Raw genomic sequence first — 218495 nt, forward strand, 5'->3', positions numbered from 1 at the left:
GTTCTGGGAGCCGGGCGGAGACCGGGTCCACTGGCAGGCAGCCAACCTGGTGACCGATGCGCCTACCCGATTCGTCGCCCACCTGATGTGCCCTCCGGGGGCGGACCTGTTCGCATTCCTCACACCCGAGGAGATGAAGGAACGCGACCATCTTCGCCACCCCGACGCGACGGCGTGGCGATGACCATGCGGATCTTCCTCGCAGGCGGCACCGGTGCCATCGGACGCCTCGCCGTCCCCCTGCTCCTGCAGCGTGGTCACGACGTGACCGTCATGACTCGCGACCCCGCGAAGGCGGCCCAGATCGTCTCGCCCGAAGCTACCGTGGTCGCAGGTGACGTCTTCGACTCGGTTCGAGTGACCGAGCTCGTCAGGGCCGCAGGGGCCGAGGTCGTTCTCCATCAGCTGACCGACCTGACCCAGGGTGACCCCGCAGCGAACGCACGCATCCGGGTCGATGGCTCGCGAAGCCTGGTCGACGCCGCTGTGGCAGCTGGTGCGGGTCGCATCGTCGCCCAGAGCATCGCCTGGGCATACGAGGGCGGCGAGAGCCCGGCCGACGAGTCGGTCGCTCTCGACGTCGACGCGCAGGTGGACACCCGCAGGGCATCGGTCGAGGCAGTACAGGCGCTCGAGACGGAGGCCGCACGTGTCGGCGCATCGGTCGTTCTCCGCAACGGAGTGCTCTACGGCCCCGGCACCTGGTACTGGCCTGACGGGCTCTTCGGCGAGTTCGCACGAGGCGGGCTTCTGCCGGCGACTCCGTCGGTCGCGAGCTTCGTGCATGTCGAGGACGCGGCCCGGGCCGTCGTCGAGGCCATCGAGTGGCCGAGCGGTACGTACAACATCGTCGATGATGAGCCCGCAGCCGGCACCGACTGGGTTCCGGTCTTCGCGCGAAGTGTCGGAGGCCCGGTGCCCGAGGTCAAGCAGGACCGGGATCCCTGGGCGCGAGGAGCGCTGAACGCGCGTGCCAAGGTTCTCGGATGGAAGCCCACGTGGCCGTCGTGGCGCAGCGGTTTCGTCGTCAGGTCATGAGCCTTCGTTTCAGCCGAGTCTGTTCTGCTCTCCTCGGAGTCAGTGGAGTCTTCGTCGGTGTCTGGGCGCTGTTCCTCCCCCGGGCGTTCTACGACTCCTTCCCCGGCTTCGGCCATCACTGGGTCGACGCGCTCGGCGCCTACAACGAGCACCTCGCTCGTGACGTCGGCGCGATGTACTGCGCCATGGCGGCGATGTCTCTGTGGACCGTGGCCAAGCCGAGCCGAGAGAGGTTCACGCTCGTCGGGACGGGCTGGCTGACGTTCAACACCGCACACTGCCTGTTCCACCTCCACCACCTTGCCGTGTACGACACCGCGGACCAGATCGGCAACGCGGTGCTCCTCGTCGGGGTCACCGTGCTGTCCTGCCTCCTGCTCGTCCCGAACAGGCTGATCCAGCGGTGGGCGCCACCGGCAAGCTGATGCGCGACACGTAGCACGCGCCGCCTCCTTGCGACTGCACCCCTGCGGTGCCGCTCGCTCCGGCGCCCGTCCACGGATCGAGGCTAAGGTCGGGGCATGGCTGACTCCGCTCCCCCAGGCTTCGTCGCGCGCAACAACGAGGTCATCGGCAGCGTCCTCAGCATCCTCGCGCTGCTGGTCTCGGTCGGGATGGGCGCCGGGCTGATGTTCGGCACCGACACCCGCGGGGTCTCGGCGATCCTGACCGTGCTGACGGTCGCGGGCGGCGGGTTCACGCTGCTGCTGCTCGGGCTCGGGGCGGTGCTGCGCAGCGCCACTCCCCCGGAGCAGTGGGACGAGGAGGAGGCGGCGTGGCGGGCCGAACGCGGTCTGGACCCGCTCACCGACGCCGACCGGGCCGCCTCCTCGACAGCTCAGCGCAAGGCCGGACTGCTCGCCGTCGCCGCACTGCTCGTAGGTCTGGCGCTGAGCGTGCTGCCCGACATCTTCTGACCCCGCGGGTCAGCGCTTCTTGCTGCTCACCCACAAGTTGATGGTGCCGTCGATGACCACGGTGCCGTCGGCGAGCTCGCCGCGGACTCGCACGGGCAGGTCGCCCTCAGCGGTGTCCCACTGCTCCTGATCGGTCTCGGCGATGCAGGTGACGTCACCGGTGGCCTTGGCGGTGTAGGACACGGTCATGCCCTTGGGGATCCAGCGCTTGGTGCTGGGGATCGTGGCCTCGGCGAGCCCGCCCATCGCCATCTCGAGGCCGTTGCACAGGGCGATCGCGTGGACCGTGCCGATGTGGTTCTGCACGCTGCGGCGCTTCACGATGAGCACCGAGGCGTAGTTGGGGCGCAGCTCGGTCACCCGCGGGTGGATCGAGGCGAAGTACGGCGCCTTCTGGCTGAACGCGATCGAGAACACGCGCTTGCCGAGAGTACCGCCGACCACGGGGAGGCTCGTCGTGGTCTTCCAGAGGCTGTGGACCTGGGTCATGAGCCTCAGATTACTCGTCGGTAACCTTCGGGGCGAGCCCGCTCAGTGGTTCGTGCCGACGATCACACCGTCGGGCCCGACCCCGACCTTGATCGGCAGGCCCGGCAGGTCCACCTCGACCGTCAGGCCCGGGTCGCCGTCACCGGGGACCGTGATGGTCACCGGACCGGCGCAGATCCGGCGGCCGCCGCACTCGGTCGGCTTCGACTCGGTGGTCGGTACGTCGCTCGGCGGCGTCGTCGCCGGAGCATTCGGCGCGGCACCCGGGCCGGCCGCCGGAGTGTCCTTGGTCGTGGGTGTCGCCGTCGTCGGGGCGGGCTTCGGCGTCGCCTTCTCCGCGCCGGGCGTGGCGGGGCTCGTCGCCGCGTCGGTCGGGGGGTCGCCGGCCGGCACGGTCGGCGCGGGATCCGTCGCGGACGGGTCGGCCGGGCTGCCGGCAGGGCTGTGGGCCGGGGGGTCGGCCGACAGGTCGCCGGGGGTCGCCGAGACCGACGGCCGCGATGCCGACGGCGTGCGGTCGGACGGATCCCCGCCACGGAAGGCGACGAATGCACCCACCGCCACGGCCGCCACCGCCACCGTGGCGGCCACGGCCGTCACCGGGCCACCGACGCCGGACAGTGCCCCCGAGGACGCGCCGCCCGAGGAGCCGCCGGAAGCGCCCGCGGCGGCGCCACCGGCCGCCGTGCCTCCGGCGAGCCAGAGCAGGCCCTTGCCACTCGCGGGAACGGCCAGCAGCACGATCGGCAGCACGTGGACGGCGAGCTTCTGGTTGACCCGGTCGACGACGAGGAACGCACGCTGGCACGACGCGCAGCCGTCGAGGTGGGTGCCGAACCTCTGCTCGGCGCGGGCGCCGAGGTCGCCGCGGGCGTACTGGCTCATCCGGTGGTGGACCCAGCGGCACTGCTCCCCGGCCGGCTCGGGGCCGGCGTGCAGGTCGAGGTAGGCGCGCTTGAGTCCCTCGCGGGCGCGATGCGCGAGCGAGGAGACGGCACGCGGCTTGAGGTCCATCAAGGTGGCGACCTCGGCCGGCTTGCGGCCCTCGACCTCGACGTGCCACAGCACCTTGCGCCAGCTCTCGGGGAGCGTCGCGAGCGCGTCGACGGCAACCGTCTCGTCGAGACCCTCGACCGCCTCCTCCGGGGTGACCCCACCGGTCTCGGCCTGCTCGAAGAGCCACGGCTGGTCGGAGGCGACGGACTCACGCCGCGAGCGCAGGCCGTCGCGGTAGCCGTTGCGGATGGTGACGTGGAGGTACGAGCGGAAGCTCGAGGTCGGACCGCCACCCGAGCTCAGCTGGGCGAGCACCCGCGAGAACGACTCCGCCACCAGCTCCTCGGCGGCGTCGGCACCGACCAGGATCCGGGCGAGATGGCGCGCGCCGTCGACGTGGTCGCGGTACAGCTCCTCGAACGCGCCGGTCTCGCCGGAGCGCACCCGCGCGAGCAGCTCCTGCTCCGGCGTACGGGACGCGTCCTCGCCCATCCGATCCTCTGCCATCGTTCCTGCCTGTCTCGGGAGCCGCGGACCTGCCCGCGACGCCCTATCCAACGACCGAGCGCCTCCGATGATGCATCGAATCGGAAAACTTTCTAACTCGTGGCGAAAACCGCGTGATGTTCCGCTCCGGATTCCGTCCAGTTCAGTGACAGGCCCCCGCCCGGGGCACCGCACCGACCGATCGGAGACAGATGAGCACGACGCGCTCGACCACCGCGCGCGGCGCCCGTCCGCTGCCGCCGGTCGTCGCCCTGCGCCCGCGCTCGCTCGCCCGCCGGGCCGCGGCGCTGCGGACCCACGTGCGAGGACGACGCGCGCTCGGCGTCCCCCACGAGGAGCTCTTCCTCGACGTCATCGACGACACCCTCGCCCGGACCGGTGTCGTCGCGAGCGACGACCACGACGCGTGGACCCGGCTGATCGCGCTGGTCGAGGAGCACGACGACATCTCGCACACCCTCCCGGCCTGCGCCGCCTCGGCCAACCTGGTCGGCCTCGCGCTCTTCGGCCGCGTCGAGGACCACACCGCCCTGGCCGCGCTCGCCGACGAGATGGGGCACGACCGTCTCGCCCGGCTGCAGCACCGCTACGGCACGGCGCTCGAGACCGACGATCGGCTGCCGCTGACCACCGCCGCGCTGCGACGGATGCTCGTCCCCGGTCTGGGCCGGCGGCTCGCGCGGCACCCGCGGACCGCGGCGCGCAGCGCGACCATCGACGACGCGTGCCTGCGGGCCGCGCACGCTCTGCTCGTGCAGGGCGTCGACCGGGCCTGGACCGTCCCGACGCTCGACTCCGTCGAGGAGTTCGCCGACATCGCGGCGCACGGCACCATCGCCGAGTGGCGCCACCACATCGCGATGATCATCGCGGACCCCTGGTCGCCGTACCCGAGCCGGATCATCGACCTCGCCCACCAGAACGGCGCGACGCATGCCGCGTCGGTCGTCACCACCCTCGTCGACCTGTGTCGCGAGCAGGAGCACGGAGCCGTCGGCCGGCCGCGAGCCCATCACGCGGCCCGGCGCTACCGACATCCGGGCGGCCGCGCCGCCCCATGAGCCGCCGAGGCGGCTGCAGCGCCGATCCGATCCGGCTGGGGGGCGGGAGGGAGCGGCGCGGGGTCCGAAGCATCTGGGGGGTGCTGCGGGCTCGACGACCTGGGACAGGACTGCAGCCGCCTCGGCACGCACCACACCAGGGTGGGAGCAACAGCCGCCGGGGTTCCCCGGAGGGAGGGGAATCCCGGCGGCTGCCTTCTCCTGACCTCACCTCGCCGATCAGGCCGGGATCTTGGCCACCACGAAGATCCGGCGGAACGGCAGCACCACGCCGTGGCCCTCGTCCGGGTACGCCGTCCGCAGCCGCGCCTTGAGCTCCTCCTCGAACCGGGGACGCAGATCGTCGGGCAGCGCCTGCAGGGTCGGACGGGCGCCGGTCCCCGAGATCCAGGCGAAGACCGGATCCGGCCCGTGGAGGACGTGCAGGTAGGTCGTCTCCCACGCGTCCACCTCACAGCCGAGGAGCTGCAGCGCACGCAGGTAGGCCTCCGCGCCCTGGGAGTGCGGCGCGGCGACGCCCGCCGTGTGGGCGGCGTACGGCGACTCGGCGGCGAGCTCCGCGCGCAGGGTGTGACTCGGCTCGCCATGGTTGCCCGGCACCTGGAAGGCGAGCCAGCCTCCGGGCCTGACGGCTGTTGCCAGGGCGCTCATCAGGTCGAGGTGCTCGGGCAGCCACTGCAGGGTCGCGTTGGACACGAGCACGTCGACGCCGCCACTCGGCGCGGCCGCCAGCCACTCCCTCAGGTCGGCCCTGTGGAAAGACACCCTCCTTCTGGCCGAACTGTCGGAGGCGGCACGGATCATGTCCGCACTGGAGTCGACACCGGTGATCGCCGCGGCCGGCCAGCGATCAGCGAGAAGGGAGGTGAGATTGCCAGGTCCACAACCGAGGTCGACCACGACCCGGGGATCCACGGCAGCGACTCGGCCGACGAGGTCGAGGAACGGGCGCCCGCGCTCGTCCGCGTAGGTCAGGTAGCGATCGGGGTCCCAGGTCAGGGCGACCGGGCCGAGGTCGGCGGTGCGGATCTCCACGGGGTCGACTTTACGTTGAATTTATCTTGATATCAAGATTCTCGACCGGTCGGCTATGGTGAGGCCATGCGGGACGAGGTGGACGAGCTCATCGAGGCATGGGCGCGCGAGCGCAGCGACCTCGACCTCGGGCCCGTGTCGGTGTTCAGCCGGATCTCGCGGCTGGCCCACCACGTCGACCGGGCCCGGCGACACGCGTTCACGACCCACGACATCGAGTCCTGGGAGTTCGACGTCCTGGCCGCGCTGCGGCGGGCGGGCGAGCCGTACGAGCTCTCCCCCGGCCGGCTGCTGCGCGAGACCCTCGTGACGAGCGGGACCATGACCAACCGGGTCGACCGGCTCACCACCCGGGGCCTCGTCGAGCGCCACCCCGACCCGACCGACCGGCGGGGGGTCCTGGTCCGGCTCACCCCCGACGGCAAGGACGCGGTCGACGGCGCCTTCGCCGCCCTGCTGGATGCCGAGCGCGAGCTGCTCACCGGTCTCTCGGCCGACGACCAGACCGCGCTCGCCGGCCTGCTCCGGCGGCTGCTCGTCCCGTTCGCGGGCTGATCACCGGGCTGATCGCCGGCTCCGGGCTCACTGCCGCTCCGGCAGGCTCCGGTCCCGGCTACCGGAGGAGCTCGTCTACTCGAGGAGCTCGGCGGCCTCGAGCCACTCCAGCTCGGCCAGCTCCTTCTCCTCCTGCAGCGCGGTGAGCTCGATCCCGAGCACGGTCAGCCGCTCGGGGTCGGTGGCATGGGCGGCGAGATCGGCGGTCAGCTCCGCCTCGCGGGCCGAGAGCCGCTCGAGCACCTTGTCCAGCCGGGCGACGGTCTTCTTCGCGGCGCGCTCCTCGGCCGACCCGGCCTTGGCCTTGGCCACGCCCGAGGCGGTGGCCCCGGCGGCGCCGGCCGCATCACCCGAGCCAGCCGACGGCTGTGCCGACACCGACCCGGCCGCGGCAGCCGACGCGACCGGCGACGCGACGTCGAGATGCATCGCCTGGGCGCGGCGCTCGAGGTACTCGTCCACCCCGCGCGGGAGCATCGAGATCTGCCCGTCGCCGAGCAGTGCCCAGACGGAGTCGGTGACCCGCTCGAGGAAGTACCGGTCGTGGGAGACCACGACGAGGGTGCCGGGCCAGCCGTCGAGGAAGTCCTCGAGGACGTTGAGGGTCTCGATGTCGAGGTCGTTGGTGGGCTCGTCGAGGAGCAGCACGTTCGGCTCGGTGAGCAGCAGCCGGAGCAGCTGGAAGCGGCGGCGCTCGCCACCGGAGAGGTCGCCGATGCGAGCGGTGAGCCGGTCGCCGGTGAAGCCGAAGCGCTCCAGCATCGAGGTCGCGGAGATCTGGCCGTCGAGCGTCCGGGTGACGCGGCGGATCGACTCGACGGTGGCCAGCACCCGTGCCTCGGGGTCGTCGAACTCGACGTTCTGGGACAGGTGCTGGAGGGCGACGGTGCGACCGTGACGCACCTTGCCGACCGACGGGGCGGCCTCACCGGAGAGCAGCGACAGCACCGAGGTCTTGCCGGCGCCGTTGACGCCGACCAGGCCGACCCGGTCACCGGGGCCCAGGCGCCAGGTGGCGTGCGAGAGCAGCTGGCGGGTGCCGCGGGAGAAGTCGACGTCCTCGACGTCGATGACGTCCTTGCCGAGCCGCTGGGTGGAGAAGCGCTGCAGCTCGAGCCGGTCGCGCGGCGGAGGGACGTCCTCGATGAGGGCGTTGGCCGCGTCGATGCGGAACTTCGGCTTGGAGGTGCGGGCGGGGGCGCCGCGACGCAGCCAGGCGAGCTCCTTGCGGACCAGGTTCTGCCGGCGCTGCTCGGAGGCGGCTGTCTGGCGCTGGCGCTCGGCCTTGGCGAGGACGAAGGCGGCGTACCCACCCTCGTACAGGTCGACGACCCCGTCGTGGACCTCCCAGGTCTGCTGGCACACGGCGTCGAGGAACCACCGGTCGTGGGTGACGACGACGAGGGCGGACGAGCGGGAGGCGAGGTGGGCGGCCAGCCAGGCGACCGCCTCGACGTCGAGGTGGTTGGTGGGCTCGTCGAGCACGATCAGGTCGTGGTCGCCGAGCAGCAGCCCCGCGAGGGCGCAGCGGCGGCGCTCGCCGCCGGACAGGCCGTGGACGGCGCGGTCGAGGTCGACGCCGGCGAGGAGTACGTCGACGATCTCGCGCAGCCGGGCATCGGCCGCCCACTCGTGGTCGGCCTTGCCCTGGAGCACGACCTCGCGCACGGTGTGGGCGTCGTCGAAGTCGTCCTGCTGGGCGAGCACGCCGAGCAGGAGGCCACGCTGGCGCGAGACCCGGCCCTCGTCGGGCTCCTCCGTGCCGGTCATGAGCCGCAGCAGGGTGGTCTTGCCGTCGCCGTTGCGGCCCACGATGCCGATCCGCTCACCGGCACCGATGCCGAGGGAGACGTCGGTGAGCAGCGGACGGATGCCGTACGACTTGGAGACCCGCTCGAGGTTGAGGAGGGACCGAGGCTCAGGCATAGGTCACCACGTGGGCACCGGCGACGGGGCCGGGGGCGAGGGTGCAGCGGTGGCCCTGGGCGGTGAGCTCGGCGACGGTGGTGCGCGCCTCCTCGACGTCCTCGTGGAGCACCAGCAGGGTGGGGCCGGAGCCGGAGAGGAGCACGCCGTCGGGCGCCATGCTGCGCAGCCGGACCTCGACGTCGACCAGGTCGGGACGCAGGTCGCGGGCGGCGGGCCACAGGTCGTTGGCGAGCAGGTCGCCGATCTCGTCGGTGTAGCCGGCGCCGAGCGCGGCGATCAGGTCGTCGGGGATCGGGGGCTCGGCGGGCGCGTCGGGCGAGAGCTCGTCGAAGTGGCCGTAGACCGCGGGCGTGGACAGGCCCTCGTCGGAGAGGACGACGACCCACCACACCGAGCTGGCGTCGGCGACCGGGGTGACGATCTCGCCGTGACCCGTGCCGAGGGCCGTGCCGCCGAGCAGCGCGAAGGGTACGTCGCTCCCGAGCGTCCCGGCGATGCGGAGCAGGTCGTCGTCGGAGGTCTGCAGGTCCCAGAGCCGGTCGAGGGCGAGCAGGGTCGCGGCGGCGTCGGCGGAGCCGCCGGCCATGCCGCCCATCACCGGGATGCCCTTGGCGATGGTGATCCGCGCGGCGCGGTCCAGACCGTGGTGAGCGATGAGGGCACGGCCGGCGCGGACGGCGATGTTGGCACCGTCGAGCGGTACGCCGTCGACGGCCTCGGTCAGCCCGACCGCCCACGCATCGGCGTCGACGACGGTGACGTCGTCGTACAGCCCGACGGCCTGGTAGACCGTCGCGAGGGCGTGCTTGCCGTCCGGTCGCAGCCCGCCGACTCCGAGGTGGAGGTTGATCTTGGCGGGTGCCCGGACCGTCACCTGTGTCATGAATCGCCCTTCGGGCCGTCGGCCGTCGCGTGGAGGGCGACCGTGATCGCCACGAACTCGTCGATCCCGAGTGCCTCGCCGCGGGTCAGCGGGTCGATGCCCGCCGTTCGCAGCGCGGCTTCCGCCTGCTCGGCGCCACCGGCGAGGGTGCGCAGCGCGCCGCGCAGCATCTTGCGCCGCTGCGCGAACGCGGCGTCGATCACCGCGAACACCTGCTCCCGCGTCACCGCGTCGGTCGGCGGCGCGTGGTGGGTCCAGGCGACCAGGCCGGAGTCGACGTTGGGTGCGGGCCAGAAGACGTTGCGGCCGATCGCGCCGGCTCGGCGTACGTCGGCGAACCAGGCCGCCTTCGCCGAGGGGACGCCGTACGTCTTCGATCCCGGGGGCGCCGCCAGTCGGTCGGCGACCTCGGCCTGCACCATGACCAGGCCGTGCTGGAGCGAGGGCAGCAACGCCATCAGGTGCAGCAGCACCGGAACAGAGACGTTGTAGGGCAGGTTGGCGACCAGCGCCTGCGGCGGCGGACCGGGGATCTCGGTGACGCTCAGCGCGTCGGCGAGCACCACCCGGAACCGCTCGGCCTGTCCGGGCGCGTGGGCCCGGACCGTCGCCGGCAGCTCGTCGGCGAGCAGCGGGTCGATCTCGACGGCGGTCACCTCGGCGCCGACCTCGAGCAGCGCCAGGGTCAGCGACCCCAGCCCGGGACCGACCTCGAGGACGACCTCACCGTCGGTCACACCGGACTCGCGGACGATCCGGCGCACCGTGTTGGCGTCGATGACGAAGTTCTGGCCGCGCTGCTTGGTCGGACGTACGCCCAGCCGCGCGGCGAGCTCTCGAACCTCCGCCGGGCCCAGTAGCCGCGGCGCGGAGGTCTCAGGCATGGGGTCAGGCTATCGGTCTACCGAGGCAGGCCGAGCTTCGCGGCGCAGGCCGGCCACGCGCCGTACCCGCCCGAGGCGTCGCGGACCCGGGTGGCGACCCGGATCTGCTCCTCGCGGGAGGCCTGGTGGGGGTAGCCGGAGCCGCCGTTGGCGCGCCAGGTGCCGAGGTTGAACTGGAGGCCGCCGTAGTAGCCGTTGCCGGTGTTGATGTGCCAGTTGCCGCCGGCCTCACACTGGGCGAGACGGTCCCAGACCGTGTTGCCGGACTCGATGACGGGCTTGGTGCCGATCTTGACGACCTCGGGCGTCGGCTCGGCGGTGACGGTGGCGGTGAGGACGACGCGGCGCACGACCTTGCCGTTGCGGACGGTCACCTTGTAAGTGACGTCGCGGGCGCCGGGGACGCCCTCGGTGACGACCTTGGTCTGGCCCTGGTACATCGAGTCGTCGGAGACCTTCTCGACCGGCGCCTTCACGACCTCGCCGGTCACCGAGCGCTCGCGCTTCTCGATGTCGGTGAAGATGATCTTGTCGCCGTCGGCGATCGCGGCGTCGCGGGCCGGGCGCACCTTGTCGTACACGTCGAGCTCGACGCCGACCTCGGCCAGGGCGTCCGCGACGGTCAGGGCGGGCACCTCACGGGTGACCGGCTTCTGGCCGGCGAGCACGAAGGTGAGCTGCTTGGGCGTGACGACGTCGATCTCCGCGCCCCCGCGGTCGATGTCGGCGCCACGGCTGGTGGAGAGCCGGCTGTCGGCGTACGCCCCATCAGCACCCGAGCCGATCGCTGCGCCGATCTCTCGGAGCGCGCCCTCGACGTCGGTCGCCGTCACCCAGTGGGTGCTGGTGACGCCGTCGACGGTCAGCTCGACCGGCCGGCTGAACCGTACGGCGATCCGGTCGCCCGCCTCGACCGACGAGTCCACGCTGGGCTGGACGACGTCCTTGTCGGACACCTCGATGCCCTCGTCGCGCAGCACGTCGCCGACGGTGTCACCCATCGTGGAGACGGTGCGCTCCTTGCCGTCGACCGACAGCCGGACCTCGGTGGTCATCGAGGAGTAGCCCCAGGTGACCGCGGACACCGCCAGCACGACGGCGGCGACGGTGAGGGTGAGGACCTTGCGGCTGTGGGCCAGGCGAAGGAGGTGGCCGGTGAGGTGCGTGGGTCGCACAGTGCTCCGAACGTCGTGCTCTCCGGGCCTCGGGCAGCCAGCTCGCCCCAGGGGAGAACTGGCCGGTGAACCTGCGAGAACTGCGTCCCGATCCCGGCCGTCAGTCACCCACCAGAACAGGGGCGCGCGGCGAATCGCAACTTGGCGAGGGTCCTCACGACTGACCCGCGTGACCTGTTTCACCCCGTGATCGCCCCACCAGCCCCACCCGTCACCGTGGCAGGAAGGTCCTACCAGGACCCGCCGAACGCCGCCTCCGTGTTGGCGTCGATCGCCGCGCACAGCTCCGCCAGGTCCTCGCCCCGCTCGGCCGCCATGGCGCGCACCGTCAGCGGGACGAGGTACGACGCGTTGGCGCGACCGCGGTACGGCACCGGCGTGAGGTACGGCGCGTCGGTCTCGACGAGGACCCGGTCGCGGGGCGTGGTCCGCAGCGCCTCGCGCAGCGGCTCGGCGTTCTTGAACGTGACCGTCCCCGCGAACGAGAGGTACGCGCCGCGGTCCAGGCACGCGCGGGCGAAGCCGGCGTCGCCGGAGAAGCAGTGCATCACCCAGCGCTCGGGCGCGCCCTCGCCGTCGATCGCCTCGAGCACCTCGTCGTGGGTCTCCCGGTCGTGGATGACCAGCGTCTTGCCGAGCCGCCGGGCGATGTCGATGTGCCGGCGGAAGGACTCGACCTGCGCGGCCCGCCCGTCCTCGCCGGTCCGGAACGCGTCGAGCCCGGTCTCCCCCACCGCCCGCACCTTCGGGTGGGCGCCGGCGAGCTGCTCGATCTCCTCCCACGCGGCCTCCAGGGCGGCCCGGCCGCCCTCGGCGAGGATCCGGGGCGCCTCGTTGGGGTGCAGGGCGACGCCGGCGACCAGCTCGGCGTGCTCGGCCGCCGCCGCGACGGCCCAACGCGCGCCGGGGAGGTCGCAGCCGATCTGCACGATGCGTCGTACGCCGACCGCCACCGCCGCGTCGATCGCCTCCCGCGCATCCCACGGCTGGGCACCGCGGCCCTCGCGGCTGATGTCGAGGTGGCAGTGGTTGTCAACGACCGGGTGCGGCAGCGGCTCCGGGACCGGCGGACGCTCGTCGCTCACGACGCGATGGAGCGCACGCGGTCGAGGATCGCCTCGGCCAGCGCCTCGGGCGCCTGGGTCGGGATCCAGTGCGAGACACCCGCGAGGGGCACGAAGCGGTACGGAGCGTCGACCCAGTCGCCGGCGTGCTCGGCGCCCCAGCGGGCGAGCGCGACGTCCTGGTCGCTCCACACCATGGTGGTCGGCACGCTCACCCGGCGGCGCATCAGGCGCGGATCGCCCAGCGGCAGGGCGCGGTACCAGTTGAGCGCGGTCGGCAGGGCGCCGTCCTCGACGATCTCGGTGCGGAACCGGGCCACGTCGTCGGCGGTGAAGCCGGCTCCGCGCAGCTGGCGCGCCCCGAGGTCGCCGGTCCGGCTGAGCACCAGCTCGGGGAGGCGTGGGAGCTGGAAGGCCAGCATGTACCAGGACTTCAGCAGCTGCTCGGAGTGGAGCATCGAGCTCAGGAACGCCTGCGGGTGCGGCACCGAGACCGCGGTCAAGGAGGCGACCCGGTCGGGGTGGTGGCCGGCCACCAGCCAGGCCGGGATCGCGCCCCAGTCGTGGCCGACGACGTGTGCCTTGCCCGTCGGACCGGTCGCGGCGTCGACCAGCGCGAGGACGTCGCCCATCAGCTCGCCGCCGCGGTAGTCGCGCCGGCGACGCGGCCGGGCACCGCGGGAGTAGCCGCGCTGGTCCATCGCGACGGTGCGGTAGCCCGCCTCGTTCAACAGCGGCGCGACGAACCGCCACGAGGTCGAGCGCTCCGGGAACCCGTGCAGCAGGACGACGACCTCGCCCTCGCGCGGGCCCTCGTCGAGGACGTCGAAGACCAGTCCGTCGCGGGTCAGGGTCGTCAGCTCAGCCATCGATGTGCACCACCTGGTAGACGTCGCGTTTGGGGAGTCCAGCCTGACCGGCCACCACGGCGATGGCCTCCTTGCGTCGCATGCCGGACTCCTCGAGACCGGCGACCGCGGCCCGCAGGCTGTCGGGATCGGTCGCGATGCCGGCGCCGGGGGTGGCTCCGGTGACCACGATGGTGACCTCGCCGCGCACTCCCTCGGCAGCCCAGTCGACGAGAGCGGCGAGCCCGTCTCGCCGTACCTCCTCGTGGGTCTTGGTCAGCTCCCGGCACACGGCAGCGGCCCGGTCGGCGCCGAAGGCGTCCCGCATCGCCTCCAGCGCGGCCTGGGTGCGGTGCGGCGCCTCGAAGAAGACCATGGTGCGCTGCTCGGTCGCGAGGTCCGCGAGCCGGCGCGCGCGCTCCCCCGCCTTGCGCGGCAAGAAGCCCTCGAAGCAGAACCGGTCGACCGGCAGGCCGGAGACGGCGAGAGCGGTGAGCACCGCCGAGGGGCCGGGTACGGCGGTCACCCGGATCCCCGCCTCGACCGCGGCCGCCACCAGCCGGTAGCCCGGGTCGGACACGCTGGGCATGCCGGCGTCGGTCACCAGGACCACCCGCTCGCCGTTCGCCAGCGCCTCGACCAGCGTCGGCGTCCGGGCGGCCTCGTTGCCCTCGAAGTACGACACGACCCGTCCGGACAGCTCGATCCCGAGGTCCGTGACCAGGCGGCGCAGCCGGCGGGTGTCCTCCGCGGCGACCACGTCGGCGGCGGCCAACTCCTCGGCCAGCCGGGGCGGCGCGTCGCCGACCTGGCCGATCGGCGTACCCGCCAACACCAGGACTCCAGTCACGTCCCGATCCTTGCAGATGGGCCACGTAGGGTTGCCCCCCGTGACCGTCGTCGGCCTCTCCCGCACCGCGCTCGGCCGCCGGGTGCCGCTGGCCGTCGAGCGCGCCGTCAGCCCGATCCGCCGGCTGTCGGGACAGCAGCGGCTGGTCGGCTGGCTGGGGCCGATCGGGCTCACCCTGCTGGCGTTCGCCCTGCGCCTGGTGGGCCTCGGCAACCCGCACCGGTTCGCCTTCGACGAGACGTACTACGCCAAGGACGCCTGGTCGCTGCTCAACAACGGCTACATCGAGACCTACCTGTCCGATGTCGACGGCAACACCAAGACCGACATCAACGCCGACATCCTCGCCGGGCACACCCAGAACGTGTGGACCGGCGACCCGTCGCTCGCCGTCCACCCGGACGTCGGCAAGTGGCTGATCGCGCTGGGCGAGAAGGCCTTCGGGATGGACCCCTTCGGCTGGCGGATCGCGTCGGCCGTCGCGGGCGCGCTGATGGTGCTGGTCATGTGCCGGCTCGTACGACGGATGACCGGCTCGACCATGCTCGGCTGCGTCGCCGGCACCCTGCTCATGCTCGACGGGCTGCACTTCGTGCTCTCCCGGCTGGCGCTGCTGGACATCTTCCTCGCCCTGTTCCTGCTGTGCGCCGTCTCCTGCCTGGTCGCCGACCGTGACTGGCACCGGGCCAGGCTGGCGAGCCGGGCTCGTCGTACGGACGAGGGCGTCGCGCTGACCGGCTGGGGCCCTCGGATCCTGTTCCGGCCGTGGCTGCTGGCGGCCGGCGTCTGCTTCGGCCTGGCGGCGGGAACCAAGTGGACGGCGGCGTTCCCCCTCGGCGCTCTGGGCCTGCTGTGCTGGGTGTGGAGTGCCGGCGCTCGGCGCTCGCTCGGCATCCGCTGGGCACTGGTCAAGGGCGCGATCGCCGACGGGATCCCCGCCTTCCTCTCCCTGGTCGTGGTGGCACTGCTGGTCTACATCGGCACCTGGGGCGGCTGGCTGGCGCACGCCCAGGAGTACGAGGAGCACCTCAGCTCGACGCAGTACCGCCAGTACACCGGGCACGGGCACTGCGAGAAGGACGCCGACTCCGACGACCAGCACTACGTCGCCGACGACCTCGACACGTCCAAGAGGTGGCCCACCGCGACCGAGAAGGACGCGACCGGTCCGGGTGAGGCGTGGCAGTCGCTGCGCTCGCTGTGGTACTACCACCAGGACGTCTACACCTTCCACTCCCACTTCCTGAACTGCTCCACCCACTTCTACGAGTCCAAGCCGTCGAGCTGGCTGCTCATCAACCGGCCCGTGGGCGTCGCGGTCACCAACGACATCTCCCCCGACACCCCCGGCTGCGACGCGCCCCCCGACAGCGACTGCATCAAGCAGGTGCTGCTGCTCCCCACCCCGGTGCTGTGGTGGGGCGGCGTCCTGGCCCTGATCTTCGCGGTGGTGATGTGGGTCGGCGCCCGGGACTGGCGCTACGGCCTCGCCGTCGTCGGCGCGCTGTCGACCTGGCTGCCGTGGATGATGTACGACGACCGGCCGATCTTCCTGTTCTACGCCATCGCGATCCTGCCGTTCACGATCATCGCGATCACCCTCACGATCGGGACCCTGATCGGGCCCTCCCGCGCGCCCTCGCCCCGGCGTACGGCGGGTGTCGTGGTGAGCGGGGCGTTCGTCGTGCTGACCCTGGTGAACTTCGCCTGGTTCTGGCCGATCTGGACCAACCAGATGCTGACCCACAGCGAGTGGCTGGACCGGATCTGGTTCTCCCGCTGGGTCTGACTGCTCGCGCTAGTGGTGACGGAGCGCGTCGATCAGCTCGTCCTTCTTCATCGAGGAGCGGCCGTCGATGTCGAGCTCACGGGCGCGCTTGCGCAGCCGGTCGACGGTCCAGTCCTCGTAGTCGCCGGCCTTGCCGCCGCGGCGACCGACCTTGCTGGCGCCCTCGGAGGCCATGGCGTTGGAGATCCGGGCGGCCTTCTCCTTGCTGGCGCCGTCCTTGCGGATCTCCTCGTAGGCGTCCGGGTTCTTGATGCCGGGTCCGTGCTTCTTGCCGGGCATGACTCCTCCTCGTCGCTCGGGAACCAGGTACGCCCCCGCGTTACCCGCGCAGCGGCGAGAGAGACGTGCCGGGAGCGATGGTGACCTCGCCGGCCTCGTGGTCGATCCGGACACCGGGGCCGAGATCGACGGAGCGGGCGTGGCGGTGCAGCCAGTGGACGACGGCGGCGACGGCGGCCGGGCCGGGCTCGCTGCGGCGGTCGTAGCCGAGCAGGGCGCCGGGGCGGCCGGGGCCGACGAGGAGCGCGACCACCCGGTGCTCCCCGGCGCCGTCCGGGGATCCGACCAGGCGCAGGTCGAGGACCTCCGCACGGTGCGGCAGCGCGGCGCAGCGCACCGGCATGCCGAGCAGGTCCCCGACCCGGCACCGGCGCGGGTCGGCGGCGCGCTCGTGGGCCATCCGGTGCAGCAGGCCGGGCCCGGGCTCGGAGAGTCGGACGTCGCTGGTCACCTCCGCGACCAGCTCGAAGTCGACGACCAGGGGCAGATCCTGGTCGGCCGCCGCCTCCCGGACCAGGCGGTGGGCGCGGGCCAGCCCCCCGCCGAGTCTCCGGCCGAAGCGCGGCAGCAGGGCCGGCAGGCCCATCAGCAGCGCCGTCGGCACCAGCCCGCCGTCGTCCTCGACGAGCAGCTCGATGTCGTCCACCTTGCCGACGAGGCGGTCGTCGGCGCCGACGACCTGCCGGTCGAGCAGGTGCAGCCCGACGTCGTACCCGTTGCGCTCGGCCAGCGAGCCCATCAGCACACTCCCTTCAGCCCTGTCCCATGGACGTGATGATCATGAGCGGGATCGCGGCCACGGCCGCGACGGCGATGACGACGAGATAGACGACGCCCAGGGCGTTGGCGAGCGGCCCGTTGACGTGCTCGCCGAGATAGTCGGGGTCGTTGGCCACCACGAGGATGGGGAAGTACGTCAACGGCAGTGCGATCGCCGAGAAGATCACCGAGATCTCGGTGACCATGATCGGGTCGACGCCGGTGAGCAGGACGCCGGCGGCGACGACGGTCACGAGCAGCAGGATGAGGTGGAAGCCGGCCGCCTCCTTGGGCCGGACGTACTTGCCCCACGGGAAGCCGAAGTACTGCGCGAGGCTGTACCCGGTCGAGAGCCCGGTCTCGCAGGCGGCGCCGAAGGTGGCCGCGAAGAAGCCGAGGACGACGACCGCGAGCCCGATCTTCCCGAGCCCGACCGCGACGGGGAGCCCGACCTGGCCGAGCGTCTCGACCGTGACGCCCGCCGGCAGGAAGACCGTGGCGGCGCAGGCCGCGATCGCGACCGACAGCAGGCCACCGAGCGGGAAGCCGATGAACACGTTGGCGCGCATCACGCCGATGTCCTTGGGGGTCCACCGCTCCTCGACGCCTCCGCTGGAGAAGAAGAACACCTCGTACGGCGTCATCGCCGCGCCGAAGAGGGCCACCGCGAAGAAGGCGTACGTCGCCCAGCTCTCCGCCTCCGGCTTCTCGGCCGGCGAGAGCCCCGCGGCGAGCTCGCCCCAGTCGGGCCCGAGCTGCCACAGCGCCACGGCGAAGGCCAGGAGGGCCAGGCCCATCAGGCCGAGCACGTTCTCGATCGAGGAGAACCTGGCGCGCCACAGCACGATCCACACCGCGACGGCGACGAAGGGGACGACCAGCAGGTGGTGCAGCGAGGTGACCAGCTGGAGCGCGAGGGCGACGCCACCGATCTCGGCGATGAAGGTCAGCAGCGTGACCAGCATCGAGCCGACCAGGTTGAGGAAGCCCATCCGCGGACCGAGCCGCTCGCGGACCAGGTCGAAGGTGGCGCGCCGGCTGACCGCGGCGATCCGTCCGGACATCTCGGCGAAGACGCAGATGCCGACCACGCCGACCGGGATGATCCACACCAGGGACGTCCCGAGCCGGGCACCGACCTGGGCGTTGGTGACCAGGTCGCCGATGTCGACGAAGCCGCCGATGGCGGTCAGGATCCCCAGCAGGACGGCGAAGCAGCGCTTCATGGCGCCGCTCGCCGCAGCTCGTCGGACAGCTGGTCGAGCGCGTCGAGGAGTGCCGGGTCGTCGTACTCGCCGTCGACGGCGTGCGCCCGGGCCTCGCCGACGAGGCCGACCGCCCGGTCGAGCAGGTCGTGGACCCGCGCGGCGGCGCCGGCCCTTGCGGCCGGCACCTGCAACCGCGCGAGATCCTCCTCCGTCCTGCCCGCCGCCTCCTCGGCGTCGACCACCAGCACGGTCGTGTACGACGACCAGGTGCGCCCCGCGTGCGCCGACTCCAGCGCGAGGCGGGTCGTGGCGACCTGGCTCCCGACGTCGGCGAGCGCCTGCCCCGCACTCTCGTCCCAGGCGGCGGCGTCGGGCTTGTCGACCACGCCACAGGCCACGAGCAGCAGGGCGACGAGGACCGCGACGGCCGGTCGCTGCGAACGCCTCACCTCGTGCGGCCCCGCCAGGGGACCGCGGCCCACATCAGGGTGAACGCGAGCGCGACCGCCGCCGCGGCGATCAGGGCGGCGGGGGTGCCGAGCACCACGTCGAAGACGAGGAGCACGACCGCCGCGGAGACCGTGGCGAGCCCCGCGAGACCGGCGAGGGCGCAGCGCTGCGCGGCGGCCACGATCCACTCGCGGCGGCCCTGCCGGAACAGCAGCCGGTGGTAGCAGACCGGGGCGACGATGACGAGCGTGGTCAGCACCGATGTCACCAAGATGGCGAGGTAGAGCCGCTGCTGTCCGTCGTCGAGGTCATCGAACCGGTCGGTGAACGGCACGGTCAGCAAGAAGCCGGTGAGGATCTGCACGCCGGTCTGCATCACCCGCAGCTCCTGGAGCAGCTCGTTGAGGTTGCGGGTGATCTGCTGGGGTGATCTGCCCTCGCGCGTACCCGCCGGCGCGGGGTTCACGCCCGGTCCTCCTCCGCCTCCTCGGCGTGCGGGTAGTCCTGCTCGGGATCGACCTCGACGACCGGCTCGTCGAGCGGGGCCTCCGGGTCGGTCGGGACGTCGGGGTCGTCGGGTACGGGTGGCTCATCCGGTGCGACGGGCCGCTCGGGGTCGGGGATGGTGTCCATGTCGCGGCGGTACCCGTCGGTGGGATCAGAAAACGGGTTTGCCACCGGTCACGCCGAGCACCGTTCCGGAGATGTACGACGCGTCCCCGGGCGAGGCGAGGAAGACGAACGCCGGTGCGACCTCGGCCGGCTGCCCGGCCCGCCCGAGCGGGGTGTCGGTGCCGAAGTGCTCGACCTTCTCCGGCTCCTGAGTGGCCGGCTGCAGCGGGGTCCAGATCGGTCCCGGCGCCACCGCGTTCACCCGCACCCCGTCGGCACCGAGGGAGGCGGCGAGGTTGACGGTGAGGTTGTTGATCGCGGCCTTGGTGGCGGCGTAGTCGAGCAGCGTCTCGGAGGGTTCGAAGGCCTGGATGGAGGCGTTGTTGACGATGCAGCCCGGGCGCTTGCGCAGGTGCGGCGCGGCGGCGCGGACCAGCCAGATCAGCGCGTACAGGTTGGTCTTGAAGGTGCGGTCGATCCGCTCGTCGCTGAGGTCGTCGACGGCGTGGTCGCGGGCCATCTGGTAGCCGGCGTTGTTGACCAGGACGTCGAGCGCGCCGAGCTCTTCGACGGTGCGCCGTACCGCGTCGTCGCACGCGTCGCTGGTGCGCAGGTCCAGCGGCATCGCCAGCACCCGGCGCCCCGCGTCGCGCACCAGGGCAGCGGTGGCGTCGGCGTCGGGCTGCTCCACGGTGAGATGGGTGAAGGCGACGTCGGCGCCCTCGCGGGCGTAGGCGATCGCGACGGCGCGCCCGATCCCTGAGTCACCCCCGGTGATCAGCGCGACCTGACCCTCGAGGCGGCCGTGGCCGACGTACGACTGCTCGCCGTGGTCGGGCTCGGGGGTCATCTCCCCCGTCAGCCCCGGGGGTGTCTGCTGCTGGGCGGGGAACGCGGTGTCGGTCATCTCCGGGCGTTACCCGGGTGGAACGCTCGGAGTCGGGTACGGCGGAGCCCGAGTCGACGAGAGCAGAGCTCAGTCGGGCCGGCCTCCCGGAGCCGCCCGGCTGGCGGTGAGGTCGTCGAGCAGCGCGTCCAGCAACCGGCGCAGTCCAGGATGGCTGACATGCCCCTCCCGAGCCACCTGGATCAGGCGCTCGGCGACCTCCCGCACCTTCACGTTGCGGTTGCGCGACCACCACTTGAGCATCGCGAACGCCGCCTCGGCGTCGAGCCCGTAGCCCAGCATGAGGATGCCCTTGGCCTGCTCGATCGTGTCGCGGGAGGCGGCGGAGGCGGCCACGGCGGCGTCCGCGGCGGCGGTGGTCTCGGCCTCGAGCTCGGGCGTCAGGTCGAGGTAGTAGCCGACGAGGCGGTCGACCTTGCCGCTGGTGCGGTGGCCGTCGTAGTGACCCTCGCCGCACAGCACGACGTTGCGGACCTCGTCGCCGACCAGGATCCGGTAGTAGACGTTGAACGGCGCCCCGGTGGCGATGGCCGCCTGCAGCGTCTGCTCCACGAGCTCGCGGTCCAACTCGTGCTTGTGGCGCATGATCAGCTCGGTCGTCGGCTCGACCTCGCCCGGCTGATAGCCGTGGATCGCGAAGACGTCGTCGTCCCACTCCCACCTCTCGTCGGCGACGTGGAAGACGAACCGCCCCGTCTGCCGCGCACCATCGGCACCGACCAGCGGCGCCAGGTCACCCCCTGGGACTTCTCGACCCATCTCACCCTCCATGGCGTGACTCGGTGACTCGTATGCGAGCCGACGTCCGGGGTACCCCGCAACCACCCTGAGGAGGACGCCATGGGACGACGGACCGTCTGCGATGAGAACTATCCCGAACGCCGCGGCACACGCACAACAGGGGGTCACCTCCTCGCTCTGCAGCGGGCGCGCCACCTGTTGCTGCGCCTGATCCTGGGCGAGCTGCGGGAAGACACGACGAGGACCGGATGAGGACCGGATGAGACTGCCCGAGCCCTGCGGGCCGCTCAGCGAGGGCGTCGTCGAGACCCTGCGCGCGCGCCCCCACGGACCACACGCCGTACCCGAGCCGCGGGCGATGGGCGACGTCACCTACCCGCTCACCGACCGGGACTTCCAGCTCGCGCTGTGGGTCCTCTACGAGCTGCACTACCGGGGCTTCGCGGACGTCGCTGACCCGGACGCCGAGTGGGACCCGCTGCTCCTGGTGAGCCGGGCCGCCCTGGAGCGCACCTTCGAGCACGCGGTGCGCCGGCTGGTGAGCGAGACCCCCGAGGACGCACCGGCCCTCGAGGACCTCGGCGACACCCCGGCCGAGCAGGTCACTGCCGCACTGGTCCGGATGACCGCCCGCTCGGGCCCCTCGGACGTCGCCCGCTTCCTGCACCGGCGTGCCACCCGGCAGGAGTTCTGCTCCTACCTCGCCGAGCGCGCGGTCTACCACCTGCGCGAGTCGGATCCGCAGAGCTTCGTGCTGCCCCGGATCGGCGGCGCCGCCAAGGTGGCCCTCGCCGAGCTGCAGTACGACGAGTACGGCGGCGGCCGGCCCGACCGGCTGCACCAGGCGCTGTTCGCCCGCGCCCTGGCCGCGCTGGAGATGCCGACCGACCTCGCGACGTACGTCGAGCAGGCGACGGGCGCGACGCTCGCCTCGGTCAACCTGATGTCGTTGTTCGTCCTCAACCGTCGCCTGCGCGGAGCAGCGATGGGGCATCTGGCCGCGTTCGAGGCGACCAGCTCGCTGCCGTGCGGGCGGATCCTGCGTGGGGCACGGCGGCTGCGGCTGCCCGAGGCGGTCGCCGACTACTACGACGAGCACGTGGAGGCCGACGCCGTCCACGAGCAGCTCGCGATCCGCGGGATCTGCGCCGCGCTCGTCGAGGACGAGCCCGACCTGGCCCCGGACGTGGTGTTCGGCGCCACCGCCTGCCTGAGCGTCGACGGCCTCGCGGGCGAGGTGCTGCTGGACGGCTGGCGCGCCGGGCGCGAGAGCCGGGCAGCGGGGTGAGCTGACGATGAGCAGTCGACGGGTCGTCGTCACCGACTGTCCCGGCGGACCGCTGCTGGTCCGCGGCGCCGACGAGGTGGTCGGGCTCGACGGCACCGCCGCGCCGGTCGAGCGGGCGGTCGTGGCGGTGTGCCGCTGCGGACGATCCGACCGGCTGCCCTGGTGCGACGACAGCCACCGAGACCGACGGAGGAAGAAGTCATGAGAGCCGTGACCTGGCAAGGCAGGGGCAAGATGAGCGTCGAGGAGGTGCCGGACCCACGGATCCAGGAGCCCGACGACGTCGTCATCCGGGTGACCTCGAGCGGGCTGTGCGGCTCCGACCTGCACCTGTACGAGCCGCTGGCTCCGTTCATGGAGGTGGGCGACATCGTCGGCCACGAGCCGATCGGCGTCATCGAGGAGGTCGGGCGCGACGTCTCGTCGCTGAACCGCGGCGACCGGGTCGTCGTCCCCTTCAACGTCAGCTGCGGTCGGTGCTGGATGTGCGCCCGTGGCCTGCACAGCCAGTGCGAGACGACGCAGAACATCGAGCAGGGCACGGGCGCGAGCCTGTTCGGCTACAGCAGGCTGTACGGGCAGGTCCCGGGCGGGCAGGCGGAGTACCTCCGGGTTCCGTTCGCCGACCAGCTCCCGATCAAGGTCCCCGACGGCCCGCCCGACGACCGCTTCGTATTCCTCTCCGACGTGCTCCCGACCTCCTGGCAGGCGGTGGAGTACGCCGACCTGCGCCCCGAGGACACCCTGCTCGTGCTCGGCGCGGGCCCGATCGGCGACATGTGCGCACGGATCGCGCTGATGCGCGGGATCCGGGTCTTCGTCGTGGATCCGGTCGTCGAGCGGCTGCAGCGCGTCTCGGCGTACGGCGCCGAGGTGATCGTCACCGACAACGACGCCGACACCGTCACCACGGTCCTCGAGCTCACCCGCGGGCGCGGCGCGGACGCGGTGATCGACGCCGTCGGCATGGAGGCGCACGGCTCGCCCGTGGCCGAGTCGATGACCAAGGTGGTCGGCCTACTGCCGGGCCGGCTGGCCCAGCCGCTGATGCGCAACGCCGGCGTGGACCGGCTGGCCGCGCTGCACCTGGCGATCGACGCCGTCCGGCGCGGCGGCACCGTGTCGGTCGTCGGTGTCTATGGCGGGCCGATGGACCCGATGCCGCTGATGGAGATGTTCGACAAGCAGCTGCAGCTGCGGATGGGCCAGGCCAACGTGCGCCGCTGGAGCGACGAGATCCTCGCGCTGCTGCTGGAGGCCGAGGACCACCTCGGCGTGGAGTCGTTCGCGACCCACCACCTGCCGCTCGAGGAGGCGCCGGCGGCGTACCACGACTTCCGCGAGAAGAACGACGGCATGGTGAAGGTGCTGTTCCGGCCCTGACCGGCGACGGCGGTCCGCCGGCGGTGTCCCTGAGCGTGTCGAGGGACCGGTACCGGTGGACCGCCGTCGCACCTCAGGCGGCGTGCGGACGCAGGTCCACGCCGACCGCGCGACGCAGATCCGTGAAGATCCGCTGCAGGAGCCGCGAGACCTGCACCTGGGTCACACCGAGCTCGTCGGCGATCTCCTGCTGGGTGCGCTGCTCGTAGAAGCGCATCCGCAGGATCCTGCGGTCGCGGGCCTTGAGCTTGCGGCAGGCCGGCCCGAGCATGACGACGGCCTCGCTGTGCTCGAAGCCGGCATCCAGCGTCGGAAGCAGGTCGCCGAGCGGGCTGCCGGTCGCGGCGACCGGCTCGTCGAGCGAGGCGGCGTGGGCGAGGTCCCCGCAGGCCAGCGCCTCCTCGACCTCGCTGGTCGGGCAGTCGAGCTCCTCGGCCAGCTCCTGCGGCGTCGGCGGCCGGCCGAGATGCTGGGCCAGCTCCTCCTCGGCGGCGACCACGCGGGGCCGGATCTCCTGGAGCCGGCGCGGGGGCCGGACGGCCCAGGCGGCCGAGCGGAAGTGCCGCTTGAGCTCGCCCAGGATGCTCGGGACGGCGAAGACCAGCAGGTCGTCGCCGCGCTCCGGGTCGAAGGACTGCACGGCGCGGGTCAGCGCCAGGCAGGCCACCTGCTCGAGCTCGTCGGAGGACTGGCCGCGGTTGCGGTAGCGGGCGGCGAGGGTGCGAGCCACGGGGATGTTGAGCACGATGACCTCCTGCACGAGGTCGTCCCTCTCTCCGGGTGGGCACTCCCGCGCCTGGGCCAGCAGCCGCGCGGTCCGAGCCTTGCGCTCGGCGGAACTGACTCGGGGGGATGAGGCGGCGGAACGGTGGGGGATGGTGGGGATCGATGCGATGGACACAGGTACTCCCGAAGATCGAGAGCGGTGTGGCGGTGGGCTTGGCCACGGTTGTCTGCTGCTTCGCTACCCAACCTAGCGCGACCTCATACCGCTGACCACCCCACCGGATCATCCGGCCTGGTCCGAACGGACTAGTGAGGAGAGGACTGGTCGGCGCGTAACGGGGCAGGCTCGCCGGTGTTGAAGAGGTGTGAGGGCGCAGCCGGCGCCCCGGACCGCCGGAGGTCGTGGTGGAGCAGATCGTGGTGGCGCTCAGCCCCTTCACCCGTCGCAGCCGCTCCCTCACGCTCAGCCACACCGCCGCCGACCTGCGCCGCGGACTCGAGCCCGGTGAGCACGTGGTGGTCCACGACCCGGCGACCGGCGAGCACCTCACCGCGGTCGTCGCCGACATCGACTACGAGCTCGCCGACACGTCGTACCGCCTCGAGATCGGCACCCGGATCACCGCCGCGGAGGCCGCGGAGTGCCTGGCCCCGCCGACCCACGACGAGCGACTCACCACCCGGGACATCGTCGCCCTGCTCGCCGAGCTGCGGCGCAGCGAGCGTGACGTCTCGGCCGCGCTGGCCGACCTCCGCGCCCGCTGAGCGTCGTTCGGCCAGGAGGGACTAGTCCTTCCGGGTCACGCTCACAGATCCTCCGGCTCGACCTGCCCGGTAGGCGTCGAACTTCGGCGCGTCACGCCCGAGAATCTCTACCGTGCCAGCCGAGAACCCGATCCGCGTCTACATCGTCGACGACCACGAGGTCGTGCGCCGCGGTGTGGCGAGCCTGCTCGCGACCGATCCCGAGCTCGAGGTGGTCGGACAGTCCGGCAGCGCCACCGTCGCGCTGCGCGAGATCCTCCAGCTGCGCCCCGACATCGCCATCCTGGACGCCAACCTGTCCGACGGCACCGGCGTCGACATCTGCCGTGAGATGCGCTCGGTGGACCCGGACATCAAGGCGCTCATCTTGACGACGTACGACGACCCCGACGCCATCTCCGCGGCGATCCTCGCCGGCGCGTCGGGCTACGTGCTGAAGAAGATCGAGGGCAACTCACTGCTCAACGGCATCAAGCTCGTCGCCGGCGGCCACTCCCTCATCGACCCGGCCGTCGCCAACCGGGTCGTCGAGCAGATGGAGATGCAGCGCAAGTCGCTCGACGTCATCTGCGAGCTCACCCCCCAGCAGCGCAAGATCTTCTTCCTCATCGCCGAGGGCATGACCAACCGGCAGATCGCGGAGAAGCTCTACCTCGCCGAGAAGACCGTCAAGAACCACGTCACCGGGCTGCTCGCCCGGCTCGGGCTCCAGCACCGCACCCAGGCCGCGCTGCTCGCCGTACGGCTGCGGGGGGCGGACGGCTCCGCGTCGGCCACCTCGCTCGGCTCGCCGCTCGCGCCCGCCCCGGACCGCCGCGCCGGCTGAGCTCTCGTTCTCAGCACAAGGCCCTCACCGCCCTGCCGGGCAGTGAGGGCTTCGTCGTGTCCGGGCGCACTTCCTGGCCGTTGCTTGCGGTTCTTGGCCGTGGCACACGTCGGGAGGTGCAGGGACCACCTCTGAAGAGGCGATTCCGGCACCTCGCCGACGCGGCTCAGAGCTGGAACCGACCCACCATGTCCCGCAGCTCGGAGGCGACACCGGTGAGCTCGGTGGCGGAGGCGAGCGTGTTCTCGGCCCCCTCCCGGGTGTCGGCGGCGGCGGTGGCGACCTGGGTGACGTCCTCGGCGATGCCGTTGGCGCCGGCGGCGGCCTCGGTGACCGAGCGGGCGATCTCGTTGGTGGTGGCGGTCTGCTCCTCCACCGCGGAGGCGATCGTCGACTGGATGTCGTTGATCCGGGCGATGACGTCGGCGATCCGGCTGATGGCGGAGACGGCGCCTTGGGTGTCGGACTGGATGGCCTCGATCTTCTGGCCGATCTCCTCGGTCGCCTTGGCGGTCTCCTTGGCCAGCTCCTTGACCTCGTTGGCGACCACGGCGAAGCCCTTGCCGGCGTCGCCGGCGCGAGCGGCCTCGATGGTCGCGTTGAGGGCGAGCAGGTTGGTCTGCTGGGCGATCGAGGTGATCACCTTGATGACCTGGCCGATCTCGGCGGAGGACTCGCCGAGCGAGGCGACGGTGCCCTGGGCCTCGGAGGCGACGGTGACGGCGTCGGTGGCGACGGTGGCGGCCTCGGTGGCGTTCTTGGCGATCTCCCGGATGGAGGCGGTCATCTCCTCGGCGGCGGTGGCGACGGTCTGGATCGAGGCCGACACCTGGACCGACGCGCTCGAAGCAGACGCAGCACGGTCGGAGGTCGTCGTGGCGCCCTCGCCCATGCCCTCGGCGAGCGAGGTGAGCTGGGTGGCGGCGGCACCGAGGGTCTCGGCGGCACCGCTGATATTGCCCATGCTGGAGCGCAGGGTGCTCAGCAGCGCGCGCAGCCCGTCGGCGACCTGGCCGACGGCGTCGTCGCCGTCGATGTCGAGCTCGCGGGTCAGGTCGCCGGTGGCGGCCGCGGAGACGACGTCGAGGATCTGCGCGACCTTGCCCGCCAGTACGGCGGCCGCCTCGCGATCCGCGACCTCGCGGTTGATCCGCGCGATGGCCTGCGAGACCAGACGGCCGACGTTGCGCAGGGCGTCGAGGCGCTGGGGGCTCGGCTGGAGGGTCTCGGTCGCGAAGAAGTCCATGGTGCCGACGACCTCGCCGTCGACGATCACCGGGAAGCAGACCCCCGACTTCACGCCGACCCGCTGCGCGACGGGCGCCCGCACGCAGTCGGTCATCTCGCCGATGTCCTGGGTGAAGTAGAGGTCCCGCTGCGCCCACGCCCGGCCGGAGAGACCGATCCCCTCCGCGAAGGACGCCTGCAGGGTGACCTGACGGAACTCCGGGCCGGCGTCGCCGGACTCGCGGTCGAACTTCAACAGCCGGTCCGCCGGGTCGACCCTCCAGTAGGAGCCGTACGCCCAGCCGAACTCGCCGCGCACCGTGTCGAGCGCGACCTGGACCGCGGCGTCCACGTCGCTCGCCGAGCCGAGGCCCGCCAGGATCTTGTTGACGGCCGAGGTGTCGGCGGCCGCCTCGGTGCTCTCGCGCTCGATCCGCAGCCGGTCGGTGATCACCTCCCAGGTGGCCATCGCGCCGACGTACGCACCGCTCGTGTCGGTGATCGCGCTGACCAGCAGGTCCAGGGTCTGGTGGCCGACCTGGATGTTCGCGCGCCGCGGCAGATGGTCGGCGGTCGCGAGCAGGCCGCGCTGGTACGCCGGGGTCTTGTGGAAGATGTCGAGGCTGGAGCCGACCACCTCGTCCGCCCTGACCGGGAGCACGTCCTCCAGGCTGCGCAGGGTCTCGAGGGACGCCGGGTTCATGTACTGGATGACGAAGTCGAGGTCCGCGAACATCATGTTCGTCGGGCTGTTCTCCATCATCGAGCTGGCGATCGCCATCTGCTGCTCGACCCGCAGTCGCTCGGTGACGTTCTCGAAGGCGACCAGGGCGCCGACGTACGCGCCGGTGTTGTCGTGGATCGCCGTGAACGACGCGTCGTGCGTGGCGTGCTCGGAGGTGACCCGGTCGGTCAGCGGCAGGTGCGCGGCGCTCGCGGTGACCCGGGTGCCGAGCTCGGGGTGCAGGTAGATCCCCTCGAAGGAGGCGCCGATCAGCGTGTCCGGGTCGACCTGGGGGATGTCCGGGCCGCCCGCGACGAGCTCGGCGCGGGCCTGGCGGTTGACGTAGCGGACCCGGTAGTCGGGGTCGACGACGAAGGCGCCGGAGTCGAGCGCGTCGTACAGCGCGTAGTCGACGGCGGGCGCCGGGGCCGGCCGGGTCTTGCGGGTGGTCGCGGGGCCGGTGCCGTTCACCGGCGGGTCCAGGGTCTCGGTCACGGTCTTCCTCCGGTGGTCTCGGGTGTGGTCGTGACGTCGACCGCACGGTCGGCGTCGAGGACGAGCAGGATGGAGTCGGGCAGGGGCCGCACTCCGCGGACGACGTCCTGCACTGCGCGGGGCATGGTCGGCGGCGCGGGCTGCGGATCGACGCCGGCGGTGTCGATCACGTCGCCGATGTCGTCGACGAGGAGGCTGACCACCTCGCCGCGGCTGCGCACGATCACGTTCATGGGCAGCTCGTCGCCCTCGCGGTCCGGCAGCCCGAGGCGCACCCGCAGGTCGACGGCGGTGACGATCTGCCCGCGCAGGTTGATCAGGCCGGTGACGGCGCGATCGGCCCGCGGCACCGGGGTCATCGGCTGGCGGCGCAGCACCTCCTGCACCTCGTCGACCGCGACGCCGAAGAACAGGCCGGCCACCCAGAAGGTGCAGTACTGCTCGGCAGTGCGGGTGGTCGTCGCCGTGGTCATGCCGGCACCCCCGACCGGGCGACGACGGCCTCGAGGTCGACCAGCTCCGTCACCCGGTCCTGGACGACGGCGCTGCCCCTGACGCCGGTACGACGACCGACCTCGCTCGCGCTGATCGCCACCTCGACGACATCGAGGACCTTGTCGATGACGATGCCGACCGCGCCGGCGGCGTCTCCGGTCTCGTGGACCACGACGCTGATCTGCTCGCCCTGGTCGCTGGTGTCGGGCAGGCCGATCGCGGTGGCGAGGCGTACCAGCGGGAGGATCCCGTCGCGGTACTGCACCACCTCGGACGTGCCGCTGCGCTCCACCCGGTCGCGGCCGAACTCCTCGAGCCGGGCGACCGCCGCCAACGGCAGCGCGGCCCGCCGGCCGTCGGCGACCTCCAGCACGAGCAGCGCGGTCCGGTCGTCGGCACCCACGGCGCGGCCGTCGACCGCCTCCTGCTGGGTGCCGGCGACCCCGACCGTCCCGGCGATCCCGGCGACGTCGAGGATGAGCGCCACCCGCCCGTCGCCCATGATGGTCGCGCCGGCGTACATGGTCAGGGCCTTGAGCTGGCGCCCGATCGGCTTGACCACGATCTCCTGGGTGTCGTGGACCTCGGAGACGCACAGGCCGAAGCGGACCTCGTCGGACTGCAGGACCACGACCGTCAGCGCGTCGTCCTCGGGTGCCGCGCCACCCAGGGTCTCGGCGAGCGACACCAGCGGCAGCAGCCGGCCGCGCAGCCGCAGCACCGGCGCGCCGGCGAGGTTCTCCACCTGGCGACGCAGGTCGTCGCCCTCGATCCGGACCAGCTCGACCAGGTTGGCCTGCGGGATGGCGTACCGCTCGCCGCCCTCCCCCACCACGAGCGCCGGGATGATGGCCAGCGTCAGCGGGATCCGGACCCGGGTCGTCGTACCGCGTCCGGGCTCGGAGGAGACGTCGACGCTGCCGCCGATCCGCTCGATGTTGGTGCGCACGACGTCCATCCCGACGCCGCGGCCCGAGATGTTGGAGACCGCGGCGGCCGTGGAGAAGCCGGGGCGGAAGATCAGTCCGAGCACGTCGCGGGCATCCATCCGGGACAGCTGGTCGCGGGTGACGACTCCCCGCTCCACGGCGACCGCGCCGATCGTCGCGGGGTCGATGCCCTTGCCGTCGTCGGCGATCTCGACGACCACCTGGCCGGACTCGTGGTAGGCGCGCAGGGTCAGCGTGCCCTTCGCATCCTTGCCCGCGGCGCGGCGTACGTCGGGGGGCTCGATGCCGTGGTCGAGCGAGTTGCGCACCAGGTGGGTCAGCGGGTCCTTGACCGCCTCCAGCAGGCTGCGGTCCAGCTCGGTCTCGTGGCCCTCCATCGCCAGCTCGACCTCGCGGCCGAGCTGGTGGGACAGGTCGCGCACGACCCGCGGCATCTTCGACCAGACCTGGCCGATCGGCTGCATCCGGGTCTTCATGATCGACTCCTGCAGCTCGCTGGCCACCAGGTCCAGGCGCTGGCTCGCGCGCACCAGCTCCGCGTCCGCGGAGCCGAGACTGCGCTGCAGCAGCTGGTTGCGGGTCAGCACCAGCTCGCCGACCAGGTCGACCAGGTCGTCGAGGAGGTCGACGTCCACGCGGACCGAGGCGTCCACGACCGTCCGGCGCTCGCCGGTGTCGGCAGCGTCGACGGCGTCGGCGGTGACGGTCGGGGCGGGCTCGTCGGCGGGAGGCTCGGGCTCGACGTACTCCGTGGCCGACGGCACCGGCTCGGTCGCGGACGAAGCCGCCGGGGACACGTCCGGCTCCTCCGTGACCGAGTCGGCGGCCAGCAGGCCCTCGATGACCGCGACGACGGGGTCGACGTCGACGGCGGGGTCGGTGTCGCGACCGGTGCGCTCGATCCCGTCGAGGAGCGCGCGGACCGTGTCGACCATCGAGAGCAGTCCTTCGGCGATCGGGGGCGTCAGCACGACCTCCCCGTCGCGCAGCCGCGACAGCAGGGTCTCCCCCACGTGGGTCAGCTGCTCGAGCCGGTTGAAGGCGAGGAAGCCGCTCGTCCCCTTGATGGTGTGGATCGTGCGGAAGATGCTCGACAGCCGCTCCCGGGAGTCCGGCTGCTGCTCGAGCTCGACCAGGTCGCGGTCGAGCTGGTCGAGGTTCTCGTGGGACTCCACGAGGAACTCGGCGATGATCTCGGCGTCGTCGTCCATCCGCCCTCCCTTCAGGCTCGCTCCCCCATCGGCGGTGAGGCGGGCCGGGTGAGGCGAGTCAAGAGAGTTGGGACCTAGTCCCGAGGGCGGGGTGGCCTGCCCGGGCAACCGGGTGGACCCGTTGGTCAGGTGCGCGAGCGCAGGGCCTCGCTGAGGGAGGTCACGGCGGCGTGGGGCGGGGAGGCGGCGTCGGCGTTGGCGTCGGCGAGCTCGGCGAGCAGCTCGGCGCGATGGACGGCGACCGAGCGGGGGGCGTCGATGCCGATCCGTACGACGTCGCCGCGGACCTCGAGGACGGTGACCGTCACGGCCTCGGGCGAGCCGCCGCCGATGACGACGCTTTCGCCGATGCGACGCGAGAGAACCAGCACGTGGTGAGGCTATACCCAGCGGGTCGGCGGCGACGCGGGATCTACGCGACGAGCGGTGCGGCGAGCGGGAGGTCGGCGTCGTCGAGGATCACCTGGCTGGCCCGGCGGGTCACGGGGTTGACGACGAGGGGCGCGCGCAGGTTGACGGTGGTGTCGGCGAGGGTGGAGCCGGCGCGGACGACGAGCAGCACGAGCACGTCAGCGGCGGACGACTCGTCGATGCCGAGCTCGGTGACGGTCTCGTCGTCGAGGTCGAGCGCGTAGTCGGGATAGAACGGGCCGGGCGGGACGACCACGAACTGCAGGTCGTGGCTGTCGAGCGAGCGGAAGCCGTGGAGCACGCCGTCGTCGTCGAGGCGGACCAGCGCGAAGCGGGCGTCGTCGGGGAACCCGGGCATCGGGCGGGCCAGCTCGATGACGGGGAGGTCCATGCGCTCGATCATCGCAGGAAGTCCAGCAGGCTGGGCTGCATGACGCGCGAGGTCGCGGCCAGCGCGGCCTGGTAGGCGACCTCCTGCAGCTTGAGGTGGACGGTGGTCTCGGCGAGGTCGGCGCTCTCGATCGAGCTGAGGTTGTTCTGCAGCGACATCGTGGCGTCGGCGGCGGCCTGGGCCGACTGCTCGATGCGCTGGTAGCGGGTGCCGGCCGCCGCCCGTACGCCGGTCACGGTGTCCTCGCGCGCGCGGAGCACGTCGACCGACGCGGTGATCCCCGCGGTGTCGCCGGAGCGAAGGGCGGCGGCGAGCGCGTCGAGCTCGGCGAACACGGAGTCGGCACCGTCGCCGAAGACGGTGCGGCCGTCGACGTCGACCCGGACGACGACGTCGTCGGCGACGCGCCGGTTGACCGCGCCGGCGACGCCGACCCAGTTCCCGTCCTCGTCGTAGGCCCGGCCGGCGGCGGTGACGCCGCCGAAGACCGGCCGCTCGAGGTAGCTGGCGTTGGACTGGCCGAGCAGCTGCTCGCGGATCCCGTCGATCTCGATGGCCAGCGCGTCGCGGGCCTGCTGGCCCATCGCGCCGGTGTTGGCGCCCTGGAGGGCGAGGTCGCGCGCCCGGCGTACGGCGGTCGTCACGCCGTCGAGCGTGCTGTCGACCTGGGTGAGCCAGCCGAGACCGTCCTGGGCGTTGCGGGCGTACTGGCCCTGGTCGGAGACCGAGGTACGGATCCGCATGGCGGCGGTGGTGCCGGTCGGGTTGTCCGAGGGCCGGTTGATCACCCGTCCGGTCGACAGCTGCTCCTGCAGCGCGGCCAGCTGGCCGAGGTTGCGCTGCAGGTTGGCCAGCGAGCTGTCGGTGAGCATGCGCTGCGTGACGCGTCCGATCGTCATGAGTCCCCCCGTGGTCGCTAGCGGCCGACCAGGCCGGTGCGGTTGATGAGCGTGTCGAGGACCTCGTCGAGAGTGGTCATCAACCGGGCGGCGGCCTCGTAGGCCCGCTGCGCGGCGACCAGGTTGACCGTCTCCTCGTCGAGGTTGACGCCTGCCTGCTGCTCGCGGGCGTCGTCGAGGGCGCCGGCCAGCGCCGTCTGGTTGGCGGTCCGACGGTCGAGGGCCGCCACGTCCGTCCCGAGTCCGTTGACCAGGCGCTGGTAGGCGTCCGGGTAGGTGCCGGCCCGGCTGAGCAGGTCGGCGTTGCCGCCGTCGAGGGCACCGCCGCCGACGCTGGACGCGGCGAGCTGCGCGGGGTCGGTGATCGCGACCTGCAGGCTGGCCGCGCCGACGAGCGGGTCGTAGCCGAACAGCGGTGCGCCGGCGGCCCCGGTGGCGTCGTACCCCGCTGCCTGCTGGGCGTTGAGGCTCGCGGCGAGCTCGGCGGCGACCGCGTCCAGGCCGGCGCGGTATGCCGGCAGCGTGGTCGTCAGCACCTCGGTGACGGCGCCCAGCTCGCCACCGGGCCCGGCGGTGCCGGACGGGAGCACGCTGCTCCCCCACGAGGCGTCGATCCGATAGCCGATCGGTGCGCCGTCGGCCTCGCCGGTGGGCGTGATGCCGGAGGCGAGCACGAAGCTGCCGGCCTCCTTGCCCTGCACCAGCGGCGTGCCCGCGACGGTGACCGCGAACTGGCCGTCGGCCTGGACCGTGGTGACCGCGCCGGTGAGCTCCGCGAGACGCAGCGCGAGCTGGTCGCGCCGGTCGCGCAGCACACCCGCGTCGGTGCCGTTCTGCTCGGTGACGAGGATGTCGTGGTTGAGCTGCGCCAGGCCGGAGGCGGCGGTGTTGACCTCGCTGACCAGGTTGACGGCGTGGATCCGCTGGTCGGCCTCCTCGCCGGTGATGTTGGCGACCTGGCCGCGCAGCGCCTGGGCGAGGGTCTCGGCGCGGCCGAGCACCTGCTGCCGGGCGGCGGTGCCGCCGGGGTTGAGCGCGAGGTCCTGCCAGGCGTTGCGGAGGTCGAGCATCGCGGCATGCACGCCGTTGGCGCCGGGCTCGCCGACGCCCTCCTCGACCCGGGCCAGGATCGTGCGGCTGGTCGAGAGGTAGGACAGCAGTCCGTGCTCGCGCCGCACCCGCGCGTCGAGGAGGGGATCGGTCATCCGGCGCACCTCGCCGACGGCGACGCCCTCGCCGTGGCCGTCGTAGCGCGACCACAGCGCGGCCTGCGCGCTGCTGACCGAGGCGCCGACGACCCCGCGCCGGACGTAGCCGTCGGTGCTGGCGTTGGCGATGTTGTTGCCGGCGACCTCGAGCGCGACCTGGTTGTAGCGCAATGCGGAGAGAGCGGTGTTGATCGACCCGAACGACCCGGCCATCACAGGCTCCGGTCGAGGAGGTGGTGACGGGGCGCGTCGGCGACGACGGTGCCGGCGTGGGTGTAGCTGGCGGTCGTCGTACCGCCGATGGCGAGCAGGGTCTCGCGGGCCGAGCGGTAGCCGGCGGTGAGCAGGCCCTTGGCCTCCTCGGAGGTCTCCGCGATGTCGCGGGCGATCGCGACCAGGGCGTCGCGATGGTCGCGGAGGATCCCGGCCCACGGGTCGGGGGCCGCCTCGGCCAGCGCGGCCAGCGACGGGTTCGGCGTCAGCCCGAGGGCGGCGGCCGCCTCGTCGGCGGCGGTGGCGCGGAGCACCTCGGTGGCGCGCAGGTCGTCGAGGAGGTCCTCGATGTCGCGGGTGGCGTTGACCAGCCACCGGGTGCGGCCGCTGGCGAGCACCAGACGCTCGACCTCCAGCCGGTAGGCCAGCGCCTCCAGCATCTCCCGCTCGCGCCACAGGACCTGTGAGAGCTTGTCCATGTCTGCTGCGTCGACCACGACTCCGACCTCTCCGTCCGCCCCGAGCTGCGGGGACACTCGTGTCGTCCCATCGCCCGTCCGGTGCCCGACCTGAGCGCTTTCGCCGGACGGACGAGGCGGAGTTGTCCGTGCGGACCACCCGGACCCGGGACCTGGGTCCCCATTCGGCCGACCGACCGGCCACTTGGCGGCCATTGCCCTGCGCGCCGCCGGCGCGAGCCCGGACCCTCGTGCATGTGAACGCGAACGAGACGACCTCGGGTACGGACGAGCTGATCACCAGCCACATGCCCCTGGTCGGGCACATCGTGCGGGAGACCCTGGGCCGGGTCCCCTCCCATGTCAATCGCGACGACCTCACCTCGGCGGGCCTGATCGCGCTGGTCCTGGCCGCCCGTGCGTTCGACGCGACCCGCGGCGTCCCCTTCGACCGGTATGCCGCCACCCGGATCCGCGGAGCGCTGCTCGACGAGCTGCGCTCGGTCGACTGGGCCTCGCGGTCGGTACGACGCCGCGCCCGCGACCTCACCGAGACCCGCAGCCAGCTGGCCGTGGTCCTGGGCCGCACCCCGACGCTGACCGAGGTCGCCCGCGCGAGCGGCCTCAGCGAGGACGAGGTCATCGCCAACGACGACGACGTCTCCCGGGCGCAGGTGCTGTCGCTGCAGGGCTCGAGCACGACCCCGATCGAGGACCTGGTCCCGACCCGCGCCCCCTCTCCGGAGGACCTGCTCGAGCACGGCGAGCGGCTCACCTACCTGCGCGAGGCGATCGCCGAGCTCCCCGACCGGCTGCGGGTCGTCGTCGAGGACTACTTCTTCTCCGAGCGGCCCATGGCCGACATCGCCGAGGACCTGGGCGTCACCGACTCCCGGATCTCCCAGATGCGGGCCGAGGCGCTGTCCTTGCTGCGCGACGCGCTCAACCACGAGCTGGAGCCGGCCCTGGTCCGCGCGACCGGGAAGACCGGCGGGGTCGCCCAGCGCCGCCGGGAGTCGTACTTCGCGGCCGTCGCCGCCCGGCACGCCGCCGGCCTGCGGCGCGGCCTCAGCCCGCTCGACGCGGTCGGCTGAGGACGCGGCGCGAAACCGCTCAGGTGCGCCGCCGGCGTACCGATCACCACCCCGACGGGCGACCACGGACGGTCCCCGGCCACGTGACCTGATTCCAGGAGGGAACCATCATGGGTCTTCGCATCAACCAGAACATCGAGGCCACCAACGCCTACCGCAACCTGTCGGTGACGCAGGGTCAGCTCTCGAAGTCGATGGAGAAGCTGTCGTCGGGCTTCCGGATCAACCGGGCCGCCGACGACGCCGCCGGTCTCGCGATCTCCGAGGGCCTGCGCTCCCAGGTCGGTGGCCTCAAGGTCGCCGTCCGCAACGCCCAGGACGGCATCTCCGTCGTCCAGACCACGGAGGGTGCGCTCACCGAGGTCCACTCCATCCTGCAGCGCATGCGCGACCTCGCGGTGCAGGCGTCGAACGACAGCAACAACACCGAGGCGCGGGCCAACATCAAGGCGGAGGCGGACCAGCTCACCTCCGAGCTGACCCGGATCGGCAACTCGACCAACTTCAACGGCACCAAGCTGCTCGACGGCAGCGCGGGCACGCTGAACTTCCAGGTCGGCGCCGACGGCGACTCCGACAGCAACATCGCCGTCAACCTCGCCACCGCCAACGTGGTGTCGATCGCCAGCAACCTTGGTGCCGCCGGCGCCAAGTTCGACGTGCTGACCCCGACCGCGGTCACCGGCGCGGTCACCTTCTCCACCACCACGCCCGCCACCACCGCGACCGTCACCCTCGGCGCGGCCGGCACCTACCACACGGTGAACGACGTCGCCGACGCTCTCAACGGCGACACCGGCTTCGCGGCCAACTTCAGCGCCTCGGTCAACGACACCAACCAGCTGGTCGTGTCGTCGAAGGTCGGCGGCGCCGTCGACGTCACCGCGCCCGGCACCGGCATCGCCGCCGGCGCCGCCGTCACCGGCGGTCTGAGCTTCGCCACCCACGCCGACGCCCAGGCCGCGATCAACACGATCGACACCCAGATCAGCGCGGTCTCCACCGCCCGAGCCAACCTGGGTGCCTACCAGAACCGGTTCGAGCACACGATCGCCAACGTCAACGTCGCGATCGAGAACCTGTCCGCCTCGGAGTCGCGGATCCGCGACACCGACATGGCCTCGGAGATGATGAGCTTCACCAAGTCCCAGATCCTCTCGCAGGCTGGTACCGCGATGCTCGCCCAGGCCAACTCGGCCCCGAACGGCGTTCTCCAGCTGCTCCGCGGCTGATCGAGCACCGACTCCCCGACGCCGGCGGGGCCGTTGGCCCCGCCGGCATCGGCCGTTCCTGACACCCTTCGGAGGAATCGATGGCAACCGCGAGCATCGGTGGTCTGGCCAGCGGCCTCGACACCGCCACCATCATCAGCCAGCTGATGTCGCTCGAGGCCGTGCCGCAGAGCAAGCTGAAGACCCAGCTCGCCACCGAGCAGAGCCGGCTGTCGAGCTACCAGCAGCTCAACGCCCGCCTCGCGACCCTCGGCAGCACCGCCGGCTCCCTCGCCTCCACCTCCACGACCACCGGCACCTGGGCCGCACTCAAGGCGACCTCGAGCAACACCGCGGTCACCGTCACCGCGACCAACAGCGCCAGCCCCAGCGCGTTCACCGTGACCGTCGACCGCACCGCGCTGAGCCACCAGCTCGCCTTCGCCGAGCCCCACGCGGCGAGCGACGTCGTCACCGGCGCCGGCACCGACGTCGTGCTCAAGCGCGCCGGCCAGGCCGACATCACGATCAGCACCACCGGCGGCACCCTCGAGGAGGTGGCCACCGCCATCAACGCCGCCGACCAGGGCGTGCGGGCCACCCTGGTCAAGGTCGGCGCCACCGGCGGCACCGACCAGTTCCGGCTCCTCGTCGAGTCCACCGCGACCGGCGCCGCCGAGGCCTTCGACCTCACCGCCGCCGACGGATCCCCCCTGCTGGGCGGTACGACGGTCCGCGCCGGACGCGACGCCAGCATCACCATCGGCGGCATCACCGCCACCTCGGCGACCAACACCTTCGCCGACGTCACTCCCGGCGTCACCATCACCCTCGGCTCAGCCGCCACCGGCAGCGCCGACATCGCGGTCACCCGGGACGCCTCATCCCGCTCGGCCGCGGTGAAGTCGCTGGTCAACGACATCAACGGGATGCTCGACGCCATCGCGACGGCGACCGCCCACAACGCGGACGCGACCAAGGCCGGGGTGCTCTCGGGCGACAGCACGCTGCGGGCCGTCTCCGGCGGCCTGTCGACGGCGATCTACCCGGAGGACGGGACCTCGCTGGCGACGTACGGCATCCAGCTCGACCGCTACGGCAGGCTCTCCTTCGACGAGACGAAGTTCGCCGCCGCCTACGCCGCCGACCCGGACGCGGTGACCGCGGCCATCACCGGCGCCGACGGCTTCGCGGCCCGCGTGCAGGCGGTCGCGACCAGCGCCAGCGACAAGTACGACGGCACCGTCACCAACGCGGTCAACGGCCGTACCGCGGCGATCACCCGGCTGAACGACAGCATCGCGGCCTGGGACGACCGGCTCGCGCTCCGGCGGGCCTCCCTCGAGCGCCAGTTCACCGCCCTCGAGACCGCCATGTCCCAGCTGCAGAGCCAGTCCAACTGGCTCACCAGCCAGCTCGACGCCCTGACCAGCTCCAGGGAGTGAGGACGGACCATGTACGCGACCCACCGCAGCACAGCCCACTCCGCCTACCGCGACAACGCGGTCGCCACGGCGTCCCCGGCCCGGCTGCTCGTCATGCTCGTCGAGCGCCTCGTGCTCGACGTCGAGCGCGGCCTGGCCGCCCAGCGGGCCGGCGACTGGCCAGAGGCACACCGCCACCTGCTGCACGCCCAGGACATCGTCCTCGAGCTCGAGCACAGCCTGGACGTGGACCGGATGCCGGCCGGCAAGCAGCTCGCCAGCCTCTACGAGTTCCTGCGCAACCGTCTGGTCCTCGCCAACGTACGACGCGACCCGCGCGTCACCGCCGAGAGCCTGACCCTCGCCCGCCAGCTGTGCGACACCTGGCGCGAGGCCGCGATGGCGGCGGCCCTGTCGTGAGCGGCCCGGAGCGACCCGATCGCCCCTCCTCGTGGACCGAGGCGCTCGACCGGCTGGAGGCGCACGCCGACCACGCCGAGCGGATGTTGCGTGGCGGACCCGCCGGCGCGACCCTCGAGCCCTGGCTGCCGCCCGCCGACCTCGGCCCGCTGCCCAACGACCTGGTCCCCCGCACCCGGCTGCTGCTGGCCCGCCAGCAACGGCTGATGGCCGCGATCCCCGCCACACTCGACGACAACCGTCGCCAGCAGCAGGTCGCCGACCGGGTGGGCCGGGCGACCACCGTGCCACCGGGACCGGTCTACCTCGACGTCACCGCCTGACGACGACCGCGCCCGGATCAGGCGGCCCGCGATCGCCGGACCGTGGCGACGATCCGGTCGGCGAGCTGGTCGAGCGGGAGCACGTCGTCGGCGAGGCCGGCACCGGCGACGGCGCCGGGCATGCCCCACACGACCGAGCTCTCCTCGTCCTGCACGACGATCCGGGCGCCGGTCGCGGCGAGCTCCCGCGCGCCGGCGAGACCGTCTTGCCCCATGCCGGTGAGCACGGTGGCGAGCGTCCCGGCGCCGTACACCTCGACGGCGGAGCGGAACAGCACGTCGACGGCCGGACGGCAGAAGTTCTCCTGGGGGCCCTGGTCCAGTGCCACGTGGACGCCGGCCGGGGCCCGCCGCAGCCGCAGGTGGCGGTCGCCAGGGGCGATGAGCACCTCACCAGGGTGCGCGGGCTCACCGTCGACGGCCTCGCGGACGGCCAGTGCGCTGAGCTTGTCGAGGCGTTGGGCGAGCATCGCCGTGAAGACGGGCGGCATGTGCTGCACGACGAGGACCGGTACGCCGAGGTCGGCAGGCAGTCGCGGCAGCAGCCGGGCGAGCGCGTCGGGACCACCGGTCGAGCAGCCGATCAGCAGCGCCGTCACCGGCGCGACGGCGGGACGCGGCCGCTCACGTCGCACGACGGGGATCGAGGTGCCCGGCGTGAGCTTGCGGATCCCCGCCAGGGCCCGGATCCGGGGCACCAGCTGGTCGCGGATCGCGGCGATGCCGTCGGCGATCTGTCCGGTGTTGGACGGCTTCGTGACATAGTCCGACGCGCCGCGGGACAGCGCGTCGAGGGTAGCGGTCGCGCCGCGCTCGGTGAGGGTCGAGAACATGATCACGGGCAGCCGGGCGTGCTTCTCCCGGATCCGGGTGAGCGCGCCGAGCCCGTCGAGGTTCGGCATCTCGATGTCGAGGGTGACGACGTCGGGCGCGAGCTCGTCGACCATGCGCACGGCCTCGACGCCGTCGCGGGCCACGCCGGCGACCTCGATGTCCGGCGCCTGCCGCAGCGCGGCGGTCACCAGCCGGCGTACCAGCGCCGAGTCGTCGACGACGAGAACCCTGATCTGTGTCACGGCTCGCTCATCGGCGCGGGGCTGCTCGGTCTGAGGGCTCAGGTCCCCCCGGACACCGCCGATGGAGCGGGCATGACGACGTCCGCCGCCTTCGCCTCGGTCTCGGCGCTCGTGCGCCGGGAGACGTCGATGGTGTACGACGAGGGCAAGGAGTACCTCGTCGAGGCCCGGCTCAACCCGCTCGCCGCCGCGCGCGGCCTCGGTCTCGAGGAGTACGTCGCCCGGCTGGCGTTCGACGCCGACGAGCGGCGCAAGGTGGTCGACGCGCTGACCATCAACGAGACGAGCTGGTTCCGCGACCACACGCCGTACCAGGCGTTCACCGACGCGATGCTGCCCGCACTGCTGGAGGGTCGCCAGGTCACCCGGCGGCTGCGGATCTGGAGCGCGGCGTGCTCGAGCGGACAGGAGGCGTACTCGATCGCGATGCTGCTCGACCAGCACCTGCCGGCCGGCTGGACCTATGAGATCGTCGCCACCGACATCTCCACCGCGATGCTCGAGCGGGTCCGGGCCGGGCGGTACAGCCAGGTCGAGGTCAACCGCGGCCTGCCCGCCACCAGCCTGGTCCGCTACTTCACCCGCGACGGCCGCGAGTGGGAGATCGCCGAGCGGCTGCGCGAGCGAGTCACCGTCCAGCACCTCAACCTCGCGGCGCCGTACCTCGGGCTGGGGATCTTCGACGTGATCTGGCTGCGCAACGTGCTCATCTACTTCGACGCCCCCACCAAGCAGGACATCCTGCGCCGGATGCTGCCGATGCTCAGCCCGGACGGCTACCTGCTGCTCGGCTCGTCGGAGACCACCCTCGACATGCCGGCCGACCTCGCCGCCGCGTGGCAGCGCGAGCAGATCGGGCGGGTGCCCGCCTACCGCCGGGCCCCCGCCCGTTCGCTGACCCCGACCCTCACCAGCACAGGAGCCTGACCGTGCGAGCGATGATCATCGACGACTCCCGGGCGATGCGCAGCATCCTGCGCCGCATCGTCACGGACCTGGACTTCGAGACGAGCGAGGCCGAGCACGGCCAGGCCGCGCTCGACCAGCTGCGCGCGGGCGTCGTACCCGACGTGTGCCTGGTCGACTGGAACATGCCGGTGATGGACGGCTACACGTTCATCACCGAGGTCCGCGCGAACCCGCAGTGGCGCGACATCACGTTGATGATGGTCACCACCGAGAGCGAGCAGCGGCAGATCGTGCGGGCCCTGGCCGCGGGCGCGCACGAGTACGTCATCAAGCCGTTCACGCCGGACGCGATCGTCGACAAGCTCTCGCTGCTCGGGCTGGTGCCGGCGTGAATCGCCGCATGAGCGCGGTGCTGCCACAGGTCGAGGTCCCCGAGTCCGAGGACGTCCTCGCCGTCACCGAGGACGTGTGGATGGCGCTGCTCGGGAACGACGCGATCCTGCTGCCGCGCGCCCTGCCGCCGGGGACGCCGTTCGAGGCCGCCGCCTGGTCGGCCGCCACGACGATCAGCGGCGGCTGGCAGGGCGTGGTGACCGTCGAGCTCGGCGAGGTGCTGGCCCGCCGGCTGACCGCCCGGATGCTCGCGCTGCCCGCCGAGGAGGACGCCGGTGACAGCGACGTCGCCGACGCCGTCGGCGAGCTGGTCAACATGGTCGGCGGCAACGTGAAGAGCCTGATGCCCGGCCCGAGCGTGCTCTCGCTGCCCGCCGTCGCCGCCGGTCGCGCCGCCTTCGCGAGCGACACCGCCGTCGTCTGCCGGCTCGACCTCGCCTGGCAGGGCGCCCCCGTCCGCGTCTCCGTCCACGTCCCCGTCCCGCAGGAAGGCACCCGATGAAGATCCTGATCGCCGACGACAGCCGCGTGATGCGGCAGATCGTGATCCGCACCCTGCGCCAGGCCGGGCACGGCGGGCACGACATCGTCGAGGCCGAGAACGGTCGCCAGGCGCTCGAGCTGGTCCGGAGCGAGGCGCCGGACCTGGTCCTCTCGGACTGGAACATGCCGGAGATGAACGGCATCGACTGCCTCTCGGCCCTGCGTGCCTCCGGCTCCACGGTCGCGTTCGGGTTCGTCACCTCCGAGGGCTCGGAGGAGATGCGCGAGCGCGCCGCCTCCGCCGGCGCCGCCTTCCTCATCGCCAAGCCGTTCACCCCGGAGGCGTTCGACGACGCGCTCCGCAGCGTGATCTGAGACCGCGGTGCCCGTCCACCTCCCCCAGCCCAAGCAGCTGCGCGACCTGCTCGCCGACCTGCTCGGCCGCGACGTCACCCTGTCCCCGTCCGCGCCCTTCGCGCCCGGCCCCGACACGCCCGCCTCCGTCGCCGTGTACGTCGACGACAGCCTCCGGATCAGCGCCCTCGTCGCCTGCGACCTGGCGTTCTCCGCCTACGCCGGCGCGGCGCTCGGCCTGATCCCCGTCGGCGACGCCGCCGCCGCGATCGCCGACGGCAAGCTCACCGACGCGATCTGCGAGAACCTGTACGAGGTGCTCAACATCGGCGCCTCGACGTTCAACGTCTCCGGCGCCGACCACCTGCGCCTGCACGCCCTCCACCCCGCCGGACCGCCGCTCGACCCGCAGGTGCGGATCAGCACCCTCACGCTCGGGCGGCGAGAGGACCTCGCGGTGGACATTGGCGGGTACGGCGCGGGCCTGCTGTCCGTCGTGCTGCTCTGAGAGACAGCCTGGATCCGTGGACGGGCACCGTGGCGAGCGCAGGTTCGAGCGGCCGCTCGGCCGATCGGTCGAGATAGTCAGGACCTAGTCCTAGACGCGGCGGCTCAGATCCTCGGCGGGCGCACCGATCAGGCACGGTGAGCGACGGATTGCTCGCCCCCCGCCGACGGACCGGCACCGACTGTCGCACCGCCCCCTGACGGGAGCGGTGTTCCTTCCCAGGAGATCGACCGTGTCCTTCGCAACGTCCGACGCCGTCGGCTTCGTGTTGCACTCCGCGATCAACGGGCTCTCCCAGCGCCAGCAGGTGATCGCGGACAACATCGCCAACGTCGACACCCCTGGCTTCCGCGCCCGCAGCGTCGAGTTCGAGTCCGCACTCGCCGGCGCGATCGAGCGTGGCCGGGCCATGAGCGCAGACCTCAGTGCGACCGTCTCGGCCACGAGCACCCCGGTCGGTGCCAACGACAACAACGTCGACCTCCGCAAGGAGTCGATCGCCGCTATCCAGACCCAGTACCAGTACCAGATCATGGGCCGCGCGATCAGCGACCGCGACTCGCGGCTCAACCTGATGGCCGGGGGCGCGGCCTGATGAGCGCCTTCGAGACGCTGCGGATCGCGAACACCGCGCTCGGCGCGCACCAGGTCTGGCTCGACGCGCTGGCCGGCAACATCGCGAACGCCAACACGGTCAAGCCGACCGGCGAGAACGCCTTCCAGGCGACGTACGTCGTGTTCGACCCGCGCGTGGACGGCGGCGTCGACGTCGCGGGCTTCGCCGAGGGCGACCCCGAGGGCCGGATGGTCCACTCCCCCGGGCACCCGCTCGCCGACGAGGACGGCTACGTCCGGCTGCCCGACATCGACATGGCGGCCGAGATGAGCCAGCTGGTCATGGCGCAGCGCGGCTACCAGGCGTCGGTGCAGGTCACCAAGACCGCGCAGGACACCTACGGCGCGGCCCTGCAGATCGGGGCCCGCTGATGGAGATCACGCCCCTGCGGTTCCCGTCGCTGTCGGGCCCCGACGCGCTCGGCTCGATCGCCCCGCCGACGACGTCGGGCAAGGTCACGCCCCCGACCGGTCCCGACACCGAGTTCGGCTCACTGGTCCTCGACGGCCTCGACCGGCTCGAGGGCCTGACCGACAAGGCCGACGGCCTCGCCGTGCAGGCCGCCACCGGCACGCTCGAGAACATCCACGACTACACGATCGCGGCCAGCGAGGCGTCCGTCGCCAGCCAGCTGACGGTCTCCCTGCGCAACCGCGCGGTCGAGGCGTTCAACGAGATCATGCGGATGCAGGTCTGAGGGACCCACGATGCAACAGCGCCTCACGCGGTACCTCACCCGTGCCCGCGAGACCTTCGTTGGCTTCACGGCCGGGCAGAAGGCCGTCGCCGTCATCGGTACGGCGGCCCTGCTGGTCGCCGTCCTCATGGTGTTCCGCTGGGTGTCGACCCCCAGCTACGCCCCGCTGTACTCCAACCTGTCCGGCACCGACGCGAGCGCCGTGATCGAGGAGCTCGACGCGCAGGGCGTGCCGTACCAGCTCACCGGCGGCGGCGGCACGATCATGGTGCCGCGCTCGGACGTCTACGGCACCCGGATCACGCTGTCCGGCAAGGGCCTGCCGGCGAGCAGCGACGGCGGCTACAGCCTGCTCGACAAGCAGAGCCTGTCGACCTCGGAGTCGCAGGAGCAGACCAACTTCAAGCGCGCGATGGAGGGTGAGCTCAGCAAGACCGTCGAGGCCATCCACGGCGTCGACACCGCGGTCGTCCACCTCGCCATCCCGCGAAAGCAGGTCTTCACCGACGAGCAGGACCCGCCGACGGCGTCGGTCCTCATCGACACCGAGCCGGGCACCTCGCTCGACGACGGCCAGGTGCAGGCGATCGTCCACCTGGTGGCGTCCAGCATCGACGGCCTCGAGCCGAAGAACGTCACGCTGACCGACGCGAGCGGCAGGCTGCTCACCACCGACGACAGCGCCGACGGCGGCGTCGGCGCCGCCTCCGCGCGCTCCAAGCAGGTCGCGGCCTTCCAGGACTCGATGCGAGCCGACATCCAGGCGGTGCTCGACCGGGTGCTCGGCCACGGCAACTCCACGGTCACGGTCACCGCCGACCTCGACTTCGACAAGGCGGTCACCGACAGCCGGACCTACGGCACCAAGGAGAACATCCTGCCGATCTCCGAGTCGACGACCAACGAGACGTACGCCGGCCCGGCGGGCGGGCTCGACGCGGCCAGCGGCGGCACGGTCGGCCCCGACGGGCAGATGGACCCGGCCACCAGCGGAGCCGGCGGCGACTCGTCGTACAAGAACACCTCGAAGACCCGCGACAACGCGCTCGACCAGACCGTCGAGCACCGGGAGAAGGCACCGGGCTCGATCAACACCCTGCACATCGGCGCGGTGCTCGACTCGACCGCGGCCGCCGCGATCCAGCCGCAGGTGGTCAAGGACCTGATCAGCAACGCGGTCGGCATCAACGCCCAGCGCGGCGACACGATCGACGTCACGACGATGGCGTTCGACCGCAGTGCGGAGGAGTCCGCCGCCGCCGAGCTGAAGGCGGCCCGGGCCGCCGACGCGGCGGCCCGGCGCAACAGCCTGCTGCGCAACACCGGGATCGCCGGTGGCATCGCGTTGATGGTGCTGCTCGCCTGGCTGCAGGCCCGGCGCCGGACCAAGGCCCGTGACGACGCACGGGCCTACCTGGTGGAGCAGCTGCGCACCGACGCGGCGAACCGCACCGCCCAGCTGGAGGCTCCCGCCCTGGCCGCCCTCGAGTCGTCCGAGAGGGACGAGGAGGAGTCGATGCGCGACGAGCTGATCGCCCTCGTCGACCGACAGCCCGACGACGTCGCCGCCCTGCTGCGCGGCTGGCTCGTGGAGCCGCGGCCATGACGCTGATGGCGACGTCCGGCCCCACCCTGGTCTCGATGGGGGTCCGCAAGGCCGCGGTGCTGCTCATCCAGCTGGGAAAGGAGCGCGCCGCCCAGGTGATGGCGCACCTCAGCGACACCGAGGTCGAGGCGATCTCCGGCGAGATCGCCCGTCTCGACGCGGTGTCGGCCGGCGAGACCGCGCAGGTGCTCACCGAGTTCCACGACCTGGCGACCGCGCACGCCCACGTCACCCAGGGCGGCTTCGGATTCGCCCAGCAGCTGCTCGAGCAGTCGCTGGGGCCCGAGCGCGCGAAGGAGATCATGGACCGGCTGCACGCGGCCGCCGTCCAGATGCCCTTCCAGTTCCTGCACCGCGCCGATCCCGCGCAGCTGCGCAGCTTCATCGCCGACGAGCACCCCCAGGTGATCGCGCTGGTCCTCGCGCACATGGCCGCCGACAAGGCCTCCCTGCTGCTCAGCGGCCTGCCCGCGCACCAGCAGGCCGTGGTCGCGCACCGGATCGCGGTGATGGACCGGACCTCACCCGAGATCGTGCGCACCGTCGAGGCCGTCTTGGAGCGCAAGCTGTCGTCGATGCTCCAGCCCGCCGAGGTCTCCCGGGTCGGCGGCGTGGACCCCCTGGTCAACATCATCAACCGGTCCGACCGGCCGACCGAGCGGCAGATCGTCGAGGGCCTCGAGGGCCTCGACCCGGCGCTCGCCGACGAGGTCAAGAGCCGGATGTTCATGTTCGAGGACATCACCGGGCTCGACGACCGCTCGGTGCAGCAGGTGCTGCGCCAGGTCGACACCGCCGAGCTCGCGCTGGCCCTCAAGGGCGTCAGCGACGCGGTCCGCACCAAGATCACCTCGAACCTGTCCGAGCGCGCGGCCGAGAACCTGCTGGAGGAGGTCGAGCTGCTCGGCGCCGTCCGCCTGGCACAGGTCGAGGAGGCCCAGCAGGGCGTCATCCGCACCATCCGCCAGCTCGAGGAGCAGGGCCAGATCATGGTCCGGCGAGGGAACGACGATGAGTTCGTCCTCTGATCTCGTCCGGCCCGAGCTGCCCGAGCTCCGGGTCGGGACCTGGACCCGCCTCGGCAGCGACAGCGTCCTCGGCGACGAGGTCACCGAGACGCTGCTCGACGGGGTGGCGGCCCAGGCCCGCGACGCCGCCCGGGCACAGGGGTACGCCGTGGGCTGGGCCGAGGGGCGTCGTACCGCTGCCGAGCAGGCGGCCGGCGAGGAGGCTCGCCGGGCGGTCCTCCACGCGGAGGCGGAGGCCCGCCGCGAGGCGGAGCACCGGGCGGCCCTCGACGCACTGGGCCAGGCGGCCGAGCAGGTCAGGGGGCTGCTCGACGACCTGGCCCGTGCGGTCGAGGACCAGGCGAGCGACCTCGCCTGGTCCCTCACCACGACGCTGATCGGTGCCCAGGTGGCCCGACTGGGACCCAGGGACGTCGTCGCGCGGGTGCTGCAGGTCCTGCCGCCCGGACCGGTCGGCCGGATCCGGCTGCACCCGTCCGCCGCCGCCTCGTCGGCCGCCCAGGAGCTCGCCGACCGTGGCCTGGAGGTGGTCCCCGACCCCGCCCTCGGCTCGGCCGACGCGCTGGTCGAGGGCGTCGACGGCTCGGTCGTCGACCTCCGGATCCGCGAGGCGATGGCCCGGGTGCGGGAGGTGCTGTCATGACCGTCGAGTCGCCCCGTTCTCCGGTCGAGCCGTCGCTTCGTGCCCGCCTGCTGGAGGCCGCCGCCCCCCTGCACCTCGGCACCGTCGCCGAGCTGGTCGGCCTGCATCTCGAGGTGCGCGGCCTGCCCGACGCGGCGGTCGGCGACCTGCTCGAGGTGCGTACGACGTCCGGCCCGCTCCTCGCCGAGGTCGCCGCGCTGCGTCCCGGCAGCGCGATCTGCCTGCCGCTCGGCACCACCACCGGCGTCCGCGCCGGCGACCTGGTCCGCGCGACCGGCGGCCCGCTGCGCATCCGCGTGGGCGAGGCGCTGCTCGGTCGCGTGCTCGACGGGCTCGGCCGGCCGGTCGACGACGGGCCGCCGCTGACCGGTCTCGACAGCGTGTCGACCGAGCTCCCTACCCCCGACGCCCTCAGCCGGCCGCGGATCACCGAGCCCCTCGGCACCGGCGTCCGCGCCCTCGACGCCCTCGTGCCCCTCGGCCGCGGCCAGCGGATCGGCGTCATGGCCGGCTCCGGCGTGGGCAAGTCCTCCCTGCTCTCGATGATCGCGCGCGGCACCGACGCCGCCGTCAACGTGATCGCCCTGGTGGGCGAGCGCGGCCGTGAGGTCCGCGAGTTCATCGACGGCGACCTCGGCCCCGAGGGCCTGGCCCGCTCGGTCGTCGTGGTCGCCACCTCCGACGCGCCCGCGGTCGAGCGGCTGCGCGCGGCGTTCACCGCCACCCGGATCGCGGAGTGGTTCCGCGACGGTGGTCGCGACGTCGTGTTGATGATGGACTCGCTCACCCGGGTCGCCATGGCCCAGCGCGAGATCGGCCTGTCCGCCGGCGAGCCGCCCGCCACCCGCGGCTACCCGCCCAGCGTCTTCGGCCTGCTGCCCCGCCTCCTCGAGCGGGCCGGTACGTCGGCTGCCGGCTCGATCACCGGCATCTACACCGTCCTCGTCGAGGGCGACGACCTCCAGGACCCGATCGGCGACACCGCCCGCTCGATCCTCGACGGCCACGTCGTGCTCTCCCGCGACCTCGCCACCGCCGGCCACTTCCCCGCCATCGACGTGCTCGAGTCGATCTCCCGCGTCCACCGCGCCGTCACGACGCCCGGGCAGCAGCAGGACGCCGGCCGGCTGCGGCGGATGCTCGCCGCCCACCGCTCGGTCAAGGAGCTCGTCGAGATCGGTGCGTACGTCGCCGGCGCGGATGCCGACGCCGACGCGGCGCTGGCCCGGCTGCCCATGATCGAGGACTTCCTGCGCCAGTCCATGGACGACACCACACCGCGGCTCGACGCGTGGGATCACCTCGCCGGGGTGGTGGCGTCATGAGCCGCGAGGACCGTGGCCTGGCCGCCGTCGCCCGAGTCCGGGAGGTCCGCGAGACCGACAGCCGGATCGGGCTGCAGCGGGTACTCGCCGAGGAGGCGGAGCTGCACGCTCGGCTGGACGGTCTCGAGGCGACCATCGCCTCCTCCACGGTGCCCACCGTCACGACGGCTGCCGAGCTGGTCGCCGACCGGACCCGGCTCGTCCACACCGGCATCCTGGTCGGCGAGACCCGCGCCGCCGTCGCCACCGCACAGATCGTCACCGCCGACGCCCGCGCCCGCTGGAGCACCGACCGCGCCCGGCTCGCGGCGGTCGAGCATCTCCTCGAGCGCCGGGCCGCGCGGCGGCGTACCGAGGCCGAGCGGCGGGTCGCGCGCGACGCCGACGACCTGGCCGCCCAGCGCTGGGCACGAGGTGGCCGATGAGCATCGACGCCGTCACCGCGCGGATCAACGAGATCCAGGCCCGCCTGGCCCAGTTCACGACCGTACGGACCTCCGGCACCGGCGACTTCGCGACCGAGCTCGCCGGCGCGCGGGTGAGTGGCACCGCCGGGTCCGTGACCGGGGACGACGTGGTCGCCGAGGCGCGCAGGTACCTCGGCCTCCCCTACGTCTGGGGCGGCACCGACCCGACCAAGGGCATGGACTGCTCCGGCCTGGTCCAGGTCGTCTACAAGAGCCTCGGCTACGACCTGCCGCGGGTCTCCAACCAGCAGGCCCGCTCGGGTGTGCCGGTGGCCGGCATGGCCGAGGCGCAGCCCGGCGACCTGCTCGCGTGGGACAACTCCAGCCGCAACGACGGCGTCGACCACATCGCCATCTACATCGGCGGCGGCAAGATGATCGAGGCGCCGCGCACCGGCCTCGACATCCGGGTCGTGGACGTCCCCTCCACGCCGGACGTGATCCGGCGGGTCATCAGCCAGCCGGCCACGGGGACGGTGACGGGATCGACCGTCGTCGGGCGGGCGAGCGCCGCGACGCCGTACGCCGACCTGATCGGCGCCGCGGCCGCCCGGACCGGCGTACCGGCGACCCTGATCGCCGCCGTCGCGAAGCATGAGTCCGGCTTCGACGCCCGCGCGGTCAGCCCGGCCGGCGCGCAGGGCCTGATGCAGCTGATGCCCGGCACCGCCCGCGGCCTCGGCGTGACCGATCCGTTCGACCCGGCCCAGGCGATCGACGGCGGCGCGCGGCTGCTGCGCTCCCTGCTCGACCGGTTCGGGCGCACCGACCTCGCGCTGGCGGCGTACAACGCCGGGGCGGGCGCGGTCACCCGCTACGGCGGCATCCCGCCGTACCAGGAGACGCAGAGCTACGTCCGCAACGTGATGGCGATGGTGAGCTGATGAGCATCACTCCGTTCCTGCCGGGGCTCGCGGTCCCGGTCCCCACCGACGGCGTCCCCGCGGCCACCGACACCGGCGCCGCCCCGGCCGCGCTCTTCGGCGACGCCCTCGCCGCCGCACTGCTCGCGACGGTCCCGCTGCCGGCGGCGCCTCTCCCCGAGCCGACGCCTCCCGACACGGCCGCCCCGGCCAGGGCGGCCGCCGCACCGGCCGGGGCGGTCGCCGTCCCGCTGGTCGCCCCGACCGGCCCGGACCTCACCGCGCACCTGACGAACGGGGCGGCCGAGCCGGTCGCCGACCAGCGGGCCACCGCCCCGGCTCCGGCCACCGGGCCCCGTCCCACGCTCGAGGCGCCCACCGCGCCCGCCCCCGTCGACGCCCCCGTCGACGCCCCGGCCGCCCCGCCTGCCACCCCTGCCACCGTCGCCGTGACCGCGCCCGCCCTGGGGTCGCCGCGCCCGACCGTGGAGCGCGCCGTGGTGCAGCAGGTCTTCCCCGAGATCACCCACCTGGTCGCGACCACTCCGACCGACCGGCCGGGTACGCACCGGATCACCCTGACCCTGCAGCCCGAGCAGCTCGGCGAGGTGCGGGTGACCCTGGTGGTCAGGGACGGCGCGGTGCAGGTGCGCCTGGCCGGCAGTGCCGACGACGCGGCCGGGAGTGCCGCCGTCCACCGGGCCCTGAGTGCCGGCGTGCCCGAGCTGCAGCGGTTGCTCGAGCACTCCGGCGCCACCGAGGCCAAGGTGCTGGTCCGCGACCCGTTCAACCCCCAGCCCCCCAGCCCGGTCACGCCGACGGGCCAGACCGCCGGCACCGTCTCGGCCGATGCCGGCCGCGAGGGCGCCTCGGCCTGGAACCGCTCCTCGGGCGACCCGGATCAGCGCCGGCATCGGCGCCAGGCACCCGAGCCGCCGCCCGTACCCACCCCGACCACCACCCCCGCCGGTCAGCTCGACCGGACCCTGTGAGGAGGAAGAGATGTCCGTCTCCAGCACCGAAGGCATCGGCTACGGCGTGACCGGCACCGCGACCGGCACCGCCGGCACGTCCGGCAGCTCGAACGCCGCCGACAAGGACATGTTCCTGCAGCTGATGGTCGCCCAGATGAAGTACCAGGACCCGCTCAACCCCACCGACTCCTCGCAGTTCCTCGCCCAGACCGCGCAGTTCACCGCGCTGGAGAAGATGCAGGACGTCGCCGATCAGACCGCGATGCTGCTGAGCACCCAGCTGGCGTTCGGCGCCAGCTCGCTGATCGGCCAGACCGTGCGGTGGTACGACGCCACCGGCGCCGAGCAGTCCGGTGTCGTGCAGGGCACCACCTATCTCGCCACCGGCCCCGTCCTCAGCGTCGACGGCACGTCCGTCGCCGTCACCGACGTGGTCAGCGTCGGCACCGCACCCACGATCGAGGCGCCCACCACCAGCGGTGGTGGCACCTACGTGCCACCGAGTGGCACCCCGTCCACCACCGCCCGAACCGCCTGACCGCAGAAGGAGAACCACCATGCTTCGCTCGCTCTTCGCCGGCATCTCCGGCCTCCGCGTGAACCAGACCATGCTCGACGTCACCGGCAACAACATCGCCAACGCCAACACGACGGGCTTCAAGTCCAGCACCACCGTCTTCTCCGACACCCTGAGCCAGATGCTCACCGCCGCCTCGGGCGGCAACGCCGAGCGCGGCGGCACCAACCCGATCCAGATCGGCCTCGGCGTCCAGCTCGCCGCGACCATGGCCAACTTCGGCCAGGGCTCGGCGCAGCTCACCGGCCGCCCGACCGACGTCATGCTGCAGGGCGACGGCTTCTTCGTGCTGCGCGACGGCGGCGAGAACGTCTACACCCGCGCCGGCGCGTTCACGTTCGACCAGACCGGCGTCCTGGTGGCGCCCAGCGGCATGCGGGTGCAGGGCTACGCCCTCGACGCCGCGGGCCTGCCCACCGGCGGCGCTGTCGACGTCGACCTGAACATGATCAACGCCTCGCTGCCGGCCGGCGTGAACCTGACGTCGTACTCGATCGCGGCCGACGGCAAGGTCCGCGGCGTCTTCTCCGACGGCGTGCAGCGCGACATCTGCCAGCTGGCGGTCGCCGACTTCACCAACCCGATGGGTCTGGAGCGGATCGGCGACACCGCCTTCCGCGAGTCCGCCAACTCCGGCGCCGTCCAGCTCGGCGTCGCCGGCGAGGGTCAGCGCGGCCAGATCATGGCCGGTGCGCTGGAGATGTCGAACGTCGACCTGTCGGCCGAGTTCACGAACCTGATCCTCGCCCAGCGCGGCTTCCAGGCCAGCTCGCGGGTGATCACCACCAGCGACCAGGTGCTCGAGGAGCTGGTCAACATCAAGCGCTGACGTCGAGCGGTCCCAGCCTGGATCCGGGCCAAGCGCTCAGGGTCTCGGGACCCTGGCCGATGGGACCTGCGGAACGCCACGGACGGCGCTCCTCATCGATCCACGCACACGGAGGTGCCGCGGTGATCTCGCTGACCCGACTCTCGGGGACCACGTTCTTGCTGAACGCGGACCTGATCGAGCGCGTCGACTGCACCCCGGACACCGTGGTGACGCTGGTCGACGGCACCAAGTACATCGTGGCCGAGTCCCTCGACGAGGTCCGCGACGCCGTCATCGACTACCGCTCGGCCATCGTGGCGCGCGCCGCCCTGCCGGACGCGTCGACAATCGCGCCGGTCCGGTCGCGCCAGGGCCGGCTGAGCGCCGTACCCCCACGAGGAGTGACGCCGTGAAGGACATCGCAACCCCGATCGGCATCGTCCTCGGCCTGGTGATCATCGTCGCGGCCAACGTGCTCGAGGGCGGCAACCCGATGAGCCTGCTGCTGCTGCCGCCGATGCTGCTGGTGCTGGGTACGACGATCATGGTCACCGTCGCGGGTGGCACGATGAGCGACGCCAAGGCCGCGGTCAAGGACGTGAAGCGCGCGTTCACGGGCTCGGTCGAGCCGGCCGAGGAGCTCGTCCCGCAGGTCGTCTCGCTCGCCGAGCGGGCCCGGCGCGAGGGCCTGCTGGCGCTGGAGGACAGCCTGCGCGAGATCGACGACCCGTTCCTGGTCAAGGGTGTCACGATGGCGATCGACGGCACCGACCCCGAGGACGTGCGCGACATCCTCGAGGCCGAGCTGCGGGCCAAGAAGCGCGACGACAGGCAGTCCGCGAAGTTCTTCGGCGACGCCGGCGCCTACGCCCCGACGATCGGCATCATCGGCACCGTCATGGGCCTGGTCCACGTGCTGGAGAACCTGGCCACGCCCGACGAGCTCGGCCACCTGATCGCCGGCGCGTTCGTGGCCACCCTGTGGGGCGTCATGTCGGCGAACGTGATCTGGCTGCCCATCTCGAGCCGGCTCAAGCGGCTCGGTGAGCTGGAGTGCGCGCGGATGGAGGTCGCCATCGAGGGCGTCGCCGCCATCCAGGCCGGCGCCAACCCGCGCCTGGTCGCGGAGAAGCTGCGCTCCCTGCTTCCGACCGGCACCGTCGAGCGCGAGGCCGCCTGATGGCGGCCGGCAGGGCGGGCAAGGGCGCCGGGCCGCCCCGGCGACGTCACCACGACGACGACCACGAGGAGCACGGCGCCGGACACGAGCGCTGGCTGGTGACCTACGCCGACATGGTGACGCTGCTGATGGTGCTGTTCATCGTGATGTTCGCGATGTCGACGGTCGACGAGAAGAAGTACGCGGCGCTCAAGGAGGGGCTGGCCGTCGGCTTCGGCCGCGAGCAGTCGATCCTCAACGGAGCCAGCCCGATCAGCAACGCGAAGGGCGCGAGCGACCCCGGCGAGGCGTCCTACGAGATGCTGCTCGCGCAGGTCCCCGAGTCCCAGCGCGAGACCGTCACGAAGATCCTGCAGGAGTCCGACCGGCTCGAGAACGAGCGCGCCCAGGGCGCTGCCCGGGCCGAGGTCGACCGGCTGCTGGAGGTCTGGAAGCAGATCGACCAGGCGCTGCGCGACAACGGCCTGCGCGACGACGTGCGCGCCACCATCGACGAGCGCGGACTGGTCGTCAGCCTGGTCTCGCAGCACGTCGTCTTCGAGCCCGACATCGCCGAGCTGACCGAGCGCGGCCGCCGCGTCGTCGACACCATCGCGCCGGTGCTCGCCGAGCTCTCCGAGCCGATCGAGCTCGACGGCCACACCAACCAGGAGCCGGTGATGCCGCGCTACTACCCCTCCGACTGGGAGCTCTCCCTGGCCCGCGCCGCCAACGTGCTGCACCGGCTCGAGGACCGCCACCGCATCCCCGCGCGCCGGCTGCGCGCCACCGGGTACGGCCACACCAAGCCCTTGGTCGACCCGGCCCGGCACGGCTCGCAGCGGGTCAACAAGCGGGTCGACATCCTGGTGCTCAGCCAGCAGCCCGCCGAGACCCGGGCACTGATGGGGCAGGCGTACGACGAGCTGCGCCGCGAGGCCGGCCTCGACTCCCTGCCCACCGACCCCGCCGGTGACGGCACCGGCCCCGACCCGGCCGCGGCCGGCACACCCACCCGCTCCCGAGGAGAGGACCAACCGTGACCACGACCCTCGCCGCCCCGGCGGCCACCGCGGAGGACACGCCCGCCAAGGGCGGCAAGGGCCGCACGATCGGCATCGCCGTCGTGCTCCTCGCCCTGCTCGGCGGCGGCGCGTGGTTCCTCGTGCTCAAGCCCGGCGGCGACTCCGCCCCCAAGCCCGGGGAGGTGATCTCGCTCGAGGCGATCCAGGTCAACCTCGCCGGCGGCCACTACCTACGGCTCGGCATGGCGCTCCAGCTCACCGACTCGGCCCATGAGGCCGAGGGCAGCAAGGCCCTCGACGCCGCGATCACCGTCTTCAGCGGGCTCCCCGTGGGCGAGGTCAACAAGCCCGACGTGCGCGAGAGCCTGCGCAAGCAGCTGCTCGACCAGCTCGAGGTGCGCTACCACCACGAGGTGATGGAGGTGTACTTCACCGAGTACGTCACCCAGTAGCCGACGCACCCGGGACCCCACCCGGGACCCTCCGTAGCCCGAACGGACCACGGGACCCTGACCGCCCGGCGTCCCAACGACCCCTCAGGTCGGCTCCGGCCGCGACGATGGGCTCGTCGTGACCCTCCAGCGGCGCAGTCGCCGACCCCGCACGGCCGAGCCCACGCCGTACGACTTCCGGCGGCCCATCCAGCTCTCGCGTGAGCATCAGCGCACCCTCCAGCTCGGGTTCGACAGCTTCGCGCGCCAGGCGACGACGGTGTTCACCAGCTCGCTGCGCACCGTCTGCACGGTGACGCTCGCCGGCATCGAGCAGCGCACCTATGCCGAGTACGTCGACAGCCTCGGCCCGTCGACGTACCTGACCCTGTTCACGGCCGACCCGATGCCCGGCACCGGCGTGCTGGAGATCCCGCTGTTCGCGACCATGTCCTGCCTGGACCACATGCTCGGCGGACCCGGCTCCGACGAGCAGCCCGACCGGCCGCTGACCGAGATCGAGGACGGCGTGATCCGCGGCTTGGTCGAGCGCTTGCTCGGTGAGATGCGCTACGCGCTCGACGGGATCGTCGCGCTGGAGCCGAACGTCACGGGGATCGAGTACAGCCCGCAGTTCGCGCAGGTCGCCAGCGCCGCCGACGTGATGGTCGTGGTCACCCTCGAGTTCAAGATCGGCGAGCGCGCACACCGGATGTCGGTGTGCCTGCCGTTCAGCGGCCTGCTCCCCCATCTCGCCAACGCCGCCGGCAACGGCGTGGTCTCCGACCGCGAGCGCGTCCAACGCGCCCACTCCGCCCAGCTGCTGCAGGAGCAGTTCCAGCGGGTCCCGGTGTCGGTGTCGGTGCGGTTCCGGCCGATCCCGGTCGACCCGGCCACGCTGGCCGACCTGCGCCCCGGATCCGTGCTCCGGCTCACCCACCCGGCGTCGGCGCCGCTGGACGTGACCGTCGCCGGCAACACCTTCGCCCATGCCACCCCCGGCGCCCGGGGCCAGCGTCTCGCCGCCCTCATCGTCACCACGCCCGAGGAGTCCTGAATGTCTGCCATCGTGGAGCCCACCCTGCTCGCCGAGGCCGTCGCGGCCGCCGCCGCCGCGCCCCTCCCGGCGGTCACGCCGCTGACGCCCGGCCCGGCTCAGCCCGGGTCGCCGCACGTCACCGCCGCCTTCGCCGGCGGCGCGATCGCCGACCTCGACGGCGGGGTGCCCGGCGCGGTCGTCGTCCTGGTCGGCACCGAGCTGGTCGAGGCCCTCGCCAGCAGCCCGATGGGCGCCCTCGACGTGGCGGCCGCCGTCCAGCCGGCCCTCGACGCCGCGGCCCGCCGGCTCGGCGCACACGCCCGCGGTGCCCGGGCCCTCGAGCTCGGCGCCGAGGGGTACGACGTCACCGCCGACCTCGGTGGCCCGTTCACGACCGTGCCGCTCGTCGGCGTGGGCATCGCCGCTGCCGTCCTCGTGCCCGATGCGACCCTCGCCGGCGCTCGGCAGCCGCTGGACCCCGAGGAGGTTGCCCAGCAATCCGAGGGAGATCGAGGAGGTCGCCCTGGCGACCGTCACGAGACCCGGTCACCAGACGACGCAACCAATCTCGTCGAGGAGGCCCCGTTCGTGCCCGCCTTCGGCGCCGCGGTCGCACCGCCGCGCGGGCTCGAGCTGCTCCAGGGCGTCGACATGGAGGTCACCGTCGAGCTCGGCCGGACCCGGATGACGGTGCGCGACCTGCTCGCCCTCACCCCCGGCGCCGTCCTCGAGCTCGACCGCGCCGCCGGCAGCCCGGCCGACCTGCTCGTGAACGGTCGCTTGGTCGCCCGCGGGGAGGTCGTCGTGGTCGACGAGGACTTCGGCCTGCGGGTCACCGAGATCCTCGACGCGAACGCCGCGGTCTGACGCCGTGTCCGACAGCGTGGGGCTTGGGGAGCTGGCGGTCCGCCTGGTCGGCTCGCTGGCGCTCGTCGTCGGACTGCTGCTGCTCATCGCTCGCTTCGCCAACCGCCGGTTCAAGGCGCCCACCGGCGCCGCGATCCAGGTCGTGCAGCGCCAAGCGCTTGGTCGGGGCCAGGGCGTCGCCGTGATCTCGGTCGGCACCCGGATCCTGGTGCTCGGCACCACCGAGCAGCAGATCACCCTGCTCGCCGAGGTCGAGCCCGACGAGATCGGACTGGACCTGACCGCGCCCGACCCGGAGGCGGAGCCGCTCGACGGGCCGGCCGCGGCGACCGGCCCGGCCGGCGCCCTCAGCGGATCGGTGCTGTCCCCGCAGACCTGGAAGGACGCCATGGCCGCCGTCACCGGGAGGCGGGCGTCGTGACGACGACCCTCGCACGGGTCGCGCTGGTGCTCGCCGACCCGGTGGGTCCGAACGGTCCGAACGGCCCCGGCAAGGGCGGCAGCGTCCAGATCGACCTGTCGGGCATGACCGACAAGCCGAGCAACAGCTTGCTCGTCTTCCTAGCGCTGACCCTGCTCAGCCTGCTGCCGGCGATCGTGCTGACCTGCACCAGCTTCACGAAGGTGCTCGTCGTGCTCGGCCTGACCCGCAACGCACTGGGCCTGCAGCAGACCCCGAACAACCAGGTGCTTGCGGGCCTTGCCCTGTTCCTGAGCCTGTTCATCATGGCGCCGGTGCTCTCCCAGGTGAACAACGACGGCGTGCAGCCCTATCTCGACGGCGACAAGACCACCTCGGCCGCGTTCCACGACGGCTTGGCGCCGCTGCGGGAGTTCATGCTCGACAACACCGACGACGGCGAGCTTCAGCTGTTGACCAGCGTGGCCGACCGCAAGCTGCCCGAGAACCGCGACGACGTCTCCACCGCGACCCTGATCCCGGCGTTCGTGCTCTCCGAGCTCAAGGACGCCTTCGTGATCGGGTTCATCATCTTCATCCCGTTCCTCGTCATCGACATCGTGGTGAGCGGGGCGTTGATGAGTCTCGGCATGATGATGATGCCGCCGGTGATGGTGTCGCTGCCGTTCAAGCTGCTGCTGTTCGTGATGGTCGACGGGTGGGCCCTGGTGATCAAGGCGCTCGTCGCGTCGTACGGGACGGGCTAGCTGCCATGACCGACACCGCGATCATCGAGATCGCCCTCAAGACCATGCTGGTGGCGCTCAAGCTGTCGGCGCCGATCCTCGCGACCTCGCTGGTCATCGGCTTCGCCATCTCCCTGTTCCAGTCCATGACACAGATCCAGGAGTTCACGCTCTCGTTCGTACCCAAGCTGGTGGGCGTCGGGCTCGCCCTGCTGTTCTGCGGGAACTGGATGCTGCACACCCTGATGGCGTTCACCCGCGAGCTGTTCGACCTGCTCCCGGGCCTGCTCACCTAGGCGCCGCCGTGGTCCTCTCCGTCGACGGTGCCGCGCTCAGCGCGCTGCTGCTCGCCTCGGTGCGGGTGGTGGCGTGGCTGGTCGTCGTACCCCCGTTCGCGACGCGGGGCATCCCCACCATGGCCAAGGTGATCCTCGCGCTCGGCCTGTCGCTCGCGATGGCGCCCACCCTTGCCACCCAGGACCTGCCCGGGACGACGCCCGCGCTCGTGCTGGCCACCGCCGCCCAGGCACTGATCGGCGTGGGCATGGGCTACGTGACGATGCTGCTGTTCTCCGCGATCGGCGCGGCCGGATCGCTGGTGGACGTGTTCGGCGGCTTCGCGCTGGCCTCCGCATGGGACCCGCTGGCGATGAACTCCAACACCGTCTTCGGGCGCTTCCACCAGCTGCTCGCGACCGCGCTGCTGGTGGTGTCCGGCGGGCACCTGATCGTGGTCGGCGGACTGCTCAGCACGTTCCGGTACCTGCCGCTCACCGGCATGCCCGACATGTCGAGCTGGGACGGCGTGCTGCTGACGGCGTTCTCGATGTTCTTCACGGTGGCGGTGCAGATGGCGCTGCCGATGATCGCGGTGCTCTTCGTCGCCGATCTGGCGCTTGCTCTGCTGACCAAGGTCGCGCCGCAGCTCAACGCGCTCAGCCTGATGTTCCCCGCCAAGGTCGGGCTGACCCTGCTGCTGCTCGGTCTTTCCTTCCCGATGCTGCCCGGCGCACTCGACCGCCTGGTCACCTACGCCAACCAGGCGATGGCGACCATGGCCGGGGCGGGGTGACCTGTCGTGTCGGCGAGCGAGGAGAAGACCGAGAAGCCCACTCCCAAGCGGAGGAAGCAGGCCCGCAAGGACGGCCAGGTCCCGCGTACCCCCGAGCTCGGCGGGTGGCTGGGCCTGCTGGTGGCGTCATTGGCGATGGGTCCGCTGCTCGACCACGAGCTGGACGCGCTGCACACGATGATGGCGACGTCCCTGCGCTCCGCCTCGGACCCGTCGGTGTCCGTCGCGTTGACCTTGCTGGGCGACGCCGGGCGCCACGTCTTCCTCACCCTGCTGGTGCTGGGCTCGATGATGCTCGTCGTCGGCGTGCTCTCGGCCTTGGCGCAGGGCGGCTTCTACCTCTCCCCCAAGCTGGCCAAGCCCGACCCCAAGAAGCTCGACCCGGTCAAGGGAGCCAAGCGCCTGCTCGGCCCGCACGCCGCGTGGGAGGGCGTGAAGGTACTCGGCAAGAGCACCGTCGTCGCCCTCCTCGCCTGGGGCGCGGTGAAGTCGATGATGCCGCTCGTCGGCGGACTCCTCCCGATCGACGTCGTCCTGCACCAGGTCACCGCCGAGGTCTCCCGCCTCCTCCTCACGGTCGCCATCGCCGGGCTGGTGATGGCGGGCGCCGACTACGCGATGATGCGGCGCCGGATCGGCAAGCAGCTGCGGATGAGCCACAGCGAGATCAAGCAGGAGCACAAGCAGTCGGAGGGCGACCCCCTCGTCAAGGGGGCCATCCGCGCCCGCCAGCTGGCCGCCGCCCGCAACCGGATGATCGCCGACGTCGCCACCGCCGACGTCCTCCTCGTCAACCCCACCCACGTCGCCGTCGCCCTGCGCTACGACCCCGAGCAGGGAGCCCCCCGCGTCGTGGCCCGCGGTGCGGGCGCCATCGCCGCCCGGATCCGGTCGGTTGCCGCCGATGAACGCGTCCCGCTCGTCCAGGACGTGCCGTTGGCGCGGGCGCTGTACCGGCACTGCCAGGTCGGCCAGGAGATCCCGCGGGAGCTGTGGGCTGCCGTCGCGCAGGTGCTGGCGTTCGTGCTCAGCCGCCGGCACGCCGGCCAACACGGCGGCGAGCACCGCACCCCCCGGCGTACCGAGGACCTGCCGGACGTGTTCGCCCACGCCCGCCGGCGGCGGGGGGTCGAGGGTGCATGAATGCAGCGCGTCAACCCCTCATCCACAGCCCCGACCTGCCGATGGAGCCAGCGACGCCAGGACGGCGCCATCCCGCAGTGCCATGGACGGCGCGACCGGTCGAGAGGCTGTGCCCGCCGCATGTCCGTGAAGTCACTGACCCGGCTCGGTGTCCCCCTGGGCATCGTGCTGATCGTCGTCATGCTCGTGGTTCCGCTGCCGGCAGTCGTCTTGGACCTGATGATCGCGCTCAACATCACCGGAGCGCTGCTCGTGCTGATGGTGGCGATGTTCATCCACAAGCCGCTCGAGTTCGCCGCCTTCCCCTCGGTGATCCTCGTGATGACCCTGTTCCGGCTGGCCCTCAACGTCAGCGCGACCCGGCTGGTCCTCCTCGACGGGTACGCCGGCAAGGTGATCGACACCTTCGGCCACTTCGTCGTCGGGGGATCGCTGATCGTCGGGCTGATCGTGTTCGCGATCCTGCTCGTCATCCAGTTCGTCGTCATCACCAACGGCGCGGGCCGGGTGGCAGAGGTCGGGGCCCGGTTCACCCTTGACGCGATGCCGGGCAAGCAGATGGCGATCGACGCCGACCTCAACTCGGGGCTGATCGACGAGGAGCAGGCCCGGCGGCGGCGGGCGGAGGTGCATGCGGAGGCGGACTTCCACGGCGCGATGGACGGTGCGTCGAAGTTCGTCAAGGGCGACGCGATCGCGGCGATCGTGATCACCCTGGTCAACCTGCTGGGCGGCTTCGCGATCGGGGTGGCCCAGTACGGCATGCCGTTCGGCGAGGCGATCAACACCTACTCGCTGCTGTCCATCGGCGACGGCCTGGTCTCCCAGATCCCCGCCCTCCTGCTCAGCGTCGCGACCGGCCTGATCGTGACCCGCGCGGTCGCCGACTCCGACATGGGATCCGACATCGTCGGCCAGATCCTCGCGCGCAAGATGCCGCTGCGGGTGGCGGGCTTCGGCGCACTCGCGCTGTGCGCGATCCCGGGTCTGCCCAAGCTGCCGTTCCTGGTGGCGGGCGGGCTGATGCTCCTCGGCGCGAGCCGGATCGACGAGTCCGCCGGCGACACGACGGACGCCGACGCGAGTTCCGCCGCCGGCGAGCTGGCGCAGGTCCCCGACACGCCCGAGGCGCTCATCTCCGAGATCCGGGTCGACCCGCTCGGGCTCGAGCTCTCGGCCGACCTCATCGACCTGGTCGACGCCCGCTCCGGCGGCGACCTGCTCGACCGGGTCAAGGCGCTGCGGCGCAAGGTGGCCGGCGAGCTCGGCATCGTGATCCCACCGGTGCGCACCCGCGACAACCTCGAGCTGCCCGCCTGCACCTATGCCATCACGCTGTACGGCGCCGAGGTGGCCCGCGGCGAGGCCCCCCGGGGCACCGTGCTGGCGATCGGCGAGTTCCTCGGCTCGCTGCCCGGCACCCCGACCCAGGAGCCGGTCTTCGGCCTGGACGCGAAGTGGATCCCGGCCGAGCTGCGGCACCAGGCCGAGATCGGCGGCGCGACCGTCGTCGACCGCGCGTCCGTGGTCACCACCCACCTGGCCGAGATCGTCCACCGGCACGCCAGCCGGCTGCTCGGCCGCGAGGACGTCCGGCTGCTCACCGACGTCGTCAAGCGCACCCACCCGGTCGTCATCGAGGAGCTCACCCCCACCCAGCTGCCGCTCGGCGAGGTGCAGCGGGTGCTGCGCACCCTGTTGGAGGAGCGGATCCCGATCCGCGACCTGGTCCGGATCTTCGAGGCACTCTCCGTGCGCGCCGCCGTCAGCAAGGATCTCGACGGCCTCGTCGAGGCGGCCCGCGCCGCGCTCGAGCCGGCCCTCGCCGACCCCTTCGTCACCGAGGGCGTGCTGCACGCCATCAGCTTCGACCCGCTCCTGGAGCAGCACATGCTCGAGGGGCTGCGGCCGACCGAGCAGGGCCCGGTCGTCGTCCTCGACCCCGACGTCGCCCAGCGGGTGCTGCTCGGCCTGGCCCAGGCCGTCCAGGCGGCCGAGAACACCGACGTGCGCCCCGTCCTGGTCTGCGCGCCCGCGCTCCGGGCCGCCGTACGCCGGCTCGTGGCGCCCACCGTCGAGCGCCTCCCCGTCTTCTCGTACGCCGAGCTCGGCGCTGCCCACGAGGTCCGCTCGGTGGCCGTCGTGTCCGCGACCGGAGCCCGCCCCGCCCTCGGAGCAGGAGTCTAGACGTGATGTTCGACCTGCGCGTGTTCGTGCTCGCCGCCCTCGTCGCCTCCCCGGCCGGCTATCTCGCCGCGCACGGCGAGCTCACCCTCGACGAGGCGCTCACCCGGCTGCTCGTCGTGATGCTCGGCGCCACCGTGGCCGCGCTCGCGGTGCGCACCCTGTGGCCGCTGCTCGCCGGCCCGCGACCGGAGCCGCTCGACGCCGCGGCCGACGACATACCGGGCATCTCGACGGCCGACCCGGACGACCAGCCGGAGCTCCTCGACCTGTTCGGCTTCGAGGAGCCGGCCGACGGGCTCAGCCCACTGCCGGAATGACCCACTCCAGCACGGTTCCCTGACCCGGCGCCGAGCTCACCAGCAGGTGCCCGCCGAGCTCCTCGGCCCGGGAGCGCAGGTTGCCGGTGCCGTAGCCCGACGACGCCGCCGACGGCTCGAAGCCCGCGCCGTCGTCGACGACCCGGAGCCGGAACCACGCCGAGGAGGCGGTCAGCTCGACGGTGACGGTCGACGCCGCGGCATGGCGGGCGACATTGGACAGCGCCTCGCGCAGCGTGCCCAGGACGTGGCTGCCGGCCTCCGGGACGAGCGCCCGATCGACCGGTCCCTGGATGCGGAGCAGCGGCTGGAAGCCCAGCACCGGGGCGTACTCGGCGAGCAGCTCGCGGACGTCGTCGAGCAGCGGCCGGTGCGAGCCGGTGCCGAGCTCGAAGATCACCGAGCGCAGCTCCTTGATCGCGCCGTCGAGGTCGGCGATCGCGCCGTCGACGCGGGTGCGCAGCTCGGCCGGGTCGAGGCCGCGGGCGCCCTGGAGCTGCATGCCGGTCGCGAACAGGCGCTGGATGACGAGGTCGTGGAGGTCGCGCGCGATCCGGTCGCGGTCGCGGGCCACGAGCAGCGCGGCGCGCTCCCGCAGCGCCTGCCGACGGTCGAGGATCAGTCCGAGCTGCGCCGCGGTCACCGCCACCAGGTCGAGCATGATGTCGCGCAGCGACGGCGTCTCCTCCGCGCGGTCGACGAGGATCACGCCGGGCCCGGCGAGCCGGGTGTGGACGGGGACGACGAGCGTGGTGCGGTCATGGTCGTGTGGGAGTCGCTCGGGCAGGTGCGAGACCGAGACGTCGCGGATCTGCTCGGCGTACCTCTCCACGACCCGCGGCGCGGCGAGGGTGTCGCCGGCGACCTGGCGCACCTCGAGCAGGCCGGCGTCGACCCGGACGTAGGCGACCAGTCGCGCGCCGCACAGGTCGCGCAGCGAGACCACCAGCTCGTCGAGCGCCTCCTCGGCGCTCGCCGTCCCGGTCAGGTCGCGACCCACCTCGCCGGTGCCCGCCAGCCAGCGGCGCCGCCACTCGACCTGCTCGTAGGTGCGGGCGTTCTCGATCATCGTGCCCGCCGCCCGGGCGAGCGCCTCGACCAGCGCCTGGTCGGTCGCGGTGAACTCCGTTCCCCCGCGCTTGTTGCCGAGGTAGAGGTGCCCGAAGGCCCGCTCGCGCACCAGCACCGGCGCCCCGAGGAAGCGGTCGATCACCGGGTGGCTGTCGGGGAACGACCCCGACGAGACGGGGTGCTCGGCGACGTGGTCGACCCGGATCGAGCGCCGCTCGCGCGGCACCAGCCCCAGCAGCCCGTGCCCCTGCGGCATCCTCCCGATCTTGTCGAAGCGCTCCCCCACGACGGCGTTGGGTACCAGGTCGACGAAGTCGCCCCGGTCGTCGACGATCCCGAGGACGCCGTACTCGGCGTCGGTGAGCTCGCAGGAGGCCTCGACGATGCGGGTCAGCACGCCGCGCAGGTCCAGGTCGGACCCGATCGCGAGCACGGCGTCCAGCAGCGCGCGCGCCTCCGCCGGAAGCTCGAGATCCTGGTCCAGGTCCATCAGGTGTCGATCCCCTCCCAGAGCGATCGCCGACCTCCGAAGGCTATCCCTTTTGCCCGTGCCCGCGCGGGCATGCCGGTCCATCGGCACCGGGACCGGGGTCCTGAGCGGTCGGGACCTCAGAACCGGCGCAGCTGGTACAGCCCCCGCGTCCGCGCGACGACCGTGCCCTCCTCGTCGGTGACCTCCGCGACCAGCTCGAAGTCCGACTTGCCCCGCTCGGCGTACTCCGCCAGCACCCGCTCGATCTCGTCGTCCTCGATCCGCACGCGCGAGACGACCGCGGTGGTGGCCGGACGCAGGAAGTCGATGGTCATCGACTTGATCAGCGGTACGCCGCCGGCCACGGCCAGCGAGGTGCGCGGGAGCAGGCCGCCGAGGACCTCGGCGACGGTGAACAGCGAGCCGGCGTACGCCGTGCCGAAGTGGTTGACGTTGGGCGCGGCGGGGATCCGCGCGGCCACCGCGTTGTGCTCGAGCTCCACGATCTCGACCTGCATGGCGTCGAGGATCGGGATGAGGCGGCGGACGTCGGCGGTGGTCTCCTGGAGGTCGGTCACGGCGTCACGGTAGCGGCATGCCCGGACCGGCTCAGGCGACGTCGTACGTCGTCTGGCCGAGCCGCGGGTGGTCGGAGCCGCGGAGCAGCACGTCGGCCACGAGGCCGACGTCGTCGACCATCGGGACGTGGCCGCACCTGGGCAGCGTGACGTGCTCGGCGGTCGGGAGGGCCCGGCGCGCCCGTCCGGCCTGGTAGGGCAGCAGCACGAGGTCGCGGGTCCCCCAGGCGACCGTCACCGGGATCGCCGGGGCGATCGGGCGGTCGAACGGGAAGCCGCCGTCGATGATCGTCTCCAGGGCGGGCCGGGCATGGACCAGGCCGCGCAGGTCGCCGAGCGCGGCGTCCGCGCTGAGCCGGTGACCCTTGGTCATCAGCAGGCCGAACGCGGCGGCTCGGCCGGGCGCCGTACGCAGGAGGGCGGGCGCGACCGGCTGGGCGAGCGTGGCGGCGCCGGTGAGCAGGGTGAAGACCGCGCGGATGTAGGCGAAGTCGAGCCGGTTGCGCCAGAACCCGGCCGGCGCGAGCGTGGTCGCGCTGCTGACCAGGTCGTCGGCCGCCGCCTCGAGGGCGATCCGGCCGCCGAGCGAGTTGCCGGCGATGTGGGGGCGGTCGAGTCCCTGCTCGACGAAGAAGTCCTCGAGGATGTCGCGCAGGATGTCGCGCACCGGCCGGCCGTCGGGCACCAGCGCCGGTGACTCGCCGTGACCGGGCAGGTCGATCAGGATGAGCTCGCGCTCCTGTGCCAGCCGGTCGACGACCGGGTACCACGCCTGCCGGCGGTGCCCGATCCCGTGGACCAGGACGAGCGGCTCCCCCGAGCCGATCCGTTCGTGGGCAAGCATGGCGACCTCGCTCCCTCCGCACCGACGCTGGTGCGGCAGATAGGTGCAACGGAGAGTTGCGGATACCGAGGGTATGGGACGTGCTTGCTGGGCGCAAGCACCCGTTCGCACGCCAGGGTCAGCTCCGGAGCACCTTGTCCATCGCCTTGCCGCGGGCGAGCTCGTCGACGAGCTTGTCGAGATACCGGATGCGTCGCATGAGGGGGTCCTCGACGTCCTCGACCCGCACGCCGCAGACCACGCCGGTGATCTGGTCGGCGGCCGGGTTGAGCCGGACGGCGGCGAAGAGGTCCTGGAAGGTCGTGCCCGCGTCGAGGTGGGCGTGCAGCTGTGTGCCGGAGAGGCCGGTGAGCCAGCAGATCGCCTCGTCGAGCGCGGCCTGTGTGCGTCCCTTCCGCTCGACCTTGGCCACGTAGTGGGCGTAGACCGACGCGACGCTGGTCGAGAAGATACGGTGCATGCGGCGCAGCGTAGTTGCGTTGCCGACGAGAAGGGATGCCGCCAGCGTGGTCGTCGAACCGATTCGGCCACGCGCCAACCCTGCGGTCATCGTGGCGATGCTCTCCTGCTGCGGCATCGTGGTGTCCCTGCAGCAGACCCTCCTGCTTCCGCTCCTGCCGGACCTCCCGAGGATCCTCGGCACGTCGGCCGACAGCGCCTCCTGGCTGGTGACCGCGACCCTGCTCAGCGGCGCGGTGGCGACACCGACCATCTCCCGGCTGGCCGACATGTACGGCAAGCGGCGGATGATGGTGGTGTCGCTGGGCGTCGCGGTGCTCGGCTCGCTGCTCGGCGCGGTGAGCCAGGCGCTGCCGCTCCTCATCGGGGCCCGCGCCCTGCAGGGCGTCGGCGTCGCGCTGATCCCCGTGGCGATCGCGATCATGCGTGACGAGCTCCCTCGCGACCGGGTGCCGCTCGGCGTGGCGCTGATGAGCGCCACCCTCGCGATCGGCGCCGGGGTGGGGCTGCCGCTGTCGGGGCTGATCGTCGAGCACCTGGACTGGCACGCATCGTTCTGGCTCACCGGCGCGGTCGGGCTGGTGCTCATCCTCGGCACACTGAGCCTGCTGCCCGAGTCGCCGGTGCGCACCAGCGGCTCCTTCGACCTGCGCGGCGCCGCCCTGCTCTCGATCGCGCTGACCGCCGTGCTGCTCGCTCTCTCCAAGGGCGGCCAGTGGGGCTGGACGGCGGCCTCGACGCTCGGCTGCCTGGCCGGCGGCGCGGTCGTGCTCGCGCTGTGGGTGCCGCTGGAGCTGCGGACACCGCGGCCGCTGGTCGACGTCCGCGTCGCCGCCCGGCGCTCGGTCGTCCTGGTCAACCTGGCCTCGTTGTTCGCCGGCTTCTCGATGTTCTCCAACATGCTGGTCACCACCCAGCTGCTCCAGCTGCCGGTCGGCACCGGCTACGGCCGCGGCCTCGACGTGCTCCACACCGGCCTGTGGATGGTGCCGAACGCTGTCGCGTTCGGTGTGATGGCGCCGGTCACGGCCTGGCTGATCCGCCGGGTCGGGCCCCAGGCCACCCTCGTCTCCGCCGCCCTGATCATGGGCGTGACCTACGTCTGGCGGGTCTTCTACAGCGCCGACCTGCCCCAGGTCGTCATCGGCTCGGTGATCGTCGGCATCGGCACCGCCATGGTGTACGGCGCCCTGCCCACCCTGATCATGCGCGCGGTGCCCGTCACCGAGACCGCCTCGGCCAACGGCCTCAACGTGCTGCTCCGCTCCTTCGGCACCTCGACCGCCAGCGCCGCCACGGCCGCGATCACCACCGCCTCGACGCTCACCCTGGCCGGACGCGAGCTGCCGACCCTCGACTCGCTGATGCTGATCTTCTGGCTTGCCGCCGGATCCGCGCTGGTGACCGCATTGATCGGCGTCCCCATGCTGCGGATGCGGGAGTACGCCGAGGAGGCGGACCGCTCCGGCGCCGAGAACACCTCGCGCGCCCAGATCGTGCGGGGCCAGGTGCTCAGCCTCAAGGGGAACCCGATCCGGCACGCCGTGGTGACCGTGCTGACCCCGGACGGCCGGGCGGTCGACTGGGGCCAGGCCGACGGCGAGGGACGCTTCACCGCCGCGGTCCCCGAGCCGGCGGACTACCTCGTCGTCACCTCCGCCGACGGCTGGCGGCCGCGCTCTCGGATGATGGCGCTCGACAGCGCGGCGCCGGTCCCGCCGATCGTGCTGCGCGAGCGGCTCACCCTGCGCGGCACCATCCGCGACGCCGAGGCCCACCCCGTGGTCGATGCTCTCGTCGTGCTCACCCGCGCCACCGGCGAGCTGGTCGCGACGGTCCGCACCGACCACGAGGGACGGTACGAGGTGCCGCGGCCGGTCAACGGCCGCTACGTCCTCACCGTCGTCGGCCGCCACGAGGCGCTCGGCGCCCGCACACTCACCGTGTGGGAGGAGGCCCGGGACTTCGACCTGGTCCTCGGCACGCCGCTGGCAGACGTCGCGGACACGAGCGGCACGAGATAGCGCGGGTCGGGTCCGGACGGCGCTGCATGCACTCGACCACCGCTACCGTGCAGGGACAGCCCACGGCCACGGCTTCGACACCGCCGGGCAGGCGGTCCCGCTGTTCCTGGAGAGCGGGCTGGCCCGGCTCTGACCCGACCGAGAGGACGACCATGGACTTCGCCGAGCTGATGGCGAGCAGGTGGAGCTGCCGGGCGTACCTGCCCGAGCCGCTCCCCGGCGAGCACCCGGTCAACCGGTTCCGCACCGAGCGCGCGGACCTGGCCGACGTCATGACCCGGGTGGAGCGCCCGTGAGCGTCTTGGAGGTCGAGCGGGACGGCGCGGTCCTGCTGCTCACCTTGAACCGGCCCGCGCAGCGCAACGCCTTCGACCGTGAGCTCGCCGAGGCCCTGTCCGCCGCTCTCGACCAGCTGGACGACGACCCGGCGCTGCACGTCGGCATCCTGGCCGCCAACGGCCCGGCCTTCAGCGCCGGCACCGACCTGCACGAGCCGGCGAGCCCGGCCACGCCCCGCGGCGGCGAGTACGGCGTCGTACGACGCCGGCGGAGCACGCCGCTGATCGCCGCGGTCGAGGGTCCCGCGCTCGGCGGCGGCTTCGAGGTGGTGCTGGCCTGTGACCTGGTGGTCGCCGGCGGGGACGCACGGTTCGGGCTGCCGGAGGTCGCGCGCGGGCTGGCCGCAGTGTGCGGCGCGCTGTTCCGCGCGCCCGACCGGCTGCCGCCGGCCATCGCAACCGAGCTGCTGCTGACCGGCGACCCGATCGGCGCCGAGCGCGCCTACGAGGTGGGCCTGGTCAACCGGCTGGTCGAGCCCGGCCGGGCCGCGGCGGCCGCACGGGAGCTGGCCGACCGGATCCTGGGCAACTCCCCCGACGCGGTCGCCACGACGCTGCGCGCGGTGCAGGAGGCCCGCGGGCCGGCCGAGTCCGTCGGCTGGACGGCGACCGACGGCGCGGCCGCGCGGATCGCCACCTCGCCCGACCGGGTCGAGGGCGTCACCTCCTTCTTCGAGAAGCGCGCCCCGCGCTGGAGCCGGTAGCAGTCAGGGTGGTGTCGACAACGGTGCCGCGCGCGAGCGCGCGGTAGCGCAGCGACATCTCCTCGGGGCTCAGCTCGCCACCGAGGCGGTACCAGGACGAGATCGACGAGCCCATCTCGATGATCGCGCGGGCCGCCTCGCGCGGGCCGCCTCGCGCGGGCCGCCTCGCGCGGGTAGCCTCGCGCGGGTAGCCGGTCGCGAACACGCCCTCGCGGACGCCGTCCTCGATGATCTCGCGGAACAGCGCCTCCTGCTCGTCGCGGTGCGTGACCAGGATCGCCCGCCCGGCCTCGTCGAGGCGGCGCCTCGGGAAGCCCGCGGTGACGTCGAGCCGGACGGCGAGCGCGCGGCCCCCGGCGCCCGGGGATATAGCCTGCCGAGCATGAGCGACAGCGACGTCTCCTCGGCCCGCCAGCACACCCTCGGCGACCTGCCCCGCCGCACCGCTCAGCGGGTCCCCGACAAGGTCGCGGTGATCGACGGCCAGCAGCGGCTGACCTTCGCCGAGCTCGACGCGTACGTCGAGCGCACCGCCGCCGCGCTCGCCGCCGCCGGGCTCCACAAGGGCGACCGGCTCGCCCTGCTCAGCCACAACTGCTGGCAGTTCGCGGTCCTCGACTTCGCCGCCGCCCGGGCCGGCGTGGTGCTGGTGCCGATCAACTTCATGCTCGGCGCCGACGAGATCGCGTTCATCCTCGACCACAGCGGGGCGGCGGGCTTCGTGGCCGAGGACGCGCTGGTGCCGGTCGCCGACGCGGCAATCGCGGCGGCCGCCGACCCGCAGGTGCGCACGCGGCAGGTGATCCGGCTGGGCGACGCGGCCGTGCCGGACGGGTGGAGCGACCTGGGCGGCTGGCTGGAGCACGAGGGCCCGGCGGTCGTCGTACCGATGGACGACGACGACCCGGTCCGGATGATGTTCACCTCCGGCACGGAGTCCCGCCCCAAGGGCGCGCTGCTGAGCAGCCGGTCGCTGATGTGGCAGTACGTCTCCTGCGCCCTGGACGGGTCGATGAGCGCCGACGACGTCGAGCTCCACACGCTGCCGCTCTACCACTGCGCGCAGCTCGACTGCTTCCTCGGCACCGACGTCTACCTCGGCGCGACCAGCATCATCTTGCCGAGCCCCGACCCGGCCACCGTGCTGCGCGCCATCGCCGAGCACCGGGTCTCCAAGTTCTTCGCGCCGCCCACCGTGTGGATCGGCCTGCTGCGGCACCCCGACTTCGACACCACCGACCTCTCCAGCCTGCGCAAGGGCTACTACGGGGCCTCGCCGATGCCGGTCGAGGTGCTGCGCGAGCTCCGGCAGCGGCTGCCCGAGGTGGCGCTGTGGAACTTCTACGGCCAGACCGAGATGTCCCCCCTCGCCACCATCCTCGGCCCCGACGAGCAGCTCCCGCACGCCGGCTCGGCCGGCCGGCCCTCGCTCAACGTCGAGACCCGGATCGTCGACGACCACGACGTCCCCGTCCCCACGGGCACGGTCGGCGAGATCGTGCATCGCAGCCCGCATGCGACCCTCGGCTACTACCGCGACGACGCGAAGACCGCCGAGGCCTTCCGCGGCGGCTGGTTCCACTCCGGCGACCTCGGCTACCTCGACGACACCGGCCACCTCTACGTCGTGGATCGCAAGAAGGACATGATCAAGACCGGCGGCGAGAACGTCGCCAGCCGCGAGGTCGAGGAGGCGATCTACACCCATCCCGACGTCGCCGAGGTCGCCGTCTTCGGCGTCAGCCACCCGCGCTGGGTCGAGGCGGTGGCCGCGGTCGTCGTCCCCCGGGCGGGGGCCGAGCTGGCCGCCGAGGACGTGCTCGCCCACGCGCGGTCGGTGCTCGCGGGCTACAAGGCGCCCAAGTACGTCGTCCTCGCGGACTCCCTCCCCAAGAACCCGAGCGGCAAGATCCTCAAGCGGCAGCTCCGCGATGCGCACGCCGACCTGGCGGCTGGCGAGTAGGTCACCCCCGGAACGCGGGCCGCTCCTTCGCCAGGAACGCCCGGACCCCCTCGGCGAAGTCCGGGCCGCCGTACACCTCACGCAGCAGCGGCTCCTCGTCGGCCGGCGCGGTCTCGGCGAGCGCGGCTCGGCGACGCAGCTGCTGCTTGGTGACGCGCAGGGTGACGGGCGAGGCCTGCAGGATGCCGTCGACCAGCGCGTCGACCTCGGTGTCGAGCGCGGTCCGGTCGGCCACCTCGGCGAGGATCGCGCCGGCGGCGTAGGCGCGGTCCGCGGCGACCAGGCGGGAGGCGAGCAGCATCTCGCGGGTGAGGGACTCGCCGAAGACCTCTGCGCAGCGGTGGAGCACCGGCGAGGAGAGGGCGTTGCCGAGGGTGCGGGCGATCGGGTATCCGAAGCGCGAGGACGCCGTCGCGACCCGCAGGTCGCAGGTGGTGGCCACGGCCAGGCCGCCGCCGACGCAGACGCCGTCGACCGCGGCGATGGTGACCTGCGGGAGCGCGAAGAGCACGTCGAGCATCTCGCGGATCCAGGTCTCGTAGTCGACCGCGTCGGCCTCGAGGAAGTCGGAGATCTCGTTGCCCGCCGCGAACGCCTTGCCACCCTCGCCGCGCAACACGACGACGCGCACCGACCGGTCCTCGGCCAGCTCGAGCCACAGCTCGCGCATCGCGGCGTACATCGCCGCGGTGAAGGCGTTGCGGCGCTCGGGACGGTTGAAGGCCACAGTGACGACGCCGGGGCGGTCACGGTCGATCAGCAGGTCGCTCACGGTCGCGAGGGTACGGCGCACAGGAGCGCGTCCCGCACCCGCGTCCGGCTGGTGAGGAGCCCCAACCCGACACCGAGAGCGTTGGCGACGGCGTCGCGCCAGTCCATCATCCGGTCGGTGGTGAGCGTGCCCTGGCCGATCTCGAGGGCCACGCCGAGCAGCACCAGCAGCCCGGCGGCCACCAGCAGCGGCCGCCCGGGCCGGAACAGCTGCACCGCGCCGGCCGCCAGGACGCCGTACGTCAGGAGGTGCTGCCACTTGTCGCTCGCCGGCACGTCGGGCGCCGGCGGCGGCGATCCCAACGACAGGACCACGACGGCCAGTACGACCAGCAGCCACAGTCCCAGCCACAGGCCGGGCAGGCGCAGCGCCTTCACGCCCGCCGCTCGCGTACGACGAAGGCGGCCACGACCCCCGCGACCGCGCCGAACAGGTGGCCCTGCCACGACACCCCGGGGGTCCCAGGCAGCACGCCCCACAGCACGCCGCCGTACACCACCAGCACGCCGAGCCCGATCGCGATCTCCGCCGGCTTGCCGTCCACGAAGCCCTGCACCACCAGATAGGTCAACCACCCGAAGATCAGCCCGGACGCGCCGAGATGCACCGAGTGGTCGCCGGCGACCAGCCACACCGCGAGGCCCCCGAGCAGCCAGATGATCGCGGTCGCCGCGAGCCCGCGGCCGACGCCGGTCGCGAGGGCGAGGAAGCCGAGGACCAGCGCCGGCACGGTGTTCGCGCTCAGGTGCCCCCACCCACCGTGCAGCAGCGGCGCCGCCAGGATCCCGAGCAGGCCATCGCCCGATCGCGGCCGGGTCCCCCAGCCGTCGAGCCGGTGCGACGCCGCGACGTCGACGACCTCGATCCCCCACAGGAGCACGACGAAGCCGGCCGCGCCGACGGCGGCCACCTGCCAGCTGGGGCGGGTCCGGAGATCCATGGCGACAGTGTGACGCACCCCTCCGCCGCACCCCCGCGTCAGTGGACCGCCAGGCGGGCCCACGGCCCCGCTCAGCCGATCGGCGTCGTGACCAGCGAGTCGACGATCGCCCGCAGCTCCTTGACCGGCGCCGAGCCGAACACCAGCACGTTCGCGCCGTCGACCTCGGCGGCGTAGGCGGAGTCGCCGCCGGAGTCGCCGTACCCCTTCCACTCGCGTGCGACGGGGCTGCCCACGCCGGCCGGGACCGTGTAGCCCGACCGGGTCTCGGTGTCCTCGTCGACCCACTGCGACAGCATCGCGGTGAGCGAGGTGTCCTCCTGGCGGACCGCGACGAACTTCTGGTCGTCGGTGAGCAGCCGGACCATGAACACCGGGCGCTCCCCGGGGGTGACGTCGACGCCGGTGGAGATCCAGCCCTTGGGGAGGGCGCTCGGATAGACCGGGGTGAGACCTGCCTGCTGGGCAGACTGGACCGTCTCGAGGTAGTCGACCGCCTCGGGCTTGACCTCGAAGTCGGGACGGAAGGCGCCCATGAAGTAGAGGAGTCCGCCGATCGCGACGACAGTGACGACAAGCGAGGTCACCAGGCCCACCGCCGATCGCTGATAGCGACCCGGGCGCTCGGAGGGCTGTGACTGGCTCATGACTGGTCCAGTGTCCCAGCCGATCGCGAACCCGCCGCGGGCGGGCTAGGCCACTATCGGCGACTCACCTTCGCCGTCCGCGGCACGACAGCTTCGGAGGTATCCATACTCCACGCTAGGCGTACTTGAAGCCGCCGAAGGGCGGCGGTCGATTCGACGTGTTGCAAGATCAAGTGCCGACCAAGAAGTGCGTGAGCGGTTGCTCCGTACGCCTCGGCCAGCCGAATGAGGTCGGTGAGTCTGTGTGCGATCGCCGACTCGATCGCAAGAAGGTCGGCGATCACTGAAGTCGCCGTACCGCCGATGGCTGGGCTGACCTCGACGCCGTCCACGGCCATCCTGTCGACCTTCATGAAGTTCATATTGAGTTTGGCAAGTGCGGACGCCAGTTCCTCGATGATGGCTTGCCGACGGCTTCGCAAGCTCGCCAGGACCTCATTCGCAGTGGTGTCGTCGCTACGAACCGCTGCCACGACGCCCCGCATAAGACACCCGTAGGCGAGGATCTGAAGATCGAAGTAGATCGACCATCTAAGCGAGAGAGCGGAGATGCTACCCATCGACGCACGCCGCCGAGTGATGCCTTTCACCACGTGCGGCGTCGACATACTCTCCCCTGATGCCCGCCACCAGCGTGATTCCAGCGGCATCTGCTGTCCGAGCCACCAAAGTGGAGGGCACACCTCCGGAAGCGACGACCGCGATACCCGATGCTGCCGCTCGCTGCAGGATGTCGATGGTGACGCGTCCTCGTAAGACCAGTGCCAGTCCGGTGGCCGGAAGAACGCGTTGCCGCCAGGCCCACCCCACGGCCTTGTCGACCGCGTTGGCATCCCCCACGTCGGTCCGGAGTACGAAGTGGGCCCGACCGCCCAGGTCGACAATCGCAGCACCTGTCACGTGGCTCCCCCATGAAAGCGCCGCGTGGACCTCGTCCAGCGCACCGAGTGCTGCGGAATCGAGGGCCACAGCCGCGAGACTGGACTTCGGCCCGCGGCGAGAGATCGCTGCGGTCGACACTCCATCGTCACACATCGAGACCAAAGCACGCGAGCGATCTCGTGCGAGGGCGGCGACCGGAACGGTCCTGCCGGACGCCAGGCGCACATCGAGGACGTCCGATCGCCACGTGCGGCCTAGTGAAGGCTGGTCGCCGTGCAGTGCCCTTCGGTCGGACACGTCGATGACGCCGCGGGCCAGCAGATATCCGACCGCGAGATCAAGATCGTCGCCGGGGGTGCGCATCGTCACGGTCATGGACCATCCGTTCACCCGGATCTCCAAGGGCCGTTCGACTGTCTGACGTCGTTCGACTTCCGGGGGAATCGTCAATGTCCGTCTCCTACCTGACCTGGGCACTGCGGATGCTGCTCATGACCGCCGCCATCACGAGTGGCGTGGCGTCGTAGTTCGGCGTGTAGATGCTCGCGCGCTCCAGCACGTCGCCGTACCTGCGCACGATCTCCTTGCCGACTGCGTCGGGGTCGCCGCACACGGCGAACGCCTCGAGCATGTCGTCATGCACGAGGTCGGTCATGGCGTCCCAGCGGCCCTCCTTGGACATTGCGTTGAGCTCCGGCTGCAGGTCGCCCCATCCGTGGTGCGCAAGCACCCGCTGGTACGCGGGCGTCGAGCCGTAGAAGGCGAGCTGCTTGCGCACCGCGGTGCGCGCCGCGTCGAGGGCCTCCGCGGTGTCGCCGACGCCGACGAGCACGGGCAGGGCGATGCCGACCGGCTCCTCGCGGCCGGCGAGGGCACGGCCCTCCGCCGCCCACGCCATCAGCTCCTCGCGCAGGAAGGCCTCCGAGGTGAAGGGGTGGACGAACAGACCTTCGGCGACCTCGCCGGCGGCGCGCACCATGAGCGGGCCGACCCCCGCCAGCCAGATCGGCGGGCAGCCGTGCGGCGAGAGCACCGGCCGGAAGTACGGCGGCATCAGGGTGTGGCGGTAGTGCTCGCCCTGGAAGTCCAGCCGGGTGTCGTCATACCAGGAGGCAAAGATGGCCTTGACCGCGAGCACGAACTCCCGCATCTGCGCCACCGGCTTGGTCCAGGTCGAGCTGAACCGCTTCTCGATGTGGGCCTGGATCTGGGAGCCGAGCCCCAGCACGAAGCGTCCGTCGCAGAAGTTCTGGAGGTCGTTGGCGGCGTAGGCCACGTGGAGCGGACTGCGCGGCAGGGCGATGATCACGCCGGAGACCAGGTCGACCCGAGAGGTGTGGCGTGCGGCCACCGACAGGCCCACGATGGGGTCGTTGGCCGCCTCCCCCAGCACGAGGCCGTCGTACCCGGCCTCCTCCAACTGCTGCGCCTGCGCGACGAAGGTGGTGGGGTCGTAGGTGTCGAACGTCTTGTCGATCAGCATGTACTCGCTCCTGCGATCTATGATAATAGTAGTAACAGAGACTAGCTCACGTGAGAGGAACTGCCAATGGACGGCTTCCGGATCGACCGCCACGACGACGGCGTCGTCGTGATGACCATCGACCGGCCCGAGCGCCGCAACGCGCTCGACGACGCGTTGCTGCTGGACGTGGTGCCGGGCGCGCTGCTCGACCTGGCCACGGACACCGAGGCCCGCGCGGTCGTGATCACCGGCGCGCAGGGCGCGTTCTGCGCGGGCGCCGACCTGGAGTGCTCCGGGCTCGAGCAGCCCTCGCCCGCCGCGTCGCACCGCTTCATGCTCAAGTCGCACCAGACGGTCCAGGCGATCCGCCGGGCACCGCAGCCGGTGATCGCGGCCGTCGACGGCGCCGCGGTCGGCGCCGGGCTGGGCCTGGCCGCGGCCTGCGACATCCGGATCGCCTCGCCCCGCTCAACCTTCATCGCACCCTTCCTCAAGCTCGGCCTGCCCCCGGACTACGGCAGCTCCTACTTCCTGCCCCGCGTTATCGGGCCGGAGCGCGCCCTGGAGATGTTCCTGACCTCCCGCGCGGTCAAGGGAGAGGAGGCGCTGCGCATCGGCCTGGTCTCCCAGCTCTCCGAGCAGCCGCTCGAGGACGCCCTCGCCCTGGCGCGGGTCGTCGCAGCGAACCCGCCGCACGCGGTGAGCCAGACCAAGCGCAACGTCTACAGCGGCCTCGAGACCGACATGGCCGACGCCGTCGAGAACGAGATCCGCTCCGTCGCCGTCGCGCTCCACAGCGAGGAGTTCGACGCGGCCTTCAGCGTCTGGCGCCAGCAGATCCGTGGCAGCTGAACCCCTGGCGGGCCCCGACTCCGTCGCCGGCGTCGGGGGCGAGGTCCTCGTCGCCGACGCCGGTGACGGGGTCCGGGTCCTGACGCTCAACCGGCCCGAGCGGCTCAACGCGCTTACCCTGGCCAGCACCCGCGAGCTGGTCGACCAGCTCGACAAGGCCGAGGAGGACGACGCGTGCCGGGTGCTCGTGCTGACCGGCGCGGGCCGCGGGTTCTGCTCCGGCTGGGACCTCACCGGCGCCGAGGAGCACGGCCTCGTCGGCGACTCCGCCGTCGAGGGCATGCGCTCCCAGCGGCAGACCGCCGGGCTCATCCGACGCCTGCGCACGATGACCGTCCCGGTCGTCGCGGCCGTCAACGGACCCGCGGCGGGCGGCGGCTTCTCCCTCGCGCTCGCGTGCGACATCCGCGTCGCCGCCCCGACCGCCACCTTCCACCCCCGCTTCATCAAGCTCGGCATCTCCGGCGGCGACCTCGGGGTCAGCTGGCTGCTGCCCCGCGCCATCGGCAGCAGCCGCACGGCTGAGCTGCTGCTCACCGGACGCGACGTCGGCGCCGAGGAGGCCGCGGCCATCGGTCTGGTCAGCAGCGTGGCGCCCGACGTCGTCGCAGCGGCCACCGCGATCGCGCACGCCATCGCCGCCCATCCGCCGTTCGCCATCGGGCTGACGAAGGAGGTGCTGTGGGCCGGGCAGGAGATCCCGTCCCTCTACGCCGCGATGGAGCTCGAGAACCGCACACAGATCCTGGCGACCACCACCGCCGACCATGTCGAGGCCGTCCGCGCGCAGCGCGAGAAGCGCCCGCCGGTCTTCGAGAACCGCTGATGCACCGCTGATGGCCGCCCGCGCGCAGGCGCGTCGCCCGCCCCACGACGACTCCCGCCGGGTGGCGGTACTGCTCGGGCTGCTCTTCGGTGTGGCCGCGATGGGCTCCTCGACCGCGTCGGTGGTCCTGCCCGAGCTCGCCGACGCCTACGGCATCTCCGTCGCCCAGGCGGCATGGTCGGTATCGCTCTACGTCCTCGTGCTCGGCGTCACCACCGCCCTCTACGGGCGGATCTCGGACCTCGCCGGGGTACGAACGCCCTTCGTCGTCGGCCTGGGGCTGCTCAGCGCCGGCGCCGTCGTCGCGGCGCTCGCGCCGTCGTACGAGCTGCACCTGGCAGGGCGCGTCTGCCAGGGCGGCGGTGCGGCCGCCGTCCCGACGCTCGGGGTCGCCGCGATCACCGCCCGCTACGAGGGTGAGATCCGCGCAGCCAGCCTGGGCCGGCTAGCCGGTCTGGCCGCCGTGCTCGCGGGTCTCGGTCCGCTGATCGGCGGCAGCGCCGACGCCCTCGCCGGCTGGCGAGTGGCCATCGCCCTGCCTGCTCTGTCCGCGCTCGTCCTGCCCTTCGTCTGGGGCGCGCTCCACACCGCGGGCACCGGCGGTCGCCTCGACGCCGTCGGCGCGGTGCTCGTCGCGGGCGCGGTCGGCGGCGTCGTCCTCCTGCTGCAGTCGCCCTCGACCGGGTGGGCGGTCGCGGTCGCCGGTGCCGTGCTCGTCGTCCTCGGCGGTACGGCGGTCGGCGCGTGGGTCCGGCATCGGCCGCACGGCTTCGTCCCCGTGGCCGTGCTGCGCAATGCCGTCGTGATCCGCAGCAGCCTGGCCGGCGCGTCGATCATGGCGGGCTGGTTCGCCCTCTTCGTCTGCGTCCCCGCGGTGCTCCTGGGCGACGGCTGGCGACCGTGGCAGGTCGGCCTGCTCCTGGTGCCCGGGGCCGCGGTCGGCCTGGTCACGCCACTGGTCTCCGGACCGGTCCTGTCCCGCACCGGCAGCCTCGTCGCGCTGCGACGCGCGTGCGCCGCGGCCGTGGTGGCCCTGCTGGTGGGGGTGGTCGCGACGAGCCTGGTCTCCCCGGTCGGCATGGCGCTCGCCGTGTGCGGCATCACCGCGTGCTTCGGCTTCGGTCAGCCCGCTCTCATGCAGGCGGTCGGCGACGCGGTCGCCCCGGACGTACGCGGAGTCGCGCTCGGGATCGCCACCCTGCTCTTCCTCACCGGCGGCAGTGTCGGTGCCGCGTTGGTCGGTGGTCTCGGCGACCTGCTCGGATTCCCCGCGGCACTGATGGTGGTGGCCGCGCTGCCGCTCCTCGGCGCGCTGACCCTGCTTCCTCTGGTCCGCCGCGCGCGGACTGTCTGAGGCGCGGACTGTCCGAGGCGACGCCGAGACGACCACTCGGCTGCGTCAGCCGGCGTCGGTGTCCAGTCCGCGGCGCCGCGCGACCTCCGCCCGTACCTTGAACTTCTGCACCTTGCCGGTGGGGTTGCGCGGCAGCTCCGCCATGAGCTCGAGGTGCTCGGGAAGCTTGTACTTCGCGAGTCCACGATCCTTGAGGAAGTCGACCACGTCGGCGAGCGTCGGCTCGCCCCCCGCGACCGGTACGACGACGGCGCACGACTTCTCACCGAGTCGCTCATCGGGCACCGGGACCACCGCGACGTCGGCCAGCAGCGGATGCTCGACCAGCAGCGACTCGATCTCCGCCGGCGAGATGTTCATGCCGCCGCGGATGATCATCTCCGAGCTGCGACCGACGATGCGGATGTATCCCTCGTCGTCCATCCGGGCGTTGTCACCGGTGCGGAACCGACCCTGCTCGTCGACGGCCTGAGCGGTGCGCTCGTCGTCGTCCCAGTAGCAGACGAAGCGGCCCGGGCTGGTGAGCCGGATCTCCCCCTCGGTGCCGCGTGGCACCTCGTCGCCGAAGGCATCGGTGATCCAGAGCCGGACACCCTGGACGGCGGTGCCGTCACTCGAGGCGATCCTGTCGATCGAGTCGCCGACCCGGGTGGAGGTGACGATGAGCGCCTCCGTCGAACCGTAGAGCGTGGCCACTGCTACACCGAACCGGTCCTCGAGCTCCTTGACGGTCTTGGCCGGGATGGGTGATCCGGCCAGACCGAAGACCCGCATGCTCGCGAGATCGTGCTGCGCGGGCTCGTAGGCCTCCAGGAACATGGTCGCGAAGGGCGTGGCCCCGAGCGTGAGCGTGCAGCCGTGCCGCGCGATCAGGTCCAGCGCGGCACGCGGCTCCCAGATCGACTGCAACACCGTGGTGGCGCGGTAGACCAGCGGCGCGACGACCCCGACGGCGAGGCCGGTGGTGTGCATGACGGGCGACGGCATGAGCACCACGTCGGCGCTGGTCATCGACAGCGCCTTGCCGGTGCCGTAGCCGGTGGAGAGGTAGGTGTTGCCGGTGTGCACGCAGCCCTTCGGCTGCGCGGTGGTGCCGGAGGTGAAGATGATCAGCATCGGGTCGTCGGGCGCCGGCAGCGGGCCGTCGTACGGCGCGGCCGCGAGCAGGTCGTCGAACGTCGCGAACTCCCCGGCGTCACCGCCCAACACGAACACGGCCCGCACCGACGGCGCGGCAGGCACGATCTCGGCCAGCATCGCCCGATGGTCGAAGCCGCGGTGCTCACCGACGCTGATCACGGCGGTCGGCACCGTGCGCTCGAGGAGCTGGCCGACGTCGTACTTGCGCAACGCGGTCTGCACCGGCACGAGCACCGCGCCGAGCCGCACCACGCCGCAGATGGCGACGACGGCCTCGACCCGGTTGCTCATCTGGACCAGCACCCGGTCTCCGGCCCGGACGCCGGCCGCGTGCAGGCCGCCGGCCACCCGCGCCGCCGCATCGCGCAGCTCACCGGCCGTGAGCCGGCCACCCGCGTCGTCCAGCGCGGCGACGGCGTCCGGGGTCTCGTCCGCCCAGGCGTCGAGGAGCTGCGGAAGGACCTCGTCGCGCCACAGACCTGCGGCGCGCAGTTCGGCGATGTGCTCGGGGGCGAAGACCTGGTCCGGGCGCAGCACGTCGACCTCGCGGCGCCCGGCGGCGGTGCCCGCGGTCATCGGCGGACCAGTCGCAGGTGCAGCACCCGACTGGCCAGACGCCACGAGCCGTCGCGCTCGACGTACTCGTCCTCGTAGATGCCGTAGGCGTGCTGGGCGGCGAAGATGCCCGGGCCATCCGGGTCGGCCTCCATGGCGTTGAAGGGGACGAGACCGCGAACGGTCCGCGGGTCGTCGACGTGCCACAGCAGCGGTGTGTCCATGACATGCACCTGGCGGACGCCGCGGCCGGCGACCTCGCCGAACCAGGCCTTCAGCTCGGCGTGGCCGGTGCAACGGGGGAACCGGAAGTTCGAGCCGTCCCAGGTCGCGTCGGGCTCGAAGAGCTCGACGAGCTCGTCGACGAGGCCGAAGTCGGCGCACATCCCGTAGGCGACCACGAGCTGCTCGATGGCCTGCCGGTCCTCCGGCGCCGGCCGCCGCTCCCGGTGCTCGGCTGCCGATCGCACGGCCATGTCGATGGCGCTCGCGTCCACGTACTGCTCCATTCTCGAAGGGTGTCGAAGTTCTTCTCGGATCGAAGGATGTCGAAGGATGCTGCCGTCGGTCAGTAGGGCAGTTGCTCGTTGAGATCGGCCCACGGGCCGCCCAGGCGGCTGAGCCCGCCGTCCAGAGTGATGTTCTGCCCGGTGACGAACTGCGCCTCTGGGCGGCAGAGGAAGGCGACCATCGTGGCGACGTCCTCGACCGTGCAGGCCGTGCCGCCGGGGGTGTAGCTCTCGATCTGCTTCTCGAAGGAGTCGGCCGCCGCGCCGAGGTACATCCTCGAGGAGTCGGAGGAGATGTAGCCGGGGAGCACGGAGTTGACGGTGATCCCCCGGCCGCCGAGCTCGACCGACAGATAGCGGACCAGCGTGTCCATCGCCGCCTTGGCGGCCCCGAGCACGCCGTGGCCCTTCTGCACGAAGGCCGTGTCCATTCCGGAGATCGCGACGATCCGGCCGCCCTCGCCCATCGAGCGCGCGGACTCCTGGGAGAGCAGAATGAAGCTGCGCACCACCGTGGCGAAGGTGCGGTCGATGTGCTTGGCCTGGACGTCGAGCAGCGGCTTGAACGCCGTGGACGCAGCGTTGGCGACCATCACGCCGAGGGAGTCGAACTCCTCGCGCACCTGCGCGAACATCGCGGCGATGTCGTCGGGCTCCTCGATCTCGGCGCGGCAGACCAGGGCCCGCACGCCCAGGTCGCGGGCGAGGCCGGCCACCTGCTGGGCGGCCGCCTCGTCGCGACGGTAGTGGATGACGACGTCGTGTCCCTGCGCCGCGAGCCGGAGGGCGATCGCACGACCGATGCCGCGGGAACTGCCGGTCACCAGCGCGGGCCCCTGTGCAAATCCAGAACTCATGCATATGATTATACGGAAATAAGCCGAGGTGTCCATGACTCCTCGCACGAACGGCCCCCTCGGGGCCACTTTGTACCGGGTCCGGCGGCGTTCCGGACCGATGATCGAGGAGACCTGATGCTGTCGTTCGACTTCACCGAGGATCAAGAGGACTTCCGCACCGCGATGCGCAGCTTCGCGCGCGAGCGGCTGCTGCCCGGCTACAACAAGCGGGCGATGGTGGAGGAGTACCCCTGGAAGGAGCACCGCGCGCTCGGCGAGATGGGCGTGCTCGGCATCGGCCTCCCCACGGAGTACGGCGGGAGCGGGGACGCCGACTACATCGCGCTCGGCATCGCGTGCGAGGAGCTGGGCCGCGGCGACGTGACGATGTCGTCCGCGCCCACCCAGGTCGGGCTGATCGCCGACCTCATCGCCCGGCACGGCACGCAGAGCGTCAAGGAGAAGTACCTGCCTCGGATGATCGCCGGTGACCTGATGGTCGCCCTCGCGCTCACCGAAGAGGGTGCGGGCTCCGACGCCTCGGCGTTGCGGACCACCGCGCGTCGCACCGAGGGCGGGTGGCTGCTCTCCGGGGAGAAGACCTCGATCACCCTGGTCCAGCACGCCGAGGCGAGCATCGTGTTCGCCCGCACCCCCGGTACGACGCGGGCTCAGGGCGTCAGCGCGTTCGTCCTCGACTTCGACCAGCCCGGCGTGACCCTCGGCGACTTCCACGACATGGGCCTGATCCCGATCGGGCGCGGCACCATCTCGATGGAGGACGCCTTCGTCCCCGACGAGCACCTGCTCGGCGAGGAGGGCAAGGGCTTCGGCCTGGTGATGGAGAACTTCGACTTCAGCCGCGCCACGATCGGGCTGCAGTGCCTGGGCGCGGCGCTCGCCTCGCTCGAGGAGGCCTCGGAGTACCTCAAGCAGCGGGTCACCTTCGGCAAGCCGCTGGCGGCACGCCAGGGCCTCTCGTTCCAGGTCGCCGAGCACTACACCTACATCGAGGCGGCGCGCCTGCTCTGCTACCAAACCCTCTGGCTGCGCCAGATGGGTCGGCCGCACACCGCGCAGGCCGCGATGGTCAAGTGGTGGGCACCGCGGGTGGCCCAGCGGGCCATCGAGTCGGCACTCCTCATCCACGGTCACAGCGCCTGGTCGGACGAGATGCCGATCCAGGCCCGGCTGCGCGACGTGATGGCCTTCCTCATCGCCGACGGCACCGCCGAGGTGCAGAAGCTGATCATCGGACGCGAGTACATCGGTGCCGAAGTGATGGATCGCTGATTTCTGACAATCATGGTGCAGAATGAGGCGACTCGCCATCGGGGGCGAGGCCCTGAACCAAACTGAAGAAAGAGGTGCGTCGTGGAACGAGACGACACCGCCACCCACACCGGCATCACCCGCGGCGCGAAGGTATCGGAGACCATCGCCCGCCAGATCCTCGAGGACATCGTCGCGCGAGACCTGAAGCCGGGCACGCGTCTGCCTCCCGAGGCGCAGATGCTCGAGAGCTTCGGCGTCGGCCGCGCCTCGCTGCGCGAGGCGCTGCGCATCCTGGAGGTCCACGGCCTGATCCGGGTCAAGCCCGGACCGGGCGGTGGACCGATTCTCGCCGAGGTGCGCAGCGACGACTTCGGCCGGACGGCCACCTTCTTCTTCCACGCCAAGCGCTCGACGTTCCGCGACCTCCTGGAGGCGCGGCTGGTCCTCGAGCCCGTGATGGCCCGGCTCGCAGCCGAGCGGATCGACGACGAGATGCGCAAGCGGCTGGAGGCGAACCTCAACGAGGCGGGCCAGCTGCTCGACGACGCCGGCCCACTGTGGGGCCGTGCGTCGGGCGAGTTCCACGGCCTGATCGCGGGCATGACGGGCAACCCCGTGCTGGACCTGATCGGCGGCTCACTCAACGACATCCACACCGCGCGGGTCCGCCCGATCTTCCCCGAGGGCGGTCGCAACGGCGTGCTCGACGTGCACCGCAAGATCGCCGAGGCGATCATCGAGGGCGACGGCGACCGCGCCGAGCATCTCTCGCGGCGCCACATCGAGGTGCTCATCAAGAGCCTCGAGGAGCTGAACCCGAGCATCGGCACCGAGCCGCTCGACTGGCGCTGATCCCGTCCGGCGCCGGCTCCACCGGCGCCGGACGACACGATCCTCAGTTCCTGCCGTCGACCGAGGCGATCACGCTGCGGCCGATGATCATCCGCTGGATCTCGTTGGTCCCGTCGACGATCTGGGAGATCTTCGCCTCCCGCAGGCGCGCCTCGACGGGGTAGTCCTTCATCACGCCGTAGCCGCCGAGCAGCTGGACGGCCTCGACGGTGACGGCCATCGCGTTGTCGGTGGCGAAGGCCTTGGCCATCGCGCAGTAGCGGTTGGCGTCCACGTCTCCGCTGTCCAGCGCGCGGCAGGCGCGCTCGACCAGACCGCGCGCCGCCTCGACGCCCATCGCCATGTCGGCGATCTTGAACTGGAGGGCCTGGAGGTTCGACAGCGGTGCGCCGAACGCATCGCGCCCGCAGACGTACGACGTGGCGTCCTCCAGGGCGCCGCGCGCCAGTCCCACGGCCCGCGCAGCGATCAGCGGGCGGACGTGCTCGAGCACATGCATCGCCGAGCGGAAGCCGGTCCCCACGTCCCCCAGCCGAAGGTCGCTGGAGACGCGACAGTCGTCGAGCAGGACCTCGCTCGTCGGCAGCGCCGAGGAGCCCATCTTGTCCTCGGTCCGCCCGATCGAGAGTCCCGGCGTGTCGGCCGGGACGACGAAGCCCTGGATCGAGCGCGTGGACCGGCCCGCGTCGAGCTTGACGTAGACGGTGATCACGTCGGCCAGGGCGGCGCCCGTGATGAAGGTCTTGCGGCCGTTGAGGACGAAGGTGTCGCCGTCGGCGTGCGCCATCGTCTTGATCCCGGCGACGTCGGAGCCGGCGTCCGGCTCGGTGAGCGCCATCGCCGGCCGGATCCGCCCGGCGACGAGGTCGGGCACGTAGCGGGCCCGGATCTCGTCGCTGCCCGTGATCACGATCGGCAAGGTGCCCTGCAGCTGCCCGATCACGATGGAGGCCGCAGTGTTGGACACGACGGCCAGCTCCTCGATCACCGACGCCACGGTCAGCAGGTCGACACCTAGTCCGCCCCACTCCGGCTCGATCCACAGCCCGAAGTAGCCCGCGTCGCGCAGCAGCTCGAAGAGCCACTCGGGGTAGTCGTGGGTGTTGGCCAGCTCGAGCGCGCGGGGCGCGATCTTCTCCTGAGCCAGCTTGCGGGTCGCCTCGATCAGCGCCTGGCGCTCGTCGTCGGGCAGGCTCGCGCGAGCCGGCAGCGTGAGCGTCATCGGCCCGTGAAGCGCGGCTCGCGCTTCTCCAGGAAGGACGCGACGCCCTCGCGCGCGTCGTCGGTCAGGCCCACGGCCACCATCTGCTCCTCCTCGATCGCCAGGCCGGCTTCCAGGCTCGTGTCGAGTCCGTCGACGATGCAGCGCTTGATCGCCGCCGTCGTCAGCGGGGGCAGCGACGCCAGCTCCTCGGCCAGGACCGATGCGTGCTGGGCGAGCGCCGCGGACGGCCACGCCTCGTTGATCAGTCCGACGGACAGCGCCTCCGACGCGGTGATCATCCGCCCCCGCAGGCACAGGTCGAGGGCGGCGGGACGGCCGACCAGCCGGGCCATGCGCTGCGTGCCACCGCCGGCGGCGAGCAGGCCCCGTCGTACCTCGGGCAGCCCGATCCGGGCCTTCTCGTCGGCCATCAGCCGGAAGTCGCAGGCCAGTGCCAGCTCGCAGCCTGCCCCCAGCGCGTGTCCGGAGAGCACCGCGATGGTGGGGCTGGGGATGCGCTCCCACTTCGTGACGGCTGCCTGGAAGGTCCGGATCAGCTCCTGGACCTTGTCCCAGCCGCCGTTCATCATGTTGAGGTCGGCGCCGACCATGAATGCCGACTGCGCGCTGCTCAGCACCACGACCCGCGAGCGACCCGGACCGGAGACGAAGTCGGCGACCTCGCCGAGCTCACGGATCAGCGTCTCATCGAGGGCATTGCCGGGCGAGCGGTCCATCACCACGTCGGTGATGTGCTCGTTGCGGCGCTCGACGCGGAGGTACCGCAGTCCCGCAGGGGGTGCGAAGGACGTCATACGTGAGCCCCTTCCAGGCCGAAGGCACGAACAGCGTTGCCGGCGAGCAGCGCCGGCAGGACGGCATCGTCGAAGTCCAGTGCGGAGAGCTCCGCGAAGATCCGGTCGTAGGACAGCAGCGGCCAGTAGCCGGCGAACATCACCTTGTCGGGCGCGCGCTTGCGGATCAGCTGGACGATCTCGGCCGGCCAGTAGCGTGGCGCGACCGCCGTCGTGGCGTAGTACAGGTTGGGCCAGCGCAGCAGCATCTGGACGCAGGCGTCGATCCACGGAAGCCCGCCGTGGCGCATCACCACGGTGAGCTCGGGGAAGAACCAGCAGACCTCGTCGAGGTGCATCGGGTCCTGATAGCTCGCCGGCACGCGCGGTCCGGGGAAGCCGACGTTGATGAACACCGCGAGACCCAGCTCCGCGCAGCGGGCGTAGATCGGGTAGTACTCCCGCGAGCTCGGCGCGATGAACGGGTAGATCTGGAACGGTGTGAGCGACACGCTGCGGATGCAGGAGTAGCGCTCGGTCAGCTCCACGATCCGCTTCACCGCGCGGACGCCGTCGTGCGGGTTGGCGCGCAGGGTGACGAAGAGCCGGCCACCGTGGGACTCGACCTCGTCGAAGATCTCGTCCGGCATGTCCGACGCCAGCGGGATGCCGGCCCGGCCGATCCCGCTGGCGTCGAGCTCCGCCACGATCCCGCCGACGGTCGCCGAGCTCGCGTAGCGGGCCCGGGTCGCGTCGTCCTTCTTGAACAGATGGCCGACGATGTCGCTCGCCGGCCACGACGCGAGGCTGTCCGGGTCGCGGAGCGCCTCGCGGGCCATCGGGACCTGCGGCCGATCGGGGAGGTTGAGTACCACGAACGGATCGATGATCTCGCCCGGGGCGTCCTGAGGAAGGGTCTTCACAGCCGCAGGAACTCCACGGCGTTCTCGCGCAGGACCCGCTCCTTGGTCTTGTCCTTGATCGGCAGGTTGAGGACCTCCTCCATCGCGCGCTCCAGGGGCAGCCCGTTGCTGCCGAACAGGATCTTGTGCCGGCCCGGACCGTCCATGAACTCCACCAGCTCGCGGTCGAGGCTGCTGGCGTAGTACGCCGAGATGTCGCCGTACACGTTGGGGTGGCGCCACAGCATGGACAGGAACTCCCCGGTCCACGGCCACCCCGTGTGCGAGAGGTTGATCCGCAGGTCGGGGAAGTCGCGGGCGACGTCGTCGGCGAGCATCGGGCGGCCGACGTCGGTCGGCAGCACCTCGGCGGAGTGACCCACCTGGAAGCCGACCGGGATGCCCAGCTCGACGCACTTGGCGTACAGCGGGTAGCAGCGGCGGTCGTTGGGCGCGATCCCGAAGGTCATCGGATGGAAGTAGACGTACTTGAAGCCGTGCTCGCGCACGAACCTCTCCACCCGCTCGACGCTCTCGATGATCCGGAACGGGTTGTAGCCGACGCCGCCAATGAACCGGTCGCCGCCGGGCGCGGCGAGCGCCTCGGCGACGACCTCCTCCGGCTGATCCATGATCAGCTGGTGGTGGATGTCGTGCGACCACATCTTGAGGCACACCAGCGTGGACAGGTCGTAGCCCGCCTTGTCGAGCCGCGCCACCGCCTCGTCGACCTTGAGGGTCGGGTCGATGTCGACCTTGCCGTCGGCGGGGATCTCGCGGCCCCACATCGTGGTGATCTTGCCGTCCTTGACCAGGCCGCGGAACGTCGTGGTGACCATGATCTGGAACTCGCGGTACTGGAACTCCGGGCCGGAGAGGCCCGGCGCCACCAGCGGCGCGTAGTTCATGATGTCGATCGGCTTGATCATGCGGTCACCGGCTCGTAGCGGTAGAGCTCGGCCGCCGTCTTGTAGAGGATCTTCGCGCGGATCTCCTCGGAGAGGCCACCGAGGGCGTCCTCGATCATCTCCTTGGGGTTCTTCGCGCTGGAGGCCGGTCCCGGCGACAGGCTGGTCGGGTGCGGGAAGTCGGTCTCGAACATGAGGTTGTCCGGGTAGAGGTCCGCCAGACGGCGCACCGACTCGTTCTCGAACCAGAAGGTGCCGAGGATCTGACGCCGGAAGTACTCACTGGGCAGCAGGCGCTCCGGCAGCTCCTTGGCGGCGCCGGAGTTGTACCACTGCCAGTCCATCGACTCCACGAAGTACGGCAGCCAGCCGAAGCCGCTCTCGACGGAGACGAACTTCAGCGACGGGTAGCGCTCGCAGATGCCCGACATGATCACGTCGGCGATCGCCTCCGCGTTGCCCATCAGCGCCAGCGAGCTGTTCTTCGCGTAGTCGGAGCGGTAGGTCGACATGCCGATGGTCCGGCGGATGTCGGCCTCGTCCATCTCCTGGAAGCCGACGTGGAAGTTGATCGACGACTTGAGGTCGACGGCGGCCTCGAAGACCGGGCGCCAGTGGTCGTCGCGCAGGACCGGGAGACCGACCTTGTAAGGCTTGCTCATCATCACGATGCCCTTGTGGCCGTTGGCGTCGCAGCGGTGGATCTCCTCCACCGACGCCTCGATGTCCCAGAACGGCAGCGCCGTCAGCGGGATGTAGCGGCCGGGCGCCGCGGCCGAGAAGTCGCTCAGGAAGTCGTTGTAGGCCTGGACGCACTCGATCTGCAGCTGCTTGTCCTCGATCGCCCGGAAGGCGTAGGAGAAGAACGCCAGCAGGTTAGGGTAGAGGACCTGCGCGGTCACGCCGGCCTCGTCCAGCCACGGGATGCGGGCCACGGGATCGAAGGCACCCGGATGTGCCTCGTCGACGGTCGGCGGGAACGACGGCGGGAAGTCCGGCCACTCGGCCATCGCCCAGCCCGACACCCCGGTGAGCAGCTTGCCACCGATCAACCAGCGGTCAATGTTGTTCCGCTCGTCACGCACGACCCGCGGGATCTGGTCACCGTACTTCTGCGACGAGAGGCGGGAGGTCCACAGGTCCGGCGGCTCCGACACGTGGCTGTCGGTGTCGATGATCATGTTCACCTTCGAGTGTCCTTTCGATCCGAGGGCTCTAGGCCTTGGTGCATTGATCGTAATCGTAGTCAGAGATTTTGGTCAAGAGATCCCGCTCGATCCACCTCCGCCGCGGCGTCCGCCGCGACGTGACCGTCCTCGACCGCCTTGGCCAGCACCTGCCGCCACTCCCACAGGGCCAGCACCGCAGGCGGGAAGCCGGCGTAGACGTGCAGCATCACGATCGACTCATGAAGCTTGATCGGCGGGATCCCAGCCTGGAGGGCGCCATGGAGGTAGTTGCGCAGCAGGTTCACGTGGCCACCGGCGACCAGGGCTGAGATCGCGACCAGCATCCGCTCGTCGTGCGAGAGTCCCGGACGCCCCCACACGGCGCCGAAGATGTGCTCGTCCGCCCAGGTCGCCATGCCGCGGTCGAGGGAGGCCAGCCGCGCCTGCAGGGCCTCGGCGTGGACCCCCTGGGCGCGCTCGCGGCGCGCCGCCCCCGTGGCGCCGCCGCGGACGTCGCCCACCCCTACCCAGGCCGCTGCGGCCTCGGCCGCTCGTTGCTCGTTCTCGTTCATGAGATCTAATCTATGCTAATGATCACCAGAAAGAGGAGGACGCGATGGAAAATGTCGTGATCGCCGGGGTGGGCATCCATCCGTTCGGCCGGTTCGACGCCGGCTACCGGGTGCTCGGTGCCCATGCCGGCCGCGAGGCCCTGGCCGATGCCGCACTGAGCCCGCGCGACCTGGACACGGTGCTCGTCGCGAACGTGGGCGCCGAGATGGCCAAGGGCCAGAACGTGATGGAACTGCTGGGCCGACCGGGGATCCCGGTCATCAACGTCGAGGCCGCCTGTGCGTCGAGCGCCTCGGCGCTGCGCCTGGGCGCGAGCCTCATCGAGGGTGGGCAGGCACGCATCGTGCTCTGCGTCGGCGTGGAGAAGGCGCCCCGCGGCTTCGTGGCCGGCGCCGGCTTCACCGACTGGCAGATCCGCACCGGACTCGGCGTCAATCCCGTCTACTTCGCGCTCCAGGCAGAGGAGCTGCTGGCGGACACCGACGCGACGGTCGAGGACCTCGCCGACGTCAGCGTGAAGAACCATCGTCACGCCGTCCACAACCCGGACGCGATGTACCGCAGCGAGGTCACCCGGGAGGAGGTGCTGACCAGCCGGCAGGTCTGCCCCCCGCTGTCGCTGCTCATGCTGTGCGCCCCGAACGAGGGCGCGGCGGCCGCCGTACTGATGCACCGCGACGAGGCGCGACGTCGCGGGACCGACGACGGCGTCCGCCTGCGCGCGGTCAGCCTCGTCTCCCGCGGCCCCGACGACTGGTTCGTGCCCGCAGTGTCGATGAGCACCACCACTACCAGCCTGACCGCCCGGGCCGCCGCCGCGGCGTACGAGGAGGCGGGCATCGGTCCCGAGGACCTCGACCTCGTCGAGTGCCAGGACACCGACGCCGGCTCCGAGCTGGTCGCCTACCGCGACCTCGGGCTGTGCGCACCCGGCGAGGAGGCGGCGCTGCTCCGGTCGGGTGCCACCACGATCGGCGGGCGGATCCCGGTCAACCCGTCCGGCGGACTGCTCTCGAAGGGCGAGCCGCTCGGCGCGTCCGGCATGGGGCAGATCCACGAGCTGGTCCAGCAGCTGCGCGGGCGATCCGGACCGCGCCAGGTCGAGGGCGCCCGGGTCGGGATCGGTCACGTGATGGGAGCCGGGCACAACGCCTCGGTCGCGGTGGTGACGGCATGAGCGCCACGACCTTCCACGCACCCGAGCTGATCGCACCCGGCGACGAGCCGAGAGCCGGCGCGGCCCTGCTCCTGGCCGCCACCCGGTGCGCGCCCTGCGCGCGCGTCGACTTCCCGGCGCGGGCGGAGTGCCCGGCCTGCGAGGGGGCTGTGGCTCCGCACGCCCTGCCGTCCTCGGCGGCCCTGACCCGGTCGACGTCCGTACTGCATCCGCCCCCGGGCGCGATGGTCGCGACGCCGTACCACGTCGGCGTGGCCGCCTTCGAGGGCGGCATCTCCGTCATGGGGCTGCTCCTCGTCGAGGACCTGACCGACGCACCCACGGGGACGTCGGTCCAGGTCGTGGCGCACGAGGTGGACGGTGCCCTGACCTACGCCTTCGCGCCGGCGTGAGACGCAGCGTGCCGAGCCCCGGTATCCGGGGCTCGGCACGTGATCGGCACCTGTCGGCGGGCCGCCGCCGACCGTCAGCCGACGAGGACCTTCAGGCCCCGCTCGACCTGCAGCGCGATCGTGGGCGGCAGCCGCTCCTGGAACGGGTCCTGGTGGCGCCCCTCGCGGTGTCTGCGCAGGTTGTGGCCCATGATCGCCGCGAGCTTGAAGCGCCCGAACGCGTCGAACCAGGGCTCGTCGGCGACCGCACTGCCCGACGCGGCCTCGTAGCGGGCGAGCACCTCGGCCCGGCTGGGCAACCCGGGGACGCTCGACGGGGCGATCCCGGGATACTCCGAGACGTCGAAGTGCGCGAGATACCACCCCAGATCCAGACGCGGGTCGGTCACCGTCCAGATCTCCCAGTCGATGACGGCGGTCAGCTCGGCCCCGTCGAAGAGCAGGTTGCCGAGGCGGTAGTCGCCGTGGACGACCGCGGCGCGCACCGGCGCCGGCACTCCGGATCGAAGACGCGCCAGCAACTCCTCGTGGCCGGGCACCAGGTCCGGGTCCACGGCCGCCATCACCTTCGCCCAGCGCTCGAGCTCGTCGGCGACCGGGACGGCGGCACCCAGACCCGCCGCCTGGGGATCGCCGGCGTGCAGCGCAGCGAGCATGTCCGCCGACGCCAGCGCGCGGGCCCGGACCAGGTCCGGGCTGAGGGCGCCCTGCGGCTCCAGGACAGGCTCGAGCGCCTCGCCCGCGGCCAGGTCCATCGCGAAGAACGGCGGGTCGGCGGCGTCGCTGAAGTGAACGTGAGGAACCCGGACGTCGCCGAAGGTCGCGAGCGCCCGGAACAGGCGGGCCTGGCGCAGCACGTCGTGGCGGCCCACGCCGGCGCGGCCGGGCGGTGCGGCCTTGATCACGACGGGCAGCCGCGAGTCGTCCGCGCGAACCAGGTCCGCGGCCAGGGTCACGCCCGAGTGGCCGCCGGTCAGCGGGCGGACGTCGTGCAGGTCGACGCCCGCCCCCTCCGCCCGGGCCGCTGCGATCGCGCGGACGACGAGGTCGTCGTCCGCGTTCATCCGCGCACCTCGTAGGAGCCGATCAGGTCCCGTGGCTCGCCGCCGACCAGGCGCCGACCGCCGTCCACCGGCACGATCGCCCCGGTGATCCACGCTGCGTCACCGGAGGCGAGGTAGCAGATCGCGGAGGCGATGTCGCCCGGCGCCCCGAGCCGCTGCAGCGGGACCAGCTCGGACTCGGCCGCCTCCCGGTCTCCGGCCCACAGCACCTCGGCGAGGTCGGTCTTCACCAGGCCCGGAGCGACGGCATTGACCCGCACACCGGAGGGCCCGAGCTCACGCGCGAGGACCTGGGTGAGCATCTCGAGCGCGGCCTTGCTCGCCGTGTACGGCCCGGTCACCGGGTGCACACGCTGGGCGCCGGTCGTCGACACGTTGACCACCGCGCCAGGACCGAAGCCCCGGTCGACGGCCGCGCGCACGAGTGCGAGCGCCGGCCAGGTGTTGGCCAGCATCGTCTTCTCGAAAGGCCGACGCTCGGCCGCCAGCAGCGGGCCGTAATGGGCGCTGGTGGCGGCGTTGTTGACGATCACGTCCAGCCGGCCGAAGGTGTCGAGCGCGGCGGCGACCAGGCGCTCCGGCAGCGTCTCCTCACTCAAGGAGCCGGCGACGGCGACCGTCACCTCCTCCCCCAGCTCGGCACGGGTGCGGGCGAGCTGGTCGGCGTCGCGGCCGTTGAGCACCACCCGGCCACCCTCCGCGAGCAGGCGCTCGGCAGTCGCCCGTCCGATGCCGCGCGAGGAGCCGGTGACGATCGCGACCTCTCCGGCGAACCGCCCTCCAGCGGTCACCGGGCACCCGCGCCGACCGGCTGGGGCGCCAGCCACTCGGCGTACTTCTCCTCCGCCGCTGCCCGCCGGGTCGGCACGTGCTCCGACGGCACGGACCTGGCGGTGTAACCGGCCAGGATCTGCTTGGTGACCACGCTCTTGTGGACCTCGTCGGGGCCGTCGTAGATCCGGGCGGCCCGGGCCAGGCGGTACATCCACTCGAGCGGGAGATCGCCGGAGTAGCCCAGCGACCCGTGCGCCTGGATGGCACGGTCGATGACGTTGTGCAGGACCCGCGCACCCCAGAACTTGATCAGCGAGATCTCCTTGCGAGCCGCGTCGAGCCCGTGGGTGTCGATGAGCCACGCGGTCTTGAGGGTCATCAACCGCGCCGCCTCGATCTCGGCGGCGGACTCCGCGATCCAGTCCTGGACCAGCTGCTTGTCGGCCAGCCGCTGACCGAAGACCTCGCGGGAGACCGCGCGCTCGCACATCATGTCGAAGGCGCGGTTGCACTGCCCGAGCCACCGCATCGCGTGGTGGATCCGGCCCGGCCCGAGACGACGCTGGGCCAGCGCCCAGCCCTCACCCGGTGCGCCCAGCACGTAGGAGGCCGGCACGCGCACGCCGCGGTAGCGGATCTCGGCGTGGTTGTCGGGCTGGGCCTGGTCGAAGTGACGGTTCACGTCATCGAGGGCGGGGATGTCGCGCACGATGTCGACGCCCGGCGTGTCGGTCGGGACGAGGATCACCGAGTAGCGCTGCGTCGGCTTCGCCTCCGGGTCGGTGATGCACAGGACCAGCAGGAAGGCCGATCCCGTCGCGTTCGACGAGAACCACTTGTGCCCGTCGATGACCCACTCGTCGCCGTCGCGCACCGCGGTGGTGGTGATCTGCGTCGGGTCCGCACCTGCCTGTGGCTCGGTCATCGAGAAGCAGCTGCGGATGTCGCCCTCGAGCAGCGGCTCGAGATAACGCTGCTTGAGCTCCTCGGAACCGGCGACGGCCAACAGCTCCGCGTTGCCGCTGTCCGGCGCGCGGGAGCCGAACACCGTCGGCGCCCACACCGCCTCGCCGAGGATCTCGCTCAACAACGCCATCTTGAGCTGTCCCCAACCCTTGCCGCCGAGCTCGGGGTCCAGGAACGCGGCCCACAGTCCGCGCTCCTTCACCCGCTGCTTGAGCGGCGCGATCATCGCGCTGAGAATGTCCCAGTCGACCTGGAGGGTCTCGAGGGGATACACCTCCTCACGGACGAACGTGCGCGCCCAGTCCAGCTCGCGCTGGAACTCCTCGTCGGTCTCAAAACCCCACGACATGGTTCGACTCCTAGACCATGGACAGGCCACCGCTGACGGACAGCGTCTGGCCGGTGATGAATGAGGACTGCGGGCCGGCCAGGAAGACCACGGCACCGGCGATGTCGGCCGGCTCTGCGAGGCGTCCGAGCGGGATCGCCCTGGTCAGCGCGGTGATGATGCCGTCGCCGCCCTCGGCGAGCGTCTTCTGGGTGGCCGGCGTATCGGTCGGGCCGGGGCACACGGCGTTGACCGTGATCCCCTTGCGGGCGACCTCGCGGGCCAGGCTCTTGGTGAAGGAGACCACCCCGCCCTTGCAGGCGGAGTAGACGGCCTCGCCGCTGGAGCCGACGCGAGCCGCGTCGGAGGAGATGTTGATGATCCGCCCGCTGCGCCGCTCGGTCATCCCGGGCAGCACCGCCTGGCAGGTGCGCAACACCCCGAAGAGGTTGAGCTGGACCAGCCACTCCCACAGCTGCTCGTCGGTGTCGCGGAACGGCTTGATGACGTCGGCGCCCGCGCAGTTGACCAGCACGTCGAGCGGACCGATCGCCGCCTCGGCAGCGGCCACGCCCTGCGTGACCGAGACCGCGTCGGTGAGGTCCATCCGGACGAAGGTCGCCTTGCCGTCGCCGAGCTGCTCGGCGGTGGCCTCGCCACGGTCGACGTCGACGTCGGCCACGGCGACCTGGGCTCCGGAGGCGACGAACAGCTCCGCGATGCCCCGGCCGATGCCGGAGGCACCTCCGGTGATCAGGACCCGCTTGTCATCCAGACTGAACAGCATTGTCTTCTCCTGCTTTCTTGCGGCGGGCCCGTCGGGAGCCGCCGGTGGCGGCGCGGGCCGCGATGGACACGGCGATGATGAGGGCGAACCCGGTGAAGAAGTCCTTCAACCAGGCGGCCGAGGGCCAGATGAGCTGGAGGCCCTTGACCCCGGTGGCGAGCAGGTAGACCGCGAGCAGCGACCCGAGGATGTTGAACCGCCCGCGCATGATCTGCGTGGAGCCGAGGAAGGCGCCGGCGAAGGCCGGCAGCAGGTACGGCGCACCGGTGTTGATCCCGGAGCTGCCGACCTTGGCGGTCAGCAGGACACCTGCGAACGCCGCGATGGAGCCAGAGATCACGAAGGCGACCGTCTGCATCTGGCCGACCCGGATGCCGGCGAGCAGCGCCGCCGACTCGTTGCCGCCCGTGGCGTACATGAACCGGCCGAGCGGCGTGTGCTCCATGACGTACCAGAGCGCGGCGGCGATGACGACGAGGTAGATGACGAGCACGGGTACGCCGAAGACGTCGGCCCGGCCGAAGTTCTTGAAGCCCTCTGGGATACCCGTGACGATGGAGCGGCCGTCGGCCCGCCAGAACGCAAGTGCCGTGACTACGGCGCTCGTCCCCATCGTGGCGATGATCGGCGACACATGCAGCCGTACGACGATGAACGCGTTGATCAGTCCGATCACCACCCCGGACAACACCGTCAGCATGATCGCGAGCGCCGGACTGACGCCGTGCGCCGACTGCAACCAGGCGACGAAGACGATGGCCCAGGTCATCGTGGCACCGACGGAGATGTCGAAGGCGTCGGTCGCCAGCGCCACCGTCAGCCCCAACGTCACCAGGGCCGTGATGGCCGCCTCCGCGGCGATGATCCGCAGGTTCGTGGTGGAGGCGAAGGACTCCGGTCGGAGGATCGAGAAGACGACGATGATCGTCAAGAAGGCATAGACGCCGCTGAAGCGGTCGATCTGGAGCCTCTCGACCATCGTCCGCGGCACCGGTTCGTCGTCCCGCCGGCGGCTGAGCCGCTCGGGGCTGACGGTCAGCTGGTCGGTCTGCATGCTGTTCACTCCGCTCGTTCTCGGGTCGATGTCGGGCTCATGCGAGCTCCACTGCCTTGTCCTCGCCGGGGCCGGTGAGGCAGTGATGCACGATCCGCCCCCGGTTGATGTCCTCGCCGACCAGCTCCGCCGCCACCACGCCCTGGCTGAGCACGATGACGCGGTGGCACAGCCGCTCGAGCTCGTCCTCGTCGCTGGAGCACACGAGCACCGCCATGCCCTCCGCGGCCGCCTTGTCGAGCAGCCCGTGGATCTCGGCCTTCGATCCGATGTCGACGCCCTGGGTCGGCTCGTCGAGCACCAGGACGACGGGCGCGAGCCGCAACCACTTGCCGATCACGACCTTCTGCTGGTTGCCGCCCGAGAGCGTCGAGATCAGCGGGTCGTGGCGCCGCGGATGCACCGTCATCTTGTCGAGCCACGCATAGGTGTCGCTGCGCTCGTCGCGCTTGCGGAAGATCAGCCGCTTCCAGTACGGCCCCAGGTCGGCGAGGGTCAGGTTCTCCAGGACCGACATGGACAGCACGACACCGTGCTCGTGGCGGTTGGCCGGGACATGGCCCATGCCCTGCCGGATCGACAGGTCCGGGCGCAGGTCCTGCAGCTTCTCGCCGTCGATCGTCACCTCGCCGCGCCGGGCGGAGGCGCCGAAGAGCATCGGCGCGACCTCGTCGCGCCCGGAGCCGGTGATCCCGGCGATCCCGACGATCTCTCCGGGGTGGACGGCGAGGTCCAGGTGGTGCAGCCGCTCACCGCCGAGGCCGCGGCCGACGAGGACCGGACGGTCGCCGTGGGCGGGCACGTCCGAGCGGGTCGAGGCGAGCACGTCGCCCACCATGAGCTCGACCAGCTCGGGCTGGGTGAGGGTGGCGACCTCGCGGGTGGCGACCCGGTGTCCGTCGCGCAGGACGGTGACCCGGTCGGCGACCGAGAACACCTCGTCGAGGTGGTGGGAGATGTAGATGACCGACACCCCGAGCGCCCGCACCCGTCGTACGACATCGAAGAGCCGCTCCGCCTCCGGGGCGGGCAGCGACGCCGTCGGCTCGTCGAGGACCAGCACATTGGCCGACTCCTCCCAGCCCTGGAGGCTGCGGGCGATCGCGATCCCCGTGCGCTGCGCCGGCGTCAGCTCGCCGACCGGCTTGGTGACGTCGAAGTCGTAGCCGAGCGCGTTGAGGGCGCGACGAGCACGGGCCCGCTGCTCACGCCAGTGGATCCGGCCGCCACGCCCCTGGGCGAACCCGTGACCCAACGCCAGGTTGTCGGCGGTGTCGAGGGTCGGGATCATCCCGGTGTCCTGGTGGACGAACCGCAGTCCTGCCGCCCGAGAGGCCGCCGGGCTGCCGAGGTCGAAGGCCTCACCCCGCACCTCGGCCTCGGCGCCGACATCGGGGGTGTAGATGCCGGCGAGGATCTTGACCAGCGTGGACTTCCCGGACCCGTTCGCCCCGACCAGGGCGTGGACCTCCCCGGGCGCGACGTCGAGGTCGACGTCCACCAGTGCCCGGGTCCCGGGGAAGGTCTTCGAGACATGGCGAGTGCTGAGCTGAGCGCCGCTGCTCATGCATACTCCTGAGAGTTTGTGATAACTATGACGATAGTTTCAAAAGACGCGGGCACTGTCAATGCCTTCCTGCGACCAGGGCCTGGTCCCGGTCATACTGACCCGGCACCGGCAGGCACACCGGCCGGACCGGTCGCACGCCGTCGAAGAGAGCGGGATAGAGCACCTCCGGCACGTCGTCGAGATGGCGGACCAGGCCGCGGGCGGCGTATTCCGGCGCGCGCGCCGCCTCACCGGCGGCGAGCACGCGGGAGAAGCACACCTCCCGTCCCGCGAAGACCTCGGCCCACTCGTCGGAAGTGCGGGCCGCGAGCAGCGGCTCCAGCTCCGCGATCGCCCGCCGACCCTCGCCCCCGGTCGCGAACTGCGCCCCCCGCAGGTCCTCCCGCCCCAGGACGGCGAGGAAGGCATCCCAGAACTTCGGCTCGAGGTTGCACAGCGCGACCCATCGGTCATCGGAGGTGCGCCACAACCGGTAGCAGGGCAGCTCACCCAGCACGAGCTCGGGGAAGGGCGTCAGGTGGCCCGCGGGATCCTGCGCCGCCATCGCCAGGTTCGAGGTGTTGAGCGACAGCGCGAGGTCGGCCATCGCGATCTCGACATGGCAACCCGCGCCACCGCGCGCCACCCGGAACAGCGCGGCGGTCAGCGCCGAGCACAGGTGGGCCGCGACCGCCACGTCCACCACGGGGAGCGTCGGCACGACCGGCTCGCGACCCGGCGCGGGGATGCCCGCGCCGGCGAGCAGGAGGTAGTTGAGATCGTGCCCCGGCGAGGCCCCGGCCGGGGAGTCGGCGGCGTAGCCGCTCACGGAGCACATCACCAGGCCGGGACGCCGCTCCCGCAGCGACGCGTAGCCCAACCCCAACGACGCCAGGTACGTCGGACGGAAGCTCTCGACGAGGACGTCCGCGGTCGCGACGAGATCGAGCAGCCGTTCCCGCCCGGCGGCGGAGCGCAGGTCGAGCACGACACTGGACTTGCCGCGGTTGGTCGCGGCGAACGGTCCGGCGTACGCCCGGCCCACCTCGCCGCCGGGCTGCTCCACCTTGATCACCTCGGCGCCGAGGTCGACGAGGAACTGCGTCGCATAGGAGAACGGGAAGAGGCGGGTCAGGTCGAGCACTCGCACACCCCGGAGCGGAGCAGCCGGGTCCGACCCGGGATCGGGCACGGCGTCCGGCACGGGCTCACCCATGGCGGGCGGCCTCGACGGCCCCGGCCTCGAGGATCGCCGCCTGGTCCCAGTAGAAGACCTCGATGTCGGCGAGCTTGCCGTCGCGGAGGGTGAACAGCTCGATCACGAGGAAGTCGATCTCCGTGCCGGTCGCCTTCAGCGTGGCCTTGCCAGTCACCCGACCCAGGACGAGGTCATCGCCCACGCCGCGGAACTCCACGTGCGGCGCACCGCCGTCGAAGGCAAAGATCCGGTCGACATCGGCGAGCAGCTGACGCTGGCCTTCCAGCCCGACGTACGTGCCGCGATAGGGCAGGCTCGGCGCCTCGCGCACCGTGAGGTCGGGGTGGGCGTACTGCATGGCGCGCTCGAAGTCGCGGTCGTAGAGGGCTGCTTTCTCGAAGGCCTCGACGGTCCGTACGGCCTGGTCACTCATCGCTCTTGTCCCTTCATCGTTATTTCTGCTTATCTTTCATATGAATAGCGGGAGTCACAAGGCTCCCCGTGAGGAGGAGATCCGGTGACGAACGAGAACGTGCGGGTAGTCGAGGCCTGGGAGGCGTCGATGCAGCAGAGCTGGGACCCGGCCGGCGGACTGGAGACCGTACTCGGCTTCCTCTCGCCCGAGGTCCAGGTCATCGAGGCGGCCTCGCTGCCCTACGCAGGCATCTACCGCGGCCATGAGGGCTTCCAGGACCTGGCCGCCATCATGAAGGGGCTGTGGAGCTTCCTGCCCGGCAAGACCTTCGAGTTCGTCGCCTCCGGCGACAAGGTCGTCGTGCTGACGCTCGGCCGCGCTGTAGGAAAGGCGACGGGCACCGAGGTCGAGTGGCGCCTTGCCGAGGTATGCACTCTCGCCGAGGGTCTGATCACCGAGATCCGGCCGTACTACTACGACACCGCGGCGATCTCCGCCGCCGCAGGCCCCCTGCCGACGCCCTGAGGCCCGACCACCGGGGCGAGCCTCTGGGGACGACGATCCCGAGTCGTCGTCCCCAGAGGGCTCGCTCACCACACGATCCGGCTCAGTTCAGCTGCCACATGTCGGCGTAGAGGTCCTGATAGTTGGCCGGGAAGACCGGGTTCTCGTTGGGCGGCGGGCTGTCGGAGCTGTACATCCGGAAGGTCAGCTCCTTGTCGTTCGCGGGCTCCAGCGAGTCGCCGTTGAAGTACCGGGCCAGACCGTCCATCATTCCCCAACCGATGAGCGAGGTGGCCCAACTGGCCCAGGCCGCCTCCTCGCCATCGATGAGGCGCTGGAAATTCTCGTTCACCGGCGCCAGGCCGACGATCTTGACGTCGAGACCGGCGCCGCTGACGGCCGGCGCCACGCCGCGGCTCAGGTCACCGAACCCGAAGTAGACGTAGTCGATGTCCGGATCCTGCTGCAGGGCACTCACCACGTTGTTCGGCGTGTTCGTGGCGATGTCGGTGACCGCCTGGTTGAGCCGGGTCACGGTGCAGCCGTCGCACTCCGCCGCCACGTGCTTCTCGACGGTGTCGGACTCGAACTTGATGATGGGGAAGTCGTCGGCCGTCACAACGAGGATGTTCGCATCGCCACCCGAGTCGGCGATGATCCAGTCGGACACGGCTTCGGCCCCCGCCTTGTAGGCACTCTTGCCCCCGACCAGACCAATGATCCCGTTGCCGTCGACGCCGCCGACCTCATCGACGACGGCACCCTCGATGACCGGGATCCCCTTCTCCTGGGCGTGCTTGAGCGCCGGCTCGTAGCGCTCGGACGGCACGCCGCTGATCGCGATGGCGTCGGGGTTCGTCTCGATCGCCTGATCCATCACCGTGATGACCGACTCCGGGTCGGTGTTGAGGAAGTCGAACCGGTTGACGGTCCACCCCAGGAGCTTGCCGGCCTCGGCGATACCGTCACCGATGACGGCGCACGACGACTGCGAGCACTGCAGCCACGCGATTGACTTGCCCTCCTCCGGCTTCTTGCTGAGAGGGTCGTTCTCGACCAGCTCGGTCGGCTCGGCGAGCCGGGCGTCGGCGCGCTCCTTGGCCGCCGCGACCTGATCGGCGTTCACCTCGCCGCCTCCGCTCGACGACTCCTCGCTGCATGCCGTCACGGTCAGGGCCAGGGCCATCAGGGCCCCGATCGTGGCCGTTGCGTGTCGTTGCTTCATCGACTCTTCCTGTCTCGCCGGCGCCTCGGGATGCCGGCGTGCCGTGTGTGTTCTGGACACTGGAACGCCAGTTCGGTCGAATCATAATCATGAATCGCCGGGACTGTGTCAAGGGTCACGTACAACATTCGCTTCGCCCGCCGACGGCCGCTTCCCAGGCGCTTCGGCTCGTGTTAATCTCTGCGAATGATTCGCAATGAGTCAAAGGGCGGCGCATGACTATCACGAGCGCATCCTCCCGCCTCACCGCGCAGACGGTGCGGCAATGGATCGATGTCTCCGGGGCTGAGCTGGCGCCCTACCGAGCGCGCCCTCACGCGAGGCTCGAGGACGAGGTCGAGCGCGACCGCTGCCTTCTGCGGCTGCTCCACGACGCCGGGCTGAACCGCCGCGGATGGCCGGAACAGGCCGGCGGTCTCGGCGGCGACGAGCGCTGCCGCGCCGTCCTCTACGACGAGCTGGCCCGGGCAGGCGTCGCGCTGCCCGAGGCCTTCGTCCTGCTCGAGACGCTCGCACCGGTGCTCGTCCGCTACGCCCCCGATCTCGCGGCACGCCACCTGCCGGCGTACCTGCGCGGCGAGGAGCTGTGGGGTCAGGGCTTCTCCGAACCCGACGCCGGCAGCGACCTGGCCGCCGTCCGGACCCGGGCGCACGTCTCCGATGACGGCTTCCGGCTCACCGGTGCCAAGATCTGGACCACCCTCGGCCACTGCGCGCAGTGGGCGCTGGTGCTGTGCCGGACCGACCCGGACGGCCCCGCGCAGACCTCGCTCTCGATGCTGTGGGTGGACCTCTGCGCACCCGGCGTCGAGGTGCGTCCGATCGCAGCGGCCAACGGCCGCAACGAGTTCGCCGAGATGTCCTTCGAGGACGTGGCCGTGCCCGCCTCAGGCCTCGTCGGCGAGCTCGGCGCCGGCTGGGCGATCGCGATGTTCCTGCTGCAGTACGAGCGCGGCATGTACGCGTGGGGGCGGCAGGCCGAGCTGCACCGTGTGCTCCGCGAGGCCCTGGCCCACGTCGGGTCCGTCGAGCCCCCCACGTCGGCCGCCATCGGCAGTGCCTATGCCACGCTGACAGCGCTGCGGTCGCGTTCGGCGGCCACCGTGACCCGCCTTGCGCTCCGGGAGACGCTCGGCCCGGAGGCCTCGGTCGACAAGATCCTGCTCTCCCGCGCCGAGCAGCAGACCTACGACGCACTTCGGCTACTCGACCTGGCGGACTTCGTCCTCGGCGACGACGACCGCAGCGGCCGGTTGCGTGACGGCTGGTTCTACAGCCGGGCCACCTCGATCTTCGGCGGCGCGGTCGAGATCCAGCGCGGTATCGTCGCGGAGCGCCTGCTCCGCCTTCCCCGGGAGCAGCGCCATGGACGATGAGCTGAAGGAGTCCGTGATCGCGACGGTCCACGCCGCCTTCGATCGCGTCGAGCCCGAACGGCTCGTGGACGCGCTGCTCGACGACGGCTGGTCGGAGGCATACGACGAGGACCCGGGTTTCATGGTCGCCTGCGTCTTCGAGGAGGCCGGGCGGAGGCACTCGTCCGCACCCGTCTTCGATCTGCTCGCGGGCGCGCCGGACTGTCGACCGGTGTTCCCGCACCGCCGTCCCGCTCTCGACGATCCGCCGGCGTCCCTCGATGACGAGTCGCTCACGGTCGACGGGCTCGTGCTCGGCGAGGAAGCGCCCGCCACGCTGCTCGTCGGCGCCGCCGACACCACTGCGTCGGGCCAGAGACCGGTCACCCACGTCGTGACCCGGATCCCGGCCGACGCCGTCGAGCGCACGCGCATCGCCGGCCTCGATCCCGGACTGCGGGTCAGCCGGGTCCGGGGCACCGTCGCCCGCGATCGGCTGGACCTGACAGACACCCGCTGGTCCACCACCCGTGACCTGCTGCGTCGAGCGGTCGCCCATCAACTGGTCGGGCTCGCCGAGCAGGTGGCCACGGACCTGCAGGCCTATACGCTGACCCGCTCCCAGTTCGGCCGTCCGCTCGGGACCTGGCAGACGGTCCAACACCGGCTGGCCGACATCCACGTCCAGGTCTGTGCGGCACGAGCAGCCCTGGACGTCGCCTGGCGTGATCCGGCGCCGCTGTCGGCTGCCGTCGCCCACCACGAGGCCGGTAGGGCAGGGCACGAGAGCCTCACCCACGCCCAGCAGATCTACGGCGCGATCGGCTTCACCTGGGAGCACGCCCTCCATCACGCCGTACGACGCCGGCACGCCCTCGACCTGCTGCTCGGCGCCCCCGCATCGATCGCCGCACTCGTCGGCGATGAGCTCGTGCGCCGGCGCGACGCGCCGCTCGCCGCGGTGCCGCTGTGACCTCCACCCCGACCCTGATCACGAAGGACCTACCCATGATGACCTCGACCGGCCCGACGCCCCTCGATCTGCCTCCGACCAACCGCGTGCTGGAGATGGAGGTGGGTGACCGCGTCGCGACACTCATCGTCGAGTGCCCCGACCACACCACCCGGACGGTGTCCCTGCCGCTGGATCCTGCCGCCATCGACTCCGCGGCGTCGTTCGAGATCGGCTCGCGCGTGTTCGCCTCGATCTGCACCGTGACGCCCGACGAGGTGCATTTCAAGATCCTCCCCGCCGGCGGCGGCTCGCCGTTGCCGGTCGACGCGCGCACGATCCAGCGGCTTCTCTCCGCCGGCGTCCACACGACCCTGCGGGTACAGCAGAACCGCTGAGCAGGACCGCGCGCGGCACATCGCCGCGGCACATCGCCGCGGCGGCGGCCTTCCTCTGCAGCGACGAGACGTCGTACATCACCGGACAGACGCTGTACGTCGACGGCGGCGCCAAGCTCGGCTGAGCCGGCGACGCATCCCCCACCGTCCGCGACAACTCCGTCACGGACGACTCACGACCGGGAGAGGACCCCGATGATCGAGCTGACCGTGGCCGAGCTGGCCGAGGCGAAGGACCTCGACCTGGGGACCTCCCCCTGGTTCGAGGTCGACCAGCCCCGCGTGCAGACCTTCGCCGACGCGACCGGCGACCACCAGTGGATCCACGTCGACGAGGAGCGCGCGGCCGCCGGGCCGTTCGGCGGCACGGTCGCCCACGGCTATCTCACGCTGTCCCTGGTTCCCTACCTGTTCACGCAGATGGTGACCGTCGTCGACCAGGTCCAGGGCCTCAACTACGGCCTCGACAAGGTCCGGTTCACCTCGGTCGTGCCGGTCGGGTCACGGATCCGGCTCACGGCATCCGTGGTGTCGGCCGAGAGGCGTCCCGACGGCGGCCTGCTCTACCGCGTCGGGCTGCGGATCGAGATCGACGGGCAGGAGCGGCCGGCGATGGTGGGCGAGTCGCTGTACCTCAGCTATGCGGCCCCGACAAAGGACACCTCACCCGCGACCCACGGCGACTGACGTCCGTCGTACCGCTTCATCCACCACTCATCAACCGCATCGCCCCCGAGGAGCCACCGTGCCCGAAGCCGTCATCGTGTCCACCGCCCGCTCGCCGATCGGCCGCGCCAACAAGGGCTCGCTCAAGGACCTTCGTCCCGACGACCTGACCGCGACGATCGTCGCCGCGGCGCTCGACAGGATCCCGGCCCTGGACCGCACCGAGGTCGACGACTTCTACCTCGGCTGCGGCCTGCCGGGCGGCGAGTCGGGCAGCAACATGGCCCGCAACGTCACCGTGCTCCTAGGTCTCGACACGGTGCCAGGCGCCACGGTCACGCGCTACTGCGCCTCCTCGGTGCAGACCTCCCGGATGGCCTTCCACGCCATCAAGGCCGCCGAGGGCGACGTCTTCATCTCCGCCGGCGTCGAGACCGTCTCCCGCTTCGCCAAGGGCACCTCGGACCACCTGCCCGACACCCAGAACCCCTTGTTCGGGGCCGCTGCCGAGCGCACGGCGGCGGCCGCGGGCGGCGGCGTACGGTGGCACGACCCCCGCACCGACGGCCTGCTTCCCGATGTCTACATCGCGATGGGCCAGACCGCCGAGAACGTCGCCACCATCCGCGGCCTCAGGCGAGAAGACCTCGACGCCTTCGGCGCCCGCTCCCAGAACCTCGCCGAGAAAGCCATCAACGACGGCTTCTGGGAACGCGAGATCACCCCGGTGACCCTCCCGGACGGCACCGTCGTGTCCAAGGACGACGGCCCCCGCGCCGGCGTCACCTACGACGCCCTTGCCCAACTCCAGCCTGTCTTCCGGCCAGGCGGCGTCGTCACCGCCGGCAACTGCTGCGCCCTCAACGACGGCGCCGCCGCGGTCGTCATCATGTCCGACACCAAGGCCGCCGAGCTCGGCCTGACCCCACTCGCCCGGATCGTCTCCACCGGCGTCTCCGGCCTCTCCCCCGAGATCATGGGCCTCGGCCCGGTCGAGGCGACCCGCAACGCCCTGCGCAACGCCAACATGACCATCGACGACATCGACCTCGCCGAGATCAACGAGGCCTTCGCCGCCCAGGTGCTGCCCTCGGCCGAGGACCTCGGCATCCCCATCGAGAAGCTCAACGTCAACGGCGGCGCCATCGCCGTCGGCCACCCCTTCGGCATGACCGGCGCTCGCCTCCAGAACACCCTGATCAACTCCCTGCAATGGCACGACAAGACCACCGGCCTGATCACCATGTGCGTCGGCGGCGGCCAAGGCATGGCCATGATCCTCGAACGCATCAGCTGAATCTGACCTACGCCTGACGTTCTGACATGGACCACATCGGCCCGGGGAGAGCACGGACGAACCGTCCCCTCCCAGGGGCGACGACTCAGGTCGGTCAGTTGAGGTGGGTCCAGTCACCCTGCAGCTGATCGCCGTTGCGAAAGTAGTCCATCGGGGTCAGTCGTCGACCACCGTCCACGACGATCACCTCTCCGGTGACATAGGACGCGGCGTCACTGAGCAGGAAGACTGAAGGGCCGACCACCTCCTCAACTTCTCCGAACCGCCCGAGTGCCGTCGCCTCTGCCACGCGGTCGACCATCGTGTTGGTCCCCAGGGTCGGCGCCAAACCTTCCGTCAGGAAGGGACCAGGACCGACCGCGTTCATCCGGATCCCGTACTGCCCCCACTCGCGCGCCACCGTCCGGACGAATGCCTCGAGTCCACTCTTGGCCGCTGCCGAATGGGCGATTCCAGGGGTCTCACGCCCGCCGCGGCAGCTGGTGACCGCCACACCGGCACCCGGCAGCCCGCGCTCGACCAGCGGGAGCGCCCAACGGCGGATGACGTGAAAGGCACCCGTCAACGATCCCTGGATGAGCCCGGCGAAGTCGGACGGCGTGATGTCGATGGCGAAGGCAACATGCAACGAGGCCGCGCTGTGGTAAAGCAGCTGAGCAGGTCCGCCGTTGGCTTCGACCCGATCAAAGGCTGCATCCACGTGACCCGCATCGCGTATGTCGCAAGGGACGGGCAGAATGGACCCCGGCAGGTCCGCTGCACGCTCGGCCGTCTCTTCGAGCTTGCTGGCCGTACGACCCATGACCGCCACGTCCACGCCGCTCGCTGCAAGGGCCAGCGCGACCGCTCGCCCGAATCCAGACCCGCCACCTGTCACCACCGCACGGTCGAAAGACGGCCGCAACGGAATGTGTTCTGGGTGAGTCGTCATGTCGCAGCTCCTCGCTGAGCCATTCATTGGCAATGATATGCATGAATAGTAGCCTGTGCGCCTGCCAGATGACTAGGGCCGGCCCGTCGACGGCTCGGTCGTCACGGCGGCCACTCCCACGCGACTCCCGCATCTGCGGCCCGCATGTGCATCTTCTTGCCGCAGATGCGACAGTGGGGGCACCATGACCGACTACCGCGTCTCCGAGGCCGCCGAGTTGCTCGGCGTCTCGACCGACACCGTGCGCCGGTGGATCGACGCGGGGCGGGTGCCGAGCAGCACCGTCGACGGCCGCACCGTGATCCCCGGAGCCGACCTCGCCGCGCTGGCGGCGTCGCTGGTCGACGAGGCCGACCGGGACCGCACCCGGGCCGGCGACGTCAGCGCCCGCAACCGGATGAGCGGCATCGTCACCAGGGTCCTCGCCGACACGGTGATGGCCCAGGTGGAGATGGTCTGCGGGCCCTACCGGGTGGTGTCCCTCATGAGCGCGGAAGCCGCGGCCGAGCTCGGCCTGGCGCCCGGCACCCGCGCGATCGCGTCGGTCAAGTCCACCAATGTCGTCGTCGAACGACCCGTCCCGAGGAAGTCCTGAGGCAATCGTGATGAACAAGACCTGGCGCCGTCTCGGCGCGACCAGTGCCGCCGTCCTGCTCGCCCTCCCCCTCGCCGCGTGCGGCGACGACGGCGACGGTGACGACGCGGGCAAGGGCGAGCAGACCCTGACCGTCTTCGCCGCCGCGTCGCTCACGAAGACCTTCGAGCAGCTCGAGGACCAGTTCGAGGACGCCCACCCGGACGTCGACGTGAAGCTGTCCTTCGGCGGCTCCTCCGACCTGGTCGCCCAGATCACCGAGGGCGCCGACGCCGACGTGTTCGCGTCGGCCGACACCGCCAACATGGACAAGCTGGTCGCCGCGAAGCTGGCCGACGGCGACCCGAGCGAGTTCGCGACCAACACCTTGATGATCGCCGTGCCCCCGGGCAACCCGGCGGGGATCACCAGCCTCGCCGACCTCGCGAAGTCGGATGTCAAGCTGGTGCTGTGCCAGCCGGAGGTCCCGTGCGGCAGCGCCGCGCTCAAGGTCGCCGACGCCGCCGGCCTGACCTTCACGCCGGTCAGCGAGGAGGAGTCCGTGTCCGGCGTGCTGACCAAGGTCGAGGACGGCGAGGCCGACGCCGGTCTGGTCTACGTCACCGACGTCTCCGCCGCCGGTGACGACCTCGAGGGCATCGAGTTCCCGGAGGCGGCCGGCGTCGTCAACCGCTACCCGATCGTCGCGGTCGAGGGCTCGAAGCACGCCGACCTCGCCCAGCAGTGGATCGACCTGGTCCTCGGCGAGGGCCAGACGGTGCTGAAGGACGCGGGGTTCGGAGCACCCACCTCCTGAGTCCCTAGGCTTCGCCGCATGACGCACACCCGGCACGTCGGCCTGCCGCGCTGGCTCTTCGGGCCCGCGCTGCTGGCCGGCGTGTTCGTGGTGCTCCCGGTCGCCGCGATGACGACCCGGATCGCCTGGGGCGACTTCCCCTCGCTGGTCACCTCCGAGGCCGCCCGCTCCGCGCTGGTGCTCAGTCTCAAGACGTCGACCGCGAGCACGCTGCTCTGCCTGCTGCTCGGCGTACCGCTCGCGACCGTGCTGGCGCGCAGCGAGGCGCGCTGGCTGGGCCTGGTCCGCTCCCTGGTGCTGCTGCCGCTCGTGCTGCCGCCCGTCGTCGGCGGCATCGCGCTGCTCTCGGCGTTCGGCCGCCAGGGCCTGCTCGGCGGCGAGCTCGAGGCGCTCGGGATCCGGATCGCGTTCACCTCGATCGCCGTGGTGCTGGCCCAGACGTTCGTGTCGCTGCCGTTCCTGGTCGTCAGCCTGGAGGGTGCGCTGCGCACCGCCGGGGAGCGGTACGACGTCGTGGCGGCCTCCCTCGGCGCCCGGCCGACCACGGTGCTGCGCCGGGTCACCCTGCCGCTCGTGCTGCCCGGGCTCGCGTCCGGCGCGGTGCTGGCGTTCGCCCGCTCGCTCGGGGAGTTCGGCGCGACGATCACCTTCGCGGGCAGTCTCGAGGGCACCACGCGAACCCTGCCGCTGCTGATCTACAACCTCCGCGTCACCGACGCCGACGCCGCGGTCGCGATGTCGCTGGTCCTGGTCGTGGTCGCCGTGCTCGTCATCGGCCTGGTCCGGCCGCGGGGCGCGCTGTGAGCGCGCGGGTCGAGGTCGTCGTCGCCGAGCGCGGCGTCGACGTCGCCTTCGAGGTGGCCGACGGCGAGACCGTGGCCCTGCTGGGGCCCAACGGCGCCGGGAAGTCCACCACGCTCGCGGTGCTCGGCGGGCTGCTGCGCCCCGACGGCGGCCGGGTGGTGCTCGACGGCGAGGAGCTGACCGGCCCCGGGCGCTGGGTCGCGCCGCACGCGCGACGTACCGCCCTCCTCGCGCAGGAGCCCCTGCTCTTCCCGCACCTCTCGGTCCGCGAGAACGTCGCCTTCGGCCCCCGCAGCACCGGCGCCGGTCGCCGCGCCGCCCGCGCGGCCGCGGCACACTGGCTGGCCGAGGTCGACGCCGCCGAGCTCGCCGAGCGGCGCCCGGCCCAGCTCTCCGGTGGCCAGGCCCAGCGGGTCGCCGTCGCCCGGGCGCTCGCCGCCGAGCCGCTGCTGCTGCTGCTCGACGAGCCGATGGCCGCCCTCGACGTGGCGGTCGCGCCCGCGCTGCGCACCCTGTTCCGCCGGGTGCTCGCCGAGCGCACCACCGTGATCGTGACCCACCACGTCCTCGACGCGCTGCTGCTCGCCGATCGGGTCGTCGTACTCGACGACGGGCGGGTGGTCGAGCAGGGCCCGACCGCCGAGGTGCTCTCCCGGCCCCGCAGCGCCTTCGCCGCCCGGTTCGCGGGGCTCAACCTGGTCGCCGGCATCGCCACCCCCGACGGCGTACGACGCCCCGACGGGCTCCTCCTCCACGGCACGCCCGGCGCTCCCCCGCCCGTTCCCGGCACCGACGCGGTCGCCGTCTTCCGCCCCTCCGCGGTGGCGGTCCACCGGGAGCCGCCGGGCGGAAGCCCGCGCAACGCGCTGCCTGTCGTGGTCACCGAGCTGGAGCCGCTCGGGGACCTGGTCCGGGTCCGGGCGGGGGACCTGACGGCCGACGTGACCGTCGCGTCCGTCGCCGAGCTCGGCCTGGCGCCGGGTGCCTCGGTGGCCTTCGTCGTCAAGGCCACCGAGGTCGACGTGTACGCCCGGTGAGTCCGCGACCGATAAGGTTCGCCCTATGAACGAAGCCCTCGCCGTGGAGCCGCCCGCCCCCGACCGCAACCTCGCTCTCGAGCTGGTGCGGGTCACCGAGGCGGCCGCCATGGCAGCCGGGCGCTGGGTCGGCCGCGGCGACAAGAACGGCGCCGACGGCGTCGCCGTCCAGGCGATGCGCGTGATGATCTCCAGCGTCAGCATGAACGGCACCGTCGTCATCGGCGAGGGCGAGAAGGACAACGCCCCCATGCTGTACAACGGCGAGAACGTCGGCGACGGCACCGGCCCCGAGTGCGACGTCGCCGTCGACCCGATCGACGGCACCACCCTGACCGCCAAGGGCATGGCCAACGCGGTCGCCGTCCTGGCCGTCGCCCCGCGCGGCACCATGTACGACCCCTCCGCCGTGTTCTACATGGAGAAGCTGGTCACCGGCGCCGAGGCCGCCGACGTCGTCGACATCCGCTACCCCGTCGCCGAGAACATCCACCAGGTCGCCAAGGCCAAGGGCTCCAACCCCTCCGACGTCACCGTCGTCCTCCTCGACCGGCCGCGTCACGCGACCCTGGTCGAGGAGATCCGCGCCACCGGCGCGCGGATCAAGTTCATCACCGACGGCGACGTCGCCGGCGCGATCATGGCCGCCCGCCCCGACACCGGCATCGACCTGCTGCTCGGCATCGGCGGCACGCCCGAGGGCATCATCGCCGCCTGCGCCATGAAGGCCATGGGCGGCACCATCCAGGGCCGGCTGTGGCCCACCGACGACGAGGAGCGCCAGCGCGCCATCGACGCCGGCCACGACCTGGACCCCGACCACATCCTCACCACCGACACCCTGGTCACCGGCGACGACTGCTTCTTCGTCGCCACCGGCATCACCGACGGCGAGCTGGTTCGCGGCGTGCGCTACCGGGGCGGCGGCGCGGTCACCCAGTCGCTGGTCATGCGCTCGCGCAGCGGCACGATCCGCACGATCACCTCCGAGCACCAGCTGTCCAAGCTGCGCGGCTTCTCGGCCATCGACTTCGACTGACCTTCCACGCGCGGGTCCGGTCCCGTCACCCGCCCCGCACCAGCTCCAACAACCTCGCGACATCCCCCACAGCGTCGGCGATCGGGTCCTCATCCCCCACCGCCGCGCCGTACAGCAGCGCCGCGTCGAGCATCCGGACCACGAGGTCGAAGTCCGGGCTCGCCGCGACCGCCGCCCAGCCGCACCGCTCCAGCGTCTCTCGCAGCGCCTCGAGGAGAGCGGGGCGGGAGGCGGCCATGATCGGGCGCAGCTCGGGGTCGGCGGTGGCGGCCAGCATGGGCTGGAGGCGACGGGTGACGACGGCGGAGTCGAGCGCGGGGGCGTAGAGGACCTCGAGCAGCAGCTCCGCGGTGTGCCGGGCTGAACGGCCGCGGCGCGTGATCCTGCGGGCACGCGCGGCGGCGGCGGTCGTCCGGATCACCTCGGCGGCGGTGACCGCGGCGGCGTACAGCTCCTGGCGGGTGGCGAAGTAGTAGCCCGCCGACCCGGACGGCACGCCGGCTGCCGCCGCGACCCGGCGGTGGGTGACGGCGTCCGGGCCCTCCTCGATCAGCAGCCGGGCGGCAGCCTGGGTCATCGCCCGCGTGCGCTGGGCGCTGCGCTCCTGGACGGGGCGGCGGGAGGAGGCGGGCACGGACTCAGGGTACGCACTCGGGAATATCTATACGCGCGTATAGGTTCTGTCGATCGAGGGCCGAGATCCGGTCCCACGGTTCAACAGAGGTACACACGATGAGCAGCCTTGTGGCCCAAGAGGGCCTGAAGATCGACTGGGCGAACATGCCCACCTACAACACGATCATGGCCGTCGCCGTCGGCGCCGGACTGATCAGCCTCGTCCTGCTCGGCCGCGAGCTCCTCCGCGCCCCCGAGGAGGTCGAGCCCGACGGCTGGGCGCTGACCTTCGGCGTCCTCGGCGCGGTCCTCACCACGACCGGCCTGCACATGACACTGACCTGGCCGCTGGCGGCCGGGGGCTTCCCGTTCGACAACATCATCTTCGGCGAGACCAGCCTGGGCTTCGGCGTGCTCCTGCTCGCCGCGGCTCTCTACCTGTGGAAGCGCGGCGCGGTCGCCCTCGCCGCCAGCAGGCCGGTCGAGGCGTTCGCCCGCGTCGCCCAGCCGATCACCGTCTTCATCGGCGGTCTCGGCCTCAGCCTGCTTGCGATCGCCGTCGCCGGCATCAAGTACCAGTTGTTCGCCGCGCCCCCGCAGGAGCCCATCTCCGGCGAGTTCGCGGACTACCCGCTGGTCGAGGCGATCTTCATGTCGGGCCTGATCGGCATCGTCGGCCTCGGCGCCCTCGCCTTCGCCGTCCTGGTCAACCGCCTGCGCAGCACCGGCACGGCGGGCGCCTGGGCCCGGATCACCGGCTGGCTCTGGGGCGTGTCGGGCGTGCTGTTCCTGCTGTTCGGCGCGATGAACTTCTTCACCCACATCGGGCTCATCGTCAACACGATGTGACCCTTGGCCGGGGCCCCCGTCGTACCGGACGAAACGGTCGTCGATCAGGCCGAATCGCGACCATATTGTCCGGTACGACGCACGTCCGGAACCTCCAGCGCGCGGGCCACCACGTCGATCACCCGCGGGTCGACCGCCATCCCGATGTGCGAGGCCCGCACCTCGACCGCCTCGCCGGCGGGGTCGATGCAGGCCCGCCAGTCGACGATCCCGTCACGACGGGAGTAGATGTTGGTCATCGCCACGTCGGCGCGCAGCGGCTGCTGCGACTCGGTGAAGCTGAGGTGGGCGCACTCGCCGGCCACGCAGTCCTCGCTCATCAAGCCCGGGAGGCCGGCGTCGGAGAGCCGGTTGAGGACGCGCACCCCACGGGTCAGCAGGGCGTGGTGGGCGGCGGGGGCGCGCATCGGGCTGCCCATGGTGACGATCCCGGCCACCAGGTCGGGGCGGCGGGCGGCGAGGCCGCGGGCGATCATCCCGCCGAGGCTGTGCCCGACGATCCGGACCCGGGCGTCGCGCCGCTCGGCGATCTGCTCCAGCCGCGTCTCGAGCGCGAGGGCCGAGCCGACGGTGCAGCCCACGTTGGCGTGGATGTGGGAGCGGTAGGTGCGCAGGCCGCGGCCGCGCAGCTCGGCTGCCATCGCGGTGAGGGTCCAGTCGCCGGCGAGGAAGCCGGGGATGAGCAGCACCGGCTCGGCCTCGCGGACCGGGGACCGACCCGCGAGCGGCGTACGACGCCACACGCGTCGGGCCGCGCCACGACGTGCCGCCAGGCGCCCCGCCTCGGTCACCACACTGCCCTCGCGCAGCAGCGCGGCCAGCGCCGGACGGCCGTAGCCGTCGGGCAGCAGCCAGGGTGCCAACGTGGTGCTCACGTCACCCACGTTACCCAGTTGAATGGACAACTACCCGCACGTTGTCAAACTGTTGTCATGTCCGCCTCTGACGAGCTGCTCGCCCCCGTGTCCGCCGAGATCGAGCTCTGCTACCAGACCTTCGGCGATCCGGGGGCCGAGCCGCTGCTCCTGGTGATGGGCCTCGGCGGCCCGATGACGTGGTGGGACGCCGAGCTGTGCGCCCAGCTGGCCGACGCCGGCTTCTACGTCATCAGGTACGACAACCGCGACACCGGCCGCTCGACCCGCTCGACCGGTCGGGTACGACGCGGCGACCTGCTCCGCGCGTTCGTGGGGGCGCCCACGCGGGCGCCGTACTCCATCGCCGACCTGGCCGAGGACGCCTTCGGCCTGCTCGACCACCTCGGCCTCGACACGGCGCACGTCGCCGGCGTGTCGATGGGCGGCATGATCGCGCAGACCATGGCGCTCGCGGAGCCCGAGCGGGTGCGCAGCCTGAGCAGCATCATGTCGACCACCGGCCGGCGCACGGTCGGCCGCCAGCACCCCAGCCTGCTGCCCACCCTGGTCGCCGGACGGGGACCGACCCGCGACGACTACATCCGCGGCAGCCTGGCGGTCTGGCGGATCATCGGCTCGCCGCGCTTCCCGCAGACCGACGAGAGACTGCGCGAGCGCGCCGGCGAGACCTGGGACCGCGGCGTCACGCGCGCGGGCGTGCTGCGCCAGATGATGGCCGTGCTCACCCAGCCCGACCGGACCCACGCGCTGGGCACCGTCACCGCGCCGACGCTGGTCATGCACGGGCTCGCCGACCGGATGGTCCACATCTCCGGCGGGCGCGCCACCGCGGCCGCGATACCGGGTGCTCGGGTGACCTTCGTCCAGGGCTGGGGGCACGACCTGCCCGTCCCCCTGTTCTCGACGTTCACGACCGCGATCCGCCGCAACGCGGACCGCGCGAGCGCCGTACGCCGCTAGCCTAGCCGCAATGCCGTCAACTTAAGCCGACATGGTGGTTGTCACGGTGGCGCGCCGGTGAGGATGTTGATTCTGGTGTCGGTGTGGTGGCTGGGGCCGCGGAGCCGTCCGCTGGCGGTGTGTGGGGCGTAGTTTGAGATCGCTCGTTTCACCACCCGTGGGGCGGTACGGGCTCGGCGTTGGGGCAGAAGGTCGGCCAGGATCTGGCGTCCGATGGCGCCGACGATGTCGGTGACAGCGCCGGCGATGATCCCGGCCGCTTTGATGATCTGGTCACGTGCGGCGTTGAACGCCACGGTGAAGCTGGCCCGGTCAGGGTCGAGCTCGGGGCGGGCGATCGCGGTGTCAGCGATCGCGATCCTGATGGCCTGGTAGGCCACCAACAGTGCGTATGAGCCGCCCCGCGAAATTCGGACAGTGAATTTCGGTGGTTGATTACGCGGCGCTATGCGCTGCGTACCAAGCTTCTTCGACCTCGTTCGGGGTGCGGTAACCGACCGCAGAGTGAAGCCTTCTGGCGTTATACCGTAGTTCGATATAGCGGGTAATGTCAAACCGAGCAGCATCGCGAGTGGGGTACGAGGTCCGGTGAACTCGCTCGTTCTTCAGGGTCGAGTTGAACGATTCCGCCCAAGCATTGTCATAACAGATCCCGGTGCGCCCAACGGACCGCAATATCCCGAGCCGTGTGGCGTGTTTCGCGTATTCGTCCGACGTGTATTGAGTGCCGCGATCGGTGTGCATGATGGTAATTCCGGGACGGATATGACCATTGCGTGCAGCCATATCCAACGCGGCGGTGACCAACTCGGTGCGCATGTGGTCGGCCATCGCGTAGCCCACGACCTTCTTGGTGAAGCAGTCCAGCACGGTCGCCAGGTACAACCATCCCTGCCAGGTGCGGATGTAGGTGATGTCGCCGACGAGCTTGGAAGCTGGCGCCGCAGCGGTGAAGTCGCGTCGGACGAGGTCGGGAGTCTCGCCGGCGTCGCCGGCAATCGTCGTGACCGGACGCCATGGACGGGGCTGGCAGGCCACCAGACCGAGCTCGCGCATGATCGAACGGACTGTCTCGTCATCAACGTCGTGACCCCACCGCAGCAGGTCGGCATGGACCCGTCGGTAGCCGTAGGTCTCATCAGACTCGGTGAACGAGAACCGGACCAGCACGGCAAGCTCGGCCCTTCGCACCGCCCGCGCCGACGGCGGCCTGGTCTTCCACGAGTGGTACCCCGATCGGGACACACCCGCCCAGCGGCACATCGAGATCAGCGGATAGTTGCCCTCTTCGGATTCGATGAACGCGTACTTCACGCTCACCGGTGCTTCTTCGCGAAGAAGGCCGTTGCTTTTCCCAAGAACTCGTTCTCAGCGCGCAACTCACGCACCTCGGCCTCGAGCGCCTTCAAACGGGCACGCTCCGAAACCGACAACTCCGCCTCCGGAACTGGATGCGCCTTCTTGTACGCGTTCACCCAGTTACGCAGCGTCTGCTCGACAACCCCGTTCTCGCGGGCCACCACAGCGATCGGCTGTGAAGTCCTGATCACTTCCTGGACACACGCGTCCTTGAACTCCTGAGAATACTTCTTCGCAGCCAACGGAATATTGCCTTTCAGTCAATCCCAAGAATTCTATCTTGGGGCCAACTGTCCGAGAAGCGCGGAGCGTGTCAGTAGACCTCTTGCTCGATACCGGTCGGGGTGCGGGCGCGGAGCACTCGCCCGCCCAGGATGGTGGACTTGAGTTCGCAGTAGGTGGTCTCGATCTCCCACCGCTGGTGGTAGAGCCGCACGATCTCCTCGGCCCTGCAGGACTGATCGATGACGGTGGTGATCAGCCGGTAGGACGCCTCGCGCTGGCCTGCGGGAGTGGTGATCGTGATCGTTGCATCGATCACGCGGACTTGGACCGGACCGATCCGCGACAGGTAGGACCCGTCGCCCAGACGGTGGGCCCTACCCCCGGATCTTGGACACAGGGTTTGATTACGCAGCGGTTGGCAGCGTAGCGGCCCGGCGGGCCTCGTAGGTGGACGGTGGCAGGTAGCCGCACCAGTGTCCGTGGCCATGAAAAAGTCCCCACTGGTGGCCAGGTAGCGGTCCCCGCTGGTGGCCATGCCGGGTCCCCGGTGGTGGCCATGTAGAAGTCCTCACTCCTCGTTCTTCGCGTGTCGTGACAGCTCGTGAGGCCCTGCGTGGCGACGGTGGTGATGCCTAGTCAGCCGTCGTCACCACGCAGGGGTCTCCATTGAAGAACGAGAGTGAACGGATGGACATCATTTCGGCCTACCGCGAGGTGGGCAGCTACCGAGGAGCGGCCGCGATGTGCGGCACGACCCACAAGACAGTTCGGCGGGTCATCGAGGCCCACCAGGCCAGCAGCCGCGGCGAGCTCCCAGCCCTGCGAGTCGAGCGTGGTCGCAACTACGACTCGGTCGCGCAGTTGGTCGCCGAGAAGGTCAACGACACTGCGGCGAAGATCAGCGCGAAGAGGCTGCTGCCGGCCGCCCGCGCTGCTGGCTATGAGGGGTCGGATCGCAACTTCCGACGTCTGGTGGCCGACGCCAAGAGTCAGTGGCGCATCGGGCAGGCCCGTGCCGCTGGGCGGCGTCCGGCGATCTGGACGCCGGGCGAGGTGCTGGCGATCGACTGGGGCACCGAGCTGGTCGCGGGACGTCGGACCCATGTGTTCTGCGCGGTGCTGGCCTGGTCGCGCTACCGGTTCGTCCGCTTCGCCCCCGACGAGCAGCAGGCCACCACACTGGGCCTGTTGGCGCAGTGCTTCGAGGAGCTCGGCGGTGTCCCGACCCTCGTGCTGGCCGACCGGATGGCGTGCCTGAAGGGCAACGTGGTCGCGAACGTGGTGGTGCCGGCACCTGACTACGTCCGGTTCGCCAGCCACTACCGGTTCCGGCCCGACTTCTGCCACGCCGCGGACCCCGAATCGAAGGGCATCGTGGAGAACCTGGTCGGCTACGCCAAGGACGACCTCCTCACGCCGTTGGAGCTCGAGGGGGATCCGTGGGCTGGCGGCTATGCCGGGCTCAACGAGCGGGCACGAGCGTGGGGTGTCGAGGTCAACGGGCGTCGTCACAGTGAGATCCACGCGGTCCCGGCGGAGCGACTGGCCACCGAGCGAGACCTGCTCGGCGACCTGCCGTCACTGCGACTCGAGGTCGGCCCCACACCGATCACCCGGAAGGTCGACAAGCTGTCCTGCATCCGGTTCGGGTCGGCCCGCTACTCGGTCCCGAACCGGCTGATCGGCACCATCGTCACGGTGCTGGTCGACGAGCGGGACCGGGTGCTGCGGGTCATCGAGCCGGTCACCGGTGAGGTCCACGCCGAACACGCGCTGGTCGCACCGGGCGAGGTCAGCATCGACGACGCGCACTACGACCGTCCCCGGCCGGCCACACCGCACCGTGGCGCCCGACCGCGGACGCCGGCCGAGCGGGAGTTCCTCGCGTTGGGTCCGGTCGCCGAGCAGTTCCTGGTCGGTGCCGCCGCCGCGGGTGTGACCAAGCTGGGCAGCGAGATCGCCGAGGTGCTAACCCTGGGCGCCGCGCACGGCAGCGAGCCGCTGATCGCGGCACTCGAGCGGGCCGTCGCGTTCGGACGATGGCGTGCCGACGACGTCCGGTCGATCCTGGCCACCAACGGCCACGCACCCCGGCCCACGCCGGCCGGGCAGGCGCTGGTGATGACCCTTCCCACCGTCCCGACCAGGTCGCTGGATGCCTACCGGATCGATGGGACGGATGGGGGTGAGGTGTCGTGACCGCGACGACGCCACCGCCGCTGCCCGCTGACCTGAACGAGGGATTGAAGCGGTTGAAGATGGCCGCGATGCGCCGACTGGCACCTGAGCTGCTGGTCACCGCCAAGACCCAACGGTGGAAGCCAGAGGAGTTCCTGCGCACCCTCATCGAGGCCGAGATCGCCTCACGAGAGGCGTCCAATGCCCGGACCAGGCTGCGGCAAGCCGCGTTCCCTGTGACCAAGACGCTCGAGGAGTTCGACGTGGCAGCGTCCTCGATCCCACCCGCCACCTTCGACTACCTCTCGTCGTTGGAGTGGATCCGCGCGGCCGAGAACGTGTGCCTGATCGGCCCGGCCGGCACCGGCAAGTCCCACACGCTCATCGCTCTGGGCATCGCCGCGGTCGAGCACGGGCACCGGGTGCGGTACTTCACCGCCGCCGACCTCGTCGAGACCCTCTACCGAGGACTGGCCGACAACTCGGTCGGGAAAGTCATCGACACCCTGCTGCGCCACGACCTCGTACTCGTCGACGAGCTCGGCTTCGCACCATTGGACGACACCGGCGCACAGTTGCTGTTCCGGTTCGTCGCGGCCGCCTACGAGAGACGCTCGCTCGGCGTCGCATCGCACTGGCCGTTCGAGTCCTGGGGCAGGTTCCTGCCCGAGCACACCACCGCAGTCAGCATGCTCGACCGGCTCCTGCACCACTGCCACACCGTCGTCACCGACGGCGACTCCTACCGAATGAGACAGGCCCGAGCGAACGGAGGAACCCGACTCAAGACCAGCTGAAACTCAGCGAGGGGTGGGGACTTCTAGTTGGCCACCAGTGGGGACCGCAACATGGCCATTGACAACCAGGAGTGTCGGCGTCGGGTGTTGTAGCGCACGATCCACCGGAACACTTCTCGGCGGCAGCTGGCCTCATCAGCCCAGCAGGCGGCGTCTTGGAGGACCTCACGCTTCAGAGTCGCGTTGAACGACTCCGCGAGCGCGTTGTCGGCCGACGTGCCGACAGCGCCCATCGACTGGGTGACGCCGAGACTCTTGCAGAGCCGGGCGTAGTCCTTGCTCGTGTAGACCGACCCGTGATCGGAGTGGAACACCGCCCCGGCGAGGCTGCCGCGGGTGGTCTTGGCTGCGTTGAGGGCGTCCTCGACGAGGCTGGTGCGCATGTGGTCGGCGACCGCCCATCCGGCAAGGCGTCGGCTGTAGCAGTCGATCACGGTGGCCAGGTAGAGGTTTGTCCCGTCGGCCAACGGCAGGTAGGTGATGTCGCCGACGTAGCGGAGCCCGGGCGCGGGGGCGGTGAAGTCCCGCTTCAGCAGGTCGGGGACCTTCTGATCGGACTGCTCGGGGATCGTGGTCCGCACCCGCCGCTTCTTGACGTAGCCGGCGATCCCCGCGGCCCGCATCACCCGCGCGACCCGCTTGTGGTTGACCCGCTCCTCGGCCGGTGCGCCGTCGTTGAGCTCGGCGGTGATCCGCGGTGCCCCGCAAGTGTTGTCTTCGTCGTGGACGGCGCGGATCCGCTCGACCAGCACGGCGTCCGCGGCAGCCCGCTCAGCCCGAGCAGGAGCCCCGGCCTTCCACGCGTAGTACGACGAACGCTCGATCTCGACGAGCTCACACAGTCGCTTCACCTCGAAGGTGGCGGAGTTGTCGGCGACGAACTGGAAGCGACTCACCAGACCGTCTCCCCGGCGAAATACTTCGCCGCCCGCTGGAGAATCTCCCGCTCGGTGGCCAGCTTGGTGGTCTCGACCTCGAGTTCGGCGACCCGGGCGCGGAGCCGAGCCAGCTCCTGATCGGGCGACTCCTCACCCGGGCCCGAGGTCGTCTTGCTGGTGGGCTTGGACTGCAACGGGCTGGAGGTCAACGTCCCGTCAGCAGCGGTCTTCTTGCCGGTCCCGTACACCTCGAGCCACCCGCGCAGCGTGCCCCGCACGATGCCCAGGTCCTCGGCGATGCCGCGGACCGTGGCCCCCGGGGTGGACTCGTACAAGTCGACGGCCTGACGACGGAACTCCTCGGAGTAGTTCTTCCTGGCCATGATTCTCGGATCATCTCGCTCTCCCCGCCACCCTCACGGGTGCGGGATTCGGCGTGTCCAAGATCCGGGGTCAGGCCCCGGTGGCACACTGGGAGCTTGCGAGCACCACGGCCGTTCTTGGCTCTCATGAGCACGTCGGCACCGGTTGCGGCGATCTGGGTGATGAGGTCGCCGGCCGCGAAGTTGCGGTCGCCCAGCACGATCATCCCCGGGCCCATCGCACCGAGCAGGTCGAGTGCGAACCGGGTCTCGCCACGGCTGGTCGGGCCGAACGTCGCGGCCAGCAGGGTTCGGGTGCCGCACGCGACCAACGCGAGCAGCCGGATCATCGGGTATCCGGTGCCGCCGTGATAGCCCCGGCCCTTGCGGTGCACCCTCAGGTTCGCTTCGGTGTCGGGGCAGCACATCATGGTGCCGTCGATCGCGCACACCAGCCGCCCGCGCCACCACGTGCCCTTCGTGCCAGGGGCCGCGGCCGACGTCGTCAGCAGAGCGAACAACTCTCGCAACGGTGCCGGGCCGACACGGCGGCGTGCTGCGGCCAGCGCCGCGGCGGACGGCCTGGCGAGGGGCCCGAGCGCCGGATCCAGACCCGTGACCAGCCGGGCCCATACCTGCCGGTAGCCGCACTCGGCGAACAGTGCACCGGCAAGGAGGAGGTAGACCACGACCCGGGAGGGAAGGTCACGGGTGCGTTGCTGGACCCTGCGGGTCTGGGCAAGGACCGCGTCGACCATCTCGAACGACACGATCTGGGTCAACTCGCCCAGATGACCCGGTGCGTACACGCTTCGCGAGCGCTCCTCACGTCCAGCGGCGTGGGAACTGACGCGGGAACTGATGTTGGGGATGACATGATGAACAGGCAACGGAGCTCCCGGGGAAGGAGAAGCTTCTTGGTCGTTGCATCTCTAACCCGGGCTCCGTTGCACCCCACGCCGACACGCCGCACTCGGTCCTTGACCCACCCGCCCCGTCCTTAAGTTGACGGCATTGAGCCTAGCCGGCGGCGACCTCCGCGCCCGGGATCCGGCCTGCCCGCTCCCGGTCGACGGTGAGGTTCTCACCGGTGGCCGGGTCGAAGAGGTGGATCCGGCGTCCGTCGACCCAGATCTCGGCGTCCCTGCCCTCGGCGATCCGGCTCGCGCCGTCGAGGGAGACGACGAGCTGGGTGCGCATCGCCTCGCCGTCGAGGTCCTTCTCCAGCTGCTGCAGCTGGGCCTTGACCTCGTCGGGCGCCTCGAACGGGATGTACGCGTAGGTCTCGTTCCCGAGCCACTCCACCGCGTCGACGGTGGCCGAGAAGGTCGACCCGCTGCGCCCCTCGGCAGCGGCGAGCGAGGCGTCCTCGAAGTGCTCGGGGCGGATGCCGGCGATCAGGAGGCCCCGGCCGGCGGCGCGCTCGGCCTTGTCGGCCGGGATCTCGACGCTGCCGAAGGGCAGGTTCACCTGGCCGCCCTCGACAGTGGCGGGCAGGAAGTTCATCGGCGGCGAGCCGATGAAGCCCGCGACGAAGAGGTTGCCGGGGTTCTCGTAGAGCTCGCGGGGCGTCGCGAGCTGCTGCAGCAGCCCGCGCTTGAGTACGGCGACCCGGTCGCCGAGCGTCATCGCCTCGGTCTGGTCGTGGGTGACGTAGACCGTGGTGATGCCGAGGCGCTTCTGCAGCCGGGCGATCTCGGTGCGCATCTGCCCGCGCAGCTTGGCGTCGAGGTTGGACAGCGGCTCGTCGAAGAGGAAGGCGTCGGCCTGCCGGACGATCGCCCGGCCCATCGCGACCCGCTGCCGCTGGCCGCCGGACAGGTTGCCGGGCTTGCGCTCGAGGTGCTCGTCGAGCTCGAGGGTCGCCGACGCCTCGCGCACCAGCTTGTCGACCTCGGCGTCCGGCTTCTTGGCCAGGCGCAGCGGGAACGCGATGTTCTCGTAGACGGTGAGGTGGGGGTAGAGCGCGTAGTTCTGGAACACCATGGCGAGGTTGCGCTCGCGCGGGGCGAGGTCGTTGACCCGCTTGTCCCCGATCATCATGTCGCCGGAGGTGATGTCCTCCAGGCCCACGATCATCCGCAGCAGCGTGGACTTCCCGCAGCCCGAGGGCCCGACGAGGATCATGAACTCCCCGTCGGCGACGTCGATCGAGACGTCGTTCACGGCCGGGAAGCCGTCGCCGTACTGCTTGACGATGTGGTTCATGGTGATGGCAGCCATCAGTGGTTCACCCCTTCACGGCGCCGGAGGTCAGGCCGGCGACGATCTTGCGCTGGAAGATCAGGACGATGACGACGATCGGGATGGTCGCGACGACCGCTCCCGCGGCGAGCAGCGAGGCCGGCCGGTTGAACGGGTCGGACCCGACGAAGAACGACAGGGACGCCGGGATCGGGCGGGCGTTCTCGGTCGAGGTGAGCGAGATGCCGAACACGAAGTCGTTCCAGGCGAAGAAGAAGGTGAGGATCGCCGCCGTGAACACACCGGGCGCCGCGAGCGGCACGATCACCTTGCGGAACGCCTGCCACGACGTCGCGCCGTCGACCTGGGCCGCCTGCTCCATCTCCCACGGGATCTCGCGGAAGAAGGCCGACAGGGTCCAGATCGCCAGCGGCAGCGTGAACGACATGTACGGGATGATCAGGCCCGGCCAGGTGTCGTAGAGCCCGATCGCCCGCCACATGTCGAAGAGCGGGCCGACCAGTGACACCACCGGGAACATGGCGATCGCCAGCGCGATGGTGAGCACCGCCTTCTTGCCGCGGAACTCCAACCGGGCGATGGCGTACGCCGCCAGGGTGGCCACGACCACCGAGAGCAGGGTCGCGATCAGGCTGATGCCGATCGAGTTGAAGATCGCGCGGCGGAACTGCTCGTTGTCCCACACGGCGCGGTAGTTGTCCCAGCCCGCTCCCCCGCCGCCGGCGGGGAAGAAGCCCGGGCTGCCGTTGGTGATCGCGGTCTCGGACTTGAAGGACAGCGAGATGATCCAGACCACGGGCAGCAGGCACCAGACCATGATCAGGAGGCAGCCGACGATGATGCCGATGCGGTTGCGGATTCCGTTTCCCATGTCAGGACTCCTGCCGTGCCTGCGCCAGATCGACGCGGAAGAGCTTGACGATCGCGAACGCCACCACCAGCACCGAGAGGAACAGCAGCACCGAGAGCGCGGAACCCATGCCGAGCTGGAACTGCTCGATGGTCTGGCGATAGGTCAAGAAGCTGATCGACTCGGTCTTCACCGCGCCTGCGGTCATCACGAAGATGTTGTCGAAGATCCGGTAGGCGTCCAGGGCCCGGAACAGCACGGCGACCATGATCGCGGCCCGCATGTTCGGCAGGATCACCTTGGTCAACCGCTGGGTCCAGGTCGCGCCATCGACCTTGGCGGCCTCGATCATGTCCTCGCTGACCTGGGCCAGCCCGGCCAGCAGCAGCAGCGACATGAACGGCGTCGTCTTCCAGATCTCCGAGACCATGATCGCGACGACCGCGGACCCGGTCTGGCCGAACCAGTTGAAGTCGTCGCCGACGAAGGGCAGCCAGCCGTTGACGAAGCCGTTCTGGAAGGAGAACGCGAACTGCCAGGCGAAGCCGGAGACGACGGTGATGATGCCGTAGGGGATCAGGATCGAGGTCCGGATCACGCCCCGGGCGAAGATCACCCGGTGCATCACCATCGCGAACACGAAGCCGATGACCAGCTCGATGGCCACGGTCACGACCATGTACAGCACCGTCACGCCGGTCGTCTGCCAAAACAGCGGGTCCGTCAACGCGGTGAGGTAGTTGCCGAGTCCCACGAAGTCGCGGTCGTCGGGCGCGGTCAGGGCGTAGTCGAACGTCGAGAGGTAGAGGGCCCGCAGCATCGGGAACGCCGTCACCAGGAGCATCAGCACGATGGCCGGCGCCACCAGCTTCTGGCCCAGTCGGGTCTCCGCGCGGGCCCGGTCGCTGACGACGGGCTTGCCCTTCACGGGCGCGGTCACGGTGCTCACAGCAGCGACTTCCCTTCCAGCACGTCCTTGAGGTACGTCGCGGAGTCCTCCGGTGTGCTGCCGGGATCGACCGAGGTCGGCGAGTGCCACCGGGCCTGGATGGCGCCCGAGATCATCGCGTAGAACGCGCTCTTGGGCCGCGGACCGCCCTCGTCGACACTGGTGCGGAACAGCTCGATCAGGTCGGCCGGGTAGTCGCCGCTCGCCGCGACCTTGTCGTAGGCCGCGTTGGTCGACGGCATCAGACCGTTGTCGAGCGCGAGATCGACCTGGGCCTGCTCGGAGGTGATGCAGCGAGCCGCCTCCATCGCGAAGTCCGGGTGCTTGCTGTAGGCGCCGACGCCGATGTCGATCCCGCCGACGGGCGGCTTCGAGGCCTCGCCCGCGACGGTCGCGGGGTAGCGGGCCCAGCCCAGGTCGGCGAACTGCTGGTCGGTGATGCCGGCGCCGACCTGGCCCTCGTAGTTCTTGTAGACGAACGTCCAGTTGACCATGAACTCGCCCGCCCCGCCCTCGGGGAACATCTGCCCGAGGCTGGTCCCCTCGTTGGAGACGGTCAGGTCGGGCTGGGCCGCCTTGGAGTCCGCGAGCTCCTTGATGATCTCGGCCGCCTTGCGCCCGGCGTCGGAGTCGATGTCGACCTTGGCGTCCCGGCCGGCCTCGGTGTCGGAGACGATGTCGCCGCCCGCGCCCTGGACGAGGGCGTTGATCCACACGACGTACGCCTCGTACTTGTTGGCCTGGACGCCGACCGTGCCGTCGTTGTCGGCCGCGGCCTTGATCACCTGGTCCCAGGTGACCGGCCGGCTCATGTCGAGCCCCGCGGCCTGCGCCAGCGACTTGCGGTACCAGAGCACCTGGGTGTTGGCCCACAGCGGGATCGCGTAGACCTTGTCGTCCCAGGTGACCGTCGCGGCCGCCCCGGACAGGTAGTCGCCGTCGCCCTCGACGCTGCTGGTGATCGAGTCGGCGAGGTCGCCCTCGACCTGCTGCAGCCAGCCGGCGTTGGCGAACTCCGCGACGAAGACCGGGTCGAGGTTCATCAGGTCGGTCGAGGAGTCCTTCGCCGCGAGCCGCCGGGCCAGCTGGGTGCGCTGGTCGGTCGCGCCGTTGGGGAGCAGCTGGACCTTGAGCTCGTACTGGTCGGTGCTGCACGACTTCTCCTACTTCTGGAAGGTGTCGACCCCGTCGGGGTTGACGTACCAGTTGAGCACCGGCTTCCCGGAACCGCCGCACGCCGTCAGGCTGCCGGCCGCGAGCGCCGCGACGGCCGCGAGCGCCGCGCGGCGCCGGCGTCGAGATCTCGGTCCCGGCAGGCCACTGGTCGTTGTCATCGCCTGATCACCCCTCCCGAATGTGTGGCGTGCGTCACCCAGTAGTACCCCTACGTCGCGGACTTTGTCCACGGCCAGGCGCTGCCCCGATGCCACATCTCGCATCGGGCCGGTGCCCGTGACGGGCGAGTTCAGACGTCGTAGGTTTGCCGTCATGGCGCTGCACGTCGTCGCCGCCCGCACCGATCCGGCGCTGTTCCGGCTGCCGTGGTCGCGGCCGCTGGCGGACTGGGAGGACTGGTACGTCGTGCCGCTGCCGCTCGGCCTGTCCCGCCACGTCGTCCGCGTCGTCCAGGTGCATCGGCAGTTCCTCGCCGTGAAGGAGACCGAGGAGGCGATCGCGCTGCGGGAGTACCATCTGCTGCGCGACCTGCAGCGGATCGACCAGCCGGCCGTCGTACCACGCGGGGTGGTCACCGGACGGGTCGGCGCGGGCGGCGAGCCGCTCCCCGCGGCGCTGCTCACCGAGCACCTCCACTACTCACTGCCCTACCGGACGGTCTTCCAGCACGGCCTGCGCGCGGAGCAGGTTCCGGCACTGGTCGACGCCCTCGTCGTGCTGCTGGTGCGGCTGCACCTGGCGGGCTTCTTCTGGGGCGACGTGTCGCTCTCCAACGCCCTGTTCCGTCGCAGTGCCGGGGGCTTCGCGGCCTTCCTCGTCGACGCCGAGACCGGCGAGCTGCGCTCGTCGGTCTCCGACGCGATGCGCGAGCAGGACGTCACCGTCGGGGTGGAGAACATCTTCGCCGAGCTGATGGACCTCCAGGCCAGCGGCGACACCGACATCGAGGTCGACGCCTTCGCGATCGTCGCCCAGCTGGCCGACCGCTACCACGCGCTGTGGGACGAGCTCACGGCGGCGGAGGAGTTCGGCGCCGACGAGTGGTACCGCGTCGAGCAGCGGATCGCACGGCTCAACGAGCTCGGCTTCGACGTCGACGAGCTCGACGTGCGCACCGAGTCCGACCGGGTCCGGATCCAGCCCAAGGTCGTGGAGGCCGGGCACCACCGGCGCGAGCTGCGCGAGCTGACCGGACTGGTCGCCGAGGACAGCCAGGCCCGCAAGCTGCTCAACGACCTGGCGGCGTTCACCGCGCACGGCGGATACGACGACGAGGACCGCGAGGTCGTCGCCCGGCGCTGGCTGGCCACGGTCTACACCCCGATCGTCGACCTGCTGCCGGCCGGGCTGCGCCGAGCCATCTCGGCGCCGGAGTACTTCCACGAGGTGATGGAGCACCGCTGGGCGCTCTCGAACGAGGCCGGACACGAGGTCGACATCTACGAGTCGGCTCGGGACTACGTCGCCAAGGTGCTGCCCGGTCGGCCCCCGGACTCGCCTACCGGGCTGGGCTGACGGGAGTCACGGCCGGCCGCGGCGCTCGAACTCCGCCGCCACGTCCGCACGCGCCACCGGTCCCCTCGACGCCAGCACCCACAGCAGCAGCCGGGCCTTGACCGGCGACAGCCAGCCGGCGCCGACGGCACCGCGAGCGAGCAGGTCGACCTCGGAGCCCGGGTAGCCGTAGGTCGAGCGTGCGGTGGGACCGGAGCCGGTCCGGGAGGCGAAGACGACCGGGACCTGGCGGGCCAGGCGCCCCACCGCCTCGGCCGCCCGGGCCGACACGTGGCCCGCGCCGCACCCGGCGACCACGACGCCGTCGACGTCGTCGGCGCTGATCGCGTCGAGCACGTAGCCGTCGTCGCCGAGGTAGGTCGCCACCAGCGGCACCCGCGGGTCGCCGGACTCCTGTCCCGGTGAGAGGCGCAGTGCGGGCACCCGGCCCGGCGGGACGCCGTACACGACCTCGCCCTCGACGCAGCGCCCGATCGGGCCGAACACCGGCGAGCGGAAGGCGCTGGTCGACATCGAGTCGGTCTTGGCGACCCAGCGGGCCTGGTGCAGCTCGTCGTCGAAGGCGACCAGCACGCCGCGCTCGCGGGAGCCGGCCGCGAGGGCGCAGCGTACGGCGGTGAGCAGGTTGGCCGGGCCGTCCGCGCCGGCCGCCTGGGGCGAGCGCATCGCGCCGGTGACCACGAGCGGCTCGGGCCGGTCCCAGAGCAGGTCGAGCAGGTACGCCGACTCCTCGAGCGTGTCGGTGCCCTGCGTGACCACGACGCCCCGCGCACCGGCGTCGACCTGGGCCTGCGCCCAGGCCCAGGTGCGCACGATCGTCGGCTCGTCGAGCGACGCGCTCGGCAACGTGGCCAGCGTCTCCGCACGCAGCGTCGCCACGTCCTCGAGCCCGGGCACAGCCGCCGCCAGCGCGCCCGCCGACAGTGTCGGCACCACCTCGGTGCCATCAGTGGACACGGACGCGATGGTGCCGCCGAGCGCGCCGAACGCCAAGGTGGGGAGGCTCACGGCCCCAGCATTGCGCACCGATGTCGGCCGTCGGTGGCAGGCTCAGCACATGGCACGCGACACCACTCCCGGCCGACGGGGCGGCAGCCCCGAGCGCCCGGCGCGCTTCTTCGCCGACGAGGCGGAGTTCGAGGCCTGGCTCGCCGCCCATCACGCCACCGAGACCGAGCTGTGGATGGGCCTGTACAAGAGGCACGTCCCCGAGCGCGGTCTCACCTGGGACCGGGCGGTCCCCGTCGCGCTGTGCTGGGGCTGGATCGACTCGGTCGTCCAGCGCATCGACGAGGACGCCACCCGCCAGCGCTGGACGCCGCGCAAGAAGACCAGCAACTGGAGCAGGGTCAACCTCGAGCTGGTCGAGCAGCTGCGCGCCGCGGGCCGGATGCAGCCCGCCGGCCTGGCGATCTGGGAGCAGCGGCGACGCGATCCGGCGCCGTACACCCACGAGGTCGACGGCGAGCTCGTCCTCCCCGACGGGTACGCCGCCCAGCTCGCCGCCTCCCCCGCCGCCACCGCCTTCCTGGCGGCCGCCACCAGGACGTACCGCCGGATCTGCGTCAACTGGGTGGTGAGCGCCAAGCAGGAGGCCACCCGCGACCGGCGGATGGCCCAGCTGGTCGAGGACTCAGCGGCGGGTCGGCTCATCCCCAGCCAGCGCTACGGCGAGATCCCGACGTGGGTGGAGCGGGCGGGCGCCGCGGCGGCCGCTGCGCGCTGACTTCCGCAGTCGCCTCCCTCGGACGTGCCGAGAACCCCGCGATCGTGGGGACTCGCGGGGTGTGGGGCTCGGTCGCTACTCGTCGGGTGGGCTGGGGTTGCTGGTGCCGTGGATCGGGTGGGTGCCGCGGTGGTCGACACGGAACCGGAACCCGTTCGGGCTGGTCCACACGTACGTGAGGGGTGTCGGCGGACCGCAACCCGACCGCCGAACCCAGCCACCTACGCCCCTTCCTCGTCGCTGCCTTTCGGAACGAAACCAGCTACGCGACCGAAGCCGACGGAGAGTTCCGGCAGCAGGATCGCTGTGCGACCTGCTCGACTTCCTCGACCTGCGGCCCTCACCCAGCCGACGGCTCGACGTACACCGACGCCCCCAGCTCGATGAACTCCGCGGACTTCTCCTTCATCCCGAGCACGGCGTCCTCGGTCGAGAGCTCCGAGCCGAACCGCTCCCGCACGTCCTGGCTGATCCGCATCGAGCAGAACTTCGGGCCGCACATCGAGCAGAAGTGGGCGGTCTTGGCGTTCTCGGCCGGCAAGGTCTCGTCGTGGAAGGACTCGGCGGTGACCGGGTCGAGGGAGAGCGCGAACTGGTCGTGCCAGCGGAACTCGAAGCGCGCCTTCGACAGGGCGTCGTCCCAGTCGCGGGCGCCGGGGTGGCCCTTGGCGACGTCGGCGGAGTGGGCGGCGAGCTTGTAGGTGATCACGCCGGTCTTCACGTCGTCGCGGTTCGGGAGACCGAGGTGCTCCTTGGGCGTGACGTAGCAGAGCATCGCGGTGCCGTGCATGGCGATCGCGGCCGCACCGATCGCGGAGGTGATGTGGTCGTAGCCCGGCGCGATGTCGGTGGCGAGCGGGCCGAGCGTGTAGAACGGCGCCCCGTGGCACCACTCCTGCTGCAGCCGGACGTTCTCCTCGACGAGGTTCAGCGGGACGTGGCCGGGCCCCTCGACCATCACCTGGACGTCGTGCTCCCAGGCCCGCGTGGTCAGCTCGGCGAGGGTGCGGAGCTCGGCGAGCTGGGCCTCGTCGTTGGCGTCGGCGGTCGCGCCCGGGCGCAGCCCGTCGCCGAGCGAGAAGCTGACGTCGTACTGCCGGAAGATCGCGCAGAGCTCGTCGAAGTGCGTGTAGAGGAAGTTCTCCTCGTGGTGGGCCAGGCACCAGCCGGCCATGATCGAGCCGCCGCGGCTGACGATCCCGGTCACGCGGTTGGCGGTCAGCGGGACATAGCGGAGCAGGACACCGGCGTGGATCGTCATGTAGTCGACGCCCTGCTCGCACTGCTCGATCACGGTGTCGCGGAAGACGTCCCACGACAGCTTGTCGGCCTCGCCGTTGACCTTCTCCAGCGCCTGGTAGATCGGCACCGTGCCGATCGGCACCGGCGAGTTGCGGATGATCCACTCGCGCGTGGTGTGGATGTCCTCGCCGGTGCTGAGGTCCATCACGGTGTCGGCGCCCCAGGTGATCGCGTGGGTGAGCTTGTCGACCTCCTCGGCGATGCTGCTGGTGACGGCCGAGTTGCCGATGTTGGCGTTGACCTTCACCAGGAACCGGCGGCCGATGATCATCGGCTCGGACTCGGGGTGGTTGACGTTGGCGGGGATGATCGCGCGGCCGGCAGCCACCTCGCTGCGCACCAGCTCGACGTCGCAGCCCTCGCGGATCGCGACGTACCGCATCTCGTCGGTGACGACCCCGGCGCGGGCGTAGGCCATCTGGGTGACGTTGGCGCCGCGTCGCGGCCGCCTCCTCGCGCCGTGCCAGGGGTCCTGCGCCTCACCACGGCGGACCGCCGAGCGGCCGTTGTCGAGGAGCTGCGTCTCGCGGCCGTCGTACGACGACGTGTCGGCCCGGGCCTCGATCCAGGCCGCGCGCAGCGGAGGCAGCCCGACCTCGGGCTCGGAGCCGGGGCCTTCGGTGCAGTAGCGGTCGAAGGTCTCGCCGTTGGTGAGCGCGACCCGGGTGAACGGGACGGCCAGGTCCCCGATCTCGATGCGGGTGTGGGCGGGATGGACGGTCATGTGAACTCTCCTTGGATGTGGGCGACCGGCCCTCGGCCGCGGCCGAGGGTCCAGTCCTTGCTGAGGCGGAGCTGGCGCGCGACGAAGGCGTCGGCGCACGCGGCCGCCGTGGGCAGGTCGGCGCCGTGGGCGAGGTACGCCGCCAGGGCGCTGCTGTGTGTGCAGCCGGTGCCGTGGTCGTTGGTCGTCACGATGTCGCCGCCGCGGGTGACGATGACGTTCGCCGAGCCGGGACGGCCGAGCGCGGCGTGCTCGTCCTCGTTGGGGGTGGCGACGGTCGCGACGGGGAGCAGGTGGTCGCGGTAGGCCGCGACCACCTGCGCCGAGCCGAGCACCGCGCCGGACGTCGCGACCAGCACCGGGTCGACGACCAGGATCCGGTCCGCGCAGCGTTCCGCGACCAGGCGCACCACCTCGGGCGTGGCCAGCATCCCGGTCTTCACCGCCACCGGGTCGAGGTCCTCGAGCACGGCGTCGAGCTGGGCGACGACGACGTCGTACGGGACGGGATGGATCGCGCGCACCCCCGTCGTGTCCTGCGCGGTGACGGCGGTGACGACACACGCGCCATGGACGCCGAGGGCGGCGAAGGTCGTCAGGTCGGCGGCGATGCCGGCGGCGCCGCCGGAGTCGGTGCCGGCGACGGTGACGACGACGGGCGGGCTCATGGCGCGACCTCCCGCAGCAGCGCGGCGACCACGGCCGCCGGGTCGACGGCCCGCATCACCGCACCCATCACGGCGACGCCGTAGGCGCCCGCCGCCCGCGCGGCAGCGGCGTTGGCCGGCGTGACGCCGCCGAGCGCGAACACCGGCAGCGGCGCCTGTGCGAAGGCGGAGGCCGGCAGCGGCGGGCCGTAGCCGGGCTTGCTCGCCGTCGCGGCGTACGGCGACAGCGTGGCCCACCACGCCCCGTCGGCCGCGGCGCGGAGCAGGTCCGCCCGGTCATGGCAGGAGCGGCCCCACCGGGTGGCGACCGCGGGGAGCGAGGCGTCGGCGGGCAGATGGACGCCGCTGCAGCCGGGCACCGCCCGGTGGGCTGCGATCACCTCCAGGCCGCAGGTCCGCGCGTAGTCGGCGATCGTGGCCCGCTCGTCGTCGGGCAGATCGGTCTCGCGCAGCAGCACCGTGCTCAGCCCACCGTCGGTGGCCGCGGCGAGCACCTCGCGCAGCGAGCGGCCGACCGGCACCTGGGTGCGGTCGGTCAGCACCAGCAGCCGCCGGGACGTCATCCGTTGCGAGGGCGATGACCCACGGAACGTATGACGTTGCGCCGGGGCGGGAGTCACGAGATCCGCCCCCAGACCGGGCTGGACGCGCGGGCCGTGGTCCGGCGCGGGATCCGCCCGGCCTCGTGCGCCAGCCGGCCCGCCTCGACACCGAGCCGCAACGCCCGAGCCATGGCGACCGGGTCGTCGGCGCGGGTCACGGCGGTGGCGGCGAGCACGGCGTCGCAGCCGAGCTCCATGGCCAAGGCGGCGTCGCTCGCCGTACCCACCCCGGCGTCGAGCACCACCGGTACGTCGACCGCCGCCCGGACCGCCGCGATCGCGTGCGGGTTGAGCACGCCCAGGCCGGAGCCGATCGGCGAGCCGAGCGGCATCACCGCGGCGCAGCCGGCGTCGACCAGCCGACGGGCGAGGACCGGGTCGTCGGTCGTGTACGGCAGCACCACGAACCCGCGGCGCACCAGCTGCTCCGCCGCGTCGAGGAGCTCGACCACGTCGGGCAGCAACGAGGCCTCGTCGCCGATCACCTCGAGCTTCACCCAGTCGGTGCCGAGCGCCTCCCTGGCCAGCTCCGCGGTCAGCACCGCCTCACGAGCCGACAGACAGCCGGCCGTGTTGGGCAGCAGCCGCACGCCCGCGGCGCGCAGCGCCGCGAGCAGGCCGCCCTCCGCGAGCGATGACATACGACGGATCGAGACGGTCACCAAACCGGGCCCGGCGGCCGCGAGGACCGGCCCCACCAGCGCGGTCCGGGGCAGGCCGCCGGTCCCCAGGAAGAGCCGCGACGGCAGACCGACGCCGGCGATCACGAGGTCGCTCACACCGGGGTCCCCGACGAGCTGTTCGGGGGAGCGCAGCGGAGGAGAAGAACTCGTCGGGGTGGTCATCCGCCCTGCACCGCCGTCACGACCTCGACCACGTCGCCGTCGACCAGCCGCCGCGCCGGCCAGTCGTCGCGTGAGACGACCTCCTCGTTGACGGCGACCGCGACGCCGTGGGGGCGGGCGGCGCCGAGGCGGTGCTCCAGCAGGTCGGCGACGGTCGCCGCGTCGAGCGCGACCTGCTCTCCGTTGCAGGTGATGGTCATGGTGCTCCTCCGGTGGTGCGTCGGGGATCGAGGGACGGCTCGACATGGCCGGTGTCGAGGTGGTCGGCGACCAGGCGTGCGGTCAGCGGCGCGAGCAGCACGCCGTGGCGGTAGTGGCCGGCGGCGAGCAGGACGCCGTCGACCCCGCTCGGCCCGACCAGCGGGAGCCCGTCGACGGTGGCCGGCCGGTCGCGGGCGGTGCCCTCGACCAGCTCGGCCCGGTCGAGCGCGGGCCACAGGGTGCGGCCGGCCGCGAGCAGCCGGAACGCGCCACCGGCGGTCAGGACCGGCGCCGCCGCATGCGCCTCGGAGGTCGCGCCGAGCACCACCCGCCCGTCCCCGCGCGGGACCAGGTAGACGGCCTCGCCGCCCACCCAGCCGCGGACGGTACGACGCGGCGGGTCCTCGGAGCGCAGCCGCAGGATCTCCCCGCGGACGCCGGAGACCAGCCCGCTCCAGGGCGCGGGCAGCACCGCCCCGGTCGCGATCACGCTCACCTCGGCGTCGGGTCGCGGCGCCCCCCGGAGCACGACCCGGTCCAGCAGCGCCGCGCAGACCGCGCGCGGGTCCACGCTCGCCTCCGCCGGCAACAGCGCCCCGCCGTTCACGCGGGCGAGGGAGGGCTCCGCGGACCGCACCCCGGCCCGGCCGAGCAGCTCGACGGGGTGCCCGTGCCGGTGCAGCAGCGCGACCTGTCGCTCGACCTGCTGGAGGTCGCCGGCGTCGTACCCGACGAGGAGGGTGCCGCACCGCCGCAGCTCGACCCCGAGCCGAGCGGCCAGCTCGGGCCACAGCGCGAGCGAGGTCAGGCCGAGCCGGAGGATCTCCTCCTCGCCGTGCCACACCTCGGCGGCCGGGCTGAGCATCCCCGCGGCGGCGTACGACGCCCCGCGCCCCGGCTCCGGGTCGACGACGACCACGTCGTGCCCGCGCCGCGCCAGCTCCTCGGCGAGCGTCAGTCCGACGATCCCCGCGCCCAGCACGTCGACCCGCATCAGCCGACCGTCGCGACGAGCTCCTTCGCTGCACCCAGGGGGTCGGGTTGTCGCCAGATCGCGCCGATCACGGCCACGCCGTGCGCCCCGGCCGCGCGCACCTCGCCGGCGGTCGCGGGCGCGATGCCACCGATCGCGACGAGGGGCAGCACGCCGGCCGCCTGGGCCACGGCGGCGGCGCCCAGGGGCGCGGGGAGCCCGGCCTTCGACGACGTGGCGAAGACCGGCCCGAAGCCGGCGTAGTCGGCCCCGGCGCCCGCGGCCGCGGCGACCTCGGCCCGGGACCGGCAGGTCGCCCCGACCAGCAGCGACGGCGCCAGCCGGCGCGCGTCGGCGACGGCCAGGTCGTCGGCGCCGAGGTGGACCCCGTCGGCGTCCGCGGCGAGCGCCACGTCGAGCCGGTCGTTCACCACGACCGAGGCGCCGAGCGGCCGCACGGCGGCGATCACCGAGCGGGTCAGCGCCACGAGCGCGCCGGTGGCCAGGGACGTCGCCCGGACCTGGAAGCCGTCGATGCCGGCATCGGCCAGCGCGGGCAGCAGGGAGAGGTCGTCGCGTTCGGAGACCAGGCAGCAAATGCGGGGAGTCATCATTTCCGTTCCTTCGCCGGCATGATCCGGATCAGGTGTGACGGTCGGAGCGGCTCCAGCTCCCTCTCAGCCCGCTGCCGCGGACTCCCGTGGGTTGTCGACGGTGACGTTAGCACTCCCGTGGGCGATGAGATAGCGCCGGACCGCCAGCGCCGCGGCGCGGCCCGCCCGGTTGCCGCCGATCGTGCTCGCCGACGGGCCATAGCCGACCAGCTGCACCCGCGGGTCGCGGACGGCGGTCGTCGCGGTCTGCACGTCGGCGCCGCTCTGCAGCAGCGCGATCCCGCCCCGCTCGCTGCGCAGGTGCAGTGGCGCGAGGTGGCCGACCGCGGGCCGGAAGCCGGTCGCCCACAAGATCACGTCGGCGCGCTCGAAGGAGCCGTCGGCCCAGCGCACGCCGTTCGGCTCGATCCGCTCGAACATGTCGCGGCGCCGCTCGTAGACGCCGAGCCGGGCCGCCTCCTGCTCCTGGGGCCGCAACGCCAGCCCGGTGACGCTCACGACGCTCGCGGGCGGCAGGCCCGCACGGACCCGCTCCTGGACCAGCCCGATGGCATGGCGCCCGACGCTCTCGTCGAAGTCCTCGCGCCACACCGGCGGGCGGCGGGTCACCCACACGACCTCGGTGAGCGGCGCCAGCTCGCCGAGGAACTGCACCGCCGAGACGCCCCCGCCGACCACGACGACCCGCCTGCCGCGGAAGTGCTCGGGGCCCGGGTAGTCGGCCGTGTGCAGCTGCTCCCCGAGGAAGCTGTCCGCGCCCGGGTAGTGGGGCACGAACGGCCGGGTCCAGGTGCCGGTCGCGTTGACCAGGGTCCGGGTCGTCCAGGTCCGCTCCCCCGCGTGGACCGTCAGCAGCCCGCCGTCGTCGGTGACGCGGTCCACCCGCACCGGTCGTACGACGGGCAGCCGCTTCTCGTCCTCGTAGCGTCCGAACCATGCCGGCACTGCCACGTTGGCCCGCTCCGGGGAGTCACCGGGCGCCGCGGCGTCGGGCAGGTCGGCCACCCCGTGGACGTCGTGCATCGACAGCGAGTCCCACCGGTGCTGCCAGGCCCCGCCCGGGCGGTCGTTGGCGTCGAGGACCACGTGGTCGACACCGAGGCGGGTCAGGTGGAAGGAGGCCGAGAGGCCGGCCTGCCCGGCTCCGACCACGACGGCGTCGTACACATGCACAGGAGTCGGAACCCTCCGGACGAGGAAGTTATGCCCAGGGCGTGACCTCGCGTGAGAGGCGTCGTTGAATCTTCCGGGAAGTCATGTCCCGGGCTCGCTCGACGGGCCCGGACCGACGTGCCTGGGGGAACAAGACAACACTCAACACGAATGGGAATGGGGTCCCGTGAACGTGCGGAAGTTCGCCTCCTTTGTCGCCTTCGCCCTGGTGGGCGTGGGCCTTGTCGCCGTTCCGGCACCCGCGGCCCACGCGGCGGCGCCGGTCGTCTACAGCTACGCCGCCAGCACCGGCGCGACGTACGTCAAGGTCCTGGACGGCGTCGCGCAGTCCAACCTGACCGCTCAGTCAGGCGTCACCGGCGGGGCGAAGTCGAGCAGCTCGAAGAACAGCACCGCCGCGGTCAACGTCGGCGGCCTGGCCGACGTCGGCGCGGTCGAGACCAAGACCGATGCGACCGTGACGACCCTGCTCGGGTCGACCACGACGACGCTGTCCTCGTGGGCGCGCGTCGCGCACGTCAACCTGCTCGGCGGCCTGATCACCGCCGACGCCGTCGAGACGAACGTCAGCACCACCGGGCGGCCCGACGGCTCCGCGTCCTACACCGCCAACAGCCGGCTCGCCGGCATCAAGATCGCCGGCATCAACCTGCCGCTGAGCATTCCCCAGAACTACGCCGTCACCATCCCCGGCGTCGCCTCGGTCACGCTCAACTACACGCTCCACGGGCAGGCGGACCGGCTCACGGCCACCATGGGCTGGGCGATCGGCGTGACCCTGCTGCAGCCGATGGCCGGCTACTCCGCGGGCGTCACGCTCCTGGTGAACCCGGTCAACCAGTACCTCTCCGAGGTCGACCCGGCGTACGGCGCCTCGATGGCCGGCAACGCCTACGGCACCCGGGTCCAGGCCAACGTCGGCAACGACATCCGGGTCGTCAGCGACCCGACGGCCCAGGTCGGCACGCCCTCCGGGTCGAGCAACGGCCAGACGCTGTCCAACTTCACGCTGGGCGTCAACGTCCCGGGCGTCCTCACCACCGGCATCGTCTACTCGACGACGACCTCGACCAAGGACGCCTTCGGCAATGCGGAGGTCACCAACACCAACCAGACCGCCGGCGTCAACCTGCTGGGCGGACTGATCCGCGCCGACGCGATCACGGTGAGCGCGAAGGGCAAGCTCCAAGACGGCCAGTGGACCTCGAAGATGGACCTGCAGCTGGTGAACCTCGTGGTCGCGGGCCAGAAGATCCCGATCAACGTGTCGCCCAACACCGCGCTCGACATCGCCGGCCTCGGCAAGGTGGAGCTCAACCTCCAGCAGACGGTCTCCGACGGCTCGTACCAGAACGTGATCGCGGCGGTCCGGGTCACGCTCGACACCGCCAAGGCGGGCCTGCCCGTCGGTGCCGTCATCGAGCTGGGCGTGGCCTACACGGCCATCGCCCCGGCCAGCTGAGCAGCACCCCAGCACCGGCCGAGGGGCCGGGTCGCCAGCAGGCGGCCCGGCCCCTCGGCCGTTCCCGGAGCGGGATATCCTCGGTAGCCGTGGCTGAAGCTGAGTTCCGTTACTCCGACCTGCTCCCCACCGGCAAGGACGACACGCCCTACCGGTTGATCACGAAGGAGGGCGTCGAGACCGTCGCGGGCCCCGACGGGCGCACCTTCCTCAAGGTCTCCCCCGCGGCGATCCAGCAGCTGACCGCCGAGGCGATGCACGACATCAGCCACTACCTGCGCCCCGCGCACCTCACCCAGCTGCGCAAGATCATCGACGACCCCGAGGCGTCCGGCAACGACCGCTTCGTCGCGCTCGACCTGCTCAAGAACGTCAATATCTCCGCCGGCGGCGTGCTGCCGATGTGCCAGGACACCGGCACCGCGATCGTGATGGGCAAGAAGTCCGAGGGCGTGCTCACCGGCACCGACGACGCCGAGTGGATCAGCAAGGGCGTGTACGACGCCTACACGAAGCTGAACCTCCGCTATTCGCAGCTGGCTCCCCTCACCACCTACGAGGAGAAGAACACCGGCTCCAACCTGCCGGCCCAGATCGAGCTCTACTCCACGCCCGGCGCCGACGGGAGCTCGCCGGAGTACAAGTTCCTCTTCATGGCCAAGGGGGGCGGCTCGGCCAACAAGTCGTTCCTGTTCCAGGAGACCAAGGCGATCCTCAACCCGAAGCGGATGCTCGAGTTCCTCGACGAGAAGATCCGCTCGCTCGGCACCGCCGCCTGCCCGCCGTACCACCTGGCGATCGTGATCGGCGGCACCTCCGCCGAGTTCGCGCTCAAGACCGCGAAGTACGCCTCCGCGCACTACCTCGACCACCTCCCGACCGAGGGGTCCATGGACGCCCACGGCTTCCGCGACCTGGAGCTGGAGGAGGAGGTCTTCAAGCTCACGCAGTCGTTCGGCATCGGCGCGCAGTTCGGCGGCAAGTACTTCTGCCACGACGTCCGCGTGGTCCGCCTCCCCCGCCACGGCGCCTCCTGCCCCGTCGCGATCGCCGTCTCCTGCTCCGCGGACCGCCAGGCGCTCGGCAAGATCACGGCCGACGGCGTCTTCCTCGAACAGCTCGAGACCGACCCGGCGCAGTACATGCCCGACGCCGGCGTCGCCGAGGACATCTCCGGCGGCGAGGTCGTGAAGGTCGACCTCAACCGGCCGATGAGCGAGATCCTGGCCCAGCTGTCGTCGTACCCGGTCAAGACGCGGCTGTCCCTGACCGGCCCGCTCGTGGTCGCCCGCGACATCGCGCACGCCAAGATCCAGGAGCGACTCGACGCGGGCGAGGAGATGCCCGACTACCTCAAGAACCACCCCGTCTACTACGCCGGCCCCGCCAAGACCCCCGAAGGGATGGCGTCCGGCTCCTTCGGGCCCACCACCGCGGGCCGGATGGACTCCTACGTGAAGTCCTTCCAGGCTGCCGGCGGCTCGATGGTGATGCTCGCGAAGGGCAACCGGAGCAAGCAGGTCACCGAGGCGTGCGCCGAGCACGGCGGCTTCTACCTCGGCTCCATCGGCGGGCCCGCCGCGCGACTGGCCCAGGACTGCATCAAGAGCCAGGAGGTCATCGAGTACCCCGAGCTCGGCATGGAGGCGGTCTGGAGGATCGAGGTCGAGGACTTCCCCGCGTTCATCGTGGTCGACGACAAGGGCAACGACTTCTTCACCGACCCGGGCGGCGCCGTCACGGTCCCGCTGAGCTCACTGACGGCCGCCGGCATCCGGGTCCGCTCGGCCGAGTGACCCGACGCTCGCCGACCACGCGTCGGCGTAGGCTCGGCTCGTGAGCGACTCCGCGACCTTCCGAATCGAGCACGACTCCATGGGGGAGGTCCGGGTTCCCTCTGCCGCCCTGTGGCAGGCCCAGACCCAGCGGGCGGTCGAGAACTTCCCGATCAGCGGTACGCCGATCGAGCCGGCCCTGATCCACGCCCTCGGCCACGTGAAGGCCGCCGCGGCCGCCGCCAATGCCGCGCTCGGCGTACTGGACCCGGCGCTGGCCACCGCCATCACGACGGCCGCGCAGGCCGTCGCCGCCGGGCACTACGACGACCAGTTCCCGATCGACGTCTTCCAGACCGGCTCGGGGACCAGCTCCAACATGAACGCCAACGAGGTGATCGCCTCGCTGTGCGCCCGCGAAGGGGTGAGCGCGCACCCCAACGACCACGTCAACGCCAGCCAGTCGAGCAACGACACCTTCCCCACCGCCATCCACGTCGCGGCCGCGCTGGCGGTCACCGACGAGCTGGTGCCGGCGCTCGAGCGGCTCACGGCCTCGCTGGCGACCAAGTCGGCGGAGTTCCACGAGCTGGTGAAGTCCGGCCGCACCCACCTGATGGACGCCACCCCCGTCACCCTCGGCCAGGAGTTCGGCGGCTACGCCGCCACGGCCAGGTACGGCGTGGAGCGGCTCGCCGCCGTACTCCCCCGGGTGCGTGAGCTCCCCCTGGGCGGTACGGCGGTCGGCACCGGCATCAACACCCCTCCGGGCTTCGCGTCGGCCGCGATCGAGGCGCTGAGCGTGGCGACCGGGCAGGTGTTCACCGAGGCCCGCAACCACTTCGAGGCACAAGGCACCCGCGACTCGCTCGTCGAGCTGAGCGGGGTCCTCAAGACGATCGCGGTCGGGCTCACCAAGATCTGCAACGACCTGCGCTGGATGGGCTCGGGCCCGACGACCGGCCTCGCCGAGATCCACCTGCCCGACCTGCAGCCGGGCTCCTCGATCATGCCGGGCAAGGTGAACCCGGTGCTGCCGGAGGCGACGCTGATGGTCTGCATGCAGGTCATCGGCAACGACGCGGCCGTCACCGCCGCGGGCGCGAGCGGCAGCTTCGAGCTGAACGTCGCCATGCCGGTGCTGGCCCGCAACGTGCTCGAGTCGATCCGGCTGCTCGCCCGCGCGTCGACCACCCTCGCCGAGCGCTGCGTCGACGGCATCGCCGCCGACGCCGACCGGATGCTGCGCTACGCCGCGTCCTCACCGTCGGTGGTCACGCCGCTCAACCGGCACCTCGGCTACGAGGCCGCCGCCAAGATCGCCAAGCAGGCGCTCGCCACCGGCAGCACGATCCGCGAGACCGTGCTGGCGCTGGGGTATGTCGAGCGCGGCGAGCTGACCCTCGAGGAGCTCGACGCCGCGCTCGACCTGGCGTCGATGACCCACCCCTGAGGGGACCGCCGCCCTCAGGCCCGCTTGCGGCCGGTCAGGGCGGCGGCGACGATCACGGCGATCGCGGCGACCACGACCTGCCACAGGTGACGGATCCAGTCGATGCCGTTGGTCGCGTTGTCCCACGTGGCCTCGTGCCCGTCGAACGGCTTGTTGTTGTGCCCGAACAGCCCCCAGTAGAGGAAGCTGCCGACGAGCATGCCGACGATGCCGCACAGCACGGTCAGCCAGAACGGGAACTTGGTGCGGTCGCCGGGCGCGACGGCCTTCCCGATGACGCCGATGATCGCGCCTCCGACGATCGTCACGATGATGGTCCACAGCATGGCGCTCTCCTCAGGTCACACGGGACACCCGCGTCCCGTCCATGAGGGCATCATGCACCCGCGGACCGGCCAGACCGCGCACCCCGTGGCTGCCCGGGCGTCGGCGTGGCGCCGGACCTGCCTATGCCCGACGTAACGTCATTCGTTCCGTGGGCGATCGCCCACGGAACGAATGACGTTGCGTGGCGCGCGTCCGGCTCAGTACCAGCCGTGGCCCTGGCTGTGGCCCCAGGCACCGCAAGGGCTGCCGTAGCGGGCCTTGATGTAGCCGAGCCCCCACCGGATCTGGGTCGCCGGATTGGTGGCCCAGTCGGAGCCGGCCGAGGACATCTTGGAGCCGGGGAGCGCCTGCGGGATGCCGTACGCGCTCGAGCTGGGGTTGTCGGCGTTGACGCGCCAGTTGGACTCGCGGGTCCACAGCGAGTCGAGGCAGCCGAACTGGCTGGAGGAGAAGCCGAACTCTCCGAGCAGGGCACGGGCGATGTCGCGCGGGTCGGAGTCGGAGAGCTCCCGGCTGTCGGTCATCGCGGCGGTGCGGGAGCCGGCCAGGTCGACCGACTTGGCGGGGACGGCCTCGGGACGGCGGTCGTCCCGCGACACGACCGGCTCGCGGCGCTCACTGGCCTCGGTCGGCCGGGCACTGGAACCGGTGGTGGCGAAGGCATCGATCTCGGCGGCACCCGCAGCCGGCGCGGTGGTCTGCTGTCCGACCATTCCCGCGGCGACGGACACTCCGGTGACGGCCACGGCGACCGACGACAAGACGACGACATTGCGGGCAGCCTTGCGCGGGGCCTGCGCGATGTGGGCATGCTTCGGCACACCGCGGTGCTTGGGCGCTCGCCTCTTCGGCTGGTACGGCGCGTGTTTCGACAAGTGCTCGTATTCAGGCTCGACTACATGGGGGCGGCCACCGCCCGATCGGGCCGACGTCGCTGTCGTCACCGCCAGCGGCCAGCGACCACCTTGCCTGACGGGCAGGGCTCAGGCAAACCGAACGGCCGAATTCCCCACGCCCTCTCCGGAAGTCGTCGGCCCATGGCTCACACCAGTCACACCCGCCCCGGAACTACGGCCAGCGCCGGGTGACGTCATTCGTTCCGTGGGTGATCGCCCACGGAACGAATGACGTTGCGCCAGGCATCGACGCTTCGCAGCGGGTACGTCGTCCCACCGTCATCCACAGCCCTGGCGACGGCTGTCGCCCAGGCGGCGTTCGTGCGCCACCCTGGTGCGATGACCACGCCGAGACACTTCGAACGCGGCATCGTGGATGGCGACGGCGATCCGCGCAGCGAGGCGTTGCGAAGCATCGCGGCCGAGCAGGGCGGCGTCGTGTCGCGGCGCCAGCTCTACCAGCTGCGCGTGAGCCGTTGGGAGATCCGCGCCCACGTCCGAGCCGAACGCTGGCAACGCATCGCCGACCAGTCCATCGCGATCCACACCGGTCCGGTCGCGCTCAAGGGGCTGCTGTGGGCCGCCGCCTTCCAGGGCGGGCCGCGCGGCCAGCTCGACGGTGCCGCCTCGTTGGTCGCCGAGGGTCTGCAGCGCTTCGAGCTCGACCGGATCCGGGTGTCGGTGCCGCGCGGCGCGCGGCTCAGACGTACGGCCCGCTTCGACATCCGGCAGACCCGCCGGTGGAACCAGCACGACCTCGCACCGAGCGGCATCCCCCGTACGCGTGCAGATGTCGCAGCGACCCGTGCGTTCCTGTGGGCCCGAACTGACCGGGAGGCGCTCTACATCCTCACGCTCAGTGTCCAGCAGGGCCTGACCACGCCCGAACGGCTGGGCGAGGCTGCGCTACGGATCCGCCGGGACAAGCGGCGTCGCCTCCTCCACCATGCCATCAACGACCTTCTGGACGGCGCGCGAGCGCTCGGGGAGCTCGATGTCGTCCGGGAGCTCAAACGTCGTGGCATCCCGCTCCCCCAACACCAGGTCCTGCGCAAGGACAAGCACGGGCGCTACTACCTCGACCTCTACTGGCCCGACCTAGGTGTCGTCGTCGAGGTCGACGGCATCCATCACGCCTGGGCCGAGAACGTCGTGTCCGACGCCCTTCGACAGAACGCACTCTCCCTGTCCGGAGACATCGTCCTCCGCCTTCCCCTGCTCGGCCTGCGGACACAGCCGGACGAGTTCTTCGCACAGATTGCCGAGGCGATCGCCGACGCACAAGCACGTCGCGCTGCCTGAGCACCGCGCCCGCCGGCCTAACGTCATTCGTTCCGTGGGCGATCGCCCACGGAACGAATGACGTTGCGTCCGGGATGGGTCACACCACGACGTTCTCCAGCATCTCGGTCACCAGCGCCGCGATCGGCGAGCGCTCGGACCGGGTGAGGGTGACGTGGGCGAAGAGCGGGTGTCCCTTGAGCTTCTCGACGACCGCGACCACGCCGTCGTGGCGGCCCACCCGCAGGTTGTCGCGCTGGGCGACGTCGTGGGTGAGCACGACCTTGGAGTTGGCGCCGATCCGGGACAGCACGGTGAGCAGCACGTTGCGCTCGAGCGACTGGGCCTCGTCGACGATGACGAAGGAGTCGTGCAGCGAGCGGCCGCGGATGTGGGTCAGGGGCAGCACCTCGAGCATGCCGCGGTCGAGGATCTCGTCGACCACGTCGCGCGAGGTCAGCGCGCCGAGGGTGTCGAAGACGGCCTGCGCCCAGGGCGACATCTTCTCCGACTCCGATCCGGGCAGGTAGCCGAGCTCTTGGCCGCCGACGGCGAACAGCGGGCGGAAGACGACCACCTTCTTGTGCTGCTGGCGCTCCATCACCGCCTCGAGGCCGGCGCACAGGGCCAGCGCGGACTTGCCGGTGCCGGCGCGACCGCCCAGTGACACGATGCCGACCTCGGGGTCGAGCAGCAGGTCGAGGGCGACCCGCTGCTCGGCGCTGCGGCCGTGGATGCCGAACGCCTCACGATCGCCGCGGACCAGGTGGACCTGCTTGTCGGGCCCCACCCGGCCCAGGGCGGTGCCGCGCTCGGAGAGCAGCACCAGGCCGGTGTGACAGGGCAGCTCCCGGGCCTCGGCGAGGTCGAGCGTGCCGTCGTCGTACAGCTCGTCGAGATCGGCGGCGCTGACCTCCATCTCGGCCATGCCGCAGTAGCCGGTGTCGGAGTCGCTGATCGTCTCGCCGCGGTACTCCTCGGCGGCCAGGCCGACCGCCGAGGCCTTGATCCGCATCGGCAGGTCCTTGGAGACCAAGGTGACGTCGTGGCCCTCGTCGGCGAGATTGCGGGCGACCGCGAGGATCCGCGTGTCGTTGTCGCCGAGCCGGAAGCCCGACGGCAGCGACGAGGCGTCGGTGTGGTTGAGCTCCACGCGGACGCTGCCACCGTCCTCGCCCACCGGCACCGGCGTGTCGAGCCGGCCGTGGCTGACCCGCATCTCATCGAGCACCCGCAGCGCGCTGCGCGCGAAGTAGCCCAGCTCGGGGTGGTGCCGCTTGCCCTCGAGCTCGGTGATCACGACCACCGGCAAGACGACCTCGTGCTCGGCGAACCGGCGCAGTGCCCCCGGATCGGCCAGCAGCACGCTGGTGTCGAGGACATACGTACGGCGCCGGGTGCTGCTGTGTGCCCCATCGTGACTGGTTCCCACGACTCACCTCACCGGACCGCACGCGCCACGAGGGCCGCCCCGGCCCTATTCCTTGTGGACGGACCGGGCTGCGCGGTCGTGATGGTTCACGTCGGCCTCCCGATGTGGCCGGCTTCCCCACCTGCCACTGCCTCGGAAAGTACGCCGGGCAGGAGGCCGATTCGCGCGCCACGCCGCGACTCCCGCGTTAATGTCAGGTGACGCGTCGGTACGTCAGGTCGGTGATCGCGCGGCCCTTCGCGATGCCCTTGCGCTCGAACTTCGTCACCGGCCGCTCGGCCCAGCGCTCGACCACGCCGCCCTCGAGCGCCGGCTCCGCATCGAGCACCTCGACCATCTGCTGGGCGTAGTCGGCCCAGTCGGTCGCCAGCCGCCACAGGCCGCCGGGGGCCAGGCGGGAGGCGATCATGGCGGCATACTCCGGGTTGACCAGGCGCCGCTTGTGGTGGCGGGTCTTGTGCCACGGGTCCGGGAAGAAGGTCCACAGCTCGTCGATCGCGCCGGGGGCGATCAGGTGCTCGAGGGTCCACACCGCATCGACGCTGCTGAACCGGACGTTCGTCGCGCCGGCCTCGCCCACCCGGCCCAGGCCTTCGGCGACGCCGGGGCGCCAGACCTCGAGCGCCAGCACGTTGACGTCGGGGCGGGTCGCGGCCAGCGCGGCGGTCGCCTCCCCGACGCCGCCGCCGATCTCGACGACCAGCGGTGCCTCACGGCCGAACCATCGGGCCCAGGAGAAGTCGGGGTCGTCGACCCTCTCATCGGCGATCACCCAGCGCTCGGCGTAGGTGTCCCAGGCGGCCTGCTGCTTCGGGGTGAGCCGGCTGCCGCGGCGGGTGTAGGTGAGCACCTCCCGCATCCGACGACCGTCCTCGGTCTGCTTGTGGTGCGGTCGCGCCGGGCGGACGCCCTCCTCGCTCACGGGAACTCTCCTTGGTTCAGGTACCGCTGGTGGACGCCGACCAGGCGCATCCTCCGGAAGGGGCGCTGCGCGCGGCGCAGAGGATCCGCCGGGTCGGCTATCGAGTACGAGCGAGCCTCACCGACGCAGAAAGCCCCCGAGCCTAGCGGCTCGGGGGCTTCTTGCGTCGGTCAGACGATCACTTCGTGATCTTGGTGACCCGGCCGGCGCCGACGGTGCGGCCACCCTCGCGGATCGCGAACTTCAGACCCTCGTCCATGGCGATCGGCTGGATCAGCTCGACCGTCATGTCCGTGTTGTCGCCCGGCATGACCATCTCGGTGCCCTCGGGAAGGGTCACGACGCCGGTCACGTCGGTGGTCCGGAAGTAGAACTGCGGACGGTAGTTGTTGAAGAACGGCGTGTGACGGCCGCCCTCCTCCTTCGAGAGGATGTAGACGCTGGCCTCGAAGTTGGTGTGCGGGGTGGTGGTCCCCGGCTTCACCACGACCATGCCGCGCTCGACGTCCTCGCGCTTGGTGCCGCGCAGGAGCAGACCGACGTTCTCACCGGCCTGGCCCTCGTCGAGCAGCTTGCGGAACATCTCGACACCGGTGACGGTGGTCTTCTGCGAGCCCTCGCGGATGCCGATGATCTCGACCTCCTCGTTGACCTTGACGATGCCGCGCTCGATACGACCGGTGATGACGGTGCCACGACCGGTGATCGTGAAGACGTCCTCGACGGGCATGAGGAACGGCTTGTCGACCTCACGCTCGGGCTGCGGGATGTACTCGTCGACGGCCGACATGAGCTCGAGGACCGACTGGCCCCACTTCTCGTCGCCGTTGAGCGCCGGGAAGGCCGCAACGCGCACGACCGGAACGTCGTCGCCCGGGTACTCGTACTCGGAGAGGAGCTCGCGCACCTCCATCTCGACGAGCTCGATGAGCTCGTCGTCGTCGACCATGTCGCACTTGTTGAGCGCGACGACCAGGGCGGGCACGCCGACCTGGCGGGCGAGCAGCACGTGCTCGCGGGTCTGCGGCATCGGGCCGTCGGTCGCGGCGACCACCAGGATCGCGCCGTCCATCTGGGCGGCACCGGTGATCATGTTCTTGATGTAGTCCGCGTGACCGGGGCAGTCGACGTGCGCGTAGTGGCGCGCCTCGGTCTGGTACTCGATGTGCGCGATCGAGATCGTGATGCCGCGCTGGCGCTCCTCGGGAGCCTTGTCGATCTGGTCGAACGGCGAGGCCTCGTTGAGGTCCGGGTACGCGTCGTGCAGGACCTTCGAGATGGCCGCCGTCAGCGTGGTCTTGCCGTGGTCGATGTGACCGATCGTGCCGATGTTGACGTGCGGCTTGGTCCGCTCGAACTTCGCCTTAGCCACTGGGGCTCCTCCTGGTGTGTTGTTACTTGACTCGTACTAAAGGGGTGGTGCGCCGAGGGTCTGCATAGAGCAGTCCCGGTGGGGACTACTCGCCGCGCGCCTTCTTGATGATCTCGTCGGCGATGTTCGTGGGAACCTCGGCGTACGAGTCGAACTCCATCGAGTACGACGCCTGACCGGAGGTCTTGGACCTCAGGTCGCCAACGTACCCGAACATCTCGGACAGCGGCACGAGGGCGGCCACGACGATGTCGCCGTGACGCTCCTCCTGCGCGCGGATCTGACCGCGACGGCTGTTGATGTCACCGATGACCGTGCCGAGGAAGTCCTCGGGGGTGGTCACCTCGACGGCGAACACGGGCTCGAGGAGGACCGGGCGCGCCTGGCGCGCGGCCTCCTTGAACGCCTGGATGCCGGCGATCTTGAACGCGAGCTCGGACGAGTCGACGTCGTGGTAGGCGCCGTCCTCGAGGGCGACCTTCACGTCGACCATCGGGTAGCCGGCGAGGACGCCGAACTCCATGGCCTCCTGGGCGCCGTTGTCGACCGAGGGGATGTACTCGCGCGGCACGCGACCACCGGTCACGTTGTTGACGAACTCGTAGCCGGCACCCAGGCCGGTCTCCGGGTCGATGTTCGGTCCGATCGAGATGACGATCTTGGCGAACTGACCCGAGCCACCGGTCTGCTTCTTGTGGGTGTAGCTGTGGTTCGCGACGTCGCCGCGGATGGTCTCGCGGTAGGCGACCTGCGGCTTGCCGACGGTGGCCTCGACCTTGAACTCACGCTTCATCCGGTCGACGAGGATCTCCAGGTGGAGCTCGCCCATGCCGGAGATGATGGTCTGGCCGGTCTCCTCGTCGGTCTTCACGACGAAGGTCGGGTCCTCCTCGGCGAGCCGCCCGATGGCGACGCCGAGCTTCTCCTGGTCGGCCTTGGTCTTCGGCTCGATGGCGACCGAGATCACCGGGGCCGGGAAGGTCATCGACTCCAGCACGACCGGCTTGGCGTTGTCGGAGAGGGTGTGCCCGGTACGGGTGTCCTTGAGGCCCATGACGGCCACGATCTGGCCGGCACCGACCGACGCGATCTCCTCACGCTTGTTGGCGTGCATCTGGTAGACCTTGCCGATCCGCTCCTTGCGGCCGTTGCTCGCGTTGAGCACGGTCGCGCCGGCCTCGAGCTTGCCCGAGTAGACGCGGACGAAGGTCAGCTTGCCCAGGTGCGGGTCGGCGGCGATCTTGAACGCCAGCGCGGCCAGCGGCTCCTCGCTCGACGGCTTGCGGACGACCTCGTTCTCCTCGGTCTCCTCCGTACCCGGCTTGTGGCCGACGATGGCGTCCACGTCGAGCGGCGAGGGGAGGTAGTCGACGATCGCGTCGAGCAGGGGCTGCACGCCCTTGTTCTTGAACGCGGTGCCGGTGAGGATCGGGTTGACCTTGTCGCCCAGGGTGGCGCGACGGATGGCGGCCTTGAGGGTCGGCACGTCGAACGTGTCGCCGTCCTCGAGGTAGACCTCCATGATGTCGTCGTCGGCCTCGGCGAGGGTCTCGATGAGCTTCTCGCGGTACTCCGCGGCCTTGTCGGCGAGGTCGGCGGGGATCTCCTCGACGACGTAGTCCTCACCCTGCTGGGTCTCGCCGCGCCACAGCTTGGCGTTCATCTCGACCAGGTCGACGACGCCGATGAAGTCCTGCTCGGCACCGATCGGGATCTGCAGGACCAGCGGGGTGGAGTTGAGCTTCTGCACGATCGAGTCGACGACGCGGTAGAAGTCCGCGCCGGTCCGGTCGAGCTTGTTGACGAAGCACATCCGCGGGACGGCGTACTTGTTGGCCTGGCGCCACACGGTCTGCGACTGGGGCTCCACGCCGGCGACCCCGTCGAAGACCGCGACGGCGCCGTCGAGGACGCGCAGCGAGCGCTCGACCTCGACGGTGAAGTCGACGTGTCCGGGGGTGTCGATGATGTTGATCTGGTGCTTCTTCCACCAGCAGGTCGTCGCGGCCGACGTGATCGTGATGCCGCGCTCCTGCTCCTGCTCCATCCAGTCCATCGTGGCGCCGCCATCGTGGACCTCACCGATCTTGTAGGTGATGCCGGTGTAGAACAGGATGCGCTCGGTGGTGGTGGTCTTGCCGGCGTCGATGTGCGCCATGATGCCGATGTTGCGGACGGCGTTCAGGTCCGTCGTGATGTCGACTGCCACGTGAGTCAGCGTTCCTTAGGTCGGTGCTTTGAATCTCGGGAATGGAGCTGGTGGCGCCGGAGCGGGCGCCGTGGTGACGGGCCCGCTCCGACCGGGGATCACCAGCGGTAGTGAGCGAAGGCCTTGTTGGACTCGGCCATCTTGTGGGTGTCCTCGCGCTTCTTCACCGCGGCACCGAGGCCGTTGGCGGCGTCGAGGATCTCGTTCTGCAGGCGCTCGGCCATGGTCTTCTCACGACGCTCCTGGGCGTAGCCGACCAGCCAGCGCAGCGACAGCGTCGTGCCGCGGTTGCCCTTGACCTCGACGGGGACCTGGTAGGTCGCGCCACCGACGCGGCGGGACTTGACCTCGAGCGCGGGGCGCACGTTGTCGAGCGCGCGCTTGAGGGTGATGACCGGGTCGACGCCGGTCTTCTCACGGGTGCCCTCGAGAGCGGAGTAGACGATCCGCTGAGCGACCTGCTTCTTGCCGTCCTGGAGCACCTTCGACACCAGCTGGGTCACCAGCTGCGAACCGTAGACCGGGTCGACGTCGATCGGGCGCTTCGGCGCGGGGCCCTTGCGCGGCATGTCAGCTCTTCTCCTTCTTGGCGCCGTAGCGGCTGCGAGCCTGCTTACGGTTCTTCACGGCCTGGGTGTCCAGGGCGCCGCGGATGACCTTGTAGCGAACACCGGGCAGGTCCTTCACACGACCGCCGCGGACGAGCACGATCGAGTGCTCCTGGAGGTTGTGACCCTCACCCGGGATGTAGGCGGTGACCTCGACGCCGCTGGAGAGGCGCACGCGGGCGACCTTCCGCAGGGCGGAGTTCGGCTTCTTGGGGGTGGTGGTGTAGACGCGGGTACACACACCGCGTCGCTGGGGCGATCCCTTCAGGGCAGGCGTCTTGGTCTTCGACACCTTGTCCTGGCGGCCCTTGCGGACCAACTGCTGAATGGTGGGCACCTGGTGGTTCCCTTTCGTTTCTGTACTCACGGCTCGGCACGGTGCCGGGCTCGGGGTGAAGCGTTGCTGCTGAAGTGCCAGAGTGCTCCCCCGCGGGCCGCGCCGTTGAGGGCGGTCGGCCGGAGGGCATGCTCGACGTGCCGGGTGGCCCCAGACACGAGAATCGAGATTACCGGCGCCCCGAAGGCGGGTCAAAATGCGGAGCGCAGCCTGTGGACGACCGGGGATCAGGTCAGCCAGCGCGTGATCGGGTCGATCGCGAAGTAGACCACGAACAGACCGGCCACGACCCACAGCAGCGGGTGCAGCTCGCGAGCCTTGCCGCGGACCAGCTTGAGGAACACGTACGACACGAAACCGGCGCCGATGCCGACCGAGATCGAGTACGTGAACGGCATCAGCACGATGGTCAAGAAGGCGGGGATCGCGATCTCGACGTCGTCCCAGGCGATGCCGGTGATCTGCTGCATCATCAAGAAGCCGACCAGGACCAGGGCCGGGACGGCGGCCTCGGAGGGGATCATCGCGACCAGCGGCGAGGCGAAGACGGTCACCAGGAACAGCGCGCCGGTGACCACGGAGGCCAGGCCGGTGCGGGCGCCCTCGCCGACTCCCGAGGCCGACTCGATGTACGACGTGTTCGACGAGACGCCCGCCGCGCCACCGGCGATCGCGGCGACCGAGTCGACGACCAGGATCCGGTCGGCGTGGGGCGGCACGCCCTCCTCGTCGAGCAGCTCGGCCTCGGCCCCGATCGCGGTCATGGTGCCCATCGTGTCGAAGAAGTCGGCCAGCATGAGCGAGAAGACGAGGAGCAGCACGGTGACCACGCCGACCTTGTCCCACGAGCCGAGCAGGTCGAACTCGCCCAGCGTGCCGAAGTCGGGCGCGTGGAAGTCGCCGGACCAGGTCGGGACGGTGAGCGCCCAGCCGCCGGCCCTCTCGGCCGAGGCGCCGAGGTCGCCGACCGCCTCGACGACCACCGCGACCAGGGTCATCACGACGATCGAGATCAAGATCGCGCCGCGCACCTTGCGCACCCACAGGGCCAGCATGAGCAGCAGGCCCACGACGAACACCAGGACCGGCCAGCCGCTGAGGCTGCCGTCGGCGCCGAGCTGCACCGGGACGGTCGTCTGGGCGGCGTCGGGGATCCGCTTGACCACACCGGCGTCGACGAAGCCGATCAGGGCGATGAACAGGCCGATGCCGACCGAGATGGCGACCTTGAGCTGCGCGGGGACGGCGCGGAAGACCGCCGTACGGAAGCCGGTGAGGACCAGCACCAGGATGAGGACGCCCTCGATCACCACCAGGCCCATCGCGTCGGCCCAGGTCATCTGGCTGGCGACCGCGAACGCGAGGAAGGCGTTGAGGCCCAGGCCCGTGGCCAGCGCGAGCGGGTAGTTGGCGACGACGCCCATCAGGATCGTCAGCACGCCGGCCACCAGCGCCGTGCCGGCGGCGATCGCCGCGAGGTTCGGGGCACTCCCCCCGCCGAGGTACGCGCCGTCGATGTCGGTCGCGTAGCCCAGGATCAGCGGGTTCAGCACCACGATGTAGGCCATCGTGAAGAAGGTGACCACGCCGCCGCGGAGCTCCTGGCCGAGGCTGGAGCCCCGCTCGGAGATGCGGAAGAAGCGGTCGATCGGGTTCGCGGGGGCGAAGGATTCGGCCGAGTTCACGGCCGAAGCATGGCAGGCCCCACGACCGGGGTCGAGCCGGAGGTCATCCCGAGGCGTTCGGCGGCCGCCCGGCGCACGACCACGGCGAGCCCGACGCCCGCCAGCACCAGGGCGCCGCCGATCACCAGGGTCCAGCGCGCGCCGAACTGGTCGCCGACCCAGCCGATCAGCGGCGCGCCCAGCGGCGTGCCGCCCATCACGATCGTCATGTAGAGCGCCATCACCCGGCCGCGCAGGGCCGGGTCGGACTCGATCTGGAGCAGCGCGTTGCAGGAGTTGAGCACGGTGATCGTGGAGAAGCCGAGCAGTGGGCACAGCAGCACGAAGGCGAGGTACGACGGCGCCAGACCGGCCACCATCTCCAGCACCCCGAACGCGACCGCGGCACCCATCAGCAGCCGGACCCGGACCTGGGAGCGACCCGCGGCGACGAGTGCGCCGGCCAGCGAGCCGATGGCGAGCACCGACCCGAGCACGCCGTACTCCTTCGCGCCCTTGTCGAAGATCTCCGTGGCCATCAGGGCCGAGGTGATCTGGAAGTTCATGCCGAAGGTCCCGACGAAGAAGACGAGCACCAAGATCATCAGCATCTTGGGCTGGCCGCGCAGGTAGGCGACGCCCTCGCGCAGCATGCCGGGCGTGCGGGCGGCGGGGCGCGGGGAGTGGAGCGTGGCCTCGTCCATCCGGCGCAGCTGGGCGATGACGGCGAGGTAGGACAGCGCGTTGATCAGGATCACCCAGCCGGTGGCCCGCATCCCGCCGCCGAAGAGGCCGATGAGCAGGCCGGCGAGGCCGGGGCCGATGAGGCGGGCGGTGTTGAAGGCCGCCGAGTTGAGGCTCACGGCGTTGGCGACGTCCTCGGTGCCGACCATCTCGGAGACGAAGGCCTGGCGCGCGGGCGCGTCGAAGGCGGCGCCGATGCCGAAGACGAAGGCGATGACGTAGACGTGCCAGGTCTCGGCGGCGCCGACGGCGGCGACCACGCCGAGGGCGAGCGAGGCGAGCGCCATCACCGCCTGGGTGATCTGGAGCAGGACCTGCTTGGGGATGCGGTCGGCCACCACCCCGGCGTACGGCGAGAGCAGCAGCACCGGCAGGAACTGCAGACCGGTCGTGATGCCGAGCGCGGCTCCGCCGTTGCCGGGGATGGTCAGGACCAGCCAGTCCTGCGCGACACGCTGCATCCAGGTGCCGATGTTGGACACCAGGCTGCCGGCGAAGTAGAGCCGGTAGTTGGGGTGGGACAGGGAACGGAATCGGGGGCTCGTGGTCTCTCCTTCGGGTCAGTCGGCCTCAGCGAGGCGTTGCAGGATGGGGGCCGCGCGGCGCAGCACGTCGCGCTCCTCGGCGGTCAGGTCCTCGAGGCGGCGCGAGAGCCAGCGGTCGCGGCGGGTCAGGTCGGCGCTGACGACGGCCCGCCCCTCGCCGGTGATCCGGACCACGACCTGCCTGCCGTCGCTCGGATGCGCGCATCGCTCGACCAGCCCGGCGTCGGCCAGGGCGGTGACGGTGCGGGTCATGCTCGGCGGCTGCACCTGCTCGCGGGCAGCGAGCGCGCCGATGGTCAGGTCCCCCCACCGGTTGAGGGCGTAGAGCACCGCCATCGAGGACACGCTGAGGTCGTTGTCCGGGTGCCGCTCGCGGGCCAGCCGGCGCCGCAGGCGCATGACCGCGAACCGGAGCTCGGTGGCGAGCCCCGTGTTGGTGCGCACGTGCAGTTCGGGAGTCGGCATATCGTTAGCATAAGTCATTACCTCTGCTAAGCATTCCGGCCGGAGTAGCATGAATTCCGTGGAGCTCCGCGACGACCAGCCGACCCAGCACGAGTTCGGCAGCCGGACCTACCTGATCGCCCCCGTCGAGCCGCTCGACGTCGACGGCGTCCGCACCGTCCAGGTCGGCACCGTGCTCTTCCTCGTCGCCTTCCTCGGGCTGCTGCCGTTCTACGGCCGGCTCGAGGAGGACGGCCACACCTGGCTGCTGTGGATGTGCCTCACCGGTGTCGGCCTCGGCCTGCTCGGCTCGGAGTACTGCAAGCGCCGCCGCCAGGTCCGCACGGAGCGCGACCTCGACGTCGATGAGTGACACCGCTCCCCTGCCGCCCACCCGGTGGGCGCTGAGCGGTGACCGGACCTCGGGCTACGGCACCCGGTTCGCCGAGCTGATCGCCGACGGCGCCGACGTGGTCGGCGAGGCCCGGCTCGCCGACGTCCTCGTCGGGCGCGGCGCGACCATCCTCGACGCCGGCTCCGGCATGGGTCGGATCGGCGCCCACCTCGCCTCGCTGGGCCACCGGGTCACGGCCGCCGAGCCCGACCCGGCCCTCGTGGCCCAGTCGCGTCGCACCTTCCCGGACCTGCCGGTCGTACCGCTCGAGATCCTCGCCCTCACCCCCGCGGCGCTCACCGCCGCCGGCGCGCCCACCGCCTACGACCTGGTCGTCTGCGTCGGCAACGTGCTCACCTTCGTCGCCGACGGCACCGAGGTCGCGGTGCTTCGCCGGCTCGGCTCGCTGCTCGCCCCCGGTGGGCGGATCCTGGTCGGCTTCCATCTGCAGCAAGGACCGGCCACCGCGCGGGTCTACGCGCCGGAGGAGTTCGCAGCCGATGTCGAGGCCGCGGGGTTGGTCGTGCAGCACCGGTTCGGTGGGTACGACCTGCGGCCGGTCGACGACCTCTACGCGGTGGCGGTGTTGGCGCGGGGTTGACGTCTGGGTTGGTTCGAGTGCGGGGCTGGTGCGCTGCGAGAGGGACTCACGGTGTTGGTTTGGCGCTCGCTTCGCTCGCGCATGTCGCGCCGCCTGCCAACGCCGTTTCTTCCTCCCCCGCTCGCTCGTTCCTCGCTCGCTCCTCCGTCCAGAAACGGCGGGCGGCGCGACGAGAATCAGCTGGACGTCATGCATCACCGAGCGCCATTCCGCTGAATCTCGTCGGGCGCCCCGCGTGATCTGGACTGAGCGGAGCGAGCGACCGAGCGCCAGCGAGGAAGCGAGCGCAGCGAGGGAAGATCACGCGCCCAAGGGCGCCCGACATGCGCGAGCGAAGCGAGCGCCAAACAAACTGAGTCACGCAGCGCACCAACCCCGCGACGACCCGACCCTCAGGTCAAAATCTCTCGAGGTCGTCCAGCGAGATCGTGTCCACCACCGGCGGAGCGGGCGGCTGCGGCTGCTGCCGCTTGCTGAGCCGCACCTCGGAGTGCCCGCCGCACCCGTGCTGCAGGGCGACGACGCGGCCGTCGTCGTTGGCGTCGCCGTTGGCGCAGACGCCGAACAGCTCGGACAGCGGTCCGTTGAGCCGGACCAGGAAGCCGCAGGAGTGGCAGTGGTGGGGCGCGGACTTGGCGATCGGGGCGTCGGGGCCGGCGGCGCCGTCGTACCAGCGCTCGGCGGCGGCGTCGCGGCCCTCCGGGGACAGCACACGGACCCGGCCGAGGCCGAGGTCCTTGGCGACCTGGCGGATCTGGGCCTTGTCGTCGGTATCGAGCGGGTCGTCGCCGAAGGAGTACGTCGGCACCAGGCGCGCGTCGTCGTCGGTGACGGGCAGCAGGTCGCCGGGCGACATGTCGCCGGGCTGGAGACGGTCGCGGTAGGGCACCCAGGCGGGGGCGACGATGGCGTCGGAGCCGGGCAGCAGCACGACCTCGACGACGGTCACCTTGCGCTGGCGCGACGCCCGGGTGAGCGTGACGGCCCACTGCCAGCCGCGGTAGCCCCGGCGGGTGCATTCGAACAGGTGGGTGACGACGCGGAGCCCGTCGACCTGGTGACCGGTGTGGTCACCGACGTCGGAGGCGTCGACCTCCTCGAGCAACGCAGCGCGCGCGGCGTCGACGGCATCGGCGGTGGCGGCGTCGGTCAGCTTGCGCTCCAGGGTGGACACGGCCACAGCATCCCCCATCCACCACGTCATCGTCACGTCGGGGCAGGCAAGATAGAGGGGTGAGCACCCACGGACCCGATCCGCGACCGCCGCACCGCCCCCCGGGCGCCGGCGCCGGACCGAGCCCGGATGTCACCGAGACCGGCTCGATGCGCGCGGTCGGCACCAGCCTCGGCACCGGCGCCAAGGCGACCGCACGCGGCATGAAGGGCTTCGCCCGGGTCACCGGCCGGGCGAGCAAGGCGACGGTACGCACGGCGCGGAAGGCCGCCGGCGCCCAGGGCGCGGAGCGCTCGGGCCTCAACCGGCTCATCGAGCTGGCCGCGGCGAACGCGGCCGGCGACTCGGCGTTCGCCATCGCCTTGGCGGGCACGGTGTTCTTCGCGGGCGCCACCAGCGGCGAGCGAGGCCCCGTGCTGCTGTTCCTGGGACTCACGATGGTCCCGTTCGCCATCGTGGCGCCGTTGATCGGCCCCTTCCTCGACCGGTTCAGCCACGGTCGGCGCTGGGCGATCGGCGCCACCTTCGCGTTGCGCGCGTTCCTGTGCTGGGTGCTGGCCGGCACGCTGACCGACGGCTCGCCCTGGTTCTACGTCGCCGCGCTCGGCGTCCTCGTCTCGTCGAAGGCGTACGGCGTCGCCAAGGCCGCCGCGGTCCCCCGACTGCTCCCGCAGGAGATCACCCTCGTCAAGGCCAACGGCCGGGTCGCCCTGGCCGGCGTGGTCGGCGCCTGTGTCTCGGCGCCGCTCGCGGGCGCGGCGTACTGGATCGGCCCCGAGTGGGCCTGTCGCTACGCCTTCCTGGTGTTCACCGTCGGCACGGTCGCCGCGATCCTGCTCCCCGGCCGGGTCGACTCCTCCGCCGGAGAGGAGTCAGTCGACGCCCCGCGGGGCTCCGTCACCGGCGCGCGGCGCGGGCTGCCTCCGCGGGTCGCCTTCGCGCTCCGGGCCAACTGCGGACCGCGTCTGCTCTCGGGCTTCCTCACCATGTTCATGACGTTCGTGCTGATCACCGAGCCGCTCGACGGCTGGGAGAGCAAGACCCGTTCGACGCTGCTGGTGGGTCTGGTCGTCGGCGCCGCCGGGCTCGGCAACACGATCGGGATCGTGGTCGCCTCGCTCGCCCGCAGGATCAACCCCGCCGTCATGGTCGTGGTCGCCCTGATCGCCGACATCGTGGCGCTGGTGCTCGCCACCCTCTTCTACGGCCTGCTCCCGCTGGTGGCGCTCGGCCTGACGGTCGGCCTGATGCAGTACCTCGCGAAGGTGTCCCTCGACTCCACCATCCAAAGCGGCGTCCCCGTGCGAGCACACGCCAGCGCCTTCGCCAAGGGCGACACCACCTTGCAGCTGGCCTGGGTCTTTGGCGGGTTCCTCGGGGTGGTCATGTCCTACCCCGCCGTCAACGGCTTCGGCCTCGCCTTCGCCGCGGTGCTGCTGACCGTGTGGGCGGTGTTCGTGCTGCGCAGCAGGCCGCAGCGGCCCGCGCCGAGGCCGACGCCGGCCGCCTGACGCCAGGCTGAGGCCTCAGGCCTCCAGCTCGTCGGCGAGCGCGCGCAGCAGCTTGGCCACCGGCTGCGCCGTACGACGGTCGGGGTGCCGGCCGTGGCGGTACGCCTCGCCGACGCCGTCGAGCAGTCGGATCAGGTCCTCGACGATCGGGACCATCTCCTCGGGCTTCTTGCGCTTGGCCTGCTGCTGGTTGCGGGAGACCGAGGCGGGCGCGTCGAGGATGCGGACCTGGAGCGCCTGCTCGCCACGGCGCCCCTGGGCGATGCCGAACTCGACGCGGGTGCCTGCCTTGAGGGTGGCCACGCCCTCGGGCAGCGCGTCGGCGCGGACGTAGACGTCCTCGCCGCCCTGCTGGGAGAGGAAGCCGAAGCCCTTCTCCGCGTCGTACCACTTCACCTTGCCAGTCGGCACGGGTCCGCCCAACCTCTCGTCGTCACAGGCGTGCGCCCCGGTCGGGCGCGCGCGGCACATCGTAGTGTCAGCGCCTATTCTCCCGGACGTGGCAACCGAATTGACGCCCCCGGCGCTGCCGGCGCCGCCCCTGCCCCTCACGACCGAGCGGCTGGTGCTGCGCACCGTGCTGCCCACCGACAGCGCGGCGATCGGCGCCTACTGCGCGGACCCGGAGGTCACCCGGTACCTGCCGTTCCCGGCGCTCGACGCCGAGGGTCTGGCCGCGCGGATGGAGCGGCTGGTCGCCGGTACGGCGCCGTCGGTGCCGGGCGAGATCCTGGCCCTGGCCGTCGTCCACGACGGGGTGCTGGTCGGCGACCTGATGCTGCGCTTCACCGACCGTCACGGCGAGGCGGACCCGCCGGCGATCGGCGAGCTGGGCTGGGTGTTCGACCCGGGGTACGCCGGGCGCGGGTTGGCGACCGAGGCGGCCCGGGCGCTGGTCGACCTGGCGTTCACGCACTACCCGCTGCACCGACTGATGGCGCGGCTCGACCCGCGCAACCTCCCCTCGGCGCGGCTGTGCGAGCGGCTCGGGATGCGCCACGAGGCGCACACCCGCGAGGACTACGCCGACCGCGACGGATCGTGGAGCGACACCGCCGTCTACGGCCTGCTGCGCCGCGAGTGGGCCGCCGCCTGAGCCCGGTCAGTCCTTGCGCTCGACCCGCATGGTGCGGTCGCCGAAGCGCACCTCGTCGCCGGCGAGCAGGGTGCTCGGGCGGCCGGGCGACAGCGAGCGCGACATCCCCCTTCGGACGACATAGGACCCGTTGGTCGACCCACGGTCCATCACCACGAGCGCGCCGTCGGGGGCGACCTGGAACTGGGCGTGGGTCTTGGACAGCGACATGTCCGAGGAGCGCAGCGGTACGACGTGCCGCGCCTCCTCCCCCGGCCGCGGCTCCGGTCGCCGGCCGACCAGCGCCAGCCCCTCGACCACGAACGCCTCCCCGGTGTCGAACGCCACCCGCCAGCGCACCGTCGCGGGGCTCGGCGGCACCGCCGGCTCGCTGCCCGGCTCGGGCCGGACCCGGGTCTGCTCGACCGGGATCCGGACCGCGGGAGCGGCGGCCGGGGCGGGGGCCGCGGCCGGCGGCGTCGGCCGGGCCTGGGGCGCCCTGACCGGTGGAGCGGGGGCCGGGGTGGCGGGCCCCGGTGGAGCGGGGGCCGGGATGGCGGGGGCCGGGATGGCGGGCGCCGGGATGGGGGTCGGGTCCGGGACCGGCGTGGGGTGCTCCGCGACCGGGGAGGGCAGCAGCCGCATCGCGGTGAGGTTCACGATCTGCTGGGGCCGCTCGGGCTCCGGGGCGGCCGCGTCCGGCCGCGGCCGGACGTCGACGACGATCGCGTCGCCGATCCGGTCGTGGAGGCCGCGGCGCTGACGCGCGGGGTCCATCGCGGCGGTCCAGGCGAAGGTCGCCAGGCCCAGCCCGACGGTGGGCAGCCCGGCCAGCCCGAGCACGATCCCCCGCAGCAGGGCGGCGCCGACGCCGATCGGACGGCCCGTCGTCCGCCGCAGCACGCGCAGGCCGGTCGCGGCCTTGCCGGGGGTGAGGCCCGTCGTACCGACCAGGACGGCGAGGACCAGTCCGACCAGGGCCGCGACGCCGAGGAAGGTGAGCACGACGACGACCCCGCCGGGGTCGGCCAGCCGCCACACACCGAAGGCAGCCGCCGCGGCGAGGCCCCAGCCCACCGCCCGGTCGATGACGGAGGCGGTGAACCGTCGCTCCATCTCCGCCGGACGGAGGTCACCGGCGGCGAGGGGTGGCGGGGTGGGGACGTGCGACATGCGGGGGTGCTCCGAGTAGCGGCGGGATCAGGGACGGGTGACCTGGATGGTGACCCCGTCACCGAGGTTGATGATCGCGCCGGGGATCAGCTGGACGGCGATGCCGGGCTTGAGATCCTCCGGTCCGAGACCCGGCTGGACCAGGACGGTGCCGTTGGTCGAGCCCATGTCGGTGACGACGGCGGTGCCGAGGTCGGCGCCGGTGCCGGGACGGACCTCGACATGGGTCGAGGAGATCTCGTGGAGTCGGCTCGGCACGGTGACCAGCATCGGCTGCTCGGTCGAGGTGAACCGGCGCGCCTCCGGCGCCCGGCCGATCAGCACCGCGCGGTCGACGATGATCGACTGCCCGTCGGAGACCAGCAGCTTGGCGACCGGCTGGGCGCCCGGCGGCGCGGCAGGGGTGCCGGGCACCGACGGGACCAGCGGTGCCGGCGGCTCGCCGGCACCCGCGACGGTGAACCCGTCGTGCTCGACGCCGGGTCCGGGCGGAGCGGCCGGGGCGCCCACGGGCTCCCAGGAGCCGATCGGCAGCGGCGGGGCGTCGGAGGCGTCCGGAGCCGGCGGCCCGGGGACGCCCGGCGGCGGAGGCGGCACCCAGCCCGGCGGTGCGACCTCGGTCGCACCGCCCAGCGGCGGGTACGTCGGCGGGGGCACGCCCGCCGTGGCCGACTCGTCGAGCGGGTCGCCGGCGAGGCCGTCGACGAGCGCGGCAGCCGGCTCCGCGGCGGGCTCGGCGTCGGCTGCCGGCGTGTCCCAGGGGGTCACCCAGCCGTCGGGCGCGGGCTCCTGAGGAGCCTCCTCGGCGACCGGCTCCTCGACGCTCTCCATGACCTCGGTGACCGGACCGTCGTCGAGGTAGGCCGCCTCGGTCACCGCGACCGCACCCTCGTCGAGCGGGCTGGGCTCGTCGGCCGCCAGCTGCGCGGGCTCCGGCTCGGGCTGGGGCGCGGACTCCGGCTCCGGCTCGGGTCCGGCGGCCGGCTCGGCCACGGGCACCGGCTCGGCGACGGGCACCGGCTCGGCGACGGCGGCCGCCACCACGGCCGGGCGGTCGATCCGGCCGACCCGGACCAGGCCGGTGAGGATCGGGTAGTCGGTGTCGTCCGCCTCACCCGGCTGGTCCTCGGGAAGGCTGATGCTCAGCGCGGTGACGTCGTCGAGGCTGCGTTCGACCCAGGTGTGGCTGGCGCCGCCGTCGACGGTCACGGTCTCGCCCGCCGCGGTGACGGTGGCGACCACGTCGGCGCCGCGCAGCAGGAAGCGGGTGGGGCCCTCGTCGGTGCTGACCAGCACGAACCCGGGGATCCGGCTCAGGCCCGAGGCGAGCAGCCCGTCGAGCACGTCGTCGAAGCCGGCGCCGCCGTCGACCAGCGCCCAGAGACCGACCACCTGGTCCTTCTGCGACGCGGGCAGCACGATGGCGGCCTCCGGCCCGAAGACGGCGTACCAGGCGCCGCTGCGGTACGACCAGGCAGTGGCAGTGCCGCTCTCGCTCATGGGAGTGCCCCCAACTTCTGCTCCAGACTCAGCCGCTGCGCGTGCGAGTCGTACGGGTCAACGTGCGCCAATCCCACCACATCGACCACGACCGCCGTCGCGTTGTCGTGCCCGCCCGCGGTGAGCGCCGCGGCGACCAGCGCGTCGGCGGCGTCGCGTGGGTCGTCGTGCCCGGCGAGGATCGAGGCGATGGTCACGTCGTCCACCATGCCACTCACGCCGTCGGAGCACAGCAGCAGGCGCTCGGCGGCGGCGAGGGGCAGCAGATAGTAGTCGGCGGCGCCGCTGACCGCGCCCGGCATCGCCGCGCCGCCGAGCGCGCGGGTGACGACATTGCGGTTCGGATGGGTGGCCGCGTCGTCGCGTGTGATCCGGCCGGCGTCGACCAGCTCCTGGACCAGGCTGTGGTCGACGCTGACCTGCTCGAGCTCGCCCTCGTTCCACCGGTAGATCCGCGAGTCGCCCACGTTGGCGAGCAGCCAGTGCGGGCGGTCGGCGGACTGCACGAGCAGCGCGAGGACGACGGTCGTGCCGGCCGCGAAGCCGTCGCCGGCCCCGGCCGCACGCTGCTCCTCGTCGTAGGCGAGCAGCCGGTCCTGCGCCGCCTGGAGCGCGGCGTCGACGGCGACGGTGCCGTCCTCGAGGTCGTACGCGCGGTCGACCAGGCGGGCGAGCTCCTCGACGGCGTACCTGCTGGCGACGTCGCCGCGGTCGTGCCCGCCCATCCCGTCGGCCACCACGAAGACGGGCGGGTCGGCCAGGAAGGCGTCCTCGTTGACCTCGCGGACCAGGCCGACATCGGTCGCGGCACCGTGGTGCAGCTCGACCCGGTTCATCGATGTCCTAGGTTGGGCATCGTGGGAGCGGGACCGAGCGGACACCGGTCGTTGGCCGACCAGCTGCGGTCGTGGCCCGACGATCGGCTCCAGCGCCTGCTCACCGCTCGTCCCGACCTGGCCACCCCTGCCCCTCACGACTTCGGACAACTCGCGTCCCGCGCTGCGGTGAGGAACTCGATCGCTCGTGCGCTCGACGGCCTCACCCGAGGCGAGCTCTCGGTACTGGATGCCCTCGTCGTCGCCGGCCAAACCACCGATCCGCAAGTCGCCGCGATCGTCTACGCGGAGCCGGCGTACGTCCCCGCGACGCTCGCCCGGCTGCGCGACCTGGCGGTCGCGTGGGACACCCCCGAGGGGCTGCGGGCGCTGAGCGGCGTGGCCGACGCGATGGTCGGCGGACCGGACGCCGGGGCCAGCGGGCTGCGGCCCCGGACGCCGTCCCCGCGCCCGGGCCCGGAGATCGCGGAGGCGCTGGCCGCTGTGCCGTCGAGCGCCCGGGCGCTGCTGGACCACGTCATCGCCGAGGGAGGTACGGCGAAGTCCGGCTCCGTGCGGGTCGGGCTGCGCCCCGAGGACGCCGAGACGCCGGCCGAGCTGCTCGTCGCGCATCGGCTGCTGGTCCCCGGCGGCTCGCTCCTGCCCGGGTTGCTGGTCGTGCCGGGCGAGGTGGGCCTCGCGGTCCGCGGCGGCCGGACGACGACCGAGCCGGTCGACGTCGCGCCGCCGGTCGCCTCGGAGGAGCGCTCGCCGCGGCTGGCGACGAGTGCCGCGCTGGGCGCCGCCACGGACGTCGTACGACGGGTCGGGCTGCTCCTCGAGTGGTGGGGCACCCGGCCGGCGGCCGCGCTGCGCACCACCGGCCTGGGGGTGCGCGAGCTGCGGGCGGCCGCGGCCCAGCTGCAGGTGCCGGAGCCGGAGGCGGCGCTGCTGGTCGAGCTCGCCCACGAGGCGGGCCTGGCCGCCACCCGCGCGGACGCGGACGGGAACCCGGTGTGGGTGCCGACGTCGGCGTTCGACGAGTGGGCCGAGCGGCCGGCGGCCGAGCGCTGGACCGTGCTCGCGCGGGCCTGGCTGTCGAGCCCGCGGCTGCCGTCGCTGGTCGGCGAGCGCGGTCCGGACCAGAAGCCCTGGAACGCGCTCACCCCCGAGCTCTCCGCGGCGGGCATGCCCGAGGCCAAGGCGATGGCGCTCGCCGTCCTCGCCGGTCTGCCCGACGGACACGGCCTCGCCGCCGGCACCGGCCTGCCGTCGCTGGTCGCGCGGGTCGCCTGGGAGCGACCACGGCGGCCGCGGACCCGGCCCGACCTGGTGGCGTGGGCGGTCGCCGAGGCGGCGGTGCTCGGGCTGACCGGAGCCGGCGTGTTGGCGCCGTACGCCCGGGCGCTGCTGGCCGGCGCCGACCCGGCACCCGCGCTGGCCGAGCTGCTGCCGCCGCCGGTCGACCACGTGCTGATCCAGGCCGACCTCACCGCCGTCGCGCCAGGCCCCCTCGAGCCGGACCTGGCCCGGCAGCTCCAGCAGGTCGCCGACGTCGACTCCCACGGCGCCGCGACGGTCTACCGCTTCACCCCCGACTCGGTACGCCGCGCGCTGGACGCCGGCTGGACCGCAGCCGAGCTGCACGCGTTCGTGCTCGCCGCCTCCCGTACGCCGGTCCCGCAGCCGCTGAGCTACCTGATCGACGACGTGGTCCGCTCCTTCGGCCGGCTCCGGGTCGGGCTGGCGTCGTCGTTCGTGCGCTCCGAGGACGAGGCCGCGCTGGCCGCACTGGTCAACCATCCGAAGGCCTCCGGGCTCGGGCTGCAGCGGATCGCGCCGACCGTGGTGGTCTCGACGCTGCCGATCGACGTACTCCTGCCCCGGCTGCGCGAGCTCGGCCTGGCGCCGGTGGTCGAGGGCCCCGACGGTGTGGTCCGGGTCGGCACCCCCGACTCGCTGCGCGCCCGCACCCCCCGCACCCGCGAGAGCGCCGACGCCGCCCGCTCGGCGGCCCGCCAGGCCGCCCAGGTCGTCGCGGCGGTGGCCACGCTGCGTGAGGGCGACGAGGTCGCCCGCACCCGTCCCGCATCCGCCTCGGCCCCCGGCGGCGGTGTCCTGTCCGCGCTCCGCGACGCGATCGAGCGGCGCGGCGCCGTGCTGATCGGCTTCACCGACAACCAGGGCGTGGTCTCCGAGCGCGCCGTCCTCCCCCTCGTCGTCGAGGGCGGCCAGCTCACGGCGCTGGACGCCGACGCCGAGGAGGACGACCCGGACGCGGAGCGGCGCTACGCCGTCCACCGGATCAGCCGGGTCATCCCCGTCACGTAAACTCGTGCGGTGACAGACGGACCCCTGATCGTGCAGTCGGACAAGTCGCTGCTGCTGGAGGTCGACCACCCGCAGGCCGCGGAGTGCCGCAAGGCGATCGCGCCGTTCGCCGAGCTCGAGCGCTCGCCGGAGCACATCCACACCTACCGGCTGACCCCGCTGGGGCTGTGGAACGCACGCGCCGCCGGCCACGACGCGGAGCAGGTCGTCGACACGCTGCTGACCTGGTCGCGCTACCCGGTCCCCCACGCGCTGCTGGTCGACGTCGCCGAGACGATGGCCCGCTACGGCCGCGTGCGCCTCGAGAAGCACCCCGGCCACGGCCTGGTGCTGGCCTCCAGCGACCGGCCGGTGCTGGAGGAGGTGCTGCGCGCCAAGAAGATCGCCGGCATGCTCGGCGACCGGCTCGACGATGACACCGTCGCCGTCCACCCCTCCGAGCGCGGCAACCTCAAGCAGGCGCTGCTCAAGCTGGGCTGGCCGGCCGAGGACTACGCCGGGTACGTCGACGGCGAGGCCCATCCGATCGCGCTCGCCGAGCAGGACTGGACGCTGCGCGACTACCAGCGCGACGCGGCGGAGTCGTTCTGGCACGGCGGGTCCGGGGTCGTCGTGCTCCCCTGCGGCGCCGGCAAGACGCTGGTCGGCGCGGCCGCGATGGCGCACGCGCAGGCCACCACGCTGATCCTGGTGACCAACACCGTGAGCGCCCGGCAGTGGAAGGACGAGCTGGTCCGGCGGACCTCGCTGTCCGAGGACGAGATCGGCGAGTACTCCGGGACCGTCAAGGAGATCCGCCCGGTCACCATCGCGACGTACCAGGTGATCACGACCAAGCGAAAGGGCGTCTACCCGCACCTCGAGCTGTTTGACGCGCGCGACTGGGGCCTGATCGTCTACGACGAGGTCCACCTCCTGCCCGCGCCGATCTTCCGGATGACCGCGGACCTGCAGGCCCGGCGGCGGATCGGGCTGACCGCGACCCTGGTCCGCGAGGACGGCCGCGAGGGCGACGTGTTCTCCCTGATCGGCCCGAAGCGGTACGACGCCCCGTGGAAGGACATCGAGGCGCAGGGCTGGATCGCGCCCGCCGACTGCGTCGAGGTCCGGGTCTCGCTGCCGGACGCGTCGCGGATGACGTACGCGACCTCCGAGCCGGAGGAGCGGTACCGGCTCGCGGCATGCACCCCCGAGAAGGTGGGCGTGGTCCGTGACCTCGTCACCCGCCACGCCGGGCAGCCGACCCTCATCATCGGGCAGTACCTCGAGCAGCTCGACGAGCTCGCCACCGCGCTCAACGCACCCGTCATCACCGGGCAGACGCCGGTGAAGGAGCGACAGCGGCTCTTCGAGGGCTTCCGCTCGGGCGAGATCGGGCTGCTGGTGGTCTCGAAGGTCGCCAACTTCTCCATCGACCTGCCGTCGGCCGAGGTGGCCATCCAGGTCTCCGGCTCCTTCGGCTCCCGTCAGGAGGAGGCGCAGCGGCTCGGCCGCCTGCTCCGGCCCGGTGAGCCCGGGCCTGACGGCGAGCGGAAGGTCGCGCACTTCTACACGATCGTGTCGCGCGACACCGTCGATGCGGAGTTCGCGCAGAACCGGCAGCGGTTCCTGGCCGAGCAGGGGTACGCCTACCGGATCATCGACGCCGAGGACCTGGGGACGGCTCCCTCAGCGGACCAGGCGTGACGGGACGACGGTGACCTCGAAGGGCACCGTCGCGGTCCACTCCTCGTCGCCGCCGATGGCCGCGACCGATCCGTAGCCGGACTCACCCAGCTCCCACACGATCATCGAGACCTCGTTGTCGTCGTCGCCAGGATCGACCACCCAGTACGACGCGACTCCCGTGCGCTCGTAGAGCCGCTTCTTGCGGACCAGGTCACGGCTGCGCGTGCGCGGCGAGAGGATCTCGACGGTCAGCAGCGGCGCGCTGTCGAGACCTCGCTCTCCCAGCTTGTCCTTCTCGAAGACCACAAGATCGGGCTCGACGACGGAGTGCTCCTCGAGGGCCACGTCCAGCGGCGCGAACAGCACCATCAAGCCCTCCTGACATGCGTCGTCGAGCAGCCGGAACAGGCGAGCGCACACCACCTGGTGTCGCGAGCGCGGCGAGGGCGACACGACGATCTCACCCTCGATGAGCTCGTAGCGGTTGCCGTCGTCCGGCATCGCGTCGAGGTCCGCCCGCGTCTTCGGCGCAGCTCGTGCCGTCATGCTTCCCATGGTGCCTCACTTCCCGAGACGGCTGAAGGTCCATGCCGGCGATCATCCGCTCCAATCGCGGATTCTCCGAACACGGACCTCCAGCCTGTGGAGAACCCACCTCAGGCCGCGACGACCCCCGCGTCGGCCGCCACCAGCGCCCGCTCCAGGATCTCCGTCACCGCACCGACCGGCGTGACCGTCAGCGCCGAGAGGATCTCCTCCGGCACGTCGTCCAGGTCGGGCCGGTTGCGCTCGGGGATGAACACCTCCGCGACGCCGGCCCGCTGCGCGGCGAGCAGCTTCTGCTTCACCCCGCCGATCGGGAGCACCCGGCCCGACAGGGTGACCTCGCCGGTCATCGCGATGTCTGAGCGCACCGGGCGACCGGTCAGGAGCGAGACCAGGGCGGTGACCATGGTGACGCCGGCCGACGGCCCGTCCTTGGGTACGGCACCGGCGGGGAAGTGCACGTGGATGGACTGCTCGAACGCGGAGGCCGGGATGCCCAGCTCCGAGGCGTGCGAGCGCACCCACGACAGCGCGATCCGCGCGGACTCCTTCATCACGTCGCCCAGCTGGCCGGTGACGGTCAGGCCGGTCTCCCCCGAGGCGACCGACGTCTCGACGTACAGGACGTCACCGCCCATGCCCGTCACTGCCAGCCCGGTCGCGACGCCGGGGACCGACGTGCGCTCCTCGAGGTCCGGGGTGAACCGGGGCCGGCCGATCAGGTCCTTGAGGCCGTCGACACCGATGTCCACCCGGTCCACCGAGCCGGACGCCAGCCGGGCCGTGGCCTTGCGGAACGCCTTGGCGAGCAGCCGCTCGACCTGGCGTACGCCGGCCTCGCGGGTGTAGTTCGCCGCGATCTCGCGCAGCGCCTCGTCGGTGATGCTCACCTCGTCGGCCGACAGCGCGGCGCGCTCGAGCTGGCGCGGGACCAGGAAGTCGCGGGCGATCGCGACCTTGTCCTCCTCGGTGTAGCCGTCGATGGAGACCAGCTCCATGCGGTCGAGCAGCGCGGCCGGGATCGAGCCGATGTCGTTGGCGGTCGCGATGAACAGCACGTCGGACAGGTCGAGGTCGAGCTCGAGGTAGTGGTCGCGGAAGGTGTGGTTCTGCGCGGGATCCAGGACCTCGAGCAGCGCGGCCGCGGGGTCGCCCCGGTAGTCCGAGCCGACCTTGTCGACCTCGTCCAGCAGCACGACCGGGTTCATCGAGCCGGCCTCCTTGATGGCGCGTACGACGCGGCCGGGCAGCGCGCCGACGTACGTGCGCCGGTGACCGCGGATCTCGGCCTCGTCGCGCACGCCGCCGAGCGCGACCCGGACGAACTTGCGGCCCAGGGCACGGGCGACCGACTCGCCGAGCGAGGTCTTGCCGACACCCGGAGGGCCGGCCAGCAGGATCACCGCGCCGGAGCCGCGGCCGCCGACGACCTCGAGGCCGCGCTCCGCGCGGCGGGCGCGAACGGCGAGGTACTCGGTGATCCGGTCCTTCACCTCGTCGAGCCCGTGGTGGTCGGCGTCGAGGACCGCACGCGCCGCGACGACGTCGGTGTCGTCCTCGGTCGTGACATTCCACGGGAGGTCCAGGACGGTGTCGAGCCAGGTGCGGATCCACCCGGCCTCGGGGTTCTGGTCGCTGGCGCGCTCGAGCTTGTCGACCTCGCGCAGCAGCGCCTCGCGCACGCCGTCGGGCACGTCGGCCGCCTCGACCCGGACGCGGTAGTCGTCGCCGCCCTCCGGGTCGCCCTCGCCGAGCTCCTTGCGGATCGCGGCGAGCTGCTGGCGCAGCAGGAACTCGCGCTGGCTCTTCTCCAACGACTCGCGCACGTCGGACTCGATCTTCTCGCTGACCTCGGACTCCGCCACAAAGTCGCGGGTCCACTCGACCAGCAGCCGCAGCCGCTCGCCCACCTCGGGGGTCTCCAGGAGCCGGCGCTTGCGGTCGTCGGAGAGGTACGGCGCGTAGCCGGCCGTGTCGGCCAACGTGGCCGGGTCATCGATCCGGGTCACCTGGTCGGCGACCTGCCAGGCCTCGCGGCGCTGCAGCAGGCCGACGACGAGCTTGCGGTAGTCCTCGGCGAGCGCGCGGACCTCGTCGTCCACGACCCCACCGTCGACCGGCTCGGCCTCGACCCACAGCGCCGCGCCGGGGCCGGTCACGCCGCTGCCGATGCGGGCGCGGCCGCCGGCCTTGAGCACGGCCGCGGGGGCACCGCCGGAGAAGCGGCCGACCTTCTCGACGGTCGCGACCACGCCGTACGACGCGTAGCGGTCCTCGAGTCGGGGAGCCACCAGGACGCGGGAGGTGCCTCCCGAGTCCGTGGCGGCCAGGGCGGCGGCGTCGATGGCGGCTCGGGCGGGCTCGTCGAGCTCGACCCGGACCACCATCCCGGGAAGCACCACCACATCGGAGAGGAACAGCACCGGAAGCTGGATCGGGTTCGTCATGCACCTTCCAATGCGTTCCGGGTTCGCCGTGTTCCGGCGTTCGCCGATGGCGAACCAGGGAACCTCTCCGGCCTCGGGGCTCACCCCTCCCGTGCCGCCAACGGGATCCCCAGCCGGTCGCGGAGCTCCTCGACCGAGACCCCCCACGTCTCCCGGACGACGACCGAGGAGCCACCCACCTCGAACACGCCGTGGTCGGTGTAGACCCGGCTCACGCAGCCGACGCCGGTGAGCGGGTAGCTGCAGGCGGGGACCAGCTTGGGCGAGCCGTCCTTGCCGAACAGCCCCATCATCACGAGCACGTCCTTGGCACCGATGGCCAGGTCCATCGCGCCGCCGACGGCCGGGATGGCGTCGGGCTTGCCGGTGTGCCAGTTGGCGAGGTCGCCGTTGGCGGCGACCTGGTAGGCGCCGAGCACGCAGACGTCGAGGTGGCCGCCGCGCATCATGGCGAAGGAGTCGGCGTGGTGGAAGTACGACGCCCCGGGCAGCTCGGTCACGGGGACCTTGCCGGCGTTGGTGAGGTCGGCATCCACCTCCTCGCCGACGGCGGCCGGGCCCATGCCGAGCATGCCGTTCTCGGTGTGCAGGATGACGCCGAGCTCCGCCGGGAGGTGGTCGGCGATCTTGGTGGGCTGGCCGATGCCGAGGTTGACGAAGGAGCCCGCGGGGATGTCGCGGGCGATCACCTCGGCCAGCTCGTCCATGGTGAGCGGGCCGCGGTCCAGGTTCTCGACGGTCATCAACGCGCTCCCTGCACGGTGTAGTGGCGGGCCTCGACGGCGACCACTCGGTCGACGTAGATGGACGGCGTGACGACGGCCTCGGGGTCGAGCGCACCGGTCGCCACGACGCTGCTCACCTGGGCGATGGTCGTGGTGGCCGCGGCGGCCATGACGGGGCCGAAGTTGCGGGCGGTCTTGCGGTAGACGAGGTTGCCGAGCCGGTCGGCGGTGTGGGCGGAGATGAGCGCGTAGTCGCCCTTGATGGGGTACTCGAGCAGGAACTCGCGCCCGTCGATCACCCGCGACTCCTTGCCCTCGGCGAGCGGCGTGCCGACGGCGGTGGGGCTGTAGAACGCGCCGATCCCCGCTCCGGCGGCCCGCATCCGCTCGGCGAGGTTGCCCTGCGGGACCACCTCGAGCTCGATCTCGCCGGCCAGGTAGAGCTCGTCGAAGACGTAGGAGTCGGCCTGGCGCGGGAACGAGCAGACGACCTTGCGCACCCGGCCGGCCTGGAGCAGCGCGGACAGGCCGACCTCGCCGTTGCCGGCGTTGTTGGACACGATGGTGAGGTCCTTCGCGCCCTGGCGGATCAGCGCGTCGATGAGGTCGAAGGGCATGCCGGCGAGGCCGAAGCCGCCCACCAGGACGGTGGATCCGTCCTCGATGCCGGCGACCGCCTCGTCAGCGGTGTCGAGCAGTGCGGTGCGTGCCATCAGGAGGCCTCCGGGTTCTCGAGGACGACGGCCAGGCCCTGGCCGACGCCGATGCAGATGCCGGCGACGCCCCAGCGCTGCCCGGTCTCGCGCAGCACCTTGGCCAGGGTGCCGACCAGCCGGCCGCCGGAGGCGCCGAGCGGGTGGCCGAGGGCGATGGCGCCGCCGCGCTGGTTGACGATCTCGGGGTCGATCGGCCAGGCGTCGACGCAGGCGAGGGACTGGACGGCGAAGGCCTCGTTCAGCTCGACCGCGCCGACGTCGGACCACGAGACGCCGGCGCGGGCGAGCGCGGCGTTGGCAGCCTCGACAGGGGCGAAGCCGAAGGCCTGGGGCTCGAGGGCGTGGGCCGCCCGGCCGGCCACCCGTGCCAGCGGCGCCGTGCCGATCCGGTCGGCGGCGGCCTCCGAGCCGAGCAGCACGGCCGAGGCGCCGTCGCTGAGCGGGGAGGCGTTGCCGGCGGTGATGGTGCCGTCCTTGCGGAAGACCGGCTTGAGGGCGCCGAGCGACTCGGGAGTGCTGCCGGGGCGGATGCCCTCGTCGCGGGCGAGGTCCACGCCCTCGACGGGGACGACCAGGTCGTCGTAGAAGCCGTCCTCCCACGCCTGGTGGGCGAGCCGGTGGGAGCGCGCGGCGAAGGCGTCCTGGCGCTCGCGGGAGATGCCGAAGCGCTCCTGGAGCTGCTCGTTGGCCTCGCCGAGGCTGACCGTCCACTCCTCCGGCATCCGCGGATTGACCAGCCGCCAGCCGAGGGCCGTGGAGACCGCGGTGACGTCGGCGACCGGGAAGGCGCGGTCCGGCTTCGGGAGCACCCACGGGGCGCGGGTCATCGACTCGACGCCGCCGGTGAGGACGATGTCGGCGTCGCCGGTCTCGATGGTGCGCGAGCCGACCATCACGGCGTCCAGGCTGGAGCCGCAGAGGCGGTTGACGGTGGTGGCGGGGACGCTGACCGGTACGCCGGCCAGCAGGGTCGCCATCCGGCCGACGTTGCGGTTGTCCTCGCCGGCGCCGTTGGCGTTGCCCCAGACCACGTCTCCGATGGCGGCGGGGTCGAGACCGGGGGTGCGGGCGAGGACCGAGGAGACGACGGCCGCGCCCAGGTCGTCGGTGCGGACGCCGGCGAGCGCGCCGTTGAACCGGCCGAAGGGGGTGCGGACCGCTGCGTAGACGAAGGAGCTCACAGGACCGACGCTAGGCGGCGACGTTGATATTGTGAAGGATCAATATCAGACTCAACTGAGACGAATGAGGATATGGATCTGCTGCGCCACCTGCGGTATTTCGTGACCGTCGCCGAGGAACGCCACTTCGGCCGCGCCGCCGAGCGGCTGCACATGGCCCAGCCACCGCTGTCCCAGCAGATCCGCCGCCTGGAGGCCGAGGTCGGCGTCGAGCTGTTCGTCCGCACCACCCGGCGGGTGGACCTGACCGCGGCGGGGGCGGCGTACCTCGCGCGGGCCCAGGCGATCCTCGCCGACGTCGACGACGCGGCCGACGAGGCCCGGCGGGTGGCGGCCGGCGCGGTCGGCCGACTCGCCATCGGCTGCGTCGGTTCCGCGACCTACAGCCTGCTGCCCGCACTCTCGCGCCGGCTGGCCGAGGAGCTGCCCGGCATCGACTTCGCCTTCCGCGGCGAGATGCTCGTCGCCGACCAGGTCGATGCGCTGCGCACCGGCGCGATCGACGTCGCCCTGCTCCGCCCGCCCGTCGACGACGCGTCGCTGACGGTGAGCCCGCTGCGCGAGGAGCGGCTCGTGGTCGCCGTACCCGCGGGCGACCGGCTCGCCGGCCGCCGCCGGGTCCGGGTCGCCGACCTCGCCGGCGCCGACCTGATCGTCCACTCGGCAGGCCGCCGGTCGGCGATGTACGACGTCGTGCGCGGCCTGTTCGCCGATGCCGGCGTGACGCCGCACATCCGGCACGAGGTCGGCGAGACCTCCACCCTGGTAACGCTGGTGGCCGGCGGCCTCGGCGTGGCCGTCGTGCCCGAGCCGGTCGGGGCGCTCGCCCTCGACGGCGTCGCCTTCCGACCTCTGGTGGGCCCCGCGCGCACCGTCGAGCTCGCGGTCGCCCACCGGGCCGCGCGGACCGAGCCACACCTGCACCGCACCCTGGCCGTGGTCGCCGACCTGGCCCGGGAGGGCTGGCCACAGCCCCGACCGATTCATACATTGGAGTTATGAATCAGTCGACTATTCGTCTTTGTGCTTCTGGATCACTCCGATCTAGCGTGATGGGAACGCGTGACGCCCACCACACCGGACCGGCGCACAGGAGGAGGTGACCATGGATCTCAAGCAGCTGCGCTACTTCGACGCCGTCGCGGAGACCTGTCACTTCGGCCAGGCGGCCGAGCGCCTCCACCTCGCCCAGCCCGCCCTCTCCCAGGCCGTGCGCCGCCTCGAGGCCGAGCTCGGCGTGCTCCTCCTCGCGCGGACCACCCGTCAGGTCAGCCTGACGCCGGCCGGCGAGTTCTTCCATCGCGAGGTGCGCCGGATCCTCGGCGACCTCGACGCCTGCGTGGTCGGGACCCGCAGCATCGCCGACGGCAGCCGCGGGCTGCTCCGGGTCGGGTTCACCGGCACCAGCGCGTTCACTCAGCTGGCCCGGCTCTCCCGCATCGTCCGCGCGTCGCTGCCGGGCGTCGCGCTGGAGGTGCAGGCCGACCTGCTCACCCCGGGCCAGGTCGAGCGGCTGCTCGACGGCCGGCTCGACCTGGGCGTGCTGCGCGGCCCGGTCGCCGAGCCCGGCATCGAGACCCGCAGCCTGCTCCAGGAGCCGCTCGTGCTCGCCCTGCCCGCCGACCACCGCCTCGCCGCCGAGCCCGCCCTCCAGGTCGCCGACGTCTCCGCCGACGAGTTCATCGCCTACGCCGACACCCGCTCGGCCGTCAACGAGGCGATGATGTCGAGCTGCCTGCGGGCCGGCTTCTCCCCCACCATCGCCCACCGCGCCCCCGGCACCGCCGCGCTGCTCGCGCTCGTCGCCGCCCAGCTCGGGATCGCGCTGGTGCCCGAGTCGGTACGCAGCATGCAGCTGCAGGGCGTGGTGTTCCGCGACGTCGCCGACGCCGCGGCCATCGACCTCTCGCTCGCCTGGCGGGCCGACGAGCCCTCGGCCCTGGTGGCCGGCGCGCTCGACGTCCTCGACCGCGACGGGTTCTTCGCCGCCACCCCCACCCCGATCACCGCCCCCTGAGGACCCCATGAAGATCACCGCGATCGAGGCGATCCCGTTCCGGATCCCCTACGTCAAGCCGCTGAGGTTCGCCAGTGGCGAGGTCCACGTGGCCGACCACGTCCTGGTCCGCGTCCACACCGACGACGGGGTGGTCGGGGTCGCCGAGGCGCCACCGCGACCGTTCACCTACGGCGAGACCCAGCGCGGGATCATCGCGGTGATCGAGACCATCTTCGCCCCGCAGGTCGTCGGCCTGGCCCTCACCGACCGCGAGCAGCTGGCCGCGCTGCTGGGCCGCACGGTCGGCAACCCGACCGCGAAGGCAGCGATCGACATGGCCGTGTGGGACGCGCTGGGCCGCACCCTCGGGCTGCCGGTCTCCGAGCTGCTCGGCGGCTACACCGACCGGATGCGGGTCTCCCACATGCTCGGCTTCGACCAGCCGGCCGCGATGGTCGAGGAGGCCGAGCGGATGCGGGAGGTCCACGGCATCACCACCTTCAAGGTGAAGGTCGGCCGCCGCCCGGCCGCGCTCGACGTGGCCGTCGTGCGCGCCCTGCGCGAGGGCCTGGGCCCCGACGTCGTGCTGTACGTCGACGGCAACCGTGGGTGGACCGCGTCCGAGTCCGCGCGGGCGATGCGACAGATGGCCGACCTCGACCTGGCGTTCGCCGAGGAGCTCAGCCCCGCCGACGACGTGCTCGGGCGGCGCTGGCTGGTGCAGCAGCTCGACGTGCCGTTCATCGCCGACGAGTCGGCCACCACGCCGGCCGAGGTGACCCGCGAGGTGCTCGGCGGCTCGGCGACCGCGCTCTCCATCAAGACCGCCCGCACCGGGTTCACCGGCTCGCAGCGGGTCCTCCACCTCGCCGAGGGCCTCGGTCTCGAGGTGGTGATGGGCAACCAGATCGACGGCCAGCTCGGCTCGATCTGCTCCGTCGCGTTCGGCGCCGCCCACCAGCGCAGCAGCCTGCACGCCGGCGAGCTGTCGAACTTCCTCGACATGAGCGACGACCTGCTCACCGAGCCGCTGCGCATCGAGAACGGCGAGCTCACCCTCCGACCCGGCGCCGGCCTCGGCGTCGCCATCGACGAAGAGAAGCTTCGCCGCTACCGCACCGACCACTGAGACAACCCGAGAGGAACCATCATGACCACCGACGTCGCCACCGCCGCCGCCTCCGGCGCCAGCGCCACCGAGCGCTTCCACTCCGACAAGTCGCCCTTCGCGGCCGTCGCCGGCACCCCGCCCGAGCGGGTCGACCGCCTGGCCCGCCGCGTCCTCGACGCCGTCTATCAGACGGTCCGCGACGAGAAGGTCACCTACGACGAGTTCAACGCGCTCAAGGCGTGGATGATCAACGTCGGCGAGGACGGCGAGTGGCCGCTCTTCTTGGACGTGTGGCTCGAGCACGTCGTCGAGGACGTCAACACCGCGCACCGCGAGGGCAACAAGGGCTCGATCGAGGGCCCCTACTACGTGCCCGGTGCCCCCGAGCACGGCAGCGTCGGGACGATCGCCATGCGCGAGGGCGAGTCCGGCACCCCGCTGGTGTGGACCGGCACCGTGCGGTCGACCGACGGGACGGTGCTCGAGGGCGCGCTGGTCGAGGTCTGGCACGCCGACGCCGACGGCTTCTACTCGCAGTTCGCCCCGGGCATCCCGGAGTGGAACCTGCGCGGCAACTTCCGCACCGACGCCGAGGGCGGCTTCGAGATCCACACGATCCAGCCGGCGCCCTACCAGATCCCGACCGACGGCTCCTGCGGCAAGCTCATCGCCGCCGCCGGCTGGCACGCCTGGCGTCCCGCCCACCTGCACGTCAAGGTCTCCGCGCCCGGCCACGAGCTGCTCACCGCGCAGCTGTACTTCCCCGGCGACGAGCACAACGACGACGACATCGCCTCGGCCGTGAAGCCGGAGCTGCTGCTCGCCCCGGTCCCCCAGGCCGACGGCTCGGTCACGGTCGACTACGGCTTCGTGCTGGACCCGGTTCGCTGATGCTCTTCTGTGTCCGGATGGACGTCGACATCCCGCGCGACCTCGACCCCGCCGAGCGGGAGGGCGTGGTCGCGCGGGAGAGGGCGTACTCCCAAGAGCTCCAGCGCGGCGGCGAGTGGGCGCACATCTGGCGCATCGTCGGGCAGTACTCCAACATCAGCATCTTCGACGTCGCCTCGAACGCCCGCCTGCACGAGATCTTGTCGAACCTACCGCTGTTCCCCTACATGCGGATCGAGGTCACCGCGCTGACCGAGCACCCGTCGGCGATCTGATGCTGCCCTCGATCGCCCTCCGCCACCTCGCCGGCCACCCCGGGCGACCACTGCTGGTCGTCGGCCCGTCCCTGGGGACCACGGTCGACCGGCTCTGGGGGCCGGTCGCCTCGGCGCTGCCCGGCTGGAACGTCCTCGGCTGGGACCTGCCCGGCCACGGCGCCAGCCCGGCGGTCGACCGGCTGGCGCCGGGCCTCACCCTCGCCGGCCTGGCCTCGGCCGTCCTGGCGGTGGTGTCCGAGGCCGCCGGTCGCGATGTGCCCCTCGCCTACGCCGGCGACTCGGTCGGCGGCGCCGTGGGCCTCCAGCTCGCCCTCGACCACCCTGCCCGGGTCACCTCACTGGCCGTGCTGTGCAGCGCCGCCGTGTTCGGCACCCCGGCCCCTTGGCACGAGCGCGCGGCCCTGGTCCGGGCCTCGGGCATGGGCCCGGTGGTGGCGTCCTCCCCCGCCCGCTGGTTCGGCTCGGCCATCTGCGCCGACGACGACGGCCGCCGCGACGCGGCGCTGGCCGACCTGGACGCCGTCGACCCCGAGAGCTACGCCCGGGTCTGCGAGGCGCTCGCCGGCTTCGACGTGCGCGACCGCTTGGCGTCGGTGGGCGCTCCCCTGCTCGCGATCGCCGGCGCCGACGACGTCGCGACACCCCCGGCGTCGCTGGAGGCGCTCGCGGCCGGCGTACCGGAGGGGCGGATCGCGGTGCTGCCCGGCGTGGGCCACCTGGCGCCGTACGAGGCGCCGGAGGCGGTCGCCGCGCTGCTCCGCGACAACCTCAGTCCTCGTTCTCCTCAGCGAACTGCTCGTGGTTGCGGATGACCTCCGCGATGATCACGTTGAGGATCTTCTCGGCGAAGTGCGGGTCGAGCCCCGAGCTCTCCGCCATCGACCGCAGTCGCGCGATCTGAACCGCCTCGCGGGCGGGGTCGGCCGGCGGCATGGCGGCGCGCGCCTTGAGGCGGCCGACGGCCTCGGTGCACTTGAAGCGCTCGGCCAGCAGGTGGACCAGGGCGGCGTCGAGGTTGTCGATGCTCGACCGCAGTCGGTGGAGCTCGGCCCGGGCGTCGTCTGCACTCACGTGCTCCATCCTGCCCTACGATCCGGAGCAGCCAGGATGGACCACCGCAGACCGAGAGGACGCCCCATGAGCGACGACCAGGTGATGTACACCCTCGAGCCGGACGAGCAGCCGACCCGCTGGTACAACATCGTCGCCGACCTGCCCACGCCGCCGCCTCCGCCGCTGCACCCGGCGACCCACGAGCCGGTCGGGCCCGACGACCTGGCGCCGCTGTTCCCGCCGGAGCTGATCGCGCAGGAGGTCACCGCCGAGCGGTACGTCGACATCCCGGAGCCGGTGCTCGACGTCTACCGGCAGTACCGGCCCAGCCCGCTCTACCGGGCCCGCCGCTGGGAGCAGAGGCTCGGCACCAGCGCCCGGATCTACTACAAGTACGAGGGCGTCTCGCCGGCCGGCTCGCACAAGGTCAACACGGCCGTGCCGCAGGTCTACTACAACAAGCTCAACGGGATCACCCGGCTCACCACCGAGACCGGCGCCGGCCAGTGGGGCACCGCCCTCTCCTACGCCAGCGCGCTGTTCGGGGTGACCTGCGAGGTGTGGCAGGTCGGGGCGTCGTACGACACCAAGCCGCAGCGCCGGACCCTGATCGAGGTCTTCGGCGGCACAGTGCATCGCTCGCCGAGCCGGCTGACCGAGTCGGGCAAGGCGTTCCCCGAGGAGCACCCGGGCTCGCTCGGCATCGCGATCTCCGAGGCGGTCGAGGTCGCGGCGCAGGACCCCGAGGCGAAGTACGCGCTGGGCTCGGTGCTCAACCACGTGCTGCTCCACCAGACGGTGATCGGCGAGGAGGCGCTGCTCCAGCTCGCCAAGGCCGGCGAGACCGGCGCCGACCTCGTCGTCGGCTGCGCCGGCGGCGGCTCGAACTTCGCCGGGCTGGCCTTCCCGTTCCTGCGCGAGAAGCTGGCCGGCAACCAGGCACCGCGGATCCTCGCGGTCGAGCCGAGCTCGTGCCCGACGCTGACCCGCGGCGAGTACCGCTACGACTTCGGCGACACCGCCGGGCTCACGCCGCTGATGAAGATGCACACGCTCGGCCACGACTTCGTCCCGTCGCCGATCCACGCCGGCGGCCTGCGCTACCACGGCATGGCGCCGCTGGTCTCCCACACGGTGGCCGAGGGGCACATCGATGCCGTCGCCCTGCACCAGAGCGAGTGCTTCGAGGCCGGTGTCGAGTTCGCCCGCACCCAGGGCATCGTCCCCGCCCCCGAGTCGTCCCACGCCCTCGCCCAGGTACGCCGCGAGGCGCTCGCCGCCACCGAGGCCGGCACCTCCCCGGTGATCGTCGTCGGCCTGTCCGGGCACGGCCTGCTCGAGCTCGGCGCCTACGAGAGCTTCCTCAGCGGCAAGCTCGAGGACGACCCGCTGTCGGACGAGGCGCTCACCGAGGCACTGGCGAACGTGCCGGTGGTCGGCTGAGCGCGGTCGAGGCCCCGTCGAGCGGCGCGTGGGGCGCGCCCGTCGCGGCCGCGAGCGAGATCCGGCTCGCGCACCTGGCCGGCAACGAGCGGGCCCGACAGCGTCTGGATGCGGCTGGCCCTGTGAACGCAAAGCAGGTCGAAGCAGGTGGACGAAAACCGTGGATCAATCGCCACAGATGAGGCGTTCGCGCCGAGCATTCTCCCAGGCCAGACCCATAATGTCGGCATACGACGACAATCGGAAATGTCGTCGTTCGACAACTTTAGAAAATGTCGTCGAACGGCTACAATCTTGAATGTTGCCGAACGACGACATGATGGCCCCAAGGAGTGGTGACGGTGCGGGTTCAAACGGTTCGCGATCTGGGCGCCATGGTGCGCGCCGCACGGCGCGCCAGCGGCCTCACCCAGGCCGACTTGGCCGAGCAGCTCCGGGTCAGCCGCGACTGGGTCGTGCGCCTGGAGCAGGGCAGCCCGCGCCTCGAGGCACAGAAGGTGCTCGACGCGCTCAGCGCTCTCGGCCTGCTCGTCGACGTGGTCACCCCCACCGTCCCTGCGAAGACAACGGCCAGAAAGGCGCCAGCTACGAAGACCCGTGGACGTTCGGCAGTTTCTGGTCGCTTCGTCACCAAGGGCAGCCCTTCGACGATGACCTCGACCGCAAAGTCCGCCAAGACGTCTGCCGACGTCGGCGAGCACGGCAGCGACCCGTTCGCCTTCCTCCAGGATCGGACCTCCTGATGGTCAAGCCCCAGCGCCTCCGCGTCTACCTCGACGGCGATCCGATCGGCTACACCGAGCAGAAGAACGGCAACCTGTCCTTCACCTACGACGAGGAGTACCGAACCGACCCCGCCGCCACGCCCCTCTCACTCTCGCTGCCCCTGGCCCAATCCCACCACGGCAACCGTCCGGTCCGCGCCTTCCTCGACGGGCTCCTGCCCGACAGCCAGGCCGCGCGAGAGCGATGGGCGGCCGAGTACAAGGTCTCGGCCAACAGTCCCTTCGGCCTGCTCGCCAACGTCGGACGCGACGCCGCGGGCGCCGTCCAGGTCCTTCCCGAAGACATGGATCCGAGCGATGCCGCCAGCCGCCACGGCGACATCGAGTGGCTCAGCGACAGCGACTTCGCCGATATGGCCCACGACCTGGCCGAGCATGGCGCGGCGTGGGACCCCGGCCGCTACGGCGGCCGGTGGAGCCTCGCTGGCGCGCAGCCGAAGATCGCGCTCTTTCTCGACGGCCCCACCGGCAGGTGGGGCATCCCGCACGACTCCACACCGACCAACACCATCATCAAGCCCGCCATCGAGGGCTATGCCCAGCACCACGTCAACGAGGCACTGTGCCTGCGCGCGGCCGGACAGGCAGGACTGCTCGCCGCCCGCGTCGACCTGGTCGAGGTCGCCGACGTGCAGGCCATCGTCTCTCACCGCTACGACCGCTACGAGAACGCAGAAGGCCGGTGGGTGCGGGTCCACCAAGAGGACTTCTGCCAGGCGCTGTCAGTCCACCCCAGCCAGAAGTACCAGAAGGACGGCGGGCCTGGGGTCGCCGATATCGGCCGCGTTCTGAACACCCTGAGCCTCGAGGACCGCCTCGTCAGCAGCGAACGCTTCTTCAAGGGCCTCGCGTACAACGTCCTGATAGGGGGAGCCGACGCGCACGCGAAGAACTACTCCCTGCTCCTCATCGGCCCCAACGTCCAGACCGCGCCGCTCTACGACGTCGCCTCGGCAGCCTGCTACGACCAGTACGAGCGGTTGGACGGTCCGATGAAGGTCGGTGAGCGCTGGCGGATGCTGGACGTCGGGGAGAGGGACTGGCGCAAGGCCGCCCGGCAGCTCAGCATCCCCGGTGACCAGGCCGTCGAGTGGGTCGAGGAAGTGCGCGCCAACCTGCCGGAGGCCTTCGCTGCCGCCGTCGAGTCGCTCCCCAGTGACGTCCACGACGAGGCCGACCGCATGGCCAGCCGGATCATCGAGCACGTTCGGGGCACCTGGCGCCCCAACCAGGAACGCAACCCGGCCCATGTCCTGCGCGGAACCTCCACCCCAGACCGGGGCGACTGACCCGCCGGGGAGGGGGTCCCGGTGACAGCGGCCGGTGCGGTCGGTTTGAATACCGGGATGGAGGACGACCATCCCGACCTGACCGACCTGCCTTGGCCGCTGACCGGGGCCGACGCGCTGCGCGACGAGCTGCTGGCGGCGTACGGCGACCCGAGCCGCGGTCATCACGGCACTCGCCATCTCGCGGAGGTGCTGCAGCGCCTCGACGAGCTGGCGGCCGCGGGGACGGCGTACGACCGCACGCCCGTGCTGCTCGCCGCGTGGTTCCACGACGCCGTGTACGACGGCGAGCGGGACGCCGAGGAGCGCTCGGCCACCTGGGCCGAGGACGCGCTGCCGGCCCACGCCGCCCCGGCGACGGTCGCCGAGGTGGCCCGCCTGGTGCGGCTCACCGAGCAGCACCGCCCGGACTCCGACGACGCCAACGGCTGCGCCCTGTCCGACGCCGACCTGTCCATCCTCGCCGCGGCCCGGGACCGGTACGACGAGTACGTCGCCGCGGTGCGCTCGGAGTACGCCCACCTCGACGACGACGTCTTCGCCGCCGGTCGGGCGGAGGTGCTGCGCGCGCTGACCGACACCCCCGAGCTGTTCCGCACCGCGCACGGGCGCTCCCGCTGGGAGCAGCCCGCACGGGCCAATGTCGCCCGCGAGCTCGCCGGCCTGCCGGCCTAACTTCGCGACCTGGCTGTACTGACCGGCGAGCTCGGCCATCTCGTCGTCGAGCCGGTCGAGGTCGGTCCAGGTGACGGCGAGCACGCGGTCGGCGGCAGCGGTCCTTAGCGGTCCTCTCGGCGGCTCCCGCGGGTCGGGAGCGGTGCCGGCTGCGATGCCCGTCCGGGCCCGGTCACCGAACCCGCGCACAATGGACCTGTGGACGACAGCGTGATCTTCCAGGCCCGAGCGCAGGTGCTGGCCGACCTGCAGGCCCGTGCTCTCGGTACGCCGGACTCCGTGACCCTGCTCGAGGACGCCTGCGCCGAGCGCCGCTGGTGGCTCGGGCAATGGCCCGAGGGTGCGCCGTTCATCGCCGGCCTGGTCGCCCAGGACGTGCAGGACGGCCTGGCCGACCGATTCGGTCGGCAGGCCCATGAGGGCCTGTGGCCGCGTTGTACGCAGTGCGACGGCCCGGTCCACGCGCTGCACATCGAGCCCGACCTCGGCGGCCCGGACCCGACCTGGGTATGCGAGGAGTCCGGGGTGGCGGTGGCGCCGCTGGGCGGGCTCGAGCCCTGAGCCCAGATGAGCCGCGGTCAACCGCGGAGCAGCAGGCTGACGGCGTGGTGATCGCCGCGGTAGAGCGTGCGCGACACCTCGACCACGACCTCCCCCTCCCACGCGCGACGGTCGTGCCGGAGCACAGGGGCACCGGGCGGCGCCTCGAGCAGCGCGGCCTCGTCCGCGCCCGCCGCGCAGGCGGCCAGCACGTCCTCCGACCAGGTCGGGCGCAGGCCGCGGGCGCCGAGGTCGTCGTACAGGCTGTCGGGGAGCGCCTCGAGCAGTCCCGGCACCCGCGTCTCGACGAGATAGGTCTCGGACAGGCAGACCGCGCGGCCGTCGGCCATCCGCAGCCGCCGCCAGCGCACCACCGGTACGCCGGGCGCGACCTGCAGCGCGACCGCGAGCCGGTCGGCGGCCGGGATCCGCTCGGCGACGAGGGTGTGGGCCTCGGCGACCATGCCGCGGCGGGCCATCTCCTCGCTGAAGCCGACCACGCCGGTCGCGACACGACGGGGCGCCGCGACGAACGTCCCCCGTCCGGGCACCCGCTCCAGCACGCCCTCGCCGACCAGCGCGTCGAGCGCCTGGCGCACGGTCATCCGGGCGACGCCGAAGCGGTCCACGAGATCCCGCTCGGACGGCGCGGCGGTGCCGGGCGCGCTGCCGGCGACCAGGGCGCGGACGTACTCGCGGATCGTCACGTGCTTGAGAGAGCGGCTCATCGACCCCCCTGTGGTCTGCGGGGCCGAGAGTAGGCAAGCGGGCGTCGTGCCGTCCGGCGAACCGCGAAACTTCGTCGAGCACACGTCCGAACACCTGTTCGATCAGGGGGTATCCTCGATGCCATGACGGTCGACTTCCAGACCAGCCTCTTCGACGCCGCGGCGAGCGAGGTCGCCACCGAGCGCCGGGTGCTCAGTGCCGGCGCCTGGGTCGACGTCGCGCGCGACTGGCTGACCGAGGCCGACGACGTCTTCGCGACCCTGGTCCGCGAGGTGCCGTGGCGGGCGGAGCGGCGCGCGATGTACGACCGAGTGGTCGACGTACCCCGCCTCGTGTTCACCTACATGATCGGCGACGTGCTGCCCCACCCCGCGTTGAGCGACGCGCGCGAGCGGCTGACCCAGCGGTACGCCGCCGAGCTCGGCGAGCCGTTCCGCACCGCCGGCTGCTGCTACTACCGCGACGGCCGCGACAGCGTGGCCTGGCACGGCGACACGATCGGGCGCGGCTCCACCGACGACACCATGGTCGCGATCGTGTCGGTCGGCGACCCGCGCCGGCTGCACCTGCGTCCGCGCGATCCCGAGCGACGCGACGAGGCGTTCGCCGTCGAGATGGGGCACGGCGACCTGGTCGTGATGGGCGGCTCGTGCCAGCGGACCTGGGAGCACGCCGTACCCAAGGTGTCGTCGGCCGGACCGCGGATCTCGGTGCAGTTCCGGCCACTCAACGTGTTCTAGCCTCGGGATCTCGCGAGGCTAGCGAAGCTAGGAGCGCTCCAGCTCCGCCAGCGAACGCAGGATGCAGAACTCGTTGCCCTCCGGATCGGCGAGCACCACCCAGCCGCTGCCGGGGCCGTGGACGCCGCGGTGGTCGGCGACCTGGACCGCGCCGTACCGCAGCAGCCGGTCGACCTCCTCGTCGCGGCTGCCGGCACGCGGGCGCAGGTCGAAGTGGACCCGGTTCTTGCCGCTCTTGCGGTCGGGGACCTCGATGAACAGCACCTGGTGGCCGCTGTCGGGGTCGATGATCATGCACTCCTCGTGTCCCGGCTCGTTGGGGTTGCCGGGCAGGTCGGTGTAGCCGAGGACCGGCTTCCACCACTCGGAGAGCTCGAAGGCGTGGGCGCAGTCGACGGTGGTGTGCGAGATGAAGGAGGTCACGCCCCCACCCTCGCCCGGCCCCCGGCGCCCGGGCAACCGGTTTCGGGTCAGGGCGTGGACGTCGCCGGCGGCGTGGACGTCGCCGGCGGCGTGGACGGCGCGGACGGCGTCGGGGTCGAGGTCGGGGTGGCCGTCTCGGTCACCGTGGCCGTCTCGGTCGGCGTCGGAGTCGGGATGGGCGTCGTCGAGGTCGTGGGCCCGGTGGGGACGCCGGTCGCGGTGTCGGCGTCCGTCGGGGTCGGGGTCGGTGTCGGGGTCTCCTCGGCCGGGAGCTCCTGCTGCTTCTTGCCCGTGCCCCCGCCGTCGCCGAAGACGCCGCCGATCGAGGTCCGGTCCTTGCCGTCGGTGCCGCCGGTGATCGTCGAGACGCTCCTGCCGGCGATCAGCTCGATCGCGCTGATCACCACGAGCGCGAGGAGGAAGGTCCCGGCGGCGAGCACGGCGATCCGCTTCCAGGGCAGGGTGGACCAGCGACGGGGCGTCGGCTCGACCTCCCCCTCTTCCTCCTCGTCCTCGGCGGCCTCGAGGTGGTGGTGGGCGCGGTCGAGCTCGCGCTCGGCCGCCACCGGGTCGGAGCGGCGGGCGGCGCGTCGTACGTTCTGCTCGGCGAGGTTGACCCGCTGCATCGCCGCTGCCTGGACCTCGGCCATCCGGCGCCGGCTGGACTCGATGCCCTGCTTGTAGAGGGCCGAGCTGACCGTCGCGATGACGCTGCCGAGCGCGGCGCCGATCAGCGTGCCGGCGGCGCCGAGCGTGGAGAGCAGCACCGCGACCGTGACCGCCGCGCCCGCACCGGCCGCGGTCGCGGGCCAATCGATCCGCGCCTTGCGCTCCTCGGGATCTGCCTCAGCCATGCTCGACCGCTCAGTCGGTGCCGTGCGCCTTGACGAAGGCGAGGATCTGCTCGGAGAGCTCGGGGCGACACACGATCACGTCAGGCAGGTAGACGTCGGCCTGGTTGTAGACCAGATCGCTGCCGTCGACGCGCGAGGTGAACAGGCCCGCGGCGCGCGCGACGGCGACCGGCGCGGCGGAGTCCCATTCGTACTGACCGCCCGCGTGGACGTAGGCATCGGCGACGTCGCGCACGACCGACATCATCTTCACGCCGGCCGAGCCCATCGGGACCAGCTCGGCGTCGAGCTCCTTCGCGAGCGCCTCGACGAAGGCCGGCGGGCGGGTGCGGGAGACCGCGATCCGGGGCCGCTGGGAGGTGCGGGCCGGTACGACGGGCGGCGTACCGGTGTTGAAGGTCTCGCCCAGCACGGGCTGCGCGACCGCGCCCGCGACCAGCTCGCCGTCCTGCCACAGCGCGACGTGGACGGCCCAGTCGTCGCGCGGCGGCTCGGAGAACTCGCGGGTGCCGTCGAGCGGGTCGACGATCCAGACCTTGGCGGCGGTGAGCCGGGCGTCCTTGTCGGCCGCGCTCTCCAGCGCCTCCTCGGAGAGCACCGCGTCGTCGGGGCGGTAGGTCGCCAGCAGCTCCATCAGCAGCACGTGCGCCGCCTGATCGCCGGCGTCCTTGAGCTCCTTGCCCACCAGTCCCTCGGCGCGCACCTCCAGCAGGCGGCGGCCGGCCTCCTCGGCCAGCCAGGCGGCGAGGAGGTGGTCGTCGGCGACGACCTCGGGTGCGGGGGTACCGGGCTCGAAGGTCACGCGGTCACCCTACCGAGCCCCGTTGACTCGCCCCGAACTCCCGTTGACCTTCCTCCATCTCCCGCCGAGCTGCGGCAAGGAGGGGCGACTCGACCGACGGCCGGGGCACGTCGACCGGAGGACGGGGCGGGTCAGCGGTTGAAACGGGACTGGGTCTTCTCGAGGCCCTCGGCGACGAGCGACTCGACGGCGTCGGCGGCGGAGTCCACCTGGAAGGGGATCTCCTTGCGCTCGGTGGTGCCGTAGTTGGACAGCACGAAGTCGGCGACGTCCTGGCGACCCGGGGGGCGGCCGATGCCGGCCCTGACCCGGTAGAAGTCGCCGGTGCCGAGGGAGGAGCGCATGGACTTGAGGCCGTTGTGACCGTTGTCGCCGCCGCCCTTCTTGATGCGCAGCGTGCCGAAGTCGATGTCGAGCTCGTCGTGGATCGCGATCACCCGATCGGCGGGGACCTTGTAGAAGATCGCGAGCGCCTTGACCGGGCCGCCCGACTCGTTCATGTACGAGCGGGACTTGGCCAGCACCACCCGCGGGCCGGGCACCCCCGGGGCGCCGAGACGGCCCTCGACCACGTCGGCGCGGCCGGACTTGTGGGCGCGGAAGCCGCTGCCCATCCGGCGGGCCAGCTCGTCGACGACGAGATAGCCGATGTTGTGCCGGTGCCCGGCGTACGACGGGCCGGGGTTGCCGAGGCCGACCACGAGCCAGACGTCGGCACTGGTCGCGTCGCTCACGGGGCTCTCCTCGGCGTCAGGTGCGGCGGGACTCCCCGGCGCGGGCGTCCGCGCCGGGGAGATCAGTCGGCCCAGGAACCACCTGAGCCGGCCGGCGATCACTCGCTGTCGCCGGCCTCAGCAGCCTCGGCGGACTCCTCGGCGGACTCGCCGGCCTCCGCGGCAGCGGGCTCCTCGGCGGCCTGCTCGGTGACGTTGACGACCAGGGTGTCGGCGTCGGTGAGCAGGGTGGTGCCGGCCGGCAGCTCGACCTGGCTCGCGAGGATCTGGGTGCCGGCCTCGGCGCCCTCGATGCTGACCTCGAACTGCTCGGGGATGTGGGTGGCCTCGGCCTCGACCTGGAGCGTGGTGTTCTCGGTGACGACCAGGGTGCCGCTGACGGCGTCGCCGACGACGTGGACCGGTACGTCGACGGTGACCTTCTCGCCGCGGACGACGGCGACGAAGTCGACGTGCTCGAGGACGCGGCGGACCGGGTCGACCTGGACCTGCTTGGTGAGCGCGAGCTGCGACTGGCCCTCGAACTCGAGCTCGAGGACGGCGTTGGCGCCACCGTGCTTGATGGCCATCATCGTGTCGTGGCCCGGGAGGGTCAGGTGGACCGGCTCGTTGCCGTGGCCGTAGACGACGGCGGGGATCTTGTTGTCGCGGCGGATGCGGCGGGCGGCGCCCTTGCCGAACTCGGTGCGGACCTCGGCCTGGATCTTCTCGGTGCTCATGGGGATCTCCTGATCGTCGCGTGGTGGTGGCGGCTGCTCGGAGACGAGGAACGCCGCGCTTCCCTCACCCGGTGACCGGCAGGGCGCGCGGCGTCATGAAGACAGACCGGCCCAGTCGATCACGGAGTCACAGAAGCGGGTGCTCCCTCGCCGAGGCAACCGCAGAAGGCTACCCGCGCGGGCCGGGCTGGGCGAAATCGTCACCGGTAGGGGATCGGTGATCTCGCGCAGGTCCGACGGCGCGTCCTTCAGCGCCGCCATCGCGGCGCGAGGGCTCGCCTCGGCCGATACCTATCTATACTTCGAGAAAGTATCGGAAGGTATCGACTCTCATGAGCACAGCACCGAGCAACCCCTTCACGCCCGGCCAGTCCCCGCGCTTCCTCGCCGGGCGGACCGCCGAGCGCCGACGGATCCAGGACCGGCTCGGCCGGGTGGCGACGTACGGCGAGCTGGCCGGCCCGCTGCTCGTCTTCCACGCACCGCGCGGGCTGGGCAAGACCTCGCTGCTGCGCGCCGCGGAGGCCGAGGCCCTCACCCTCGGCTTCGTGTCGGTGTGGGTCGCCTGCGCGCGCGACCAGCTGCTCCTGCCCGAGCTGGCCCAGCGGGTGCGGGGCGCCCTCGCGCGCCACGACGCCCTCGGCGGTCCCGGCCGGACGACCCGGCTCGACGGGCTGACCATCGAGCTCGGCGTACCCGGCGCGAAGGTCCAGGCCGCCCTCGGCCGGCGGGAGGCAGCGGCGGTGACGGCGCCGATCCTCGCCCTCGAGGAGCTGCTGCGCGAGGCGGCGACGTTGGTGCGCACCCACGGCGGGGCCGGGCTGGTGGTGTTCCTCGACGAGCTGCACGCCGCCGGCTCCACGGAGCTCGCCGTGCTCCTCAACGCCTGGCAGAACCTCGACGGCGCCGCCGGCGCGGTGCCGCTGAGCATCGTCACCGCCGGGCTGCCGGTCACCCCGGAGGCGATCACCCGGGCGGCGACCTTCGGGGAGCGCAGCGCGTTCGTGCCGCTCGACGTGCTCGCCGCCGTCGACGCGCGGGCCGCCCTGATCCGCACCGCCGAGGCCGAGGACGTCTCCTGGAACGAGGAGGCGCTGAGCCTGGTGACCGACGAGGCACACGGCCACCCGTACCTGCTCCAGCTGCTCGGCAACACCACCTGGGACGCCGCCGCACCCGCTCGCGGCGCGGCGCTGACGCCCGATGACGTACGCCGGGGCCTGCCGCACGCGCGCACCCAGCTGACCGGCATGCATCGCGCCCGGTGGGGTGCGGCCACGCCGACCGAGCAGGCGTTCCTGGTGGCGATGGCCGCGGCCGGCGACGGCAACGTCACCCGAGCCGAGATCGCGGCCGGCATGGGCCGCGACAGCCGGGCCATCAGCGACCCGCGCGAGCGGCTGATCGAGAAGGGCGTGATCGAGCCGGTCGGTCACGGTCTGGTGCGGTTCACGCTGCCCGGCTTCGGCGCGTTCGTGCGCGGACTGGACGACGCCTGAGCCCGGCCGTCGCTGGTGCAAGGTTTCTCAAGGGATGCAGCCATCCCTGCACTCCCCTGCTCCTATTTGAACTGGGATGCGTCGATTTGCCTGCATCCCTTGAGAAACCGGCACCGGCCCTGCCCCACCACCGTCAAGCATGCCCGTCGAACATGCTGGTGACCGACCCGTCCTCGAACACCTCACGGATCGCCCGGGCGACGAGCGGGGCGATCGAGAGCGTGGTGAGCTTGTCGAACTGCTTCTCGGGCGCCACGGGCAGGGTGTTGGTGATGACGACCTCGGTGGCCGAGCAGTTCTTGAGGCGGTCGACGGCGGGGTCGGAGAGGATCGCGTGGGTGGCGGCGATGATCACGCCCGCGGCACCGTCGGCCATCAGCGCCTCGGCGGCCTTCACGATGGTGCCGCCGGTGTCGATCATGTCGTCGGTCAGCACGCACATGCGGCCCTTGACGTCGCCGACGACGCGGTTGGCGACGACCTCGTTGGCGACGTCGGTGCGGCGTGTCTTGTGGATGAACGCCAGCGGTACGCCGCCGAGCCGGGCGGCCCAGCGCTCGGCGACCTTGATCCGGCCGGCGTCCGGGGAGACCACGGCGAGCTCCTGGTCGCCGTACTTCTCCTTGATGTAGTCGGTCAGGATCGGCAGCGCCATCAGGTGGTCGACGGGGCCGTCGAAGAAGCCCTGGAGCTGGTCGGCGTGCAGGTCGACGGTGATGATCCGGTCGGCGCCGGCGCCCTTGAACAGGTCGGCCATCAGGCGCGCGGAGATGGGCTCGCGGCCGCGGTGCTTCTTGTCCTGGCGGCTGTAGCCCCAGAACGGCATGACCACGGTGATCCGCTTGGCGGAGGCGCGCTTGAGCGCGTCGACCATGATCAGGTGCTCCATGATCCACTCGTTGATCGGAGTGGTGTGGCTCTGGATCACGAAGGCGTCGCAGCCGCGGACCGACTCCTCGTAGCGCACGTAGATCTCGCCGTTGGCGAACTCGTAGGCCGAGGTCGGGACGAGGTCCTGGCCGAGGATCTGAGCGACCTCGTCGGCCAGCTCGGGGTGTGCCCGTCCGGAGAAGACCATCAGGTTCTTCTCGGTCGTCCGCTTCAGACCGCTCACGCGCGTGACTCCCCCTGGTCGCCGAAGGTGGTAGCTAGGATTCTGCCCGTTGCGCCGGGTCGTCCCCAAGTCCGGGTCCGTTTTCGTCACTGTTCACCCGTGGCGGCCTCCGCTGCCGCCGCCTGCGCGGTGCCGGCGCGCCGCGCGACGACCCAGCCCTCGAGATTGCGCTGGGGCGCGGCACTGACGGCGAGGGCACCGGCCGGCACGTCGCGTCGTACGACGGTCCCGCCGCCGGTCGAGGCCCCGTCCCCGATCTCCACGGGGGCAACGAAGGTGTTGTTGGAGCCGGTCTTGGCGTACCGGCCGACCCGGGTGCGGTGCTTGTCGACGCCGTCGTAGTTGGCGAAGATCGTGCCGGCGCCGATGTTGGTGCCCTCGCCGATCTCGGCGTCGCCGACGTACGACAGGTGCGGGACCTTGGCGCCGTCGCCGATCTGTGCGTTCTTGGTCTCGACGAAGGTGCCGATCTTGCCGTCGGCGCCGAGCAGGGTGCCGGGCCGCAGGTACGCGAACGGGCCCACCGACGCGCCGGCGCCGACGACGGCGAGCTGCCCGTGGGCGCGTACGACGCGCGCGCCGGCGCCGATCTCGCAGTCCTCGAGCGTGGTGTCCGGGCCGACCACGGCGTCCTCCGCGACGACGGTCGCGCCGAGCAGCTGCACGCCCGGCAGGATCGTCACGTCCGGCGCGAGCTCGACGTCGGCGTCGATCCAGGTCGTCGCCGGGTCCATGACCGTCACGCCCTCCCTCATCCAGCGGGTGACGATGCGGCGGTTGAGCTCGCGGCCGAGCTCGGCGAGCTGGACCCGGTCGTTGGCGCCCTCGGTCTGGAGCGCGTCGTCGACGGCGTGGGCGGTGACGACCCGCCCGGCGGCGCGGGCCAGCCCGACGGCGTCGGTGAGGTAGTACTCCCCCTTGGCGTTGTCGTTGCCGATCCGGCCGATGGTCTCGGCGAGGAAGGCCGCGTCGAAGGCGAGGATCCCGGAGTTGATCTCGGTGATGGCGCGCTGGGCGTCGGTCGCGTCCTTCTCCTCGACGATCGCCTGGACGACGCCGGTGTCGTCGCGGACGATGCGGCCGTACCCGAACGGGTCGGCCACGATGCCGCTCAGAATGCTCACCGCGGCGCCGGCGCGCTGGTGCGACGCGGTGAAGGTGCGCAGGGTGGCGCCCTCGAGGAGCGGGGTGTCGCCGTACGCGACCAGGACGGTGCCCTCGGTCGGGGGGTCGGCGAGCGCCTCCAGGGCGACCCGCACGGCGTGGCCGGTGCCGAGCTGCTCGTCTTGGACGGCGAGCACCGCCTCCGGCCGCAGGCCGCTCACGTGGGGGCCGACCAGCTCGCGCTGGTGTCCGACGACGGTGACCACGCGGGCCGGCTCGAGCGCGTCGACGGCGGCCAGGACGTGGCCGATCATGGTGCGCCCGCCGATGCGGTGCAGGACCTTCGGCGTCTTCGACTTCATGCGGGTGCCGCCGCCGGCGGCGAGGACGATCACGGTCAGGTCGGTCACGGGAACACCCTAGGCCGCACCCTGGACGAGCGAGATCAGCGCCCGTCCAGCCAGGCCAGCACCGCCAGGACCCGTCGGTTGTCGTCGGCCGCCTGGGGCAGGTCGAGCTTGGTGAAGATGTTGTTGATGTGCTTGCCGACGGCCTTCTCGGTGACGACCAGCCGCGCGGCGACGGCGGCGTTGGAGCGGCCCTCGGCCATCAGGGTGAGCACCTCGCGCTCGCGGTCAGTGAGCCGGTCGAGCGGTCGCGACCGCGCGGAGACGAGGGCGGCGACCACCTCCGGGTCGAGCACCGTGCCGCCCGAGGCGACCTGGTGGACCGCGGCGAGGAAGCCGTCGACGTCGGCGACCCGGTCCTTGAGGAGGTACCCGATCGCGCCCTCGCCCCCGGCCAGCAGGTCGCGCGCGTAGAGCGGCTCCACCCACTGGCTCAGGACCAGCACGGGGAACGCCCGCCGCACGGCCCGCGCCGCCATCGCGGCCTCCAGGCCCTCGGTGGTGTGCGTCGGCGGGAGGCGTACATCGACCACGGCGATGTCGATGTCCTCGCGGGTCAGCGCCCGGGCCAGCGAGGGCGCGTCGTCGACGGCCTCCACGACGCAGATCCCGCCGGACTCGAGGATCCGGGTGAGGCCCACACGCAGCAGCGCCTGGTCCTCGGCGAGCACTGCTCTCAGACCGGCAGGCACGACACCTCCATCCGGACCGTGGTCGGCCCACCAGCGGGACTGTCGACGGCGAGGGTGCCGTCGAAGGCGGCGAGCCGGCGCGCGACACCGGCGAGACCGGAGCCCTCGGCATCCGCGCCGCCACGGCCGTCGTCGCCGGCGACGAGACGGAGCCGGCCGGCGTCGTACGTGCCGGTCACCCAGGCCCGGCTCGCCGCGGCGTGCTTCACGGTGTTGGCGAGGCACTCGGCGACGGCGAAGTAGGCGGCGGACTCGACGGGCGCGGGCAGGCGCGGCACCGACACCGAGACCGCCACGGGCACGGGCAGCGCGACCGCCAGCGCCTCGATCGCGCCGGCCAGGCCGCGGTCGGCGAGGACCGGCGGGTGGATGCCGCGGACCACGGAGCGCAGGTCGTCGAGCGCGTCCATCGTGGTCTCGCGGGCCTCCCGCAGCAGCGCGGCCGCGGCCGCGGGGTCGGTCCGGAGCAGCTTCTCGGCGAGGCCGACGCTCATCCCGACCGAGGCGATCCGGGCCTGGGCGCCGTCGTGGAGGTCGCGCTCGATGCGGCGCACCTCCGCGGCGGAGTGATCCAGCGTCTCGGCGCGCGACTCCTCGACCCGCCCGACCCGCTCCTCGAGCTCGGCGACCCGGTCGTGGCCGAGGATCGCCCGCTCCGCGCGGGCCCGGGCCCGGACCAGCGGCTCGACGGTCACCCACCAGGCCAGCAGCAGCGGCCCGCTGAACACGAACAGCAGCACCCACGCCCAGTCCCCCGCGGTGAAGGCCAGGATCAGCCAGCTCACCGGCGTGGTCAGCAGCAGGACCGGCAGCGTCGAGAGCACGAAGCCGCCGGTCGCGGCGAAGCAGAGGAACCCGAAGTCCCGCCAGCGAGCCGGGTCCCGCAGCCAGTACACCGGCCGCACCAGGGCCACGCCCCGGCCCGGCGCGTAGGACGCCGCGATGGTCTCCCCCAGCAGCCGGCCGCTCATCCGGCGGTGCATGCCGGTGAGGGCCGCGGTCGCCGGGACCACGCCGAGCGCCAGCAGGAAGCCGACCCCGACCAGGCCGAGCGGGATGCAGAGCAGGGTGAGGATGGCGAGCACGAGGCCGGGGACGAAGGAGACGGCGTACCCGGCGGCCACGAGGGTGAGCCGCAGCCGCTCCCGCAGCCCGGCCTCGTCGACCGGCGTCACGGGCAGCGGTCGGATCGGAGCCAGTACGTCCATCGTGGCCAAGTCTGTCATCGTGCCGTCTCCCGTGCGGCGCTCCGCACCGCGCCGCGCGCCGCGCCCAGGGTCAGCGCCACCACCGCGGCGACCACCACGGGCGCCAGCCACAGGCCGCCGTCGGGGACCACGCCCTCGTGCCGGGCCACCGCGAACGGGACCACGGTGGTGAGGGCGGCGACGGTGCCGAGCACCACGCCGACCACAGCGACGACCCCGGCCTCGGCGACCACCGAGCCGCGGACCTGGCGCGGCGTGGCGCCGAGCAGCCGCAGCCGGTGCAGTTCCTCGCGCCGGTGCGCGATGGTGGCGACGAAGGCGTTGACCACCATGATCGCGGCGAACAGCGACACCATCCCGACCACGACGTTGTTGAGCAGGTTGATCGTGTCGCTGTCGGCGGTCCCGCCCGGCAGGGTGCGCCGGTCGATGTTCACCAGCATCAGGGTGCCGACGGCGGCCGAGGTGAGCACGACGACGGGAGCGAGGACGCCCGCGAGCAGGTGCGCCCGGCGCGCGGTGTTGTACGACGCCAGGTGGGCCGTCGCGGAGGCGCCGGCCAGCAGCCGCACGGGACCGGCGCCCCAGCGCAGCAGGACCGGCGCGAGCACGGCCAGGCCCACGCCGACCAGGATCGAGCTGGAGCCGCTGGTGGACATCGCGGCGTACGGGTCGGCGTCGTGGGCGGTCACGGTGATGGTGATGACCGCCATGGCCAGGCCGTAGCCGATCAGCAGCAGCGCGATCGTGACCCGCCACCAGCGCATCCGGCCCCGCTCGCCGCCGCTCTCGCGGGCGACCACTCCGGCGGGACCGCGAGTCGCGCGGCGAGCGGCCACGGTGGCGGCGATCGCCGAGACGAGCAGTACCAGGACGGCGGCGCCGCAGACGGACGCCGGCCCGGCGCCGTACTCGGTGCGCTCGGAGATCAGCCCGCCGGAGCGGATCAGCTCGAACAGCGCCCGGCCGGAGAGGGAGGCGAGGCCCGCGCCGAGGGCCGCCGCGAGGACGGCGATCGCGCCGGTCTCGCGGGCGATCAGCCGCCGGGCCTGGCGGGGCGTGGCGCCGATGGTGCGCAGCAGGCCGATCTCGCCGGCGCGCTGGGTGGTGGTGATCCCGACCGTCGAGGCGACCGAGAACAGCACGATGACCGCTCCCCAGCCGCCGACGACGGCACCGAGGATGATGAGGGTGCCGTCGTCGGGCGCGGGCGCGCCGGACGACGACTCGGCGAGGGTGGCGAAGGAGCCGATCAGCAGGGTCCCGAGCAGGACCGCGAGGAAGGTGGCGACCGCGGCGCGCGGTCGGTGGCGCAGGCTGCGCAGGGCGAGGCCGTTCATGCCGACACCAGCTGGTCGAGGTGGGCCATCTGACCGGCGACGGCGTCGGCGGTGGGGTGGGCCATCCGGCCCGCGCCCCGGCCGTCGACGAGGAACACCACCTCGTCGGCGTACGACGCCGCGACCGGGTCGTGGGTCACCATCACCACGGTCTGGCCCAGGTCGGTCACGCTGCCGCGCAGCACGCCGAGGACCTGGCGCGCGGTGGCGGAGTCGAGGGCGCCGGTGGGCTCGTCGGCGAGCAGCACGTCGGGGGTGGTGAGCAGCGCCCGGGCGATCGCGACCCGCTGCTGCTGGCCACCCGACAGGCTGCCCGGCAGGTGGTGCGCGCGCTCGGCGAGGCCGACCCGGTCGAGCAGGTAGAGCACCCGCTCGCGGTCCACCCGCTTCCCGGCGAGCCGGCTGGGGAGAGCGACGTTCTGGGCCGCGGAGAGGTAGGGCAGCAGGTGGAAGCCCTGGAAGACGAACCCGATCCGCTCGCGGCGCAGCCGGGTCCGGCGCTCCTCGTCCCAGTCGGTGACGTCGGTGCCACCGACCAGGACCCGGCCGCCGGTCGGCCGGTCCAGGCCCGCGGCGCAGGACAGGAAGGTGGACTTCCCGGAGCCCGAAGGCCCCATCACGGCGGTGAAGGTGCCGCGCCGGAAGGCGAGGTCGACCCCGGCGAGCGCGGCGACCGTGTTGTCGCCGACGCCGTAGGTGCGGGTGAGGTCCTGGACCTCGAGTGCGATGTCGGACATGAGTGCTCCTGGGGTGCGGAATCTGGTGTCTCCGACGCTAGGAGCAGTGGGCGGTGCGCTCGATGGGTCTGACCTGCCGATCCGAGGTGGGGTTTTCCCCACCTCTCCTCGGCCACGGATTGGCAACAGGATCTCCACAGTTCGGCGAAAGAACGTGCATCCGCGGCCGATCAGGCGTATCACGAGAGATGAACATGAACGATCGAAAGGGAGCACGACGATGTGTGACCACTCACCCGAGTGCCCGGCCGCCGGGGACCCCGACTGCTGCACCGCCCACGTGACCGCCGACCACAGCGAGCAGGGCTGGTGCCGGCTCTGCAACGGCGTCATCCTCTTCGACGACGGTGCGTACCTCACGCCCGAGGGAAGGTCGAAGGCCCTGCCGCGGTCCGCCTGAGCCGGGCCGCTGCTCGCCGGCCTGGTCCAGGCCGCGCTGGACCGAGGTGAGTGAGCTCCCCGGGTAGGAGTCGAACCTACGTCGCTTGTCCTGATTCAAAGTCAGGCGGGCCCTGCCGGCAGACCAACCGGGGATTGCGGGCCTAAGCCTAGAGCCGCGTCGTCGTACCGGGCGAAATGGTCGCGGATCGGGCAGGATGACGACCGTTTCGTCCGGTACGACGCGGACGGCCCGGTCAGTAGGTCAGCGCCACCCACGGGTCGACGTCGTAGCGGCCGTTGGGCTGCAGGATGATCGACTGGATGCCGGCGGGACGGCCGTCGCGGTAGGTGACCAGCGCGATGCTCGCGGGGCGGCGGAGCTTGCTCCCGATCGCGATGGCGTACGCCGCGCCGCCGGTCGTGCCGAGGGTGTAGGTGTAGCCGATCCGGCCGTCGTCGGCCGTGACCTCGGTGGGCCCGGTCTGCACGTGGATGTGCCCGCCGAGCACCAGGTCGACGCAGCCGCGCTGCAACGCCGGCTTGGCGATGTTGGCGTCGTGGACGAGCAGCGTGTTGACGCGGTCGCCGTCCTCGTCGGCGGCGCAGGCGGCGTCGGCGAGCAGGTCGGCGACCTCGCTGAAGCTGAGGCCGGTCTGGTCGCGCCAGTCGCCGAGGCCGCTGGAGCGCGGGTCGTCGACGCCGAGGATCCGCGAGCCGCCGGGGCCGTCGATCACCTCGTCGTCGAAGTAGGTCCAGCCCAGCTCCTCCAGGTGGCTGCGCACGAAGCCGCCGTTGTCATGGTTGCCCGCGACCGCCCAGCGCCCGTCGAAGTCCTTGAACGTGGCGGCCAGCGAGTCGAGCGAGAACGCCTCCCAGCGGCTGCCGGTCGAGGTGTCGTCGCCGGCGTCGTACACGGCACTCGCGCCGCCCGCGTCTGCGATCGCCCGGGCGACCTTGTCCATGCCGACGTTGTCATGGCGGTCGGAGACGAGCAGGACGACGGTCTCGCCCTCCTCGGGCTGGCGAAGGTCGAGCAGGGCGGCGTCGTCGGCGGCCTCGGAGTAGAAGCGCAGGCTCTCGTTGTAGCTGCTGATGCCGCTCTCGATCAGCCGCCGCGACTGGGCGGTGGTCGCGTCCGCCATCACCTCGACCTGGTCGACCTCGTCGGGCAGCGGGACCTCGGGGCCGAGGAACTCGGCCAGCGGCGTCCAGTGCTCAGCGGGCTGGTCGGTGCGACCCCAGCCGTAGGGCACGACGGCGGCGACCGTCAGGGCCACCACCAGCCCGCAGGCGGCGATGCCGCGGCGGGTCCGGACGGCGCCGTACAGCTCACGTCGGCGGGCACCCCCGACGAGTCCCCACACCAGCAGCGGGACGGCGCCCAGCACGGCGCCCTGCACGAGCGCGGCGAGCGCCATCGCCTCGACCGCCCGCCGGGCGACCTCGACCTGACCCTCGGGCTGGGACGCGATCGCGGCGTAGCGCGACGTGAGCTCCTCGAGCGTCGCCGCATCGGTCTTCCCGAGCTCGACCTCCACCCCGACCCGGGAGCCGGAGGGCATCCGCAGGTCGGGCAGCACGGGCCCCATCCGGGCGACGACCTCGCCGGAGAAGTTGGGGCTGAGGCTCGCCTCGTGGCTGGCGATCTCGACGGTCCGCTCGCTGTGCACGAAGATCGCCACGGCGATCGCCGCGGACAGGACCAGCCAGGTCCCGACGTACGCGAGGACCTTGAGGAGGCGGCGGGGCGAGATCACCCGCGCCCGCGGGCCTCCGCGACGGCGTAGAGCGCCACCGACGCGGCGACGCCGGCGTTGAGCGACTCCAGTACGCCGGCCATCGGGATGGACATCAGCCGGTCGCAGCTCTCCGCGACCAGCCGGGACAGACCCTCGCCCTCGGACCCGACGACCAGCACCAGCGGGCCCTCGACGAGGTCGGCGTCCGCCGTCAGCTCGGGCAGGGCGAGGTCGCCGTCGGCGGCCAGGCCGATGACGAAGCAGCCGGCCTCCTGGTAGGCCTTGATCTGGCGGGTCAGGTTCACCGTCTGGGCCACCGGGCAGCGGGCGGCCGCGCCGGCCGAGGTCTTCCACGCGGCGGCCGTCATCGAGGCCGCGCGCCGCTCGGGGATGACCACGCCGTGGGCGCCGAACCCGGCCGCGCTGCGGACGATCGCGCCCAGATTGCGCGGGTCGGTGATCGAGTCGAGCATCACGACCAGCGGCTTCTCGCCGGCGTCGTCGGCCGCGTCGAGGAGGTCGTCGGGGTGGGCGTACTCGTAGGCCGGGATCCGGGCCGCGAGACCCTGGTGGACCGCGCCGTCGGTGAGCCGGTCGAGCTCGCCGCGGCCGACCTCGAGCAGGCCGATGCCGTTCTCGGCGGCGAGGCGGAACACCTCGCGCAGCCGGCCGTCGCGCTCGGCGCCCTCGGCGACGTACACCGAGGTCACCGGCACCCGCTCGCGCAGTGCCTCGACCACCGGGTTGCGTCCGGCGATCCACTCGTCGCCGCCGCTCTTACGCCGCGGCCCGCGCTGGGCGCCGGCCCGCTTGTCGGCCCGCTTCTTGGCCTCGGCGATCTTGTGCGCCTTGTGGTACTCGCGGTCGGTCGCCTTCGGCGTCGGCCCGCGGCCCTCCAGGCCGCGGCGGACCTTGCCCCCTGATCCGGCAGTCGGCTTCTTGCTCGACTTGCGGATCGCGCCCTTGCGGTTGGAATTGCCTGCCATCTCAGCTCACCGTCCAGGTAGGTCCATCAGGGGTGTCGGTGACCTCGATGCCGGCCGCCTTGATCCGATCGCGGATCGCGTCCGCACGCGTCCAGTCCTTGTCCGCCCGCGCCTGCGTGCGCTCGTCGAGCAGGCCGGCCACGAGGGCGTCGACGGCGGCGCTGAGCCGCTCCTCGGCGCCGGACCCGCCGGCACCGGCCCAGGCCGGGTCACCCGGATGCACGCCGAGCACGTCGAGCATGGCGGCCACGGCGCCCGCGGCGGCGGTGACGTCCTCGCCGGCGGCGAGCTGGCGGTTGCCCTCGCGCACGGTGTCGTAGAGGACGGCGACGGCGGCCGGCGTACCGAGGTCGTCGTCCATCGCGGCGGCGAAGGCGTCGGGCAGTGCGCCGGCCTCGGCGACGCCCGCACGGTCGAGGAAGGAGACGATCCGCTGGTAGCCCGCGGCGGCCTCGTCGAGCGCCTCGAAGCTGAACTCGACGTGGGAGCGGTAGTGGGCGGCGACCATGTAGAACCGCAACTCCGCGCCGCTGACCCGCTGCAGGACCGACGGGATGGACAGGGTGTTGCCGAGCGACTTGCTCATCTTCTCGCCGGCGGTGGTGATCCACGCGTTGTGCATCCAGTACGACGCGAAGGCGCCGCCCGCCGCGCGCGACTGGGCCTGCTCGTTCTCGTGGTGGGGGAAGCGCAGGTCGACGCCGCCGCCGTGGATGTCGAAGGCGTCGCCGAGGTACTTGCCGGCCATCGCCGAGCACTCGATGTGCCAGCCCGGGCGACCGCGACCCCACGGACTGGGCCAGGACGCGGTCTCCGGCTCCGACTCCTTGCGGCCCTTCCACAGCGCGAAGTCGCGGGGATCCTTCTTGCCGCGCGGGTCGGCGTCGGCCGCGGGCTCCATGTCGTCGACGCCCTGGTGGGTCAGCTCGCCGTACGACGGCCAGGACCGGACGTCGAAGTAGACGTCGCCGCTGCCGTCCTCGGCCGGGTAGGCGTGGCCGCGGTCGATCAGCCGCTCGATGAGGACGATCATCTCCGGGATGTGTCCGGTGGCCGCGGGCTCGTAGGTCGGCGGCGCGACGTTCAATGCGGCGTATGCCCGGTCGAGCTCGATCTTCATCACGTAGGCGAGGTTGTACCAGGGCCGGCCCTGCTCGGCCGACTTCGCCAGGATCTTGTCGTCGATGTCGGTGATGTTGCGGATGAACGTGACGTCGTAGCCCCGGTGGCGCAGCCAGCGCTGCAGCACGTCGAAGTTCACCGCCGAGCGGACGTGGCCCACGTGGGGCTCGCTCTGGACCGTCAGGCCACACACGTACAGACCCGCCCTGCCCTCGTGGAGGGGCACGAAGTCGCGTGCTTCTCGGGTCGCGGTGTCGTAGAGCCGGATGGTCACCCGGTCAGTCTAGGGATCCGCTCGGGCCCGGCTCGCATCGTCAGCGCTCAGCGCTTGATCCTCTTCGCCTTCGAGGTGGCGCTCGCCGGCAGGTGGTTCGTCCGGGCCGCGGTGGCGACGACGGTGATCCGCTTGCCACGGTCCTTCGCGGTCACCTTGTACGACGACTTCCTCGCCTTCTTGGCCGGCTTGATCGCCTTGCCGTTGCGGTACCAGCGGTAGGTCACCTTCGCGCCGTCCCACCCCACGACCCTCGCCTTCAGCTTCGCACCGACCTTGGCGCCGCCCTTGACCTTCACCTTGGCGCCCGGCAGCACGCCCTGGACGACGGCGGAGGCGCTGGTGGTGCGGAGGAACCCGCTCCACCAGCCCGGGCGGGCGACCGTGGCGGCGACCGAGACCCGGTGCCCGATGTCGGCGGGCTGCAGCTGGTAGGTCGCCGACGTGGCGCCGGGGATCGGGGCGTCGTCGCGCAGCCACTGGTACGTCGTGGTGGCGGCCGGGTCGGCGCTCAGCCCACCCGGGGCGGTCAGGGTCGCGCCCACCGCGGTCGTACCGGCGACAGGCGTCTGGGCGACGGTCGGCGGCGCGGCAAGGGGCTGCGGCTGCGGCGGACGGACGCCCTGGGCCTGGACCTGGACCCGGGCGTCGGTCCGGGAGCCGTCGACGAAGTTGCCGGCGGTGTCGACGACGTAGAGCATCACCCGCGCCTCGATGACGGCGCCGGCCATCGCGGCGGTCACGGGGAAGGTGGCGCTGGTGGTGCTGGACCGGGTGAAGCCGACCTGCGGGCGGCCGTCGACATACCAGCTGATCTCGCTGTAGTAGTCGCCGGCCGGCGGGCCGAAGCTCGCCGTCAGGGTCTGTCCGGGCGCGGACGTGCCGGTGATCGTCGGCGCCGTCTGGAACCTCGCGTGCGCCGCGCCGATGACGTTGCTCTGCGACCAGAGGACGGCGTCCTGGTAGCCGGCCAGCGCGCCGGTCACGGCGACCATGACGTACTTGCCGGTGTCGGCGGACGTCGGGGTGTAGGTCGCCGAGGTCTGACCCGCGATCTTCTCGAGGGCGGTGGCGCCCGAGCGGTACCACTGGTAGCCGAGGGCTGCCGTGGTCGGTCGCCAGCCCTCGAGTCCGACGGCCTGGAGCGGCTTGCCCACCTCGAAGGCGCCGGTCACGAACGGCGCGACGGGCGCCATGCCGAGCCCGGTGGTGGGCATGGTCACGGCGAAGGTGGTGGAGCCGTCCGTCGCGGTCCAGTCGCTCGCGGTGTCGACCGAGGTCGACACCGCCGCATCGGAGCGCCAGCAGGTGTCGCGGTGCCGGACGTCGGTGAACCACTCTCCGGCGTCACCGAAGCCGTAGAAGGTGTCGTTGAAGCAGATCCGGTACTTCGTCCCGGAGCTCATGCCGTAGCCGCTGTACTCGAACCGCCCGGCCGCGTCGGTGAGCTTGGGGCCGAACTGCAACCCCACCCACTGGCCGCCCTGCCGGCTGTAGATCTCCCAGTAGACGCCCTCCAGCGGGCGCCCCTGCTCGTCGCGGGCGATCCCGACGACGCCCGGTGCGGCCGAGGCCGGGACGGAGGTCAGCGGCACCAGCACGAGCGCCAGCAGCGCGGCGGTGAGGACGGACAGCAACAGGCGGACGGATCGCAGCACGCAACCACCGTCCCCGAGCGAGGGCTCGCCAAACCGTCCGGTCACGGGGTGTGACCCAGTCGACGACCGTGTGACGTGAGTGACGGATGTGACGTACCGTGAGGTAGTGCGCCGGTCCTTCCCCCTTCCCGTCGTCTCCCTGATCCTCACCCTGGTCGCCTGCCTGGCAGCCGGGCTCGCCGTGGTCGTCGACCGCCCCGCGGCGCTGGCCGCGGCCGCGACGTCCGACCGGCAGGTCCACCTCCAGCGCTTCGCGCCCCGGTCGTGGAAGCCGGCGGCGACCCAGCGCCGGTACGGCCGCAGCTACCTCGGCACCCGCTGGAAGAGCCCCTGGGTCTCACCGGGCCTGGACTACACCGAGCTGATCGCCTCCTGGTCGGCGCGGACGCCGGGCTCGAGCTGGGTCGAGATCGAGGTCCGCGGCCGCGCGGCGAGCGGCGCCAAGACGTCGTGGGACACGCTGGCCCGCTGGGCCGTCAAGGACAAGGTGGTCAAGCGGCGCTCCGGCGGCGCCCAGGCCGACGACGGCACCCGGCTGGCGACCGACACCTGGCGCACGGCCGGCCTGGCGTCGTACCGACTCCGGGTGACGCTGCGCCGCGAGGCCGGCCGGAAGATGCCGCGCGTCGACCTCGCGACCGTGATGGCCTCGCGGCTGCCGTCGACCGTCGGCGCGACCTCCGCGCCCGGGGTCGCGCGCGGCGTGGAGCTCCCGGTCCCCCGGTACTCCCAGATGATCCACGCCGGCCACTACCCGCAGTGGGGCGGCGGCGGTGAGGCGTGGTGCTCGCCGACCTCGACCTCGATGGTGCTCGGCTACTACGGGCGACTGCCCGGACCGGGCGGCTACGGCTGGGTCCCGGCCGGGCACCCGGACCCGTGGGTCGACGCGGCCGCGCGGTCGACGTACGACCACGCCTACGAGGGCACCGGGAACTGGCCCTTCAACACCGCGTACGCCGCCCGCCGGCTCGGCCCGACGGGCGAGGCGTTCGTGACCCGGCTACGCGACCTCACCGACGCCGAGCTGCTGGTGCGGGCCGGCATCTCGCCGGTCGTCTCCATCGCCTTCGCGCGCGGCGAGCTCACCGGCGCGCCGATCTCCGCGTCCAACGGGCACCTGCTCGTCGTCGTCGGCTTCACCGCGACCGGCGACGTGATCGTCAACGACCCCGCGGCGGCGAGCGCCGACGGCGTGCGGCGGGTCTACGCCCGCGCGCAGTTCGAGAGGGTCTGGCTGCGGGCGTCGGGCGGCACGGCGTACGTCATCCACGACGCCGCCCACCCGCTCCCCGCCGCGCCCGGCGGCAACTGGTAGTCGCCCGGCCCTCAGGCCGAGGCGCTGACGTCGATGGTGTGCCAGCCCGTCGCGCCGTCCGGTACCACGTCCGCGATCGCGCCGGTCTGCGTACGCCCCTCCGCGTCGATCGCGCGCACCCGGAGCTGATGGTCGCCGGGCGCGAGGTCGACGACGACGCGCCACTGCACCCAGGTGTCGGCGTTCGGGGTCGCGGCGAGGGTGGCACGCTGCCAGCGCCCGCCGTCGACCTGCACCTCGACCCCGGAGATCCCCGTGTGCTGCATCCAGGCGACGCCGGCGCAGACCAGCTCACCGGCCGGTACCTCGTGCCCGTCGCCCGGCACCTCGATCTTGGACGCGATCTTGACCGGCCCCTGCACGGACCAGCCCTTGTCGGTCCAGTACGCCGTGAAGTCGTCGAAGCGGGTGACCTCCAGGTCGACCACCCACTTGCAGGCCGACACGTAGCCGTAGAGCCCCGGGACGATGGTGCGCACCGGGAAGCCGTGCTCGATCGGCAGCGGCTCGCCGTTCATGGCGACGGCCAGCATCGCGTTGCGATCGTCCATCAGCGCGGCCAGCGGCGTGCCGCAGGTCCAGCCGTCCTCGGAGGTCTGCAGCACCGCATCGGCTCCCGGCAGCGGCTTGGCCTGGGCGAGGAGGCCCGCGAGCCGCACACCGCTCCACCACGCGTTGCCGATCAGGTCGCCGCCGACCTCGTTGGACACGCAGTTGAGCGTGATCCAGTCCTCGGTGATCTCGCGAGCCACCAGGTCGGCGTACCTCAGCCGGATCTCGCGCTCGACCATCCCGTGGATCCGCAGCTCCCAGTCGACGGGCGCGATGGTCGGCTTGATGATGGCCGTGTCGATCAGGTAGAAGTCGTCGTTCGGCGTCTGCCAGGACGAGACGCCGTCGACGCCGACTCCCACCCCGTCGGGCGTGGCAGGCGCGGTGATCCCCTCGATCCGCAGCAGCCGGCGGCTCTGCTCGGCCCTGCGGCGCGCGTTGCCGGCGATCCGGCCGGCCAGCCCACCGGCGATCGACACGGCGGCGATCGCGCCGGCGAGCACGAGGAACCGGCGCCGGGTCGGCGGCGCGTCCTCGACGGCGCCGGCGTCCTCGACCAGCTCCCAGCGCCGCAGCCACTCCGCGAGCAGCGCCAGCGTGACCAGCCAGCACAGCAGGCCGACCACGACGGGCGCGAGGTCGATCAGGCTGGGCGTCGGCTTGGTGAGCACCGCGACCACGGCGACGCCGGCGAGCAGGACGTACCCGGTCACCGCCGCCCACCAGCGCCGGTGCGCCAGCCGGCCGAACCAGCCGAACAGCAGTGCGAGGATGACCAGGATCCCGACGACGAGCACCTTCTTGTCGGAGGTGTCGAAGGTGTCGATCGCCCACGTGGCGACCGGGCCGGGGGTGAGCGCGATGACGCCCTCGGCGACCGCGACGAGCGGCGAGTCCCGCACGTGCAGCAGGGCCGCCGCGGCGTAGCTGAGCGCCAGGCCGGCGGCCCCGGCGAGCAGCCCGGCCGGCGGCCACCAGGCGCGGGAGGTCCTCACGGGGCCGATTCTCTCTCACCGCCCGTGACTCGGGCATGATCGGGTGAGTGAACCTGCGCATCGGCATCGGCTCCGACGTCCACCGCCTGGTCCCCCGCGCCCCGCAGGACCCGCCCCTCGCCCTCGGCGGGCTGACCTGGCCCGAGGAGGACGTCCGCCTCGACGGGCATTCCGACGCCGACGTCGCCGCCCACGCCGCCTGTGACGCGCTGCTCTCGGCTGCCGGCCTCGGCGATCTCGGCAGCAACTTCGGTACGGCGCAACCCCAGTGGGCCGGCGCGAGCGGCGGCGCGCTGCTCGGTGAGACCCGACACCGGATCGAGGCGGCAGGCTTCTCCGTCGTCAACGTGGCGGTCCAGGTGATCGGGAACCGGCCCAGGGTCGGCCCGCGCCGCACCGAGGCGGAGGCCGCGCTGAGCGAGGTGCTGGGCGCGCCGGTGTCGCTCTCGGCCACCACGACCGACGGACTCGGCCTGACCGGGCGCGGCGAGGGGGTCGCGGCGATCGCGACCGCACTGCTCTCCTCCTGACCCTGCCGGTTCGCGCGACACGCTGTCGCGGCCGGCTCCGGCATGGCAGGGTGGGGCGCCGATACCGACCTGGGGGTACCGATGTCCGACCACACCGTGATCACCGAGGACGGCCTGCGCATCCACGTGACCGTGCGCGGCCGCGACGACGCGACCCTGACGGTGCTGCTCTCCCACTGCTGGACCGCCGAGGAGTCGGACTGGCACTACCAGGTCACCGATCTGCTGGCCCGCTACGGCCGCGACGTCCGGGTGATCACCTGGGACCACCGCGGGCACGGCCGCTCCGACCGGGCACCCGAGTCGGCCTGCACCATCCCCCACCTGGCCCGCGACCTCGGCCTGGTCGTCGACACCTGCGCCCCCGAGGGAGCGCTGGTCGTGGCCGGGCACTCGGTCGGCGGCATGACGATCACGGCGATCCCCGAGGAGCGGCCCGACCTGATGCCCCGGATCGTCGGCACCATGTTCGTCAGCACCACCAGCGGTGAGCTGTCGAAGGTGACCCTGGGCCTGCCGGCCGTGGCCGGCGCGCTGCTGCGCGACCGACTGCCGTTCCTCCTCGCCAACCGGTCCCGGATGCTCAGCCTGAGCCGCCGCGAGAAGTTCCCGACCATCGAGCGCCAGGTCGCCCGCCGGTTCCTGTTCGGCCGCCCGGCCCGCTCCCGCGATGTCGCCCACGTCGTCGACCAGCTGGTCCACGCGGCGCCGGAGACCATGTCCGGCTTCTTCAAGGACATGATGAGCCACGACCGGATCGGCAACCTGGCGGCCTTCGACGACATCCCGACCACCGTCCTGGTCGGCACCCGCGACCTGCTCACCCCGCCCGAGCACGCCGCCAAGATCGCCCGCGGCATCCGCGGCGCCCGCCTGCTCGTCGCACCCGACGCCGGGCACTACCTGCCCTTCGAGCGACGCGAGCTGGTCAGCGCCGAGCTGTGCGCCCTCGTCGACCGGGCCTACGCACGGGCCGCACTAGGCTCGACCGGGTGAGACCTGCTCCGAGCGCCGCTGTCGTCATCCTCGCCGCCGGGAGCGGCACCCGCGTGGGCGCCGAGGTCAACAAGATCCTGCTCCCGCTGCGGGGCCGGCCGGTGCTGGCCTGGTCGGTGCTGACCGCCCTCGAGGTGCCCGGCGTGGACCCGGTGGTCGTGGTGCATCGCTCCGGCGAGCGGGCCGACGTCGGCGCCGCGCTGCTGCCCGTGATCGGCGAGCGCGACGTGCTGCTGGTCGAGGGCGGCGCGACCCGGCAGGACTCCGAGCAGGCGGCGCTGGCCGCGCTCGCCCCCCGGGTGGGCGACGGCGGCGTCGATGTCATCGCGATCCATGACGGCGCCCGGCCGCTGGCGAGCGTGGCACTGTTCGAGGCGGCGATCGCGACCGCGCGCGGGTACGGGGGCGCCGTACCCACCCACGAGCTGGCCGGCCTGCTCCCCCGCGATGCCGCCACGGCTCCGGGGCCGGGCGGGTCGGGCACCCGGCTGGTGGGCGTCGCGACCCCGCAGGCGTTCCGGGCCGCCCCGCTGGTCGAGGCCTACCGGGCCGCCGCGGCCGCCGGCTTCGACGGCACCGACACCGCGGCGGCGTTCGCGCGGTTCGCGCCGGCCGGGCACGAGGTGCGGGCGGTGCCGGCCGATCCCGGCAACCTCAAGGTGACCTTCGCCGAGGACCTCGCGGTGGCGGGACGCCTGCTCATCCCGTAGGCAGCAGCACGGTCGCCCGGAGACCGCCCGCGGGCAGCGCGGCGAGGACGAGGCTGCCGTCGTGCGCCTCGGCGATGCTGCGGACGATCGCGAGGCCGAGCCCGACTCCGGCGTGTGCCTCGCGGGTGCGTGCCCGGCCACGCTGGAACGGCTCGGCCAGGGTGCCGACCAGGTCGGGGTCGAGGAGCGGGCCGGTGTTCTCCACGCTGAGCACCGCCGCCGCCGGCTCACGGCGGGTGGCGATCCGGACGCTCCCGCCCTCGGGCAGGTTGTGGACGATCGCGTTGTGCGCGAGGTTCGTCGCCAGCTGCAGCAGCAGCGCCGGCTCGCCCCGGGTGACGGCGACCTCGCCCGACGTCTCGAGTACGACGCCCCGCGCCTCCGCGAGCGGCAGCAGCGTCTCGGTGGCCTCCTCCGCAACGAGGGAGAGGTCGACGTCCTCGCGGGCGAACGAGCGCCGGTCGGCGCGGCTGAGAACGAGCAGTGCCTCGGTGAGCTCGATCGAGCGGGTGTTGACGGCGTGCAGGCTCTCCACGAGCCGGCCGGTGTCGCGGGTCGGGTCCTTGCGAGCCAGCTCCAACAAGGTCTGGGTGATGGTGAGCGGCGTGCGCAGCTCGTGGGAGGCGTTGGCGGCGAACCTCTGCTGCTCGGCGACGTGGGCCTCCAGCCGCGCGAGCATGCCGTCGAAGGCGTCGGCCAGCTCGCGGAACTCGTCGTCGCGCCCGCGCAGCCGGATCCGGTGGGTGAGCGAGCCGCCCGCGGCCCGGCGGGTGGCCTCGGTGATCCGGCCGAGCGGCGCGAGCATCCGCCCGGCCAGCAGCCAGCCCCCACCGAGCCCGCAGACCATCAAGAAGACCAGGACCGCGGTCGCCTTCGGCCAGAACGCCGTCCACAGGTCGGAGCGTCCCGGGATGAACAGGTGTGGCGACCTCGGGTCCTCGCCCAGCGCCGTCACCGCCTGGTCCGGCACGTAGCGCAGCAGGAACAGCCAGACCACCGCCAACAGCAGCCCGCCGGCGAACAGGACCAGGCCGGCGTAGCTCAGGGTCAGCTGGAGCCGGACGCTCGGGCCGCGCCGCCGCGCAGGCCTAGACATCGATCCGATACCCGACGCCCGGCACCGTCGCGATCACCCACGGCTCGCCCAGGCGCTTGCGCAGCGCCGAGACGGTGATCCGCACCGCGTTGGTGAACGGGTCGGCGTTCTCGTCCCAGGCCCGCTCCAGCAGCTCCTCGGCGCTCACCACGCCACCCTCGGCGCCGATCAGGACCTCGAGCACGGCGAACTGCTTGCGGGTCAGTCCGACGTACCGGCCGTCGCGGTGGACCTCCCGCCGGAACGGGTCGAGACGTACGCCCGCGATCTCCCGGACCGGCGGCCGGTGGTGGGCGCGCCGACGGTCGAGCGCGCGGAGCCGGAGCACCAGCTCGGCGAGCTCGAACGGCTTGGTGAGGTAGTCGTCGGCGCCGAGCGCGAAGCCGGAGGTCTTGTCGTCGAGCCGGTCGGCGGCGGTGAGCATCAAGATCGGCATGCCGGTGCCGGAGGCCACGATCCGGCGGGCGATCTCGTCGCCCGAGGGACCGGGGATGTCACGGTCGAGGACCGCGATGTCGTACGCGTTGACGCCCAGCAGCTCGAGTGCCGTGTCGCCGTCGCCCGCGAGGTCGGCCGCGATCGCCTCCAGACGCAGGGCGTCGCGGACCGCCTCGGCCAGGAGAGGCTCGTCCTCGACGATCAGCACCCGCACCTCGTCGATGCTACGAGGCGCCGGATATCGCCGGCATATCGAGAATCCGATACGCCCCGGCAACGTCGCGCTGCCTTGACTCGTCGTCATGGCCCTCCCCACCGCCCGCACCGGTCTCCTGCTCGTCGTCGTCCTCCTGCTGTGCGCCGTCGGCTACCGCTCGCTGATCTCGAACTCGTCGGCCGACAGCGGGCCGGTCGGCGACGGCGAGCTTCCCGACGGCACCTCGGTGTACGACGACGAGCAGGCCGGCGTGACCGAGCTCGACCCGGACCTGCTGCGCGCGCTGCGGCGGGCGGCGACCGACGCGGTCGACGACCACGTCGACATCGTGGTCAACAGCGGCTGGCGCTCGCGGTCCTACCAGCAGCGGCTGCTCGACGAGGCGGTCGGGACCTACGGCTCCCGCGCCGAGGCCGCGCGCTGGGTCGCCACTCCCGACGACTCGCCCCACGTCGCGGGCGACGCCGTCGACGTGGGTCCTGCCGAGGCCGCGGCCTGGCTGGGCAGCCACGGCGCGCGCTACGGCCTGTGCCGGATCTACGACAACGAGCCCTGGCACTTCGAGCTGCGGCCCGAGGCGGTCGGCCAGGGCTGTCCGCCGCGCTACCCGGACCCGACGTACGACCCGCGGAGCCGGTGAGCCTCGCTCAACGGGGGTCGGTCAGCGCCTCCAGCACCGCCAGGTCGGCGTCCGAGCCGACCCGCCGGGCCTCGGGCGGCGCCTCGACGAGGAGCACCCGCTCGGCGCCGTACCGCTGGCGCAGGGCGGCCACCAGCTCGACGAAGTCAATCGACGGCAGCGCCCCGCCGGCGCCCAGCAGGTCGGCGACCACCGCGGCCGGCAGGACGACGGGCGAGCAGACCGCGACGAGGGCGTCCCGGTCGACCGTCGTACCGACCAGGTCGCCGTGCAGCTCCTTGACCGTGTCGGTCACCGGACGCACGCCGACGACCACCCGGTCCTCGACGGCCGCGCGCTCGGCGCAGCGGCGCAGGAAGTCCGGCGGCGTCATCGGGCACAGCGGGTCGTGCAGGAGCAGCGGCTCCTGCCGCTCGACCACCGCCTCCCAGGGCACGGTCTGGTCGAGCAGGTCGACGCCGGCCTCGCCGGCGGCCCACGCGGCGGTGGCCACGAGGGACTCGCCGTGGATCAGGTGGAACGGCAGGGCACCACGGCCCTCCTCCACCACGATCCCGGCGACCGGGGCGAGAACGTCGACGGCGTCATACGGATGCGGGTTCATCGGAACCCACCGTATGACGCCGCCGGCGTGAGGCTAGAGGTGCGTCAGGACGCGAGCACCTCGTCGAGGATGGTCTCGGCCTTGTCCTCGTTGGTGTTCTCGCAGAGCGCGAGCTCGGAGACCAGGATCTGGCGGGCCTTGGCGAGCATCCGCTTCTCGCCTGCCGACAGACCGCGGTCACGCTCGCGGCGCCACAGGTCGCGCACGACCTCGGCCACCTTCATGACGTCGCCACTGTGGAGCTTCTCGAGGTTCGCCTTGTAGCGCCTCGACCAGTTGGTCGGCTCCTCGACGTGCTCCGCGCGGAGCACTCCGAAGACCCGGTCCAGCCCGTCCTTGTCCACGACATCCCGAACACCCACGAGATCGAGGTTGTCGGCCGGCACACGGACCACGAGGTCCTGCTGGGCGACAATCCGAAGCACGAGGTACTGCCGTTCCTGGCCCTTGATCGTCCGCATCTCGATGTTCTCGATGACAGCGGCCCCGTGATTGGGGTAGACGACCGTTTCGCCGACGGTGAAAGTCATATGAGCAAAACCCCTTCCTAGGGAGACCTATCTTACCACGCCTTCAACGACTCTCCGAATGCGTTTGCGCAGGTCAGGGGCACAATCGGCGGCTTGACAACGGGGCGGTCCTATGGTCCGGGCGGGCGGCGCGGCCGTGAGCCACGTCACCGGGAGCGGTCCGCCGACCGGTCCCGCCCGATCGGCGGGCCCACCCCCATGCTGGTCCGTCGTGGTCAATACTGCTCGCCATGGCGAAGATGCAGCGCTGGCGGCGCGGCCGTGCTTCCGGGGAGGGGACCCTGACCGAGGAGCCCCCCCAGGAGACCCCGGAGCAGGCCGTGGACTCGGTCGCCGAGGAGGCTGTCGTGGCCGAGGAGGCCGCCGAGGAGCCTGCTCCCCTCGAGGCGGAGGAGGTCGACGCATCCGCGGACGAGGTCGACGAGGCGGACGAGGTCGACGCATCCGCGGACGAGCCGGCCACGGATGACGAGGACGTCGAGCGCCCCGCGCTGCCCCACGTCCCGGACCGCTCGGGGCTCACCGGCCGGCTGTTCGGCGGCCGCAGTCCCGCCGAGGTCGTCCCGCTGCAGCTGCTGCAGGCCGCCCACGCCAAGCAGGCGCTCACCACCGCGCTCGCGATGGGCCTGGTCGCCGCGGTGGCCGGGCGACCGGCCCGCGAGGCAGGCGTCGTCCTGGTGACCGTGCTGGTCGGCCAGACCATCTTGGGCTGGCACAACGACATCGTCGACCGCCAGCGCGACGAGGCGCACGGCCTCACCGGCAAGCCGGTCGCCGCGGGCCGGCTCGAGGTCGGCACGGTCTGGTACGCCATCGTCGTCGCCTTCCTGCTGCTCGTGCCGCTGGCCACGACCACCGGCGTGCGCGCCGGTGCCTACTATCTCGGCTCCGTGGCCGTGGCGATGCTCGGCAACATCGTGCTGCGCACCGGCTTCCTGTCCTGGTGGTCGTGGGCGGCGTCGTACGCCCTGCTGCCGGCGTACCTGTCCTGGGGCGGCTGGGGCGGCAAGGCCGTCGGCAGCGCGCCCGAGCCGGCCGTCGTGGCGCTCGCGGCACTGCTCGGCGTCGGCATCCACTTCATGCGGGCCGTGTGGGGACTGGTCGCCGACCACGAGGACGGGTGGACCTACCTGCCGCTCAGGCTCGGGCTCAAGCTCGGCGCCACCCGGCTGCTCGCCCTGTCGACGCTGTTCACCGTCGGCGTCGTCGTCGCACTGGCCGTCGTCGGCGCCCGGGTCGGCCTCAGCCGCTGAGCCCCGCTAGAGTGAGCCCGCTTCGACCCGACCTGACCCGGAGGCCTGCCGACATGCCCCACCTGCGCCGATCCGCGCTCGCCGGACTGCTGCTGGCGGTCGTTCCCGCCACCGCCCTCAGCGGCTGTGGGTTCCACTACCCCACCGACCGGGTCAACACGATCGCCGCCGGTGTCAACGACCGCACGGGCGACGTCGACGCGCTCGGCATCCGGGTCCTCGCGACCGCGAAGGGCGAGGGCCGGCTGATCGGGTCGCTGTCCAACAACGTGCGCGAGGACATCGCGCTCGACGCGGTGTCGTCCACCGCCGGCGTGTCCGCCGGCGACTTCGAGCCGGTCCAGGTCGCGGGCCGCGGCACGGTCAACCTGGCCACCTCGGCCGTCGTACCGCTGAGCGGCAACTTCACCGCCGGCGACTACGTCGCCCTCGACCTGACCTTCAGCGACGGTACGACGCTCAGCCTCGACGTCCCGGTCGTCAAGCCGTGCTTCCAGTACACCCAGGTCCCCACCGACCTGCCCAGCGAGAGCTCCTCCGCCAAGGCCACCGACGGCGCGGCAGCCGACGCCGCCGCGGAGGAGGAGGGCGACGAGGCGCACGCCGACGAGTCCGGCGACGCGACGTTCAACTGCGCCGACGAGGCCCCCGAGCCCGAGAGCGCGCACTGATGACGTTCACCCTGGTCCTGCTCCGCCACGGCGAGAGCGAGTGGAACGCGAAGAACCTGTTCACCGGCTGGGTCGACGTCGCGCTCACCGAGAAGGGCCGCCGCGAGGCGGTCCGCGGCGGCGAGCTCCTCGCGGAGGCCGGCATCCTGCCGGACGTCGTCCACACCTCGCTGCAGCGCCGCGCGATCAACACCGCCGCGCTCGCGCTCGACGCCGCCGACCGGCACTGGATCCCCGTGCGCCGCTCCTGGCGTCTCAACGAGCGCCACTACGGCGCCCTGCAGGGCAAGGACAAGGCGCAGGTCCGCGACGAGTACGGCGAGGAGCAGTTCATGCTCTGGCGCCGCTCCTTCGACACCCCGCCGCCGCCGCTGGACGACGCCGACCCGTACTCCCAGGCCGGCGACCCGCGCTACGCCGACCTCGGCGACGAGATGCCCCGCGCCGAGGCGCTCAAGCAGGTCATCGACCGACTGCTCCCCTACTGGGACGCCGGCATCGTGCCGGACCTGCGCGCCGGGCACACCGTCCTCATCGCCGCCCACGGCAACAGCCTGCGCGCGATCGTGAAGCACCTCGACCAGGTCAGCGACACCGACATCGCGGGGCTCAACATCCCCACCGGCATGCCGCTGGTCTACGAGCTCGACGAGGACACCCTCGCCCCCGTCGTACCCGGTGGCCGCTATCTCGACCCCGAGGCCGCCACCGCTGCTGCCGCCGCCGTGGCCAACCAGGGCCGCTGACTCCTGCAAGCACCGCCGACCCGGCGCAAAAGTGTCACTTTTGCGCCGGGTCGGCGGGGCTTGCAGGAGTTCAGGCGGCGGGGGCCGGGTTGTGGCCGGTGACCACGAAGATGACCCGGTTGGCGACGGACACGGCGTGGTCGGCGATCCGCTCGTAGTAGCGGCCGAGCAGGGCGATGTCGACCGCGGCCTCGACGCCGTGGGTCCACTCGTCGCCGAGCAGCTCGGTGAAGCTGCGGCGGCGCAGCTGGTCCATCTCCTCGTCGTCGCGCCCCAGCGCGATGGCGGCCTCGACGTCACGCCCCGAGATCACCTCGGTGACCCGGCCGACCATGTCCTCGGCGACCTCGGCCATCCGGGCCATGGTCGGGCGCACCTCGTCGGGGACAGCGACATCGGGGACGCGGAGACGGGCGATCTTGGCGACGTGGACGGACAGGTCGCCCATCCGCTCGAGCTCGGCGACCATGCGCAGCGCCGCGACGACGGTGCGCAGGTCGCCGGCGACCGGCTGCTGGAGGGAGAGCAGGGCGAAGCAGGAGTCCTCGACCTTCTCACGGGCCCGGTCGATCTCGACGTCCTGGCTGATCACCTTCTCCGCGATCGAGGAGTCGCCGGTCATCAGGGCCTCGGTGGCCTCGCCGACCGCCGCCTGGACGCGGCGGGAGATTCCGGCGAGGTCGTCGAAGATCGCGTCGAGCTGGTCGGTGTAGGCATCACGCATGGGCCCGAGCGTACGGAGCCGAGGTGTCCAGCAAGCGAGGTGCGGTGAACGCGGGGTGAACATCGCGAAGCACGCACCCGCTGATGCGGAGCCCGGCCCCGCACGCGCCGTACGATCGAGACGTGGACCCGACGACGCAGGCCTTCTTGGCCGCGCTCCTCGGCGCCCTCGTGGCGGGCGGGGCCATGTTGGCATGGCACCTCAGCGACCGCCAGCAACGTGTCTACCACGCGCCCGAGGAGCCGCTGCTGCCCGACGGCGTGGCCGCGGTGCTCTCGGTGCTGCGCAGCAGCGCGGTGGTCGTCGACGAGTCCGACGCCGTCGTGAAGGCGTCGGCCCCGGCGTACGCCATGGGCTTCGTGCGCGGCACCACACTGCTCTCCGACGAACTCGGCGGCCTGATCCGTCAGGTACGACGCGACGGCCAGATCCGCGAGACCGAGCTGATCGTGCCGCGCGCGACCGGCACGCCGCGCCACGTCACCGCCCGGGTGGCGCCGCTGGGCTCGCGGCTGGTCCTGGCCCTGGTCGAGGACCGCACCCGCGAGCGCCAGGTCGACGCCGTACGACGCGACTTCGTGGCCAACGTGAGCCACGAGCTCAAGACGCCGATCGGCGCGATCCGGCTGCTCGCCGAGGCGGTCCAGGACGCGGCCGACGACCCGGACGCCGTCTACCGGTTCGCCTCCAGGATGCTCACCGAGAGCGACCGCCTCTCGCGGCTGATCCAGCAGATCATCGAGCTCTCGCGGCTGCAGGGCGACGAGCCGCTCGACTCACCGGTCCCGGTCTCGCTCGACGACGTGGTGGCCTCCGCGGTCGACTTCGTCGACATGAACGCCAACGCCAAGGACATCCAGCTCATCGCCGAGGGCGAGGAGGGGCTGAAGGTGCTGGGCAGCGAGAAGCAGGTCAGTGCCGCCGTCTCCAACCTGGTGGCGAACGCGGTGGCCTACTCCGAGCCCAACTCCCGCGTCGTGGTGACTCGCAAACGAGTCGGGCACAACGTGGAGGTCTCCGTCATCGACCAGGGCATCGGCATCCCCGAGGCCGAGGTCGAGCGCATCTTCGAGCGGTTCTACCGGGTCGATCCCGCCCGGCACCGCTCGACCGGCGGCACCGGTCTGGGGCTGTCGATCGTCAAGCACGTGGCCGCCACCCATGGCGGCGAGGTGCGCGTGTGGTCCGTGGAGGGTCAGGGCTCGACCTTCACCCTCTCGCTGCCGCAGCACCTGCACCACGAGACGGACGGGCCGTACCTTCGGCTCGCGCCGCTCGCGTCCACCCCGGAAGCGCCGGGCGGACGCATGAATGATCAGGAGGACGCATGACCCGGGTACTTGTCGTCGAGGACGAGGAGAGCTACAGCGACGCGCTGGCGTACCTGCTCCGCAAGGAGGGGTTCGAGGTCGCGATCGCGGCCGACGGCAACGAGGCGCTCAAGGAGTTCGACCGCAACGGCGCCGACATCGTGCTGCTCGACCTGATGCTGCCGGGCATCCCCGGCACCGAGGTGTGCCGCACCATCCGGCAGACGTCGAACGTCCCGGTGATCATGGTCAGCGCCAAGGACGACGAGGTCGACAAGGTGGTCGGCCTCGAGCTCGGCGCCGACGACTACGTCACCAAGCCGTACTCCCCCCGCGAGCTGGTCGCCCGGATCCGCGCCGTCCTGCGCCGCGGCATCGGCGACGAGCTGCTCCCCGACACCCTCGAGGCGGGGCCGGTGCGGATGGACGTCGAGCGCCACGTCGTGACCGTCGACGGCACCGAGCAGCGGCTGCCGCTCAAGGAGTTCGAGCTGCTCGAGATGTTCCTGCGCAACCCCGGCCGGGTGCTGACCCGCGGCCAGCTGATCGACCGGGTGTGGGGATCCGACTACGTCGGCGACACCAAGACCCTCGACGTCCACGTCAAGCGGCTGCGCGCCAAGCTGGAGCCGGAGCCGAGCGAGCCGAAGTTCCTGGTCACCGTGCGCGGGCTCGGCTACAAGTTCGACGTCTGAGAATCGCGCGACCGGCGAGCCCCCCGCCGGGCCCCGGCCCGGAGCCGGCTCAGGAGCCGGACGCCGGTGGGTCCGCCTCGACCGTGAGCGCGATGTCGGCCGCCGGCTCGGGCGCCGCCGCCCGCCCGCCCGCGGCGACCACGCACCCGACCAGGATCAGCGGGAAGCCGACGATCATGCCGGTGGTGACCTTCTCGTCGAGGAGGAGCACGCCCAGCACGATCGCCACCGCCGGGTTGACGTAGGTGATGATCGTCGAGCGGGTCGGGCCGGCGACCTTGATCAGCTCGAGGAAGACCACGAAGGCCAGGGCCGTGCAGACCAGGGCCAGCACCGCGATGCTGAGCCAGGCCTTCGCCGGCAGGCCGGTGGGCGGGTCCAGCACGCCGAACGGCGAGAAGACGACGGCGGTGAGGGTGAGCGCGCAGGCCATCACGCCGAGGCCGGAGAGGTCGGCGAACCAGCGCGCGAGGATCAGCGGGCCGGTGGCGTAGCAGACCGCCACGCCCAGCATCTCGGCCACGGCGAGCACGTCGATGTGACCGATGTCGAGGCCGACCAGGCAGGCCACGCCCGCGAAGCCCAGTGCCAGGCCACCGGTCTGGGCGGCGGTGAACCGCTCCGCATGGCTGGTCACCAGGAACGCCAGTGCGCCGAACAGGGGCACCGCGGCGACCAGCAGGCCGGCCAGGGACGAGGAGATGCGCTGCTCGGCGTGGCCCAGCAGCACCCACGGGATCATGATCTCGATGACCGCGAACAGGACCAGCGGCTGCCATCGCGCCAGCACCGGCCCGACCTCGCGGCGCAGCAGCGCCAGCGGGAGCAGGAGCAGCGCGGCGAGGGCGGTGCGCAGGAACACCAGCCCGGCCGGGGAGACGTGTTCGACCGCGATCCGGATGAACAGGTAGGGCAGGCCCCAGATCACGCACATCGCCAGGAACAGCGACCACCCACGCTTCGTCACGAGAGGACTCTAGGGACCGCCGCCGACATCCTTCGAGAGATTCTCCCGATCGGTGTCGAGGACGCCTCGGTGGCTCCGTCTCTGGAGTGAAGGCGGCAAGATGGCCGTCTCGGACCCAAGGAGAACATCATGGCGAAGTACCTCTTGCTCAAGCACTACCGCGGCGACCACGCGATCGCCAAGGACGACCTCGTCCCGATGGACCAGTGGACGCCGGAGGAGGTCACCGCGCACATCGCGTTCATGCAGCTGGTCGCCGACGAGCTGCGCGAGCGCGGGGAGTTCGTCGACGAGCAGGCGCTCTCGCCCGAGGGCACCTTCGTCCGGTACGACGGTGAGGGCCGTCCCCCGGTGACCGACGGCCCGTTCGCGGAGACCAAGGACCTGATCGCCGGCTGGATGGTGATCGACGTCGACAATCGGGAGCGCGCCTACGAGGCCGCGGCGCGGCTGTCGTCGGCGCCGGGTCCCGGCGGCCGGCCGATCCACGAGTGGATCGAGGTCCGCCCGTTCTACGGCGAGCCGCCGGTCGTCACCGAATGAGCGACCTGGGCGAGGTGCTGCGCGACCTCACGCCCCAGGTCCTGGGCATCCTCGTCCGCCGCGGAGCCGACTTCGCGGCGGCCGAGGACGCCGTCCAGGAGGCGCTGATCGAGGCGCTGCGGCACTGGCCCTCGGACCGGCGGGACGAGTGGCCGGACAACCCGCGGGCCTGGCTGGTGAAGGTCGCCGGCCGCAAGCTGATCGACGCGCAGCGCTCGGCGCACGCCCGTGAGCGGCGGGAGCTGCGGGTCCACCTGGAGCCGGAGCCGGGTCCGTCCGAGCAGGCCGACGACACCCTGCTCCTGCTCAGCCGGTGCTGCCACCCCGCGCTCACGCCGGCGTCGGCGATCGCGCTCACCCTGCGCGCGGTCGGCGGGCTCACCACGGCCCAGATAGCGCAGGCGTTCCTGGTGCCGGAGGCGACCATGGCGCAGCGGATCAGCCGTGCCAAGCGCACCGTCGGCGGCGAGCGGTTCGACCGGCCGGGCGAGGTCGGCGCCGTGCTGCGAGTGCTCTACCTGATCTTCAACGAGGGCTTCACCGGCACGGTCGACCTGGCCGAGGAGGCGATCCGGCTGACCCGGCAGCTGACGGGCGCGACCGACGACCCCGAGGTCGACGGCCTGCTCGCCCTGATGCTGCTCCACCACGCGCGCCGCCGCGCCCGTCGTACCTCCGCGGGGGCGGTGATCCCGCTCGCCGAGCAGGACCGCTCGCTGTGGGACACCGCGATGATCGCGGAGGGCGTGGCGGTGCTGCAGGCGGCGCTGGCCCGCGACGCGCTCGGCGAGTACCAGGCCCAGGCCGCGATCGCCGCCCTCCACGACGACGCCGCCACCGCCGAGGAGACCGACTGGCCCCAGGTCCTCGAGTGGTACGACGAGCTGCTGCGCCTGGCGCCCGGTCCCGTGGTCGCGCTCAACCGCGCGGTCGCGCTCGGCGAGGTCGACGGCCCGCTCGCGGGCTTGCGCCAGGTCGAGGGACTGCCCGCCGACCTGCCCCGCCGCGACGCCGTCGCCGCCTGGCTGCACGAGCGGGCCGGCGACCCGGCCGAGGCGGCCCGGCTCTACCGGCTCGCCGCCGAGCGGGCCACCAATGTCGCCGAGCGGGACCACCTCACCCGGCAGGCGAGCCGGCTGCACTCCGGCGGGTGATCCGGAAACTCGGTGTATCACGGCCCGGGGTCCGCAGGTCTGGAGGAGGTCAGCACCTCCCCCTCCTCGGAAAGGTCCCACCATGCGCCGTCTCGCGCTGATGACCGCAGCCGTCATCGCCCTCGGAGGCCTCGCCGGCCTCACCACCGCCACGCCCGCCCAGGCGGCCGTCCGCACGCTCACCCACCCGCCGGCCGTCGTCGTGCCCGACGCCGCGATCACCACGGCGACCATCGACGTCACCAACCTGCCCGGCCGGATCACCGACGTCGACGTCGTGCTCAACAACGTGTTCCACACCTGGCCGCGCGACCTCGACATCTACCTCCGGGCACCGGGCTCCTCGCAGGTGGTGCGCCTGATGTCGGACGCCTGCGGCGGCAGCGGCACCCCGCTGACCGGCGCCTACCTGGCGATCGACGACGAGGCGGGCACCATGATGCCGACCAACGCGGCCTGCCCGACGGGTTCCTACCAGCCGAGCGAGTACGAGCCGGGCAACGACACCCTCCCGGCGGGTACGACGTTCGCGGACAAGCTCTCGGCCTTCGACGGCCGCAGCGCCAACGGCACCTGGACCCTGTACGCCTCGGACGACCTCGGCGGCTTCGTCGGCCAGCTGGCGAGCGGGTTCACGCTGACCATCACCACCGACGACGCCCCCGGGGAGACGACCGTCGTCAGCAAGCCCAAGAAGGTCACCAAGAAGAAGTCGGCCACCATCGGCTTCATCGCGGACAAGCCCAACGTCACCTTCGAGTGCAAGGTCGACAAATTGGCCTGGAAGGCGTGCGCATCGCCGCTGAAGGTCAAGCACCTCAAGCCCGGAAAGCACAAGGTCCGGGTCCGCTCGGTCGGCGAGTCCGGCCAGTTCGAGGCCACGCCGGCGCTGGTGAAGTGGCGGGTACGCCGCTGATCCGGCCGGCTCACCGGGGACACCGGAGGCGGATCAGCTCGGCTGGTCCGCCTCCGGACCGGTGCCGAACAGGGCGTTGAGGTCGGCGGCGGCCGCCCGGCTCGCCGCGAGGCTCGTCACTGCTCGAGCCACCCGCGGAAGGCCTCCAGGTTCGCGGTCGACTCGCCCCGCTCGATCCGCCACGCCCACTCCTTGCGGATGGACGACTCGAAGCCGAGCTCGAGGATCGTGTTGAACGCCTCGTCGGCGTAGGTCAGCACCGAGCCGAGCAGCCGGTCGAGGTCGTCGGTCGTGACCGAGGACAGCGGCAGCCGGGCGTCGAGGTAGATGTCGCCGTGGTGGTCGAGGCCGAAGGCGACGGCGTACATCTTGAGGTTGCGCTCCAGGAGCCAGCGGTAGACCCGCTCGAACTCCTCGTCGGGACGGCGGCACACGAACGCATGCACGCCGAGCGCGTGCGGCCCCAGGTCGAGCCGGACCGGGGTCTGCAGCTTCCTCTCACCGGGGAGCGAGAAGCTGAAGGTGCCGTTCTCGGTCTCCTCGAACTCGATCTCGTTGTCCGCG

General features: G+C 72.0%; 238 protein-coding genes, 1 tRNA gene, 1 pseudogene and 1 riboswitch (2 of these 241 cut by a window edge). Of the genes and pseudogenes, 113 read left to right on the top strand and 127 right to left on the bottom strand.

The genetic code is table 11. The annotated features are described in order from the left end of the window. From ACUP6Y_RS18710 to ACUP6Y_RS18725, 4 genes are all read left to right on the top strand, one after another. Positions 1–184 carry the 3' end of a cupin domain-containing protein gene (locus ACUP6Y_RS18710; RefSeq protein ID WP_462552357.1) on the top strand. Its footprint begins 386 nt before the window's first position, so only the last 184 of its 570 coding nucleotides appear in the window; the start codon falls outside the window, past its left edge; its stop codon occupies positions 182–184. Continuing rightward, on the top strand, positions 181–1038 hold the full coding sequence (locus ACUP6Y_RS18715; protein ID WP_462552358.1) for an NAD-dependent epimerase/dehydratase family protein: 858 nt from the start codon (positions 181–183) through the stop codon (positions 1036–1038). The genes ACUP6Y_RS18710 and ACUP6Y_RS18715 overlap by 4 nt, the downstream gene beginning before the upstream one ends. Further along, positions 1035–1463 (top strand): hypothetical protein, encoded by a 429-nt coding sequence (locus ACUP6Y_RS18720; protein ID WP_462552359.1) that lies wholly within the window; start codon positions 1035–1037, stop codon positions 1461–1463. The genes ACUP6Y_RS18715 and ACUP6Y_RS18720 overlap by 4 nt, the downstream gene beginning before the upstream one ends. Positions 1464–1559: 96 nt before the next feature. After that, positions 1560–1955 carry a hypothetical protein gene (locus ACUP6Y_RS18725; RefSeq protein ID WP_462552360.1) on the top strand — a complete coding sequence of 132 codons (396 nt, stop codon included), beginning with the start codon at positions 1560–1562 and terminating at the stop codon, positions 1953–1955. A gap of 9 nt (positions 1956–1964) precedes the next feature. On the opposite strand, the gene ACUP6Y_RS18730 is transcribed toward ACUP6Y_RS18725, so the two are convergent. Further along, positions 1965–2444 carry a hotdog fold domain-containing protein gene (locus ACUP6Y_RS18730; protein WP_462552361.1) on the bottom strand — a complete coding sequence of 160 codons (480 nt, stop codon included), beginning with the start codon at positions 2442–2444 and terminating at the stop codon, positions 1965–1967. 42 nt (positions 2445–2486) lie between these two features. Continuing rightward, positions 2487–3947, bottom strand: a complete 1461-nt coding sequence (locus tag ACUP6Y_RS18735; RefSeq protein ID WP_462552362.1) for a sigma-70 family RNA polymerase sigma factor — start codon at positions 3945–3947, stop codon at positions 2487–2489. Between the two features lie 191 nt (positions 3948–4138). Between ACUP6Y_RS18735 and ACUP6Y_RS18740 the strand changes: the two genes are divergently transcribed. Beyond that, entirely contained in the window at positions 4139–5008 is an 870-nt protein-coding gene (locus tag ACUP6Y_RS18740; protein ID WP_462552363.1) for a hypothetical protein, read from the top strand. A 219-nt stretch (positions 5009–5227) separates the two neighbouring features. Here ACUP6Y_RS18740 and ACUP6Y_RS18745 read toward each other — a convergent pair whose 3' ends face one another. Beyond that, a complete protein-coding gene (locus ACUP6Y_RS18745) occupies positions 5228–6043 on the bottom strand; it encodes a methyltransferase domain-containing protein (RefSeq protein WP_462552364.1) in 816 nt (271 codons plus the stop codon). A 66-nt stretch (positions 6044–6109) separates the two neighbouring features. On the opposite strand from ACUP6Y_RS18745, the gene ACUP6Y_RS18750 reads away from it, so the two are divergent. Further along, positions 6110–6598 (top strand): MarR family winged helix-turn-helix transcriptional regulator, encoded by a 489-nt coding sequence (locus tag ACUP6Y_RS18750; protein WP_462552365.1) that lies wholly within the window; start codon positions 6110–6112, stop codon positions 6596–6598. A 75-nt stretch (positions 6599–6673) separates the two neighbouring features. Here the strand turns inward: ACUP6Y_RS18750 and ACUP6Y_RS18755 are convergent, their stop codons facing one another. The 7 genes from ACUP6Y_RS18755 to rsmI all read right to left on the bottom strand — a co-directional run bounded on the left by ACUP6Y_RS18755 (position 6674) and on the right by rsmI (position 14231). After that, positions 6674–8524 (bottom strand): ABC-F family ATP-binding cassette domain-containing protein, encoded by a 1851-nt coding sequence (locus ACUP6Y_RS18755; RefSeq protein WP_462552366.1) that lies wholly within the window; start codon positions 8522–8524, stop codon positions 6674–6676. Then, positions 8517–9410 (bottom strand): 4-(cytidine 5'-diphospho)-2-C-methyl-D-erythritol kinase, encoded by an 894-nt coding sequence (locus tag ACUP6Y_RS18760; protein ID WP_462552367.1) that lies wholly within the window; start codon positions 9408–9410, stop codon positions 8517–8519. The genes ACUP6Y_RS18755 and ACUP6Y_RS18760 overlap by 8 nt, the downstream gene beginning before the upstream one ends. Continuing rightward, a complete protein-coding gene (gene rsmA, locus ACUP6Y_RS18765) occupies positions 9407–10294 on the bottom strand; it encodes a 16S rRNA (adenine(1518)-N(6)/adenine(1519)-N(6))-dimethyltransferase RsmA (protein WP_462552368.1) in 888 nt (295 codons plus the stop codon). Before rsmA ends, ACUP6Y_RS18760 begins: the two co-directional genes overlap by 4 nt. Before the next feature lie 17 nt (positions 10295–10311). Beyond that, entirely contained in the window at positions 10312–11469 is a 1158-nt protein-coding gene (locus ACUP6Y_RS18770) for a transglycosylase family protein (protein ID WP_462552369.1), read from the bottom strand. A gap of 230 nt (positions 11470–11699) precedes the next feature. Continuing rightward, the gene (locus ACUP6Y_RS18775; RefSeq protein WP_462552370.1) at positions 11700–12554 is read right to left on the bottom strand and encodes a TatD family hydrolase; all 855 of its coding nucleotides are present in this window, start codon (positions 12552–12554) and stop codon (positions 11700–11702) included. Then, positions 12551–13402 carry an alpha/beta fold hydrolase gene (locus tag ACUP6Y_RS18780; protein WP_462552371.1) on the bottom strand — a complete coding sequence of 284 codons (852 nt, stop codon included), beginning with the start codon at positions 13400–13402 and terminating at the stop codon, positions 12551–12553. The genes ACUP6Y_RS18775 and ACUP6Y_RS18780 overlap by 4 nt, the downstream gene beginning before the upstream one ends. Beyond that, a complete protein-coding gene (rsmI, locus tag ACUP6Y_RS18785; RefSeq protein WP_462552372.1) occupies positions 13395–14231 on the bottom strand; it encodes a 16S rRNA (cytidine(1402)-2'-O)-methyltransferase in 837 nt (278 codons plus the stop codon). Before rsmI ends, ACUP6Y_RS18780 begins: the two co-directional genes overlap by 8 nt. Positions 14232–14271: 40 nt before the next feature. Between rsmI and ACUP6Y_RS18790 the strand changes: the two genes are divergently transcribed. Further along, on the top strand, positions 14272–16020 hold the full coding sequence (locus ACUP6Y_RS18790; RefSeq protein ID WP_462552373.1) for a dolichyl-phosphate-mannose--protein mannosyltransferase: 1749 nt from the start codon (positions 14272–14274) through the stop codon (positions 16018–16020). 9 nt (positions 16021–16029) lie between these two features. Here ACUP6Y_RS18790 and ACUP6Y_RS18795 read toward each other — a convergent pair whose 3' ends face one another. From ACUP6Y_RS18795 to ACUP6Y_RS18830, 8 genes are all read right to left on the bottom strand, one after another. Further along, positions 16030–16299, bottom strand: coding sequence for a DUF7218 family protein (locus ACUP6Y_RS18795; protein ID WP_462552374.1), 270 nt, complete (start codon positions 16297–16299; stop codon positions 16030–16032). Positions 16300–16339: 40 nt separating this feature from the next. Continuing rightward, entirely contained in the window at positions 16340–17038 is a 699-nt protein-coding gene (locus ACUP6Y_RS18800; protein ID WP_462552375.1) for a hypothetical protein, read from the bottom strand. 13 nt (positions 17039–17051) lie between these two features. Next, a complete protein-coding gene (locus tag ACUP6Y_RS18805) occupies positions 17052–18284 on the bottom strand; it encodes an NRAMP family divalent metal transporter (protein ID WP_462552376.1) in 1233 nt (410 codons plus the stop codon). Further along, a complete protein-coding gene (locus ACUP6Y_RS18810) occupies positions 18281–18715 on the bottom strand; it encodes a hypothetical protein (protein WP_462552377.1) in 435 nt (144 codons plus the stop codon). Before ACUP6Y_RS18810 ends, ACUP6Y_RS18805 begins: the two co-directional genes overlap by 4 nt. Beyond that, positions 18712–19182, bottom strand: a complete 471-nt coding sequence (locus ACUP6Y_RS18815; protein WP_462552378.1) for a DUF6328 family protein — start codon at positions 19180–19182, stop codon at positions 18712–18714. The genes ACUP6Y_RS18810 and ACUP6Y_RS18815 overlap by 4 nt, the downstream gene beginning before the upstream one ends. After that, a complete protein-coding gene (locus ACUP6Y_RS18820; protein WP_462552379.1) occupies positions 19179–19349 on the bottom strand; it encodes a hypothetical protein in 171 nt (56 codons plus the stop codon). The genes ACUP6Y_RS18815 and ACUP6Y_RS18820 overlap by 4 nt, the downstream gene beginning before the upstream one ends. Positions 19350–19374: 25 nt before the next feature. Beyond that, on the bottom strand, positions 19375–20235 hold the full coding sequence (locus tag ACUP6Y_RS18825) for an SDR family oxidoreductase (protein ID WP_462552380.1): 861 nt from the start codon (positions 20233–20235) through the stop codon (positions 19375–19377). Between the two features lie 69 nt (positions 20236–20304). Beyond that, positions 20305–20994, bottom strand: a complete 690-nt coding sequence (locus ACUP6Y_RS18830) for a PAS and ANTAR domain-containing protein (protein ID WP_462552381.1) — start codon at positions 20992–20994, stop codon at positions 20305–20307. Positions 20995–21235: 241 nt separating this feature from the next. Between ACUP6Y_RS18830 and ACUP6Y_RS18835 the strand changes: the two genes are divergently transcribed. Genes ACUP6Y_RS18835 through ACUP6Y_RS18845 form a run of 3 tightly spaced genes read left to right on the top strand, consistent with a single transcriptional unit; the run spans position 21236 to position 23647 of the window. Continuing rightward, positions 21236–22264, top strand: a complete 1029-nt coding sequence (locus tag ACUP6Y_RS18835) for an iron-containing redox enzyme family protein (RefSeq protein ID WP_462552382.1) — start codon at positions 21236–21238, stop codon at positions 22262–22264. Between the two features lie 7 nt (positions 22265–22271). Continuing rightward, entirely contained in the window at positions 22272–22469 is a 198-nt protein-coding gene (locus ACUP6Y_RS18840; RefSeq protein WP_462552383.1) for a CDGSH iron-sulfur domain-containing protein, read from the top strand. Next, positions 22466–23647 carry a zinc-dependent alcohol dehydrogenase gene (locus ACUP6Y_RS18845; protein ID WP_462552384.1) on the top strand — a complete coding sequence of 394 codons (1182 nt, stop codon included), beginning with the start codon at positions 22466–22468 and terminating at the stop codon, positions 23645–23647. Before ACUP6Y_RS18840 ends, ACUP6Y_RS18845 begins: the two co-directional genes overlap by 4 nt. Positions 23648–23720: 73 nt before the next feature. Here the strand turns inward: ACUP6Y_RS18845 and ACUP6Y_RS18850 are convergent, their stop codons facing one another. After that, the gene (locus ACUP6Y_RS18850) at positions 23721–24407 is read right to left on the bottom strand and encodes a sigma-70 family RNA polymerase sigma factor (protein WP_462552385.1); all 687 of its coding nucleotides are present in this window, start codon (positions 24405–24407) and stop codon (positions 23721–23723) included. A gap of 371 nt (positions 24408–24778) precedes the next feature. Between ACUP6Y_RS18850 and ACUP6Y_RS18855 the strand changes: the two genes are divergently transcribed. Then, positions 24779–25138 carry a hypothetical protein gene (locus ACUP6Y_RS18855; protein WP_462552386.1) on the top strand — a complete coding sequence of 120 codons (360 nt, stop codon included), beginning with the start codon at positions 24779–24781 and terminating at the stop codon, positions 25136–25138. A gap of 112 nt (positions 25139–25250) precedes the next feature. Beyond that, positions 25251–25964, top strand: a complete 714-nt coding sequence (locus ACUP6Y_RS18860; protein ID WP_462552387.1) for a response regulator — start codon at positions 25251–25253, stop codon at positions 25962–25964. Between the two features lie 166 nt (positions 25965–26130). On the opposite strand, the gene ACUP6Y_RS18865 is transcribed toward ACUP6Y_RS18860, so the two are convergent. The 8 genes from ACUP6Y_RS18865 to flgN form a co-directional block, all read right to left on the bottom strand. Next, on the bottom strand, positions 26131–28410 hold the full coding sequence (locus ACUP6Y_RS18865) for a methyl-accepting chemotaxis protein (RefSeq protein ID WP_462552388.1): 2280 nt from the start codon (positions 28408–28410) through the stop codon (positions 26131–26133). Then, positions 28407–28883: a chemotaxis protein CheW gene (locus tag ACUP6Y_RS18870; RefSeq protein WP_462552389.1), complete on the bottom strand. Its 477-nt coding sequence runs from the start codon at positions 28881–28883 to the stop codon at positions 28407–28409. The genes ACUP6Y_RS18865 and ACUP6Y_RS18870 overlap by 4 nt, the downstream gene beginning before the upstream one ends. After that, positions 28880–31066, bottom strand: a complete 2187-nt coding sequence (locus tag ACUP6Y_RS18875; RefSeq protein ID WP_462552390.1) for a chemotaxis protein CheA — start codon at positions 31064–31066, stop codon at positions 28880–28882. The genes ACUP6Y_RS18870 and ACUP6Y_RS18875 overlap by 4 nt, the downstream gene beginning before the upstream one ends. A 125-nt stretch (positions 31067–31191) precedes the next feature. Continuing rightward, positions 31192–31437, bottom strand: coding sequence for a carbon storage regulator (locus ACUP6Y_RS18880; protein WP_462552391.1), 246 nt, complete (start codon positions 31435–31437; stop codon positions 31192–31194). 41 nt (positions 31438–31478) lie between these two features. Then, positions 31479–31868 carry a flagellar assembly protein FliW gene (gene fliW / locus ACUP6Y_RS18885; protein WP_462552392.1) on the bottom strand — a complete coding sequence of 130 codons (390 nt, stop codon included), beginning with the start codon at positions 31866–31868 and terminating at the stop codon, positions 31479–31481. A gap of 8 nt (positions 31869–31876) precedes the next feature. Next, the gene (locus tag ACUP6Y_RS18890) at positions 31877–32767 is read right to left on the bottom strand and encodes a flagellin N-terminal helical domain-containing protein (RefSeq protein ID WP_462552393.1); all 891 of its coding nucleotides are present in this window, start codon (positions 32765–32767) and stop codon (positions 31877–31879) included. Positions 32768–32784: 17 nt separating this feature from the next. Further along, complete coding sequence (gene flgK, locus ACUP6Y_RS18895; RefSeq protein WP_462552394.1) at positions 32785–34188, bottom strand: flagellar hook-associated protein FlgK; 1404 nt, start codon at positions 34186–34188, stop codon at positions 32785–32787. Beyond that, complete coding sequence (flgN, locus tag ACUP6Y_RS18900) at positions 34188–34685, bottom strand: flagellar export chaperone FlgN (RefSeq protein WP_462552395.1); 498 nt, start codon at positions 34683–34685, stop codon at positions 34188–34190. The genes flgK and flgN overlap by 1 nt, the downstream gene beginning before the upstream one ends. Positions 34686–34903: 218 nt before the next feature. On the opposite strand from flgN, the gene ACUP6Y_RS18905 reads away from it, so the two are divergent. The 5 genes from ACUP6Y_RS18905 to ACUP6Y_RS18925 all read left to right on the top strand — a co-directional run bounded on the left by ACUP6Y_RS18905 (position 34904) and on the right by ACUP6Y_RS18925 (position 39118). Beyond that, complete coding sequence (locus ACUP6Y_RS18905) at positions 34904–35740, top strand: sigma-70 family RNA polymerase sigma factor (protein WP_462552396.1); 837 nt, start codon at positions 34904–34906, stop codon at positions 35738–35740. Positions 35741–35850: 110 nt separating this feature from the next. Continuing rightward, positions 35851–36972: a flagellin N-terminal helical domain-containing protein gene (locus ACUP6Y_RS18910; protein ID WP_462552397.1), complete on the top strand. Its 1122-nt coding sequence runs from the start codon at positions 35851–35853 to the stop codon at positions 36970–36972. 80 nt (positions 36973–37052) lie between these two features. Next, positions 37053–38396: a flagellar filament capping protein FliD gene (gene fliD, locus ACUP6Y_RS18915; protein ID WP_462552398.1), complete on the top strand. Its 1344-nt coding sequence runs from the start codon at positions 37053–37055 to the stop codon at positions 38394–38396. 9 nt (positions 38397–38405) lie between these two features. Further along, entirely contained in the window at positions 38406–38795 is a 390-nt protein-coding gene (fliS, locus tag ACUP6Y_RS18920) for a flagellar export chaperone FliS (protein ID WP_462552399.1), read from the top strand. Beyond that, on the top strand, positions 38792–39118 hold the full coding sequence (locus ACUP6Y_RS18925; RefSeq protein WP_462552400.1) for a hypothetical protein: 327 nt from the start codon (positions 38792–38794) through the stop codon (positions 39116–39118). The genes fliS and ACUP6Y_RS18925 overlap by 4 nt, the downstream gene beginning before the upstream one ends. 17 nt (positions 39119–39135) lie before the next feature. On the opposite strand, the gene ACUP6Y_RS18930 is transcribed toward ACUP6Y_RS18925, so the two are convergent. Next, positions 39136–40194 (bottom strand): protein-glutamate methylesterase/protein-glutamine glutaminase, encoded by a 1059-nt coding sequence (locus ACUP6Y_RS18930; protein WP_462552401.1) that lies wholly within the window; start codon positions 40192–40194, stop codon positions 39136–39138. Between the two features lie 72 nt (positions 40195–40266). Here ACUP6Y_RS18930 and ACUP6Y_RS18935 point away from each other — a divergent pair, with 72 nt between their 5' ends. The 30 genes from ACUP6Y_RS18935 to ACUP6Y_RS19080 all read left to right on the top strand — a co-directional run bounded on the left by ACUP6Y_RS18935 (position 40267) and on the right by ACUP6Y_RS19080 (position 62834). Continuing rightward, the gene (locus tag ACUP6Y_RS18935; RefSeq protein WP_462552402.1) at positions 40267–41121 is read left to right on the top strand and encodes a CheR family methyltransferase; all 855 of its coding nucleotides are present in this window, start codon (positions 40267–40269) and stop codon (positions 41119–41121) included. Positions 41122–41132: 11 nt separating this feature from the next. Further along, positions 41133–41495, top strand: coding sequence for a response regulator (locus ACUP6Y_RS18940; RefSeq protein ID WP_462556765.1), 363 nt, complete (start codon positions 41133–41135; stop codon positions 41493–41495). 8 nt (positions 41496–41503) lie between these two features. Next, the gene (locus ACUP6Y_RS18945) at positions 41504–41998 is read left to right on the top strand and encodes a chemotaxis protein CheX (protein WP_462552403.1); all 495 of its coding nucleotides are present in this window, start codon (positions 41504–41506) and stop codon (positions 41996–41998) included. Then, the gene (locus ACUP6Y_RS18950; RefSeq protein WP_462552404.1) at positions 41995–42354 is read left to right on the top strand and encodes a response regulator; all 360 of its coding nucleotides are present in this window, start codon (positions 41995–41997) and stop codon (positions 42352–42354) included. The genes ACUP6Y_RS18945 and ACUP6Y_RS18950 overlap by 4 nt, the downstream gene beginning before the upstream one ends. Before the next feature lie 7 nt (positions 42355–42361). Next, entirely contained in the window at positions 42362–42841 is a 480-nt protein-coding gene (locus ACUP6Y_RS18955) for a hypothetical protein (protein ID WP_462552405.1), read from the top strand. Positions 42842–43073: 232 nt separating this feature from the next. Continuing rightward, the gene (locus ACUP6Y_RS18960) at positions 43074–43436 is read left to right on the top strand and encodes a flagellar basal body rod protein FlgB (protein WP_462552406.1); all 363 of its coding nucleotides are present in this window, start codon (positions 43074–43076) and stop codon (positions 43434–43436) included. Then, positions 43436–43828, top strand: a complete 393-nt coding sequence (locus tag ACUP6Y_RS18965; RefSeq protein ID WP_462552407.1) for a flagellar basal body rod protein FlgC — start codon at positions 43436–43438, stop codon at positions 43826–43828. Before ACUP6Y_RS18960 ends, ACUP6Y_RS18965 begins: the two co-directional genes overlap by 1 nt. Further along, a complete protein-coding gene (locus ACUP6Y_RS18970) occupies positions 43828–44154 on the top strand; it encodes a flagellar hook-basal body complex protein FliE (protein ID WP_462552408.1) in 327 nt (108 codons plus the stop codon). Before ACUP6Y_RS18965 ends, ACUP6Y_RS18970 begins: the two co-directional genes overlap by 1 nt. Positions 44155–44164: 10 nt before the next feature. Further along, positions 44165–45760, top strand: a complete 1596-nt coding sequence (gene fliF / locus ACUP6Y_RS18975) for a flagellar basal-body MS-ring/collar protein FliF (RefSeq protein WP_462552409.1) — start codon at positions 44165–44167, stop codon at positions 45758–45760. Beyond that, positions 45757–46788 (top strand): flagellar motor switch protein FliG, encoded by a 1032-nt coding sequence (fliG, locus tag ACUP6Y_RS18980; protein WP_462552410.1) that lies wholly within the window; start codon positions 45757–45759, stop codon positions 46786–46788. The genes fliF and fliG overlap by 4 nt, the downstream gene beginning before the upstream one ends. Beyond that, positions 46772–47431, top strand: a complete 660-nt coding sequence (locus tag ACUP6Y_RS18985; protein ID WP_462552411.1) for a FliH/SctL family protein — start codon at positions 46772–46774, stop codon at positions 47429–47431. The genes fliG and ACUP6Y_RS18985 overlap by 17 nt, the downstream gene beginning before the upstream one ends. Then, the gene (locus ACUP6Y_RS18990; RefSeq protein WP_462552412.1) at positions 47428–48756 is read left to right on the top strand and encodes a FliI/YscN family ATPase; all 1329 of its coding nucleotides are present in this window, start codon (positions 47428–47430) and stop codon (positions 48754–48756) included. Before ACUP6Y_RS18985 ends, ACUP6Y_RS18990 begins: the two co-directional genes overlap by 4 nt. Next, positions 48753–49181, top strand: coding sequence for a hypothetical protein (locus ACUP6Y_RS18995; RefSeq protein ID WP_462552413.1), 429 nt, complete (start codon positions 48753–48755; stop codon positions 49179–49181). The genes ACUP6Y_RS18990 and ACUP6Y_RS18995 overlap by 4 nt, the downstream gene beginning before the upstream one ends. Then, positions 49178–50107: a transglycosylase SLT domain-containing protein gene (locus ACUP6Y_RS19000; RefSeq protein ID WP_462552414.1), complete on the top strand. Its 930-nt coding sequence runs from the start codon at positions 49178–49180 to the stop codon at positions 50105–50107. Before ACUP6Y_RS18995 ends, ACUP6Y_RS19000 begins: the two co-directional genes overlap by 4 nt. Next, on the top strand, positions 50107–51078 hold the full coding sequence (locus tag ACUP6Y_RS19005) for a flagellar hook-length control protein FliK (protein WP_462552415.1): 972 nt from the start codon (positions 50107–50109) through the stop codon (positions 51076–51078). Before ACUP6Y_RS19000 ends, ACUP6Y_RS19005 begins: the two co-directional genes overlap by 1 nt. A gap of 10 nt (positions 51079–51088) precedes the next feature. After that, positions 51089–51598, top strand: a complete 510-nt coding sequence (locus ACUP6Y_RS19010) for a flagellar hook capping FlgD N-terminal domain-containing protein (RefSeq protein WP_462552417.1) — start codon at positions 51089–51091, stop codon at positions 51596–51598. A gap of 19 nt (positions 51599–51617) precedes the next feature. Continuing rightward, a complete protein-coding gene (locus ACUP6Y_RS19015; RefSeq protein ID WP_462552418.1) occupies positions 51618–52466 on the top strand; it encodes a flagellar hook protein FlgE in 849 nt (282 codons plus the stop codon). Between the two features lie 122 nt (positions 52467–52588). Continuing rightward, the gene (locus ACUP6Y_RS19020; protein ID WP_462552419.1) at positions 52589–52861 is read left to right on the top strand and encodes a flagellar FlbD family protein; all 273 of its coding nucleotides are present in this window, start codon (positions 52589–52591) and stop codon (positions 52859–52861) included. Then, positions 52858–53628: a motility protein A gene (locus tag ACUP6Y_RS19025; protein WP_462552420.1), complete on the top strand. Its 771-nt coding sequence runs from the start codon at positions 52858–52860 to the stop codon at positions 53626–53628. The genes ACUP6Y_RS19020 and ACUP6Y_RS19025 overlap by 4 nt, the downstream gene beginning before the upstream one ends. Further along, positions 53628–54650: an OmpA/MotB family protein gene (locus ACUP6Y_RS19030; protein ID WP_462552421.1), complete on the top strand. Its 1023-nt coding sequence runs from the start codon at positions 53628–53630 to the stop codon at positions 54648–54650. The genes ACUP6Y_RS19025 and ACUP6Y_RS19030 overlap by 1 nt, the downstream gene beginning before the upstream one ends. Then, positions 54647–55084 carry a flagellar basal body-associated FliL family protein gene (locus ACUP6Y_RS19035; protein WP_462552422.1) on the top strand — a complete coding sequence of 146 codons (438 nt, stop codon included), beginning with the start codon at positions 54647–54649 and terminating at the stop codon, positions 55082–55084. The genes ACUP6Y_RS19030 and ACUP6Y_RS19035 overlap by 4 nt, the downstream gene beginning before the upstream one ends. Positions 55085–55202: 118 nt before the next feature. Beyond that, a complete protein-coding gene (locus ACUP6Y_RS19040) occupies positions 55203–56120 on the top strand; it encodes a flagellar motor switch protein FliM (protein WP_462552423.1) in 918 nt (305 codons plus the stop codon). Beyond that, positions 56121–56969 carry a flagellar motor switch protein FliN gene (gene fliN / locus ACUP6Y_RS19045; RefSeq protein WP_462552424.1) on the top strand — a complete coding sequence of 283 codons (849 nt, stop codon included), beginning with the start codon at positions 56121–56123 and terminating at the stop codon, positions 56967–56969. Between the two features lie 4 nt (positions 56970–56973). Then, a complete protein-coding gene (locus ACUP6Y_RS19050) occupies positions 56974–57390 on the top strand; it encodes a flagellar biosynthetic protein FliO (RefSeq protein ID WP_462552425.1) in 417 nt (138 codons plus the stop codon). Then, complete coding sequence (gene fliP / locus ACUP6Y_RS19055) at positions 57387–58136, top strand: flagellar type III secretion system pore protein FliP (RefSeq protein ID WP_462552426.1); 750 nt, start codon at positions 57387–57389, stop codon at positions 58134–58136. The genes ACUP6Y_RS19050 and fliP overlap by 4 nt, the downstream gene beginning before the upstream one ends. Positions 58137–58141: 5 nt before the next feature. After that, complete coding sequence (gene fliQ / locus ACUP6Y_RS19060; protein ID WP_462552427.1) at positions 58142–58411, top strand: flagellar biosynthesis protein FliQ; 270 nt, start codon at positions 58142–58144, stop codon at positions 58409–58411. 8 nt (positions 58412–58419) lie between these two features. Then, positions 58420–59187: a flagellar biosynthetic protein FliR gene (locus tag ACUP6Y_RS19065; RefSeq protein ID WP_462552428.1), complete on the top strand. Its 768-nt coding sequence runs from the start codon at positions 58420–58422 to the stop codon at positions 59185–59187. 6 nt (positions 59188–59193) lie between these two features. After that, positions 59194–60330, top strand: coding sequence for an EscU/YscU/HrcU family type III secretion system export apparatus switch protein (locus tag ACUP6Y_RS19070; RefSeq protein WP_462552429.1), 1137 nt, complete (start codon positions 59194–59196; stop codon positions 60328–60330). 120 nt (positions 60331–60450) lie between these two features. Beyond that, positions 60451–62517 carry a flagellar biosynthesis protein FlhA gene (locus tag ACUP6Y_RS19075; RefSeq protein ID WP_462552430.1) on the top strand — a complete coding sequence of 689 codons (2067 nt, stop codon included), beginning with the start codon at positions 60451–60453 and terminating at the stop codon, positions 62515–62517. Between the two features lie 5 nt (positions 62518–62522). Beyond that, entirely contained in the window at positions 62523–62834 is a 312-nt protein-coding gene (locus tag ACUP6Y_RS19080) for a hypothetical protein (RefSeq protein WP_462552431.1), read from the top strand. Here the strand turns inward: ACUP6Y_RS19080 and ACUP6Y_RS19085 are convergent. From ACUP6Y_RS19085 to ACUP6Y_RS19100, 4 genes are all read right to left on the bottom strand, one after another. Continuing rightward, positions 62815–64395: a GAF domain-containing sensor histidine kinase gene (locus ACUP6Y_RS19085; protein ID WP_462552432.1), complete on the bottom strand. Its 1581-nt coding sequence runs from the start codon at positions 64393–64395 to the stop codon at positions 62815–62817. The two genes, ACUP6Y_RS19080 and ACUP6Y_RS19085, sit on opposite strands and share 20 nt — an antisense overlap. Before the next feature lie 119 nt (positions 64396–64514). Beyond that, positions 64515–64955, bottom strand: coding sequence for a YiiD C-terminal domain-containing protein (locus ACUP6Y_RS19090; RefSeq protein WP_462552433.1), 441 nt, complete (start codon positions 64953–64955; stop codon positions 64515–64517). 31 nt (positions 64956–64986) lie between these two features. Next, positions 64987–65799, bottom strand: a complete 813-nt coding sequence (locus ACUP6Y_RS19095) for an alpha/beta fold hydrolase (RefSeq protein WP_462552435.1) — start codon at positions 65797–65799, stop codon at positions 64987–64989. Between the two features lie 118 nt (positions 65800–65917). Continuing rightward, a complete protein-coding gene (locus ACUP6Y_RS19100) occupies positions 65918–66259 on the bottom strand; it encodes a DUF2200 domain-containing protein (RefSeq protein WP_462552436.1) in 342 nt (113 codons plus the stop codon). A 97-nt stretch (positions 66260–66356) separates the two neighbouring features. On the opposite strand from ACUP6Y_RS19100, the gene ACUP6Y_RS19105 reads away from it, so the two are divergent. The 3 genes from ACUP6Y_RS19105 to ACUP6Y_RS19115 all read left to right on the top strand — a co-directional run bounded on the left by ACUP6Y_RS19105 (position 66357) and on the right by ACUP6Y_RS19115 (position 69324). Beyond that, the gene (locus tag ACUP6Y_RS19105) at positions 66357–68282 is read left to right on the top strand and encodes an MFS transporter (RefSeq protein ID WP_462556768.1); all 1926 of its coding nucleotides are present in this window, start codon (positions 66357–66359) and stop codon (positions 68280–68282) included. A gap of 152 nt (positions 68283–68434) precedes the next feature. Further along, on the top strand, positions 68435–68578 hold the full coding sequence (locus tag ACUP6Y_RS19110; RefSeq protein ID WP_462552437.1) for a hypothetical protein: 144 nt from the start codon (positions 68435–68437) through the stop codon (positions 68576–68578). Then, the gene (locus ACUP6Y_RS19115) at positions 68575–69324 is read left to right on the top strand and encodes an enoyl-CoA hydratase-related protein (protein ID WP_462552438.1); all 750 of its coding nucleotides are present in this window, start codon (positions 68575–68577) and stop codon (positions 69322–69324) included. The genes ACUP6Y_RS19110 and ACUP6Y_RS19115 overlap by 4 nt, the downstream gene beginning before the upstream one ends. Here ACUP6Y_RS19115 and ACUP6Y_RS19120 read toward each other — a convergent pair. After that, positions 69281–69742, bottom strand: coding sequence for a hypothetical protein (locus ACUP6Y_RS19120; RefSeq protein WP_462552440.1), 462 nt, complete (start codon positions 69740–69742; stop codon positions 69281–69283). The genes ACUP6Y_RS19115 and ACUP6Y_RS19120 overlap by 44 nt on opposite strands. On the opposite strand from ACUP6Y_RS19120, the gene ACUP6Y_RS19125 reads away from it, so the two are divergent. Then, the gene (locus ACUP6Y_RS19125) at positions 69707–71287 is read left to right on the top strand and encodes a fatty acyl-CoA synthetase (RefSeq protein ID WP_462552442.1); all 1581 of its coding nucleotides are present in this window, start codon (positions 69707–69709) and stop codon (positions 71285–71287) included. The two genes, ACUP6Y_RS19120 and ACUP6Y_RS19125, sit on opposite strands and share 36 nt — an antisense overlap. Position 71288: 1 nt before the next feature. On the opposite strand, the gene ACUP6Y_RS19130 is transcribed toward ACUP6Y_RS19125, so the two are convergent. The 7 genes from ACUP6Y_RS19130 to ACUP6Y_RS19160 form a co-directional block, all read right to left on the bottom strand. Beyond that, complete coding sequence (locus tag ACUP6Y_RS19130) at positions 71289–72059, bottom strand: enoyl-CoA hydratase-related protein (RefSeq protein ID WP_462552443.1); 771 nt, start codon at positions 72057–72059, stop codon at positions 71289–71291. Beyond that, positions 72056–72436 carry a VanZ family protein gene (locus tag ACUP6Y_RS19135; protein WP_462552444.1) on the bottom strand — a complete coding sequence of 127 codons (381 nt, stop codon included), beginning with the start codon at positions 72434–72436 and terminating at the stop codon, positions 72056–72058. Before ACUP6Y_RS19135 ends, ACUP6Y_RS19130 begins: the two co-directional genes overlap by 4 nt. After that, positions 72433–72999, bottom strand: a complete 567-nt coding sequence (locus ACUP6Y_RS19140) for a rhomboid family intramembrane serine protease (RefSeq protein WP_462552445.1) — start codon at positions 72997–72999, stop codon at positions 72433–72435. The genes ACUP6Y_RS19135 and ACUP6Y_RS19140 overlap by 4 nt, the downstream gene beginning before the upstream one ends. Before the next feature lie 71 nt (positions 73000–73070). Continuing rightward, entirely contained in the window at positions 73071–73646 is a 576-nt protein-coding gene (locus tag ACUP6Y_RS19145) for a DUF4245 family protein (RefSeq protein ID WP_462552447.1), read from the bottom strand. 53 nt (positions 73647–73699) lie between these two features. Further along, on the bottom strand, positions 73700–74206 hold the full coding sequence (locus tag ACUP6Y_RS19150; protein WP_462552448.1) for a hypothetical protein: 507 nt from the start codon (positions 74204–74206) through the stop codon (positions 73700–73702). Next, the gene (locus ACUP6Y_RS19155) at positions 74199–75005 is read right to left on the bottom strand and encodes a formate dehydrogenase accessory sulfurtransferase FdhD (protein WP_462552450.1); all 807 of its coding nucleotides are present in this window, start codon (positions 75003–75005) and stop codon (positions 74199–74201) included. Before ACUP6Y_RS19155 ends, ACUP6Y_RS19150 begins: the two co-directional genes overlap by 8 nt. Beyond that, positions 74989–76011, bottom strand: coding sequence for a TIGR03617 family F420-dependent LLM class oxidoreductase (locus tag ACUP6Y_RS19160; protein ID WP_462552451.1), 1023 nt, complete (start codon positions 76009–76011; stop codon positions 74989–74991). The genes ACUP6Y_RS19155 and ACUP6Y_RS19160 overlap by 17 nt, the downstream gene beginning before the upstream one ends. Before the next feature lie 66 nt (positions 76012–76077). On the opposite strand from ACUP6Y_RS19160, the gene ACUP6Y_RS19165 reads away from it, so the two are divergent. Genes ACUP6Y_RS19165 through ACUP6Y_RS19175 form a run of 3 tightly spaced genes read left to right on the top strand, consistent with a single transcriptional unit; the run spans position 76078 to position 79025 of the window. Next, on the top strand, positions 76078–76845 hold the full coding sequence (locus tag ACUP6Y_RS19165) for an enoyl-CoA hydratase/isomerase family protein (RefSeq protein ID WP_462552453.1): 768 nt from the start codon (positions 76078–76080) through the stop codon (positions 76843–76845). Continuing rightward, the gene (locus ACUP6Y_RS19170; RefSeq protein ID WP_462552455.1) at positions 76835–77671 is read left to right on the top strand and encodes an enoyl-CoA hydratase/isomerase family protein; all 837 of its coding nucleotides are present in this window, start codon (positions 76835–76837) and stop codon (positions 77669–77671) included. Before ACUP6Y_RS19165 ends, ACUP6Y_RS19170 begins: the two co-directional genes overlap by 11 nt. A gap of 10 nt (positions 77672–77681) precedes the next feature. Further along, positions 77682–79025, top strand: a complete 1344-nt coding sequence (locus ACUP6Y_RS19175) for an MFS transporter (RefSeq protein ID WP_462552456.1) — start codon at positions 77682–77684, stop codon at positions 79023–79025. 45 nt (positions 79026–79070) lie between these two features. Here ACUP6Y_RS19175 and ACUP6Y_RS19180 read toward each other — a convergent pair whose 3' ends face one another. Genes ACUP6Y_RS19180 through ACUP6Y_RS19190 form a run of 3 tightly spaced genes read right to left on the bottom strand, consistent with a single transcriptional unit; the run spans position 79071 to position 82086 of the window. Then, positions 79071–80741, bottom strand: a complete 1671-nt coding sequence (locus tag ACUP6Y_RS19180) for an AMP-binding protein (protein WP_462552457.1) — start codon at positions 80739–80741, stop codon at positions 79071–79073. Next, complete coding sequence (locus ACUP6Y_RS19185) at positions 80738–81229, bottom strand: nuclear transport factor 2 family protein (protein ID WP_462552458.1); 492 nt, start codon at positions 81227–81229, stop codon at positions 80738–80740. Before ACUP6Y_RS19185 ends, ACUP6Y_RS19180 begins: the two co-directional genes overlap by 4 nt. Before the next feature lie 59 nt (positions 81230–81288). Next, positions 81289–82086, bottom strand: a complete 798-nt coding sequence (locus tag ACUP6Y_RS19190; RefSeq protein WP_462552459.1) for an SDR family oxidoreductase — start codon at positions 82084–82086, stop codon at positions 81289–81291. A 117-nt stretch (positions 82087–82203) separates the two neighbouring features. Between ACUP6Y_RS19190 and ACUP6Y_RS19195 the strand changes: the two genes are divergently transcribed. Both ACUP6Y_RS19195 and ACUP6Y_RS19200 read left to right on the top strand, forming a co-directional pair. Continuing rightward, positions 82204–83361 (top strand): acyl-CoA dehydrogenase family protein, encoded by a 1158-nt coding sequence (locus ACUP6Y_RS19195; RefSeq protein WP_462552460.1) that lies wholly within the window; start codon positions 82204–82206, stop codon positions 83359–83361. 81 nt (positions 83362–83442) lie between these two features. Continuing rightward, positions 83443–84195 carry a FadR/GntR family transcriptional regulator gene (locus tag ACUP6Y_RS19200; protein WP_462552461.1) on the top strand — a complete coding sequence of 251 codons (753 nt, stop codon included), beginning with the start codon at positions 83443–83445 and terminating at the stop codon, positions 84193–84195. Between the two features lie 43 nt (positions 84196–84238). On the opposite strand, the gene ACUP6Y_RS19205 is transcribed toward ACUP6Y_RS19200, so the two are convergent. The 6 genes from ACUP6Y_RS19205 to ACUP6Y_RS19230 form a co-directional block, all read right to left on the bottom strand. Further along, the gene (locus ACUP6Y_RS19205) at positions 84239–85417 is read right to left on the bottom strand and encodes an acyl-CoA dehydrogenase family protein (RefSeq protein WP_462552462.1); all 1179 of its coding nucleotides are present in this window, start codon (positions 85415–85417) and stop codon (positions 84239–84241) included. Further along, complete coding sequence (locus ACUP6Y_RS19210) at positions 85414–86214, bottom strand: enoyl-CoA hydratase/isomerase family protein (RefSeq protein ID WP_462552463.1); 801 nt, start codon at positions 86212–86214, stop codon at positions 85414–85416. The genes ACUP6Y_RS19205 and ACUP6Y_RS19210 overlap by 4 nt, the downstream gene beginning before the upstream one ends. Then, positions 86211–87116, bottom strand: a complete 906-nt coding sequence (locus ACUP6Y_RS19215; RefSeq protein WP_462552464.1) for an amidohydrolase family protein — start codon at positions 87114–87116, stop codon at positions 86211–86213. Before ACUP6Y_RS19215 ends, ACUP6Y_RS19210 begins: the two co-directional genes overlap by 4 nt. Continuing rightward, positions 87113–88024 carry an amidohydrolase family protein gene (locus ACUP6Y_RS19220; protein WP_462552465.1) on the bottom strand — a complete coding sequence of 304 codons (912 nt, stop codon included), beginning with the start codon at positions 88022–88024 and terminating at the stop codon, positions 87113–87115. The genes ACUP6Y_RS19215 and ACUP6Y_RS19220 overlap by 4 nt, the downstream gene beginning before the upstream one ends. Beyond that, positions 88021–89184 (bottom strand): amidohydrolase family protein, encoded by a 1164-nt coding sequence (locus tag ACUP6Y_RS19225; protein WP_462556770.1) that lies wholly within the window; start codon positions 89182–89184, stop codon positions 88021–88023. Before ACUP6Y_RS19225 ends, ACUP6Y_RS19220 begins: the two co-directional genes overlap by 4 nt. 65 nt (positions 89185–89249) lie before the next feature. Then, entirely contained in the window at positions 89250–89744 is a 495-nt protein-coding gene (locus tag ACUP6Y_RS19230) for a carboxymuconolactone decarboxylase family protein (protein WP_462552467.1), read from the bottom strand. Between the two features lie 44 nt (positions 89745–89788). On the opposite strand from ACUP6Y_RS19230, the gene ACUP6Y_RS19235 reads away from it, so the two are divergent. Further along, positions 89789–90922, top strand: a complete 1134-nt coding sequence (locus ACUP6Y_RS19235; RefSeq protein ID WP_462552468.1) for a thiolase family protein — start codon at positions 89789–89791, stop codon at positions 90920–90922. Beyond that, positions 90919–91314, top strand: coding sequence for a Zn-ribbon domain-containing OB-fold protein (locus tag ACUP6Y_RS19240; protein ID WP_462552470.1), 396 nt, complete (start codon positions 90919–90921; stop codon positions 91312–91314). The genes ACUP6Y_RS19235 and ACUP6Y_RS19240 overlap by 4 nt, the downstream gene beginning before the upstream one ends. 74 nt (positions 91315–91388) lie before the next feature. Here ACUP6Y_RS19240 and ACUP6Y_RS19245 read toward each other — a convergent pair whose 3' ends face one another. From ACUP6Y_RS19245 to ACUP6Y_RS19280, 8 genes are read right to left on the bottom strand one after another with little or no spacing between them, the layout of a single operon-like run. Further along, positions 91389–92378 carry a phosphotransferase family protein gene (locus tag ACUP6Y_RS19245; RefSeq protein WP_462552471.1) on the bottom strand — a complete coding sequence of 330 codons (990 nt, stop codon included), beginning with the start codon at positions 92376–92378 and terminating at the stop codon, positions 91389–91391. Then, positions 92375–93169 (bottom strand): SDR family oxidoreductase, encoded by a 795-nt coding sequence (locus ACUP6Y_RS19250; RefSeq protein ID WP_462552472.1) that lies wholly within the window; start codon positions 93167–93169, stop codon positions 92375–92377. Before ACUP6Y_RS19250 ends, ACUP6Y_RS19245 begins: the two co-directional genes overlap by 4 nt. Beyond that, positions 93166–94467: an acyl-CoA dehydrogenase family protein gene (locus ACUP6Y_RS19255; RefSeq protein WP_462552473.1), complete on the bottom strand. Its 1302-nt coding sequence runs from the start codon at positions 94465–94467 to the stop codon at positions 93166–93168. Before ACUP6Y_RS19255 ends, ACUP6Y_RS19250 begins: the two co-directional genes overlap by 4 nt. A gap of 10 nt (positions 94468–94477) precedes the next feature. Next, positions 94478–95233 (bottom strand): SDR family NAD(P)-dependent oxidoreductase, encoded by a 756-nt coding sequence (locus tag ACUP6Y_RS19260; RefSeq protein WP_462552474.1) that lies wholly within the window; start codon positions 95231–95233, stop codon positions 94478–94480. Next, complete coding sequence (locus tag ACUP6Y_RS19265; protein WP_462552475.1) at positions 95214–96287, bottom strand: ABC transporter permease; 1074 nt, start codon at positions 96285–96287, stop codon at positions 95214–95216. Before ACUP6Y_RS19265 ends, ACUP6Y_RS19260 begins: the two co-directional genes overlap by 20 nt. Positions 96288–96324: 37 nt before the next feature. Then, positions 96325–97854, bottom strand: a complete 1530-nt coding sequence (locus ACUP6Y_RS19270) for a sugar ABC transporter ATP-binding protein (protein WP_462552476.1) — start codon at positions 97852–97854, stop codon at positions 96325–96327. A 58-nt stretch (positions 97855–97912) separates the two neighbouring features. Then, the gene (locus ACUP6Y_RS19275) at positions 97913–99052 is read right to left on the bottom strand and encodes a CaiB/BaiF CoA transferase family protein (RefSeq protein ID WP_462552477.1); all 1140 of its coding nucleotides are present in this window, start codon (positions 99050–99052) and stop codon (positions 97913–97915) included. Further along, positions 99045–99467: a nuclear transport factor 2 family protein gene (locus ACUP6Y_RS19280; protein ID WP_462552478.1), complete on the bottom strand. Its 423-nt coding sequence runs from the start codon at positions 99465–99467 to the stop codon at positions 99045–99047. Before ACUP6Y_RS19280 ends, ACUP6Y_RS19275 begins: the two co-directional genes overlap by 8 nt. An 84-nt stretch (positions 99468–99551) precedes the next feature. Between ACUP6Y_RS19280 and ACUP6Y_RS19285 the strand changes: the two genes are divergently transcribed. Further along, positions 99552–99974 (top strand): nuclear transport factor 2 family protein, encoded by a 423-nt coding sequence (locus tag ACUP6Y_RS19285; protein ID WP_462552479.1) that lies wholly within the window; start codon positions 99552–99554, stop codon positions 99972–99974. An 82-nt stretch (positions 99975–100056) separates the two neighbouring features. Here the strand turns inward: ACUP6Y_RS19285 and ACUP6Y_RS19290 are convergent, their stop codons facing one another. Further along, positions 100057–101178 (bottom strand): sugar ABC transporter substrate-binding protein, encoded by a 1122-nt coding sequence (locus tag ACUP6Y_RS19290; RefSeq protein ID WP_462552480.1) that lies wholly within the window; start codon positions 101176–101178, stop codon positions 100057–100059. Between the two features lie 215 nt (positions 101179–101393). On the opposite strand from ACUP6Y_RS19290, the gene ACUP6Y_RS19295 reads away from it, so the two are divergent. The 6 genes from ACUP6Y_RS19295 (at position 101394) to ACUP6Y_RS19320 (ending at position 105846) form a co-directional block, all read left to right on the top strand. After that, positions 101394–102554 carry an acyl-CoA dehydrogenase family protein gene (locus ACUP6Y_RS19295; RefSeq protein WP_462552481.1) on the top strand — a complete coding sequence of 387 codons (1161 nt, stop codon included), beginning with the start codon at positions 101394–101396 and terminating at the stop codon, positions 102552–102554. Then, positions 102544–103506 carry an acyl-CoA dehydrogenase family protein gene (locus ACUP6Y_RS19300; protein ID WP_462552482.1) on the top strand — a complete coding sequence of 321 codons (963 nt, stop codon included), beginning with the start codon at positions 102544–102546 and terminating at the stop codon, positions 103504–103506. Before ACUP6Y_RS19295 ends, ACUP6Y_RS19300 begins: the two co-directional genes overlap by 11 nt. A gap of 35 nt (positions 103507–103541) precedes the next feature. After that, positions 103542–103883 (top strand): hypothetical protein, encoded by a 342-nt coding sequence (locus tag ACUP6Y_RS19305; protein ID WP_462556836.1) that lies wholly within the window; start codon positions 103542–103544, stop codon positions 103881–103883. Further along, complete coding sequence (locus ACUP6Y_RS19310; RefSeq protein WP_462556772.1) at positions 103880–104008, top strand: SDR family oxidoreductase; 129 nt, start codon at positions 103880–103882, stop codon at positions 104006–104008. Before ACUP6Y_RS19305 ends, ACUP6Y_RS19310 begins: the two co-directional genes overlap by 4 nt. A gap of 70 nt (positions 104009–104078) precedes the next feature. Next, positions 104079–104570 carry a MaoC family dehydratase gene (locus ACUP6Y_RS19315; RefSeq protein ID WP_462552483.1) on the top strand — a complete coding sequence of 164 codons (492 nt, stop codon included), beginning with the start codon at positions 104079–104081 and terminating at the stop codon, positions 104568–104570. Positions 104571–104628: 58 nt separating this feature from the next. Further along, complete coding sequence (locus ACUP6Y_RS19320) at positions 104629–105846, top strand: acetyl-CoA C-acetyltransferase (protein WP_462552484.1); 1218 nt, start codon at positions 104629–104631, stop codon at positions 105844–105846. Positions 105847–105940: 94 nt separating this feature from the next. Here ACUP6Y_RS19320 and ACUP6Y_RS19325 read toward each other — a convergent pair whose 3' ends face one another. Then, positions 105941–106777, bottom strand: coding sequence for an SDR family NAD(P)-dependent oxidoreductase (locus tag ACUP6Y_RS19325; RefSeq protein ID WP_462552485.1), 837 nt, complete (start codon positions 106775–106777; stop codon positions 105941–105943). A gap of 184 nt (positions 106778–106961) precedes the next feature. Here ACUP6Y_RS19325 and ACUP6Y_RS19330 point away from each other — a divergent pair, with 184 nt between their 5' ends. From ACUP6Y_RS19330 to glpX, 5 genes are read left to right on the top strand one after another with little or no spacing between them, the layout of a single operon-like run. Then, positions 106962–107372 (top strand): TOBE domain-containing protein, encoded by a 411-nt coding sequence (locus ACUP6Y_RS19330; RefSeq protein WP_462552486.1) that lies wholly within the window; start codon positions 106962–106964, stop codon positions 107370–107372. A gap of 10 nt (positions 107373–107382) precedes the next feature. Further along, positions 107383–108168: a molybdate ABC transporter substrate-binding protein gene (gene modA, locus ACUP6Y_RS19335; RefSeq protein ID WP_462552487.1), complete on the top strand. Its 786-nt coding sequence runs from the start codon at positions 107383–107385 to the stop codon at positions 108166–108168. A gap of 18 nt (positions 108169–108186) precedes the next feature. Then, positions 108187–108972, top strand: coding sequence for an ABC transporter permease (locus tag ACUP6Y_RS19340; protein WP_462552488.1), 786 nt, complete (start codon positions 108187–108189; stop codon positions 108970–108972). Next, positions 108969–110009, top strand: a complete 1041-nt coding sequence (locus tag ACUP6Y_RS19345) for a sulfate/molybdate ABC transporter ATP-binding protein (RefSeq protein ID WP_462552489.1) — start codon at positions 108969–108971, stop codon at positions 110007–110009. Before ACUP6Y_RS19340 ends, ACUP6Y_RS19345 begins: the two co-directional genes overlap by 4 nt. Positions 110010–110034: 25 nt before the next feature. Continuing rightward, entirely contained in the window at positions 110035–111048 is a 1014-nt protein-coding gene (gene glpX / locus ACUP6Y_RS19350) for a class II fructose-bisphosphatase (RefSeq protein ID WP_462552490.1), read from the top strand. A gap of 25 nt (positions 111049–111073) precedes the next feature. Here glpX and ACUP6Y_RS19355 read toward each other — a convergent pair whose 3' ends face one another. After that, on the bottom strand, positions 111074–111682 hold the full coding sequence (locus ACUP6Y_RS19355; RefSeq protein ID WP_462552491.1) for a TetR/AcrR family transcriptional regulator: 609 nt from the start codon (positions 111680–111682) through the stop codon (positions 111074–111076). A gap of 98 nt (positions 111683–111780) precedes the next feature. On the opposite strand from ACUP6Y_RS19355, the gene ACUP6Y_RS19360 reads away from it, so the two are divergent. Beyond that, positions 111781–112512, top strand: a complete 732-nt coding sequence (locus ACUP6Y_RS19360) for a DUF981 family protein (RefSeq protein WP_462552492.1) — start codon at positions 111781–111783, stop codon at positions 112510–112512. A 44-nt stretch (positions 112513–112556) separates the two neighbouring features. Here ACUP6Y_RS19360 and ACUP6Y_RS19365 read toward each other — a convergent pair whose 3' ends face one another. Continuing rightward, positions 112557–113387 carry an esterase/lipase family protein gene (locus ACUP6Y_RS19365; RefSeq protein WP_462552493.1) on the bottom strand — a complete coding sequence of 277 codons (831 nt, stop codon included), beginning with the start codon at positions 113385–113387 and terminating at the stop codon, positions 112557–112559. Positions 113388–113444: 57 nt separating this feature from the next. Between ACUP6Y_RS19365 and ACUP6Y_RS19370 the strand changes: the two genes are divergently transcribed. After that, positions 113445–114350 carry an alpha/beta fold hydrolase gene (locus tag ACUP6Y_RS19370; RefSeq protein ID WP_462552494.1) on the top strand — a complete coding sequence of 302 codons (906 nt, stop codon included), beginning with the start codon at positions 113445–113447 and terminating at the stop codon, positions 114348–114350. Positions 114351–114391: 41 nt separating this feature from the next. Here ACUP6Y_RS19370 and ACUP6Y_RS19375 read toward each other — a convergent pair whose 3' ends face one another. From ACUP6Y_RS19375 to ACUP6Y_RS19385, 3 genes are all read right to left on the bottom strand, one after another. Next, positions 114392–114730, bottom strand: coding sequence for a hypothetical protein (locus ACUP6Y_RS19375; RefSeq protein ID WP_462552495.1), 339 nt, complete (start codon positions 114728–114730; stop codon positions 114392–114394). 55 nt (positions 114731–114785) lie between these two features. Continuing rightward, a protein-coding gene (locus ACUP6Y_RS19380) for an IS3 family transposase (protein ID WP_462556739.1) occupies positions 114786–115957 on the bottom strand; the annotation gives its coding sequence in 2 pieces (ribosomal slippage) (positions 114786–115705 and positions 115705–115957; 1173 coding nt in all). Positions 115958–116022: 65 nt separating this feature from the next. Beyond that, positions 116023–116250 (bottom strand): transposase, encoded by a 228-nt coding sequence (locus tag ACUP6Y_RS19385; RefSeq protein WP_462552496.1) that lies wholly within the window; start codon positions 116248–116250, stop codon positions 116023–116025. A 350-nt stretch (positions 116251–116600) separates the two neighbouring features. On the opposite strand from ACUP6Y_RS19385, the gene istA reads away from it, so the two are divergent. Together istA and istB are read left to right on the top strand one after the other, a co-directional pair. After that, entirely contained in the window at positions 116601–118133 is a 1533-nt protein-coding gene (gene istA, locus ACUP6Y_RS19390; protein WP_462552497.1) for an IS21 family transposase, read from the top strand. Then, positions 118130–118909 carry an IS21-like element helper ATPase IstB gene (gene istB / locus ACUP6Y_RS19395; RefSeq protein WP_462552498.1) on the top strand — a complete coding sequence of 260 codons (780 nt, stop codon included), beginning with the start codon at positions 118130–118132 and terminating at the stop codon, positions 118907–118909. The genes istA and istB overlap by 4 nt, the downstream gene beginning before the upstream one ends. Before the next feature lie 23 nt (positions 118910–118932). Here the strand turns inward: istB and ACUP6Y_RS19400 are convergent. From ACUP6Y_RS19400 to ACUP6Y_RS19430, 7 genes and pseudogenes are all read right to left on the bottom strand, one after another. After that, positions 118933–120170, bottom strand: a protein-coding gene (locus tag ACUP6Y_RS19400) for an IS3 family transposase (RefSeq protein WP_462552500.1) whose coding sequence is annotated in 2 segments (ribosomal slippage) — positions 118933–119816 and positions 119816–120170 — 1239 coding nt in all. Because the reading frame shifts where the segments join, the coding sequence is not laid out codon by codon here. Between the two features lie 71 nt (positions 120171–120241). Continuing rightward, positions 120242–120958: pseudogene (locus tag ACUP6Y_RS19405) on the bottom strand (IS4 family transposase); the annotation flags it as partial. 211 nt (positions 120959–121169) lie between these two features. Beyond that, positions 121170–122372 carry an ABC transporter ATP-binding protein gene (locus tag ACUP6Y_RS19410; protein WP_462552501.1) on the bottom strand — a complete coding sequence of 401 codons (1203 nt, stop codon included), beginning with the start codon at positions 122370–122372 and terminating at the stop codon, positions 121170–121172. Positions 122373–122379: 7 nt separating this feature from the next. Further along, entirely contained in the window at positions 122380–123225 is an 846-nt protein-coding gene (locus ACUP6Y_RS19415) for a carbohydrate ABC transporter permease (protein ID WP_462552502.1), read from the bottom strand. Position 123226: 1 nt separating this feature from the next. Next, a complete protein-coding gene (locus ACUP6Y_RS19420; protein WP_462552503.1) occupies positions 123227–124153 on the bottom strand; it encodes a carbohydrate ABC transporter permease in 927 nt (308 codons plus the stop codon). Then, on the bottom strand, positions 124150–125274 hold the full coding sequence (locus ACUP6Y_RS19425; protein WP_462556774.1) for an extracellular solute-binding protein: 1125 nt from the start codon (positions 125272–125274) through the stop codon (positions 124150–124152). Before ACUP6Y_RS19425 ends, ACUP6Y_RS19420 begins: the two co-directional genes overlap by 4 nt. Positions 125275–125316: 42 nt before the next feature. Next, on the bottom strand, positions 125317–125487 hold the full coding sequence (locus tag ACUP6Y_RS19430; protein WP_462552504.1) for a hypothetical protein: 171 nt from the start codon (positions 125485–125487) through the stop codon (positions 125317–125319). A 154-nt stretch (positions 125488–125641) separates the two neighbouring features. On the opposite strand from ACUP6Y_RS19430, the gene ACUP6Y_RS19435 reads away from it, so the two are divergent. After that, complete coding sequence (locus ACUP6Y_RS19435) at positions 125642–126844, top strand: DUF4032 domain-containing protein (protein ID WP_462552505.1); 1203 nt, start codon at positions 125642–125644, stop codon at positions 126842–126844. A gap of 6 nt (positions 126845–126850) precedes the next feature. On the opposite strand, the gene ACUP6Y_RS19440 is transcribed toward ACUP6Y_RS19435, so the two are convergent. Beyond that, positions 126851–127852: an asparaginase gene (locus tag ACUP6Y_RS19440; RefSeq protein ID WP_462552506.1), complete on the bottom strand. Its 1002-nt coding sequence runs from the start codon at positions 127850–127852 to the stop codon at positions 126851–126853. 49 nt (positions 127853–127901) lie between these two features. On the opposite strand from ACUP6Y_RS19440, the gene ACUP6Y_RS19445 reads away from it, so the two are divergent. Next, positions 127902–128570: a YdeI/OmpD-associated family protein gene (locus ACUP6Y_RS19445; protein WP_462552507.1), complete on the top strand. Its 669-nt coding sequence runs from the start codon at positions 127902–127904 to the stop codon at positions 128568–128570. 340 nt (positions 128571–128910) lie between these two features. On the opposite strand, the gene thiC is transcribed toward ACUP6Y_RS19445, so the two are convergent. The 8 genes from thiC to ACUP6Y_RS19485 all read right to left on the bottom strand — a co-directional run bounded on the left by thiC (position 128911) and on the right by ACUP6Y_RS19485 (position 135672). Beyond that, positions 128911–130596 carry a phosphomethylpyrimidine synthase ThiC gene (gene thiC, locus ACUP6Y_RS19450; RefSeq protein WP_462552508.1) on the bottom strand — a complete coding sequence of 562 codons (1686 nt, stop codon included), beginning with the start codon at positions 130594–130596 and terminating at the stop codon, positions 128911–128913. After that, complete coding sequence (locus ACUP6Y_RS19455) at positions 130593–131264, bottom strand: bifunctional hydroxymethylpyrimidine kinase/phosphomethylpyrimidine kinase (protein ID WP_462552509.1); 672 nt, start codon at positions 131262–131264, stop codon at positions 130593–130595. The genes thiC and ACUP6Y_RS19455 overlap by 4 nt, the downstream gene beginning before the upstream one ends. After that, a complete protein-coding gene (locus tag ACUP6Y_RS19460; protein WP_462552510.1) occupies positions 131261–131827 on the bottom strand; it encodes a thiamine phosphate synthase in 567 nt (188 codons plus the stop codon). Before ACUP6Y_RS19460 ends, ACUP6Y_RS19455 begins: the two co-directional genes overlap by 4 nt. Before the next feature lie 53 nt (positions 131828–131880). Next, positions 131881–132711, bottom strand: coding sequence for a thiazole synthase (locus ACUP6Y_RS19465; protein ID WP_462552512.1), 831 nt, complete (start codon positions 132709–132711; stop codon positions 131881–131883). Continuing rightward, on the bottom strand, positions 132708–132911 hold the full coding sequence (gene thiS / locus ACUP6Y_RS19470; protein ID WP_462552513.1) for a sulfur carrier protein ThiS: 204 nt from the start codon (positions 132909–132911) through the stop codon (positions 132708–132710). The genes ACUP6Y_RS19465 and thiS overlap by 4 nt, the downstream gene beginning before the upstream one ends. After that, positions 132908–133906, bottom strand: coding sequence for an FAD-dependent oxidoreductase (locus tag ACUP6Y_RS19475; protein ID WP_462552514.1), 999 nt, complete (start codon positions 133904–133906; stop codon positions 132908–132910). Before ACUP6Y_RS19475 ends, thiS begins: the two co-directional genes overlap by 4 nt. After that, positions 133906–134496, bottom strand: coding sequence for a thiamine phosphate synthase (gene thiE, locus ACUP6Y_RS19480; RefSeq protein WP_462552515.1), 591 nt, complete (start codon positions 134494–134496; stop codon positions 133906–133908). Before thiE ends, ACUP6Y_RS19475 begins: the two co-directional genes overlap by 1 nt. Continuing rightward, positions 134488–134597, bottom strand: a riboswitch (TPP riboswitch). (Overlaps the previous gene by 9 nt.) Beyond that, positions 134563–135672, bottom strand: coding sequence for an NAD(P)-binding domain-containing protein (locus ACUP6Y_RS19485; protein WP_462552516.1), 1110 nt, complete (start codon positions 135670–135672; stop codon positions 134563–134565). Its footprint overlaps the riboswitch before it by 35 nt. 166 nt (positions 135673–135838) lie before the next feature. Between ACUP6Y_RS19485 and ACUP6Y_RS19490 the strand changes: the two genes are divergently transcribed. From ACUP6Y_RS19490 to ACUP6Y_RS19500, 3 genes are all read left to right on the top strand, one after another. Further along, positions 135839–137134 carry a choice-of-anchor P family protein gene (locus tag ACUP6Y_RS19490; protein WP_462552517.1) on the top strand — a complete coding sequence of 432 codons (1296 nt, stop codon included), beginning with the start codon at positions 135839–135841 and terminating at the stop codon, positions 137132–137134. Positions 137135–137223: 89 nt separating this feature from the next. Then, positions 137224–138930, top strand: coding sequence for a fumarate hydratase (locus ACUP6Y_RS19495; RefSeq protein WP_462552518.1), 1707 nt, complete (start codon positions 137224–137226; stop codon positions 138928–138930). Positions 138931–138970: 40 nt separating this feature from the next. Beyond that, entirely contained in the window at positions 138971–140362 is a 1392-nt protein-coding gene (locus tag ACUP6Y_RS19500) for a class II fumarate hydratase (RefSeq protein WP_462552519.1), read from the top strand. Between the two features lie 14 nt (positions 140363–140376). On the opposite strand, the gene ACUP6Y_RS19505 is transcribed toward ACUP6Y_RS19500, so the two are convergent. After that, positions 140377–140688, bottom strand: coding sequence for a GlsB/YeaQ/YmgE family stress response membrane protein (locus ACUP6Y_RS19505; protein WP_462552520.1), 312 nt, complete (start codon positions 140686–140688; stop codon positions 140377–140379). 198 nt (positions 140689–140886) lie between these two features. Continuing rightward, positions 140887–141510, bottom strand: a complete 624-nt coding sequence (locus ACUP6Y_RS19510; protein WP_462552521.1) for an aggregation-promoting factor C-terminal-like domain-containing protein — start codon at positions 141508–141510, stop codon at positions 140887–140889. A gap of 414 nt (positions 141511–141924) precedes the next feature. Here ACUP6Y_RS19510 and ACUP6Y_RS19515 point away from each other — a divergent pair, with 414 nt between their 5' ends. Continuing rightward, positions 141925–142887, top strand: coding sequence for an endonuclease domain-containing protein (locus ACUP6Y_RS19515; protein WP_462552522.1), 963 nt, complete (start codon positions 141925–141927; stop codon positions 142885–142887). Positions 142888–142966: 79 nt separating this feature from the next. Here ACUP6Y_RS19515 and ACUP6Y_RS19520 read toward each other — a convergent pair whose 3' ends face one another. The 9 genes from ACUP6Y_RS19520 to ACUP6Y_RS19560 all read right to left on the bottom strand — a co-directional run bounded on the left by ACUP6Y_RS19520 (position 142967) and on the right by ACUP6Y_RS19560 (position 153164). Next, a complete protein-coding gene (locus tag ACUP6Y_RS19520) occupies positions 142967–144298 on the bottom strand; it encodes a PhoH family protein (RefSeq protein ID WP_462552523.1) in 1332 nt (443 codons plus the stop codon). Positions 144299–144491: 193 nt separating this feature from the next. Beyond that, positions 144492–145220 (bottom strand): tRNA (guanosine(46)-N7)-methyltransferase TrmB, encoded by a 729-nt coding sequence (gene trmB / locus ACUP6Y_RS19525; protein ID WP_462552524.1) that lies wholly within the window; start codon positions 145218–145220, stop codon positions 144492–144494. A 178-nt stretch (positions 145221–145398) separates the two neighbouring features. Next, positions 145399–146592: an elongation factor Tu gene (gene tuf, locus ACUP6Y_RS19530; protein WP_141800192.1), complete on the bottom strand. Its 1194-nt coding sequence runs from the start codon at positions 146590–146592 to the stop codon at positions 145399–145401. Between the two features lie 85 nt (positions 146593–146677). Beyond that, complete coding sequence (gene fusA / locus ACUP6Y_RS19535) at positions 146678–148801, bottom strand: elongation factor G (RefSeq protein WP_462552525.1); 2124 nt, start codon at positions 148799–148801, stop codon at positions 146678–146680. A 98-nt stretch (positions 148802–148899) separates the two neighbouring features. Then, on the bottom strand, positions 148900–149370 hold the full coding sequence (gene rpsG, locus ACUP6Y_RS19540) for a 30S ribosomal protein S7 (protein WP_203048417.1): 471 nt from the start codon (positions 149368–149370) through the stop codon (positions 148900–148902). 1 nt (position 149371) lies between these two features. Beyond that, complete coding sequence (rpsL, locus tag ACUP6Y_RS19545; RefSeq protein WP_203048413.1) at positions 149372–149746, bottom strand: 30S ribosomal protein S12; 375 nt, start codon at positions 149744–149746, stop codon at positions 149372–149374. Positions 149747–149973: 227 nt separating this feature from the next. Further along, positions 149974–151431 carry an NCS2 family permease gene (locus ACUP6Y_RS19550; protein WP_462552526.1) on the bottom strand — a complete coding sequence of 486 codons (1458 nt, stop codon included), beginning with the start codon at positions 151429–151431 and terminating at the stop codon, positions 149974–149976. After that, positions 151428–152678, bottom strand: a complete 1251-nt coding sequence (locus tag ACUP6Y_RS19555) for an MFS transporter (protein ID WP_462556776.1) — start codon at positions 152676–152678, stop codon at positions 151428–151430. Before ACUP6Y_RS19555 ends, ACUP6Y_RS19550 begins: the two co-directional genes overlap by 4 nt. Positions 152679–152714: 36 nt before the next feature. Then, positions 152715–153164 carry a MarR family transcriptional regulator gene (locus ACUP6Y_RS19560; protein WP_462552528.1) on the bottom strand — a complete coding sequence of 150 codons (450 nt, stop codon included), beginning with the start codon at positions 153162–153164 and terminating at the stop codon, positions 152715–152717. 58 nt (positions 153165–153222) lie between these two features. Here ACUP6Y_RS19560 and ACUP6Y_RS19565 point away from each other — a divergent pair, with 58 nt between their 5' ends. Together ACUP6Y_RS19565 and ACUP6Y_RS19570 are read left to right on the top strand one after the other, a co-directional pair. Further along, positions 153223–153516, top strand: a complete 294-nt coding sequence (locus ACUP6Y_RS19565; protein ID WP_462552529.1) for a DUF2530 domain-containing protein — start codon at positions 153223–153225, stop codon at positions 153514–153516. Further along, positions 153509–154138, top strand: coding sequence for a class I SAM-dependent methyltransferase (locus ACUP6Y_RS19570; RefSeq protein ID WP_462552530.1), 630 nt, complete (start codon positions 153509–153511; stop codon positions 154136–154138). The genes ACUP6Y_RS19565 and ACUP6Y_RS19570 overlap by 8 nt, the downstream gene beginning before the upstream one ends. Before the next feature lie 397 nt (positions 154139–154535). Here the strand turns inward: ACUP6Y_RS19570 and ACUP6Y_RS19575 are convergent, their stop codons facing one another. Then, positions 154536–155312, bottom strand: a complete 777-nt coding sequence (locus ACUP6Y_RS19575) for a DUF3027 domain-containing protein (RefSeq protein WP_462552531.1) — start codon at positions 155310–155312, stop codon at positions 154536–154538. 59 nt (positions 155313–155371) lie between these two features. On the opposite strand from ACUP6Y_RS19575, the gene ACUP6Y_RS19580 reads away from it, so the two are divergent. Further along, positions 155372–156823 carry an MFS transporter gene (locus ACUP6Y_RS19580; RefSeq protein WP_462552532.1) on the top strand — a complete coding sequence of 484 codons (1452 nt, stop codon included), beginning with the start codon at positions 155372–155374 and terminating at the stop codon, positions 156821–156823. Between the two features lie 15 nt (positions 156824–156838). Here the strand turns inward: ACUP6Y_RS19580 and ACUP6Y_RS19585 are convergent, their stop codons facing one another. Further along, positions 156839–157234 (bottom strand): cold-shock protein, encoded by a 396-nt coding sequence (locus ACUP6Y_RS19585; RefSeq protein ID WP_462552533.1) that lies wholly within the window; start codon positions 157232–157234, stop codon positions 156839–156841. An 88-nt stretch (positions 157235–157322) separates the two neighbouring features. Here ACUP6Y_RS19585 and ACUP6Y_RS19590 point away from each other — a divergent pair, with 88 nt between their 5' ends. After that, entirely contained in the window at positions 157323–157919 is a 597-nt protein-coding gene (locus ACUP6Y_RS19590) for a GNAT family N-acetyltransferase (protein WP_462552534.1), read from the top strand. A 6-nt stretch (positions 157920–157925) separates the two neighbouring features. On the opposite strand, the gene ACUP6Y_RS19595 is transcribed toward ACUP6Y_RS19590, so the two are convergent. Genes ACUP6Y_RS19595 through ACUP6Y_RS19605 form a run of 3 tightly spaced genes read right to left on the bottom strand, consistent with a single transcriptional unit; the run spans position 157926 to position 161407 of the window. Beyond that, positions 157926–159071 (bottom strand): RDD family protein, encoded by a 1146-nt coding sequence (locus ACUP6Y_RS19595; protein WP_462552535.1) that lies wholly within the window; start codon positions 159069–159071, stop codon positions 157926–157928. A 27-nt stretch (positions 159072–159098) separates the two neighbouring features. Then, positions 159099–160571 (bottom strand): FHA domain-containing protein, encoded by a 1473-nt coding sequence (locus ACUP6Y_RS19600; RefSeq protein WP_462552536.1) that lies wholly within the window; start codon positions 160569–160571, stop codon positions 159099–159101. After that, complete coding sequence (locus ACUP6Y_RS19605; RefSeq protein WP_462552537.1) at positions 160568–161407, bottom strand: PP2C family protein-serine/threonine phosphatase; 840 nt, start codon at positions 161405–161407, stop codon at positions 160568–160570. Before ACUP6Y_RS19605 ends, ACUP6Y_RS19600 begins: the two co-directional genes overlap by 4 nt. A 21-nt stretch (positions 161408–161428) precedes the next feature. Between ACUP6Y_RS19605 and ACUP6Y_RS19610 the strand changes: the two genes are divergently transcribed. Both ACUP6Y_RS19610 and ACUP6Y_RS19615 read left to right on the top strand, forming a co-directional pair. After that, a complete protein-coding gene (locus ACUP6Y_RS19610) occupies positions 161429–163717 on the top strand; it encodes a helicase-associated domain-containing protein (RefSeq protein WP_462552538.1) in 2289 nt (762 codons plus the stop codon). A gap of 9 nt (positions 163718–163726) precedes the next feature. After that, positions 163727–165403, top strand: coding sequence for a DNA repair helicase XPB (locus ACUP6Y_RS19615; protein ID WP_462552540.1), 1677 nt, complete (start codon positions 163727–163729; stop codon positions 165401–165403). Here the strand turns inward: ACUP6Y_RS19615 and ACUP6Y_RS19620 are convergent. The 5 genes from ACUP6Y_RS19620 to ACUP6Y_RS19640 form a co-directional block, all read right to left on the bottom strand. Then, positions 165386–165931 carry a Uma2 family endonuclease gene (locus ACUP6Y_RS19620; protein ID WP_462552541.1) on the bottom strand — a complete coding sequence of 182 codons (546 nt, stop codon included), beginning with the start codon at positions 165929–165931 and terminating at the stop codon, positions 165386–165388. The two genes, ACUP6Y_RS19615 and ACUP6Y_RS19620, sit on opposite strands and share 18 nt — an antisense overlap. Before the next feature lie 110 nt (positions 165932–166041). Beyond that, positions 166042–168378 (bottom strand): endopeptidase La, encoded by a 2337-nt coding sequence (gene lon, locus ACUP6Y_RS19625; RefSeq protein WP_462552542.1) that lies wholly within the window; start codon positions 168376–168378, stop codon positions 166042–166044. A gap of 80 nt (positions 168379–168458) precedes the next feature. Further along, positions 168459–169121, bottom strand: a complete 663-nt coding sequence (locus ACUP6Y_RS19630; protein WP_462552543.1) for a 3-oxoacid CoA-transferase subunit B — start codon at positions 169119–169121, stop codon at positions 168459–168461. Continuing rightward, the gene (locus ACUP6Y_RS19635; protein WP_462552544.1) at positions 169121–169816 is read right to left on the bottom strand and encodes a 3-oxoacid CoA-transferase subunit A; all 696 of its coding nucleotides are present in this window, start codon (positions 169814–169816) and stop codon (positions 169121–169123) included. Before ACUP6Y_RS19635 ends, ACUP6Y_RS19630 begins: the two co-directional genes overlap by 1 nt. Continuing rightward, positions 169816–171000: a thiolase family protein gene (locus ACUP6Y_RS19640; RefSeq protein WP_462552546.1), complete on the bottom strand. Its 1185-nt coding sequence runs from the start codon at positions 170998–171000 to the stop codon at positions 169816–169818. The genes ACUP6Y_RS19635 and ACUP6Y_RS19640 overlap by 1 nt, the downstream gene beginning before the upstream one ends. A gap of 72 nt (positions 171001–171072) precedes the next feature. Here ACUP6Y_RS19640 and ACUP6Y_RS19645 point away from each other — a divergent pair, with 72 nt between their 5' ends. The 6 genes from ACUP6Y_RS19645 (at position 171073) to ACUP6Y_RS19670 (ending at position 176091) form a co-directional block, all read left to right on the top strand. After that, entirely contained in the window at positions 171073–172002 is a 930-nt protein-coding gene (locus ACUP6Y_RS19645) for a LysR family transcriptional regulator (protein WP_462552547.1), read from the top strand. Positions 172003–172105: 103 nt separating this feature from the next. Further along, the gene (locus ACUP6Y_RS19650; protein ID WP_462552548.1) at positions 172106–173017 is read left to right on the top strand and encodes a LysR substrate-binding domain-containing protein; all 912 of its coding nucleotides are present in this window, start codon (positions 172106–172108) and stop codon (positions 173015–173017) included. A gap of 7 nt (positions 173018–173024) precedes the next feature. Continuing rightward, positions 173025–174128, top strand: coding sequence for a mandelate racemase/muconate lactonizing enzyme family protein (locus ACUP6Y_RS19655; protein ID WP_462552549.1), 1104 nt, complete (start codon positions 173025–173027; stop codon positions 174126–174128). 21 nt (positions 174129–174149) lie between these two features. Further along, positions 174150–175001 (top strand): catechol 1,2-dioxygenase, encoded by an 852-nt coding sequence (gene catA / locus ACUP6Y_RS19660; RefSeq protein ID WP_462552550.1) that lies wholly within the window; start codon positions 174150–174152, stop codon positions 174999–175001. Beyond that, positions 175001–175276 (top strand): muconolactone Delta-isomerase, encoded by a 276-nt coding sequence (gene catC / locus ACUP6Y_RS19665; protein ID WP_462552551.1) that lies wholly within the window; start codon positions 175001–175003, stop codon positions 175274–175276. Before catA ends, catC begins: the two co-directional genes overlap by 1 nt. Then, positions 175276–176091, top strand: coding sequence for an alpha/beta fold hydrolase (locus tag ACUP6Y_RS19670; RefSeq protein ID WP_462552552.1), 816 nt, complete (start codon positions 175276–175278; stop codon positions 176089–176091). The genes catC and ACUP6Y_RS19670 overlap by 1 nt, the downstream gene beginning before the upstream one ends. On the opposite strand, the gene ACUP6Y_RS19675 is transcribed toward ACUP6Y_RS19670, so the two are convergent. After that, positions 176048–176350 (bottom strand): chorismate mutase, encoded by a 303-nt coding sequence (locus tag ACUP6Y_RS19675; RefSeq protein ID WP_203045803.1) that lies wholly within the window; start codon positions 176348–176350, stop codon positions 176048–176050. The genes ACUP6Y_RS19670 and ACUP6Y_RS19675 overlap by 44 nt on opposite strands. A 66-nt stretch (positions 176351–176416) precedes the next feature. Between ACUP6Y_RS19675 and ACUP6Y_RS19680 the strand changes: the two genes are divergently transcribed. From ACUP6Y_RS19680 to ACUP6Y_RS19700, 5 genes are all read left to right on the top strand, one after another. Beyond that, positions 176417–177775, top strand: a complete 1359-nt coding sequence (locus tag ACUP6Y_RS19680; RefSeq protein ID WP_462552553.1) for a TrpB-like pyridoxal phosphate-dependent enzyme — start codon at positions 176417–176419, stop codon at positions 177773–177775. A gap of 332 nt (positions 177776–178107) precedes the next feature. Further along, the gene (locus tag ACUP6Y_RS19685; RefSeq protein ID WP_462552554.1) at positions 178108–178518 is read left to right on the top strand and encodes a helix-turn-helix domain-containing protein; all 411 of its coding nucleotides are present in this window, start codon (positions 178108–178110) and stop codon (positions 178516–178518) included. Beyond that, a complete protein-coding gene (locus tag ACUP6Y_RS19690; protein ID WP_462552555.1) occupies positions 178518–179849 on the top strand; it encodes a type II toxin-antitoxin system HipA family toxin in 1332 nt (443 codons plus the stop codon). Before ACUP6Y_RS19685 ends, ACUP6Y_RS19690 begins: the two co-directional genes overlap by 1 nt. 57 nt (positions 179850–179906) lie before the next feature. Beyond that, a complete protein-coding gene (locus tag ACUP6Y_RS19695) occupies positions 179907–180524 on the top strand; it encodes an HD domain-containing protein (protein WP_462552556.1) in 618 nt (205 codons plus the stop codon). 198 nt (positions 180525–180722) lie between these two features. Next, on the top strand, positions 180723–181085 hold the full coding sequence (locus ACUP6Y_RS19700; RefSeq protein ID WP_462552557.1) for a hypothetical protein: 363 nt from the start codon (positions 180723–180725) through the stop codon (positions 181083–181085). 17 nt (positions 181086–181102) lie between these two features. Here ACUP6Y_RS19700 and ACUP6Y_RS19705 read toward each other — a convergent pair whose 3' ends face one another. Further along, positions 181103–181792, bottom strand: coding sequence for a GntR family transcriptional regulator (locus ACUP6Y_RS19705; RefSeq protein WP_462552558.1), 690 nt, complete (start codon positions 181790–181792; stop codon positions 181103–181105). Between the two features lie 123 nt (positions 181793–181915). Here ACUP6Y_RS19705 and ACUP6Y_RS19710 point away from each other — a divergent pair, with 123 nt between their 5' ends. Continuing rightward, positions 181916–182533: an alpha-ketoglutarate-dependent dioxygenase AlkB gene (locus tag ACUP6Y_RS19710; protein WP_462552559.1), complete on the top strand. Its 618-nt coding sequence runs from the start codon at positions 181916–181918 to the stop codon at positions 182531–182533. A gap of 27 nt (positions 182534–182560) precedes the next feature. Here the strand turns inward: ACUP6Y_RS19710 and ACUP6Y_RS19715 are convergent, their stop codons facing one another. The 5 genes from ACUP6Y_RS19715 to ACUP6Y_RS19735 form a co-directional block, all read right to left on the bottom strand. Then, a complete protein-coding gene (locus ACUP6Y_RS19715) occupies positions 182561–182956 on the bottom strand; it encodes a VOC family protein (protein WP_462552560.1) in 396 nt (131 codons plus the stop codon). A gap of 47 nt (positions 182957–183003) precedes the next feature. Continuing rightward, positions 183004–183810 carry a hypothetical protein gene (locus ACUP6Y_RS19720; protein ID WP_462552561.1) on the bottom strand — a complete coding sequence of 269 codons (807 nt, stop codon included), beginning with the start codon at positions 183808–183810 and terminating at the stop codon, positions 183004–183006. 10 nt (positions 183811–183820) lie between these two features. After that, a complete protein-coding gene (locus tag ACUP6Y_RS19725; RefSeq protein ID WP_462552562.1) occupies positions 183821–184612 on the bottom strand; it encodes a 3'(2'),5'-bisphosphate nucleotidase CysQ in 792 nt (263 codons plus the stop codon). A gap of 131 nt (positions 184613–184743) precedes the next feature. After that, positions 184744–185346, bottom strand: coding sequence for an aminoacyl-tRNA hydrolase (gene pth, locus ACUP6Y_RS19730; protein ID WP_462552563.1), 603 nt, complete (start codon positions 185344–185346; stop codon positions 184744–184746). Positions 185347–185444: 98 nt separating this feature from the next. Beyond that, positions 185445–186065: a 50S ribosomal protein L25/general stress protein Ctc gene (locus ACUP6Y_RS19735; RefSeq protein ID WP_462552564.1), complete on the bottom strand. Its 621-nt coding sequence runs from the start codon at positions 186063–186065 to the stop codon at positions 185445–185447. 332 nt (positions 186066–186397) lie between these two features. Between ACUP6Y_RS19735 and ACUP6Y_RS19740 the strand changes: the two genes are divergently transcribed. After that, positions 186398–187564, top strand: coding sequence for an ATP-binding protein (locus ACUP6Y_RS19740; RefSeq protein WP_462552565.1), 1167 nt, complete (start codon positions 186398–186400; stop codon positions 187562–187564). Between the two features lie 133 nt (positions 187565–187697). On the opposite strand, the gene ACUP6Y_RS19745 is transcribed toward ACUP6Y_RS19740, so the two are convergent. The 6 genes from ACUP6Y_RS19745 to ACUP6Y_RS19770 all read right to left on the bottom strand — a co-directional run bounded on the left by ACUP6Y_RS19745 (position 187698) and on the right by ACUP6Y_RS19770 (position 194166). Beyond that, a complete protein-coding gene (locus ACUP6Y_RS19745; RefSeq protein WP_462552566.1) occupies positions 187698–188678 on the bottom strand; it encodes a ribose-phosphate diphosphokinase in 981 nt (326 codons plus the stop codon). An 86-nt stretch (positions 188679–188764) separates the two neighbouring features. Beyond that, entirely contained in the window at positions 188765–190192 is a 1428-nt protein-coding gene (glmU, locus tag ACUP6Y_RS19750; RefSeq protein ID WP_462552567.1) for a bifunctional UDP-N-acetylglucosamine diphosphorylase/glucosamine-1-phosphate N-acetyltransferase GlmU, read from the bottom strand. 35 nt (positions 190193–190227) lie between these two features. Continuing rightward, positions 190228–190869 carry a LuxR C-terminal-related transcriptional regulator gene (locus ACUP6Y_RS19755; protein WP_462556778.1) on the bottom strand — a complete coding sequence of 214 codons (642 nt, stop codon included), beginning with the start codon at positions 190867–190869 and terminating at the stop codon, positions 190228–190230. Beyond that, a complete protein-coding gene (locus ACUP6Y_RS19760; RefSeq protein WP_462552568.1) occupies positions 190866–192107 on the bottom strand; it encodes a sensor histidine kinase in 1242 nt (413 codons plus the stop codon). Before ACUP6Y_RS19760 ends, ACUP6Y_RS19755 begins: the two co-directional genes overlap by 4 nt. After that, positions 192104–193429: an FtsX-like permease family protein gene (locus ACUP6Y_RS19765; protein ID WP_462552569.1), complete on the bottom strand. Its 1326-nt coding sequence runs from the start codon at positions 193427–193429 to the stop codon at positions 192104–192106. The genes ACUP6Y_RS19760 and ACUP6Y_RS19765 overlap by 4 nt, the downstream gene beginning before the upstream one ends. Next, positions 193426–194166, bottom strand: coding sequence for an ABC transporter ATP-binding protein (locus ACUP6Y_RS19770; protein ID WP_462552570.1), 741 nt, complete (start codon positions 194164–194166; stop codon positions 193426–193428). The genes ACUP6Y_RS19765 and ACUP6Y_RS19770 overlap by 4 nt, the downstream gene beginning before the upstream one ends. A 220-nt stretch (positions 194167–194386) precedes the next feature. Here ACUP6Y_RS19770 and ACUP6Y_RS19775 point away from each other — a divergent pair, with 220 nt between their 5' ends. Next, positions 194387–194566 carry a DUF5999 family protein gene (locus ACUP6Y_RS19775; protein ID WP_462552572.1) on the top strand — a complete coding sequence of 60 codons (180 nt, stop codon included), beginning with the start codon at positions 194387–194389 and terminating at the stop codon, positions 194564–194566. Between the two features lie 55 nt (positions 194567–194621). On the opposite strand, the gene ACUP6Y_RS19780 is transcribed toward ACUP6Y_RS19775, so the two are convergent. The 5 genes from ACUP6Y_RS19780 to ACUP6Y_RS19800 form a co-directional block, all read right to left on the bottom strand. Beyond that, a tRNA-Gln gene (locus ACUP6Y_RS19780) sits at positions 194622–194700 on the bottom strand. Between the two features lie 101 nt (positions 194701–194801). Continuing rightward, a complete protein-coding gene (locus ACUP6Y_RS19785; RefSeq protein ID WP_462552573.1) occupies positions 194802–196304 on the bottom strand; it encodes a metallophosphoesterase in 1503 nt (500 codons plus the stop codon). Next, positions 196301–197272 carry a 23S rRNA (guanosine(2251)-2'-O)-methyltransferase RlmB gene (gene rlmB, locus ACUP6Y_RS19790; RefSeq protein WP_462552574.1) on the bottom strand — a complete coding sequence of 324 codons (972 nt, stop codon included), beginning with the start codon at positions 197270–197272 and terminating at the stop codon, positions 196301–196303. The genes ACUP6Y_RS19785 and rlmB overlap by 4 nt, the downstream gene beginning before the upstream one ends. Position 197273: 1 nt before the next feature. Continuing rightward, a complete protein-coding gene (gene cysS / locus ACUP6Y_RS19795; protein WP_462552575.1) occupies positions 197274–198668 on the bottom strand; it encodes a cysteine--tRNA ligase in 1395 nt (464 codons plus the stop codon). A gap of 47 nt (positions 198669–198715) precedes the next feature. After that, positions 198716–200326, bottom strand: coding sequence for a hypothetical protein (locus ACUP6Y_RS19800; RefSeq protein ID WP_462552576.1), 1611 nt, complete (start codon positions 200324–200326; stop codon positions 198716–198718). A 106-nt stretch (positions 200327–200432) separates the two neighbouring features. Here ACUP6Y_RS19800 and ACUP6Y_RS19805 point away from each other — a divergent pair, with 106 nt between their 5' ends. Next, positions 200433–201644 carry a C39 family peptidase gene (locus tag ACUP6Y_RS19805; protein WP_462552577.1) on the top strand — a complete coding sequence of 404 codons (1212 nt, stop codon included), beginning with the start codon at positions 200433–200435 and terminating at the stop codon, positions 201642–201644. Positions 201645–201655: 11 nt separating this feature from the next. Here the strand turns inward: ACUP6Y_RS19805 and ACUP6Y_RS19810 are convergent, their stop codons facing one another. Further along, a complete protein-coding gene (locus ACUP6Y_RS19810) occupies positions 201656–203191 on the bottom strand; it encodes a molybdopterin-dependent oxidoreductase (protein ID WP_462552579.1) in 1536 nt (511 codons plus the stop codon). A 47-nt stretch (positions 203192–203238) separates the two neighbouring features. On the opposite strand from ACUP6Y_RS19810, the gene ispF reads away from it, so the two are divergent. The 3 genes from ispF (at position 203239) to ACUP6Y_RS19825 (ending at position 205427) form a co-directional block, all read left to right on the top strand. After that, entirely contained in the window at positions 203239–203721 is a 483-nt protein-coding gene (ispF, locus tag ACUP6Y_RS19815; RefSeq protein ID WP_462552581.1) for a 2-C-methyl-D-erythritol 2,4-cyclodiphosphate synthase, read from the top strand. A gap of 81 nt (positions 203722–203802) precedes the next feature. Next, the gene (locus ACUP6Y_RS19820; protein WP_462552583.1) at positions 203803–204717 is read left to right on the top strand and encodes an alpha/beta fold hydrolase; all 915 of its coding nucleotides are present in this window, start codon (positions 203803–203805) and stop codon (positions 204715–204717) included. Then, positions 204714–205427, top strand: a complete 714-nt coding sequence (locus ACUP6Y_RS19825) for an IspD/TarI family cytidylyltransferase (RefSeq protein WP_462552585.1) — start codon at positions 204714–204716, stop codon at positions 205425–205427. The genes ACUP6Y_RS19820 and ACUP6Y_RS19825 overlap by 4 nt, the downstream gene beginning before the upstream one ends. Here ACUP6Y_RS19825 and ACUP6Y_RS19830 read toward each other — a convergent pair. Both ACUP6Y_RS19830 and ACUP6Y_RS19835 read right to left on the bottom strand, forming a co-directional pair. Further along, positions 205417–206523, bottom strand: coding sequence for a sensor histidine kinase (locus ACUP6Y_RS19830; RefSeq protein WP_462552586.1), 1107 nt, complete (start codon positions 206521–206523; stop codon positions 205417–205419). The genes ACUP6Y_RS19825 and ACUP6Y_RS19830 overlap by 11 nt on opposite strands. Next, positions 206516–207175, bottom strand: coding sequence for a response regulator transcription factor (locus ACUP6Y_RS19835; RefSeq protein WP_462552587.1), 660 nt, complete (start codon positions 207173–207175; stop codon positions 206516–206518). Before ACUP6Y_RS19835 ends, ACUP6Y_RS19830 begins: the two co-directional genes overlap by 8 nt. Before the next feature lie 88 nt (positions 207176–207263). Here ACUP6Y_RS19835 and ACUP6Y_RS19840 point away from each other — a divergent pair, with 88 nt between their 5' ends. Continuing rightward, on the top strand, positions 207264–207818 hold the full coding sequence (locus tag ACUP6Y_RS19840) for a M15 family metallopeptidase (protein ID WP_462552588.1): 555 nt from the start codon (positions 207264–207266) through the stop codon (positions 207816–207818). Between the two features lie 7 nt (positions 207819–207825). Here the strand turns inward: ACUP6Y_RS19840 and ACUP6Y_RS19845 are convergent, their stop codons facing one another. Both ACUP6Y_RS19845 and ACUP6Y_RS19850 read right to left on the bottom strand, forming a co-directional pair. Continuing rightward, positions 207826–208422 carry a 2-C-methyl-D-erythritol 4-phosphate cytidylyltransferase gene (locus tag ACUP6Y_RS19845; protein WP_462552589.1) on the bottom strand — a complete coding sequence of 199 codons (597 nt, stop codon included), beginning with the start codon at positions 208420–208422 and terminating at the stop codon, positions 207826–207828. A gap of 44 nt (positions 208423–208466) precedes the next feature. Continuing rightward, positions 208467–208952 (bottom strand): CarD family transcriptional regulator, encoded by a 486-nt coding sequence (locus ACUP6Y_RS19850; protein WP_028654642.1) that lies wholly within the window; start codon positions 208950–208952, stop codon positions 208467–208469. Positions 208953–209182: 230 nt separating this feature from the next. Between ACUP6Y_RS19850 and ACUP6Y_RS19855 the strand changes: the two genes are divergently transcribed. From ACUP6Y_RS19855 to ACUP6Y_RS19865, 3 genes are read left to right on the top strand one after another with little or no spacing between them, the layout of a single operon-like run. Further along, positions 209183–210205 carry a UbiA prenyltransferase family protein gene (locus ACUP6Y_RS19855; protein WP_462552590.1) on the top strand — a complete coding sequence of 341 codons (1023 nt, stop codon included), beginning with the start codon at positions 209183–209185 and terminating at the stop codon, positions 210203–210205. Between the two features lie 53 nt (positions 210206–210258). Then, positions 210259–210876: a copper chaperone PCu(A)C gene (locus ACUP6Y_RS19860; protein WP_462552591.1), complete on the top strand. Its 618-nt coding sequence runs from the start codon at positions 210259–210261 to the stop codon at positions 210874–210876. Continuing rightward, positions 210876–211622, top strand: coding sequence for a phosphoglyceromutase (locus tag ACUP6Y_RS19865; protein ID WP_462552592.1), 747 nt, complete (start codon positions 210876–210878; stop codon positions 211620–211622). Before ACUP6Y_RS19860 ends, ACUP6Y_RS19865 begins: the two co-directional genes overlap by 1 nt. Positions 211623–211692: 70 nt before the next feature. Here the strand turns inward: ACUP6Y_RS19865 and phoU are convergent, their stop codons facing one another. Then, the gene (gene phoU, locus ACUP6Y_RS19870) at positions 211693–212346 is read right to left on the bottom strand and encodes a phosphate signaling complex protein PhoU (RefSeq protein WP_462552593.1); all 654 of its coding nucleotides are present in this window, start codon (positions 212344–212346) and stop codon (positions 211693–211695) included. A 122-nt stretch (positions 212347–212468) separates the two neighbouring features. On the opposite strand from phoU, the gene ACUP6Y_RS19875 reads away from it, so the two are divergent. Beyond that, a complete protein-coding gene (locus tag ACUP6Y_RS19875; protein WP_462552594.1) occupies positions 212469–213677 on the top strand; it encodes a sensor histidine kinase in 1209 nt (402 codons plus the stop codon). After that, positions 213674–214351, top strand: coding sequence for a response regulator transcription factor (locus tag ACUP6Y_RS19880; RefSeq protein WP_141004123.1), 678 nt, complete (start codon positions 213674–213676; stop codon positions 214349–214351). Before ACUP6Y_RS19875 ends, ACUP6Y_RS19880 begins: the two co-directional genes overlap by 4 nt. Positions 214352–214400: 49 nt before the next feature. On the opposite strand, the gene ACUP6Y_RS19885 is transcribed toward ACUP6Y_RS19880, so the two are convergent. After that, positions 214401–215318: a DMT family transporter gene (locus ACUP6Y_RS19885; protein ID WP_462552595.1), complete on the bottom strand. Its 918-nt coding sequence runs from the start codon at positions 215316–215318 to the stop codon at positions 214401–214403. Between the two features lie 129 nt (positions 215319–215447). On the opposite strand from ACUP6Y_RS19885, the gene ACUP6Y_RS19890 reads away from it, so the two are divergent. The 3 genes from ACUP6Y_RS19890 to ACUP6Y_RS19900 all read left to right on the top strand — a co-directional run bounded on the left by ACUP6Y_RS19890 (position 215448) and on the right by ACUP6Y_RS19900 (position 217931). After that, the gene (locus ACUP6Y_RS19890) at positions 215448–215861 is read left to right on the top strand and encodes a YciI family protein (RefSeq protein WP_462552596.1); all 414 of its coding nucleotides are present in this window, start codon (positions 215448–215450) and stop codon (positions 215859–215861) included. Further along, positions 215858–217015: an RNA polymerase sigma factor gene (locus ACUP6Y_RS19895; RefSeq protein ID WP_462552597.1), complete on the top strand. Its 1158-nt coding sequence runs from the start codon at positions 215858–215860 to the stop codon at positions 217013–217015. Before ACUP6Y_RS19890 ends, ACUP6Y_RS19895 begins: the two co-directional genes overlap by 4 nt. An 82-nt stretch (positions 217016–217097) precedes the next feature. Continuing rightward, complete coding sequence (locus ACUP6Y_RS19900) at positions 217098–217931, top strand: hypothetical protein (protein ID WP_462552598.1); 834 nt, start codon at positions 217098–217100, stop codon at positions 217929–217931. A gap of 116 nt (positions 217932–218047) precedes the next feature. On the opposite strand, the gene ACUP6Y_RS19905 is transcribed toward ACUP6Y_RS19900, so the two are convergent. Further along, a protein-coding gene (locus ACUP6Y_RS19905) for a type III secretion system chaperone family protein (protein ID WP_462552599.1) crosses the window boundary here: on the bottom strand, positions 218048–218495 show its 3' portion. Its footprint extends 32 nt past the window's final position; 448 of the gene's 480 nt are visible here — the last part of the coding sequence; its start codon lies beyond the right edge, outside the window — the gene reads right to left on this strand; its stop codon occupies positions 218048–218050.

The organism is Nocardioides sp. S5-5 (genome assembly GCF_054954065.1).

Coding starts and splice junctions, on each gene's coding strand:
- ACUP6Y_RS18715 (WP_462552358.1), top strand. CDS start 181: ATGACCATGCGGATCTTCCTCGCAGGCGGCACCGGTGCCATCGGACGC.
- ACUP6Y_RS18720 (WP_462552359.1), top strand. CDS start 1,035: ATGAGCCTTCGTTTCAGCCGAGTCTGTTCTGCTCTCCTCGGAGTCAGT.
- ACUP6Y_RS18725 (WP_462552360.1), top strand. CDS start 1,560: ATGGCTGACTCCGCTCCCCCAGGCTTCGTCGCGCGCAACAACGAGGTC.
- ACUP6Y_RS18730 (WP_462552361.1), bottom strand. CDS start 2,444: ATGACCCAGGTCCACAGCCTCTGGAAGACCACGACGAGCCTCCCCGTG.
- ACUP6Y_RS18735 (WP_462552362.1), bottom strand. CDS start 3,947: ATGGCAGAGGATCGGATGGGCGAGGACGCGTCCCGTACGCCGGAGCAG.
- ACUP6Y_RS18740 (WP_462552363.1), top strand. CDS start 4,139: ATGAGCACGACGCGCTCGACCACCGCGCGCGGCGCCCGTCCGCTGCCG.
- ACUP6Y_RS18750 (WP_462552365.1), top strand. CDS start 6,110: ATGCGGGACGAGGTGGACGAGCTCATCGAGGCATGGGCGCGCGAGCGC.
- ACUP6Y_RS18755 (WP_462552366.1), bottom strand. CDS start 8,524: ATGCCTGAGCCTCGGTCCCTCCTCAACCTCGAGCGGGTCTCCAAGTCG.
- ACUP6Y_RS18760 (WP_462552367.1), bottom strand. CDS start 9,410: ATGACACAGGTGACGGTCCGGGCACCCGCCAAGATCAACCTCCACCTC.
- rsmA (WP_462552368.1), bottom strand. CDS start 10,294: ATGCCTGAGACCTCCGCGCCGCGGCTACTGGGCCCGGCGGAGGTTCGA.
- ACUP6Y_RS18780 (WP_462552371.1), bottom strand. CDS start 13,402: ATGGCTGAGCTGACGACCCTGACCCGCGACGGACTGGTCTTCGACGTC.
- ACUP6Y_RS18795 (WP_462552374.1), bottom strand. CDS start 16,299: ATGCCCGGCAAGAAGCACGGACCCGGCATCAAGAACCCGGACGCCTAC.
- ACUP6Y_RS18800 (WP_462552375.1), bottom strand. CDS start 17,038: ATGGGCTCGCTGGCCGAGCGCAACGGGTACGACGTCGGGCTGCACCTG.
- ACUP6Y_RS18805 (WP_462552376.1), bottom strand. CDS start 18,284: ATGAAGCGCTGCTTCGCCGTCCTGCTGGGGATCCTGACCGCCATCGGC.
- ACUP6Y_RS18820 (WP_462552379.1), bottom strand. CDS start 19,349: ATGGACACCATCCCCGACCCCGAGCGGCCCGTCGCACCGGATGAGCCA.
- ACUP6Y_RS18825 (WP_462552380.1), bottom strand. CDS start 20,235: ATGACCGACACCGCGTTCCCCGCCCAGCAGCAGACACCCCCGGGGCTG.
- ACUP6Y_RS18830 (WP_462552381.1), bottom strand. CDS start 20,994: ATGGGTCGAGAAGTCCCAGGGGGTGACCTGGCGCCGCTGGTCGGTGCC.
- ACUP6Y_RS18835 (WP_462552382.1), top strand. CDS start 21,236: ATGAGACTGCCCGAGCCCTGCGGGCCGCTCAGCGAGGGCGTCGTCGAG.
- ACUP6Y_RS18840 (WP_462552383.1), top strand. CDS start 22,272: ATGAGCAGTCGACGGGTCGTCGTCACCGACTGTCCCGGCGGACCGCTG.
- ACUP6Y_RS18845 (WP_462552384.1), top strand. CDS start 22,466: ATGAGAGCCGTGACCTGGCAAGGCAGGGGCAAGATGAGCGTCGAGGAG.
- ACUP6Y_RS18870 (WP_462552389.1), bottom strand. CDS start 28,883: ATGACCACGGCGACGACCACCCGCACTGCCGAGCAGTACTGCACCTTC.
- ACUP6Y_RS18875 (WP_462552390.1), bottom strand. CDS start 31,066: ATGGACGACGACGCCGAGATCATCGCCGAGTTCCTCGTGGAGTCCCAC.
- fliW (WP_462552392.1), bottom strand. CDS start 31,868: ATGGACCTCCCCGTCATCGAGCTGGCCCGCCCGATGCCCGGGTTCCCC.
- ACUP6Y_RS18890 (WP_462552393.1), bottom strand. CDS start 32,767: ATGACGATCGGACGCGTCACGCAGCGCATGCTCACCGACAGCTCGCTG.
- flgK (WP_462552394.1), bottom strand. CDS start 34,188: ATGGCCGGGTCGTTCGGGTCGATCAACACCGCTCTCTCCGCATTGCGC.
- ACUP6Y_RS18910 (WP_462552397.1), top strand. CDS start 35,851: ATGGGTCTTCGCATCAACCAGAACATCGAGGCCACCAACGCCTACCGC.
- fliD (WP_462552398.1), top strand. CDS start 37,053: ATGGCAACCGCGAGCATCGGTGGTCTGGCCAGCGGCCTCGACACCGCC.
- fliS (WP_462552399.1), top strand. CDS start 38,406: ATGTACGCGACCCACCGCAGCACAGCCCACTCCGCCTACCGCGACAAC.
- ACUP6Y_RS18935 (WP_462552402.1), top strand. CDS start 40,267: ATGACGACGTCCGCCGCCTTCGCCTCGGTCTCGGCGCTCGTGCGCCGG.
- ACUP6Y_RS18940 (WP_462556765.1), top strand. CDS start 41,133: ATGATCATCGACGACTCCCGGGCGATGCGCAGCATCCTGCGCCGCATC.
- ACUP6Y_RS18945 (WP_462552403.1), top strand. CDS start 41,504: ATGAGCGCGGTGCTGCCACAGGTCGAGGTCCCCGAGTCCGAGGACGTC.
- ACUP6Y_RS18950 (WP_462552404.1), top strand. CDS start 41,995: ATGAAGATCCTGATCGCCGACGACAGCCGCGTGATGCGGCAGATCGTG.
- ACUP6Y_RS18965 (WP_462552407.1), top strand. CDS start 43,436: ATGAGCGCCTTCGAGACGCTGCGGATCGCGAACACCGCGCTCGGCGCG.
- ACUP6Y_RS18970 (WP_462552408.1), top strand. CDS start 43,828: ATGGAGATCACGCCCCTGCGGTTCCCGTCGCTGTCGGGCCCCGACGCG.
- fliF (WP_462552409.1), top strand. CDS start 44,165: ATGCAACAGCGCCTCACGCGGTACCTCACCCGTGCCCGCGAGACCTTC.
- fliG (WP_462552410.1), top strand. CDS start 45,757: ATGACGCTGATGGCGACGTCCGGCCCCACCCTGGTCTCGATGGGGGTC.
- ACUP6Y_RS18985 (WP_462552411.1), top strand. CDS start 46,772: ATGAGTTCGTCCTCTGATCTCGTCCGGCCCGAGCTGCCCGAGCTCCGG.
- ACUP6Y_RS18990 (WP_462552412.1), top strand. CDS start 47,428: ATGACCGTCGAGTCGCCCCGTTCTCCGGTCGAGCCGTCGCTTCGTGCC.
- ACUP6Y_RS18995 (WP_462552413.1), top strand. CDS start 48,753: ATGAGCCGCGAGGACCGTGGCCTGGCCGCCGTCGCCCGAGTCCGGGAG.
- ACUP6Y_RS19000 (WP_462552414.1), top strand. CDS start 49,178: ATGAGCATCGACGCCGTCACCGCGCGGATCAACGAGATCCAGGCCCGC.
- ACUP6Y_RS19005 (WP_462552415.1), top strand. CDS start 50,107: ATGAGCATCACTCCGTTCCTGCCGGGGCTCGCGGTCCCGGTCCCCACC.
- ACUP6Y_RS19010 (WP_462552417.1), top strand. CDS start 51,089: ATGTCCGTCTCCAGCACCGAAGGCATCGGCTACGGCGTGACCGGCACC.
- ACUP6Y_RS19015 (WP_462552418.1), top strand. CDS start 51,618: ATGCTTCGCTCGCTCTTCGCCGGCATCTCCGGCCTCCGCGTGAACCAG.
- ACUP6Y_RS19030 (WP_462552421.1), top strand. CDS start 53,628: ATGGCGGCCGGCAGGGCGGGCAAGGGCGCCGGGCCGCCCCGGCGACGT.
- fliN (WP_462552424.1), top strand. CDS start 56,121: ATGTCTGCCATCGTGGAGCCCACCCTGCTCGCCGAGGCCGTCGCGGCC.
- fliQ (WP_462552427.1), top strand. CDS start 58,142: ATGACCGACACCGCGATCATCGAGATCGCCCTCAAGACCATGCTGGTG.
- ACUP6Y_RS19075 (WP_462552430.1), top strand. CDS start 60,451: ATGTCCGTGAAGTCACTGACCCGGCTCGGTGTCCCCCTGGGCATCGTG.
- ACUP6Y_RS19080 (WP_462552431.1), top strand. CDS start 62,523: ATGTTCGACCTGCGCGTGTTCGTGCTCGCCGCCCTCGTCGCCTCCCCG.
- ACUP6Y_RS19085 (WP_462552432.1), bottom strand. CDS start 64,395: ATGGACCTGGACCAGGATCTCGAGCTTCCGGCGGAGGCGCGCGCGCTG.
- ACUP6Y_RS19095 (WP_462552435.1), bottom strand. CDS start 65,799: ATGCTTGCCCACGAACGGATCGGCTCGGGGGAGCCGCTCGTCCTGGTC.
- ACUP6Y_RS19100 (WP_462552436.1), bottom strand. CDS start 66,259: ATGCACCGTATCTTCTCGACCAGCGTCGCGTCGGTCTACGCCCACTAC.
- ACUP6Y_RS19105 (WP_462556768.1), top strand. CDS start 66,357: ATGCTCTCCTGCTGCGGCATCGTGGTGTCCCTGCAGCAGACCCTCCTG.
- ACUP6Y_RS19110 (WP_462552437.1), top strand. CDS start 68,435: ATGGACTTCGCCGAGCTGATGGCGAGCAGGTGGAGCTGCCGGGCGTAC.
- ACUP6Y_RS19125 (WP_462552442.1), top strand. CDS start 69,707: ATGAGCGACAGCGACGTCTCCTCGGCCCGCCAGCACACCCTCGGCGAC.
- ACUP6Y_RS19140 (WP_462552445.1), bottom strand. CDS start 72,999: ATGGATCTCCGGACCCGCCCCAGCTGGCAGGTGGCCGCCGTCGGCGCG.
- ACUP6Y_RS19145 (WP_462552447.1), bottom strand. CDS start 73,646: ATGAGCCAGTCACAGCCCTCCGAGCGCCCGGGTCGCTATCAGCGATCG.
- ACUP6Y_RS19150 (WP_462552448.1), bottom strand. CDS start 74,206: ATGGGTAGCATCTCCGCTCTCTCGCTTAGATGGTCGATCTACTTCGAT.
- ACUP6Y_RS19160 (WP_462552451.1), bottom strand. CDS start 76,011: ATGCTGATCGACAAGACGTTCGACACCTACGACCCCACCACCTTCGTC.
- ACUP6Y_RS19165 (WP_462552453.1), top strand. CDS start 76,078: ATGGACGGCTTCCGGATCGACCGCCACGACGACGGCGTCGTCGTGATG.
- ACUP6Y_RS19175 (WP_462552456.1), top strand. CDS start 77,682: ATGGCCGCCCGCGCGCAGGCGCGTCGCCCGCCCCACGACGACTCCCGC.
- ACUP6Y_RS19180 (WP_462552457.1), bottom strand. CDS start 80,741: ATGACCGCGGGCACCGCCGCCGGGCGCCGCGAGGTCGACGTGCTGCGC.
- ACUP6Y_RS19185 (WP_462552458.1), bottom strand. CDS start 81,229: ATGGAGCAGTACGTGGACGCGAGCGCCATCGACATGGCCGTGCGATCG.
- ACUP6Y_RS19190 (WP_462552459.1), bottom strand. CDS start 82,086: ATGAGTTCTGGATTTGCACAGGGGCCCGCGCTGGTGACCGGCAGTTCC.
- ACUP6Y_RS19195 (WP_462552460.1), top strand. CDS start 82,204: ATGCTGTCGTTCGACTTCACCGAGGATCAAGAGGACTTCCGCACCGCG.
- ACUP6Y_RS19205 (WP_462552462.1), bottom strand. CDS start 85,417: ATGACGCTCACGCTGCCGGCTCGCGCGAGCCTGCCCGACGACGAGCGC.
- ACUP6Y_RS19210 (WP_462552463.1), bottom strand. CDS start 86,214: ATGACGTCCTTCGCACCCCCTGCGGGACTGCGGTACCTCCGCGTCGAG.
- ACUP6Y_RS19220 (WP_462552465.1), bottom strand. CDS start 88,024: ATGATCAAGCCGATCGACATCATGAACTACGCGCCGCTGGTGGCGCCG.
- ACUP6Y_RS19225 (WP_462556770.1), bottom strand. CDS start 89,184: ATGATCATCGACACCGACAGCCACGTGTCGGAGCCGCCGGACCTGTGG.
- ACUP6Y_RS19230 (WP_462552467.1), bottom strand. CDS start 89,744: ATGAACGAGAACGAGCAACGAGCGGCCGAGGCCGCAGCGGCCTGGGTA.
- ACUP6Y_RS19235 (WP_462552468.1), top strand. CDS start 89,789: ATGGAAAATGTCGTGATCGCCGGGGTGGGCATCCATCCGTTCGGCCGG.
- ACUP6Y_RS19240 (WP_462552470.1), top strand. CDS start 90,919: ATGAGCGCCACGACCTTCCACGCACCCGAGCTGATCGCACCCGGCGAC.
- ACUP6Y_RS19245 (WP_462552471.1), bottom strand. CDS start 92,378: ATGAACGCGGACGACGACCTCGTCGTCCGCGCGATCGCAGCGGCCCGG.
- ACUP6Y_RS19255 (WP_462552473.1), bottom strand. CDS start 94,467: ATGTCGTGGGGTTTTGAGACCGACGAGGAGTTCCAGCGCGAGCTGGAC.
- ACUP6Y_RS19260 (WP_462552474.1), bottom strand. CDS start 95,233: ATGCTGTTCAGTCTGGATGACAAGCGGGTCCTGATCACCGGAGGTGCC.
- ACUP6Y_RS19265 (WP_462552475.1), bottom strand. CDS start 96,287: ATGCAGACCGACCAGCTGACCGTCAGCCCCGAGCGGCTCAGCCGCCGG.
- ACUP6Y_RS19270 (WP_462552476.1), bottom strand. CDS start 97,854: ATGAGCAGCGGCGCTCAGCTCAGCACTCGCCATGTCTCGAAGACCTTC.
- ACUP6Y_RS19275 (WP_462552477.1), bottom strand. CDS start 99,052: ATGGGTGAGCCCGTGCCGGACGCCGTGCCCGATCCCGGGTCGGACCCG.
- ACUP6Y_RS19280 (WP_462552478.1), bottom strand. CDS start 99,467: ATGAGTGACCAGGCCGTACGGACCGTCGAGGCCTTCGAGAAAGCAGCC.
- ACUP6Y_RS19290 (WP_462552480.1), bottom strand. CDS start 101,178: ATGAAGCAACGACACGCAACGGCCACGATCGGGGCCCTGATGGCCCTG.
- ACUP6Y_RS19295 (WP_462552481.1), top strand. CDS start 101,394: ATGACTATCACGAGCGCATCCTCCCGCCTCACCGCGCAGACGGTGCGG.
- ACUP6Y_RS19300 (WP_462552482.1), top strand. CDS start 102,544: ATGGACGATGAGCTGAAGGAGTCCGTGATCGCGACGGTCCACGCCGCC.
- ACUP6Y_RS19305 (WP_462556836.1), top strand. CDS start 103,542: ATGATGACCTCGACCGGCCCGACGCCCCTCGATCTGCCTCCGACCAAC.
- ACUP6Y_RS19315 (WP_462552483.1), top strand. CDS start 104,079: ATGATCGAGCTGACCGTGGCCGAGCTGGCCGAGGCGAAGGACCTCGAC.
- ACUP6Y_RS19325 (WP_462552485.1), bottom strand. CDS start 106,777: ATGACGACTCACCCAGAACACATTCCGTTGCGGCCGTCTTTCGACCGT.
- ACUP6Y_RS19330 (WP_462552486.1), top strand. CDS start 106,962: ATGACCGACTACCGCGTCTCCGAGGCCGCCGAGTTGCTCGGCGTCTCG.
- modA (WP_462552487.1), top strand. CDS start 107,383: ATGAACAAGACCTGGCGCCGTCTCGGCGCGACCAGTGCCGCCGTCCTG.
- ACUP6Y_RS19340 (WP_462552488.1), top strand. CDS start 108,187: ATGACGCACACCCGGCACGTCGGCCTGCCGCGCTGGCTCTTCGGGCCC.
- glpX (WP_462552490.1), top strand. CDS start 110,035: ATGAACGAAGCCCTCGCCGTGGAGCCGCCCGCCCCCGACCGCAACCTC.
- ACUP6Y_RS19360 (WP_462552492.1), top strand. CDS start 111,781: ATGAGCAGCCTTGTGGCCCAAGAGGGCCTGAAGATCGACTGGGCGAAC.
- ACUP6Y_RS19370 (WP_462552494.1), top strand. CDS start 113,445: ATGTCCGCCTCTGACGAGCTGCTCGCCCCCGTGTCCGCCGAGATCGAG.
- ACUP6Y_RS19410 (WP_462552501.1), bottom strand. CDS start 122,372: ATGGCTGCCATCACCATGAACCACATCGTCAAGCAGTACGGCGACGGC.
- ACUP6Y_RS19415 (WP_462552502.1), bottom strand. CDS start 123,225: ATGGGAAACGGAATCCGCAACCGCATCGGCATCATCGTCGGCTGCCTC.
- ACUP6Y_RS19430 (WP_462552504.1), bottom strand. CDS start 125,487: ATGACAACGACCAGTGGCCTGCCGGGACCGAGATCTCGACGCCGGCGC.
- ACUP6Y_RS19435 (WP_462552505.1), top strand. CDS start 125,642: ATGGCGCTGCACGTCGTCGCCGCCCGCACCGATCCGGCGCTGTTCCGG.
- ACUP6Y_RS19445 (WP_462552507.1), top strand. CDS start 127,902: ATGGCACGCGACACCACTCCCGGCCGACGGGGCGGCAGCCCCGAGCGC.
- thiC (WP_462552508.1), bottom strand. CDS start 130,596: ATGACCGTCCATCCCGCCCACACCCGCATCGAGATCGGGGACCTGGCC.
- ACUP6Y_RS19455 (WP_462552509.1), bottom strand. CDS start 131,264: ATGAGCCCGCCCGTCGTCGTCACCGTCGCCGGCACCGACTCCGGCGGC.
- ACUP6Y_RS19460 (WP_462552510.1), bottom strand. CDS start 131,827: ATGACGTCCCGGCGGCTGCTGGTGCTGACCGACCGCACCCAGGTGCCG.
- ACUP6Y_RS19465 (WP_462552512.1), bottom strand. CDS start 132,711: ATGACCACCCCGACGAGTTCTTCTCCTCCGCTGCGCTCCCCCGAACAG.
- thiS (WP_462552513.1), bottom strand. CDS start 132,911: ATGACCATCACCTGCAACGGAGAGCAGGTCGCGCTCGACGCGGCGACC.
- ACUP6Y_RS19475 (WP_462552514.1), bottom strand. CDS start 133,906: ATGCGGGTCGACGTGCTGGGCGCGGGGATCGTCGGACTGACGCTCGCC.
- thiE (WP_462552515.1), bottom strand. CDS start 134,496: ATGACTCCCCGCATTTGCTGCCTGGTCTCCGAACGCGACGACCTCTCC.
- ACUP6Y_RS19505 (WP_462552520.1), bottom strand. CDS start 140,688: ATGCTGTGGACCATCATCGTGACGATCGTCGGAGGCGCGATCATCGGC.
- ACUP6Y_RS19515 (WP_462552522.1), top strand. CDS start 141,925: ATGACCACGCCGAGACACTTCGAACGCGGCATCGTGGATGGCGACGGC.
- rpsG (WP_203048417.1), bottom strand. CDS start 149,370: ATGCCGCGCAAGGGCCCCGCGCCGAAGCGCCCGATCGACGTCGACCCG.
- ACUP6Y_RS19560 (WP_462552528.1), bottom strand. CDS start 153,164: ATGCCGACTCCCGAACTGCACGTGCGCACCAACACGGGGCTCGCCACC.
- ACUP6Y_RS19570 (WP_462552530.1), top strand. CDS start 153,509: ATGAGTGACACCGCTCCCCTGCCGCCCACCCGGTGGGCGCTGAGCGGT.
- ACUP6Y_RS19595 (WP_462552535.1), bottom strand. CDS start 159,071: ATGTCGCACGTCCCCACCCCGCCACCCCTCGCCGCCGGTGACCTCCGT.
- ACUP6Y_RS19600 (WP_462552536.1), bottom strand. CDS start 160,571: ATGAGCGAGAGCGGCACTGCCACTGCCTGGTCGTACCGCAGCGGCGCC.
- ACUP6Y_RS19605 (WP_462552537.1), bottom strand. CDS start 161,407: ATGAACCGGGTCGAGCTGCACCACGGTGCCGCGACCGATGTCGGCCTG.
- ACUP6Y_RS19620 (WP_462552541.1), bottom strand. CDS start 165,931: ATGACGGCACGAGCTGCGCCGAAGACGCGGGCGGACCTCGACGCGATG.
- lon (WP_462552542.1), bottom strand. CDS start 168,378: ATGACGAACCCGATCCAGCTTCCGGTGCTGTTCCTCTCCGATGTGGTG.
- ACUP6Y_RS19630 (WP_462552543.1), bottom strand. CDS start 169,121: ATGACCGTCGAGAACCTGGACCGCGGCCCGCTCACCATGGACGAGCTG.
- ACUP6Y_RS19635 (WP_462552544.1), bottom strand. CDS start 169,816: ATGGCACGCACCGCACTGCTCGACACCGCTGACGAGGCGGTCGCCGGC.
- ACUP6Y_RS19645 (WP_462552547.1), top strand. CDS start 171,073: ATGGATCTGCTGCGCCACCTGCGGTATTTCGTGACCGTCGCCGAGGAA.
- ACUP6Y_RS19650 (WP_462552548.1), top strand. CDS start 172,106: ATGGATCTCAAGCAGCTGCGCTACTTCGACGCCGTCGCGGAGACCTGT.
- ACUP6Y_RS19655 (WP_462552549.1), top strand. CDS start 173,025: ATGAAGATCACCGCGATCGAGGCGATCCCGTTCCGGATCCCCTACGTC.
- catA (WP_462552550.1), top strand. CDS start 174,150: ATGACCACCGACGTCGCCACCGCCGCCGCCTCCGGCGCCAGCGCCACC.
- catC (WP_462552551.1), top strand. CDS start 175,001: ATGCTCTTCTGTGTCCGGATGGACGTCGACATCCCGCGCGACCTCGAC.
- ACUP6Y_RS19670 (WP_462552552.1), top strand. CDS start 175,276: ATGCTGCCCTCGATCGCCCTCCGCCACCTCGCCGGCCACCCCGGGCGA.
- ACUP6Y_RS19680 (WP_462552553.1), top strand. CDS start 176,417: ATGAGCGACGACCAGGTGATGTACACCCTCGAGCCGGACGAGCAGCCG.
- ACUP6Y_RS19690 (WP_462552555.1), top strand. CDS start 178,518: ATGGTCAAGCCCCAGCGCCTCCGCGTCTACCTCGACGGCGATCCGATC.
- ACUP6Y_RS19695 (WP_462552556.1), top strand. CDS start 179,907: ATGGAGGACGACCATCCCGACCTGACCGACCTGCCTTGGCCGCTGACC.
- ACUP6Y_RS19705 (WP_462552558.1), bottom strand. CDS start 181,792: ATGAGCCGCTCTCTCAAGCACGTGACGATCCGCGAGTACGTCCGCGCC.
- ACUP6Y_RS19710 (WP_462552559.1), top strand. CDS start 181,916: ATGACGGTCGACTTCCAGACCAGCCTCTTCGACGCCGCGGCGAGCGAG.
- ACUP6Y_RS19720 (WP_462552561.1), bottom strand. CDS start 183,810: ATGGCTGAGGCAGATCCCGAGGAGCGCAAGGCGCGGATCGATTGGCCC.
- ACUP6Y_RS19735 (WP_462552564.1), bottom strand. CDS start 186,065: ATGAGCACCGAGAAGATCCAGGCCGAGGTCCGCACCGAGTTCGGCAAG.
- ACUP6Y_RS19740 (WP_462552565.1), top strand. CDS start 186,398: ATGAGCACAGCACCGAGCAACCCCTTCACGCCCGGCCAGTCCCCGCGC.
- ACUP6Y_RS19760 (WP_462552568.1), bottom strand. CDS start 192,107: ATGACAGACTTGGCCACGATGGACGTACTGGCTCCGATCCGACCGCTG.
- ACUP6Y_RS19765 (WP_462552569.1), bottom strand. CDS start 193,429: ATGAACGGCCTCGCCCTGCGCAGCCTGCGCCACCGACCGCGCGCCGCG.
- ACUP6Y_RS19770 (WP_462552570.1), bottom strand. CDS start 194,166: ATGTCCGACATCGCACTCGAGGTCCAGGACCTCACCCGCACCTACGGC.
- ACUP6Y_RS19775 (WP_462552572.1), top strand. CDS start 194,387: ATGTGTGACCACTCACCCGAGTGCCCGGCCGCCGGGGACCCCGACTGC.
- rlmB (WP_462552574.1), bottom strand. CDS start 197,272: ATGGCAGGCAATTCCAACCGCAAGGGCGCGATCCGCAAGTCGAGCAAG.
- ACUP6Y_RS19820 (WP_462552583.1), top strand. CDS start 203,803: ATGTCCGACCACACCGTGATCACCGAGGACGGCCTGCGCATCCACGTG.
- ACUP6Y_RS19830 (WP_462552586.1), bottom strand. CDS start 206,523: ATGTCTAGGCCTGCGCGGCGGCGCGGCCCGAGCGTCCGGCTCCAGCTG.
- ACUP6Y_RS19840 (WP_462552588.1), top strand. CDS start 207,264: ATGGCCCTCCCCACCGCCCGCACCGGTCTCCTGCTCGTCGTCGTCCTC.
- ACUP6Y_RS19845 (WP_462552589.1), bottom strand. CDS start 208,422: ATGAACCCGCATCCGTATGACGCCGTCGACGTTCTCGCCCCGGTCGCC.
- ACUP6Y_RS19850 (WP_028654642.1), bottom strand. CDS start 208,952: ATGACTTTCACCGTCGGCGAAACGGTCGTCTACCCCAATCACGGGGCC.
- ACUP6Y_RS19855 (WP_462552590.1), top strand. CDS start 209,183: ATGGCGAAGATGCAGCGCTGGCGGCGCGGCCGTGCTTCCGGGGAGGGG.
- ACUP6Y_RS19860 (WP_462552591.1), top strand. CDS start 210,259: ATGCCCCACCTGCGCCGATCCGCGCTCGCCGGACTGCTGCTGGCGGTC.
- ACUP6Y_RS19865 (WP_462552592.1), top strand. CDS start 210,876: ATGACGTTCACCCTGGTCCTGCTCCGCCACGGCGAGAGCGAGTGGAAC.
- phoU (WP_462552593.1), bottom strand. CDS start 212,346: ATGCGTGATGCCTACACCGACCAGCTCGACGCGATCTTCGACGACCTC.
- ACUP6Y_RS19880 (WP_141004123.1), top strand. CDS start 213,674: ATGACCCGGGTACTTGTCGTCGAGGACGAGGAGAGCTACAGCGACGCG.
- ACUP6Y_RS19890 (WP_462552596.1), top strand. CDS start 215,448: ATGGCGAAGTACCTCTTGCTCAAGCACTACCGCGGCGACCACGCGATC.
- ACUP6Y_RS19895 (WP_462552597.1), top strand. CDS start 215,858: ATGAGCGACCTGGGCGAGGTGCTGCGCGACCTCACGCCCCAGGTCCTG.
- ACUP6Y_RS19900 (WP_462552598.1), top strand. CDS start 217,098: ATGCGCCGTCTCGCGCTGATGACCGCAGCCGTCATCGCCCTCGGAGGC.